Annotated in this window: 221 protein-coding genes, 4 tRNA genes and 2 pseudogenes (2 of these 227 only partly in view); 102 read left to right on the plus strand and 125 right to left on the minus strand. The window is 64.2% G+C overall.

Translation table 11 applies throughout. The annotated features are described in order from the left end of the window. Nucleotides 1-590, plus strand: partial view of a threonine ammonia-lyase gene (locus IVB40_RS17575; protein WP_247819430.1) — the 3' end only. 655 nt of this gene lie to the left of the window's left edge; only the last 590 of its 1245 coding nucleotides appear in the window; its start codon lies beyond the left edge, outside the window; its stop codon occupies nucleotides 588-590. Nucleotides 591-607: 17 nt separating this feature from the next. Here IVB40_RS17575 and IVB40_RS17580 read toward each other — a convergent pair whose 3' ends face one another. The 6 genes and pseudogenes from IVB40_RS17580 to IVB40_RS17605 form a co-directional block, all read right to left on the minus strand. Further along, nucleotides 608-1786, minus strand: a complete 1179-nt coding sequence (locus IVB40_RS17580) for an aminotransferase class V-fold PLP-dependent enzyme (protein WP_247462310.1) — start codon at nucleotides 1784-1786, stop codon at nucleotides 608-610. Between the two features lie 29 nt (nucleotides 1787-1815). Beyond that, a pseudogene (locus IVB40_RS17585) lies at nucleotides 1816-2230 on the minus strand (GFA family protein). Nucleotides 2231-2322: 92 nt separating this feature from the next. Beyond that, entirely contained in the window at nucleotides 2323-2874 is a 552-nt protein-coding gene (locus tag IVB40_RS17590; protein ID WP_247819555.1) for a CAP domain-containing protein, read from the minus strand. A gap of 106 nt (nucleotides 2875-2980) precedes the next feature. Next, nucleotides 2981-4075: a serine/threonine protein kinase gene (locus tag IVB40_RS17595; protein WP_247819431.1), complete on the minus strand. Its 1095-nt coding sequence runs from the start codon at nucleotides 4073-4075 to the stop codon at nucleotides 2981-2983. A 7-nt stretch (nucleotides 4076-4082) separates the two neighbouring features. Beyond that, nucleotides 4083-5510: a methylenetetrahydrofolate--tRNA-(uracil(54)-C(5))-methyltransferase (FADH(2)-oxidizing) TrmFO gene (trmFO, locus tag IVB40_RS17600; RefSeq protein WP_247819432.1), complete on the minus strand. Its 1428-nt coding sequence runs from the start codon at nucleotides 5508-5510 to the stop codon at nucleotides 4083-4085. Nucleotides 5511-5636: 126 nt separating this feature from the next. Beyond that, a complete protein-coding gene (locus tag IVB40_RS17605) occupies nucleotides 5637-5789 on the minus strand; it encodes a DUF1127 domain-containing protein (RefSeq protein WP_007590701.1) in 153 nt (50 codons plus the stop codon). A 632-nt stretch (nucleotides 5790-6421) separates the two neighbouring features. Here IVB40_RS17605 and IVB40_RS17610 point away from each other — a divergent pair. Next, nucleotides 6422-6748, plus strand: coding sequence for a hypothetical protein (locus IVB40_RS17610; RefSeq protein WP_247819433.1), 327 nt, complete (start codon nucleotides 6422-6424; stop codon nucleotides 6746-6748). A 67-nt stretch (nucleotides 6749-6815) separates the two neighbouring features. Here the strand turns inward: IVB40_RS17610 and IVB40_RS17615 are convergent, their stop codons facing one another. Further along, complete coding sequence (locus IVB40_RS17615; protein ID WP_247819434.1) at nucleotides 6816-7640, minus strand: lytic murein transglycosylase; 825 nt, start codon at nucleotides 7638-7640, stop codon at nucleotides 6816-6818. A 130-nt stretch (nucleotides 7641-7770) separates the two neighbouring features. Next, nucleotides 7771-8679, minus strand: coding sequence for a DUF2189 domain-containing protein (locus IVB40_RS17620; RefSeq protein ID WP_247819435.1), 909 nt, complete (start codon nucleotides 8677-8679; stop codon nucleotides 7771-7773). A 334-nt stretch (nucleotides 8680-9013) separates the two neighbouring features. Between IVB40_RS17620 and IVB40_RS17625 the strand changes: the two genes are divergently transcribed. After that, nucleotides 9014-9403 carry a DUF3597 domain-containing protein gene (locus tag IVB40_RS17625; RefSeq protein ID WP_247819436.1) on the plus strand — a complete coding sequence of 130 codons (390 nt, stop codon included), beginning with the start codon at nucleotides 9014-9016 and terminating at the stop codon, nucleotides 9401-9403. 53 nt (nucleotides 9404-9456) lie between these two features. On the opposite strand, the gene IVB40_RS17630 is transcribed toward IVB40_RS17625, so the two are convergent. After that, nucleotides 9457-9732 carry a GNAT family N-acetyltransferase gene (locus IVB40_RS17630; protein ID WP_247819437.1) on the minus strand — a complete coding sequence of 92 codons (276 nt, stop codon included), beginning with the start codon at nucleotides 9730-9732 and terminating at the stop codon, nucleotides 9457-9459. A 103-nt stretch (nucleotides 9733-9835) separates the two neighbouring features. Here IVB40_RS17630 and IVB40_RS17635 point away from each other — a divergent pair, with 103 nt between their 5' ends. Beyond that, nucleotides 9836-10783 carry a tetratricopeptide repeat protein gene (locus IVB40_RS17635; RefSeq protein ID WP_247819438.1) on the plus strand — a complete coding sequence of 316 codons (948 nt, stop codon included), beginning with the start codon at nucleotides 9836-9838 and terminating at the stop codon, nucleotides 10781-10783. Nucleotides 10784-10845: 62 nt separating this feature from the next. Here the strand turns inward: IVB40_RS17635 and IVB40_RS17640 are convergent, their stop codons facing one another. Next, nucleotides 10846-11202, minus strand: a complete 357-nt coding sequence (locus IVB40_RS17640) for a hypothetical protein (protein WP_247435548.1) — start codon at nucleotides 11200-11202, stop codon at nucleotides 10846-10848. Nucleotides 11203-11296: 94 nt separating this feature from the next. On the opposite strand from IVB40_RS17640, the gene IVB40_RS17645 reads away from it, so the two are divergent. The 3 genes from IVB40_RS17645 to IVB40_RS17655 all read left to right on the plus strand — a co-directional run bounded on the left by IVB40_RS17645 (nucleotide 11297) and on the right by IVB40_RS17655 (nucleotide 14377). Then, nucleotides 11297-11794 (plus strand): hypothetical protein, encoded by a 498-nt coding sequence (locus IVB40_RS17645; RefSeq protein ID WP_247819439.1) that lies wholly within the window; start codon nucleotides 11297-11299, stop codon nucleotides 11792-11794. Between the two features lie 105 nt (nucleotides 11795-11899). Continuing rightward, a complete protein-coding gene (locus IVB40_RS17650) occupies nucleotides 11900-13507 on the plus strand; it encodes an acyl-CoA synthetase (protein WP_247819440.1) in 1608 nt (535 codons plus the stop codon). Nucleotides 13508-13516: 9 nt separating this feature from the next. Next, a complete protein-coding gene (locus tag IVB40_RS17655; RefSeq protein WP_247819441.1) occupies nucleotides 13517-14377 on the plus strand; it encodes a DUF296 domain-containing protein in 861 nt (286 codons plus the stop codon). Between the two features lie 16 nt (nucleotides 14378-14393). On the opposite strand, the gene IVB40_RS17660 is transcribed toward IVB40_RS17655, so the two are convergent. Further along, nucleotides 14394-16466, minus strand: a complete 2073-nt coding sequence (locus tag IVB40_RS17660) for a DUF1217 domain-containing protein (protein ID WP_247819442.1) — start codon at nucleotides 16464-16466, stop codon at nucleotides 14394-14396. Between the two features lie 262 nt (nucleotides 16467-16728). On the opposite strand from IVB40_RS17660, the gene IVB40_RS17665 reads away from it, so the two are divergent. The 3 genes from IVB40_RS17665 (at nucleotide 16729) to IVB40_RS17675 (ending at nucleotide 19920) form a co-directional block, all read left to right on the plus strand. Continuing rightward, on the plus strand, nucleotides 16729-17496 hold the full coding sequence (locus IVB40_RS17665; protein ID WP_247435562.1) for an AAA family ATPase: 768 nt from the start codon (nucleotides 16729-16731) through the stop codon (nucleotides 17494-17496). A gap of 886 nt (nucleotides 17497-18382) precedes the next feature. Beyond that, nucleotides 18383-18964: an SRPBCC family protein gene (locus IVB40_RS17670; protein WP_247435567.1), complete on the plus strand. Its 582-nt coding sequence runs from the start codon at nucleotides 18383-18385 to the stop codon at nucleotides 18962-18964. A 2-nt stretch (nucleotides 18965-18966) separates the two neighbouring features. Beyond that, nucleotides 18967-19920, plus strand: a complete 954-nt coding sequence (locus tag IVB40_RS17675) for a cytochrome D1 domain-containing protein (RefSeq protein WP_247435570.1) — start codon at nucleotides 18967-18969, stop codon at nucleotides 19918-19920. 48 nt (nucleotides 19921-19968) lie between these two features. Here the strand turns inward: IVB40_RS17675 and IVB40_RS17680 are convergent, their stop codons facing one another. The 5 genes from IVB40_RS17680 to IVB40_RS17700 form a co-directional block, all read right to left on the minus strand. Then, a complete protein-coding gene (locus IVB40_RS17680) occupies nucleotides 19969-20643 on the minus strand; it encodes an HAD-IA family hydrolase (RefSeq protein ID WP_247435575.1) in 675 nt (224 codons plus the stop codon). An 18-nt stretch (nucleotides 20644-20661) separates the two neighbouring features. Continuing rightward, complete coding sequence (locus IVB40_RS17685) at nucleotides 20662-21225, minus strand: DinB family protein (RefSeq protein WP_247435578.1); 564 nt, start codon at nucleotides 21223-21225, stop codon at nucleotides 20662-20664. Between the two features lie 47 nt (nucleotides 21226-21272). Further along, entirely contained in the window at nucleotides 21273-24254 is a 2982-nt protein-coding gene (gene uvrA / locus IVB40_RS17690; RefSeq protein WP_247819443.1) for an excinuclease ABC subunit UvrA, read from the minus strand. Nucleotides 24255-24530: 276 nt separating this feature from the next. Beyond that, nucleotides 24531-25220 (minus strand): outer membrane protein, encoded by a 690-nt coding sequence (locus IVB40_RS17695; protein ID WP_027567055.1) that lies wholly within the window; start codon nucleotides 25218-25220, stop codon nucleotides 24531-24533. 232 nt (nucleotides 25221-25452) lie between these two features. After that, entirely contained in the window at nucleotides 25453-26235 is a 783-nt protein-coding gene (locus IVB40_RS17700; RefSeq protein ID WP_247435586.1) for an outer membrane beta-barrel protein, read from the minus strand. Between the two features lie 459 nt (nucleotides 26236-26694). Here IVB40_RS17700 and IVB40_RS17705 point away from each other — a divergent pair, with 459 nt between their 5' ends. The 3 genes from IVB40_RS17705 to IVB40_RS17715 all read left to right on the plus strand — a co-directional run bounded on the left by IVB40_RS17705 (nucleotide 26695) and on the right by IVB40_RS17715 (nucleotide 30813). After that, nucleotides 26695-27192 (plus strand): single-stranded DNA-binding protein, encoded by a 498-nt coding sequence (locus tag IVB40_RS17705; protein ID WP_007590726.1) that lies wholly within the window; start codon nucleotides 26695-26697, stop codon nucleotides 27190-27192. 371 nt (nucleotides 27193-27563) lie between these two features. After that, nucleotides 27564-30308, plus strand: a complete 2745-nt coding sequence (gene gyrA / locus IVB40_RS17710) for a DNA gyrase subunit A (protein WP_247397728.1) — start codon at nucleotides 27564-27566, stop codon at nucleotides 30306-30308. Nucleotides 30309-30495: 187 nt separating this feature from the next. Continuing rightward, on the plus strand, nucleotides 30496-30813 hold the full coding sequence (locus IVB40_RS17715; protein WP_346283300.1) for a BA14K family protein: 318 nt from the start codon (nucleotides 30496-30498) through the stop codon (nucleotides 30811-30813). Between the two features lie 260 nt (nucleotides 30814-31073). Here IVB40_RS17715 and IVB40_RS17720 read toward each other — a convergent pair whose 3' ends face one another. Further along, complete coding sequence (locus IVB40_RS17720) at nucleotides 31074-32927, minus strand: KUP/HAK/KT family potassium transporter (protein WP_247398181.1); 1854 nt, start codon at nucleotides 32925-32927, stop codon at nucleotides 31074-31076. A 215-nt stretch (nucleotides 32928-33142) separates the two neighbouring features. Then, nucleotides 33143-33400, minus strand: a complete 258-nt coding sequence (locus IVB40_RS17725) for a hypothetical protein (RefSeq protein WP_247289802.1) — start codon at nucleotides 33398-33400, stop codon at nucleotides 33143-33145. A 247-nt stretch (nucleotides 33401-33647) separates the two neighbouring features. On the opposite strand from IVB40_RS17725, the gene coaD reads away from it, so the two are divergent. The 5 genes from coaD to queA all read left to right on the plus strand — a co-directional run bounded on the left by coaD (nucleotide 33648) and on the right by queA (nucleotide 36859). After that, on the plus strand, nucleotides 33648-34142 hold the full coding sequence (gene coaD / locus IVB40_RS17730) for a pantetheine-phosphate adenylyltransferase (RefSeq protein WP_247819444.1): 495 nt from the start codon (nucleotides 33648-33650) through the stop codon (nucleotides 34140-34142). 41 nt (nucleotides 34143-34183) lie between these two features. Then, a complete protein-coding gene (locus tag IVB40_RS17735) occupies nucleotides 34184-34747 on the plus strand; it encodes a peptidylprolyl isomerase (RefSeq protein WP_027567049.1) in 564 nt (187 codons plus the stop codon). Between the two features lie 8 nt (nucleotides 34748-34755). Then, on the plus strand, nucleotides 34756-35181 hold the full coding sequence (locus IVB40_RS17740; protein ID WP_027567048.1) for a hypothetical protein: 426 nt from the start codon (nucleotides 34756-34758) through the stop codon (nucleotides 35179-35181). Next, entirely contained in the window at nucleotides 35178-35642 is a 465-nt protein-coding gene (locus IVB40_RS17745) for a peptidylprolyl isomerase (RefSeq protein WP_007590736.1), read from the plus strand. Before IVB40_RS17740 ends, IVB40_RS17745 begins: the two co-directional genes overlap by 4 nt. A gap of 143 nt (nucleotides 35643-35785) precedes the next feature. After that, the gene (queA, locus tag IVB40_RS17750) at nucleotides 35786-36859 is read left to right on the plus strand and encodes a tRNA preQ1(34) S-adenosylmethionine ribosyltransferase-isomerase QueA (RefSeq protein WP_027567047.1); all 1074 of its coding nucleotides are present in this window, start codon (nucleotides 35786-35788) and stop codon (nucleotides 36857-36859) included. 114 nt (nucleotides 36860-36973) lie between these two features. On the opposite strand, the gene IVB40_RS17755 is transcribed toward queA, so the two are convergent. The 4 genes from IVB40_RS17755 to IVB40_RS17770 form a co-directional block, all read right to left on the minus strand. Next, nucleotides 36974-38011 carry an aspartate-semialdehyde dehydrogenase gene (locus IVB40_RS17755; protein WP_027567046.1) on the minus strand — a complete coding sequence of 346 codons (1038 nt, stop codon included), beginning with the start codon at nucleotides 38009-38011 and terminating at the stop codon, nucleotides 36974-36976. Nucleotides 38012-38230: 219 nt separating this feature from the next. Continuing rightward, nucleotides 38231-38833 (minus strand): PepSY domain-containing protein, encoded by a 603-nt coding sequence (locus IVB40_RS17760; protein WP_247819445.1) that lies wholly within the window; start codon nucleotides 38831-38833, stop codon nucleotides 38231-38233. Between the two features lie 248 nt (nucleotides 38834-39081). Continuing rightward, nucleotides 39082-39828: a TetR/AcrR family transcriptional regulator gene (locus IVB40_RS17765; protein ID WP_247819446.1), complete on the minus strand. Its 747-nt coding sequence runs from the start codon at nucleotides 39826-39828 to the stop codon at nucleotides 39082-39084. A 133-nt stretch (nucleotides 39829-39961) separates the two neighbouring features. Further along, complete coding sequence (locus IVB40_RS17770) at nucleotides 39962-41146, minus strand: patatin-like phospholipase family protein (protein ID WP_247819447.1); 1185 nt, start codon at nucleotides 41144-41146, stop codon at nucleotides 39962-39964. 227 nt (nucleotides 41147-41373) lie between these two features. Between IVB40_RS17770 and tgt the strand changes: the two genes are divergently transcribed. Then, the gene (tgt, locus tag IVB40_RS17775; protein ID WP_247819448.1) at nucleotides 41374-42522 is read left to right on the plus strand and encodes a tRNA guanosine(34) transglycosylase Tgt; all 1149 of its coding nucleotides are present in this window, start codon (nucleotides 41374-41376) and stop codon (nucleotides 42520-42522) included. A gap of 1 nt (nucleotide 42523) precedes the next feature. On the opposite strand, the gene IVB40_RS17780 is transcribed toward tgt, so the two are convergent. After that, nucleotides 42524-42742 (minus strand): hypothetical protein, encoded by a 219-nt coding sequence (locus IVB40_RS17780; protein WP_247462271.1) that lies wholly within the window; start codon nucleotides 42740-42742, stop codon nucleotides 42524-42526. A 222-nt stretch (nucleotides 42743-42964) separates the two neighbouring features. Between IVB40_RS17780 and cysK the strand changes: the two genes are divergently transcribed. Both cysK and IVB40_RS17790 read left to right on the plus strand, forming a co-directional pair. Further along, nucleotides 42965-43942 carry a cysteine synthase A gene (gene cysK / locus IVB40_RS17785; protein ID WP_247819449.1) on the plus strand — a complete coding sequence of 326 codons (978 nt, stop codon included), beginning with the start codon at nucleotides 42965-42967 and terminating at the stop codon, nucleotides 43940-43942. 3 nt (nucleotides 43943-43945) lie between these two features. Further along, nucleotides 43946-44188 carry a BrnA antitoxin family protein gene (locus IVB40_RS17790; RefSeq protein WP_027518078.1) on the plus strand — a complete coding sequence of 81 codons (243 nt, stop codon included), beginning with the start codon at nucleotides 43946-43948 and terminating at the stop codon, nucleotides 44186-44188. A gap of 75 nt (nucleotides 44189-44263) precedes the next feature. Here IVB40_RS17790 and IVB40_RS17795 read toward each other — a convergent pair whose 3' ends face one another. Beyond that, complete coding sequence (locus tag IVB40_RS17795) at nucleotides 44264-45685, minus strand: caspase family protein (protein ID WP_247819450.1); 1422 nt, start codon at nucleotides 45683-45685, stop codon at nucleotides 44264-44266. Between the two features lie 204 nt (nucleotides 45686-45889). Beyond that, nucleotides 45890-46765 (minus strand): DMT family transporter, encoded by an 876-nt coding sequence (locus IVB40_RS17800; RefSeq protein ID WP_247819451.1) that lies wholly within the window; start codon nucleotides 46763-46765, stop codon nucleotides 45890-45892. A 151-nt stretch (nucleotides 46766-46916) separates the two neighbouring features. On the opposite strand from IVB40_RS17800, the gene IVB40_RS17805 reads away from it, so the two are divergent. Beyond that, nucleotides 46917-47315 (plus strand): RidA family protein, encoded by a 399-nt coding sequence (locus IVB40_RS17805; RefSeq protein ID WP_247819452.1) that lies wholly within the window; start codon nucleotides 46917-46919, stop codon nucleotides 47313-47315. A gap of 52 nt (nucleotides 47316-47367) precedes the next feature. On the opposite strand, the gene IVB40_RS17810 is transcribed toward IVB40_RS17805, so the two are convergent. The 3 genes from IVB40_RS17810 to IVB40_RS17820 form a co-directional block, all read right to left on the minus strand. Further along, nucleotides 47368-47913, minus strand: a complete 546-nt coding sequence (locus IVB40_RS17810; RefSeq protein ID WP_247819453.1) for a hypothetical protein — start codon at nucleotides 47911-47913, stop codon at nucleotides 47368-47370. Further along, complete coding sequence (locus IVB40_RS17815; protein WP_007590760.1) at nucleotides 47858-48202, minus strand: hypothetical protein; 345 nt, start codon at nucleotides 48200-48202, stop codon at nucleotides 47858-47860. Before IVB40_RS17815 ends, IVB40_RS17810 begins: the two co-directional genes overlap by 56 nt. A 198-nt stretch (nucleotides 48203-48400) precedes the next feature. Continuing rightward, entirely contained in the window at nucleotides 48401-48988 is a 588-nt protein-coding gene (locus IVB40_RS17820; RefSeq protein WP_027567035.1) for a formyltransferase family protein, read from the minus strand. Nucleotides 48989-49177: 189 nt separating this feature from the next. Here IVB40_RS17820 and IVB40_RS17825 point away from each other — a divergent pair, with 189 nt between their 5' ends. Further along, complete coding sequence (locus tag IVB40_RS17825) at nucleotides 49178-49465, plus strand: hypothetical protein (RefSeq protein WP_247359399.1); 288 nt, start codon at nucleotides 49178-49180, stop codon at nucleotides 49463-49465. A gap of 338 nt (nucleotides 49466-49803) precedes the next feature. Continuing rightward, on the plus strand, nucleotides 49804-50040 hold the full coding sequence (locus IVB40_RS17830; RefSeq protein WP_247435618.1) for a hypothetical protein: 237 nt from the start codon (nucleotides 49804-49806) through the stop codon (nucleotides 50038-50040). Nucleotides 50041-50043: 3 nt separating this feature from the next. Here the strand turns inward: IVB40_RS17830 and IVB40_RS17835 are convergent, their stop codons facing one another. The 4 genes from IVB40_RS17835 to IVB40_RS17850 form a co-directional block, all read right to left on the minus strand. Further along, the gene (locus IVB40_RS17835; RefSeq protein WP_027518070.1) at nucleotides 50044-50346 is read right to left on the minus strand and encodes a hypothetical protein; all 303 of its coding nucleotides are present in this window, start codon (nucleotides 50344-50346) and stop codon (nucleotides 50044-50046) included. A 93-nt stretch (nucleotides 50347-50439) separates the two neighbouring features. Then, on the minus strand, nucleotides 50440-52488 hold the full coding sequence (locus tag IVB40_RS17840) for an acetoacetate--CoA ligase (RefSeq protein WP_247435625.1): 2049 nt from the start codon (nucleotides 52486-52488) through the stop codon (nucleotides 50440-50442). 118 nt (nucleotides 52489-52606) lie between these two features. Then, nucleotides 52607-52834, minus strand: coding sequence for a hypothetical protein (locus tag IVB40_RS17845; RefSeq protein WP_027567031.1), 228 nt, complete (start codon nucleotides 52832-52834; stop codon nucleotides 52607-52609). Between the two features lie 161 nt (nucleotides 52835-52995). Further along, on the minus strand, nucleotides 52996-53217 hold the full coding sequence (locus IVB40_RS17850) for a hypothetical protein (RefSeq protein WP_027567030.1): 222 nt from the start codon (nucleotides 53215-53217) through the stop codon (nucleotides 52996-52998). Between the two features lie 141 nt (nucleotides 53218-53358). On the opposite strand from IVB40_RS17850, the gene IVB40_RS17855 reads away from it, so the two are divergent. Next, on the plus strand, nucleotides 53359-54468 hold the full coding sequence (locus IVB40_RS17855) for an AI-2E family transporter (protein ID WP_247819454.1): 1110 nt from the start codon (nucleotides 53359-53361) through the stop codon (nucleotides 54466-54468). Between the two features lie 114 nt (nucleotides 54469-54582). Continuing rightward, nucleotides 54583-55002, plus strand: a complete 420-nt coding sequence (locus tag IVB40_RS17860) for an NUDIX hydrolase (protein WP_035961255.1) — start codon at nucleotides 54583-54585, stop codon at nucleotides 55000-55002. Nucleotide 55003: 1 nt separating this feature from the next. On the opposite strand, the gene IVB40_RS17865 is transcribed toward IVB40_RS17860, so the two are convergent. The 4 genes from IVB40_RS17865 to IVB40_RS17880 all read right to left on the minus strand — a co-directional run bounded on the left by IVB40_RS17865 (nucleotide 55004) and on the right by IVB40_RS17880 (nucleotide 56497). Then, the gene (locus IVB40_RS17865; protein ID WP_027567028.1) at nucleotides 55004-55294 is read right to left on the minus strand and encodes a hypothetical protein; all 291 of its coding nucleotides are present in this window, start codon (nucleotides 55292-55294) and stop codon (nucleotides 55004-55006) included. Between the two features lie 106 nt (nucleotides 55295-55400). Next, nucleotides 55401-55652 carry a hypothetical protein gene (locus IVB40_RS17870; protein ID WP_247398185.1) on the minus strand — a complete coding sequence of 84 codons (252 nt, stop codon included), beginning with the start codon at nucleotides 55650-55652 and terminating at the stop codon, nucleotides 55401-55403. A gap of 111 nt (nucleotides 55653-55763) precedes the next feature. Then, nucleotides 55764-56006, minus strand: a complete 243-nt coding sequence (locus IVB40_RS17875) for a hypothetical protein (protein WP_007590794.1) — start codon at nucleotides 56004-56006, stop codon at nucleotides 55764-55766. 320 nt (nucleotides 56007-56326) lie between these two features. Continuing rightward, complete coding sequence (locus tag IVB40_RS17880) at nucleotides 56327-56497, minus strand: hypothetical protein (RefSeq protein WP_007590796.1); 171 nt, start codon at nucleotides 56495-56497, stop codon at nucleotides 56327-56329. Between the two features lie 487 nt (nucleotides 56498-56984). Between IVB40_RS17880 and IVB40_RS17885 the strand changes: the two genes are divergently transcribed. Continuing rightward, the gene (locus IVB40_RS17885) at nucleotides 56985-57647 is read left to right on the plus strand and encodes a hypothetical protein (protein WP_247819455.1); all 663 of its coding nucleotides are present in this window, start codon (nucleotides 56985-56987) and stop codon (nucleotides 57645-57647) included. Between the two features lie 193 nt (nucleotides 57648-57840). On the opposite strand, the gene IVB40_RS17890 is transcribed toward IVB40_RS17885, so the two are convergent. Next, complete coding sequence (locus tag IVB40_RS17890) at nucleotides 57841-58200, minus strand: hypothetical protein (protein ID WP_155809614.1); 360 nt, start codon at nucleotides 58198-58200, stop codon at nucleotides 57841-57843. A 163-nt stretch (nucleotides 58201-58363) separates the two neighbouring features. Here IVB40_RS17890 and IVB40_RS17895 point away from each other — a divergent pair, with 163 nt between their 5' ends. Next, nucleotides 58364-58570, plus strand: coding sequence for a hypothetical protein (locus IVB40_RS17895; RefSeq protein ID WP_027567024.1), 207 nt, complete (start codon nucleotides 58364-58366; stop codon nucleotides 58568-58570). Between the two features lie 837 nt (nucleotides 58571-59407). Here the strand turns inward: IVB40_RS17895 and IVB40_RS17900 are convergent. From IVB40_RS17900 to IVB40_RS17925, 6 genes are all read right to left on the minus strand, one after another. Beyond that, on the minus strand, nucleotides 59408-59599 hold the full coding sequence (locus IVB40_RS17900; protein WP_027567023.1) for a hypothetical protein: 192 nt from the start codon (nucleotides 59597-59599) through the stop codon (nucleotides 59408-59410). Nucleotides 59600-59646: 47 nt separating this feature from the next. Next, nucleotides 59647-60030 carry a hypothetical protein gene (locus IVB40_RS17905; RefSeq protein WP_247819456.1) on the minus strand — a complete coding sequence of 128 codons (384 nt, stop codon included), beginning with the start codon at nucleotides 60028-60030 and terminating at the stop codon, nucleotides 59647-59649. Nucleotides 60031-60146: 116 nt separating this feature from the next. Continuing rightward, the gene (locus tag IVB40_RS17910; RefSeq protein WP_247819457.1) at nucleotides 60147-60503 is read right to left on the minus strand and encodes a hypothetical protein; all 357 of its coding nucleotides are present in this window, start codon (nucleotides 60501-60503) and stop codon (nucleotides 60147-60149) included. A gap of 75 nt (nucleotides 60504-60578) precedes the next feature. After that, nucleotides 60579-60809: a hypothetical protein gene (locus IVB40_RS17915; RefSeq protein WP_247819458.1), complete on the minus strand. Its 231-nt coding sequence runs from the start codon at nucleotides 60807-60809 to the stop codon at nucleotides 60579-60581. Nucleotides 60810-60866: 57 nt separating this feature from the next. Continuing rightward, a complete protein-coding gene (locus tag IVB40_RS17920; RefSeq protein WP_247819459.1) occupies nucleotides 60867-61112 on the minus strand; it encodes a hypothetical protein in 246 nt (81 codons plus the stop codon). 50 nt (nucleotides 61113-61162) lie between these two features. After that, entirely contained in the window at nucleotides 61163-61549 is a 387-nt protein-coding gene (locus tag IVB40_RS17925; protein ID WP_247819460.1) for a response regulator, read from the minus strand. Nucleotides 61550-61774: 225 nt separating this feature from the next. Between IVB40_RS17925 and IVB40_RS17930 the strand changes: the two genes are divergently transcribed. Then, entirely contained in the window at nucleotides 61775-62071 is a 297-nt protein-coding gene (locus IVB40_RS17930; protein ID WP_247819461.1) for a hypothetical protein, read from the plus strand. A 19-nt stretch (nucleotides 62072-62090) separates the two neighbouring features. On the opposite strand, the gene IVB40_RS17935 is transcribed toward IVB40_RS17930, so the two are convergent. Beyond that, a complete protein-coding gene (locus IVB40_RS17935; RefSeq protein WP_247289894.1) occupies nucleotides 62091-62243 on the minus strand; it encodes a hypothetical protein in 153 nt (50 codons plus the stop codon). A gap of 746 nt (nucleotides 62244-62989) precedes the next feature. Beyond that, nucleotides 62990-63065 (minus strand) — tRNA-Lys (locus IVB40_RS17940). Nucleotides 63066-63067: 2 nt separating this feature from the next. Between IVB40_RS17940 and IVB40_RS35775 the strand changes: the two genes are divergently transcribed. After that, nucleotides 63068-63202: a hypothetical protein gene (locus IVB40_RS35775; RefSeq protein WP_256464252.1), complete on the plus strand. Its 135-nt coding sequence runs from the start codon at nucleotides 63068-63070 to the stop codon at nucleotides 63200-63202. A 178-nt stretch (nucleotides 63203-63380) separates the two neighbouring features. On the opposite strand, the gene IVB40_RS17945 is transcribed toward IVB40_RS35775, so the two are convergent. Both IVB40_RS17945 and IVB40_RS17950 read right to left on the minus strand, forming a co-directional pair. Further along, a complete protein-coding gene (locus IVB40_RS17945) occupies nucleotides 63381-66056 on the minus strand; it encodes a glycosyltransferase (RefSeq protein ID WP_247819462.1) in 2676 nt (891 codons plus the stop codon). A 214-nt stretch (nucleotides 66057-66270) separates the two neighbouring features. Further along, the gene (locus IVB40_RS17950; RefSeq protein ID WP_247289897.1) at nucleotides 66271-66861 is read right to left on the minus strand and encodes a beta-1-3, beta-1-6-glucan biosynthesis protein; all 591 of its coding nucleotides are present in this window, start codon (nucleotides 66859-66861) and stop codon (nucleotides 66271-66273) included. A gap of 330 nt (nucleotides 66862-67191) precedes the next feature. On the opposite strand from IVB40_RS17950, the gene IVB40_RS17955 reads away from it, so the two are divergent. Next, complete coding sequence (locus IVB40_RS17955) at nucleotides 67192-68751, plus strand: beta-(1-6) glucans synthase (protein WP_247289898.1); 1560 nt, start codon at nucleotides 67192-67194, stop codon at nucleotides 68749-68751. Here the strand turns inward: IVB40_RS17955 and IVB40_RS17960 are convergent. Then, complete coding sequence (locus IVB40_RS17960) at nucleotides 68711-69091, minus strand: hypothetical protein (protein ID WP_211395731.1); 381 nt, start codon at nucleotides 69089-69091, stop codon at nucleotides 68711-68713. The genes IVB40_RS17955 and IVB40_RS17960 overlap by 41 nt on opposite strands. Before the next feature lie 184 nt (nucleotides 69092-69275). Here IVB40_RS17960 and IVB40_RS17965 point away from each other — a divergent pair, with 184 nt between their 5' ends. Beyond that, the gene (locus IVB40_RS17965; protein ID WP_155809610.1) at nucleotides 69276-69422 is read left to right on the plus strand and encodes a hypothetical protein; all 147 of its coding nucleotides are present in this window, start codon (nucleotides 69276-69278) and stop codon (nucleotides 69420-69422) included. A 24-nt stretch (nucleotides 69423-69446) separates the two neighbouring features. On the opposite strand, the gene IVB40_RS17970 is transcribed toward IVB40_RS17965, so the two are convergent. Both IVB40_RS17970 and IVB40_RS17975 read right to left on the minus strand, forming a co-directional pair. After that, nucleotides 69447-69602 carry a hypothetical protein gene (locus tag IVB40_RS17970; RefSeq protein WP_247359387.1) on the minus strand — a complete coding sequence of 52 codons (156 nt, stop codon included), beginning with the start codon at nucleotides 69600-69602 and terminating at the stop codon, nucleotides 69447-69449. Nucleotides 69603-69706: 104 nt separating this feature from the next. After that, nucleotides 69707-71056: a hypothetical protein gene (locus IVB40_RS17975; RefSeq protein ID WP_247819463.1), complete on the minus strand. Its 1350-nt coding sequence runs from the start codon at nucleotides 71054-71056 to the stop codon at nucleotides 69707-69709. 173 nt (nucleotides 71057-71229) lie between these two features. Here IVB40_RS17975 and glmU point away from each other — a divergent pair, with 173 nt between their 5' ends. Next, nucleotides 71230-72597 (plus strand): bifunctional UDP-N-acetylglucosamine diphosphorylase/glucosamine-1-phosphate N-acetyltransferase GlmU, encoded by a 1368-nt coding sequence (glmU, locus tag IVB40_RS17980; RefSeq protein WP_247819464.1) that lies wholly within the window; start codon nucleotides 71230-71232, stop codon nucleotides 72595-72597. 4 nt (nucleotides 72598-72601) lie between these two features. Here glmU and IVB40_RS17985 read toward each other — a convergent pair whose 3' ends face one another. Then, nucleotides 72602-72820: a hypothetical protein gene (locus IVB40_RS17985; protein ID WP_247819465.1), complete on the minus strand. Its 219-nt coding sequence runs from the start codon at nucleotides 72818-72820 to the stop codon at nucleotides 72602-72604. A 219-nt stretch (nucleotides 72821-73039) separates the two neighbouring features. Between IVB40_RS17985 and glmS the strand changes: the two genes are divergently transcribed. The 3 genes from glmS (at nucleotide 73040) to IVB40_RS18000 (ending at nucleotide 76688) form a co-directional block, all read left to right on the plus strand. Then, nucleotides 73040-74866 (plus strand): glutamine--fructose-6-phosphate transaminase (isomerizing), encoded by a 1827-nt coding sequence (gene glmS / locus IVB40_RS17990; protein ID WP_247819466.1) that lies wholly within the window; start codon nucleotides 73040-73042, stop codon nucleotides 74864-74866. A gap of 89 nt (nucleotides 74867-74955) precedes the next feature. After that, the gene (locus IVB40_RS17995) at nucleotides 74956-75726 is read left to right on the plus strand and encodes a DUF502 domain-containing protein (RefSeq protein ID WP_247435666.1); all 771 of its coding nucleotides are present in this window, start codon (nucleotides 74956-74958) and stop codon (nucleotides 75724-75726) included. Between the two features lie 104 nt (nucleotides 75727-75830). Next, nucleotides 75831-76688 (plus strand): NAD(P)-dependent oxidoreductase, encoded by an 858-nt coding sequence (locus tag IVB40_RS18000; RefSeq protein WP_247819467.1) that lies wholly within the window; start codon nucleotides 75831-75833, stop codon nucleotides 76686-76688. Nucleotides 76689-76715: 27 nt separating this feature from the next. Here the strand turns inward: IVB40_RS18000 and IVB40_RS18005 are convergent, their stop codons facing one another. Then, nucleotides 76716-77231 carry an AAA family ATPase gene (locus IVB40_RS18005; RefSeq protein WP_247819468.1) on the minus strand — a complete coding sequence of 172 codons (516 nt, stop codon included), beginning with the start codon at nucleotides 77229-77231 and terminating at the stop codon, nucleotides 76716-76718. Between the two features lie 178 nt (nucleotides 77232-77409). Here IVB40_RS18005 and IVB40_RS18010 point away from each other — a divergent pair, with 178 nt between their 5' ends. From IVB40_RS18010 to panE, 3 genes are all read left to right on the plus strand, one after another. Continuing rightward, a complete protein-coding gene (locus tag IVB40_RS18010; RefSeq protein WP_247819469.1) occupies nucleotides 77410-77799 on the plus strand; it encodes a nuclear transport factor 2 family protein in 390 nt (129 codons plus the stop codon). 106 nt (nucleotides 77800-77905) lie between these two features. Beyond that, the gene (locus IVB40_RS18015) at nucleotides 77906-78736 is read left to right on the plus strand and encodes a helix-turn-helix transcriptional regulator (protein ID WP_247819470.1); all 831 of its coding nucleotides are present in this window, start codon (nucleotides 77906-77908) and stop codon (nucleotides 78734-78736) included. Nucleotides 78737-78815: 79 nt separating this feature from the next. Then, nucleotides 78816-79745 (plus strand): 2-dehydropantoate 2-reductase, encoded by a 930-nt coding sequence (gene panE / locus IVB40_RS18020; protein ID WP_247819471.1) that lies wholly within the window; start codon nucleotides 78816-78818, stop codon nucleotides 79743-79745. On the opposite strand, the gene recG is transcribed toward panE, so the two are convergent. Next, the gene (gene recG, locus IVB40_RS18025; RefSeq protein WP_247819472.1) at nucleotides 79742-81850 is read right to left on the minus strand and encodes an ATP-dependent DNA helicase RecG; all 2109 of its coding nucleotides are present in this window, start codon (nucleotides 81848-81850) and stop codon (nucleotides 79742-79744) included. The genes panE and recG overlap by 4 nt on opposite strands. A gap of 184 nt (nucleotides 81851-82034) precedes the next feature. Here recG and IVB40_RS18030 point away from each other — a divergent pair, with 184 nt between their 5' ends. The 3 genes from IVB40_RS18030 to IVB40_RS18040 all read left to right on the plus strand — a co-directional run bounded on the left by IVB40_RS18030 (nucleotide 82035) and on the right by IVB40_RS18040 (nucleotide 86292). Then, entirely contained in the window at nucleotides 82035-82325 is a 291-nt protein-coding gene (locus tag IVB40_RS18030) for a succinate dehydrogenase assembly factor 2 (RefSeq protein WP_247359378.1), read from the plus strand. Beyond that, on the plus strand, nucleotides 82322-85840 hold the full coding sequence (mfd, locus tag IVB40_RS18035; RefSeq protein WP_247819473.1) for a transcription-repair coupling factor: 3519 nt from the start codon (nucleotides 82322-82324) through the stop codon (nucleotides 85838-85840). Before IVB40_RS18030 ends, mfd begins: the two co-directional genes overlap by 4 nt. A gap of 242 nt (nucleotides 85841-86082) precedes the next feature. Next, a complete protein-coding gene (locus IVB40_RS18040) occupies nucleotides 86083-86292 on the plus strand; it encodes a cold-shock protein (RefSeq protein WP_007610535.1) in 210 nt (69 codons plus the stop codon). Between the two features lie 199 nt (nucleotides 86293-86491). On the opposite strand, the gene IVB40_RS18045 is transcribed toward IVB40_RS18040, so the two are convergent. The 3 genes from IVB40_RS18045 to IVB40_RS18055 all read right to left on the minus strand — a co-directional run bounded on the left by IVB40_RS18045 (nucleotide 86492) and on the right by IVB40_RS18055 (nucleotide 91161). Further along, nucleotides 86492-87718 carry a GGDEF domain-containing protein gene (locus tag IVB40_RS18045; protein ID WP_247819474.1) on the minus strand — a complete coding sequence of 409 codons (1227 nt, stop codon included), beginning with the start codon at nucleotides 87716-87718 and terminating at the stop codon, nucleotides 86492-86494. 85 nt (nucleotides 87719-87803) lie between these two features. Further along, nucleotides 87804-89306 carry a class I adenylate-forming enzyme family protein gene (locus IVB40_RS18050; protein WP_247819475.1) on the minus strand — a complete coding sequence of 501 codons (1503 nt, stop codon included), beginning with the start codon at nucleotides 89304-89306 and terminating at the stop codon, nucleotides 87804-87806. Between the two features lie 4 nt (nucleotides 89307-89310). Next, entirely contained in the window at nucleotides 89311-91161 is a 1851-nt protein-coding gene (locus IVB40_RS18055; RefSeq protein WP_247819556.1) for an extracellular solute-binding protein, read from the minus strand. Nucleotides 91162-91420: 259 nt separating this feature from the next. On the opposite strand from IVB40_RS18055, the gene IVB40_RS18060 reads away from it, so the two are divergent. Then, the gene (locus IVB40_RS18060; protein WP_247819476.1) at nucleotides 91421-92233 is read left to right on the plus strand and encodes an invasion associated locus B family protein; all 813 of its coding nucleotides are present in this window, start codon (nucleotides 91421-91423) and stop codon (nucleotides 92231-92233) included. 76 nt (nucleotides 92234-92309) lie between these two features. Here IVB40_RS18060 and hspQ read toward each other — a convergent pair whose 3' ends face one another. Continuing rightward, nucleotides 92310-92642, minus strand: a complete 333-nt coding sequence (gene hspQ / locus IVB40_RS18065; RefSeq protein WP_027518019.1) for a heat shock protein HspQ — start codon at nucleotides 92640-92642, stop codon at nucleotides 92310-92312. A gap of 106 nt (nucleotides 92643-92748) precedes the next feature. On the opposite strand from hspQ, the gene IVB40_RS18070 reads away from it, so the two are divergent. Then, nucleotides 92749-93702: an AEC family transporter gene (locus IVB40_RS18070; protein ID WP_247819477.1), complete on the plus strand. Its 954-nt coding sequence runs from the start codon at nucleotides 92749-92751 to the stop codon at nucleotides 93700-93702. Between the two features lie 7 nt (nucleotides 93703-93709). On the opposite strand, the gene IVB40_RS18075 is transcribed toward IVB40_RS18070, so the two are convergent. After that, a complete protein-coding gene (locus IVB40_RS18075) occupies nucleotides 93710-94894 on the minus strand; it encodes a UbiH/UbiF family hydroxylase (RefSeq protein ID WP_247819478.1) in 1185 nt (394 codons plus the stop codon). An 87-nt stretch (nucleotides 94895-94981) separates the two neighbouring features. Here IVB40_RS18075 and pcsA point away from each other — a divergent pair, with 87 nt between their 5' ends. From pcsA to IVB40_RS18090, 3 genes are all read left to right on the plus strand, one after another. After that, the gene (pcsA, locus tag IVB40_RS18080) at nucleotides 94982-95749 is read left to right on the plus strand and encodes a phosphatidylcholine synthase (protein WP_247819479.1); all 768 of its coding nucleotides are present in this window, start codon (nucleotides 94982-94984) and stop codon (nucleotides 95747-95749) included. After that, nucleotides 95746-96483, plus strand: a complete 738-nt coding sequence (locus IVB40_RS18085; protein ID WP_247819480.1) for a TerC family protein — start codon at nucleotides 95746-95748, stop codon at nucleotides 96481-96483. The genes pcsA and IVB40_RS18085 overlap by 4 nt, the downstream gene beginning before the upstream one ends. Before the next feature lie 76 nt (nucleotides 96484-96559). Continuing rightward, entirely contained in the window at nucleotides 96560-97534 is a 975-nt protein-coding gene (locus IVB40_RS18090; protein WP_027566995.1) for a quinone oxidoreductase, read from the plus strand. A 93-nt stretch (nucleotides 97535-97627) separates the two neighbouring features. Here the strand turns inward: IVB40_RS18090 and IVB40_RS18095 are convergent, their stop codons facing one another. Continuing rightward, nucleotides 97628-98824 carry an acetylornithine transaminase gene (locus IVB40_RS18095; protein WP_247819481.1) on the minus strand — a complete coding sequence of 399 codons (1197 nt, stop codon included), beginning with the start codon at nucleotides 98822-98824 and terminating at the stop codon, nucleotides 97628-97630. A 402-nt stretch (nucleotides 98825-99226) separates the two neighbouring features. On the opposite strand from IVB40_RS18095, the gene IVB40_RS18100 reads away from it, so the two are divergent. The 3 genes from IVB40_RS18100 (at nucleotide 99227) to IVB40_RS18110 (ending at nucleotide 101107) form a co-directional block, all read left to right on the plus strand. Further along, nucleotides 99227-100174, plus strand: a complete 948-nt coding sequence (locus tag IVB40_RS18100) for a hypothetical protein (RefSeq protein WP_247819482.1) — start codon at nucleotides 99227-99229, stop codon at nucleotides 100172-100174. Nucleotides 100175-100299: 125 nt separating this feature from the next. Further along, nucleotides 100300-100731, plus strand: a complete 432-nt coding sequence (locus IVB40_RS18105; protein WP_027566992.1) for a MerR family transcriptional regulator — start codon at nucleotides 100300-100302, stop codon at nucleotides 100729-100731. Further along, nucleotides 100664-101107, plus strand: coding sequence for a carboxymuconolactone decarboxylase family protein (locus tag IVB40_RS18110; RefSeq protein WP_027566991.1), 444 nt, complete (start codon nucleotides 100664-100666; stop codon nucleotides 101105-101107). The genes IVB40_RS18105 and IVB40_RS18110 overlap by 68 nt, the downstream gene beginning before the upstream one ends. A gap of 77 nt (nucleotides 101108-101184) precedes the next feature. Here IVB40_RS18110 and rimO read toward each other — a convergent pair whose 3' ends face one another. Then, nucleotides 101185-102510, minus strand: coding sequence for a 30S ribosomal protein S12 methylthiotransferase RimO (gene rimO / locus IVB40_RS18115; RefSeq protein WP_247819483.1), 1326 nt, complete (start codon nucleotides 102508-102510; stop codon nucleotides 101185-101187). A 111-nt stretch (nucleotides 102511-102621) separates the two neighbouring features. On the opposite strand from rimO, the gene IVB40_RS18120 reads away from it, so the two are divergent. The 5 genes from IVB40_RS18120 (at nucleotide 102622) to IVB40_RS18140 (ending at nucleotide 108443) form a co-directional block, all read left to right on the plus strand. Continuing rightward, entirely contained in the window at nucleotides 102622-103212 is a 591-nt protein-coding gene (locus IVB40_RS18120) for an ANTAR domain-containing protein (RefSeq protein WP_007590901.1), read from the plus strand. After that, nucleotides 103209-104372, plus strand: coding sequence for a CmpA/NrtA family ABC transporter substrate-binding protein (locus IVB40_RS18125; RefSeq protein WP_247408764.1), 1164 nt, complete (start codon nucleotides 103209-103211; stop codon nucleotides 104370-104372). The genes IVB40_RS18120 and IVB40_RS18125 overlap by 4 nt, the downstream gene beginning before the upstream one ends. 332 nt (nucleotides 104373-104704) lie before the next feature. After that, nucleotides 104705-106486 (plus strand): NirA family protein, encoded by a 1782-nt coding sequence (locus tag IVB40_RS18130; protein WP_247819484.1) that lies wholly within the window; start codon nucleotides 104705-104707, stop codon nucleotides 106484-106486. Then, nucleotides 106483-108090, plus strand: coding sequence for a sulfite reductase subunit alpha (locus IVB40_RS18135; RefSeq protein ID WP_247819485.1), 1608 nt, complete (start codon nucleotides 106483-106485; stop codon nucleotides 108088-108090). The genes IVB40_RS18130 and IVB40_RS18135 overlap by 4 nt, the downstream gene beginning before the upstream one ends. A gap of 200 nt (nucleotides 108091-108290) precedes the next feature. Next, entirely contained in the window at nucleotides 108291-108443 is a 153-nt protein-coding gene (locus tag IVB40_RS18140; protein WP_007590908.1) for a hypothetical protein, read from the plus strand. A gap of 126 nt (nucleotides 108444-108569) precedes the next feature. On the opposite strand, the gene IVB40_RS18145 is transcribed toward IVB40_RS18140, so the two are convergent. Genes IVB40_RS18145 through pxpB form a run of 3 tightly spaced genes read right to left on the minus strand, consistent with a single transcriptional unit; the run spans nucleotide 108570 to nucleotide 111138 of the window. After that, nucleotides 108570-109340, minus strand: coding sequence for a 5-oxoprolinase subunit PxpA (locus IVB40_RS18145; RefSeq protein ID WP_247819486.1), 771 nt, complete (start codon nucleotides 109338-109340; stop codon nucleotides 108570-108572). 32 nt (nucleotides 109341-109372) lie between these two features. Beyond that, nucleotides 109373-110410 (minus strand): biotin-dependent carboxyltransferase family protein, encoded by a 1038-nt coding sequence (locus IVB40_RS18150; RefSeq protein ID WP_247819487.1) that lies wholly within the window; start codon nucleotides 110408-110410, stop codon nucleotides 109373-109375. After that, entirely contained in the window at nucleotides 110407-111138 is a 732-nt protein-coding gene (gene pxpB, locus IVB40_RS18155) for a 5-oxoprolinase subunit PxpB (protein WP_247289946.1), read from the minus strand. The genes IVB40_RS18150 and pxpB overlap by 4 nt, the downstream gene beginning before the upstream one ends. Before the next feature lie 247 nt (nucleotides 111139-111385). Between pxpB and IVB40_RS18160 the strand changes: the two genes are divergently transcribed. Next, a complete protein-coding gene (locus tag IVB40_RS18160; protein ID WP_007590912.1) occupies nucleotides 111386-112084 on the plus strand; it encodes a ribonuclease activity regulator RraA in 699 nt (232 codons plus the stop codon). A gap of 25 nt (nucleotides 112085-112109) precedes the next feature. Continuing rightward, complete coding sequence (locus IVB40_RS18165; RefSeq protein WP_106944817.1) at nucleotides 112110-112514, plus strand: cupin domain-containing protein; 405 nt, start codon at nucleotides 112110-112112, stop codon at nucleotides 112512-112514. A gap of 144 nt (nucleotides 112515-112658) precedes the next feature. Here IVB40_RS18165 and IVB40_RS18170 read toward each other — a convergent pair whose 3' ends face one another. The 3 genes from IVB40_RS18170 to IVB40_RS18180 all read right to left on the minus strand — a co-directional run bounded on the left by IVB40_RS18170 (nucleotide 112659) and on the right by IVB40_RS18180 (nucleotide 115054). After that, a complete protein-coding gene (locus IVB40_RS18170; RefSeq protein ID WP_027566981.1) occupies nucleotides 112659-113009 on the minus strand; it encodes a hypothetical protein in 351 nt (116 codons plus the stop codon). Between the two features lie 181 nt (nucleotides 113010-113190). Continuing rightward, nucleotides 113191-114099: a DUF2147 domain-containing protein gene (locus IVB40_RS18175; RefSeq protein ID WP_247819488.1), complete on the minus strand. Its 909-nt coding sequence runs from the start codon at nucleotides 114097-114099 to the stop codon at nucleotides 113191-113193. A gap of 172 nt (nucleotides 114100-114271) precedes the next feature. Further along, nucleotides 114272-115054 carry a transporter substrate-binding domain-containing protein gene (locus IVB40_RS18180; RefSeq protein WP_247819489.1) on the minus strand — a complete coding sequence of 261 codons (783 nt, stop codon included), beginning with the start codon at nucleotides 115052-115054 and terminating at the stop codon, nucleotides 114272-114274. A 126-nt stretch (nucleotides 115055-115180) separates the two neighbouring features. Between IVB40_RS18180 and IVB40_RS18185 the strand changes: the two genes are divergently transcribed. Next, the gene (locus IVB40_RS18185; protein ID WP_247408836.1) at nucleotides 115181-115678 is read left to right on the plus strand and encodes a DUF1993 domain-containing protein; all 498 of its coding nucleotides are present in this window, start codon (nucleotides 115181-115183) and stop codon (nucleotides 115676-115678) included. A gap of 33 nt (nucleotides 115679-115711) precedes the next feature. Here IVB40_RS18185 and IVB40_RS18190 read toward each other — a convergent pair whose 3' ends face one another. From IVB40_RS18190 to IVB40_RS18215, 6 genes are all read right to left on the minus strand, one after another. Next, nucleotides 115712-116209 (minus strand): hypothetical protein, encoded by a 498-nt coding sequence (locus IVB40_RS18190; protein ID WP_247819490.1) that lies wholly within the window; start codon nucleotides 116207-116209, stop codon nucleotides 115712-115714. A gap of 167 nt (nucleotides 116210-116376) precedes the next feature. Further along, nucleotides 116377-117366, minus strand: a complete 990-nt coding sequence (locus IVB40_RS18195) for a hydroxyacid dehydrogenase (protein WP_247815879.1) — start codon at nucleotides 117364-117366, stop codon at nucleotides 116377-116379. Between the two features lie 33 nt (nucleotides 117367-117399). Beyond that, nucleotides 117400-118500 carry a sn-glycerol-3-phosphate ABC transporter ATP-binding protein UgpC gene (gene ugpC / locus IVB40_RS18200; RefSeq protein ID WP_247815880.1) on the minus strand — a complete coding sequence of 367 codons (1101 nt, stop codon included), beginning with the start codon at nucleotides 118498-118500 and terminating at the stop codon, nucleotides 117400-117402. A 6-nt stretch (nucleotides 118501-118506) separates the two neighbouring features. Then, complete coding sequence (locus IVB40_RS18205; RefSeq protein ID WP_247289960.1) at nucleotides 118507-119418, minus strand: carbohydrate ABC transporter permease; 912 nt, start codon at nucleotides 119416-119418, stop codon at nucleotides 118507-118509. Next, complete coding sequence (locus tag IVB40_RS18210) at nucleotides 119418-120356, minus strand: sugar ABC transporter permease (RefSeq protein WP_247289962.1); 939 nt, start codon at nucleotides 120354-120356, stop codon at nucleotides 119418-119420. Before IVB40_RS18210 ends, IVB40_RS18205 begins: the two co-directional genes overlap by 1 nt. A 138-nt stretch (nucleotides 120357-120494) precedes the next feature. Continuing rightward, the gene (locus IVB40_RS18215; RefSeq protein ID WP_247408778.1) at nucleotides 120495-121835 is read right to left on the minus strand and encodes an extracellular solute-binding protein; all 1341 of its coding nucleotides are present in this window, start codon (nucleotides 121833-121835) and stop codon (nucleotides 120495-120497) included. A 484-nt stretch (nucleotides 121836-122319) separates the two neighbouring features. Between IVB40_RS18215 and IVB40_RS18220 the strand changes: the two genes are divergently transcribed. Beyond that, nucleotides 122320-123111 carry a Spy/CpxP family protein refolding chaperone gene (locus IVB40_RS18220; RefSeq protein ID WP_247815881.1) on the plus strand — a complete coding sequence of 264 codons (792 nt, stop codon included), beginning with the start codon at nucleotides 122320-122322 and terminating at the stop codon, nucleotides 123109-123111. Nucleotides 123112-123223: 112 nt separating this feature from the next. After that, nucleotides 123224-123601 carry a response regulator gene (locus tag IVB40_RS18225; RefSeq protein WP_027566971.1) on the plus strand — a complete coding sequence of 126 codons (378 nt, stop codon included), beginning with the start codon at nucleotides 123224-123226 and terminating at the stop codon, nucleotides 123599-123601. Between the two features lie 63 nt (nucleotides 123602-123664). Here the strand turns inward: IVB40_RS18225 and IVB40_RS18230 are convergent, their stop codons facing one another. The 3 genes from IVB40_RS18230 to glk all read right to left on the minus strand — a co-directional run bounded on the left by IVB40_RS18230 (nucleotide 123665) and on the right by glk (nucleotide 125291). Then, on the minus strand, nucleotides 123665-123964 hold the full coding sequence (locus IVB40_RS18230) for a hypothetical protein (RefSeq protein ID WP_247815882.1): 300 nt from the start codon (nucleotides 123962-123964) through the stop codon (nucleotides 123665-123667). Nucleotides 123965-123973: 9 nt separating this feature from the next. After that, complete coding sequence (locus tag IVB40_RS18235) at nucleotides 123974-124177, minus strand: hypothetical protein (protein WP_007590943.1); 204 nt, start codon at nucleotides 124175-124177, stop codon at nucleotides 123974-123976. Between the two features lie 142 nt (nucleotides 124178-124319). Continuing rightward, entirely contained in the window at nucleotides 124320-125291 is a 972-nt protein-coding gene (glk, locus tag IVB40_RS18240) for a glucokinase (RefSeq protein ID WP_247815883.1), read from the minus strand. 255 nt (nucleotides 125292-125546) lie between these two features. On the opposite strand from glk, the gene pncA reads away from it, so the two are divergent. From pncA to IVB40_RS18285, 9 genes are all read left to right on the plus strand, one after another. Further along, nucleotides 125547-126185 (plus strand): bifunctional nicotinamidase/pyrazinamidase, encoded by a 639-nt coding sequence (gene pncA, locus IVB40_RS18245; RefSeq protein ID WP_247815884.1) that lies wholly within the window; start codon nucleotides 125547-125549, stop codon nucleotides 126183-126185. Nucleotides 126186-126201: 16 nt separating this feature from the next. Further along, entirely contained in the window at nucleotides 126202-127317 is a 1116-nt protein-coding gene (locus IVB40_RS18250) for an alpha/beta fold hydrolase (protein WP_247815885.1), read from the plus strand. A gap of 141 nt (nucleotides 127318-127458) precedes the next feature. Further along, on the plus strand, nucleotides 127459-129492 hold the full coding sequence (locus IVB40_RS18255) for an NAD(+) synthase (protein ID WP_247815886.1): 2034 nt from the start codon (nucleotides 127459-127461) through the stop codon (nucleotides 129490-129492). A 14-nt stretch (nucleotides 129493-129506) separates the two neighbouring features. After that, on the plus strand, nucleotides 129507-129893 hold the full coding sequence (locus IVB40_RS18260; protein ID WP_247815887.1) for a GrlR family regulatory protein: 387 nt from the start codon (nucleotides 129507-129509) through the stop codon (nucleotides 129891-129893). A gap of 110 nt (nucleotides 129894-130003) precedes the next feature. Next, nucleotides 130004-131257, plus strand: coding sequence for a DUF1236 domain-containing protein (locus IVB40_RS18265; RefSeq protein WP_247815888.1), 1254 nt, complete (start codon nucleotides 130004-130006; stop codon nucleotides 131255-131257). Between the two features lie 587 nt (nucleotides 131258-131844). After that, complete coding sequence (ilvD, locus tag IVB40_RS18270; protein ID WP_247815889.1) at nucleotides 131845-133695, plus strand: dihydroxy-acid dehydratase; 1851 nt, start codon at nucleotides 131845-131847, stop codon at nucleotides 133693-133695. A 238-nt stretch (nucleotides 133696-133933) separates the two neighbouring features. Further along, complete coding sequence (locus IVB40_RS18275; RefSeq protein ID WP_035961287.1) at nucleotides 133934-134257, plus strand: hypothetical protein; 324 nt, start codon at nucleotides 133934-133936, stop codon at nucleotides 134255-134257. Nucleotides 134258-134540: 283 nt separating this feature from the next. Next, nucleotides 134541-134630: transfer RNA gene (locus tag IVB40_RS18280), tRNA-Ser, on the plus strand. Nucleotides 134631-135013: 383 nt separating this feature from the next. Next, nucleotides 135014-135349: a hypothetical protein gene (locus tag IVB40_RS18285; protein WP_247815890.1), complete on the plus strand. Its 336-nt coding sequence runs from the start codon at nucleotides 135014-135016 to the stop codon at nucleotides 135347-135349. A gap of 965 nt (nucleotides 135350-136314) precedes the next feature. On the opposite strand, the gene IVB40_RS18290 is transcribed toward IVB40_RS18285, so the two are convergent. Next, the gene (locus IVB40_RS18290) at nucleotides 136315-136494 is read right to left on the minus strand and encodes a hypothetical protein (RefSeq protein WP_027566961.1); all 180 of its coding nucleotides are present in this window, start codon (nucleotides 136492-136494) and stop codon (nucleotides 136315-136317) included. A 520-nt stretch (nucleotides 136495-137014) separates the two neighbouring features. Here IVB40_RS18290 and IVB40_RS18295 point away from each other — a divergent pair. Continuing rightward, nucleotides 137015-137757 (plus strand): annotated as a pseudogene (locus IVB40_RS18295) (DUF2786 domain-containing protein). Between the two features lie 37 nt (nucleotides 137758-137794). Here the strand turns inward: IVB40_RS18295 and IVB40_RS35900 are convergent. Then, complete coding sequence (locus tag IVB40_RS35900; RefSeq protein ID WP_346283262.1) at nucleotides 137795-138001, minus strand: hypothetical protein; 207 nt, start codon at nucleotides 137999-138001, stop codon at nucleotides 137795-137797. Nucleotides 138002-138308: 307 nt separating this feature from the next. Here IVB40_RS35900 and IVB40_RS18300 point away from each other — a divergent pair, with 307 nt between their 5' ends. From IVB40_RS18300 to IVB40_RS18315, 4 genes are all read left to right on the plus strand, one after another. Beyond that, a complete protein-coding gene (locus IVB40_RS18300) occupies nucleotides 138309-138605 on the plus strand; it encodes a hypothetical protein (protein WP_247286036.1) in 297 nt (98 codons plus the stop codon). An 8-nt stretch (nucleotides 138606-138613) separates the two neighbouring features. Further along, nucleotides 138614-140833: a VTT domain-containing protein gene (locus IVB40_RS18305; RefSeq protein ID WP_247815891.1), complete on the plus strand. Its 2220-nt coding sequence runs from the start codon at nucleotides 138614-138616 to the stop codon at nucleotides 140831-140833. Continuing rightward, on the plus strand, nucleotides 140833-141537 hold the full coding sequence (locus tag IVB40_RS18310; RefSeq protein ID WP_247286040.1) for an endonuclease/exonuclease/phosphatase family protein: 705 nt from the start codon (nucleotides 140833-140835) through the stop codon (nucleotides 141535-141537). The genes IVB40_RS18305 and IVB40_RS18310 overlap by 1 nt, the downstream gene beginning before the upstream one ends. A 128-nt stretch (nucleotides 141538-141665) precedes the next feature. Continuing rightward, nucleotides 141666-141857 (plus strand): hypothetical protein, encoded by a 192-nt coding sequence (locus IVB40_RS18315; protein WP_007591059.1) that lies wholly within the window; start codon nucleotides 141666-141668, stop codon nucleotides 141855-141857. A 49-nt stretch (nucleotides 141858-141906) separates the two neighbouring features. Here the strand turns inward: IVB40_RS18315 and IVB40_RS18320 are convergent, their stop codons facing one another. Both IVB40_RS18320 and IVB40_RS18325 read right to left on the minus strand, forming a co-directional pair. Beyond that, nucleotides 141907-142131 (minus strand): hypothetical protein, encoded by a 225-nt coding sequence (locus tag IVB40_RS18320; RefSeq protein ID WP_027566955.1) that lies wholly within the window; start codon nucleotides 142129-142131, stop codon nucleotides 141907-141909. A 68-nt stretch (nucleotides 142132-142199) separates the two neighbouring features. Beyond that, a complete protein-coding gene (locus tag IVB40_RS18325) occupies nucleotides 142200-142382 on the minus strand; it encodes a hypothetical protein (protein ID WP_247815892.1) in 183 nt (60 codons plus the stop codon). Here IVB40_RS18325 and IVB40_RS18330 point away from each other — a divergent pair. The 3 genes from IVB40_RS18330 to IVB40_RS18340 all read left to right on the plus strand — a co-directional run bounded on the left by IVB40_RS18330 (nucleotide 142381) and on the right by IVB40_RS18340 (nucleotide 144654). Next, on the plus strand, nucleotides 142381-142698 hold the full coding sequence (locus IVB40_RS18330; RefSeq protein WP_247815893.1) for a DUF1476 domain-containing protein: 318 nt from the start codon (nucleotides 142381-142383) through the stop codon (nucleotides 142696-142698). The genes IVB40_RS18325 and IVB40_RS18330 overlap by 2 nt on opposite strands. Nucleotides 142699-142739: 41 nt before the next feature. Next, nucleotides 142740-143045: a hypothetical protein gene (locus tag IVB40_RS18335; RefSeq protein WP_247359309.1), complete on the plus strand. Its 306-nt coding sequence runs from the start codon at nucleotides 142740-142742 to the stop codon at nucleotides 143043-143045. Nucleotides 143046-143718: 673 nt separating this feature from the next. Then, a complete protein-coding gene (locus tag IVB40_RS18340) occupies nucleotides 143719-144654 on the plus strand; it encodes a septal ring lytic transglycosylase RlpA family protein (protein ID WP_247359308.1) in 936 nt (311 codons plus the stop codon). Here the strand turns inward: IVB40_RS18340 and IVB40_RS18345 are convergent. Further along, the gene (locus tag IVB40_RS18345; protein WP_247359307.1) at nucleotides 144648-145604 is read right to left on the minus strand and encodes an alpha/beta hydrolase; all 957 of its coding nucleotides are present in this window, start codon (nucleotides 145602-145604) and stop codon (nucleotides 144648-144650) included. The two genes, IVB40_RS18340 and IVB40_RS18345, sit on opposite strands and share 7 nt — an antisense overlap. A gap of 151 nt (nucleotides 145605-145755) precedes the next feature. Between IVB40_RS18345 and IVB40_RS18350 the strand changes: the two genes are divergently transcribed. From IVB40_RS18350 to IVB40_RS18360, 3 genes are read left to right on the plus strand one after another with little or no spacing between them, the layout of a single operon-like run. After that, nucleotides 145756-147018: a D-alanyl-D-alanine carboxypeptidase family protein gene (locus IVB40_RS18350; RefSeq protein WP_027566950.1), complete on the plus strand. Its 1263-nt coding sequence runs from the start codon at nucleotides 145756-145758 to the stop codon at nucleotides 147016-147018. A gap of 2 nt (nucleotides 147019-147020) precedes the next feature. Next, nucleotides 147021-147707 (plus strand): dTMP kinase, encoded by a 687-nt coding sequence (tmk, locus tag IVB40_RS18355; protein WP_247815894.1) that lies wholly within the window; start codon nucleotides 147021-147023, stop codon nucleotides 147705-147707. Next, nucleotides 147704-148750: a DNA polymerase III subunit delta' gene (locus tag IVB40_RS18360; protein ID WP_247462151.1), complete on the plus strand. Its 1047-nt coding sequence runs from the start codon at nucleotides 147704-147706 to the stop codon at nucleotides 148748-148750. The genes tmk and IVB40_RS18360 overlap by 4 nt, the downstream gene beginning before the upstream one ends. Here IVB40_RS18360 and IVB40_RS18365 read toward each other — a convergent pair. After that, a complete protein-coding gene (locus IVB40_RS18365; protein ID WP_247815895.1) occupies nucleotides 148747-149226 on the minus strand; it encodes a hypothetical protein in 480 nt (159 codons plus the stop codon). The genes IVB40_RS18360 and IVB40_RS18365 overlap by 4 nt on opposite strands. Between IVB40_RS18365 and metG the strand changes: the two genes are divergently transcribed. The 6 genes from metG to IVB40_RS18395 all read left to right on the plus strand — a co-directional run bounded on the left by metG (nucleotide 149225) and on the right by IVB40_RS18395 (nucleotide 155590). After that, nucleotides 149225-150898: a methionine--tRNA ligase gene (metG, locus tag IVB40_RS18370; RefSeq protein WP_247815896.1), complete on the plus strand. Its 1674-nt coding sequence runs from the start codon at nucleotides 149225-149227 to the stop codon at nucleotides 150896-150898. The two genes, IVB40_RS18365 and metG, sit on opposite strands and share 2 nt — an antisense overlap. 13 nt (nucleotides 150899-150911) lie before the next feature. Continuing rightward, nucleotides 150912-151688, plus strand: coding sequence for a TatD family hydrolase (locus IVB40_RS18375; protein WP_247815897.1), 777 nt, complete (start codon nucleotides 150912-150914; stop codon nucleotides 151686-151688). Between the two features lie 13 nt (nucleotides 151689-151701). Then, nucleotides 151702-152499, plus strand: coding sequence for an MBL fold metallo-hydrolase (locus IVB40_RS18380; protein WP_247398016.1), 798 nt, complete (start codon nucleotides 151702-151704; stop codon nucleotides 152497-152499). A gap of 166 nt (nucleotides 152500-152665) precedes the next feature. Next, nucleotides 152666-153259: a TRAP transporter small permease gene (locus IVB40_RS18385; protein WP_247434706.1), complete on the plus strand. Its 594-nt coding sequence runs from the start codon at nucleotides 152666-152668 to the stop codon at nucleotides 153257-153259. Between the two features lie 2 nt (nucleotides 153260-153261). Continuing rightward, a complete protein-coding gene (locus IVB40_RS18390; protein ID WP_247359304.1) occupies nucleotides 153262-154575 on the plus strand; it encodes a TRAP transporter large permease subunit in 1314 nt (437 codons plus the stop codon). Between the two features lie 37 nt (nucleotides 154576-154612). Continuing rightward, nucleotides 154613-155590 (plus strand): TRAP transporter substrate-binding protein, encoded by a 978-nt coding sequence (locus tag IVB40_RS18395; protein WP_027566943.1) that lies wholly within the window; start codon nucleotides 154613-154615, stop codon nucleotides 155588-155590. Nucleotides 155591-155677: 87 nt separating this feature from the next. Here IVB40_RS18395 and IVB40_RS18400 read toward each other — a convergent pair whose 3' ends face one another. The 3 genes from IVB40_RS18400 to IVB40_RS18410 are packed head-to-tail and all read right to left on the minus strand — an operon-like array spanning nucleotide 155678 to nucleotide 160275. Continuing rightward, a complete protein-coding gene (locus IVB40_RS18400) occupies nucleotides 155678-157327 on the minus strand; it encodes an acyl-CoA synthetase (protein WP_247815898.1) in 1650 nt (549 codons plus the stop codon). 23 nt (nucleotides 157328-157350) lie between these two features. Further along, entirely contained in the window at nucleotides 157351-159240 is a 1890-nt protein-coding gene (locus IVB40_RS18405; protein WP_247815899.1) for a TRAP transporter large permease subunit, read from the minus strand. Between the two features lie 15 nt (nucleotides 159241-159255). After that, nucleotides 159256-160275 (minus strand): TRAP transporter substrate-binding protein, encoded by a 1020-nt coding sequence (locus IVB40_RS18410; protein ID WP_027517958.1) that lies wholly within the window; start codon nucleotides 160273-160275, stop codon nucleotides 159256-159258. A gap of 456 nt (nucleotides 160276-160731) precedes the next feature. On the opposite strand from IVB40_RS18410, the gene IVB40_RS18415 reads away from it, so the two are divergent. Beyond that, nucleotides 160732-161928, plus strand: a complete 1197-nt coding sequence (locus IVB40_RS18415; RefSeq protein ID WP_247815900.1) for a Xaa-Pro peptidase family protein — start codon at nucleotides 160732-160734, stop codon at nucleotides 161926-161928. A gap of 84 nt (nucleotides 161929-162012) precedes the next feature. On the opposite strand, the gene mdoH is transcribed toward IVB40_RS18415, so the two are convergent. The 10 genes from mdoH to IVB40_RS18465 all read right to left on the minus strand — a co-directional run bounded on the left by mdoH (nucleotide 162013) and on the right by IVB40_RS18465 (nucleotide 175891). Then, nucleotides 162013-164157, minus strand: a complete 2145-nt coding sequence (gene mdoH, locus IVB40_RS18420; RefSeq protein WP_247815901.1) for a glucans biosynthesis glucosyltransferase MdoH — start codon at nucleotides 164155-164157, stop codon at nucleotides 162013-162015. Beyond that, nucleotides 164145-165653 (minus strand): glucan biosynthesis protein G, encoded by a 1509-nt coding sequence (locus IVB40_RS18425; RefSeq protein WP_247819557.1) that lies wholly within the window; start codon nucleotides 165651-165653, stop codon nucleotides 164145-164147. Before IVB40_RS18425 ends, mdoH begins: the two co-directional genes overlap by 13 nt. 235 nt (nucleotides 165654-165888) lie before the next feature. Further along, nucleotides 165889-166716, minus strand: coding sequence for a hypothetical protein (locus IVB40_RS18430; RefSeq protein WP_247815902.1), 828 nt, complete (start codon nucleotides 166714-166716; stop codon nucleotides 165889-165891). An 84-nt stretch (nucleotides 166717-166800) separates the two neighbouring features. Then, complete coding sequence (fsrB, locus tag IVB40_RS18435; protein WP_247815903.1) at nucleotides 166801-168093, minus strand: siderophore utilization protein FsrB; 1293 nt, start codon at nucleotides 168091-168093, stop codon at nucleotides 166801-166803. Nucleotides 168094-168149: 56 nt separating this feature from the next. Next, nucleotides 168150-170138 (minus strand): TonB-dependent siderophore receptor, encoded by a 1989-nt coding sequence (locus tag IVB40_RS18440; protein ID WP_247815904.1) that lies wholly within the window; start codon nucleotides 170136-170138, stop codon nucleotides 168150-168152. 514 nt (nucleotides 170139-170652) lie between these two features. Then, nucleotides 170653-171318, minus strand: coding sequence for a methionine ABC transporter permease (locus IVB40_RS18445; RefSeq protein ID WP_247815905.1), 666 nt, complete (start codon nucleotides 171316-171318; stop codon nucleotides 170653-170655). Further along, nucleotides 171308-172474 carry a methionine ABC transporter ATP-binding protein gene (locus tag IVB40_RS18450; RefSeq protein WP_247815906.1) on the minus strand — a complete coding sequence of 389 codons (1167 nt, stop codon included), beginning with the start codon at nucleotides 172472-172474 and terminating at the stop codon, nucleotides 171308-171310. Before IVB40_RS18450 ends, IVB40_RS18445 begins: the two co-directional genes overlap by 11 nt. A gap of 231 nt (nucleotides 172475-172705) precedes the next feature. Next, nucleotides 172706-174178: a DASS family sodium-coupled anion symporter gene (locus IVB40_RS18455; protein WP_247815907.1), complete on the minus strand. Its 1473-nt coding sequence runs from the start codon at nucleotides 174176-174178 to the stop codon at nucleotides 172706-172708. A gap of 113 nt (nucleotides 174179-174291) precedes the next feature. Next, complete coding sequence (locus IVB40_RS18460; protein WP_247815908.1) at nucleotides 174292-175098, minus strand: enoyl-CoA hydratase/isomerase family protein; 807 nt, start codon at nucleotides 175096-175098, stop codon at nucleotides 174292-174294. 34 nt (nucleotides 175099-175132) lie between these two features. Beyond that, the gene (locus IVB40_RS18465; RefSeq protein ID WP_247815909.1) at nucleotides 175133-175891 is read right to left on the minus strand and encodes a hypothetical protein; all 759 of its coding nucleotides are present in this window, start codon (nucleotides 175889-175891) and stop codon (nucleotides 175133-175135) included. Nucleotides 175892-175953: 62 nt separating this feature from the next. Between IVB40_RS18465 and nthA the strand changes: the two genes are divergently transcribed. Genes nthA through IVB40_RS18480 form a run of 3 tightly spaced genes read left to right on the plus strand, consistent with a single transcriptional unit; the run spans nucleotide 175954 to nucleotide 177613 of the window. Next, entirely contained in the window at nucleotides 175954-176580 is a 627-nt protein-coding gene (nthA, locus tag IVB40_RS18470) for a nitrile hydratase subunit alpha (RefSeq protein WP_007591118.1), read from the plus strand. Beyond that, a complete protein-coding gene (gene nthB / locus IVB40_RS18475) occupies nucleotides 176577-177236 on the plus strand; it encodes a nitrile hydratase subunit beta (protein ID WP_247815910.1) in 660 nt (219 codons plus the stop codon). Before nthA ends, nthB begins: the two co-directional genes overlap by 4 nt. After that, on the plus strand, nucleotides 177236-177613 hold the full coding sequence (locus IVB40_RS18480; protein ID WP_027566926.1) for a nitrile hydratase accessory protein: 378 nt from the start codon (nucleotides 177236-177238) through the stop codon (nucleotides 177611-177613). The genes nthB and IVB40_RS18480 overlap by 1 nt, the downstream gene beginning before the upstream one ends. A 115-nt stretch (nucleotides 177614-177728) precedes the next feature. Here IVB40_RS18480 and queC read toward each other — a convergent pair whose 3' ends face one another. Then, nucleotides 177729-178442 carry a 7-cyano-7-deazaguanine synthase QueC gene (gene queC, locus IVB40_RS18485; RefSeq protein ID WP_247815911.1) on the minus strand — a complete coding sequence of 238 codons (714 nt, stop codon included), beginning with the start codon at nucleotides 178440-178442 and terminating at the stop codon, nucleotides 177729-177731. A 138-nt stretch (nucleotides 178443-178580) separates the two neighbouring features. Here queC and mazG point away from each other — a divergent pair, with 138 nt between their 5' ends. Next, nucleotides 178581-179441: a nucleoside triphosphate pyrophosphohydrolase gene (mazG, locus tag IVB40_RS18490; RefSeq protein WP_247397980.1), complete on the plus strand. Its 861-nt coding sequence runs from the start codon at nucleotides 178581-178583 to the stop codon at nucleotides 179439-179441. A gap of 150 nt (nucleotides 179442-179591) precedes the next feature. Here the strand turns inward: mazG and hflX are convergent, their stop codons facing one another. The 4 genes from hflX to IVB40_RS18510 all read right to left on the minus strand — a co-directional run bounded on the left by hflX (nucleotide 179592) and on the right by IVB40_RS18510 (nucleotide 185251). Continuing rightward, a complete protein-coding gene (hflX, locus tag IVB40_RS18495; protein WP_247286079.1) occupies nucleotides 179592-180974 on the minus strand; it encodes a GTPase HflX in 1383 nt (460 codons plus the stop codon). Nucleotides 180975-180985: 11 nt separating this feature from the next. Then, complete coding sequence (gene hfq, locus IVB40_RS18500; RefSeq protein ID WP_007591126.1) at nucleotides 180986-181234, minus strand: RNA chaperone Hfq; 249 nt, start codon at nucleotides 181232-181234, stop codon at nucleotides 180986-180988. Between the two features lie 237 nt (nucleotides 181235-181471). Beyond that, the gene (locus IVB40_RS18505; RefSeq protein WP_007591127.1) at nucleotides 181472-182842 is read right to left on the minus strand and encodes a sigma-54 dependent transcriptional regulator; all 1371 of its coding nucleotides are present in this window, start codon (nucleotides 182840-182842) and stop codon (nucleotides 181472-181474) included. A gap of 15 nt (nucleotides 182843-182857) precedes the next feature. Further along, the gene (locus IVB40_RS18510) at nucleotides 182858-185251 is read right to left on the minus strand and encodes a PAS domain-containing sensor histidine kinase (RefSeq protein ID WP_247397978.1); all 2394 of its coding nucleotides are present in this window, start codon (nucleotides 185249-185251) and stop codon (nucleotides 182858-182860) included. 174 nt (nucleotides 185252-185425) lie between these two features. On the opposite strand from IVB40_RS18510, the gene IVB40_RS18515 reads away from it, so the two are divergent. Then, a complete protein-coding gene (locus IVB40_RS18515; protein ID WP_247286081.1) occupies nucleotides 185426-185572 on the plus strand; it encodes a hypothetical protein in 147 nt (48 codons plus the stop codon). 168 nt (nucleotides 185573-185740) lie between these two features. Here the strand turns inward: IVB40_RS18515 and ntrC are convergent, their stop codons facing one another. Genes ntrC through dusB form a run of 3 tightly spaced genes read right to left on the minus strand, consistent with a single transcriptional unit; the run spans nucleotide 185741 to nucleotide 189366 of the window. Further along, entirely contained in the window at nucleotides 185741-187183 is a 1443-nt protein-coding gene (gene ntrC, locus IVB40_RS18520; RefSeq protein ID WP_027566921.1) for a nitrogen regulation protein NR(I), read from the minus strand. Nucleotides 187184-187192: 9 nt separating this feature from the next. Continuing rightward, nucleotides 187193-188368, minus strand: a complete 1176-nt coding sequence (locus IVB40_RS18525; RefSeq protein WP_027566920.1) for a nitrogen regulation protein NR(II) — start codon at nucleotides 188366-188368, stop codon at nucleotides 187193-187195. Continuing rightward, nucleotides 188365-189366: a tRNA dihydrouridine synthase DusB gene (dusB, locus tag IVB40_RS18530; RefSeq protein ID WP_247819558.1), complete on the minus strand. Its 1002-nt coding sequence runs from the start codon at nucleotides 189364-189366 to the stop codon at nucleotides 188365-188367. The genes IVB40_RS18525 and dusB overlap by 4 nt, the downstream gene beginning before the upstream one ends. Nucleotides 189367-189647: 281 nt before the next feature. Between dusB and IVB40_RS18535 the strand changes: the two genes are divergently transcribed. After that, the gene (locus tag IVB40_RS18535) at nucleotides 189648-190829 is read left to right on the plus strand and encodes a bifunctional 2-C-methyl-D-erythritol 4-phosphate cytidylyltransferase/2-C-methyl-D-erythritol 2,4-cyclodiphosphate synthase (protein ID WP_247815912.1); all 1182 of its coding nucleotides are present in this window, start codon (nucleotides 189648-189650) and stop codon (nucleotides 190827-190829) included. Between the two features lie 3 nt (nucleotides 190830-190832). Then, nucleotides 190833-191441: a CinA family protein gene (locus IVB40_RS18540; protein ID WP_247815913.1), complete on the plus strand. Its 609-nt coding sequence runs from the start codon at nucleotides 190833-190835 to the stop codon at nucleotides 191439-191441. A gap of 18 nt (nucleotides 191442-191459) precedes the next feature. On the opposite strand, the gene IVB40_RS18545 is transcribed toward IVB40_RS18540, so the two are convergent. After that, complete coding sequence (locus IVB40_RS18545) at nucleotides 191460-191885, minus strand: GFA family protein (protein ID WP_027566916.1); 426 nt, start codon at nucleotides 191883-191885, stop codon at nucleotides 191460-191462. A 901-nt stretch (nucleotides 191886-192786) separates the two neighbouring features. Here IVB40_RS18545 and IVB40_RS18550 point away from each other — a divergent pair. The 6 genes from IVB40_RS18550 to IVB40_RS18575 are packed head-to-tail and all read left to right on the plus strand — an operon-like array spanning nucleotide 192787 to nucleotide 197945. Then, nucleotides 192787-193494, plus strand: a complete 708-nt coding sequence (locus tag IVB40_RS18550; RefSeq protein ID WP_247463154.1) for a c-type cytochrome — start codon at nucleotides 192787-192789, stop codon at nucleotides 193492-193494. Nucleotides 193495-193502: 8 nt separating this feature from the next. Continuing rightward, nucleotides 193503-194765, plus strand: a complete 1263-nt coding sequence (locus IVB40_RS18555; RefSeq protein WP_247462110.1) for a cytochrome c — start codon at nucleotides 193503-193505, stop codon at nucleotides 194763-194765. A gap of 7 nt (nucleotides 194766-194772) precedes the next feature. After that, complete coding sequence (locus tag IVB40_RS18560) at nucleotides 194773-194949, plus strand: hypothetical protein (RefSeq protein WP_027566913.1); 177 nt, start codon at nucleotides 194773-194775, stop codon at nucleotides 194947-194949. Then, nucleotides 194946-195521, plus strand: a complete 576-nt coding sequence (locus IVB40_RS18565) for a cytochrome C oxidase subunit II (RefSeq protein WP_247286087.1) — start codon at nucleotides 194946-194948, stop codon at nucleotides 195519-195521. The genes IVB40_RS18560 and IVB40_RS18565 overlap by 4 nt, the downstream gene beginning before the upstream one ends. Next, complete coding sequence (locus tag IVB40_RS18570) at nucleotides 195508-197130, plus strand: b(o/a)3-type cytochrome-c oxidase subunit 1 (RefSeq protein WP_247815914.1); 1623 nt, start codon at nucleotides 195508-195510, stop codon at nucleotides 197128-197130. The genes IVB40_RS18565 and IVB40_RS18570 overlap by 14 nt, the downstream gene beginning before the upstream one ends. Next, nucleotides 197130-197945 (plus strand): c-type cytochrome, encoded by an 816-nt coding sequence (locus tag IVB40_RS18575; RefSeq protein WP_247815915.1) that lies wholly within the window; start codon nucleotides 197130-197132, stop codon nucleotides 197943-197945. The genes IVB40_RS18570 and IVB40_RS18575 overlap by 1 nt, the downstream gene beginning before the upstream one ends. 142 nt (nucleotides 197946-198087) lie before the next feature. Here the strand turns inward: IVB40_RS18575 and IVB40_RS18580 are convergent, their stop codons facing one another. Together IVB40_RS18580 and lipA are read right to left on the minus strand one after the other, a co-directional pair. Further along, nucleotides 198088-198558 carry an SRPBCC family protein gene (locus IVB40_RS18580; protein ID WP_247815916.1) on the minus strand — a complete coding sequence of 157 codons (471 nt, stop codon included), beginning with the start codon at nucleotides 198556-198558 and terminating at the stop codon, nucleotides 198088-198090. A 6-nt stretch (nucleotides 198559-198564) separates the two neighbouring features. Further along, complete coding sequence (gene lipA, locus IVB40_RS18585; protein WP_247815917.1) at nucleotides 198565-199521, minus strand: lipoyl synthase; 957 nt, start codon at nucleotides 199519-199521, stop codon at nucleotides 198565-198567. Nucleotides 199522-199651: 130 nt separating this feature from the next. Here lipA and IVB40_RS18590 point away from each other — a divergent pair, with 130 nt between their 5' ends. Continuing rightward, complete coding sequence (locus IVB40_RS18590; protein WP_247815918.1) at nucleotides 199652-200254, plus strand: DNA-3-methyladenine glycosylase; 603 nt, start codon at nucleotides 199652-199654, stop codon at nucleotides 200252-200254. Nucleotides 200255-200256: 2 nt separating this feature from the next. On the opposite strand, the gene IVB40_RS18595 is transcribed toward IVB40_RS18590, so the two are convergent. From IVB40_RS18595 to IVB40_RS18655, 13 genes are all read right to left on the minus strand, one after another. Next, on the minus strand, nucleotides 200257-203133 hold the full coding sequence (locus IVB40_RS18595; protein WP_247359271.1) for a valine--tRNA ligase: 2877 nt from the start codon (nucleotides 203131-203133) through the stop codon (nucleotides 200257-200259). 140 nt (nucleotides 203134-203273) lie between these two features. Then, entirely contained in the window at nucleotides 203274-204047 is a 774-nt protein-coding gene (locus tag IVB40_RS18600; protein ID WP_247286094.1) for a DUF2497 domain-containing protein, read from the minus strand. Between the two features lie 305 nt (nucleotides 204048-204352). Then, nucleotides 204353-205744, minus strand: coding sequence for a TolC family outer membrane protein (locus tag IVB40_RS18605; protein ID WP_027566905.1), 1392 nt, complete (start codon nucleotides 205742-205744; stop codon nucleotides 204353-204355). 214 nt (nucleotides 205745-205958) lie between these two features. Beyond that, nucleotides 205959-206621, minus strand: coding sequence for a protein-L-isoaspartate O-methyltransferase (locus IVB40_RS18610; RefSeq protein ID WP_247815919.1), 663 nt, complete (start codon nucleotides 206619-206621; stop codon nucleotides 205959-205961). Between the two features lie 138 nt (nucleotides 206622-206759). Beyond that, nucleotides 206760-206939 carry a hypothetical protein gene (locus IVB40_RS18615; RefSeq protein WP_026233446.1) on the minus strand — a complete coding sequence of 60 codons (180 nt, stop codon included), beginning with the start codon at nucleotides 206937-206939 and terminating at the stop codon, nucleotides 206760-206762. Between the two features lie 176 nt (nucleotides 206940-207115). Beyond that, nucleotides 207116-207190: transfer RNA gene (locus IVB40_RS18620), tRNA-Asn, on the minus strand. 134 nt (nucleotides 207191-207324) lie between these two features. Further along, nucleotides 207325-207693, minus strand: a complete 369-nt coding sequence (locus tag IVB40_RS18625) for a hypothetical protein (protein ID WP_007591185.1) — start codon at nucleotides 207691-207693, stop codon at nucleotides 207325-207327. Between the two features lie 375 nt (nucleotides 207694-208068). After that, entirely contained in the window at nucleotides 208069-208452 is a 384-nt protein-coding gene (locus IVB40_RS18630; RefSeq protein WP_247815920.1) for a RidA family protein, read from the minus strand. Nucleotides 208453-208494: 42 nt separating this feature from the next. Continuing rightward, nucleotides 208495-210828: an acetamidase/formamidase family protein gene (locus IVB40_RS18635; protein ID WP_247815921.1), complete on the minus strand. Its 2334-nt coding sequence runs from the start codon at nucleotides 210826-210828 to the stop codon at nucleotides 208495-208497. A 134-nt stretch (nucleotides 210829-210962) separates the two neighbouring features. Further along, a complete protein-coding gene (locus IVB40_RS18640; RefSeq protein ID WP_247434630.1) occupies nucleotides 210963-212204 on the minus strand; it encodes an acetamidase/formamidase family protein in 1242 nt (413 codons plus the stop codon). 49 nt (nucleotides 212205-212253) lie between these two features. Continuing rightward, on the minus strand, nucleotides 212254-213876 hold the full coding sequence (locus IVB40_RS18645; protein WP_247815922.1) for an amino acid ABC transporter permease/ATP-binding protein: 1623 nt from the start codon (nucleotides 213874-213876) through the stop codon (nucleotides 212254-212256). Beyond that, on the minus strand, nucleotides 213876-214793 hold the full coding sequence (locus IVB40_RS18650; protein ID WP_027566899.1) for an ABC transporter substrate-binding protein: 918 nt from the start codon (nucleotides 214791-214793) through the stop codon (nucleotides 213876-213878). The genes IVB40_RS18645 and IVB40_RS18650 overlap by 1 nt, the downstream gene beginning before the upstream one ends. A gap of 431 nt (nucleotides 214794-215224) precedes the next feature. Beyond that, nucleotides 215225-215488 (minus strand): hypothetical protein, encoded by a 264-nt coding sequence (locus IVB40_RS18655; RefSeq protein WP_247286100.1) that lies wholly within the window; start codon nucleotides 215486-215488, stop codon nucleotides 215225-215227. Nucleotides 215489-215741: 253 nt separating this feature from the next. Here IVB40_RS18655 and IVB40_RS18660 point away from each other — a divergent pair, with 253 nt between their 5' ends. Beyond that, complete coding sequence (locus IVB40_RS18660; protein WP_027566897.1) at nucleotides 215742-215936, plus strand: hypothetical protein; 195 nt, start codon at nucleotides 215742-215744, stop codon at nucleotides 215934-215936. Between the two features lie 86 nt (nucleotides 215937-216022). Here the strand turns inward: IVB40_RS18660 and IVB40_RS18665 are convergent, their stop codons facing one another. The 7 genes from IVB40_RS18665 to IVB40_RS18695 form a co-directional block, all read right to left on the minus strand. Further along, nucleotides 216023-216169, minus strand: a complete 147-nt coding sequence (locus IVB40_RS18665; protein ID WP_007610232.1) for a hypothetical protein — start codon at nucleotides 216167-216169, stop codon at nucleotides 216023-216025. Between the two features lie 188 nt (nucleotides 216170-216357). Continuing rightward, nucleotides 216358-216431: transfer RNA gene (locus IVB40_RS18670), tRNA-Cys, on the minus strand. Nucleotides 216432-216488: 57 nt separating this feature from the next. Next, nucleotides 216489-217241: an ABC transporter ATP-binding protein gene (locus tag IVB40_RS18675; protein ID WP_027566896.1), complete on the minus strand. Its 753-nt coding sequence runs from the start codon at nucleotides 217239-217241 to the stop codon at nucleotides 216489-216491. 10 nt (nucleotides 217242-217251) lie between these two features. Further along, complete coding sequence (locus IVB40_RS18680; protein ID WP_247815923.1) at nucleotides 217252-217968, minus strand: ABC transporter permease; 717 nt, start codon at nucleotides 217966-217968, stop codon at nucleotides 217252-217254. Nucleotides 217969-218166: 198 nt separating this feature from the next. Further along, entirely contained in the window at nucleotides 218167-218901 is a 735-nt protein-coding gene (locus IVB40_RS18685; protein WP_247815924.1) for a tRNA-uridine aminocarboxypropyltransferase, read from the minus strand. Between the two features lie 41 nt (nucleotides 218902-218942). Next, nucleotides 218943-222047, minus strand: coding sequence for an efflux RND transporter permease subunit (locus IVB40_RS18690; RefSeq protein WP_247815925.1), 3105 nt, complete (start codon nucleotides 222045-222047; stop codon nucleotides 218943-218945). Then, nucleotides 222047-222064 carry the end of an efflux RND transporter permease subunit gene (locus tag IVB40_RS18695; protein WP_247286105.1) on the minus strand. It continues 3132 nt past the right edge of the window, so only the last 18 of its 3150 coding nucleotides appear in the window; the start codon falls outside the window, past its right edge; its stop codon occupies nucleotides 222047-222049. Before IVB40_RS18695 ends, IVB40_RS18690 begins: the two co-directional genes overlap by 1 nt.

Below are 222064 nucleotides of genomic sequence, written 5' to 3' on the forward strand. Positions count from 1 at the left end.
GGCTCTACCCCTCGATGTACAATGCCATCCATAACGGCAATCTGCCGGCGCGTGGCGACACACTCGCCGAAGGCATCGCGGTGAAGTCGCCCGGCAAGCTCACGACCGAAATCGTCCGCCGCCTTGTCGACGACATTGCGCTCGTCAACGAAGCCGAGCTCGAGCGCGCGGTGGCAACCCTGATCTCGATCGAGAAGACGGTTGTCGAAGGCGCCGGCGCCGCTGGTCTCGCCGCACTGATGTCCGACCCGTCCCGTTTCGCCGGCCAGAAGGTCGGGCTGGTGCTGAGCGGCGGCAATATCGACACGCGGCTGATTGCATCAGTCCTGACCCGCGAGTTGGCGCGTGAGGGGCGGCTCACCCAGCTGTCGCTCGACATCCCCGACAGGCCTGGCCAACTGGCTGCGGTCGCGGCACTGCTGGCCGAGGCCGGCGCCAACATCATCGAGGTCTCGCACCAGCGCACCTTCTCGGATCTTCCGGCCAAGGCAACGTTGCTGCAATTGGTGATCGAGACCCGCGACAGCGCCCATCTCGACGAGGTCATGGCAAAGCTTGGCGCATCGGGATTGAGTGCGCGCTGTACCTGAGCTGTGCACGCCCGCCGCTATCGCGGCATCAGACCTGCCAAATGGGCGATCAGCCGATCGATCTCGGCTTCCGTATTGTAGTAGTGCGGAGAGGCGCGCACCAACGGCGGCAGCGAGCGAATTTCGGCATCGATGCGCGTGCTCGACGGATCTGAGGCACCGATCGTGATGCCGGCGGCGGCCGCGTTGCTGACGACCGCTTCCGCATCGTACCCTTCCATCGTGAAGCTGGCGATGGCCCCCGGAGCGCGTCCGAGGTCGCGAATTCTGATGCCGCGAATGGACGCAAGGCCACCCCGGAGGCGGTCCGCCAGCATGCGGCAACGCTGCTCGATGGGGCCTATCCCGATATCGAGGGCATAATCGACAGCCGCGCCCAGCCCAAGCCGGGCTGCGTAGTTGTTCTCCCAAGTCTCGAAACGGCGCGCATCGTCACGCAGCCGGTAAGCGTCCCGGGACACCCAGGGTGCGGCGAAGTGGTCGATCATTGGCGGTTCGAGCTGCTGCAGCATCGCCCGGCGGACGTAGAGAAAACCGGTGCCGCGCGGGCCGCGGAGGAATTTGCGACCGGTCGCCGACAACATGTCACAGCCGATGGCCTCGACGTCGACCGCCATTTGTCCGACCGCCTGGCAGGCGTCGAGCAGATAAGGAATGCCTCGCGCTCGCGCGATCTTGCCGACGGCCGCAGCCGGATTGACCAGCCCGCCATTGGTCGGAACCCATGTGATCGCAATCAGTTTCACGCGCTCATCGATCATGCGTTCGAGCGCGTCAACGTCGAGCTCGCCGCTAGCATCGCTCGGCACGATGTCGATCGCGACGCCTGTTCGCTTGGCGACCTGGAGAAAGGCGACATAGTTGGCAGCGTACTCCGCCTCGGCGGTCAGGATCCGGTCGCCCTGACGAAATGGAAGCGCGTAGAACGCCATTTGCCAAGCAACCGTCGCGTTCTCCATGAGGGCGATCTCATCGGGTGCGGCATTCAGCAGGCGCGCCACTGAGCCGTAGACGGATTCAAGCCGGGGCGCCTCACGGTCGGCGGCGGCATAGCCTCCGACCTCGCTCTCCAGATCGATATGCTGCTTCATGGCTTCGGCGACAGCGACAGGCATGAGAGCCGCCCCCGCGTTGTGCAGATACGCAAGCCTGGAAGTGGCTGGCGTGTCGGCACGTACTCGCTCGATGTTGATCAAGTCAATCTCCGGCTCGGACTATCGTCGCGTCAGTGCGGCATTTCCTCGAACTGCGGCAGGTTGAGCGGCGTGTTCCACGACATGCGACGCTTGGTGAACATCTCGAGCTTCGGTGCGACGAGGTCGGGCCGGTCGAGGCTGCCCAACTGGACGAAGACCGTCTTGGGGAAGCTATCGAGGTTAGTGGTAAAGACCCGCGAACCGCATTCCGGGCAGAAATTGCGATCCAGGCCTTTGCCGGAATTGGCGATGTAGTGAAACGCCTTCGGCTTGCCGCAGAGAAGCGTGAAATCGTCCTCGGGCACCGCGAAGAAGGTCGCCATCTCGCCGCCGGAAGCGCGCTTGCAGTCATTGCAATGACAATTGGCGATGAAGGACGGATCGGTGCTGAATTCGAAACTTGATTGCGCCACAGGCGCATTGAGCGGTGTATTTTTTCGCCATTGATCGCCTCAGGTTGGTTGAGGATAGCGGCGCGGTCATATTGGCCGGTCGGAGAAGCGCGCGCAACAATGCTTCCGGCGTGGCGTCTCGCCTCAGATGCAAAGGCCGAACAGCTTGATGTGGCAGCCGCCGGATTTGGGCTTGCTCGCAGGAGCGGCTTCGCGTTTCACGGCAACGAGGGGCTCCTTGTCCTTCTTGCCTTTGCCCTTCGGCTCGTAGTCGCCGGCGATCACCATCGCCCAATAGGTGCGTTTGCCGCTGGCGTTTTTCGCGCTCGCGATCCCGACGCGGGAAGCGTTGTGCAGCAGCAAATTTTTGCGGTGTCCCGACGAGTCGATCCACTGTCCCAGGGTCTTCTCGAAATTGTCGTAGCCGTAGGCGATGTTCTCGGCGGCGCGGCCTGCGCCGGCCGGTGCGACCCGGCGGTTGAACGGGCCGAGGGCGTCGTGACTGAGGTCGTCCTTCGTCGCCATCGCGCGCGCCTGGTCCATTGCGATGCGGTCGAGGGTCGAATCGCGGACGACGCGGACCTCTCCATGTTTGAGGCGGAAGCTGGAGATCAGCTCGGCCGGGGACTCGGCCATTGCGGGCGCGGCGGCGATCAGCAGAAGGACGGCGATCAGGCCCCCAACCACACGATGCATCATCGTCCCCCGAGTGCCCATGACCCCGCCAAGTCCCGCCGCCAAGTTCGAATTTATCGGATCGCTTCTCTATCGCCAATGTGGACGCTTCAAGGCGTGATCCACGCTAGCCCGCCGGCAGGTCGGCCTCGAAATTGAAGCGGTCGCGCAGGTTCTTGCGCTGCTCCAGGATGTCCTTGAGGAAAGCGCGGTCCTGGTCGTTCTTCATCATCGGCTCGATCAGGTCGAGCTGGTTCATGGCGACCAGTTGCAGGATCTCCGTGCGTGGCTTGCCGTCGGCATTGCGTGGCAGTGCGTGCACGACTTGGATGTGTTCCGGCGGCTTCGGCCCTTTGGCGGCGGTGAGCTCGTTCCGCAATTGGCCTTCGAGCGCGGCCTGATCGGCTTCGACGAAGGCATAGAGCCCGACACCGGAGCGGCGGTCGGCAAAGGCGACGATGGCGGTGTCGCGCACGGCGGGATTCCTGCGGATCAATTCCACCAGCACCGGCGCGTCGTTGACGAGCCTTCGGCCGCCGCCTTCACGGTCGGTGAAGTTGAACAGGCCGCGCGTGATTGCCCGATAGATCTTCTTGCCGGTGGCGAGCCAGAGGCTGGCGGCGAACGACTTCTTCGCCAGGATCTTGCGCTCGCGCGGCGTCAGCGCCTCGGGCGCGTAGGAGCGCTTGTGCTTGAGCAGATGCCGGAGATCTTCATAGGCCAGGATGCGGTAAACCCGGCCGCGACGGTCAAAGCAGGCCGCGAGCTGGAAGTCGGTCACATAGGCGCGACCGTCGCGGCCGACCAGCCAGTTCTGTTCCTTGGCAAGATCGTTGTGGCAGATGCCGGCGCGGCGCAGCCGTCGCAGCGCGGCCTTGGCCGAGCGAAAATAGGCGAGGTCGCCATGCGGTTTCGCCAGATGCAGCGCGACGCCATCGACGAAGCTGCGCACCAGCGCGCGGCGTCCGGCCCACAGCAGCTCAGGGCCGACATCGAGTCCCTTGGCAAGTGTGAGCGCATGCGTCTCGCGGGCGAACAGATGGCGCGCCAAAAGGAATGACCACCACGGCGCCTCGTCGAGGCGGCGCAGCACCGCGTCGACCTCGCCGTCATCGTCGCGGAAGCGGCCGCGTTCGACGGTCGAGAACACGTCGCGCTTGAGCAGCACGCCCTCGGTCCAGCGCGCCGAGAGTGTTGCGGCGTCGTCTTTGGGAAGGTTCATCGAAAACTCACGCCGCAGCGGCAATGCGCAGGTGATCGGCGATCCAGCGATCGAGATCGGCGAGCGCCAGCGCGCTCATCGCCTGCTTTTTGGCCACCGTCTTCTCGTTGCCGCGCAGTCGGCTTCCGTCGGGCTTCTTCGTCGGTGCGCTGGCGAGCGGCGGGAACAGGCCGAAATTGATGTTCATTGGCTGGAACGAGCGCGTGCCGGGCTCGACGGTCTCGATATGGCCGCCGGTGATGTGGCCGAGCAGGGATCCGAGCGCCGTCGTGACCGGCGGACTCGCAAGCGTCTCGCCGCGCACGTCCGCTGCCGCGTAGAGGCCAGCAATCAGGCCGACGCTGGCGGATTCCACATAGCCCTCGCAGCCCGTCATCTGGCCGGCAAAGCGCAGCCGCGGCTGCGCGCGCAGGCGCAATTGGCCGTCGAGCAGCTTTGGCGAGTTGAGAAAGGTGTTGCGATGCAGGCCGCCGAGGCGAGCAAATTCGGCGTTCTCCAGCCCCGGAATGGTGCGGAAGATGCGTTGCTGCTCGCCGTATTTCAGCTTCGTCTGGAAGCCGACGATGTTGTAGAGCGTGCCGAGCTTGTTGTCCTGGCGCAGTTGTACGATCGCGTAGGCCTTAGTGGTGGGATCGTGCGGATTGGTGAGGCCGACCGGCTTCATCGGCCCGTGGCGAAGAGTCTCGGGGCCGCGTTCCGCCATGACCTCGATCGGCAGACAGCCGTCGAAATAGGGCGTGTTGGTCTCCCATTCCTTGAATTCGGTCTTCTCGCCGGCGACCAGCGCTGCGACGAAGCCGTCATACTGCTCCTTTGTCATCGGGCAGTTGATGTAGTCGGCGCCGGTGCCGCCGGGGCCGACCTTGTCGTAGCGCGACTGGAACCAGGCCACCGACATGTCGATGGATTCGCGGTGCACGATCGGCGCGATCGCGTCGAAGAAAGCGAGGGCGTTCTCGTCGGTCAGCTCGCGGATCGCGTCGGCCAGCGGCGCCGAAGTGAGGGGGCCGGTCGCAACGATGACGTTACTCCATTCGGCGGGCGGCAGGCCTGCGACCTCGCCGCGCGCGATCTCGATCAGGGGATGGTCGTTAAGCGCTTTGGTGACGGCCGCGGAGAAGCCGTCGCGGTCCACCGCCAGCGCGCCGCCGGCGGGCACCTGGTTGGCGTCGGCTGCGCGCATGATCAGCGAGTCGAGGCGGCGCATCTCGGCATGCAGCAGGCCGACGGCGTTGTTGGCGGCATCATCCGAGCGGAACGAATTCGAGCAGACGAGCTCGGCAAGCCCGTCGGTGCGGTGTGCCTCGGTCGTGCGGGTCGGCCGCATCTCGTGCAGCACCACGGACACGCCGGATTTGGCCACCTGCCAGGCGGCTTCGGAGCCGGCAAGGCCTGCGCCGATCACGTGCACGGTATTTGATTGGGGTGCTGTCATGGGGCGGACAGGTAGCGCTTTTCGGCGGTCAGTGGAATCGCCGAGATCGAGTTTTCTGCCTCCGGATGCGACAACGCCCGCACGAGGCGGGCGCTATCGGTTCGTCCGGTTTAGGGCTGAACGATATCAGCCCTGATACTGACCGGCGGCAACGCGCGGAATGTCCGAGCGATCGAGGCCGATGTCGGCCAATTCGCGATCGCTGAGCTGGGACAGCTCGGCAACATTGCGCTGATAGTCCCGGAAAGCCTGGATCATACGGATGAGCGAGAGCAGCATTGGTAGTCTCCTGTAGTTCGATTCAGCTCTTGCCCGAGCCTCATCGTTGAAATGAATATAGATAAGAGTGGTGCAGTGCGAAAGTTCCGATGTTGCGATGCAGCTAAGCGCTCAATGCATGGCACTGGTAACGGACGATTAACCCGAAAGCACTCCCGCCCAAAGCTTAGGCGGAACAGGAGGCATGTTGTTAAGAATGCCCGTTAATTCACGGATTTAATCTTAGCTCAGCCGGTTCCATTCAAAAGTCAAATAGGCTGCTTTCCGGGCGTCGCAAGGGGATTATGATAGCTCCTATACCCAAGTCTCGCATGCGCGAATCGCATGCTCAGTGAAGTATAAAAGTGAACCTGAGTTCATCTCGACGGCCTGCGCGGACACCTTTCCACTGTGGCCGGCGATTCACCCGACCCCGGCGGATCGACGTGACGAACGGCGGTCAGGCAGGGACGAGTTCATTCCGCTTGGTCAGCCCCAACCCCCGGGCGCGGTGCACACAAGCCGAACGTGTGCCGTTGATTACAAACGTGTAACGAAAATCAGAAATTTGGGATGTGGCTCTGCGTGGCGCAACATCACGCAATTCTCGCGGGGAATTCATTGCGTCAAGTTGCCGCGCGCGGAGGAAGGTGATGTCGCAGAATCCGGCAATGTCGCTGGCTCTGGCCCAAGAACAAGAGAAGGAAGGTAACGTCATGACGAAGTTACTCGGGGTTATCGCAATTGCCGCTGTCGCGTTCGCCGTCGCGCCGGCCCAAGCCGCCAAGCACGCCGCCGGCGGCTGCAGTTCGGCCAATCTGGAGAAGACCGAGACCGCGATTGAGAACATGGCCGATGGTGACGGCAAATTCGTAGCGCAGAGGGAGATCGCGGCCACGCAAGACTCGCTGCTCAACGGCAAAATGGGCGCGTGCGGCGCGCATCTGAACAAGGCGATGCACGCCACCATGGGCAAATAGGGGTAAAAAACGCACAGAGAGGGCCGGTCGTCAGGCGATTGGCCCTACGCGTTTTGACGAGGGGCTGCTAAGGGGCGCGCGCGAGCTGCGTGGCGAAATAAGCGATGGTCTTCGAATAGACCTCGCTCTTGTTCCACTGCTGCAGCACCGCGAAGTTCGGACTGCCCGGCTGCCAATCCTTGCCCTTCTGCCAGCCATAACCGGCAAGATAGTTCGCGGTGGAGGCGAGCACGTCGGGGGCGTTGTGCAGGAGATCGCGCTTGCCATTGCCGTCGAAATCGACGGCGTATTTCATCCATGACGACGGCATGAACTGGGTCTGGCCAAGCTCGCCGGCCCAGGCACCCTTCATGTCGGCCGGTGCAAGGTCGCCGCGCTGGACGATGCGGAGCGCATCCAACAGCTCGGTGCGAAATTGTTCGGCGCGGCGGCAGTCATAGGCCAGCGTCGCCAGCGAGCGGATGGTCGCGAACTTGCCGGTATTGACGCCGAAATCGGTCTCGAGGCCCCAGATCGCGACCAGCACCTCGCCGGGCACGCCGTAGGTCTGCTCGATGCGCGACAGCACCGAGCCGTATTGCTTCATCATGTTGGAGCCGCGCGTCAGGCGCGGCGGCACCATGCGGCCGGAAAACTCCTCGAAGGTCTGGCTGAAGACCTTCTGCGAGCGGTCGCGGTTGAGCACGCTCTGATCGAGCGTCACACCGGCGAGCCCGGCGGAAATGGCCTGTTGCGAGACGCCTTTGGCCGCGGCGTCGGTTTTGAAGTCTGCAAGCCACGCGTCGAAATTGCCCGAGCCGCAGGCAACCGCGGCGAGCGCGGGCTGAGCGGATAGGATGGATGCGGTGATGGCTAAGGCTGCGAGGGCGAGACGAGAAATCGTCGGGGTCATTCGAGCAAATAAATTCCGTGAAGTGATCTGAACGGCGGGCGCAATCTCGATGGAAACCGAGGCCAAAGCAAGGCGTATGACAGTGCGCGATCCTGCCCGCTCCGGGGCAGGATCGCACGTCACGAAATCGTCAGGCGTCGTTCCGATTGCGCCAGGGGAAGAGGTTGGCGGGGAAGTCGGCGGCCGGCTTGCGTGGACGATGCGGCGGAGGCGGCACCGGACGCGCGCCCGGATCGGCGGCGATTACCTTGCGGTAGAGATGCCAGGTGGCATGGCCGAGCACGGGGACGACCACGGCAAGGCCGAGGAAGGCCGGAATCGTGCCCAGCGCCAGCAGGACGGCCACGATCAGGCCCCAGGCCGCCATCGGCACCGGGTTCTTCGCGACGACGCGCAGCGACGTCACCATGGCCTCGAACGCGCCGGCATGGCGGTCGAGCATCAGCGGGAACGACACGGCGCTGATGCAGAGCGCGGCAAGGGCGAACAGGAAGCCGGTGCCGCAGCCGACCACGATCAGCCACCAGCCTTGCCGGCTCGTGAGAACGCGCGTCAGAAAATCCGAGATCCCGGACGCGCCCTCATAGCCGAAAGCGGCGACGTAGATCGCCTGCGCGGTCGCAACCCAGGTCACGAACAGGGCCAGCAGCAGCGCGCCGAGACCGAGCATGGCGCCGAAGGAGGGCGAACGCAGCACCTCCATGGCATCCCAGGCGCTGGCCTCCTCATAGCGCTCGCGCCGACTAGAGAGCTCGTAGAGACCGAGCGCCGCGAACGGGCCGATCAGCGCGAAGCCCGCGGCCAACGGAAACAACAACGGCAGCACTGAATAGCCCATCACCACGCGGGCGAGCACGAGGCCCAGCACAGGATAGATCACGCAGACGATGATGGCGTGGCTCGGCACCGCCTTGAAATCGTCCCAGCCGCGCTTGAGCGCATCATGCAGATCGGAGAGTTGGATGGTTCGGATCACCGGTCCAGCCGCTTCTGCGGTCTGGGCCACGGTGGGGACATTGCCCTGGTAGAGTGTGGCCATGGTCGCTAGCTCCCTTGCCATGCGGCCGCATCTGGCGCCAGCAAACGGCGCAAGCGGCCGCTATTCTGAGTTTCGCGATTCCCAACCAGACGCTCAAATTCCGGATGGCACGCGAACTGAATATCAAGCGTACGCCCATTTGCGAGTCCTGTCCCTCACGCTTGGGTGAGATTCGATGCCGCAGCGCAACCTCGATGATGTCATTCGGTCGTCATTTCGCCGTAGATAAGCTGATGCTGCTTGCTGGTCCGCGGAACTTTGCGGGTGCAACGACGCAACTTGGTCTATAAGTGCCACTCAAGGCCCTCCAGCGGGTCCTTTTCGGGGAGCAGACATGAGCATTTTCGGGAAAATTATGGGCGCGATCTTCGGTAGCCAGCCAGCTTCCGCCGCGCCCGCAGGCAGCGCACCGTCGGGCGGCGCGCCCGCAGGGGCCGCGCCGAGCGGATCGGCGTCCGCGGCGACGGTGGACGTTGCCTCGATCGTCGACGCGGCGGCCGCCGCGCACAAGGGCGAGAAGCTGGAATGGCGCACCTCGATCGTCGACCTGATGAAGGCGCTCGACATCGATTCCAGCCTCGCCGCGCGCAAGGACCTGGCCAAGGAGCTCGGCTACAGCGGCGACACCAACGATTCCGCGACCATGAACGTCTGGCTGCACAAGCAGGTGATGTCCAAGCTCGCCGCGAATGGCGGCAAGCTGCCGCCGGAGATCAAGCACTGACCGATCGCCCGGTCGCAATCCAAGGGCCCGCGATCGCGCGGGCCCTTTTGCATTCAGGCGACGAGATCCGCATCTTCCGGATGCCTGTCGAGATAGTCGACGACGAAGCCGCAACCGGCGATCACCTTCCTGCCGTCGCGGCGGATCAATTCCAGCGCGCCTTTGACCAGCTCGGAGCCGATGCCCCGGCCGCGTAGCGCGCGCGGCGTCTCGGTGTGGGTGATGATCACCGCCGACGGCGTCAGCCGGTAATTGGCGAAGGCGATCTCGCTGCCGACATTGAGCTCGAAGCGGCTTCTGTCCTTGTTGTCCCGTACCGATGGCGCCATGGAAAATCCTTCCGACCTGCTGCTTGCCTTTGATCTAGGCGTCTGAACCGGCCCTTGCCAAGGTGCCACCAAGAGTGGTTGCCGCAGGGGAGATATCCGGAAAATGCGTGTCCCGCTCAGCCTCATCGCGCTGCTCGCCGCGCTCATCTCGCCGGCTCCGGCTCCGGCTCCGGCTCCGGCGTTGGCGGCCGGCGGTCCGGCCTGGGAGGCCTGCGTCGGATTGGCCAGCACGCCGGACGAGCGGATCAAGGCCTGCTCGACCGTGATCGAAACGAAGAGCGAGACCGGACCCCGGCTCGCCGGCGCTTATTGCAATCGCGGTCATGGCCTCACCGAGAAGCGCGAGTTCGACGCGGCGCTGTCCGATCTCGACGAGGCGATCAGGCTCGACCCCGGCTATGCCTGCGCCTACAATAATCGGGGCCGTGTCTACAGTTTCAAGCGCGACTACGATCGCGCCATCGCTGATTACGACCAGGCGATCAAGCTCGATCCCTCGCTGGCGCTGGCCTACGGCAATCGCGGCGAGTCGCGTTTCAACAAGGGCGATCTCGACGGTGCGTTCGCCGACTTTGACGCCGCGATCAAGCGCGATCCCAAATACGCCATGGCCTATGCCAATCGCGCACTGGTGTATTACCGCAGGCGCGACATGGCGCACGCCATCGCCGACTACACCGTGCGGATCAAGCTTGCGCCCGATCTGCTCGCCTATATCGACCGCGGCAACGTCTATCGCGACAGCGAGCAGCTCGATCGCGCCGCCGCCGATTATGGCGAGGCGATCCGTGTTGCGCCGACCGACGCGCGCGGCTGGCGCAATCGTGGCATGATCCGGCTCTATCAGGGCGACAGCAAGGGCGGCGTTTCCGATTACGACAAGGCGCTGCAATACGATCCCTCCGACGTGTTCTCGTGGAACAACCGCGGACAGGCCAAGCTGCGGCTCGGCGACAAACAGGGCGCGATCGCCGATTTCAGGAAGGCGCTGGAATTGAAGCCGGGCTTGGCGACGGCGCAGGAGTCGTTACGGAAGCTCGGGGCGTTGTAGCTCTCGGCCGCTTCTCGCGACGACGAGGCTGCACCTCCATCAGTCCTGAGAGTCCGGATGCTTCAATCGGTCGCCTTGGCGAGCCTGGAATCCTCCGGCTGCGCCTGCGGGCGCAGGCACCCCTGGCAGATGACGAGGGAACGGTTGACCCTGGCGTCCTGTTCCGCCTCGATGCCGTCCTGCGCCTGCCACCATTCCTTCGAATAGGGCTGAAGCCCGGCTTGCGACCTGTTGCGCTCGGATCGGGCGATCCGTGTTGGCTCTGAGGCAGCGCGCGAATGATTGGGATTTTCGCCGGCGCCGTCCCATGCGTAACGCGCAGGCTTGAAAGCGGGATCGGAGGCGAGGTGCGCTTGTGGGCCCACGGCACATCCGGCAAGCGCCAGCGATAACAGCAGGAGGGCGGGCGCTTTGACCATGATGCGGCACTCTTTACGCGTGAACTGACCAAGGTTGCGCCGATCATGTTTAAAATTTCCTGAACGATCGCGGCTGCGCTGAGGACCAATGCCAATGCGATATCTGATCCTCCTGCTCGTACTGTTCGCAACCGCTGCGCGCGCCGACAACGCAAAGCCGTTCAATCCCGCCGACTATCCGCCCGGCGTGCAGAAGGCTGTGCGCCACGCCTACGAGGAATGCGAGAGCCAGGGCGGCGGCGCGGTGACTTTTGCGGTCGATACGGTGCGCAGGATCGACCTGACCGGTGACGGCCGCGATGACTACATCGTCGATTTCCGCGACACCAAATGCGGCGATCGCGAGACGACCTATTGCGGAACCGGCGGCTGCGTCATGAACATCCTGGTCACGTTGCCGGACGGCAGTGTGCAACCCGTCTTCGATGGCCATGTCCGTAGCTACGAGATCAAGCCCAAGCCAACGAAGCGGGGTGCGGGGCGCACCATCCGCTTCGATCTGCATGGCAACTATTGCGGCGGCTTTGGTGCGCAGGCCTGCGTCAAGGAGAAGGCCATCACGGCTACGCCGTTCGCGTTCAAGCAGCCGTAGGGCAGGCGTGCGGCCGACGGCCTTGCGAGGTCGTGGGCGATGGCGATAAATGGGCTGCAATGGGCGGGCGGCTCGCGTGCCGTCCGCCGCCGAAGAGGAAACCCGATGCAGCCCCTGCGCATGTCCCGCCGCGTCATGAATCTCGCTCACATGCTGACCCAGAATGCGCGGCGGAATGGGGCGCGTCCCGGTTTCGTCTGGGGTGACAGATCCTGGACCTGGCGCGAGATCGATGCGCAGGTCTCGGCGCTGGCGGCAGCCCTCGCGGCGCGCGGCATCGCGAAGGGCGACCGCATCCTCGTCCATTCCAAGAACGGCGACGAGATGTTCTTCTCGATGTTCGCGGCGTTCCGGCTCGGTGCCGTCTGGGTACCCACCAATTTCCGACTGATGCCGGACGAGGTGACTTATCTTGCGCAGGCCTCGGGCGCGAAGGCGTTTCTGTGCCATGTCGATTTCCCCGAGCAAGCCGCGGCCGTGAGCGGTGGCGCGCTGGAATTCACCTGGAGCATCGACGGTCGGGCGCCATTTGCCGAAACGTCGGTTGCGGATGCCGTCGCATCGCGCGCCGGCGCGGTGCTCGAGAACGTCGCGGTCGAGCACGACGACCCCTGCTGGTTCTTTTTCACGTCGGGGACCACCGGCCGTTCCAAGGCTGCGGTGCTCACCCACGGCCAGATGGGTTTTGTCGTCACCAACCATCTCGCCGATCTCACGCCCGGCGTCACCGAAGCGGATGCCTCGCTGGTGGTGGCGCCGCTGTCGCATGGCGCCGGCGTGCATCAGCTGGTTCAGACCGCGCGCGGCGTGTGCACGGTCCTGCTGCCGACGGAGAAATTCGATATCGACGAGGCGTTCCGCCTGATCGAGGCGCATCGGGTCAGCAATCTCTTTGTGGTGCCGACCATTCTGAAGATGATGGTCGAGCATCCCGCCGCCGACAAATACGACCACTCCTCGCTGCGCCAGGTGATCTATGCGGGTGCGCCGATGTATCGCGAGGACCAGAAGGCTGCGCTGAAGAAGCTCGGCAAGGTCATCGTGCAGTATTTCGGTCTGGGCGAGGTGACCGGCAACATCACGGTGCTGCCGGCGGCGCTGCATGATCCCGAGGACGGGCCGCACGCGAAGATCGGCACCTGTGGCTTCGAGCGTACCGGCATGCAGGTCTCGATCCAGGACGACGAGGGCCGTGAACTCGGCGCCAACCAGAGCGGCGAGATCTGCGTGATCGGCCCCGCGGTGCTGGCCGGCTACCACGACAATCCCGAGGCCAACGCGAAGGCGTTCCGCAACGGCTGGTTCCGCACTGGCGATCTCGGCCACATGGACGAGGAGGGGTTTGTCTACATCACGGGACGAGCCTCCGACATGTACATCTCCGGCGGCTCCAACATCTATCCGCGCGAGATCGAGGAGAAAATCCTGACCCATCCTTGCGTCGGCGAGGTTGCGGTGCTCGGCGTGCCCGATGCGACCTGGGGCGAGGTCGGCGTTGCCGTCTGCGTCGCGCGCGAGGGCGCCAAGCCGGTGAGTGAAGCGGAGATGGCGGCGTTCCTGTCGCCCAAGGTGCCGCGCTACAAGATGCCGAAGCGGTTCTTCTTCTGGGAGGCCTTGCCGAAATCCGGCTACGGCAAGATTCCCAAACGGATGGTTCGCGACGAGCTCGAGGCGCGCGGCCTGCTCGATCTCGACAAGATACGGGCGGGCTGAGCGAAGGTCATGCGCAGCATCAAGCAGCCCGGCGCGCCGGTCGCCGAACGCATCCAATGGGTGGAGGCGAGGGGACGCGCTTTCTCCTTCACGCTTCAAGCGGGTCTGCCGCTGCTGGAGGCGGCGCGCCGCGGTTTTGCCGCGGAGGGATTTGCCGGTGGTGTGCTCAACTTCGGGCACGGCACGCTCGGGCCGTTCGGCTATGTCATGCCGGCGCTGTCGAAAACCAATGAGAACGCCGCGTTCTATAGCGACACATTCCGGCCGAGCGGCGTGACGCGCACCAGGCTCGGTAGCATGACGCTGGGCATGCGCGATGGCGCGCCGTTCTTTCATTGCCATGGGCTGTGGACGGAGGCCGATGGCCGCGCCAGTGGTGGCCACATGCTGCCGGACGAGACTGTTGTCGCCGAGCCGTTCGAGGTCGAGGCCTTCGGTATCGATGGTGCGGTGTTCACCGCAGAGCCAGATCCCGAGACCAACTTCAAGCTGTTCGGGCCGGTGGCGGCTGCGCGCACCGGCGCACGCACGACCAGCCGCGCTTTCGCGCTGCGGCTGCGCCCCAATCAGGATTTTGCCGGCTGCCTCGAGGACTTCTGCCGCGCGCAGGGCATCGCGCACGCCAGGATCCACGGCGGCGTCGGTTCGACCATTGGGGCGCGCTTCACCGATGGCGCGGTGACCGAGCCTTTCGCGACCGAGCTTGCGGTCACAGCCGGCACGATTGCGGTCGGCTCCTCTGGCGCGCTCGAAGCCGAACTCGATGTTGCCCTGATCGACTACACCGGCGGTATGGCGGAGGGCCGCCTGGTCCGTGGCGACAATCCCGTGCTGATGACCATGGAGCTGGTGCTCGAGGTGTTGGGCTAGTCCCGGCGGGCGATCATCAGTGGGCGCGCAGCTTGGCGATGGCCAAATATGTGGAGTCACTGATCCCCGAACTGGATCCCTGAAACAGGTTGAGCAGGGGAGATTGACCCTGGCCGGTGCTCTGGCTGTTTCTGATGTCGTACATGGCCGAGAAACGGTTCAACAGCTTCGCAACCTTCGCGGGATCGGAGAGATCCTTGATCTTCATGAACCTGTCCACGAACTTGGCCTGCTGATCGATCGGCATCGCCGCCATCGAGTCAGGCAAATCGAAGGTGGTCCTGAACACCTCCGAAAGAGCCTTGTCGGCAAGGATGTCGTACGCGGACGTGATGTCCCCCGCCTTTCGCTGGAAATACAGCGCCAGGCGGACGCCGGGATTGGCATCCCCTTGCTGCTGCTCCAGGCTTTGCTCGACATAGTTCGCTTGTGTTTCCCGAAACTGATCCCGTTTCTGCGGACCCATCATCGGAAGACGCGCGACGTTGCCTTGACTGTCGAAATTGAATGACGCCACGATTTCGGCAAAGCGGGGATCGCTCTCGGTGTTCGCGAAGCTCTTTGGATCGTTCAGATCGGAGCTGAAGACCTTCCCGAGAAATTCGGTGCTGACCTTCTTGGGATCCAGGCCCTTGGCCAGGAGAATGAAATCAACCATCGGCCTGTTTGCGAGGAGATCGGAAACACTGTCGATGCCGGCGATGGCTTGCTGATATTCCGACGCATCCTTTGTGGCCTGTGCCCGAACCGCGGCCTGCTGCTGGGGAGTTGCCGTGCTTGCGCTCTTCGCCGCTCCAATGACGTAGTCCTTGGCGATCTGGAGGACTTCAGCCGAGTCCTGAGCCACCAGGGGGGTCGTCAGATTGCCTTTTGCGTCGAAGTTGAAGGCGCGTGCCAGCTCCAGATACCGATTGTCCTTGAGGGTATAGACGTAGCTCTTGGGGTCGTTGAGGTCGCTTTCGAGCACGGCCTTGACAGTCGCCGGCGGGACGTTTCCGGGGTCGAGGCCGACAGCTCCCAGCGCAAAATCATACACGCCTGGTGTCGATACGAACGTCTGGACTGAATTGATCTTGAGGATGGCAGTTCTGAATTGCCTGATTGCGAAAGCTTCGTTCAACGGGCTTGCCGCCGAATAGACGGCGGACTTGCTGTCGTCGAACTTCTGTTTCGTGATCGTGACATTTGCAGCAGTCTGCGCCGACACACCTGACGGAAGCGAGCCGTCGGGCGAAAACTCGAACGCGCCGGCCAGGTCGACGAACCCGCCAATCGTCCCTATCTGGTCGCTGAGGCTGGAAATGCTGCTCGCATATGACTCCAGGTGATATTTTTCGACCAGGATCTGGACGTTCAACTGGGTCACGTTCGCGCCCGGTTGCGATAATTGGGCGGTGTAGTCTGCGATCCTTGAAGTGGCCGCGGTGACATCCGATCGGGCCTGAGCAAGATCGGCGTTGAGGCCACTCAGCTGAGAAGCGAAAGTGGTGTTGACGTAGCTGTTTGGATCGGACGGATCGCTGCGCAAGACCTGACTTATCGTGTCACGCGACCACTTGCTTTGATCGATGCCGTACGCCGAATAGACATAATTGCGAAGTCGGTCGTTGTTCAGGAACTGGTCTGCACTGCTGATGTTGCCGATTTCGGCGCTGTAGTAATTCGAGTCGCCGGTAAGTGCATCGACCTGGCTCTTCCTGGTCGCCGTGTACAGACCGATCATCTCATCGGTCTGGTTCTCCGATTGCGCAACCGGCGTGGCGCTGCCATTGAAGGAAAATGCCGCGGCGAACTCGCGGTAACGCTTGTCGACCAGCTTGTTGACGAAGCTGTTTGCGTCGGAGAGGTCGCTCTCCAGCACCTTTTTCATGAAGGCCTTGGCGTAGGCCATGTCTTCCAGGCCATACGCCTTCGTTGCATAGTGATAAAGGCGATAGTCTTTCATGAAGTCGTCGACGGACTTCACCTTGCCGATGTGGGCTTTGTAGTAGGCGGCCTCTCGCGCCACGTCCTGTTGCTGTTCGACCCGCGTCAAGGACTGCTTGAGATTGCGCGTGATGTAGCTGTAACTGAAATACGTTGATACCATCGCGCACTCCTCGCGGCTCTTACGGTCCCGGACGTCCGTCAATCATTGCGGGGTCGCGAGGTGGGGGCGGGTCTCATGCCTGCCGACTGCCTCAGAGCTGCGTTCTCTAAGGCGATTTCGGACCGCAATTCCAGATTCCAGTTTGCCCTCGCCACGCGTGTCGGGTTTGTTGCTGTATGTTTCTCAAATGCAGCTTTCGCGAGGGTTGCGTTCCGGATATGTTCTGGCGTCCCGACGGGACGGAATGGATCGGAAACCGGACATGAGCCGAAGAAGCAGCCGAACGATCAACCTGCCGGCGCCTTACCTGAAGCGGGTCTGGCTCGACCCGTCGCAAGTTCGCGATCGCGAGGCTTATCCGTTTTGCCTGCCCATCTTTCCGGATGATTTCGATCTCAACTTCGACGCCGCCATCACGATCATCGTCGGAGAGAATGGCACCGGGAAGTCGACGATCCTCGAAGGGATCGCAGCGCTCGCCGGCTACGACGACGCCGGTGGCGGCAAGGGTTACATGCCGGTCGATCACTCCGAAGCGCGGGAGAAGATGGGTGGCCAACTCTCCAGGGCGCTGCGCGCAAGCTGGCTGCCGAAAATCACGAATGGCTGGTTTTTTCGCGCCGAGAGCTTTTTCTCGGTGGCGCGATATCTCGACAAGGCCGCACGTGATGCCGGGCAGGTCGGCCCCGATTTCCTGTCGCATTCCCACGGCGAAGGATTCCTGCGCTTCTTCGAGGAGCGCTGCCAGCGCCAGGGCATTTTCATCTTCGACGAGCCTGAATCGGCGTTGTCGCCGGCGCGCCAGATCGAATTTCTGAAGCTGCTCCGACGCATGGAGGATTCCCGCATCTGCCAGGTCATCATGGCGACCCATTCGCCGATGCTGATGGCCTATCCCAACGCACAACTGCTTCGGCTCGGGAAATACGGCCTGGAGCCGACGACAGTGGAGCAGACCGATCATTACCGGGTGATGCGGGAGTTCTGTGACGACCCGCGCGGGTTCGTAGAGACGACGCTGGCGGAGTGATCGAGCGGCGTGACCGGCACTCACTGTCTCGGTCGTCATTGCGAGGAGCCCTTGTGACGAAGCAATCCAGAGTCTCTCCGCGGAGGTACTCTGGTCGCTTCGCTGTGCTCGCAATGACGGAGCGAGCAGCATTCGTTGTTCTCCACCAACTCGCTTCTGAATCGTAGACACACCTTCGCCTCCTCGCGGCACATCGCGCCCGAGCTTTGCCGTATTCTTTGCCCTCAAAAATGCCGAGGGCGCAGGGAAGGCCGGGTGCCGGCTGGCACCCACGGTCCACTGTGCGAAGGTTGCGCTACAAGAGGCTGCACAGCGGCATACAGGTGAAGCCCAACACACGGCCTTCCCTGCGCAGTGGTTTTACGGCTTATGTCGTGATCTCCCCGGGGAGCGATGCACTATTGCCCCCGTCGCCTTGCGGATGACTGATGGTGCGGACCCGGTCGGGCCGCCACATCACCGCAACACTTGGCGCACAGACCCCGGGCGCCAGGACCACACGATTTTGCCGTACGCAGGCTGCACCGGTCGTGTGCGCGCCGCCTTCGCTCACGGTTTCCCGCCCTGCAAAGCCCTTCGCGCCGACGCCGCCTGCGTCCACCACGTCCCATCCCGCGTTCGTGACGATCGCGATCCGCCCCTCGGCCCGGGTTGGGGTGGCTTTTTATACGGTAATCCGAAATACGGATAAAGAGAATTATTTTTGCTCCGTGTGATTGACCTTCCATTGGGGTTTTGCCCGCCGTCCGGCGCAAGGAGTTGTGGACCTGCGAGCACCTGCCGTAACGGCGCCATGAACCGGTCTCCCCTCGGCCCCAAAATGCGCTAGGATGATCGCGGCGCGCCTCAAGTCGCGCACGACCAACGAGACGCATGAGGAAACGAGATGAGGGTGACGATTGGACGGCGCACGGTGCTGGCCGCGATGCTGACGACCGCGAGCGCGGCGGCCTTGACGGCGGCGTTTGGCCCGGCTTCGACATCGGCCTGGGCCCACGGCCCGACCCGGCAGAAGGTGCGCGAATCCATCGAGATCAACGCTGCCCCGGCCAAGGTGTGGGCCGCGATTGGCAATTTCCAGGACATGAGCTGGCTGCCGCCGGTCACCAAGACCGAGGGCGAGAAAGGCAACGAGATCGGCGCGACCCGGAAGCTGACGCTGACGGGAGGCGCGACCGTCGACGAGGAACTCTACAAATTCGACGCGGCCGCCATGACCTATTCCTACCGGATCACCAATGTGGACGTGAAGGTGCTGCCGGTGACCAATTACTCCTCGACGTTGACGGTGACGCCGAGCGCTGACGGCAAGGCCTCGACCCTGGAATGGGCTGGCGCGTTCTACCGCGGCTTTCCCAACAACGATCCTCCGCCGGAGCTGAGCGACGAGGCCGCGGTCAAGGCGGTGAAGGGGCTGTACCAGGCGGGCCTCGAGGCACTCAAGAAGAAGATCGAGAGCGGAAGCTGACGGTGCGGGCGCTGGTCCTGGCGGCGCTCGCCGCCAGCCTTTGCCTTGCCGGCATCGCGCATGCGTCCGCCGAAGAGGCGTTCGTCACCAACCAGCTCAGCGACAATCTGATGGTCGTGGATCTCGCCACGGCACGCAGCGTCGCGACCATCCCGATCGGCGGCAAGCCGGCCGGCGTCGCCGTCAGCGCGGACGGGCGCTTTGCCTATGTGACGAGCCCGGATGCCAAGGCCGTGACGGTGGTGGACGCGTCAACGCGGCAGGTTGCGGCGCGGATCGAGGTCGGCGGCGGGCCGCTCGGCGTTGCCGTCGCGCCTGATGGCAAGACCGTCTATGTCGCGGACTGGTATGCGGCGGCCGTGCGGGTGATCGACGCGGCGAGCCGCAGCGTCACGGCCAGCATCGCGGTCGGCGCCTCGCCGTCGGGGCTCGCGGTGACGCCGGATGGCAAGCTGCTGCTCTCGGCCGACCGCGACGACGACAGCGTCTCGGTGGTCGACACCGCGACGCGCCAGCGCAGGGCGACCATCAAGGTCGGCACCCGCCCGTTCGGCGTCACTATCGATGCCGAGGGCAAGCGGGCCTACACCGCCAATGTCGGCTCTGACGACGTCTCCGTGATCGACATCGCCGAAGCGCGCGAGATCGGCCGCGTGCCGGTCGGGATGCGGCCCTATGCGGTGGCGCTGGCGCAGGGCCGCGGCTTCGTCACCGACCAGTATGGCGGCACTGTCAGTGTGTTCGATCTGGCGACCTTGAAGCCGATCAAGCGGATCAACGTTGGCGATTATCCCGAAGGCATTGCCGCGACCGCCGACGGCAAGCGCATCATCGTCGCCTGCTGGGAAAGCAACACGCTCGATATCATCGATGCGGTCGAGCTGAAGGTGATCGGCGAGGTCAAGACCGGCGACGGCCCGCGCGCGTTTGGGGCGTTCTTGCGCAGGACGGAGTAGGGGCGTGTAGCCCGCATGAGCGGAGCGACATGCGGGACAGGGCTCTCCTCATCCACCGGCGTTCCCCGATGTCGCTTCGCTCATCCGGGCTACTGCACCGGGGCACAGCGTCCAGACAATCTGATCCATCTGCTCAAACATGTGATCCGGCGCCAGCGCCCGCAGCGCCGCCGGCGCCGCATAACCCCAGCCCACCGCGCCGCAGGCAATCCCCACAGCGCGAGCCGCCTCGATGTCGCGCACCTCGTCGCCGATCGCGATGACCTTGCCCGGCTCCACGCCGGCGCGCCGCATGACGCGGCGAAATTTCGACGGCTTGCCGAACAGCGAGGCCGCGCAATCGAAATGGGCGAACAGCGCCGCGCAATCGCCGAGCTTCTCGCGCGCATTGGCTTCGCTGTCCGACGTCACCAGCGCTAGCTGCACACCGTTACCGGCCAGCGTTTTCAACATCGCCTCGACGCCCGCAAACAACGCAATCTCCGCCGCCGCCTCTCCCTTCAGCCGCCGCGCATGCCGCGCGATCGCCGGCAGCTTCCACAAGGGCACCTCGAGCCGGCTGAGGATCTCGCGCGACGAAGCATGCCGCAACCCCTCGACATCCTCATCGGCGACGCGGCGGAAGCCGAAGCGATCGGCGACGTCGTTGATGGTGCGCAGGAACCACGGAAAGCTGTCGGCCAGCGTGCCGTCGAGATCGAAGATGGCGAGGGAGTAGGCCATGGAGACGAAGCTACACCGCTAGGCTTTCCACACCGTTTCCTCGGTCCATCCGAGTTGGTCGAACTCGGTGGCTCTGAGCGGCGCCTCTCCCTCGGCGAAGAACTCGTCCAGCTGGGGCGGGGGAACGTGCGTTTCAGACAGCATCGCGTGCGCCTGTCCGCGATGATGAATTTGATGCTGGAACAGATGCATGAGCAGCCGGTCACGAGGTTCGGTCTGCACGCGGGTGTCGCGGTTTATCCGCACGAGACCGTCGAGAATCTCGGGCGTCAGTCCATCGCAGACGGCAATCAAACGCTTGTCGATCGCAGCCTGCGCAGCCTTCAGCGCGGCAAGGGAGGGATGTGGCACTTCGTTCTTCCAGGCCGCCGATCCCAGCCACCCGCCCTCCAGCGCATCGACATAGAAGAGGTCGATGACATGGATGTGGTTGAGCGTGCGCTGCAGGCTCGGAAAGAAGCCGGTTCGTGCGGCTTCGAAGTCGGCCTGAGACAGCGTCGCGCAAGCGGTGAGCAGCCGGTGATTTGCCCAGGCATTATTGTGGGCGAACGCACGATAGGTTTGCACAAGTCCTGCAGGCAAGCTCAGTCTCCCTCAGACAATGTGTCGGCATGCTCTCGCTGCGTAACCTACTCCGCCGCCTCGCTCGCCGCGCGCCTCCGCTTCGGTTTGCGCGCCTTCGCCAGCACGGGGGCCAGAAACTTACCCGTATAGCTCCGCGGTGCCTTCGCGATGTCCTCCGGGGGGCCCCAAGCGACGATCTCGCCGCCGCCGTCGCCGCCTTCGGGGCCGAGGTCGATGACCCAGTCGGCGGTCTTGATGACTTCGAGATTGTGCTCGATGACGACGACCGTGTTGCCCTGTGCGACCAGCTCGTGCAGCACCTCCAGGAGTTTCTTGACGTCGTGGAAATGCAGGCCGGTGGTCGGCTCGTCCAGGATGTAGAGCGTGCGGCCGGTGGCGCGCTTTGACAGCTCCTTTGCCAACTTGACGCGCTGGGCTTCGCCGCCCGACAGCGTCGTGGCCTGCTGGCCGACATGGATGTAGTCGAGTCCGACGCGATGCAGCGTCTGGAACGTCTCACGCACGCGCGGGACCGCCTTGAAGAACTCGGCGGCTTCCTCGACCGTCATGTCGAGCACGTCGGCGATGCTCTTGCCCTTGAACAGGACCTCGAGCGTCTCGCGGTTGTAGCGCTTGCCCTTGCAGACGTCGCAGGTGACGTAGACGTCGGGCAGAAAGTGCATTTCGATCTTGATGACGCCGTCGCCCTGGCAGGCCTCGCAGCGGCCGCCCTTGACGTTGAAGGAGAAGCGGCCGGGCTCGTAGCCGCGCGCCTTCGATTCCGGCAGGCCTGCGAACCATTCCCGGATCGGCGTGAAGGCGCCGGTATAGGTCGCGGGGTTGGAACGTGGCGTGCGACCGATCGGCGACTGGTCGATGTCGATGATCTTGTCGATGTGCTCGAGGCCCTCGATGCGGTCGTGCGGCGCGGCGCCTTCGCTGGCATTGTTCAGCTTGCGTGCGATCGCCTTGTACAGCGTGTCGATCAGCAACGTCGACTTGCCGCCGCCGGAGACGCCGGTGACGCAGGTGAACAGGCCGAGCGGAATTTCGGCCGTGACGTTCTTGAGATTGTTGCCGCGCGCGTTGACCACCTTGATGGTGCGGCGATGGTTCGGCGGACGCCGTTCCGGCACCTCGACCTCGAGCTCGCCCGTGAGATATTTGCCGGTCAGCGAGTTGGGGTTGCGCATGATTTCGGCGGGCGTGCCTTCGGCGATGATGTTGCCGCCATGCATGCCGGCGCCGGGGCCGATGTCGAGCACGTGGTCGGCGAGCAGGATCGCGTCCTCGTCGTGCTCGACCACGATTACGGTGTTGCCGAGGTCACGAAGTCGCTTCAGCGTGTCGAGCAGGCGCGCGTTGTCGCGCTGATGCAGGCCGATCGAGGGCTCGTCGAGCACGTAGAGCACGCCTGTTAGCCCCGAGCCGATCTGCGAGGCCAGACGGATGCGCTGGCTCTCGCCGCCGGACAGCGTGCCGGAGGAGCGGGACAGCGTGAGGTAGTTGAGGCCGACGTCGAGCAGGAAGGTGAGGCGCTCGCGGATCTCCTTGAGGATGCGGCCGGCGATCTCGTTCTGCTGGGTGTTCAGCGCCTCCGGAACGGTCTCGAACCACGCGCCGGCGCCCTTTACCGACATCTCGGAGATGTCGCCGATATGCTTGCCGCCGATCTTGACGCAGAGCGCCTCGGGCTTGAGCCGAAAGCCGTGGCACGCCTCGCAGGGCACGTCGTGGAAATACTTCGCCAGCTCCTCGCGCGCCCACTCGCTCTCGGTCTCGCGATAGCGGCGGTTGATGTTGGTGATGACGCCTTCGAACGGCTTCTTGGTGTCGTAGGAACGGACGCCGTCCTCGTAGGAGAACTTGATCTCGTCCTCGCCGGAGCCATGGAGGATCGCGTTCTGCGTCTTCTTGGGCAGATCCTTCCACTTGGTGGTCAGCGTGAACTTGTAGTGCTTGCCGAGCGCAGTCAGCGTCTGAATGTAATAGGGCGACGAGGACTTGGCCCAGGGCGCGATCGCGCCCTTGCCGATGGCAAGTTCCTTGTCGGGGATGACGAGGTCTTCGTCGACATGCTGCTCGACGCCGAGTCCGCCGCAGGCGGGGCAGGCGCCATAGGGATTGTTGAACGAGAACAGCCGGGGCTCGATCTCGGGGATCGTGAAGCCGGAGACCGGGCAGGCGAACTTTTCCGAGAACAGCATGCGCTCGGGTCCGCTCTTGTCGTGGATCTTTGCGGTCTTCTTTTTCTCTTCCGCGGGTGCTGCTGCAGCCGGCGCATCGGCGAATTCGATGACGGCGAGGCCCTCGGCGAGCTTCAGTGCGGTCTCGAAGCTTTCGGCGAGGCGCTGGCCGATGTCGGCGCGCACCACGATGCGGTCGACGACGACGTCGATGTCGTGCGGGAATTTCTTGTCGAGCACAGGGGCTTCCGCGAGCTCGTGGAAGGCGCCGTCGATCTTGACGCGCTGAAAGCCCTTCTTAAGCCATTCGGCGAGCTCTTTGCGGTACTCGCCCTTGCGGCCACGCACGACCGGCGCGAGCAGATAGAGGCGCGAGCCCTCGGGCAGCGCCAGCACGCGGTCGACCATCTGCGAGACGGTCTGGCTCTCGATCGGCAGGCCGGTGGCGGGCGAATAGGGCACGCCGACGCGCGCCCACAGCAGGCGCATGTAGTCGTAGATTTCGGTCACCGTGCCGACGGTGGAGCGCGGGTTCTTCGACGTCGTCTTCTGCTCGATCGAGATCGCCGGCGACAGGCCGTCGATCTGGTCGACGTCAGGCTTCTGCATCATTTCCAGGAACTGGCGGGCATAGGCCGACAGCGATTCGACGTAACGGCGCTGGCCCTCGGCATAGATGGTGTCGAACGCGAGCGAGGATTTGCCGGAGCCTGACAGCCCCGTGAACACCACCAGCTTGTCGCGGGGAATCTCGACGTCGACGTTCTTGAGGTTGTGCTCGCGCGCGCCACGGATCGTTATTGCGCGCAGGTTTGATCCCGCGTTCTGTTGTTGGCGCTTCGCCTTGATCACTTCATCCATCCTGGTGGTCCTCAGGGAATCCAAAAGCGCGCGATCGCGCCAACTGAATAGGCGCGCTTCGCCCGGAACCGGGATCGGCGCCGATGGGTATGTGAGCGAACGTAGGAAGAACGGGGACGGATTTCCAGTGGCGTCTGCGAATCGTCAACCGATTGTTGGCACGCTGGCGGCATCTGGCAGGAGCAGGGCGGTGGAACTGCGCAGTAACGTGCCCGGCAAACAAAAAGGCCGGCGCGAGGCCGGCCTTTCGTAACACGATGGCGTCGATAGCGAAGATCAGTACTTCGCGACGATCGGGCCCCCGAAGTGATAGTTCACGCCGACCTGCACGGTGTGAAACTCGAGCGTGCCGGTGGGCAGGGCGCCCGAGAAGTAGGTCTCGCCGCCGAGGCTGCGAAAGAGGTACTCGCCCTTGACCGACCACTGCGGAGCGAAGAACGCTTCGACGCCCGCACCGACGGTCCAGCCGGAGTGCCACTTGCTGTCGGAAACGGTCACGCCGAGCGCGCTGATGCTGAGCTTGTTGTCGATCCAGGCGTAACCACCGGTGCCGTAGAACAGGACGTTGTTGACGGCGTAGCCGATGCGGCCGCGCACGGTGCCCATCGCATCGGTCTTCGAGCTGAGGGTGGTGCTGACGAGGCCGAAGCCGGGGACGGCAACGGGGCCGGTGACCGACGCGCTGACGTCAGCCCAGGCACCATCGGCCTCGATGCCGAACACGACATTGCCGGTCTGCCAGTTGTAGCCGGCGGTACCGCCGACGAAGCCGCCCTTCATCTTCGGGTCGGTCGAGGAATTTTCCCAGGCGCCGCCACCGACAACACCGAGGTAGAAACCGGTCCAGTTGTAGACCGAAGCCATGGCCACCGGAGCCTTGGTGTAGGGGCGCGCCGCGAGATCAGCGGCCGAAGCCGGGGCAGCGAGAGCGAACAAACAGGCCGAAGCCAACAAAACCTTTTTCATTTTCAACTAATCCCAGTCCCAGTTTCTGATTGTGCCTTCCACGATAAGGAAGGGCATCGGACTCCCTTGCCCAACTGAGGCCGTACTTACACCATTGAAGCCGCAAGTTGTGTCACTGGAAAGCCACAGCGGCCTGAAAATGGTGCAATTACTGACCTTTGGTTCCCCCATGGGAACAGCAACGAAAAAGGCCGGCGCGAGGCCGGCCTTGCTTTGATGGATGTCAGTTCGATCAGTACCTCGCGATCACCGGACCGCCCCAGCGATAGTTCAGGCGGACGAGGCCCATGTCGACGTCCTGCCGAATCCGGTCGCTGCCGAAGACCCCACCCGGGGGCGTTGTGAAGCCGATCGTGCGATCGCCAAGGAAGATGTGGTCGTACTCAAAGCCCAACGACCAGTTCGGGGCGAAGCCGAACTCCAGACCGGCCCCGACCGTACCACCCCAGCGAGTCTCCCGCGCCGAAGCCAGCAGCGCGCCCGCGCCGGGCGTACCTGTAGCAGCGTAGATGTCGTACTTGTCGCCGACGACGGCGGCGCCACCCTTCACGTAGAACAGCACGTTGTTCCAGGCGTAACCGACCTGACCGGTGATGAGGCCGAAAGCGTCGATGCGGGAACGGTTGCGATCACCCGTCACCAAAGCGGTACCCGGGAAGAGGGTGCTCACATTGTCGCCCCGGAAGTCGGCCCAGTTGCCTTGGCCTTCGAGACCGAACACCCAATTGGCGGACTGCCAGCGATAGCCGATCTGGCCACCGACGGTGCCCCCCGTCGCATTGTGACAGCCTTCGCCGACCAAAACGCCGGTCGCGGGCGTGACGAAGTCCCAGCACGTGTGGCTTGAGCCGCCGCCGCCGTTGATGCCGATGTAGAAGCCGCTCCAATCGTAGATGGTGGCAATCGCCGGCGCGGGGGCCTTGGTGTAGGGACGCGCGGCCATATCCGCCGCGCTCGCGGGAGCCGACAGGCCCATCGCCACTGCACCGATTGCACCAATCAGAAGCTTATTCATTGCCAGTCTCCCCAGGTTCGTCCGCTTCTTTCTTCCCCGAAGCGGCTGATCAGGCGCGAGGGCCCATATGAACTAAGTCCGAGGAAACCGTAGCTCTACGGGGCGGCAAAGTCCGTCTCCGAAATGCAACAAGAACGGGGCGCTGCGAGTACCCATAACTTACTGAATGTTAAGTACTTTCCATCGTTTTTGGGAACCTACAAAGGTTCCAACCGCTGCGCGCATTCCCGCACTACATTGGCCGATCGACGCCACACATCGATGCGATGGTTTCGCCAAGAACAAATCTGGAACGAACAGGAGGTCGATGCTATATGTGGGGATAACCGGAGGGGTGACGGACTGATCGTCGTCCGCAAGCGTTCGGCGAGCGTATAGGGTCGCCTCAACAGGCACGGCGGAACGCGCGGAGCGGACCGGCCTTCTTGAATTCAGTGGCATTCGGAGCGGAGAGCGGAGATGGCGGGAAGCGTCAACAAGGTCATTCTGGTTGGAAATCTCGGCAAGGATCCTGAAATCCGCCGCACCCAGGACGGGCGGCCGATCGCCAACCTGAGCGTCGCCACCTCGGAGACGTGGCGCGACAAGGCCACCGGCGAGCGCAAGGAAAAGACCGAGTGGCACCGCGTCGTGATCTTCAATGAAGGGCTCTGCAAGGTCGCCGAACAGTATCTGAAGAAGGGCGCCAAGATTTACGTCGAGGGTGCGCTCCAGACCCGCAAATGGACCGACCAGAGCGGCGTCGAGAAGTACTCGACCGAAGTCGTGCTGCAGGGCTTCAACTCGACCCTGACGATGCTGGACGGTCGTAGCGGCGGTGGGGGAGGCGGCAGCTTCGGCGACGAGCCGGGCGGCGATTTCGGCTCCTCCGGTCCGGTCAGCAGCGCACCGCGCCGTCCCGTTGCCGCTGGCGGCGGTGGCCGCAACAGCGACATGGACGACGATATCCCGTTCTGAGCGATCCCGCTCTGAGAACGCGGAGTCTCAATGCGACGCGCCGGCCGGATGGGCGGCGCTTCTCATCTCGTGTCAGAAAATCCCACTAATCGGCAGGACGGGCTCGGGATTTCCGGGCCCGCTTCATGTTTCGGGTGAGCTCGGATTGCGGCTTGGCAAGCGCGCTGACGGGGCAAGCTCGCCGCGCGATTTTCGACGCGTGATCGGCGATTTTGCAAGGTCGATACGGGGGCTGTCCAAGACACCGATCGCAAGGGCTTAAGTTGTTGGAAAAATGGGCGGAAAAAGCGCTTCCCAGATCGCCGCGAGGGTGGTTATCAGAGGCTCGATGCGCTATATGATTCCCAGATAAAACCTCACCGGATTTCCCCTTGGCTGACGACGACGACAAGCCCGGCGACCAGCCGGCGCAACCCTCGGATATTCGCCCCGTCTCCATCTTCGAGGAGATGAAGAAGTCCTATCTCGACTACGCCATGAGCGTGATCGTGGCGCGGGCGCTGCCTGACGCCCGCGACGGTCTGAAGCCGGTGCATCGCCGCATCCTGTACTCGATGAACGAGCAGGGGCACACGCCGGACAAGAAGTACGTCAAGTCCGCCCGCGTGGTCGGTGACGTCATCGGTAAATATCATCCGCATGGCGACCAGTCGATCTACGACGCCATGGTCCGGATGGCGCAGGACTTCTCCATGCGCGTGCCGCTGATCGACGGCCAAGGCAATTTCGGATCGGTCGACGGCGATCCCCCGGCTGCCTATCGTTATACCGAAGCCCGATTGACGAAGGTGGCGCTGGCTCTGCTGGCCGACATCGACAAGGACACGGTCGACTTCCAGCCGAACTACGACAACAACGAGACCGAACCGTCGGTCTTGCCGGCCAAGTTCCCCAACCTGCTCGTCAACGGCGCCGGCGGCATCGCGGTCGGCATGGCGACCAACATCCCGCCGCACAATCTGGGCGAGGTCATCGACGCCTGCGTCGCGCTGATCGACAACCCTGCGCTCACCATCGACGAGCTCATCAACATCGTGCCGGGACCGGATTTCCCGACCGGCGGCGTCATCCTCGGACGGCAAGGCATCCGCGCCGCCTATCACCTCGGCCGCGGCTCGGTCATGATGCGCGGCAAGGTCGCGATCGAGACCATCCGCAAGGAGCGCGAGGCGATCATCATCACCGAAATTCCCTACCAGGTGAACAAGGCGACGATGGTCGAGCGCATCGCCGAGCTGGTCAAGGAAAAGAAGATCGAGGGCATCGGCGACCTGCGCGATGAATCCGATCGCGACGGCTACCGCGTCGTCATCGAATTGAAGCGCGACGCCGTGCCGGATGTGGTGCTGAATCAGCTCTACAGGTTCACGCCGCTGCAGACGAGCTTCGGCGTCAACATGGTGGCGCTCGACAGCGGCCGTCCGCGGATCATGCATCTGAAGGACCTGCTGGCGATCTTCGTCGACTTCCGCGAGCGGGTCGTCACGCGGCGCACCAAGTTCCTGCTGGCCAAGGCCCGTGATCGCGCCCATATCCTGGTCGGTCTCGCCATCGCGGTCGCCAATATCGACGAGATGATCCGCGTCATCCGGACCTCGCCCGACCCGACGACCGCGCGCGACACCCTGATGTCGCGCGACTGGCCCGCCCGGGACGTCGAGGACATGCTGACGCTGATCGACGATCCGCGCCACCGCATCAGCGAGAACGGCACGATCCGGCTGTCGATGGAGCAGGCGAGGGCCATTCTCGATTTGCGCCTGCAACGCCTCACCGCACTCGGCCGCGACGAAATCCGCGAGGAGCTCGACAAGCTCGCCGGCGAGATCGCCGACTATCTCGACATCCTGCGCTCGCGCGACCGCGTGCTTGAAATCATCAAGTCCGAACTCGCCGAAGTGAAGGCCGAGTTCGCCACCCCGCGCCGCACCGTCATCATCGAGCAGGAAGGCGAGGTCGAGGACGAGGACCTGATCCAGCGCGAGGACATGGTCGTCACCGTCTCTCACGCCGGCTACGTCAAGCGCGTGCCGCTGTCGGCCTATCGGGCCCAGCGCCGCGGCGGCAAGGGCCGGGCCGGCATGCAGACCCGCGACGAGGATTTTGTCAGCCGGCTATTCGTGGCGTCCACGCATACTCCGATGCTGTTCTTCTCCTCGCGAGGCCAGGTCTACAAGATCAAGGTCTGGCGCCTGCCGATGGCCGCGCCGAATGCGCGCGGCAAGGCGCTGATCAACATCCTGCCGCTAGAGCAGGGCGAGCGCATCACCACCATCATGCCGCTGCCGGAGGACGAGTCCACCTGGGGCAATCTCGACGTGATGTTCGCCACGACAGGCGGCAACGTCCGGCGCAACAAGCTGTCCGACTTCGTCGATGTCCGCCGCTCCGGCATCATCGCGATGAAGCTCGACGACAACGAAGCTATCGTCGACGTGCAGATATGCACCGAGCACGACGACGTGCTTTTGACCGGCGCCGGCGGCCAGTGCATCCGCTTCCCCGTCACCGACGTGCGCGTGTTCACCGGGCGCACCTCGATGGGCGTGCGCGGCATTGCGCTTGCCGAGGGCGACAAGGTGATCTCGCTGGCGATCCTGCGCCACGTCGAGACGACGTCCGACGAGCGCTCGGCGTATTTGAAGATGCGTCGTGCGGTCGCCGGCGAAGCTGCGGCCGAGGAGCCGGCGGCGGACGCCGAGGCCGAAGAGACCTCCGGCAGCTACCAGCTCGCCCAGGAGCGCTACATCGAGATGTCGGCGGCCGAGCAGGTCGTGCTGACCGTCTCCGTCAACGGCTATGGCAAGCGGACCTCGTCCTACGAGTACCGCACCACGGGCCGCGGCGGCAAAGGCATCGTGGCCATGAGCGTCAACAACCGCAACGGCAATCTGGTGGCCTCCTTCCCGGTGGAAGACGCTGATCAAATCATGCTGGTCACCGACAAGGGCCAGCTGATCCGTTGCCCGGTCGAAGGCATCCGCGTCGCCGGCCGCTCGACCCAGGGCGTGATCGTGTTCGACACCGCCGAGGACGAGCACGTCGTCTCGGTCGAGCACATCACGGAAGAGGCCGAGAGCGGGAACGGAGCGAACGGAGACGCAAACGGGGAGTGATGCGCCCTGCCGCGCGCCTGCGTCCATGCGTTTGACCTTGTGACGCGATTGATTAAACCTGTTTCATGCAGGAACTGCATCAGGACGCGCTTGTTGGCTCCGCGTTGATGAAATGACGGAGTTTACCATGCGACAATCCCGAACTCTGCTTGCTGCCGCTCTCGCTGGTGCGACCGCTCTGGCCACTATGCAATCTGCCTCGGCTGCGCCGCTTCAAGTAGATCAAACGCTCGGTGTGAATGGAGCGAATGTCGAGACCGTCCAGTATCGCCCCGGTTGGCGTCATGGCCATCGCGGATATCACCATGGCTACGGACATCGGGGCTACGGAACCGGTGCAGCTGTGATCGGCGGACTGGCGGCCGGAGCGATTATCGGCGGCGCGATCGCAAACAGCCAGGCACGCCAGGATGCTGTGAGCTCTTGTGCCCAACGCTACAAGTCCTACGATCCGGCCTCGGGAACGTATCTGGCCTACGACGGGCAGCGTTACGCCTGTCCATAACGGACAAGCGAGGGAGCCGCGCTATCAACGTGGCTCCCGAGCTACTCGCTCCAGCTCTGTGCCGGCTGACAGTGCATCGATATTGAAGTGGTCATATCCCACTCGCGAGCTTCCGGCGGATGGGAACGCATTGTCGGAACGTTGATACCTCAGTTTAATTCACTGTCATCGTGGGCCAGCATCAGCTCGCCGCCGCGAGCGTAATTTGCGGTCCAGCTGCGGCTCGACGTCGATGCTTGCTTTAGCCGGGCCGGGGCCTGCTAAATCTCCAGCTCCGTGCCGAACTCTACCACCTGCTTGGTCGGCACGCCGAAGAACGCGGCTGAGCGCTCGGCGTTGCGTTGCAGAAAGGCGAACACGGTTTCGCGCCAGACCCACATGCCCGGCACGTCCTCGCGCGGGATGATGGTCTCGCGGCCGACGTAATAGGTGATGTCGGAGAGGTCGATGCCGGGCAACTTACCGTGGCGGCAGGCGAGGGTCAGTCCTTCGTAGATCGTCGGGTTCTGCATGAAGCCGTAGTGCAGGATGACGCGGGTAATACCGGGAATGATCTCGATCACCTCGGTGCGGTCTTCGTCGGCAATGTGAGGAAGCTCCTCGATCAGCACGGTGACCAGGACGATGCGCTCGTGCAGCACGTGGTTGTGCTTGACGAACTGGGTCAGCGCCAGCGGCACGCCGCGCGGCGCCGACGCCAGGAACACGGCGGTGCCGGGGAGTCTGGCGCTGCACTTGTTGACCGCGGTCTGGATCAGATCCTCCTCGGGCTGGCGCAGCTTCGCGCGTGCCGCTTCGACGAGCTTCACGCCGCTGCGCCAGGTCAGCATCAGGAAGGCGACGAAGGCCGCGAGCATCAACGGAAACCAGCCGCCCTCGAACAGCTTGATCGAATTGGCCGAGAAGAAGATCACGTCGATTACGAAGAAGAAGCCGTTCACGGCCACCACGAGCCATGGCGAATAGCCCCACTGGATCGCGACGAGGGCCGCGAGCAGCGTGGTGATAGCCATCAACAGCGACACTGCGATGCCGTAGGCGCCGGCCAGCGCCTCCGAGCTGCCGAAGCTCAGGACGGCACCGAGCGTTGCGGCGGCGAGCAGCCAGTTCACCAACGGCACGTAGATCTGGCCGATCGCTGCGCTCGTGGTGTGACGGATCTGCATGCGCGGCAGGAAGCCGAGCTGGATCGACTGCTGCGTCAGCGAGAACACGCCCGAGATGATGGCCTGCGAGGCGATCACGGTCGCGACCGCCGAGAACGCGACCAGCGGATAGTGCAGTGCGTCGGGGCAGAGCTGGAAGAACGGATTTTCGATCATGGTGGGATCGGTGATCAGCAGCGCGGCCTGGCCGAAATAGTTCAGCACCAGCGCGGGCAGGCAGATCGCGAACCAGGCCAGGCGGATCGGCAGGCGGCCGAAATGCCCCATGTCGGCATACATGGCTTCGCCGCCGGTCACCGCGAGGAATGCCGCCCCCAGGATCGCGAAGGAGACATGAAAATCCTGGTGGATCAGGAAGTCGAACGCATAGAGCGGGCTCAGCGCCGCCAGCACCGCCGGCGCCTTGACGATGCCGTGGATGCCGAGCGCTGCCAGCACGAAGAACCAGGCCAGCATCACCGGTCCGAAGATACGGCCGATGAAGCCGGTGCCCTGCTTCTGCATCATGAACAGTCCGATCAGGATGACGACGGTCACGGGCACCACCGCCGGCGCGAGCGAGGGGGCGTCGACCTTCAGACCTTCGATGGCTGACAGCACCGAGATCGCCGGCGTGATCGCGCCGTCGCCGTACAGTAGCGCGGCGCCGACGAGGCCGACGACCAGCAGATGCGCGCGCCAGGTGCCGGGTTGGGCGTTGCGCGCGTGCAGCAGCGCCAGCAGGGCGACGATGCCGCCTTCGCCGCGGTTGTCCGCGCGCAGGATCAGCAGCGCATATTTCAGCGAGATGATCAGCAACAGCGCCCAGAGGATCAGCGAGGCAACGCCCAGAACGGCATCGTTCGTCAATGTGCCGCCGTGGGCAGCGGCCTTGGCGGCTTCCTTCAGGGCATAGAGGGGGCTAGTGCCGATATCGCCATAGACCACCCCGAGGGCGCCCATGGTCATGGCAAGCGGCAGTGGATCAGGTTGATGGCCGGAGGCGACTGCGGGCGTGCTGGACAATGGCGACCCCTCGATGGGATCGCGCCCGACGGGTCATTCCGGCGGGCGCGAGCATCGGGCAGTCTGCGACGGGACGTCGCAAATATCCATGGGTCATCTTTGGGGTTTATCGTTGGGACTTATCGCGAGGATTCCTGACGCGAAACTGACACACCCCGCTACGGAGTACGGTTGGCGGTCACGAGACGAGCCTCGCGGATGTTGGCTTTGGTGCCGGCCTGACGAAGGCAGGACGCCTCGAAATTCGGCCAGGCCTGCTGCGAGCAGTCCTTGCCGATGGTGCGGATATCGAGCCGGTCGCTCTTGGCGAGCGGCTGCGGCACGCTCGCCTCGACGGTCGGGGCGAAGCCGGGCAGGAGGGTGAGGGCGGCAGCAACACACGCAGAAATGGCGATCGCCGAAAGAGCTTTGATCATGACAGTCCCCTGTGATGCGGCCGCTACGCCCAGTTGTGCGGCCCGTCGTTCGTTGGCCGGATTAGTAACCATGGCCAGTTTCCGGACGTCTTCGCGAACGTGGGAAATGGTTTCGTTCTCGCCCCGTTTTGTTTCGTGGCCCCCTCAGGACGAAACAATTCGGCGCATTCCGACACAGTTTTGCGGAAAAACCGCCAGGGAACCCGACCGGCTTGCCGGGCCGGGCCGGGCGCGGTAGGACGTGGCCATGCCGCGCATTGCCTTCTATCCAGGTTCCTTCGACCCCATCACCAACGGCCATCTGGACGTGGTCCGGCACAGCGTGTCGCTGTGCGACAGGCTCGTTGTCGCGATCGGGGTCCACCCCGGCAAGAAGCCGCTGTTCTCGACCGAGGAGCGGCTCAAGATGCTCCACGACGTCTGCGGGCCGGTGGCGGCCCAGGCAGGCTGCGTGCTCGAAGCCGCGACGTTTGACGATCTGTCGGTGACCTCGGCGCGCAAGCACGGGGCGACGATCATGATCCGGGGCCTGCGCGACGGCACCGACCTTGACTACGAGATGCAACTCGCCGGCATGAACGAGGCGATGGCGCCCGAGGTGCATACGGTCTTCCTGCCGGCTTCTCCCATGGTCCGCCCGATCACCGCCACTTTGGTGCGCCAGATCGCAGCCATAGGCGGGGATGTCTCGACCTTCGTCCCGCCGCTGGTTGCGGCCCAGCTCAAGGCAAAATTCGCCTGATAACGGCGCGTTTCCTTTCTCATCTCTGATCCGGAGTTGTCATGATCCGAATTCTCGCAGTTCTTGCCGCGGTTCTGTTCGCGGTGCCGGCGTTCGCGCAAACTTTGCCGGCCGGCCTCGACAAGGCCAACGCCATCGTCATCGACTCCACGAAGGGCCGCATCGTCATCAAGCTGAGGCCGGACCTTGCGCCCCAGCACGCCGAGCGCATCAAGCAGCTCGCGCGCGAGGGTTATTACAACAACGTGCCGTTCCACCGCGTCATGGACGGCTTCATGGCGCAGACCGGCGATGGTCAGAACTTCAACGGCACCGGCGGGTCGAAATATCCGAACCTGAAGCAGGAATTCTCCAAGGTGCATTTTGCGCGCGGCATCGTCGGCATGGCCCGGCGCGGCGACAGCGTCGACACCGCCAATTCGCAGTTCTTCATCATGTTCGCCGACGGCGGCAGCCTCGACAACCAGTACACCGTGATCGGCGAGGTCGTGCAGGGCATGGACGTCGTCGACAAGCTGAAGAAGGCGCCTCCCGGATCAAGCGGCGGCACCGTCACCGACCCCGACAAGATGGTGAAGGTGCAGGTCGCTTCCGACATCAAGTAGGAGAGGCGATGGCGCGCTGCGGTGGCAAGCTCCTGTTGGTTGCCGCGGTGCTGCTGCTCGGCGTCCCCGGCGCGGTCGCCGAGGACGCACAGGTCAACACCATCCAGGACATCTTCCGGCATCTGCGCACCTGCTGGAAGCCGCCGCCCGCCGCCAAGGCCCGCCCGATCGACATCACCGTCGTCGTGAGCTTTAACCGGGCTGGAAACATTCTGGGCCATCCGAGGATTACCTATGAATCCGCGGAGGCCTCCGACGATGACCGGCTGCAATACCGGATCGCGGTGATGGAGGCATTGCAACGCTGCACGCCGATGCCATTTACCGATGCGATGGCTGGCGCCGCTGCGGGGCGTCCATTCGCGATCCAGTTTCGCAACCGCAAATCTTCACCTGACAGGACTTCACCCCCAACCCAAGAGAGACGAGCATGAGCGCCACCGAAAACACACTGATCCTCGAAACCACGCAGGGCCCCGTCACCATCGAGATGCGGCCTGATCTGGCGCCGGGCCACGTCGCGCGCATCAAGGAACTCGTGCGTGAAGGCTTCTACGACGGCATCGTGTTCCATCGCGTGATCGACGGCTTCATGGCGCAGACCGGCTGCCCGCAGGGCACCGGCACCGGGGGCTCCGGCAAGAAGCTGAAGGCCGAGTTCAACAAGGAGCCGCATGTGCGCGGCACCACCTCGATGGCGCGCGCCGCCAGCCCGGATTCCGGCGACAGCCAGTTCTTTATCGTGTTCGACGACGCTCGCTTCCTCGACAACCAGTACACGGTGTGGGGCAAGGTCACCGAGGGCATGGAGAACGTCGACAAGATCAAGCGCGGCGAGCCCGTGCAGAACCCCGACAAGATCGTCAAGGCGCGAATGGCGGCTGACGCGGAGTAGGCGTTCAACCCTCATCCTGAGGCGCGCGGAACGCGCGTCTCGAAGGATGAAGGCCCCGCTGCTGCAGCCCGGCCTTCATGGTTCGAGACGGCGCTCCGCGCCTCCTCACCATGAGGGTCTGACTGTACGGCCGTGAGCACGCGATGCGCACCGACCTCTTCGATTTCGACCTGCCCGCCGAGCACATCGCATTGCGCCCGGCGAGCCCGCGCGACTCCGCGAAGATGCTGGTTGTCGACCACGGCACGCTGCGCGACCATATCATCGCCGATCTGCCGCAATGGTTGAGGCCGGGCGACCAGCTCGTCGTCAACGACACCAAGGTAATCGCGGCGCAATTGAAAGGCCGTCGCATTGGCCGCGAGACCGAGCCGAAGATCGAGGCAACGCTGATCAAGCGCCTCGACGGTTCGCGCTGGCAGGCACTGGTGAAGCCGGCCAAGAAACTCGCAGCCGGCGACCGCATCCGCTTCGGCAATGAGGGCAAGGTCTGCTTGCTTGGCCATCTCGACGCCGAGGTCGAGGCCAAGGGCGTGGAGGGCGAGGTGACGCTGTCATTTTCGTTCCACGGCCCGACACTGGATCAAGCGATCGCCGATCTCGGCAGCCCGCCGCTGCCGCCCTACATCGCCTCGAAACGTACCCCTGACGATCAGGATCTCGCCGACTACCAGACCATGTTCGCGGCGAATGAAGGCGCCGTTGCCGCGCCGACAGCCGGCCTGCATTTTACGCCGGCGCTGGAGCAGGCGCTGCACGCGCGCGGCGTCGGGATCAATCGCGTCACGCTGCATGTCGGGGCAGGGACCTTCCTGCCGGTGAAGGTGGACGACACCGAAGGCCACAAGATGCATGCCGAGTGGGGCACGCTCTCGGCCGAGACGGCGGAGCGGCTCAACACTGCGCGCAAGAACGGCGGCCGTATCATCGCGGTTGGCACCACGTCGTTGCGTCTGCTCGAAAGCGCAGCCAGCGAGGACGGCACCATTGAGCCGTTCGCCGCCGAGACGTCGATCTTCATCACTCCCGGCTACCGCTTCCGCGCCGTCGATGTTCTGCTGACCAATTTCCATTTGCCGAAGTCGACGCTGTTCATGCTGGTGTCGGCGTTCTCCGGCCTGGAGACGATGCAGCAGGCGTATGCACACGCGATCGCGACCGGCTATCGGTTCTATTCGTATGGCGATGCGTGTCTGTTGTTTCGGGCGCACGACTAATTTTGGCGGAGTAGGGTGGGCAGAGCGAAGCGTGCCCACCATCTTTCGTGGATGCGCGAGAGAAGTGGTGGGCACGGCGCTTGCGCGCCTTTGCCCACCCTACCGCACCGTCCGTTACGCCATCACCCGCTGTGGCAACAGCTCCGCGATCTGCACCGCGTTGAGCGCAGCGCCCTTGAGCAGCTGGTCCGCTGCCACGAAGATCGAGATCGAATGCCCGGAGGGATCGCTGAGATCCTTGCGGATGCGACCGACCAGGACGTCGTCCTGGCCCGAGGCGTCGATCGGCATCGGAAAGTAGTTCTTGGCGCGGTCGTCGACGATCCTGACGCCCGGCGCTCGCGCCATGATGGCGCGGACCTGATCCTCGCTGATCGGCTTCTCGCATTCGAAGGTGATGGCCTCGCAATGAGCCCGCAGCACCGGCACGCGCACGCAGGTGACGCCGATCGCGATCTTGTCGTCCTCGAAGATCTTGCGGGTTTCGTTGATGACCTTGGTCTCTTCGTCGTTGTAGCCGGTGTCAGGGTCGATCGCCGTGTTGTGGTTGAAGAGGTTGAACGCGTAGGGATGCGGCATCACCTTCGGCGTATAAACCTGCCCGTTGAGGTTGGCGCGGGTGGACTCGACCAGCTCGTCCATTGCGGCAGCGCCGGCGCCGGAGGCCGCCTGGTAGGTCGAGATGATCACGCGCTTGATGCGGTTGCTCTGGTGGATCGGCCACAGCGGCACCAGCGCGGTGATGGCGGCGCAGTTCGGGTTGGCGATGATACCCTTGTGGTCGCGGATGCGGTTCGGGTTGATCTCGGGGATCACCAGCGGCACGTTCGGGTCCATGCGGAAGGCGGAGGAGTTGTCGACGACGACGGCACCCGCCTTGACCGCGATCGGCGCGAACTTCTTGGAGATGCTGCCGCCGGCCGAGAACAGGGCGATGTCGACGCCTTCGAAGGCGCGTTCGGTCAGCTGCTCGATGACGACGCTTTGCCCACGGAACGACACCGTCTTGCCGGCCGAGCGGGCGCTGGCCAGCGCCTTGAGCTTGCCGACGCGAAAGCCGCGCTTGTCCATGGTGGCGATGAATTCGGCGCCCACCGCACCGGTGACGCCGACAATCGCAACGACGGGATCGTTACTCACTGTGTCCTCCATTGATTTGAGAATTCAGACAACAAAAAAGCCCCGGACCAACGAGGGCGGGGCTTCGGTAGAGTGATTGCGTTCTAGTCGACGACTACACGCGCACGCCTCCCCGGGCCCCGAAGGCCGTGGTGGTTTTAGTCGCGCGTTTGGTGGTCGTGAACATGGCGGGAGCTTATGCGGGAGAGTCTTGCGCCCGTCAATGGCTTTTCGGCGGGATTGGGGCTGCCGCTATTTGGTCCGGGCGCCCGGCGGTTCGAGGATGACCTCCTTGAGGTTGTCGCCACTGATGACGACGATCGCGAAATTCAGCCGGCCGCTTTCGCGCACCAGCCCGCCGCTGATCGCCTTGCCCGAGGCCGCGCGTTCGGCGACGTGCACGGCATCCGCAAGTCGGTGCTTGATGGCACCGAGCGCTGCGAGGTTGCTGCGATCGTCGAGGTCGAGCTCGGCGAGAGGGAGGGCGGCTTCCCCGCCGACGAGCTCGCCGGTCGCGGCATTGATGGTGTGGCGCCAGATCCGGTCATTGTGCAGGGTCTTCACCCGGTAGACCGGCACGCCGGAGGCTCCGTCGAAACTCACATCCGCCGTGGTGGCACCGGCGTGGCGGGCTTCCGCAATCGCCATGGCCTGGTTGATCGAGATCGACGAGCTGCGGAAGCGCTCGATCTCGCGACTGACCGCTTGGCGATCGGCCTCGGCGTCACCATCTGTGTCGCTGTGAAGCGTGGTCGGCGTGCCCGAGCTCACGATCGCCCGCGCCGGCGCGGCGAGGAGGAGTGCGGACAGGGTGATCGCGAGCAATCCCGAGATCCGTCGTTTGGCCGTCGTCATGCTCGAACCCCTCGGCCAGCGAGTGTGCCGGATGATCGTAAAGAATTTGCGGCCGACCTTGGGCATCGGTCGGCCGCTGAGCGTCGTGACGGGCTGTCCGCCGCGGCGATCGAGGCGGTGCGGACCTCTTTGGGGCTGGTGAAAAAGCGATCCGCATCGCCCTATAATTAAACCATACCGTATCGTTTTGTTTTGGTCAACGGCACGGCCGCGGGATCTCTAGGAAAGATCGCAACCTCACGGAATTGTCAGCGCGAGGGGCGCCGCCGCTGCGTGGTCTTGGCTGCACTCTGGCTGCCGTCCGCAGATCCCAGCGCGCCTGCCAGGAACAGCTTGATCGCAGCGCGCATGCGCTTTTCCGCGACCTTCATCTCCGGCGGCGTTCCAAACGTCGCCAGGCGATGGTTGTGACCGACGACGACGTCGAGAAACACTTCCGCCGCGATGGTGGTGTCGTCGACGTCGAGCGCGCCTTGCGCCACCAGATGGTCGAAGAAGCGCGCCGTGGTGGCGACGGCCTTGAGCCAGCCTTCCTCCTTGCCGAGCTTGGCGATGTCGGGGAAGTTGATGGCCTGCGACGTCATCATGCGGCTGAAGGCGACGGCATCGGGACCGCAGGTGAATGTCAGCATCTCGCGCCCGATCTCGACCAGCCGCTGCTCGACCGAGATGTCCGAGGCGCTGCTGAGCTTCGTCTCGGCGGCCGCGGACAGCGGTGCAAGCCATCGCGCGATCTCACGCCGCAGCACGGCGGCGAACAGGCCGCGCTTGTCGCCGTAACGGGCATAGACGGTGGGCTTGCTCACTCGCGCGGCTTCCGCGACCGCATCGAGCGAGGTGGCGTCAAAGCCGCGATCCAGGAACAGGCGGGTGGCGACCTCGATCAGCCGCTGATCGCGCTCGATCGCGGCGCTTTTCGTCGGCCGGCCGCCGCGCGATTTCGGCACCTCGCGCCGCTGAGCTGCCGGTCTGGTCCTGCTCGCAGTCAATCCCATGCCCAATGATTCCTGCGCAGTCGTGACATCAGTGATGCTCTATAACGCGCAGCAACGGGTGCGTCATGGCCAATCTGGCCGAATGGGCCGCATCGTCAACCGTCTCGGCACGGCCCCGTTCCTCAGCGAGCGCTCACGGAAGCGTCGAAGTCCAGGCCTGGCCCGAAGCCGCCTTCTCATATCCGTACTGATACAGCGCCCGCATATAGGCGGTGTCGAACCCTTCCGAGGGGGCCGCCGGATAATCGCGCGCGATGTAGGAGAGATGGAAGCCCAGGCGGTTGCGGCTGGCAAAATCATAGGTCGAGAAGATGATCGAGCGGGTTTGCGACTGGGTGATCGACGACAGGCTGCGTGAGGCGACGTCGATGGTGCTGTTGGAGACGAGCTCGAAATTGCGTTCGATCTTCTTGTTGACGAGGATGTAGATGTCCAGCTTCGCAGGGCCGGGCAGGCGACTGCCTTGGAAAAGCAGGGCTTCCGGCAGCGTCAGCACCGGGGCCGTCACGCCGCCGTCGACATGCATCTCCTGAAACCTGCGGCCCTCGCCTTCGGCGTCGATCATGATCGGCGGAAACACCAGCGGGATGCTGGCGGAGGCCGCCATCACGTCGCGAAACAGCTTGAGCGCCTCGGGCGTGCCGATCGTGGCGATCTTGCCCATGTCCCAGATCGCGGTGCGCTGGGTGTCGAGATCTGTCGTCACCACCAGCAACTTGCGCCCTTTGGCGTTTTCACGCGCGACCTGCGCCATGATCTCGGGCCCGACATAACGGGCGACGAGCTCGCGCAGCCGCGTGTTGCCGAACAGGCCGGATCCGAACAGCACGCGCATGATGCTGGGATCGCTCAACAGGCTCTCCGCGACGCCGCTGGTGTAGACCTCCTTCAGCGTGTCGTCATATCGCGAGCCGAGAAACGCAAAGGGTGCAATCAGGCCGCCGGTGCTCACGCCCGAGACGACCGAGAAGGTGGGACGGGTTCTGGCCGCGGTCCAGCCGTTGAGCACGCCGACGCCGTAGGCACCATCGGCGCCGCCGCCTGACAGCGCCAGGTAGGACTTGGTCGCGGTGCTGGTGTCCTTCTCGAAGCTGAATCTCGTGATGGGTTCGTCGGCGTAGCGCCGCAGGCCGTCGATATCGAGCACGCGCGATGTGCTGGCTTCAGCGGCCGTATAGGGCGTGCGGGGCAGGGAGGTGCAGGCGCCGAGCGCCAGGCTACACGTCAGGACCAGCCATCCGAACAGGCGGGCGCAGGTCTGCCTTGCCCAGCCATGCGAACTGCCGGACGTGTCAGTCGAATTTAAAGGGAAGGGCATTGTCGGTGGCTGGCGATCACGCATCTACCGCCGCCGGCAACATCGCCGCGGCAGCTCATCCAGCCCCGGGATAAAACTACACTGTATCGTTTTGTTCAACAAGCGTGGCAGGCGCAAATTTCCGTGTTCCAAATATTGGTGGCCCTGTCCCAATCCGATGCATAAGCCGGCCGATGCAGCGCCTGGGCGGGTTGATCGGCCCGCTCCGACACGCAATAAGCACCGTCATGAATCGTCCTGACACCGGTCTGCCCAATCATTTCGAACTGCTCGCCATGGATGGCGCCGCGCGCACGGGGCGCCTGACCACCCCGCACGGCGTGGTGCGCACGCCCGCCTTCATGCCGGTCGGTACCGCCGGCGCGATGAAGGGGATGCACTGGCGCGAGGTGCGTGAGGCCGGTGCCGACATCGTGCTCGGCAATACCTATCATCTGATGCTGCGCCCCGGCGCCGAGCGGATCGCAGCACTTGGCGGCTTGCAGACATTCACCGGCTGGAACGGGCCGATGCTGACGGATTCCGGCGGCTTCCAGGTGATGTCGCTGGCGGATTTGCGCAAGGTCAGCGAGCACGCCGTGACGTTCCGTTCGCATATCGACGGTGCCAAGGTCGATCTGTCGCCGGAGCGCTCGATTGAGGTGCAGCGTTTGCTAGGCTCCGATATCGCGATGCAGATGGACGAATGCGTGCGGCTGCCCGCCGAGCGCGCCGACATCGACCGCGCAATGCAATTGTCGCTGCGCTGGGCCGAGCGAAGCAAGCGCGCCTTCGAGAGCGCGCCCGATGGCTACATGCTGTTTGGCATCGTGCAGGGCGGCGACATACCCCAGCTTCGCCATGCCAGCGCGCAAGGCCTCGTCGAGATCGGTTTCCATGGTTATGCGATTGGCGGCCTTGCCGTCGGTGAGCCGCAAGCCGTGATGCTCGCGATGATCGACGAGACAGCGCCGCTGCTGCCGAGGGAGCGGCCGCGCTATCTGATGGGCGTCGGCACGCCCGACGACATCCTCGAGGCTGTCAAGCGCGGCATCGACATGTTCGACTGCGTGATGCCGACGCGCAATGGCCGGCATGGCGTAGCCTTCACACGCTTCGGCCAGGTGAATTTGCGCAACGCGCGCCACGCCGACGATCCCCGGCCGCTCGACGAAGAGAGTACCTGGCCATCGGCGCGCACCTACGCGCGCGCCTATTTGCATCATCTCGTCAAGGCGGGCGAGACGCTGGGTGCGATGCTGCTGTCCGAGATCAATATCGCTTACTACCAGTTTCTGATGCAAGGCATCAGGGACGCGGTCGCACAGGGAACGTTCGAGGAGTTCTATCGGCGTACGCGCGAGAACTGGGCGAGGGGCGACATCGCCCCGCGCTAGGTCAGTTGCAGAGGAAACGCTGCTTGACGGAGTGCTTGGTCACGAAGCCGTAGCCGCAATTGTCGCAGGTCCAGAGATAGCTGATCACGTGTTCCGACAGATACGCAGAACCTTCGGCGGCGATCATGGAGTCGGCGCAGACGGGACAGGTCGGCAACTCACTGCAACGCGGAGCGCGGTTCGGTGCGACGGTCGACAACACTTCAGCGACTGCTGACATCGTGGTGACCTCCCAGCTTTGAGACCTAAGTCTAACATAAGCAGAATCAGTTGACGAGGTCGCAACACAAATGCGTTGGTTTTCTGATAATTATTGCTCACGCGATTTTGCGATGCAGCGTATTTAACATGTGCCGCAATCTCGCTTGCGTGTCGCCGCAGGCTGTCTCTAACTGCGCAAGAGCTGCAACAGAAGCACATTCATAGCCACAGGGAGTTCATCATGGATGCTTCGTCCACCACGGGTGCAGCGCACCAACCCGGCCGCGGCCGGATCTATGACTCGATCGTCGATGCTTTTGGCGACACGCCGATCGTGCGCTTGCGCCGGCTTCCGGGCATGCACGGCGTGAACGCGACCATTTTGGCAAAGCTTGAATATTTCAATCCCGCCGCAAGCGTGAAGGATCGCATCGGCGCGGCCATGATCATCGCCATGGAGAAGGCCGGGATCGTCAAGCCCGACACCGTGCTGATCGAACCAACCTCCGGCAATACCGGCATCGCGCTGGCCTTCGTCGCCGCGTCGCGCGGCTATAGGCTCAAGCTGGTCATGCCGGAGTCGATGTCGATCGAACGCCGCAAGATGCTGGCCTTTCTCGGCGCGGAGCTGGTGCTGACACCGGCCGCGCAAGGCATGAAGGGCGCCATCGCTACGGCCGAAGAGCTGTTGAAGACGACGCCGAATTCGGTGATGCCGCAGCAGTTCAAGAATCTCGCCAATCCCGAGGTGCACCGCCGCACCACCGCGGAGGAGATCTGGAACGACACCGGCGGCAACGTCGACTTCTTCGTCGCCGGCGTCGGCACCGGCGGCACCATCACCGGCGTCGGCCAGGTGCTGAAGCCGCGCAAGCCCTCGCTGCGCGTGGTCGCGGTCGAGCCGGAGGAGAGCCCGGTGCTGTCGGGTGGCCAGCATACGCCGCACAAGATCCAGGGCATCGGTGCGGGCTTCGTCCCTGACATCCTCGATCGCTCGGTGATCGACGAGATCGTGAAGATCAACTCCACGACGGCGATTGAGACCTCGCGGGCGCTGGCGCGGCACGAGGGCATTCCGGGCGGCATCTCCTCGGGCGCCGCGATCGCCGCGGCCCTCGAGATCGGCAAGCGGCCGGAAGCTGCGGGAAAAACCATCCTGGCTGTAGTGCCGTCCTTCTCCGAGCGGTATCTTTCGACGGCTCTGTTTGAGGGAATCTAGGACATGGCGGATCAACCACCGAGGCGGCCGCGGACGTTGGGCGACGCCAGGACGGAGGCCGAGGCGGCGTTCAAGAAGGTGACGGCGAAGGTCGCCGCGGCGCCGCCAAAGCAGAACGTGGCGCCGGGGGTCAAGGAGCAGGTCACGCTGCGCATTGACCAGGACGTGCTCGAGCATTTCCAGGCCGGCGGGCCCGGCTGGCAGGATCGCATCAACGAGGCGCTGCGAAAGGCGGCGGGGAAGTAGGCGCCAAAGGTTTGGCTAATCGCAACGAAAAAGCCCGGCGCGAGCCGGGCTTTTGTATTTGCGGTTGGCCTCGCCTCAGCGGCGGAACATGCCGCCCATCATGCCGCCGACGACACCGCCGACGAAGGCTGCGCCGGCGTCGCCGCCGCCGCCGCGATGCTGGGCGGGTGCGCTCTGCGCCTGGGCCGGGGCACGTCGGGCCGGTTTCGCGCTGTCGTCGCTCGCAGTGGTCGGCGCGGAGGCCACGATCTCCGACAGCAGGGCCTTGTGCTGGAGCTTGTTGAGATAGCCGCTCGATGGATAGCCACGTGCCGCCTGCCAGCGCTTGAGCACCGTACGGGTGTCCTCGCTGAACGCCCCGGTGACCTTGGTGTCGAATCCAAGTCCGGTCAGGCGGCGCTGCACGTCGCGGCGCTGCCCCTTGTCGAGGCCGATCTGGTCCTCGGTGAGCTGGCTGGCGTCGTCGGTGAAGGTGGCAGGATCGACACCGGCGTTGAGGTTGCGGGTCGTCGTGGACGGGCCGCTCTTGATTGCCGCGAGCCGCGCCAGCGCCAGTGCCTTGAACTGGCCGTTCGGGTAGGTGGAGAGGTAGGCGTTGAGCTCTTCGGGCTTGTTGCTCTCCTTGACTGACCGCCAGTATTCGAGCTCGACACCGTCCGAATTGCCGCCTGTTGCCGCGGGCACGACGCCAGCAGCCGTCGGTGCCGCATTGGCGACCTGGGTCGTCGGAGCCTGGTTGAGATAGACGGCGCCGATCAAATTGGTGTGGCCCCAGGGCAGCTGACCCTTGTGGGTCTCCTCGTTGACCTGGGCGCGGACCGACGTCATTGCCTGCTGGATCTCGATGCCAGGCTTGGTGATGTTGTCGATCAGCGCACGGGTGAACGGGCTGTTGTTGCCCTCCTGGCCGTCGAGCGCGGTCTGGCCCGGACCGGTGGCGAACGCGATCAGCGTGCCTTCGCCGGATTTCATCTCGGCAAGACCGCTCTGCACGTTGACGCTGCGGGTCGCGGAGTTCGACTTGATCTTGGCGGCGAACGGATTGTCGCGGCAGGCGTCAAGGAAGACCAGCTTGACCTTGGCGTCGCCCATGGTCTGCTCGAGCGTCAGATCGATGTTGATGGCGGCTCCGAGCTTGACGTCCATCTCCGACTTGATGTCGGCGTCGACAGGCAGAAGATAGTTGGAGCCGCCGACCGCGATGCCGTGACCGGCATAATAGAACACTGCGACATCGGAGCCCTGCGCCTTGCGGCCGAAGTCCAGCAGCTTCTCCGTCATCTGGTCGCGCGAGAGGTTCGAACCTTCGATCACCTCGAAGCCGACATTGCGCAGCGTTGCCGCCATCGCCTTGGCGTCGATCGGCGGGTTCGGCAATTGTGCGACGTTCTTGTAGGCGCCGTTGCCGACGACGAAAGCAACACGGCGGTCGGCCTTCGCGGCACTGACCGACAGTACCATGCACATCAGCGACGCGAGGAGGGTGAGAGTGCGCATCTGGAATCCCCAACAGAATCGAAATTGCAGGCAGCAACAGATTGGCAACGAACTTACACGAAGTGCCCGATTTGGCGCCACCAAAACGGTAGTTCGTCGCGTTCAACCCGCTGCTGTGTGGCAGAATGTGCACGATGGAAGGCCCCTCCAACGTGATCTAAATCACACGGCCACTATGTTTTGTCGCGCGAAGCGGCGCGAGGTTCAGCGTGCGCGGGCGGGAACCGGCGAAGCCGGCTTCAAGTTCAGGAGATTGCCGCAGAGGATCAGCGCCGCGCCGAGCACGGTCCAGGAGTCGAGCCGCTCGGAATAGATCAGCCAGCCGACGGTGGCCGTGAGCGGAACCCGCAGAAAGTCCATCGGCACCACGATGGTCGCATCCGCGTACCGGAGCGCGCTGGCGAGGCAATAGTGCGAGAATGTGCCGCAGACCCCGATAACGAACAGCCAACCCCACAGGGAGGCCGACGGCCAGGTCCAGACATAGAGCGTCGGGAGCAGACCCACGACCATCTGCACGACGATCATCCAGAACAGGATCGACAATGCGCTCTCGGTCCGGGTCAGTGATTTCGCCAATATCATGGAGATGCTGAAGCCGATCGCGGCTCCCAGCGCGATCAGCTGGCCCGGATTGATCTCGCCGGTGGCGGGCCGCACGATCATGACCACGCCGACGATACCGAGCACGATCGCGGCGATCTTCCAGACGGTCATGTGTTCGGACAGGAATGTTGCGGCCAGCAGTGCCGTCCAGATCGGCATGGTGAATTCGATCGCGACGACCTGGCCGATCCCGATCAGGGTCAGTGCGTAGAACCAGCCGAGCTGTGCGAAATAATGCACCCCATTGCGCGCGAGATGCTGGGGCAGGCGCTTGGTCGCGACCGCCTTGAAGCCACCGGACCGGTAGACGATCGGCAGCAGAAGCGTGAACCCGATCACCGAACGCACTTCCATGATCTGAAATACATTCAGCTCGCGCGTGGTCTCGCGCCCGGCGACCGCCATGACCAGCATCAGCGACAGCCAGCCCGCCATCCACAGGGCAGCCATCGTTTTGGACGGTGTGGTGTTCATCGGCGCAGGTTTGGGAGGCGAGGGTTCTGAGGGAGGGTCGGTATCGGCGACATCGTCGCCGTTTGCAACGGCCAAATCTGCCGGTGCAGCGATGCATGGCGGCGTGCTAAGGCATCACTGAACAACGAGAAAAATCGGGAGATATTCGCTCATGCACATCTTGCAGCCGGCCGAGTGGAAAAAACCGCGCGGCTTTTCCCATGGCGTCGCGGTCGAGGGGCCGGGCCGCTGGGTGGTGTTGGCCGGGCAGACCGGCGGCGACGAGACCGGCAATTACGCGCCTGACATGGCAGCGCAGGTCGGGACCGCGCTGAAGCGGGTCATCAAGCTCCTGGGCGAGGCCGACGCCGGCCCCGAGCATATCGTCCGCCTGACCTGGTACCTGACCAGCCGCAGCGAATATGAGGCAGCCGGGTCCGGCATCGGCGCGGTCTGGAAGGAAACGCTGGGGCGCAATTTCCCGCCCTCGACCTTGCTCTACATCGGCGGCCTCGTGGACGACCGGGCCAAGGTCGAGATCGAGGTCTCGGCGTTCGTGCCGGGCACATAAAAAATCGACCCGGCGAGATCGCCGGGTCGATTGTCAATCTACTTGTATCGGCTTAGCGCGACAGCGAGATGTTGGCGCCGCGGAACTGGCTATCGGCACGCATCGTGACGTTCTGCTTGTTGCCGGACGTCTTCAGCGAGATGTTGGCGTTGAAGCCGGCGGTGGAGGCGAGCAGCTCATAGTTTCCACCCGCGCCGCGGCCCGAAAGGGAGCCGCTGATATTGCGGCTGGCCTCGGACCAGCTGCCCGCGATGGCGCTGCCTTCAGCCTTGACGTTGGCGCCGAGGTTGAACTTGTAGGCGTCGCTGGCGCAGGTCAGAGACAATTCCATGGTCGGTCCGACCGGAGCGTATTTGGCCCGGCAGCGGATCCGCTCGGTCGAGCCGTCATCCAACGTGACCGTTCCCGAGCCGCTCCAGCTGCCTGCCAGCGGGGCAAACGGGCCCGACTGGGCCTTGCTCTCGGAATTGGCAATTCCGGCCGCAAACATGACGGTAGCCGCAATCAGGAGCCGCTGGCCCAGACCGCTGGTCACGATTCTTCTATTGGCGCGATGCTTCCCACCGCCCGCTGCACGGTATGCCTGCAGATGCTCCATTCCACTTCCCCGATCCGGCGTTGCCGCTGAGTTGACCGTTGGCATATGCACCATTGATCGAAACTTTCACAAGTCCCCCGCTGCCGATGGTGCCGGAAACGTTAGCGCCCGGCGCGGTGATCTTGCCGTCGGCAACCGTCAGCAAGGAGCTTGCGGTCGGCTCGCAGGAACCGCTCTTGGTGACGATGGTGACCTGCCAGTTGCCGTCATAGGGAGTCTGGGCGAAAGCGGGCGCGGCGAGGGTGAAAACTGAAGCGGCACAGAACGCCGCAATGCGAGCAAAACGCATAAAATCCGTCCTTGAATTTGTCTGATATGCTGACCCTTATTCGGGCCAAATGTGACGGAAATTTGGTGCGGTGCCAAATCGAAAATTGTTCCTGCGGGAACAATGGTTTATTTGGATTCTCGGCTGCAATTTTCGAAGCAGAATCAACGCCCCCTCACGTTAAGGGTAAACGTCGGGACAGCGACTCAGGAAAGGGCCTTAGGAAAGGCTTGGCGCCGAGGTCGCGAACTGCTCGTCCTGAGTCTTGGACGGCAGCGCCTTGTGGACCTTGGCATAATCGATCACGTCGGCCAGCAATTTGAGCCCGAGCGGGGCGAGCGCGCGCTCCCACAGCTCCCGCGCCGTCTCGCCCTTCTTGACGAAGCACCACTCCTGGGCCGCGATGGCGCCGGCGTCCATGCGGTCGGCGAGGTGGTAGATCGTGCCGCCGGCGATCGGGTCGCCTTCCTTGATGGTCCATTCCACGGCCGCCTTGCCGCGGTGACGCGGCAGCAGCGAGGGATGATAGCCGATCCCGCCCAGCTTCGCGGCCTCGAGCGCGTCCTTGCCGATCCGGGCGTGGCTGTGCGCGGTGACGATCAGATCGGTGTCGGGAGCGATCTCGGAGGCCACCACCAGCTTGGGATTGGCCTGGACCACGACCTCGATGCCCGCCGCCTTGGCCGTCGCGGCGAGACGATCCTCGGCGTCGGCCACCACAACCCGCACGATCGAGACACCGTGCTCCCGGAGCATGTTCAGGGTGGTCACGCCGAAATGGCGGGAGCCGACGAGGGTAATGCGCATGGGTGTCCGATCCGTCTCGCAACTGCGTCATCTCCCGATAACACGTCCGGACGTCCTGTCACCACCCGCACTGCGTTTGCGCCGGTTATCAACAATGCACCGAGCGAGGCTGCGCGATGAATTCCGCGATTGCGGCGTCGGCCGGTCCGGTGCTTCCATACGCGGATGGCATCGGCTCGGAGCGAACGCATGCGAAGCGCGTGGTTTGTCCTTCTCGCGGCCCTGGTCGCGACCCCTCCGGCGCGCGCCGGCGGACAGCCCTATCCGGTGGTTCCGCCTGAGGTTGGTGTGGCGCCCTTCATCGGTCCGACCTGGGACACCTATCGCTGCGCGGAAGGGCCGGTCATCAATTTCTATCACGGCGCCTATTACGGCCAGGAGCCGCCGGCACTCTATCGCGGCTACGCGTACCGGCCGCATTACCGCTACAGCGCCTACCGCAGGCTGCCGCGCAAATATTTCTGCGTCACAGACTAGCCGTGCCACGCCGCCACGGTCGGGTGGCGATTAGAGATAGGCCTGTTCCTGTGTTTCGTTTTTAACACAGAGATCCAGGATTTGCCGGTAGAACGTGGACCAACCGGGGCTGGCGACATTTCAACCCGTATCCGTTTTCGAACCCGGATTTGGCCGCTGGCATGATCGCCAGCGGCTTTTTCATGCGCGGCCATCACGAAATCATCTGACGGTAACATGATCTCAACCAGCTTGGCGTATCGACGAATCCGTCGCGGATTTGTATTGCGTACCGCGACACCGAGATCGTCCCGCCGGCGTGGGTGCGCCGTGCGGGCTTTTTCGCCGGGACCGATTTCATGCCGAGCGCGATTGAGCAGATCGTCGACGTCTATGTCCGGCTGAACAACCGGCGCGGCCTTGACGAGCTGATGATGCACAGACAGCGGCTTGCGGTCGATCTGAAGAGCAGGTCCGGCTACGACTTCAGCCTGCCGATCGGTCAGATCGACGAGGAGATCTCGATCATCGAAGCCGGCCTCAGCCGGCTCAAGTCAGGCGATATCGCTGCGACGGACGACGGTCAGCCAATTTGACGCTCAGTCGCGCCGGCCGCCGTCGATGACGGTGAACAACGGCCGTGCCTGAGTCGGCTCGACCAGCAATTCCTCCACCAGCGCGGTCGCCGCATCGACATATTTGCGCGTCGGCTTGTCGAGGGGGCGGGTGGCCTCATCGTCGAGCGCGACCTTTGCAGCCTCGACCAGCTTGCGCATTCGCGCCGCGTGGTCATCGCCCGCCGTCAGCGTTGCGCGGGCCAGCGAGCGCAGCACGAACAGCTCGCCCTCGAGGCGGAGCAGACGGTCGTTGAGCCTGGTGAGGACGGCGTTGAGGTCGGCCATGGCGCGCGTTCGTTTTCGGAAGATCCATCCTGCTCTAGCGGCGATCGGTGAACGGAGTCCAAACGGCATCGGCGCAATTGGGGCGATCTCCCCTCAGATCCCCCTCCGCGCCAGATAGTCGCGTGCAAAGGCAAGGTACCAGTCGAGGCAGGCGGGATTGGCCATCGCCTCCCGGTTGATGACCTTCTCGACGGGCTGGCCGAGCAGCAGCTTCTTGATCGGCAGCTCCTGCTTCTTGCCCGAGAGCGTGCGCGGGATCTCGGCGACCGCAAAAATCTCGTTGGGCAGGAAGCGGCGGGAGAGGCCTGCCTCGATCGCCTTGTTGATCCTCGCCCGCATCGCGCCGTCGAAGGCGACGCCTTCGCGCAGCACCACGAACAGCGGCATGTAGCTGTCACGGCCGAGATATTCGAGATCGACGACGAGGGAATCCAGCACCTCCGGCAACGCCTCGATCGCGGAGTAGAGTTCGCTCGTGCCCATGCGCAGACCATGCCGGTTGATGGTGGCATCGCTGCGGCCATAGATGATGCAGGAGCCGTCCGGGTCGACCTTGAGCCAGTCGCCATGCCGCCACACCGGCCCGCGGCCGCTGCCGTCGAAATTGTCCGGATAGGTCTCGAAATAGCTCGCGCGATAGCGCGCATCGCCCTTGTCGTTCCAGAAATAGAGCGGCATCGACGGCATCGGCTCGGTGCAGACGAGCTCGCCCACCTCGCCGATGACGGCGCGGCCCTGTTCGTCGAAGGCTTCCACGGCGGCACCCAGCAGACGGCACTGCATCGCGCCCGGCGTCTGCGGCAGTTCGCGATTGCCGCCAATGAAGGCGCCGGCGAAATCGGTGCCGCCGGAGATGTTGGCCCACCAGATATCGGCCTGCGCCTTGCTGCCGTTGATCTTCGCGAGCGCCGCGAAGCGGTCGTTGAACCAGGCTTGCGTGTCGGCGCTCAGCGGAGAGCCGGTCGAGCCGAGACATCGAAGCTGTGAGAGATCACCGGCGGCGGTGAGGTCGACCTCGGCTTTGGCGCAGTTGGCGAAGAACGCGGCGCCCGCCCCGAAGAAGGTCGTTTTGGATTGCGCGACGAAGCGCCACAACGTGGTCCAGTCCGGCTTGTCCTTGGCTCCGCCGGGGCTGCCGTCGAAGATGCAACAGGTGGTGCCGCTGAGCAGGCCGCCGATCTGGCTGTTCCACATGATCCAGCCCGTCGAAGAGTACCAGTGATAGCGCTCGCCGAACGAGTTCTCGTGGTAGGAGCAGCCGAGATCGTTGTGCAATCCCAGCAGCGCCAGCACCACGATGACGATGCCGCCATGGCCGTGCACGATCGGCTTCGGCAGACCGGTGGTGCCGCTGGAATAGACGATCCAGAGCGGATGATCGAACGGCAGCCACGCTGGCTCGAACGCGTCGATCGCGGCGCCCGTTGCTGCGACAATGTCGGAGAGCAGGGCGTCCGCCGCTGGGCGCGCGGCGGCGTCGCTGTGCAGAATGACGTGCTCGACCGTCGGCAGCGATCGCCGCAGCTCGGCGAGGACGTCTTTGCGATCGTGCCGGCGTCCGGCATAGGTGACTGCGTCGCAGGCGATCAGCACTTTCGGTTCGATCTGCTTGAAGCGGTCGATCACGGCGGGTGCGGCCATGTCGGGCGCGCACACGCTCCAGATCGCGCCGATGCTGGCGCTCGCCAGGAATGCGATGATGGTCTCGGGGATGTTGGGCAGATAGGCGGCGACCCGGTCGCCGGGCCTGATGCCTTTTTCTTTCAGATGCAGCGCGAGGGCAGCCGCCTTGCGCCGCAGCTCCGGCCAGCTCGTCTCGCAAAGCCTGCCGTCCTCGCCGGAACTGACGATCGCGGGCAGGCCGGCGGCGTCGGCCGCATCCACATGGCGGAACACCTGCCGAGCATAGTTGACCTGGGCGCCGGGAAACCAGACCGCGCCGGGCATCTTGCGCTCGGTGATCACGGCCGCAAACGGCGTTGGCGATTGCAGATCGTAATAGTCCCAGATGCTGCGCCAGAACCCGTCGAGATCGCGCACCGACCATTGCCGCATCTCCTCGTAGCTGGCGAAGGTAAGGCCGCGCTGTTCGGCGAGCCAGCCGCGGTAAAGGGCGATCTGGGGAACGAAGGGTGAGGTCATTGCGTGTCGGCTTCAGTTGCGGGGCGCGGATGTTAACCGGTGCCGCAGAGTAGCAGAAGCCGCAGTTCGGGCAGGCAGCGTTGACGGGAGTAGCTGGTCTGGGTCCGCTGGAAGCGGTCTACCAGCCCGCTCCGGCCCAGCGTCTTCCGAACACGGGTGGCTTGGCCTTCACCGCTTCCCAGCCGAAGAAATGATGCTTGCCGGACCAGGTGTGCACCACGCCGCTGCAGATGCTGCACTTGAAGCTGCCGGAATGCGCTTCGGCGTGCTCCTCCCTTGTCGCGGTGTAGTTCATGCTGCAACCCGGGCAGGTGAATTCTTCGATCGTCCAGATGCTATTGGCCATTGCACCGAAAGTGGTTTGGGGGACCTCGACGGAAGCCTAGGTGCCCGCCTTTGCAACGGCGTAAACCGGTCGGCTGAAATCCGGTTAATCGTCGTTAGCCAAGCCGGCATCCGGTTGCCGGCCTTGCCGGCGCGCTCGCCGCGCGCGGCGCTGTCGCAAGATCAATCGCCGGTCCGGTTGCTCCGCATGTCCCGGTCGATGCGCATCTGTACGCGCCTGATGGCGAGCAACGGCAGCCTGCCTTGCACGCGCCCGCAGCGGGCCCTGTCGCCGACGGCATAGGCGTAGCGCCAATAGCCCGGTGCCGCGTTTGGCTTCAGCGAAAAGTGCACGCCGCGGTGAATGCCTGCGTGTGCGACGGGCTCTCTGGGGCGGCGTGCCATCGTCTCGGAATGCCGAATGGCCCGATGCGTTCCTAATCACCGGCTCGGGCCGGCCCCGTCGCCTTGACGCCGGGTGCGCGGCTGGCAATAACGCTGGGCCGCGCAAGTGGCGGAACCCGCGTCAATGCCGCAAGGAAAGCCGTGCCCGTGAAAAGTCTGCGTCAGCTCCTGACGGGCGAGGACATCATCCAGCTCGTGATCCGCGTCGGCCTGCTCGGCCTGCTGATCATCTGGACCTTCCTGATCATCCGCCCCTTCGTGCCGATCCTTGCCTGGAGCGGCGTGCTCGCGGTCGCGTTCTACCCGGCCTTCAGCTGGGTCGCGAAGATCCTGGGCGGCCGGCCCAAGACCGCAGCGGCGATCCTGACCCTGATCACGCTCGGCATCGTCATCGGTCCTGCGACCTGGCTCGGCATCAGCGCAGTGGACGGCGTGCGCGAGCTGGCGCACCAGCTCGGCACCGGCGACCTCGCGCTTCAGTCGGCGCCGGAGCAGCTCAAATCGTGGCCGCTCGTTGGCCCCTGGCTATTCGATTTGTGGGAGCAGGCCTACAACAACATCCGCGCGGTGCTGCGCGAGGTGGCGCCGTATCTCCAGCCGCTGGCGGGACCGTTGCTTGGGCTCGCGGGTGACGCCGGTGTCGGCACGCTGCAGTTCCTGGTCTCGGTGTTCGTGGCCGGCTTCCTGTTTCCGCACGGGCCAAGGCTGGTTGCGGCCGGCCGCGGCTTCTTGTTTCGCATCGTGCCCGAACAGAGCGAGCATTTCCTGGGGCTCGCGGGGGCGACCATCCGTGCCGTGGCGCAAGGCGTGATCGGCGTCGCGATCGTGCAGGCATTGCTCGCCGGCATCGGCTTCAAGCTTGCCGCGGTGCCGAGCGCAGGCCTGCTCGCCTTCATCGTGCTGCTGCTCTCGATCGTGCAGATCGGCGCCTTCCTGGTGCTGCTGCCGGTGATCATCTGGATATGGACCGCCAAGGACGTCACCACCGCGCTGCTGCTCACCGTGTTTCTCGTCGTCGTCGGCTTCCTCGACACCATGTTGAAGCCGCTGGTGATGGGGCGCGGCCTGACCACGCCGACCATCGTCATCTTCGTCGGCGTGATCGGCGGCACGCTTGCCCACGGCATCGTCGGCCTGTTCATCGGCCCGATCATCCTGTCGGTGGCCTGGGAGATGATGATGGCCTGGATCAGAACGGAGGATCGGGCAGAGGCGGGGTCGAGGGCGGGGACAGCGAAGGGCAAGGGCTGACCGGGCGCCTCGAACGGCGGATCGGCCTGCCTGCCGGAGTCAATCAGACCTGGCGGCCTTAGCCCCGTGTGATCAAGGTCCACGGAACTTGTCTATCCGACTAGACAAGTTACCATGGGCTCGATTCTGTTCTCGATTACGGCGGACATGGCGAAGTCTTCCAAGCTGGTCGCCGCCAAGCGCGGCAAGGTATTGTTGGTCAGGCGCCGGTCGGACGGCCTGTGGATGTTCCCGGGCGGCCGCAAGCGCGCGCGCGAGTCCGACAAGGACTGCCTGCGGCGGGAGATCAAGGAAGAGCTGCCCAAGCTGAAGCTCGGCCGGATCAGCCTCTGGAAGGAAGTGACGGCCAGGAACAAGCGCTCCGGCCGCAAGATGAGCGACGCGATATTCATCGCCAAGGGCGCCAAGGGCAGGCTCGCGATCGGCGACAAGAACGAGATCGACCGCGCCGTCTGGCAGAAGCCGCGCGGCATCCGCCTGACGCCGACCTCGCGCTATATCCGCGACCGCCTGTTTCCGCGGAAGCGCGGGTGAGCTAGTCCCCGTCGTCCTCCGACGAGAGCTGTATCCGTCCGGTGTGGGCCCGCGAAAAATTGGCGCGCGGTTGCGGCGCGGACACCCTGGCCATTTCGGTTTCGCGCTGCTCCTTGCGAACCTTGCGCGCGCGCTTCATGGCCTGCTTGACCTGAGGGTTCGGTGAATCTTCCGCGAAGAACAGCACCACCTCGCAGCTCGGACATTGCCTGGAATAGCCGTCCTGCAACCGTCCCGCGCGGTCGCGGAACACGGTCTTGCAGCGCGTGCACTGAATCTGGACGAAACTCATGCGCGGTCGATCGACAATGACTGATGGAAATGGATCGTCAGATGATCCCAAATGTCTGAAGAAAGCTTGAACGCGTCCGGCACTTCAAGCCGCTTGAAACAGCCGCCTATTGCTTGGCCGCCATCGTGTCCAGGCAATGGTTGAGGTAGACGGTGCGATCCCTGGGCAGCACCTTCTCGAGATCTGCCTTCAGCGCGCATTCGCGCTGCCGCATCTGCTCGGCCCGCCGCTTCTCGGCCGCCTCGCGATATTCGGGAGCGACCTTGTTGGGATCGACGAGGGCCTGCGAGCGGGCGGGAGCCGTCACGGCGAGGGCAAGGGCGGTGATGACAATGAACTGTTTCAAATGAGCCTCCATTAAAAGGCTCATTCTAGCGCTCGGGCGCCGAGGGCTCAAACGGCAAATTCGCCGAGACACCCGGCAGCGAAGTTGATTTCAACTACCTGAAGTTGGGACGAGGGGAGGCCGTCACTTCGGGACGTGGTCGATCTTGTGGCCGAGATGCCCGGTGTCGTGATCGCGACGCAACTGGCTTAGCGATGTCTCGTTCAGCTGGTGCAAGACCTCGCTGAGTTCAGTCGTATCCGGATAGCCGGCGGCAAAACCCTTGCCGTAGATCTTGCGCAACGTACCGACCAGCGTGTTGCCGTGCTTCTTGCTGATCGCGCCATCCTTGTCGCGGTGGCGATGATCCAGGCCTGTGTCCTTCATGGCTTTCTCCCTGAGCGGCGTCTGCGCGCCTGGAGAGAGCGTGCTCCCAAACGAGTTGATTGGCAACGGCACGGCGCGCGGCAGTTGAGCCTCGGCAAAGCGTGGAAAGATCGAAGGACGTGTGAAGCAGTTCACAAACGATGGTCGGGATCGCTGCTACGAAGGCCTCATTGCTTCACCAATTGATATTTTGAAACGCCCCAGCGCTCCACCAGGCGCTGGGGTTTTCACGTCGATCACCGCAACGGCCAGAGCGCGCGGCGCGCGATCGGTCGGGTGCTTTCCGAATGATGCCGAAGATTGATGCCGAAGGCGGGCGGCTACGCGGCTTGCTCCTCGAACGAGGTGTAGACCTGGCCACCTGGACCAATCACCTGAACGCCCCAGCACCCGTCAGCAATAAGCTCCTTGGCCTTCTTGAGGGCGGCGGTGAGTGACAGCCGCTTGAGGCTGACGATTCCTGCCGTGTCGAAACCGCTGATTTCAAACATGCCGTTCCTCCCTGTTTTGTCGAATCCTACACTTTTTGAGCGGGTTGTCTCGCGGCTTTTGGGACAGGGGGCCCGGCGCAGGAGCAGGCGGTGGCCAAAATCGCGAAAACAACCCCATGCACAGTAGCTAAGTCCCGCTGGCGCAACGCTTTCTTTTTGGCACACGGCGGTCTTGCATCCGGCGGAGACGCCGTTGACTCGTCGGGCAAAACAGGGGTAGTTTGCCAAATTCGGAAAATCAGCTTCGGACCACGGCGACTTCCCGGGATCGGGAGGAGCTCTCGCGCCGGCCTGCGTGTCATGTCTGTCGCACGCCCCCGTAGTCGGCCGGGGTGGCGGGGTCTGCAGCAGGCCGCGGCCGCTAACGTGGAATTAAGCTGAAAAGCCCACAATTTTAGACAGTTGTAGATGGGTGCTGCGTAAGGGAGCCGTCGCGAGGACGTTCCGGCGACGGCTTCCTGTTGCTCGCTCATTTGGGGTCAATGCCATGACCACGACTTTCGAAACGCAAGGCCTTGTCGAACAGCTCGACCCTGCAGCACTGGCTGCGGCCATCGCGGCCGACGAACCCGCAAGCTTGGACGCTCCAGAACCGATCAAGCGCTCCAGCCGCACGTCGGTCATGGCGCTGTCGGTGTGTGCCCTCGCCATCAACGGCGCGGCGGCGATCTACACATGGCCGTCCGGCCTGCCATCGCTGAACCTGAGCAGCCTGGCGGATCTGCTACCGCGGCAAGAGGCTTCAGCGCCAAAGCCGGATCCGGTTGTCGCCGCCTTGAAGGATATTCAGTCGACCCAGCAGCAACACACGGCTTCGCTGCAGGAGAGCAACCAGGCACTGCAGCAAAACGCGGCTGTGCTGCAGGCGGATTCCATGGTGCTGCTTTCGCTGCGACAGAGCATCACGGACGAACGCGTCGATGTGAAGAAGGTATCTTCGCAGCTGTCCACGCTGATTGCGAAGATCGACTCGCTGCAAAATGCCTTGATGTCGGACGTCACGTCCTCCGTTCGAAGAGCGCATGCGCGCTACGGACTGTCCGCAGCGATCCGCAAGCGGCTCGCCCGGCAGTCCAAATCTGTAGGTCCCGTTTCAGTTGGAGGAGCGCCGCTGAGCGTGCCTGCTACAGTTTCGGCCCCGGAGAGCTGAAGATAGGGCCAGGCAAGTCACCTGGGACCAAGTGATCTGGGACCATGTCCGCGCTCACTTGGCGGGCTCACGCGAGCGGGGCTTTTGCCCGACTTGGAATTACGGAATGCAGGTGACAGTGCAGTCCGGCACCGTCACCACGGATCCGAAGAAGCGATTATTAGGGGCCCGCGGGCTTACCCCGAGGGGCCGTTCAATAGTAACGGCGCCGTGGACGGCGCTCGTAATAATCATCGCCGTAATAGCCTTGCCGGCCCTGTTGAAACTGCGGCGGAACCGTTCCGTTCGGGTAGCACTGGCCGTCGCGGGTATCGATATCGGCACCGTGTCCGCAAGGAACGGGATAGTGGCCAGAGCCTCTGCCGCCACCATAGTATTGCCGTGCGGCCTGTTCTTGCGGCGGCAAGTAGCCGTTGGGGTAGCACATGCCGTCGCGGGCGCCGACGTCCCAGCCGTTGCCGCACGGCGGTGGGTGTACAGGGACACGGTATTGAACCTGATGAACCTCACCGAGCTGTAGAGCCAGCAAGGTTGCGACGACTGCACCGATCATCGGATCTTCTCCCAATCGCAATATGCCTACGACTGAGCGGCTGAATGATCGCTGAACGGGTTCACGCCGGCGATCTTAACCTCACTCTAAGAAATCGTTGTCCGGAGGCGTCCCGTTGGATATAAAGGGAACCTTCCGCCAGCGTCAGTTGCGTCCGTGAGTCATGATTACGTACAAGCAGTACCATATCGAGCAAGTTGAGCACGGCCCCAAGCGCTGGGTTGCTCGCATCACGCGGACAGACGGCCAGAACATTCGCACCATTCTGCCGGCGACTGAGCGTCCCTACCTCGAGACGAAGCCGACAGCGTCCGCCGAGGAAGCCGAGGCACTCGCCAAGGAAGGCATCGACTTCGGCGGCGTGGTGTAGTCCGCCGTCGCGGTCTTCTGACTTTCGTTCGCGAAATTCGCCGGCGCTTCATCGGCAGCGGTGGTGCGGTGCGTGCAGCTTTGTCCGTTACCGGTGATCTGCTCGACATGGTCGTTGATTGCTACGATCAGCGGCCGCTGGCATTCACGCGTACCCAGTTATGGGTACAGGCCCCAAGCGCGAGATCAAGAGACCGTTCATCGAACTGTTAGAACTACGGTGGATAGCGCAACGGAAGGTGCTTTAGTTCGTCGGCCTCGCTCGCCAGCCGTTTTCCTGATGGGGAATGGTGGCAGTGATATCGACGTCTCTCACAGCGGATTGGCGCCACGCCGCCACCCCGAAGCACAGGGTCAGAGTCATGGCGGTCGCCAACAGCAGCACGGACAAAAACTGGCTCACGCGTCCCCCACAAGCAGAACATACTGAGGCAGCGAGCACGCACAGGCGATTCGGAAAATGCAGGCGCGCTGACCTGCAGGGAGTTTTCCCCAGGTTGTAAAACGGTGGACTAGCACCTTCGACCTTGCACCCGCCGCGGCTCCGGAGCCGCTATTGCAGGCCGGCTTTTCACCCGAAAACTATTGTGGCTCGGTTGGCTTGTCGCGCTCGTGGCTCTCGGCTTCGGCGGCAGCGCACGCATCCATGCCATGGCATTTGCTTAGATAGTATCGAGCGCCTGCGAAGATCGAGCAAACAATCACCACGGAAACCAACAGGAAGATCATCCACCGACGATTCAACATTCCATGACCTTCTGCACCCTCCATCCGACGCGGCTCGTTCGCCTGACCGGCCCCACCAGGCGAGGCGAGGCGAAAGCTGGATCAGCCCAAATCAGACCTTGCGCTTCGGATTCAGTCGAGCCTCACGCTCCAGCCGCTCGGACTTCAGGCGTTTCAGGTTTTCCTGAAACTCCGGCGTGGCTTGACTGTCGGCTATCGTCTGTCTCGATCCTATCGGATTGAGGGTCCTTCGTTCGGCTTCGTCCGCCACTTGTTGCGCGGCGGACCGTTTGGGTTTGATCATTTGCTTTCTGCCTTCAGGCGAGATTGACCAAGCGGGCGCCGGTCAATTCATTTTCGATTTGGCCGGTCGTGTCGAACGTTCTGGAATTCCTCGGGTCCCTTGACGAGCCGCCGCTTGCGGCTGGCCTGGTCATCCGGGCTCGCTTTGTTGTCTTTGAGCTTGTCGATCGCGCTGCCCGCCATTTCCCGAGCCCGCTCGGACGAGGCCTTGGCGGCAGACGTAACCGCGAGGGCCGGGGCGGGTTTGCCCAAGCCAATCTCGACCAGCCGACGGATGGATTCAGAACGAGCGGGAGTGTCTTGCTGTCCCGACGCCCATGCGTCGATCTGAGCGACAGTCGATTCCGGCCAGCGCGTGCCGATCTGGACGCCCTGACCAGTCGCGGGGCGGCCGCGATGTTTTTTGGCACGAATCTTTTTTGTTGATTTCATTTATTTTGGTACCAAAAAATAAAGCCAAAGGGAAGCGCGAACCTTCGATAACTGTGCCTGTTTAGCGCACTGTCATCGCATCAATCCCACGCAACATCGTGATCGCAGATTTGCTGTCAGGCGGTTCCCCGTAGAGGGAGCGCCAGTTGTACAGCAAAAGGTCGGGAAGCATTTGCTTGGACGAAGGCCCGCAAGGCCGGCGTGATCTCGCTACCCCTGACACGCACCGCAAGCTCATCTGCGATCTCGCTGGTGGCATCGCGAGACCAGCCCTCGATCGCGTTGAAGGCGACAATACGGACGGGATACGCGTACTGCCCGGAGAGTAGGTCGCGGATGATGGTCTCGACATCGGTGTCCTGCTCGTCGGTCTCGCGCCAGGAGCAGCCGGCGCGCGCGCCGAAGTCTTCCAGCACCAGGTAAATCTCACGGTCGAGCCGATCCAGGGGCACAATCGACGGCGCATGACGCATGACGCAACTCCTACTCATAAAGGCAATCGCCCGGCCGTGGGATCGTTCCGGCCAAACCCCTCCAACAGAGTGAGGCTATCGCCCGTTCTGCGCGCTGATGTAGATGTTGAAGATCGACGTTCCGGTCTCGTCGGTGACCTCCAGGTGCCATTCGTGGCCCGGTTCAAGTCGACCCTGCATGTTCTTCAGAAGGTCGGCGGCAAAAACCGTGGCCTCTCGCCAGGTCGCTTCAGCGTCCGGGAGGTCTTCCCCTTCAGTGTCGGTGCTCGGTTCAACACCCCGGACGTGGAAAAAATAGCGCGGCATGCCTGAAATCCGGACGAAAGGCTCCGTGCAAAACTTGGCTCGGCAGCGAGTGCACTGTTACTTCTCCTCTGGTTCGGGATGAAGTGCAGCTTTCTCCGTCTTCATTTCCTCGATCAAGCCGGCGATGCCGTCTCTCGCGATCTTGTCAGTGATAAGAGACAACAACCGGCTATGGTGCGCGATCTTCTCGTCGATTTCATCGCATTTGCCGCACGTGAAGATATCCTGCGTCATTGCAGGCAAAGCCTGAACGGCCACCTGAGATGAAAAACTTTCATTGCCGAGCTTGGTTCCCGCCGCCACGCTTGGGATGGTGGCCGGCTGCGAGAGCCAGTGAATGGGTGACGGCGGTTTTACTCACGAGTGACGTGATTGAGGAGCTGCGAGACCGCAGTGATGAGCTGGGCCGGCGCGAACGGCTTCTGCAACAAGATACTGCTTGGGACCCCTTGCGAGCCCCAATCGTCCGCCACACCACCGGTCATGTAGACTACGGGCAACGTCGGCTCTCGTTCTCTGACCTGTCTGGCCAAGTCCCAGCCGCTGAGCCTGCCCTTGAGGTTTACATCCGCGACGAGCGCCCGGTACGCCTTCATTCCGCTTCTGAAGAGAGTCAGAGCTTCCTCGGCAGACGACAGGATGTCAGTCGCGAAGCCGGCCTCCAGCAGGGCTTCCTCGACCACCGCCTGCAATGGATATTCATCCTCAACCACCAGGATGAGAGGCGGCGGCGCTGTCATGTTTACTCCGTCTCCGATGGCTGAAACCTGCAATGTTGCCCGGCTTTGTTTCCCCAAAATGTGTCCAAAAGTGAACATAAGAGGGTGCGGAGGCCCCAGGAACTGCCGGGCCGCATGACGCGACATACATTGACATCAAGCCAACGAGACGAAGCATGGGCGCACTCTCAATCTTGGTCGTGGAGGACGTCGCGCTGATCCGTCATCCGTATGATGGTCTGCGACATGCTGGAGGAGTTGGGTCGCGAAGTCGTCGCCGATGCAGGCACCCTGAAGGAAGCAATCGGAGTCGCGCGGGTGGCTGAGTTCGATCCGGCCATTCTCGACCTCAGGCTTGGCGATGAAACGACCGACCTGGTGGCGGAGATCACTCGTGTCGCGGCTTGCCATTTTTCTTCCTGCCCAGCCACACATCCGATGGATTGTCAGTTGGCTTCCGCGATGTCCCCGATTGGAGAAGCCGGTTCTCCGCTCCGCACTCGGGAAGATGATCGAAAACTGCGCGAGATCTTGAGCGGCTAGCAGGGGTTGGCTGTGACCTTCAGGCTGCCGCCTTGCCCTTCGCCAAGCTTGCAAGGTCCTTCCAGGCCAAGGCGGTCCGCAGCCACTTCAACCGCTCGGCGGGACAGGTCGCGGCGATCGCCTTCTGCATCGCGGCGATGGCTTCTGCTTGATGGTCGAGGTCTCCAATCATCGGAGCAATCATTCGCCAGAATTATTAAGACCGGCGAAAATCTACAGCCCGGAAAACTACCGGCTTACGGCGCCGTGGAGCCTGCATCCGAGCCTTGGCCCTGTGGGCTCGCCAGTCCGGCGCCATCCGCTCGCCCCGTCCTGCGGGGGGTCGCTATCATAGGTTAAAGCGCGACTCAGCAAATGCAGCCGAGGATAAACTGGCAACAGGCTGGGGACGCCGGGCGATGGCACAGTCACGCTATCCGTTGATCCGGAGGTGGACACCGGAGGAGCATCAACAACTGCTGGCGATGGCGGCGGCTGGGCACCGACCCGACGAGATCGCGCAGGCGTTGGGCAGAACAGAACCAGCGGTGCGAGGCCGCGCGAATTTGCACAACATTCCATTGCGACTGGTGACGCAAAAGCGGAAAGGCCCATGATCAAGGGCGTGGCCATAGCTGCTCTCGTCCTGGCGGCGGCGAGTCTCGCAGACCAGCAGTTGTCCTACGGGCGGTATACTGACCGGGTCTTGGCAATGCTGCGCGAGATCGAGCATTCATTCCGGCGATAGTCACAGAGCGACGGGGCAGCGATCACCGATGCAGGACTTTTGCCGTCCAGTCGGGCCTCATGTCCGCGGCGCGCCCGCCGCGCGCGGTGCAGAGGGGGCATCGAAGCGCCGCGCGTGCTACACCGGCAACCGAACTGCCGACAGACAGTCTTATCGGAGCGCGTCGTCTCGGCGTAAGTAATTGCTTAATGTGGTGAGCGCGCTGGGGCTCGAACCCAGGACCCCGTGATTAAAAGTCACGTGCTCTACCGGCTGAGCTACGCGCTCCCATGGCCGCTGATGGCTTCAAAGAGATCGCCATCGTCTTCGGACATTTGGAAAAGCATGTCTTGCCGCCACATCGACGCAAGCGTTGCGGAAAAACCGGCTTTTTCCGGATCATGCTTTCGGCCCGCGCTGTGTAGGGGGATGGGGCGCGGAGGTCAATAGCAGGCGAGGGTGCCGAACTTGAAGGCAACGGCGGGAATTCGCTCGCCGTTTCCAATGCTTGAGCCGGGATTCTCAACCGGAATGGCGGCCGTCATCCACGCCGAAGAAGCCGCGACATCCGCCCATGGGCCGGATGCCGCGTTCGGGGCCCTGTCAGTTTGCTTCCCGCCGGACCTCGTTCGGCACCGGCAATTGCTGCGGCGTGCCGGCGGGGGTCGGCAGCGCGACCGGGCGCAGGCCGATCAGCTCGGCGGTGCGGATCGCGCTGTCGCGCCAGAACTGGAACGAGTTGATGCGGCTGAGCTCGAGGATGGCGATCGCGACCGCAGCCAGGAACGGCAGGCTCTGCAGCACCAGCACGCCGGCGAAGATGTAGATCTCGGTGATCTGGCGATAGCTGTTGGAGGCCACCAGCACGCCGGCGCCGATTAGAAGCAGGGCGCCGATCACCGCCTCCCAGAACGCCTGGAACTCGATCGACATCCTGGACAGGCCGCCCTTGGACGTGCGCGCGAACGCGATGTGCTCGGTGATCAGTCCCTGCGCGACCGCGCGGGACACCGTCCACTGCACGCTCATCGCGGCGATCATCGCGCCCAGCATCTGGCCGGGTTTGATCGCGACGCGTGCGCGGTACATCGACAAGAAGTGCGCGAGCGAGACGACGAAGGCGCCGATGATCGGCAGCGTCAGGATCTTGTCGGGGATGGCGATGTCGGCGAAGGCGACGATTGGCACCCAGACCAGGTTGAGCAGCGCCACGACCACGCCGAGGCTCTCGGCGCCCAGCCAGTTCAGCCAGCCCAGGCCGTATTCGCGCTTCTGGTCGGGCGTCAGCCGGCTCCGTCCGGGCAGGAAATTCCGCCAGTGCTTCTTGACGATCTGGAGGCCGCCATAGGCCCAGCGGTGACGCTGCTTCTTGAAGGCCTCGTAGGTGTCGGGGAGCAGGCCCTGGCCGTAGCGGTGGTTGGTGTAGTGCGTGGTCCAGCCGAGCTGCTGGATCGAAAGGCCGAGATCACTGTCCTCGCAGATCGTGTCGGACGACCAGCCGCCGGCCATGTCCATCGCGGCGCGGCGGATCAGGCACATCGTGCCGTGCACGATGATGGCGTTGGTCTCGTTGCGCTGGACCATGCCGATGTCGAAGAAGCCGGCATATTCGCCGTTCATGATGTAGTGCATGATCGACAGGTCGCCGTCGCGATGTTCCTGCGGCGCCTGCACCAGGCCGACGCTGGGATCGGCGAAAGCCGGCACGAGATCCTTCAGCCAGTCGGGATCGACGACGTAATCGGCATCGAGGATGCCGATGATCTCGGCGTCGACGGCGGTGCGGTCCATCGCGATGCGCAGCGCACCGGCCTTGAAGCCCTGCACCTTCTCGGCGTTGATGAACTTGAAGCGTTCACCGAGCGCGCGGCAATGATCCTGGATCGGCTGCCAGAAGGCAGGGTCCGGCGTGTTGTTGATGATGACGACGCATTCGTAGTTCGGATAATTCAGCCGCGACAGCGCATCGAGCGTCTGCTTGAGCATCTCGACCGGCTCGAAATAAGCGGGGATGTGGATCGAGATTTTTGGGAAGTAATTCTCCGGAACGCTCTCGACCGGCTTGCCTTTTGTGAGCAGCCGCTGCGGCGGCCGGCCGAACGCGACGGCCGCGATCTCGTCGACGCGCGCCATCGCGATCAGCACGAGGGGAACAAGCAGGATCATGCCGAGCGTGAGCGCGAAGGCGGAGCCGAAGATGAAATAGTGCCCGTTCCAGAATGCGAACACCGTTGCGGCCCAGGCGCCGACGCCGTTGGCGGTGGCCGACAGCAGGAACGCCTGCTTCGCCGTGGGCTGCTGCAGCCGCAGGATCGGCAGCGACAGCAGGATTCCGACCAGAAGCGCGACACCCATCAGCTTCCAATAGTCGGGATTCTCCACCGGGCCGGTCCAGGCGAATTTCGGCTCGCGGCTGGCGTTGAGGATGCCCCAGTACGGACCGACGCCGCCTTCGAAGTACTTCCAGGGCTGATCGATGGCCTCGACGATGTTGTATTCCATGCCGATGGCGTCGGCGCGGCTGACGAAGTTGCGCAAGGTCAGTGCCTGCTGGAACGGACCGGGGTCGGCGTTGCGCAGATTGTAACCCGCGCTCGGCCAGCCGAACTCGGCGATCACGATGCGCTTGCCGGGGAACAGGTTGCGCAACAGATTGTAGCGGTCGACGGCCTGATCGACCGCCTGGTCCGAGCGGAAATTTTCCCAATAAGGCAGGACGTGGGCGGCGATGAAGTCGACGTTCGAGCCGAGGTCGGGATTGTCGCGCCAGATGTTCCAGATCTCACCGGTCGTGACGGGCACGCGGACCGAGCCCTTGACCTTCTTGATCATCTCGATGAGGTCTTCGACCTTCTGCTCGCCGCGGTAGATCACCTCGTTGCCGACCACGACGCCGTTGACGTTGCTGTTCTTGCGGGCGAGCTCGATGGCGGCCTTGATCTCGCGCTCGTTGCGATCCTTGTCCTTGTCGATCCAGGCGCCGACGGTAACCTTGAGGCCGAACTCGGCCGCGATCGGCGGCACCAGTTCCACGCCGCCGGTGGACGAATAGAGCCGGATCGCGCGCGTCATCGTCGACAGCGTCTTCAGGTCGGCGCGGATTTTCTCCACCGATGGGATGTTGTCGATGTCGGGGTGAGCCGAGCCCTCGAACGGCGCGTAGGAGACGCTGGGCAGCAAGCCCTTGAAGTCGGGCGCGGGTTCCTTGTCGCGCAAGACTCCCCAGAGGCCGGCGTGGAGCGCGGACACAAGCAACAGAACGGCGGCGACAACCCGCATCGCGGCTAAACCAAAAGGGGCTGAGGGGGCAGGGAAGCGGATCCGACCCCGAGATCCGACCAAGTCCGCGGCAAATGGAGCATACCTCTGCCGCGCGGTTTCACAACTGTCATCGCCTCATGACCATATGAGGGCATGCACATTTCGGAATTCGCAGCAGTGCCAATTGCCTCTATTGCCTATCGTTCCTGAACGGAGGCTGAAACAATCGCGGCTATTTGGGGGGCGCCGGTGACGGGCTTGCCGCCGGCGAGGGGCTCGCGGCCGGCTGCGGCTGCGCATTGCCCGCTGCCGGCGCGGCCGGCTGCGAGGCCGCGGCCGCCGCCTGCTGCGGCTGCGACGCCGGGTTGATCCAGCAAGCGTGCACACGGCTATCCAGGGTCTCGGCGACCTTGGGATCAATCTGGCCGCCGAAGCGGGTCAGGCAGCGGAACGCAGCCTGGATGTGGCCGCCGGGGCAGCCGAAGCGGTCGTAGAGGTCGAGATGGCGGAATGCGGTATCGAGGTCATCCCGCCACATCAGCCGCACCACGCGGCGGCCGAGCCAGACGCATTCGGGGTTGCCGGCGGGGCCGCTGATGACCTGGGCTGCTTCGGCGAATTCGTCGGTGCGGCGCTGGTTCTGGGCGGCATCCTTGGCCGCGTCGGCGGGCTGGGCTGCTGCCTTGCTCTGGTCCGGGGCGGGCGTGCCGCTCTGGGCGGAGGCCGCGCCGATACCCATCAGGATGACAAGGGAAGAAACGGCCAAGGTGGCGGCGAACTGCCGCAGGACCGCATTTCGTAACTCGAACACCCGTTGCCGCATGAATTCCCCAATATATCACTGACCGTCCGCGTCAGGACCTTCGCGGACGCGCCAGCGTGATGGCGTCCAAATGGGTCTCCAATGCGGCGGAAAAGTCCTCCCGAGTCCATGGCCTGAATCTGGAATTTTGTCCAGCAAAGTCACGATCCTAGGCCTCGGTCGAACGGCCGCAGGTAAATTCCTCAGGGGAGGGATGGATCCATAACGGAGTCACCCCCTTGGCAGACGGCGTGCTAGCAGGTAATCGACGGCCCTTCGCGGAGGACGGAACCGATTTCTCTTCGTACGCCACTGGCGCTTCTGCTCGTTTCACTGGGTGCGATCGCTGCCGTGTGGTGGTGGCTTGCCACGCCGATCTCGCTCGCGCGCGCCCCGATCGATCCCGCCGACAAGGTCCAGTGCGTCTCCTACGCGCCGTTCCGCGGCGAGCAGTCGCCGCTGAACGCATGGACCCATATCGAGGCCGACCAGATCGAGCAGGACCTGCGCCAGCTCAAGGAGATCACCGACTGCGTCCGCACCTATTCGATGGAGAACGGGCTGGACCAGGTGCCGGCGATCGCTGCCCGGATCGGGGGGCTGAAAGTGCTCCAGGGCATCTGGCTCTCCAGCAATCGCACCAAGAATTTCGAGCAGGCCGCGCTCGCCATTCGTCTTTCCAAGGATTTCCCCGGAATCATCACCAGCATCATCGTCGGCAACGAGGTGCTGCTGCGCGGCGAGATGACGACCGCAGACCTCGTCTCCATCATCCGCTCGGTGAAGGCCCAGGTCAGCGTGCCCGTCACCTATGCCGATGTCTGGGAGTTCTGGCTCAGGAATCGCGAGATCTATGACGCCGTCGACTTCGTCACGATCCACATCCTGCCCTATTGGGAGGACTTCCCGGTCAAGGCGAAGTTTGCCGCTTCCCATGTCGAACAGATCCGCGAGCGCATGGCGGTCGCATTTCCCGGCAAGGAGATCCTGATCGGCGAAACCGGCTGGCCGAGCGAAGGGCGCATGCGCGAGGGCGCGCTGCCGTCGCGCACCAACCAGGCGCGCGTGGTCTCGGAGATCCTGAGTCTCGCGAAAGCGCAGAAATTCCGCGTCAATCTGATCGAGTCCTACGACCAGCCGTGGAAGCGCAAGCTGGAAGGTACCGTCGGCGGCTATTGGGGCCTCTATGATTCGGTGCGCCGGAGCCTGAAATATCCGCCGGGCCAGCCGATCAGCAATTTCCCTTACTGGAAATGGTACATGGGCGCCGGCATGGGCCTCTGCGTGCTGGTGTTCGCGGTGGCCGGCCTGACGTTGCGGCGCAGGCCCTGGACGCCGCGCTTCTCGGCCTGGCTCGGTGTGGCGATCTCGGCGACCTCGGCCGGCATCCTGCTCGGGATCGGCGCCGACAAGATGTACTACGAGAGTTACGGCATCGGCGGCTGGCTGCTCTGGGGCACGCTGCTCGCGGCCGGCATCCTGTCGCCGATCTTCTGCGCGCAGGCGATGGTGATCGGCCGCAGCCTTCCGACCTTCCTCGATCTGCTCGGTCCGCGCGAGGGCCGGAAATGGTCGAAGCTCACCGCCGTGCTGGGTCTGACGCTGGCGGTGACGGCGGTGATCGCGGCGCAGACCGCGCTCGCCTTCGTGTTCGACCCGCGCTACCACGACTTCCCCTACGCCTCGCTGACGATGGCGGTGGTGCCGTTCGCGCTGTTGATGCTGAACCGGCCGCAGATCGGCCAGCGTCCAATCGCGGAGTCGGTGTTCGCCGGTGTGCTGACGCTGTCGGCGGCCTATGTGCTGTTCAACGAAGGCCGCGACAATTGGCAGTCGCTATGGACCTGCGCGATCTATCTCTTGTTCGCGCTCACGCTGTGGCGGGCGCGGGCCGAGCAAATCCAAGAATGAACAGGCCGATCGCCAGGCCCGACAGCACGACATTGTAGAGCACGATGCCGAGGCCGGCGGCGATGATGCCGACGGTGAGCAGCACGATCGACGGCCGCATCAGGTTCAGCGTGGCCACCACCAGCGCGACGATGCCGAACACCGAATTCTTGAACAGCACGGTCGAGACCGAGCGCGCCTTGCAGACCAGGGTCTGAAGCCCGGCGTCGCAGGCGAGACCGACCTGCGAGTTTTCGATTCCGAGGTAGCGCAGATAGAGCGCATAGCCGACGCTGGCGAAGCCGACGACGATCAGGAACTGCACCTGGTAGGGCGTGAGACGGAAGGGCTTTTTTGTCATGGCGGCAATATGGTCGGGAAGGCGCGGACGGGCAACAGGGAAGGTGAATTTATGTCGATTGCGGCCAGTTAAGGGAGGAGCAAGGCGGCCGCGCCTGGCCCGAAGATATCCAGGAACAGGCTGGGGCTGCGCAGGTTTTGAAACGGTGTGACCGCGCAACGCATGCTGCATACAAGGAGCGAGCATGGAAAAGCCAACTCAGGAGCAACTGGACGAACTCAAGCGGCTGAGCAAGCAAGCTCGGGTTGAGGATTGGTCGGAACTGGTTCAGTCGAAGGATGAGGCTGACAACCGCATTCGTGACCTGAAGGAAAAAGCGCGCATCGAGTAGGTGGTTGCGTGCGCCGATGAGCTCTCAAGGGCGAGTTTGTATCGTCCGGTTCTGGTCTCTCAGCCGACGTTCGTATTTTTCGGCCAAGGCCAGCAATCGCTTCCTGATATGGGGGTCGGCCTGTTCGGCCAACTCGCGGATGAGCGCGAGGTGCTCGCGCAGAAACATCTCGTCCGCCATCTCCGCTCCGAATCATCTTCGTCGCGGATCCTGCCGTTTTATGTCGGGCACCTCCGTATCGTTTGATACGTTAGCCGCGAGATGGTCTTCCCGCCGCAGAGCGTCTACCGCCTGAAGAACGACGACAGCGTCGATCCCGCCGACGCCGTCTCCGGCTTCGGCTGTGCGGCCGGCTGCGCCGCAGGAGCAGGCGCGGGCTCCTCGCGCTTCGACGAGCGTTTCGAGGAATAGCTGCGACGATGCTTGTCGGGCTTGGCGGCGGGCGCGGGCGCCGGGGCGGTCTCGGCTTGTGGCACCGAGTCCTGGTTCTTGTCTGAGTTCTTCTCTTGAACTCGATCCTGAGTCTTCTCTTGCTTTTCCTGGCCGCCGCGCATCGACAGCCGCTGACCGTCGAACACGGTGGTCTCGCAGTGGCGGTCGTTCTCGGCGAGGCCGGCGCAGAGTTTTGCCGCAGCTGTTGCGTTGATGAGCGGGCCGGCGCCGAGGCGGAGCTGCATGCCGAGGCCGGTGTTGCCTTCCTTGATCATGATGATCGGCCGCAGCGCCGCGATCTCGGGATTGGATTTGGTGACCCCGCGCCACAGTGCACGCAGGCCTTCGAGCGAGTTGGCGCCACCGAGATCAATCGCAAAGCGCGTCTGCTGGACCGCGATCGCGGGAGCCTCGCTTTCGGCGGCCTCCGGCGGCTTGGCTGGTGCCGCGGCGACTTCGATCGGGGCGGGCACTGGATCGGGCTTCTTCTCGGCAGCCTTCTCAGTGGTCTTCTCAGCGGCCTCGGGCTGAACCAGTTTCGGGGCGGCCGGATCGGGCGGCGCCATGATCGATTTGGATGGGACCAACGGAAGCATCGGCAGTGCCGAATTCGTCGCCGGCGACTGCGCGACCAGCGAGGCCGCCGCTGCGCTCTGTGGCGGCGGGCTCGACGGCTCCTTTGCGGCCTCAGTGCGCGGCTTGTCGTTGGCCGGAGCTGGTGTCGAGGCGACCGGCCCGATGCCGGGCGCCGGCGGCCCGATCAAAGCCGGCGCGTCCTGCGGCTTCGCAACGGACGCCTGCGGCGGGGTTGTCGTCTGCTTGGCGATGGCGCCGGTAACGGAATCGAGCCCTTGCTCCAGCACGGTGACGCGCGAATAAAGCCGGTCGCGATCCGTGTTCAGCGTCTCGATCGCTGAGGCGAGGCGGCGGGCCTCGTTCTGGCTCTCCTTGGTCAGGATCTGGAGCCGGTCGGCCTGGCGCGCGAGATCGGCGGACGCAACCTGATCGCGCCGCCAGCCGAGCTGGGCCTGGTTGGCGAACACGGCAAGCACCACGGCGCCGACGGCCGCCACGCCCCATGAGCCCAGCCGCCACATCATGCCGCGATCGAACGAACTCTCCTCGGCCACAAGTCCGGAGAACAGCCCGCCGGTCTCCTTGGCGCCGAAGGCATCCGCCAGTGGGTCGGAATCCTTTGCCATGAACGTTAAGTGCCCAACCCCTGTCCGGCTTCCCCGAATCAATCAGGGAACATTAACAGGAAAAGCGTGTCGCACTTGAACTCCGGGCGTTTGCGGGGGTAGCAAGGCGATAACTCATCAGGGCGGCCGTCGCCCGCTGGCGCCACTTGATTCGGCCGATTGACAGGATTTCGATGACCGCCCGTTCCAGCCTCACGATCGTGCTCGCCGCCGGCGAAGGCACGCGTATGCGCTCACACCTGCCGAAAGTGCTGCATTCGGTCGCGCATCAGAGCCTGCTCGCCCACGTGCTCGCCGCGGCGCCCAAGGGAACCGGCACCTCGCTCGCGGTCGTGATCGGACCCGACCATCAGGCGGTGGCGGACGAGGCAAAGCGCATCCGCCCCGACGCGCTCACCTTCGTGCAACAGGACCGGCTCGGCACCGCGCATGCGGTGCTGGCGGCGCGCGATGCCATTGTGCGGGGCGTGGACGACCTGCTGATTGCGTTCGGCGACACGCCGCTGATCTCGGCCGAGACCTTTGCGCGGCTGCGCGCGCCGCTCGCCAAAGGCGCCGCGATTGCGGCGCTCGGCTTCCGGGCCGCCGATCCCACCGGCTATGGCCGCTTCATCGTGGACGGCGACCGCCTGGTCGCGATCCGCGAGCAGGCCGACGCCAGCGCAGAGGAGCGCAAGATCGACCTCTGCAATGCCGGGGTCATGGCGATCGACGGGCGCCGCGCGCTCGCGATCCTCGACAAGATCGGCAATGCGAATTCCAAGAGCGAATATTATCTGACCGACGCGGTCGGCATTGTCAGCGAACAGGGATGGGATGCCGTGGTGATCGAAACCAGCGAGGACGAAGTGCGCGGCATCAACACCAAGGCGCAGCTCGCCGAGGCCGAAAGCGTGATGCAGGCGCGGCTGCGGAAAGTGGCGATGGAGGCCGGCGTCACGCTGATCGCGCCCGAAACCGTTTATCTCGCCGCCGATACCGTGTTCGGCAAGGACGTGACGATCGAGCCGTTCGTGGTGATCGGCCCCGGCGTTTCAATCGGCGACGGCACGGTGGTCCATTCCTTCTCGCATATCGTCGAGACCAAGCTCGGCAAGAAGGTCTCCATCGGCCCCTATGCGCGGCTTCGGCCCGGCACGTCGCTCGGCGACGGCGCGCGCATCGGCAATTTCGTGGAGACCAAGGCCGTGACGCTGGAGGCCGGCGTCAAGGTCAACCATCTCTCCTACATTGGCGACGCCACGATCGGCGCCAATTCCAACATCGGCGCCGGCACCATCACCTGCAACTACGACGGCTTCAAGAAGCACAAGACGATCATCGGGCAGGGCGCCTTCGTCGGCACCAACTCCTCGCTGGTCGCGCCGGTGACGATCGGCAACGGCGCCTATATCGGCTCGGGCTCGGTGATCACCCGCGACGTGCCTGATGACGCCCTGGCGCTGGAGCGCAGCGCGCAGACCATCCGCGAAGGTGGTGCGGCGCGCTATCGCGAGATGAAGACGGGTGGCAAGAAGCTTGAAAAGAAGCCGGAGAAATGAGCCGCTATTCGTCGTCGGCAAATTCCGAGAAGATCGCGCGCGTCAGGCGCCAGCCGCGCGGCTTGGCACGCTTCGCCGGCTCGCCGGCGACGTGCTTGATGAAGACGGGCTTGCTTTCCTTGCCGCGCTGGGGCGGCGGCCAATGCGCAAGGTGCGTGCCGGTGGTCTCGCTGGCGCGCACTGCCATCGATGACAGATCTTTGCGGTTGGATGAGCCTTTCATGGCCTCTCTCCTTGGTACGCAAGGGTTGACCAAATTTGTTGACAACAAGTTAACGCGCGCGGTTTAAGGCCCAGCCAGCTCGACGCACGCGAGGCTCGGCGCCGTCGGTGCTGTCTCAATCAGCAATAATTATTGAGTATCTGGTTCCTTAGGAACTTCGCTAAAAACCGAGCGCGTCGTTTAGGCGATTTTTCGACGATTTGGGGGATATTGATCCGCATGTGCGGGATTGTCGGCATTCTCGGGCGCGAGCCGGTTGCAGAGCAATTGGTGGATTCGCTCAAACGTCTTGAATATCGCGGCTATGATTCCGCGGGCGTCGCCACGCTCGAGGGCAAGCATCTCGAGCGCCGCCGCGCCGAGGGCAAGCTGAAGAATCTGGAGAAGCGGCTGGAAGCCGAGCCGCTCAAGGGCTCGACCGGAATCGGTCACACCCGCTGGGCCACCCACGGCAAGCCGACCGTGAACAATGCGCACCCGCACGCGACCGAGCGTGTCGCCGTGGTTCACAACGGCATCATCGAGAATTTCCGCGAGCTGCGCGAGGAGCTCGAGAAGAAAGGCACGGTGTTCCACACCCAGACCGACACCGAGATCGTGCTGCATCTCGTCGACGATCTGCTCACGCGCGGCAACAAGCCGGTGGAAGCGGTGAAATTGACATTGGCGCGGCTGCGCGGCGCGTTCGCGCTCGGCTTCATCTTCGCCGGCGAGGACGATTTGATGATCGGCGCCCGCAACGGTCCGCCGCTCGCGATCGGCTATGGTGACGGCGAGATGTATCTCGGCTCCGACGCCATTGCGCTGGGGCCGTTCACCGACACGATCAGCTATCTCGAGGACGGCGACTGGGTCGTGCTGACCCATACGAGCGCTTCGGTCTTCGACAAGGACGGCCACGCCGTCCAGCGCGAGAAGACCAAGCACGCCGCCTCGACCTCGCTGGTCGACAAGGCCAACTATCGCCACTTCATGGCCAAGGAGATCCACGAGCAGCCTGAAGTGGTCGGCCATACGCTGGCACGCTATGTCGACATGGCGACCGAGCGGGTCTCGCTGCCGGTCAAGCTGCCGTTCGGCTTCAAGAATATCCAGCGCATCAACATCACGGCCTGCGGCACTGCGAGCTACGCCGGGTTCGTCGCAAAATACTGGTTCGAGCGTTTCGCGCGCGTGCCGGTCGAAGTCGATGTCGCCTCCGAATTCCGCTACCGCGAGGCGCCCTTGCGCAAGGGCGATCTCGCCATCTTCATCTCGCAATCGGGCGAGACCGCCGACACGTTGGCCGCGCTGCGTTACGCCAAGGACCAGGGCGTGCATACGATCGCCGTCGTCAACGTGCCGACCTCGACGATCGCGCGCGAAAGCGAGACCGTGCTGCCAACGCTGGCCGGCCCAGAGATCGGCGTCGCTTCGACCAAGGCCTTCACCTGCCAGCTCATGGTGCTGGCAAATCTTGCGATCGCAGCCGGCAAGGCCCGCGGCGAACTGTCCGACGAGGACGAGACCAAGCTCGTCCACGGGCTCGTCGAGATCCCGCGTTTGATGTCGGATGCGCTCACCACCGAGCTCCAGATCGAGAAGCTCGCCCGCGAGATCGCCAAGTCGCGCGACGTGCTCTATCTCGGTCGCGGCACCAGCTTCCCGCTCGCCCTCGAAGGCGCGTTGAAGCTGAAGGAGATCTCCTACATCCACGCCGAGGGTTATGCCGCCGGCGAGCTCAAGCACGGTCCGATCGCGCTGATCGACGAGACCATGCCCGTCGTCGTCATCGCGCCCTACGACCGGGTGTTCGAAAAGACCGTCTCCAATATGCAGGAGGTCGCTGCCCGCGGCGGCAAGATCATCCTGATGACCGACGCCAAAGGCGCGGCGGAGGCGACCGTCGAGTCCCTCGTCACCATTGTCATGCCTGATATGGCGGCGGCGTTCACGCCGATGGTCTATGCCGTCCCGGTTCAGCTGCTCGCCTATCATACGGCGGTGATCATGGGGACCGACGTCGACCAGCCGCGCAATCTCGCGAAATCCGTGACGGTGGAATAGGCAGAAGGGTCGAGTGCGGAACGCTTCGTGGTCTTCCAAAACCTGCTAGAAGACCCTAGCTTGAACGAAGCGACCGACCTGGAACCCGAATGAACCCCCGTGACGACGCGCCTGCGCCTCTTGATCCCGTGCCGGAGCCGCATACCGGCCTGATGGGCCGCTTCCGCAATTATTTTCTCACCGGGCTCGTGGTGACGGGACCGGTTGCGATCACCTTTTATCTGGTTTGGTGGTTCGTCACCTGGGTTGATGGCGTGGTGCGGCCGTTCGTGCCGCTGGCCTATCGGCCTGAAACCTACATGCCGTACGTCATCCCCGGCTGGGGGCTGATCGTCGCATTCTTCACGCTGACTCTGGTCGGCTTCCTCGCGGCCAATTTGATCGGCCGGACACTGGTCGATGTCGGCGAGACTTTCCTCGGCCGCATTCCGGCAGTGCGCGCCATCTACCGCGGCCTCAAGCAGGTGTTCGAGACCCTGTTCTCGGGCAAGGGCTCGAGCTTCCGCAAGGTCGGCCTGGTCGAGTTTCCCTCGCCGGGCATGTGGTCGATCGTGCTGATCTCGCAATCGCCGAACGAGGATGTCTCCCGCAGCCTGCCTGGTCAGGAGGAGCACGTCTCGGTGTTCCTGCCTTGCTCGCCGAACCCGACCACCGGCTTCTTCTTCTACGTGCCCAAGAGCAAGATCGTCGAGGTCGACATGAGCACCGAAGACGCCGCGACGCTGATCATGTCGGCCGGCGTGGTGCAGCCGGGCTCGGCGCCCGATTCGAAGAAGGCGGCGGCCCTCGCTGGCATGGCGAATGCCGCGCGTATTGCCAACGCCTCGGCGCTCCAGCCTCAGCCTGCGAAGGTGGAGTAGGGCCATTCCTCTGCGGGATGGCCGCCGCTCACGCGGGCGTCCCGTCCTCTGCTAGTCTCCGGTTGAACCGAGCGCGTTGCTCGAAATTCGATCCGGAGTGCACGATGTCCAAAACCATTGCGATCCTCGCGCCCGGTGCCATGGGCAGTGCCGTGGCCCGCCGTCTCGGCGAGCACGGTGCGCGCGTGCTGACGTCCTTGAAAGGGCGGAGCGAGGCGACGCGCAAACGCGCGGTGGATGCCGGCATGATCGGCGCCGAGGACGACGCGATCGCGGACGCCGACATCATCCTCTCGATCGTGCCGCCGGGCGAAGCCGTGGCGCTCGCCGAGCGGCTGGCCGGGCTGATCGTCCGGCGCGAGAAGAAGCCCGTCGTGGTCGATTGCAATGCCGTCAACGTCGATACCGTGATGAGGATCGAGGAGATCATCGGCTCGGCACAGGCGCCGTTCGTCGATGCCAGCATCATCGGGTTCCCGCCCCAGCCCGGTGGCAAGAGCCCGGCCTTCTACATGTCGGGCGAGCACGCCCAGGATGTCGCCGTGCTGAAGGATTTCGGGCTCGACGTGCGGATCGTCGAAGGGCCGGTCGGCGCCGCGTCCGCGCTCAAAATGTCCTACGCCGGTATCGTCAAGGGCCTCGCTGGCATCGGCGCGGCGATGGTGGTCGCGGCAACGAAGGCGGGGGCTGCTGATGCGCTGCGCGACGAACTCGCACTCAGCCAGCCCGCGGTTCTGGCCCGGCTCGAAGTCGCGCTGCCGGACATGATTCCGAAAGCCTATCGCTGGGTTGCGGAGATGCGGGAGATTTCCGGCTTTCTCGGCCCCGATCATCCGGCGAGCCAGGTTTACGAAGGCTTTGCGCGCTGGTTCGAGCATCTCGCCGAGGACGCCAAAGGCGACGCGGCGGATACCGACCTGATGAAGGCATTCGCCGCGCGTATCGCGCGGAAGAAATCCTGATCGTCGGTCTCGCGTCACGGCCATCGATCATCTGCCGTGCACCGAATCCAGAAAACTCTGGATGTCCCGATCGCGTCTCAAGCGCACGACCGGGACGTCAGCGCCATACTGCACGCGTTCGGCCTCGATGACAGGCGCGCGCTCGGTGTCGTAGCGCCATGCCTCGCGCATCAATTTCCAATCGAACTGTTCGGGACACCCTTCGGGGAGGTCAGGCCGGGTCTTGTCGCGATCGAACGCGGATCGCAGGAGAATGCGCCACTGGCAGAGCCAGCGCGGGCGGTCGATGACGACCAGCGTATCGGCGCGCGCGAGCGTGAGATCGAAGGCAAGTCCCGAGAAGCTGCCGTCGACAACCCATGTGTCGCCCGCGATCGCGTCAGTGACGCGCGCCCGGAAGCTCGATTTGTCTGACGGCCTCCAGCCCGGCCGCCAGTAGAGCACGTCGAGATGCACCACGGGCAGCCCGAGCTTTCGCCCGAGATTCCGGGAGAGGCTCGTCTTTCCGCTGCCCTGACAGCCCACGACGATGATCCGGCGCATCGTCGTAGGGTTCCATAAAGTCGGGGCCAGGGAAAGAGGAGGCTTCCCGAACGCGCTTTATTACCTGGCATGTAATTGAGCCCATCCGCAGCCTGGCTACTATCCCGGTCATCCACCCGACAGGACGCATTCAATCAAGCCTCCTGTCGCGCGTGTGTCGGTGCATCAGGAGAGAGCTATGCAAGTCATGTTTACGAAGAAGGAGCCGCCGCAATGGCTGCTCGACATGTGGCGGGAGATCGACGACAAGACCTTTGGACGAGGTTTTGATTGTTTTGCGGAGGATGCCGTCTGCAACCTCGGCGTCGCCGATTGGAAGGGGCGCGAGGCGATCCGCGCCAACCTCAAGGCCTTCATCGACACCGGCTTCACCGCGCTGCATCACGTCACCGAATACTGGGACGCCGGCACCCTGAAGGTGTTTCGCGGTATCGTGGACATGACACCCGATGATCCCTCGATGAAGACGGTTCATCCCACGATGACGCACTTCTTCTACATGGACGAGAGGGACGCTACCAAGGTACGGCACTGGGTCGGCGCCGTGGGACCGGTCGCCTTCGGTTGATCGCCTCGAACCAGCTACCATCGGCGGCGGTGCCTCGGATAAGCCGACGCACCGCCGCCGATGCGCGTTGACGATGCCGCACATTGACAGGAAGGATCAGTCGGCCATGAAAGCGACGGCCAGTGCCCTCAAGACGCGCGCCAGTTCCGCGGGCGCGCTGCTGCGTCAATGGCGGGACATTCGCGGCAAGACGCAGCTCGATCTGTCCTTCGACGCCGGCGTCTCGCAGAAGCACATCAGCTTCGTCGAGAGCGGCCGCAGCGTTCCGAGCCGCCAGATGCTGCTCGATCTTGCGCAAGCCCTCGACGTGCCCTTGCGCGAACGCAACGAGCTGCTGCTGGCTGCAGGCTATGCGCCGACTTATTCCGATCCCGCGCTCGAGGCGCCAGCCATGACGAGCATCAAGCGTGCCCTGCAACGCATGCTGCGTCAGCACGAGCCGTTTCCCGCCATCGTCATGGACCGCTACTGGAACGTGCTGATGACCAACGAGGCTGCGCCGCTTCTGTTCAATTGCTTCATCGACATGTCCGCACGGCCGGCGCCACGAAACCTGCTGCATCTTATGTTCGATCCGGAGGGCATGCGCCCCTTCATCGCGAACTGGCCGCAGACCGCACGCGGGCTGCTGGCGCGGGTGTATCGCGAGGCAGTCGGACACGTGGTTGACATCAGGACGAAGGCGCTGCTGGAGGAATTGTCGCAATACCCCGGGGTGAAGCCGGAATGGCGTGCGCCGTCGGCCTCCGATGCGACGCCGATGATCCCGCTGTCCTTCGTCAAGGACGGCGTGACGCTGGACTACTTCTCTCTGATCACGACGGTCGGAACGCCGCAGACGGTGACGGCGGAGGAACTGCGGCTCGAGTGCATGTTCCCCGCCAACGATGCGACCGAAGCGGAGCACGGCAAATTTTTGCAAGCGCATTCGGGGTGAGGGGGCGTCGCCGCGAGACGGCGCGCGGCCCATCTGTTATTGTTTCTGCGGAAGCAATTCCTCCGCAATGGGAGTTCGAATGAGAGTCCTTGTGATCGGCGCGGGAGCGCTTGGAGGCTACTACGGAGCGCGCCTGGTCCGAGCCGGCGGCGACGTGACCTTTCTGGTGCGGGCCGGGCGTGCGGAGCAATTGCGGCGGAATGGATTGCAGGTCGTGAGCCCGCATGGCGACTTCGCCGTGCAGCCGAACGTCATCCTGGCCAACGATGTCAAGCACCCCTTCGACGTCGTGCTCGTCGGGGTGAAATCCTACTCGCTCGACGATGCGATGGCCCAGTTTGCCCCGGCCGTTGGCGCCAACACGATGATTTTGCCGATCCTCAACGGCTTGAAACATGTCGACGCCCTGACTGCGCGGTTCGGCGCGAGCTGCGTCCTCGGCGGGCTCGCGAACGTCAGTGCCGGGCTCGATGCGGATGGCCGTGTCGTTCAGTTCATGGCCAATCAGACCATCGTCTTCGGCGAGATCGGGGGGTCGTTCAGCGAGCGTGTGCTCGCCCTGGAGACGCTGCTGCATGTGCCCGGTATCGACGTGCGCGCCAGCGAAGCGATCATGCAGGACATGTGGGAGAAATTCGTCCAGCTCTCGACGCTCGCCGGCATCACCTGCCTGATGCGTGCAAGCATCGGAGACATTCTGGCGGTGCCGAACGGCGAGCAATCCATCTTCCGGCTGTTTGCCGAATGCTGCGCCGTCGCCACAGCCTCGGGTTTTGAGCCGCAAGCGCCTTTCATCGAGTTTGACCGCAAGCTGTTCACGACCCCGGATTCCCCGCTCAAGGCCTCGATGCTGCGTGATATCGAGCGCGGCTCGATCACCGAGGCGGAGCACATCCTCGGCGATATGGCCAACCGGGCGCGTGCACTCGGCATCGACACGCCGCTGCTGGATCTCGCCCGCGCGCATGTGGCGGCCTATGAGATTGGGCGGCAACGAGCGGCCGGCTAACCCGCTCCGATCAGCGGGATCGCTTCATCCCGCTCATACAGATACAGCAGGCATCGCAACGCCTCGCCGCGCTCGCCCTTCAGCTTTGGATCGTCCTTCAGGATGCGCAGCGCCTCGTCGCGGGCCTGCGTGATGAGCTGACCGTGCACCTCCGAGCGGGCGATGCGGTAGCCGGGCAAGCCGCTCTGGCGCACGCCGAGCACATCGCCTTCGCCGCGCAGCTTCAGATCTTCCTCGGCGATGCGAAAGCCGTCGGTGGTCTCGCGGATCACCTTCAGCCGCGCCTTCGACATCTCGCCGAGTGGCTCGGAGTAGAGCAGCAGACAGGTTGAGGCCTCCGAGCCGCGCCCGATGCGGCCGCGCAGTTGGTGAAGCTGGGCGAGGCCAAAGCGTTCGGCGTTCTCGATCACCATGATGGTCGCCGCCGGCACGTCGACACCGACCTCGACCACGGTGGTCGCGACCAGCAAGCCGATCTCGTGGGCGGCGAACTGGCCCATGACGCGGTCCTTCTCGGTGCCCTTCATCTGGCCGTGGACGAGGCCGACACGGTCGCCGAAACGCTTTTGCAGGCTTTCGAAGCGCTTGGTCGCATTGGTCAGGTGCTCGGTACCCTCGGCCTCGGATTCCTCGACCAGCGGGCAGATCCAGTAGACCAGCTTGCCGGATTCGAGCGCGCGGCCGATGCTGTCGGTGACCTCGCCGAGGCGGCTCATCGATATGGTGCGAGTTTCGATCGGCTGGCGGCCGGCCGGCTTCTCCCTGAGCTCGCTGATATCCATGTCGCCGAAATAGGTCAGCACCAGCGTGCGCGGAATCGGCGTGGCGCTCAGCACCAGCACGTCGACGGCCTCGCCCTTTGACGTCAGCGCCAGCCGCTCGCGCACGCCAAATCGATGCTGCTCGTCGACGACGGCGAGGGCGAGATCGCTGAAGATCACGTCGTCCTGGATCAACGCATGGGTGCCGACGAGCAGGTCGATCTCGCCGGCTTCGAGGTGTGCCAGCAGGTCCCGCCGCTCCTTGCCCTTTTCGCGGCCGGTGAGGATCGCGACCCGCATGCCCGCGCGCTCGGCGAGCGGCGCGATGGTCTTGATGTGCTGACGGGCCAAGATTTCGGTCGGAGCCATCAGGGCTGCCTGCTTGCCAACCTCAGTGACGGCAGCGGCGGCCAGCAGCGCGACCACGGTCTTGCCGGAGCCGACGTCGCCCTGGAGCAGGCGCAGCATGCGCACCGGTTGTTGCAGATCGTCGGCGATGGCCGCGGCGGCATCGCGTTGGGAGATTGTCAGCGCATAGGGCAGGGCATCGATGATCTTGTTGCGGAGGTGCCCGTCGCCGGCGTTGCGCACACCGGCCGGGCGACGCAATTGCGCGCGAATCAGGGCAAGGGCGAGTTGCCCGGCCAGGAGTTCGTCGAAGGCGAGGCGCGACCAGAACGGCTGGTCGGGCAGAATGTCGGTGAGCTCGACCGGCTGATGCACGCGGATGAGCGCCTCGGTGATCGGCGGGAAGCCGCAGCGGCGCAGCACCTCCGGGCTGATCCATTCCGGGAGTGCCGGGAGCTTCTGCAGCGCCTGCGCGACCGCGCGGCGCAGCGAGCCGAGCGCAAGGCCTTCGGTCAAGGGATAGACGGGATCGATGCCGGAGAGTTTGGAAATCGCCTCCTCGTCCAGCACCCGGTCGGGATGCACGATCTGCGGGATGCCGTCGTACATCTGCAGCGTGCCGGAGACGAAGCGCTTCTCGCCGATCGGCAGCAGCTTCTCGACATAGCCGGGCTTTGCGCGGAAGAACGTCAGCACGACGTCGCCGGTGTCGTCGCTGGCGTAGACGAGATAGGGCGCACGCGCATTGCGCGGCGGGGGCGGGCGGTGGCGGTCGACGGTGACCTCCAGCGTGACCATGGTTCCCTGCACGGCATCGCGGATCTTCGGCCGCGCGCGGCGGTCGATGACCTGGCTCGGCAAATGCAGCAACAGATCGACCAGCCGTGGCGTCTCGCTGCGGCTGAGCAGATATTGCAGCAGCTTGTCCTGCTTCGGACCGACGCCGGGCAGGCTGGTCACGGGGGCAAACAGCGGATTGAGCAGGCTGGGGCGCATCAGGCGAACCTAGGATCGTTTTCGCTCGTCATGCCCGGCTTTGTGGGCGGCATCCACGTGTTTTTTCGTGTCCCTGCGGCGGCGGCGGGCCATGACAAATCGAGGGCTGACAGGGCCCGCCCGAGTGGCTATATCACCCCGGCCCGGCACGTCCGGGCTTTTGGCGTTTGACTGGAATTGAGACATGACGGGAACGACACGATCGAGCAACGGGCTGGACGACCGCCGCAAGCGGCTTCTGTTCCGCTGCTGGCACCGCGGCACGCGCGAGATGGACCTGATCCTCGGCCGCTTCGCGGATGCCGAGATCGGCAATCTGTCCGATGACGAGCTGACGCAGCTCGAGACCCTGCTCGAAGAGGCCGATCCCGACCTCTATGCCGCCATCACGGGGGACAAGGTGCTTGCCGCCGACGTCATCGGCCCGCTGTTTGCGCGCATCAAGGCGTTTCCGATCGCGGACCGCGAGGTATGAAGCCGGGGATGAAATCGCCGGCCGAGCTGCTCACGCCCGGCCGCGCGCTCACCCTTGCAAATGTCGCCGAGGGTGCCGAGGGCCTCGTCGTTTCCGATCTCGCGCGCGCCATCGCGGCGCGGCCGAAGAAGCCGGCTGTCAGCCTCGCGGTGATCTGCCGCGACGGCCCGCGGATGCAGCAGCTCGAACGCGCGCTGCAATTCTTCGCGCCCGATTTGCCCGTGCTGACATTTCCGGCCTGGGATTGCCAACCCTATGACCGCGTCTCGCCGCATGGCGGCGTCCTCGCGCAGCGGCTGACGACGCTGGCCCGGCTGGCGTCCTTGACCGGCAGCGACAAGCCCCTGATCGTGCTGACCACGGTGAACGCCGCGGTGCAGCGCGTGCCGGCACGCGACCTCGTTGCGGCGCAGGCGCTGTCGGTCGCGCCCGGCAACGTCGTGCCGATGGACACCATCGTCGCCTGGCTCGAGCACAACGGCTACAACCGTTCCTCGACCGTGCGCGAGCCCGGCGAATATGCCGTGCGCGGCGGCATTCTGGACCTGTTTCCGGCAGGCCTCGACCAGCCCGTCCGCTTCGACTTCTTCGGCGACAGCCTGGAGTCGATCCGCACCTTCGATGCCGAGACCCAGCGCACGTTGCTCGACATGCGCGCGCTCGATCTCGTGCCGATCTCCGAATTCCAGCTCGTCACCGACACCATCCGCCGCTTTCGCATGGGTTATGTCGCCGAGTTCGGCGCACCCGAGCGCGACGATGCGCTCTACGAGGCCGTCAGCGAGGGTCGCCGTCATCCCGGCATGGAGCATTGGCTGCCGCTGTTCCAGGACCGCATGGACACGCTGTTCGACTATCTGCAAGGAGCAGCCGTCGCGATCGAGCCGCAGGCCGAGGATGCCATCCGCGAGCGCTTCAAGCAGATCCTCGATTATTACCAGGCCCGCCGCGACGCGATGGAGCATCCGGGCGGCGGCGCCATCTACAAGCCGCTGCCGCCTGACCGGCTCTATTTGACCGAGGAGGAGTGGGCCAAGCGCGAGAGCGGGATGCCGCTGGTGCGGCTGACGCAGTTTTCGGTGCCTGCCGATGGCACCAGCGTGGTCGATGCCGGCGCACGCAAAGGCCGCGACTTCGCGCCGGAGCGCAACGATAACAATGTCAATGTCTTCGAAGCCGTCGTCGCACATGTGCATGGGCTACTGACAAGCCGCAAGAAGGTGGTCATCGCGCTCTGGACGGAGGGCTCGCGCGACCGCATGACCTCGATGCTGCGCGATCACAAGCTCACGCCTGTGACCAGCGTCAATAGCTGGCGCACGGTGCAAGCGACCCCGCGCAACGAGACCATGCTCGCCGTGCTCGGCCTCGAAAGCGGTTTCGAGACCGACGAGATCGCGCTCATCAGCGAGCAGGACATCCTTGGCGATCGGCTGGTCCGGCCGCGCAAGGCGAGCCGCAAGCTCGACAATTTCATCTCGGAGGTGACGAGCCTCGCCGCCGGCGACATCGTGGTCCACGTCGATCACGGCATCGGCCGCTTCATCGGCCTGCAGACGCTGGACGTCGCCGGTGCGCCGCATGACTGCCTCGAGCTGCATTATGCCGCCGAGACAAAACTGTTCCTGCCGGTCGAGAACATCGAGCTGCTGTCGCGCTACGGCTCCGACCAGACCTCGGTCGAACTCGATCGTCTCGGCGGTTCGGGCTGGCAGACGCGCAAGGCCAAGCTCAAGAACCGCATCCGTGAGATCGCGGGCGAGCTGATCAAGATCGCCGCCGAGCGGCATCTGCACGAAGCGCCGAAGTTGCCGGTGCAGCCGGGCCTCTACGACGAGTTTTGCGCGCGCTTCCCCTATGACGAGACCGAGGATCAGCTTGGCGCGATCGAGTCCACGCTGAAGGACCTCGAGCTCGGCCGTCCAATGGACCGGCTGATCTGCGGCGACGTGGGCTTCGGCAAGACCGAGGTGGCGCTGCGCGCTGCCTTCGCCGTGGCGCTCGAAGGCAAGCAGGTCGCGGTCGTGGTGCCGACCACGCTGCTCGCCCGCCAGCACCACAAGACGTTCACCGACCGTTTCAAGGGTTTCCCGGTCCAGGTGGCGCAGGCTTCGCGCCTGGTCCCGGCCAAGCAGCTCAATCTGGTCAAGAAGGGCCTCACCGACGGCTCGGTCGATATCGTCGTCGGCACTCACGCGCTGCTCAGCAAGTCGATCAAGTTCCGCGACCTCGGCCTGCTGATCGTGGACGAGGAGCAGCACTTCGGCGTCACCCACAAGGAGCGGCTGAAGCAGCTCCGCGCCGAGGTGCACGTGCTGACGCTGTCGGCGACGCCGATCCCGCGCACGCTCCAACTCGCGCTCACCGGCGTGCGCGAACTCTCGATCATTGCCTCGCCGCCGGTCGACCGTCTCGCGGTCCGCACCTTCGTCGCCCCGCACGATCCGCTGATGATCCGCGAGGCGCTGCTGCGCGAGCGCTATCGCGGCGGCCAGGCGTTCTACGTGGTGCCGCGCATCGACGACCTCGCCGAGGTCAAGGACTTCCTCGACAAGAACGTTCCGGAGATGAAGGTCGCGGTCGCGCACGGGCAGATGCCGCCCGCCGTGATCGAGGACATCATGACCGCGTTCTACGACGGCAAGTTCGACATCCTGCTGTCGACCACGATCGTGGAATCCGGCCTCGACATCCCCAACGCCAACACGCTGATCGTGCATCGCGCCGACATGTTCGGCCTCGCCCAGCTCTATCAGCTCCGCGGCCGCGTTGGCCGTTCCAAGCTGCGGGCCTATGCGCTGTTCACGCTGCCGGCGCAGCAGAAGATCACGGCGCAGGCCGAGCGCCGGCTCACCGTGCTGCAATCGCTGGAGACGCTGGGCGCGGGCTTCCAGCTCGCCTCGCACGACCTCGACATCCGCGGCGCCGGCAACATCCTGGGCGAGCAGCAGTCCGGCCACATCAAGGAGGTCGGCTTCGAGCTCTACCAGTCGATGCTGGAGGAGGCGATCGTGAACCTCAAGGCCGGCGTGTCCGAGCCCGCCGCCGATCGCTGGTCGCCGACGATTACCATCGGCATGCCCGTGCTCATTCCGGAGGACTATGTCGGCGATCTCTCGGTGCGGCTGTCGCTCTACCGCCGGCTCGCCGACCTCGACAGCGAGGAGGAGATCGAGAACTTCGGCGCCGAGATGCGCGATCGTTTCGGTGTGCTGCCGGACGAGGTGCGCTATTTGTTCAAGGTCGCCGCGATCAAGGCGTTCTGCCGTCAGGCCAATGTCGGGAAGATCGATGCCGGTCCGAAGGGCGCCGTCATCGCCTTCCGTGATAATTCATTCGCCCATCCCGACCGCCTGGTGTCGTTCATCCGCAGTCATGGCCAAGCCGCGAAGGTGCGGCCCGACATGAAGGTGGTGTTCCTGCAGGATTGGGAGACGCCGGAGGAGCGTCTGGCCGGCACAACCGAGATCATGCGCCAGCTGGCCCAGCTCGCGCAGAGCAAGAAGGCGGCGTAGAAGTTTCCGGAGGCGGCGCGGCGCGAAACGACGCGCCGCGCCCGGATCCCGGAACAGCGACATATGATCACTTGCGGAATGATCGAACAGTTGCTACCTTCAATCTATCGAGTTTCGGCCGAACGACTTGGCCTCGCCGCTGAAAAGCGCGCCTGACTGACGACCCTCCCTCCAGATCTCGACGACACCCACCGCGCTTCTGAGCGCGGCTAAACGTTTATCTATCTTAAAGGACGATCCCCATGACGACGGGAACTGTGAAGTGGTTTAACAGCCAAAAGGGCTTCGGATTCATTCAGCCGGACGAAGGCAGCCAGGATGTCTTCGTTCATATCAGCGCCGTTGAACGCGCCGGCATGAATACCCTCAACGAAGGGCAGAAGGTTTCTTTTGAAATCGTTGCAGATCGCCGGACCGGCAAGTCTGCTGCTGAAGATCTGCGCGCCGCATAGGCTGCCGCAATCTCATTGACGTTGCTTTGACCACGGATGTACTGGCAGAGCTTCGGATCTTTGGACCCGCGACCGTTCACCGGCCGCGGGTTTTTTGCGCCGGCTGCCGGCCGTCGCGAATGAGAATGCGAACGCTGTTTCGAGTAAAATTCCACATAAGAGCAGTCGAGCTCTGACGGCAGCGAGCGCCGGCGGATGACTATGACGCCGCCCGTGACGCATCGGCCGACAGCCGCCCAAGCAGCGACCGTGCCGTATCCGACGGCGACAGCGAATCCACCGAGATGACGGGATCGCTGCGCATCTCGTGCTTGCCGTTCGAGGTATGCCGCATCACCGCGGAGAGGCGGCGGGCGATCATGTGGGCGGTGCGGAAGTCGGTCTCCGCGAACACGACGATGACCGAGCCGTCCTTCTGCGCCACGCCGAAATCCATCTGCCGCATCAGGCGGCTCAGAATACGCGCGGCATCGAGCTGGGCGCGGGAATTGCCGGGGTCGAAGGCGAAGCGCGCGACCGAGAGGCCGCCACCGCGGGCCAGTGTCTGCTCGACCGCCTTGGCAAAATCGCGTGCAAAGGCTTCCACCGTGAGCAGGCCGCTGCGCGGGTCGAGCCAGCCGCCGGCATCGATCGAGCGCAGGGTGCGGCTCAGCTGGGCTTCCATCGCGTGCTGGCGGATCAGGGGCAGCGCGTTGGCGGCGACCTTGGTCGGCTCGCCCGGGATCAGTTCGAGATTGGGCAGGTCGTAAGTCTGCGTGAGCTGATGCGCAGTGACGATCACGGGCAGGCTGCGGAAGCGGGTGTCCTCGGCGAGCACCGTGAGGAAGGCATCGGTCACGCGGGGGGTAAAACCTTCGGCGAGCACGACGCCGTCGAGGTCGCGGGTGTTGAGATGCTTGGCCGCCGCCTCGATCGACAGTGCCCCGATGACGCCGACGCGCTCGCCGAGCGCGACGGAAAGCGCGGGGTAAGCAGCGCCGCGACCGATCAGAAGCACCGTGGCATCGCGAACGGGATCAGCCTCCGGCAGCGCGACTTTCACCTCGGGCAGCCGGCGCAGCACCGTGGCATGGAGCGTGCGAATCCGTAGTGCGGCGCGAAGCCGCGCGATCAGGCGTTCGGAATGGCCGGCGCGCGAGGAAGAGAAGGGCAGGGCGTTGTGCGGGAGTGCGCCTGCCGCATCCAGCGCCACGAAGGGAAGGTAGGGCGATTGCTCCGCGATCTTTCTGGCGAGCAGCGCCAGATGCGGCTCGTGCCCGGCATCCATCGCGGCGAGAACCACGGCCGGCTGTACCTCTTCGACCGCGCGCACCGCGCCGGCCCAGGCGGTGTCGATTACGGGGAAGAATCGCGCCTCGTCCAGCGCCGCGATGAAGGCCGGCCGCTCGCCATTGGACACAAACAGGATCGGGCCGGCCTGGGACATCGAGAGACTCTGATCACGCGACAGGTGCCGCGCAATCTAGTCCGGCCGCCTTAATGCAGCGTCAATGGAACGGTCGAAACTACGCTTAGACCGGCCCGGAACGGTCGCGAAAAGCTTCGACCATCAGGGGGTTAAGCCCGAGTTCGCTGAGCGCCTCGCGGGCGCGGGCGTTGTCCTGGGCCCGGCCCGCGAGCCGGTGACCGGAGAGCCGGTCGGGCAGCGCGGTCAGCAAGGCGCCCTGGCCGAGCCGGCGCGCCCATTCCTGGAGGTCGTTGGACAGGAAGCGGTAGCCGCCGACCGCCATGATCCCGGAGGGCGGCGCGGTGATGCAGATCGCGCCGCTGGGACGATCGAGCCGCGCGGCATAGCCGGTGTCGACATAGTCGCGTGGCGGCTGCGCGATCAGGCTGTCGCCGACCGGCGGCGGCGGGGCGTAGGCCGCGATCGGCACCATCGGGCCGCGCAGCCCGAGCGTGCCCTTCGGCGTCAGCAGAATCTCGCCGGCGATCGACGAACCCGACTGCTCGCGCGGCGCGCCGTGCGGTCCCGGCATCACCGGCACCGGCATGCCGTCCTCGCCACGCCGGGCGCCGAACAATCCGGCCTCGCCGAACAGATAGACATCCGTGAACGGCGCATGCGGCGCGATCCATGCCTCGCTCGCCGCCACCTGCTCGGGGGCACGCCAGAGGCCGATGACGTTGCGCAAGGTCGGCATCCGCGCCGCCAGATCGGAATCGCCGAGCCGCTGGGCATACTGCGCCGGTGCGATCAGCACGTCGCATTCGTGCGCGTTGATCTGCTGCTCCAACACGTCGTTCTCGAACGGATGATGCAGCGCCAGCGTGCCGCCGCACAGCAGCCACACCGCGAGCGAGGAGGCGAGTCCCGCGAACGACATCGGCGTGAACGCCGCCATCACGGTCGCCCCCTGCCTGATGTCGGCTTCCAGCGACATCGCGAGCCCACCGGCGATCAGGCTGAAATGCGGCCGCGGCACCGGCCGAAAGCCTTCCGCGGTGACGTCGAAGGAGATCATCGCCGCCTTGCGGCCATCCTGAATCACGGCGCGCGCGGTGCCGGGCGGACGGGCCAGCACGTCGTCGAGCGAGGCCATACCTTCGGGCAGGTTGGTGCCGAAGCCGCAGACATGGCGGATGGAGAAGGCTTCCGCGGCCGCGTGCATCGCGAGATCGGAATAGCTGACGCCGTCGACCGTGCTCATGGTGACGATGGCGCGCGCCGCGGTGCGGTTGAGAGCGGCGGTCAGTTCGGCATGGCGCCAGAGCAGTGGCAGCACGGCGACGACGAGGCCGGCGCGATGGGCGGCGAGCACGGTGAGCACGAACTCGACCGTGTTCGGCAGCTGGATGGCGATGACGGAATTGGCCGGCAGGCCCGATTCGACGAAATAGGCCGACAGCGCCTCGATGGCCGTGTCAGCCTCGGCATAGCTCATCCGCCGCGGCTGGTGCCCGGTCACGCGGAACTTGTTCAGGGGGTCGAGCAGAGCGGTCGCGTGCGGCTGCCGCATCAGCGTGCGCTGAAACAGCGTGTCGAGCGTCGGCGATACGGCTGGCTGGTTCACGGCGTCACTTTGCTTGATGAGCTTGCGGCGGCCCCTTCGACCACCAGGTCTCCGGCAAATAGCCGGACAGCGAGGTGGCCTCTGGCCGTTCTATCCGATTCCAGCGCGCGATCCATTGCTCCGATACGTTAAACAGGGGGATTGTATAGAAACCGGAGATCAAAGCGCGATCGAGCGCCCGCACTGCGGATACGAAATCCGTATGTTCACGGGCTTCCAACAGTGCGGCGATCATCGCATCGACCGCGGGATCCCTGGCGCCCATGTAGTTGCGGGTGCCCGGATTGTCGGCGGCAGCGCTCCCCCAGTAGAAATATTGCTCGTTGCCGGGCGACAGCGACTGGTCCCAGCGGTTCTGGATCATGTCAAATTCGTAGGCGAGCCGGCGCTGGTCGAATTGCACAGGATCGACCGATCGCACGCTCGGCTCGATGCCGGCGCGCTTGAGGTCGCGCTGGAACGCAAGCGCGACGCGTTCCTGGTCGCGGGTCGTGACCAAAATCTCGAAGGTGAAGGGCGCCTTGGTCGCGCGGTTGCGCAGCACGGTGCCGTCGAGATCGTAGCCGGCTTCCGACAACAGCTTCAGGGCTGCGCGGAGCGTGGTCCGGTCGCGGCCCGAACCGTCGGTCACCGGCAAGCGGTAGCTGCCGTCCAGGATGTCAGGCGGGATCTGCGCGGCGAACGGCTTGAGCAGCTCGCGCTCGCGCGCATCGGCGGGATGGCCATACGCTGACAGATCCGAGCCGGCAAAATAGCCGGCGACGCGCGAGTAGAGGTTGAAGAAGTAGTTGCGGTTGACCAGCTCGAAATCGAACAGCAGCGTCAAGGCCTGACGCACGCGGATGTCGGCGAAGATGGGGCGCCTCGTGTTGAACACCAGAAATTCGGAAGGTTGCGGCACGCCCGGCCTGAAGGTGTCGCGGATCACGTCGCCATTCTTCGCCGCGGGAAAGTCGTAGCCGTCGTGCCAGCGCAGCGGCTCGTGCTCGATGCGGAAATCATAAAGGCCGCGCTTGAAAGCTTCGAACTGGCCGTTGGCCTCGCGAAAATAGTCGAGCCTGATCTCGTCGAAATTGTAGAGCCCGCGATTTATTGGGAGGTCGTGGCCCCAATAGTCGGGATTGCGGGTCAGCGTCACGCTGGCGCCGGGCCTCACGGCGGTGACGCGATAGGGGCCGGAGCCGACCGGGCCCGTCAGCGTCGTCTCCTCGAAAGCCGCGACGTTGACCGCGTGTTTCGGCAGGATCGGCATCAGGCCGAGGATCAGCGGCAGTTCGCGGTCATTGGCTCCCGCAAGGTCGAAACGGACGGTGAGGGGATCCAGCGCCTCGGCCCTTGCCACCTTGCCGTAATATTGCCGGTGATTGGGGCGGCCGTGGTCGCGCAGCAACTGCCAGGAGAACAGCACGTCCTCGGCGCGGACTGGCTTGCCGTCGGAGAAGCGGGCGCGGGGATCGATGTGGAACGTGACAAAGCTGCGCTCGTCATCGGTCTCGACCGATCTGGCGAGCAGGCCGTAGAGCGTAAACGGCTCGTCATTGCCGCGCGCGAGCAGGCTCTCGACCACGTAGTTCCGGACCGGCTGCACGGCCAGTCCCTTGACGATGAAGGGATTGAGGCTGTCGAAGGTGCCGAGAACGCCCCAGGTCAGCCGTCCGCCTTTCGGGGCTTCAGGGTTGACGTAAGGCATGTGGGTGAAATCGGCAGGCATCGCCGGCTTGCCGTGCATGGCGATGGCGTGGGCTTCCGCGGCCCTTGCGCCGCTTGCCGGGAGCCCCAAGGCGAAAGCCAGGATGCAGAGGCGGACGCAAAGACCCTCAGGGCGGCCCTCGAGAAGGCGCTGGAACATGAACATCTGCACACGTTGATTCGAGGACTGCGGGCCTGAATCCTATCACAGGGATTTTCCCGGGGGCGCACGCCGGCGCGCGGCCAAAGACGCTTGTCGGCATTGATCTTTTCGTCGGCCACGTTAAGAAGGCACGCAATCGCGCACGAGCGCCGAGCCGTCACTTATCCGCCTCATTTGACGGGGAGAGAGCCGCGCCCAACGCGGCCAGGTTCGGTGCGTCGAAGCGGTTCGGGCACTTCCCGTTTAGAAAGGGTTTTCCGCAATGAATTTCCGTTACTTGGCCGCGTCCGTCCGGCCGCGCGGGCGACTTCTCGTCTTGTTGACGGCGACAGCGTTGGCCGTCCCGTTTGCCGCCGAGGCTCAGGCTCCCGCGCCAGCTCCGGGCGCGCCCGCGCCCAAGGCGGCTCCGCCGAAGGCGGCTCCGAAGGCTGCCCCCAAGGCGCCGGCGCCGGCCGCTCAGGCACCCGCCCAGCCGGCTCCCGCCCAAGGCGCTCCGGCTCAGCAGGGCGCGGCTCAGCCCGCGGATCAGCAGATTCAGCTGATCTATGCCCCCTGGACCAAGTTCTGCCTCAAGGGCCAGGACGCCAATGCCAAGCAGGTCTGCTTCACCGGCAAGGACGGCCGTATCGAGTCGGGCCAGCCGGTCATCGCGGCCGTCATCATCGAGCCGGAAGGCGAGCCGAAGAAGATCCTGCGTGTGACGCTGCCGCTCGGCATGCAGCTGGTGCACGGCACCCGCATCATCGTGGACAACAATGCGCCGTTGCAGAGCCCGTACGTGATCTGCTTCCAGAACGGCTGCATGTCCGACTACGAGGCCACGCCCGAGTTCATCAACAGCATGAAGAAGGGCCAGAACCTCGTTGTTCAGGCGATCAATGCCAACGGTGCGCCGCTGACGCTGCCGCTGCCGCTTGCCGGCGAATTCCAGAAGGCCTATGACGGTCCGCCGACCGATCCGAAGGTGTTCGAGGAAACCCAGAGGAAGCTGCAGGAAGAGCTCCAGAAGAAGGCTGAAGAGCTGCAGAAGAAGCAGCAGCAAGCGCCTGGCGCCCCTCCGGCTGGACAGAAGTAATCGGGACCCGATCCCGGACATGAAAAAGGCGCTCGGTTCGAGCGCCTTTTTTGCTGGCCAGTTGATGGCTGCGAACTCAGTTCAGCGACGGATTGCGTGGGCGGTAACCGCCGGTCTTGTCCTTGACGAAGATCTCGGCGACCTGGGAATGCCGGACCGGTTCGCCGGAATCGTCCGGCACCAGGTTCTGTTCGGAGACGTAGGCGACGTATTCCGACTCCGCGTTCTCCGCCAGCAGGTGATAGAACGGCTGGTCCTTGTGGGGCCGCACCTCCTCAGGGATCGACAGCCACCACTCCTCGGTGTTGTTGAATTCCGGATCGATGTCGAAGATCACGCCCCGGAACGAGAAGATCCGGTGGCGCACGACCTGTCCGATCTGGAATTTGGCGGTCCGCGCTTTAATCATTCTCCGTCGATAGACCAGGATTGTGGCCGATGCTAGTGCCCTGATCTGGAATTAACCCGCGGGTGCGGGGCAGATAGCCCCCAAATCTTCAGAAAACACTTTATCAATGGTCGATATCCTCAATCTGGCTCTACCTTATTTCGGCTTGATCTTCGTTGGATTCGCCTGCGGCAAGGTCAAATCCCTGCCGGAATCGGGCCTCGCCTGGATGAACTTCTTCCTGCTCTACGTGTCGCTCCCGGCTCTGCTGTTTGCGATCATGTCGAAGACGCCGTTCTCCGAATTGAACAACCCGCCATTCCTGGTCGCGACCACGCTGTCGACCGTTGCGGCGTTCACACTCGCGCTGGTCGCCGGCAAGGTTCTCGGCGGGCTGACATTGCGCGAGGCGACGCTCGCCGGGCTCTCCGGGGGCTACGGAAACATCGGTTACATGGGACCCGGCCTGGCGCTCGCCGTGCTCGGGCCCAAGGCCTCGGCGCCCACTGCGCTGATCTTCTGCTGTGACAGCATCTTCCTGTTCACCATCGTGCCGCTGCTGATCGAGCTTTCCGACCGCGATCATCCCTCGATCGTGCATGCCTTCGGCGTCGTGCTGAAGCAGATCGTGCTCAACCCATTGATCATGTCGGCCTGTTTCGGCGCGGCCTTCGCATCGTTGCATATCGAGATGCCCGTCGCGCTCGATCGCACCATCACATTCCTCCAGAACGCAGCCGCCCCGACCGCGCTGTTCGTGCTCGGCGTCACGGTCGCACTCCGCCCGTTCGATCGGATCCCGTGGGAAGTGCCGGGCGTGATCGCGGTCAAGCTCCTGATTCACCCGCTCGCAGCGTTCGGCCTGATGCTGGCGTTCGGCCCGTTCGCGCAGCCCTGGGCGGCGACCGCCGTGCTGATGGCCTCGCTGCCGCCGGCGCTGAACGTGTTCGTCATCGCCCGGCAGAACGACGCCTGGATCGAGTCGGCCTCCGTCGCGGTGCTGCTCGGGACGTTTGCGTCCGTGGTCACCCTGACTAGCGTGATGTGGGCGATTCAGACCGGCCGGCTGGCGTTTCCTTGAGCGGTCGTTACTTCCGCCAGGTCGGCGTCACCCCCTCGCGCATCGCAAAACGCCGGAGCGGGCCGATGGCGCCGAGCAGGTGCATGCCGACCGCGCGGACCGGCTGGAGCGGCAGGAAATCGTTGAGCAGCGAGCGGTTGGCGATGTCGATCGCAAAGGTCCGGCTCAGGATGTCGGGACGCCGGGCCCGGTCGTAACGCTTGAGCACGTCTGCTGCGCCAGGATCCTGACCGGACGCGATGGCCTCGCCCGCAAGCCGCGCAATGTCGGCGGCATCGCGGAGGCCGAGATTGAGGCCTTGGGCGCCGATCGGCGGAACCACATGGGCGGCTTCGCCGACTAGCGCGATGCGATCGCGGCCGAAGGATTTGGGACGTTCGATCGCCAGCGGAAACAGATGGCGGCCCGGCTCGACCGTCATGCGTCCGAGGATTGAATGCGACTGCTTCTCGATCGCGGCGGACAATTCCTCGTCGCTCAATCCGCGAATCCGTTCGGCCTCCGCAGGCGCCGAGACCCAGACGACGCTGGAGCGATCGCCAGGCAGGGGCACGAACACGCAAGGACCATGCGGCGTGTGGAACTCGGTCGAGACGTTGCGATGGGGCCGCGCGTGGCCGACGTTGAAAGTCAGCGCCGTCTGGGTCAGCTCGCGCCGCGTCACCGTGATGCCGGAGGCTTCGCGGCAAAGCGAATGCCGGCCGTCGGCTCCGACCACGAGGCGGGCCGAGAGAAATTGCGCCGCGGCAGTGCGGATCGCGACGTCATCGGCTTCGATGACGACAGTTTCGGCCTCGTCGTCGAAACGGACGAGACCAGGCAGCTCGGCCGCACGCGCTTCCAGCGCCAGCATCAGCGAGCGGTTGTCGATGTTGTAGCCGAAGGCATCGCGGCCGATTTCCTGGCAGGAGAACCGGACCTCAGGCGCACGAAACAGCCGACCGGTGTCGTCGACGAGCCGCATGATTTCGAGCGCGGCCGCCTTGTCCTTGCAGCGGGGCCAGACGTCGAGGCTCTCCAGCAGATCGACGGAGGCACCGAGCAGCGCCGTGGTGCGATTATCGGCATAAGGCATGCGACGCGCCACCAGCGCGGTCCGTGCGCCCGCCTGCGCCAGTGCGATGGCCGCGCTAAGTCCCGCCGGTCCGCCGCCGATCACGGCCGCGTCAAAGAGTGTCGATGCATCTGTCATGGAACGACATTGGACACGCCCCGCGGCAAATTCAAGCCCAGTCATATTGCCCTGATTTTATGACGAATTGTGCGACCGGGCGTCGCAATGGCTTATGTGCAAACCGGCGTCATTCTGATAGCAGAAGCCATGGACAGCCAAGAGGATTCCCTGAAGCCCAGGCCCGCGATCCGGGCCGCTGCCTTCTCGGTGCACATCTTCACCGCGTTCGGTGCGGCGATCGCGCTGCTGGCGATGCTTGAGGCCGTGCGCGAGCACTGGGCGGCGATGTTTCAATGGCTGGGCGTCGCCCTCATCATCGACGCGATCGACGGGCCGATCGCGCGCCGGCTCAACGTCAAGGACGTGCAGCCGAACTGGTCGGGCGACGTGCTCGATCTCGTGGTCGATTTCGTCACCTACGTCTTCGTTCCGGCCTATGCGATCGTGGCCAGCGGCTTGCTGCTGCCGGTCGCAGCACCCTTGCTCGGCGTCGCCATCATTGTCACCAGCGCACTATATTTCGCCGATCTGCGCATGAAGGCGGACGACAATCATTTCCGCGGTTTTCCGGCGCTGTGGAATGCGGCGGCGTTCTATCTGTTCCTGCTGCACTGGCCGCCGCTGCTGTCGACGCTGTTGGTCGCAAGCCTGGTGGTGCTGACCTTCGTGCCGTTCCACGTGCTGCATCCGGTGCGCGTCGTGCGGCTGCGCTGGCTGACGATGTCGCTGATCGCGATCTGGGCTCTGCTTTCCTTCTACACGCTGCAGATGGACTTCCGCGTCGGCGCCGGCGTGACTGTCGTGCTCTGCGCGATCGCACTCTGGATCAGCTTCAGCGACGCATTAATACGGCTGACAAGATCCTTCGCATGATGCACCTGTTGACCAGCCCAGAAGCCTGGGCCGCGCTCCTCACTTTGACCGCGCTCGAGATCGTGCTCGGCATCGACAACGTCATCTTCCTGTCGGTGATCGTTTCGCGCATTCCCGAGAAGCAGGCGCACCGCGCCCGCCAGATCGGGCTCGCACTGGCGCTGGTCTTCCGCATCATCCTGCTCAGCCTGCTGGTCTGGCTGATCGGCCTGACCGCGCCGGTGTTTTCGTTTTCGGGCTACGGCTTCTCGTGGCGCGACCTCATCCTGATCGGCGGCGGCCTGTTCCTGATCGCGAAGGCGACGCACGAGATCCATGGTGAGGTCGAAGCCGATGACGGCGAAGGCGACGCGAAGTCCCCTCGTAGCGCTTTCTTCTGGGTCATCGTCCAGATCGTGATCATCGACATTGTGTTCTCATTGGACTCGATCATCACGGCGATCGGCATGGCGCAGGACATCGAGATCATGATCGCGGCCGTCGTGATCGCCTGTCTCATCATGTACATTTCGGCCGGACCGGTGTCGCGATTCGTCGCGGAGCATCCGACCACGAAAATGCTGGCGCTGGCCTTCCTGGTGCTGATCGGCGTCGCATTGGTCGCGGACGGATTCCAATTCCACATCCCTCGCGGCTACATCTATTTCGCGATTGCGTTCTCGGCGGCGGTCGAGTTCTTCAATGTGCTGGCCAAGCGCAACCGCAGGAACACCCGCAAAAAACCGTCGGTCTAGGCGTTCCAGCCGGCGTCGAGTTGACAAGGCGGGCGCGATGTCTTTCGCTGGCCCCGCGAGAAGAGGAGGTCAGGTGATGACCAAAGCCGTCCGTGTGCACAAGGTCGGAGGCCCCGAAGCCCTGGTCTATGAGAGCGTCGATGTTCCGGCGCCCGGCCCCGGCGAGGTGCGCATCCTCCAGCATGCCGTCGGCCTGAACTTCATCGACGTCTATTACCGCACCGGCCTCTACAAGGCGCCGGGGCTGCCCTTCATCGCCGGCAACGAGGCCTCGGGCGAGGTTCTCGCAGTCGGGCCGGGCGTGACGAATTTCCATCCGGGCGACCGCGTCGCCTACTACCACAATCTCGGCGCCTATACCGGGGAGCGCAACATCCCCTGGGAGCGGCTCGTCAAGCTGCCCGACCACATCACCCACGAGCAGGGCGCCGTGCTGATGCTGAAGGGGCTGACGGTCTGGTATCTCCTGCACAAGACCTTCAAGGTCGAACCGCATCATCGCGTGCTGATCCATGCCGCGGCCGGCGGCATCGGCCTGCTCGCCTGCCAATGGGCGAGGGCAATGGGCGCCCACGTCATCGGCACCGTCGGCTCGCGCGAGAAGGCTGCGCTTGCCGAGGCCAATGGCTGCGACCATGTCATCCTCTACAATGAGGAAGACTTCGTCGCGCGCGTCAAACAGATCAGCCGCAACGAGGGTTGCGATGTGGTCTATGACGGCGTCGGCAAGGCGACGTTCCCGGGCTCGCTGTCCTGCCTGAAGCCGCGCGGGATGTTCGTCTCCTTCGGCAATGCCTCAGGGCCGGTGCCGCCGTTCTCGATCGCCGAACTCAATACCCACGGCTCGCTGTTTGCGACCCGGCCCAAGCTCAACGACTATATCGGCACCCGCAAGGAATTGCTGGAAGGCGCCGACACGCTGTTCGCTGCCGTCATCAACGGCAAGCTGCACGTGCCGATCAATCATGCCTACGCGCTCAAGGACGCCGCCAAGGCGCATATCGATCTCGAAAGCCGCAAGACCACGGGCGCGTCGATCTTGAAGCCGTAACTCAGGTCATTGCGAGCGAAGCGAAGCAATCCAGAATCTTTCCGTTGAGGCAGTCTGGATTGCTTCGTCGCTGCGCTTCTCGCAATGACGAGCTTAGGCCACCCGCCGTGCCGCGCCGGCTCTGGTCAAAATCCCGTCGAGACAATCGACCATCTCGCCGATCTCGGCCCGCGTGACGTTGAGCGCCGGCATGAAGCGCAGCGTGTCGACCTGCGGCGCGTTGAGGAGCACGCCGGCCTCGAACGCCTGCGCGACGATGCCGGGCGCGATCGGCAGCTTGAGGTCGAGCGCGAGCAGGAGCCCGCGGCCACGCACTTCGCCGAGCCCGTGCCGCGCCGAGACCTTCTGCAATTCGCTTTCGAGCAGCAGCCCGGTTTCGGTCGCCGTCTTCAGGAAGTCCGGCTTGCTGACCTCGTCGAGCACCGCAAGCCCCGCCGCGCACATGATCGGGTTGCCGTTGAACGTGCCGCCCTGGTCGCCGTGCTCGAAGCAGGCCGCGCGTTCGGTCGCGAGCAGGGCTGCGAGCGGCACGCCGCCGCCGATGCCCTTGCCGAGCGTCATGATGTCGGGCGCGATGCCGGTGTGCTCGTAGTGGAATAGCTTGCCGGTCCGGCCCATTCCTGTCTGGATCTCGTCGAAAATCAGGAGGAGGCCGTGCGCGTCGGTGAAGGCGCGCAACTCCTGCAAGAACCGATCGGTCGCCGGCCACACGCCTGATTCACCCTGGATCGGCTCGAGCATCACAGCGACGGTGTTGTCGTTGATCAGCTTTTCGACCGACGCGATGTCGTTGAGCTTCGCCTTCTTGAAGCCGGCGACCTTCGGCTCGAACAGCGGTTCAAAGGCCTTCTTGCCCGAGGCCGACATCGTCGCCAGCGTGCGGCCGTGAAAGCCGCCTTCGAAGCTGATGATCTCGAACGCGCCACCTCTATGGATGCCGCCATATTTGCGCGCGAGCTTGATCGCGCCCTCATTGGCTTCCGCACCCGAGTTGGCAAAGAACACCTGATCGAACGCGCTGTTTGCGACCAGTGCCTGCGCGAGCTTCAGGCTGGGCTCGTTGTAGAAGGCCGGGCTTGGCGTCAGCAGCCGCTTGGCCTGCGCGGCAAGCGCGTCGGCGATCGCGGGCGGGGAGTGGCCGAGGCAGTTGACGGCCCAGCCCTGCACGAAATCGAGATAGCGCTTGCGGCTGTCGTCCCAGAGGTAGGAGCCGGCGCCGCGGACGAACACGGCCTTGGGCCGAGCGGTGATGTCCATCAACGCGTCGTACGGATGGGTAGCGTTGGTCATGTCGAACTCCTCTGGAGGCGGGTGGAAAGGGCGCGCGAAAAGCAAAAAGGCCGCACCTTGCGGGTGCGGCCTTTTCGAAAACTTACGCTGAATTCAGTGGTTCAGCGGCGTCGTCGGACATGGCGCACCCTCTCATCGTCGCGGAAGCGACGGCGGAGCATTTCGGTGCGCTGATGGGTCCGAGCGTTGATCATGGGGCGCGGCAATACATGCGAATGGCGGGGCTTGTCAAGCGGGCGCTTTCCAAGACACACGCGCAGCGTGCATGGGCAGGTGAAAGATGCGCGCCTGGAAACCATTACGTCTCTAGCGCGTTTGTGATCACAGGACGCGAATTGGCTCGAACCGAACGCATGACGGTTCGGACCAAGAGGGGCGGGACCAACCAGATAGTTTTAAGCCTTGTCCGAGACGCCTTATCCGATCGACCTCGACAGCATTCGCGGCGCGTTTCCGCCGGGTATCGAGGCGCCGCCGCTGTTGCTGGACTTCGCCGGCTGGCTGAAGGGACGGCCCTGGGGCAGCGTCGGCTGCTTCTCGCTGCAAGGCCAATTTTCCGATCAGGCGCCGATTGTCGACGGCAGTCCGTTGCGCGACAGGTTTTCGCTGTTCATGCGGCTGCCGGATGGCTCTGCGGTTGGCGGCTGGTATGGCGCGGGTCTCGACCGCGACAATCCGCCGATCGTGGGGCTTGGTTCCGAGGGCGATTACGAGCTGCTGGCGCCCAGTCTCGACGGCCTGCTCGCAAAACTGACGTCGCAACAATTCGACAAGGCTTGGAGCGATCTGAAGCCGCACGACGAGGTCGAATGCCAGACGGTCGAGCTCGCGCAGTGGCTCACCGGACGGATGAGCGGGGAGATGGTGGCGCCCGATGACGATCCGTCGGAGCTGCCCGACTTTCGCGGCTTCATGGAAAAATGGAGCCGGGATCGCGAAGACTATTGGGCCAATCATCGCTTGATGGCCGAACTCGGCTGGCGCCTCGCCGCGCATCTGCCGAAGGGCAAGAAGCCCCGGGACAAGACGAGCTTCGAGATCGCGATCGTCGGCAGGCAATACCAGGCGCGCGTCCTGTCGCGCGGACCGCAACCGTTCGAGGAAGCCGGCGCGATCGAATCCCTGCTGCGCGATCTGCGCGAGGAGATGCGGAAGGCGCAGCCCGAGCTCGGGCTGTGGTTCGCGATGAAATTCGGCCTCTATGCCGACGGCCGCGTCATGCCCAACTTCGAATACGATGTGCGCCCGAGCATCGACGGCGAGTTGGCGAAGCTGTCCGAGGCGCAAGCTGATCTTGCCCGCGCGCCTCGGCCGGAGCGCTGGGTGCCGAAATGGCTGGCGGGATCTTGAAGCTCGGAATGCCGCGACGCTGCCGCCCAGCCGGCGCGCCGAAATCTTTGCACCTTCGATCCCCCTTGACTTAGAGCGCGCTCGAAGGGGTATCTGTACGTGCGTCAGTACGAGAACGGGCACACATGAAGATCGGCGACCTCGCAAAACGGACCGGCCTGTCGACGCACACGCTGCGTTACTATGAGCGCATCGGGCTGCTTCCATACGCCGACCGGGATCGCTCCGGCCAGCGCGACTTTGACGCATCGATACTCACATGGATCGCATTCCTTGGGCGGCTCAAGACCACGGGAATGCCGATCCGGGACATGTTGCGTTACGCGGCGCTTCGGGATGAAGGCGACGCTACCGGCACAAGCCGGCGGCAGATTCTGGAAGTCCACCGGGAACAGGTACGCACGCAGATTGCCGAACTCCAGGAATGCCTGCTCGTCCTTGATACCAAGATCGCCGGCTATGCCAGCGACGAACAGAGGACGAAGGAAAATGACGCACGCCCAAACACAAGACGAAAGCCGCTTCGATCGCGGCCAGCGGGCCCTGTCACGCATTGACGGCAGAGCTGGTGAAGCGGTCGTCGCTTCACTCGCCGACATCGCTCCGGATTTCGCACGATACGTGATCGAGTTTCCGTTCGGCGACATTTACTGCCGCCCGGACCTTGGCCTGCGCGATCGAGAGATCGCGACCATCGCCGCGCTGACGGCGCTCGGAAATGCCGCGCCTCAGCTCAAAGTCCATCTCGAGGCAGGTCTGAACGTCGGGCTCTCTCGCGACGAGATCGTGGAGATCATCATGCAGATGGCCGTCTATGCGGGCTTCCCGGCGGCGCTGAACGGGCTGTTCGCAGCCAAGGAAGTGTTCGCCGCACGCGACGAACAGCAGGCGTCGGGAGAAGCGAACGGCGGGCGTGATGTTGCTGTAGCTTAGCGACGGCTCGCGACCTCTCCCGCTTGCGGGAGAGCTTGCAGCGAGATCGTGGCTGCACCGGCCGTGACAGCCGAAGATCAGAATCCCGCGACGCTGCCGTGCAGGTCGTATTGGTCGGCGCGCTCGATCTTGGCGGTGACGATCTCGCCAACGCGCAAGGGGCGGCGGCTCGACAGGTAGACAGCGCCGTCGATCTCCGGCGCATCGGCCTTGGAGCGGCCTTTCGAGACGGTCGGGCCGACCTCGTCGATGATGATCTGCTGGCGGGTGCCGACCTTGCGCTTCAGCCTGCGCGCAGAGATCTTCTGCTGGCGCGCCATCAGCGCATTATAGCGCTCCTGCTTGATCTCTTCCGGCACGGGGTTCTCGATCGCGTTCGCGGTCGCGCCGGCGACGGGCTCGTATTTGAAGCAGCCGAGCCGATCGATCTCGGCTTCGTCCAGCCAGTCGAGCAGATAGGCGAAGTCGGCATCGGTTTCGCCGGGAAAGCCGACGATGAAGGTCGAGCGCAAAGCGAGATCGGGACACTGCTCGCGCCAGCGCTTGATGCGCGCCAGCGTCTTGTCCTGCGCGGCCGGACGCTTCATCGCCTTCAGCACCTCGGGGCTTGCGTGCTGGAACGGGATGTCGAGATAGGGCAGCACCTTGCCCTCGTTCATCAGCGCGATGACCTCGTCGACATGCGGGTAGGGGTAGACGTATTGCAAGCGGACCCAGGCGCCGAGCTCGCCGAGCTCGCGCGCGAGGTCGATAAATTTGGCGCGGACCTGGCGATCCTTCCACGGGCTTTCGGCGTATTTGAGATCGACGCCGTAGGCCGAGGTGTCCTGCGAGATCACCAGCAGCTCCTTGACGCCGGCAGCGACCAGGCGCTCGGCCTCGCGCAGCACGTCGTTGGCCGGACGTGAGACGAGGTCGCCACGCAGTTTTGGAATGATGCAGAAGGTGCAGCGGTTGTTGCAACCCTCGGAGATTTTCAAATAGGCGTAGTGCCGCGGCGTCAGCTTGATGCCCTGCGGCGGCACCAGATCGAGATGCGGATTGTGGGCGGGCGGCAGCGCGCGATGCACGGCGTCCAGCACGCTCTCATATTGCTGCGGGCCGGTGATCGAGAGCACGCCGGGATAGGCCTGCTCGATCTGCTCGGGTTCCGCACCCATGCAACCGGTGACGATCACCTTGCCGTTCTCGGCCATGGCCTCGCCGATCGCCGAGAGCGATTCCTGCTTGGCGCTGTCGAGGAAGCCGCAGGTGTTGACGATGACGATGTCAGCCCCGTCATGCTTGCGGGCGAGCTCGTAGCCCTCGGCGCGCAGGCGCGTGATGATGCGCTCGGAATCCACCAAAGCCTTGGGGCACCCGAGCGACACGAAGCTGACCTTCGGCGCAGCCGTCTGATCCATATCCAAATCTGCCTGATTGACAGGGTTGAGCTAGTCCCAATTGCCCATAATTACAACCCTTTGCATGGCCTGCGGGCATGCTATGGATGAATCACTGGTGGTGAGTGAGCAATGAGCGCCGAACAGTCGCCCAAAATCGTGATCGTCGACGAAAGCCCGATCCGGGCTGCGATCCTCGAGGAAGGGTTGCGGGAGGCCGGATTCACGCAGATCGTCCATATCCGCGAGATGCAGAGCCTGCTCGCCCGTATTTATGCGGTCGATCCCGACATCATCCTGATCGATCTGGAAAACCCCAGCCGCGACGTGCTGGAAGCGATGTTCCAGGTCAGCCGCGCCGTGAAGCGGCCGATCGCGATGTTCGTCGACCAGAGCGATTCATCCTCGATCCAGGCCTCGGTCGAGGCGGGGGTCTCCGCCTATATCGTCGACGGGTTGAGGAAGGAGCGCATCAAGCCGATCCTCGACCTCTGCGTGTCGCGCTTCAATGCCTTCGCAAAACTCCAGGAGGAACTGGAGCGCACCAAGTCGCAGCTTGAGGATCGCAAGGTCATCGAGAAGGCCAAGGGCATCCTGATGAAGGTGAAGGGCCTCACCGAGGACGAGGCCTATGTGCTGCTGCGCTCCACTGCGATGCGCGAGAAGAAGAAAATCGGCGAGATCGCCCAGTCGATCATCACCGCGTCGGAGATGCTGAAATGACCGCTCCCCTCCGCATCGGGTTCATTCCGCTGGTCGACGCCGCAGCGCTGATCGTTGCCGTCGACAAGGGATTTGCCGCGGCCGAAGGGCTCGAGGTCGAACTGGTCCGCGAGGTCTCCTGGTCCAACGTCCGCGACAAGCTCAATATCGGCTTGTTCGACGCCGCGCATCTGCTTGCGCCCGTCGCGATTGCGTCTTCGCTTGGTCTCGGCCACGTCAAGGTGCCGATCGCGGCGCCTTTCAATCTCGGCATCAACGGCAATGCGATCACGGTCTCGCCGGCGCTTCATGCCGCGCTGATGGAGGAGATCGACGGCGACCGCTTCGATCCGCTCGCCACGGCAAAAGCGTTGGCGCGCGTGGTCGCCAAACGGCGCAAGGCGGGGGCCGACCCGTTGACCTTCGGCATGACCTTCCCGTTCTCGACCCACAATTATCAATTGCGATTCTGGATGGCGGCGGCCGGCGTCGATCCCGACGAGGACGTGCGGCTGGTGGTGCTTCCGCCGCCCTATATGGTCGACAGCCTCGCCAATGGTCATGTCGATGCGTTCTGCGTCGGCGCGCCCTGGAATTCGATCGCGGTCGATCTCGGCATCGGCCACATCCTGCATTTCGTCTCCGACATCCTGGCCCATGCGGCGGAAAAGGTGCTGGCGCTCCGCCAGGTCTGGGCCGACAAGAATCCGGACGTGGTCGCCAGCCTGGTGCGCGCGGCGGTGAAAGCCGCCGAGTTCATCGAGCATCCGGAAAACCGCACAGAAGCGGCGCGAATCCTGGCGCAGCCGGAGCGGATCGGCGTCGATGCCGAAGTCATCCAGCGCACCCTCACGGGACGCCTCAAGATTTCGCCGGACGGCACCTTTCGCGAGAGCGGCAGCTACCTTCTGGTGGGACGCGAGGAAGCAGGGCGCCCCGATCCGGTCCAGGCTGCTTGGCTCTATGCGCAGATGGTGCGCTGGGGGCAGACGACGCTGACGCCCGACGGGGTCAAGACCGCCATGGCCGTGTTCAGGCCAGATCTCTACGACGGCGCTCTCGGCCGCCGGCCGCCCGCCCAGGCCCCCGCGGCATTCGGCGCATTCGCCGGCCCCGCTTTCGATCCCGGCAATATTCGGGGGCATCTTGAAGCCTTCGAGGTGGGCCGCTGGAGGGCGTGATTCGGGTCTGCATCGTTTTTGAGCGCTGAAGATCCGAGTCTAAATTTTAGGCCGACTGCTCGAATTTCATAAGAGTTCCAGAGGCCAGAGTTCCCACGGGCGCCCTTAACCGCCTGATACCCCACACATTTTCATTTCGCCGAAGCTGGCACGCAACTTGAATGCTGCAGTGCGGCCAGCCTGTCACAGATGCCTGCTGAGCCAAGTCCCCAGCAACGAAGCTGATCGGACCGTTGGGCGCACAGCCGGCTATCGAGCCAGCCGAGCTCCTCGCGGGTCGTGCACTTTCCGTCGATACCACCCCGGTGGCCGCAGGAGCTTCGTTACTGACCATGAAAATCGACACCGTCTCAGTCGACTTTACCGACGACCAGAAACGCTACCTCGAAGGCTTCACGACCGGTCTGCAGATCAGTCGCGTCGGTCGCGGTCTCGGCGGCGGCGCCGGCAAGGCGAACGCGGAGCCGACCGGTCCCGATGCCGTGCACATCAAGGCGCAGGACAAGGTCATCGCCGCGGGCAAGAAGCTCGCCGACCAGGAGAAGGTCAAGCGCGACGAGCATCCCTTCGATGCGTATCCGCGTCTCCGCCAGCAGGCGCTCGACAATACGCCGCCGAGCCCGGCGGACAATTTCCGCTGGCGCTATTACGGCATCTTCTACGTCGCGCCGACGCAGGACTCCTACATGTGCCGTCTGCGCATTCCGAACGGCATCATGAAGCACTGGCAGCTGGCAGGCCTTGCCGATCTCGCCGATGAAACGTGCGGGCCTTATAGCCACGTCACGACGCGCGCCAATCTGCAGCTTCGCGAGATCCCGCCGAAGAACGCCGTGAAGCTGATCGAGGGCATTCAGGACCTCGGCCTGGGCTCGCGCGGCTCCGGCGCCGACAACATCCGCAACGTGACGGGAACGCCGACGGCGGGCATCGATCCGCAGGAGCTGATCGACACGCGCCCTTATGCGCGCGAGTGGCACTACCACATCCTGAATGATCGCTCGTTGTATGGCTTGCCGCGCAAGTTCAACGTCGCCTTCGACGGTGCCGGCAGGATCGCCGTGCTCGAGGAGACCAACGACATCGCTTTCACGGCGGTCGAGGTGAAGGACGGCTTCGGCGTCGAGCCGGGGGTCTGGTTCCGCCTCGGCCTCGGCGGCATCACCGGTCACAAGGATTTCGCAAAGTACTCCGGCATCATCGTCAAGCCGGAGCAGGCGACCGCTGTTGCCGACGCCATCGTGCGCGTCTTCATCGAGCACGGCGACCGCACCAACCGCAACAAGTCGCGGCTGAAATACGTGCTCGACGCCATGGGTCATGACGGCTTTATCAAGCTGGTCGAGGAACGGCTGAAGACGCCATTTACGCGCGTGCCGGAAGAGGCGTTTGCGCCGCGGCCGGCCGCGGACCGCATGGCGCATATCGGCGTGCACAGGCAGAAGCAGGACGGCCTGAACTGGATCGGCGTGTCGCTGACGCTCGGCAAGATCAGCTGCGATCAGATGCGGGGCCTCGCCAAGGTGGCGCGGGACCTCGGCGACGGCGAGATCCGTCTGACCGTCTGGCAAAACCTGCTGATATCAGGGGTGCGCGACGAGAATGTCGAGCTTGCCATCGCGGCGATCAAGCAGATCGGGCTCGCGGTCGAGGCGTCGCACATCCGCGCCGGCCTGATCGCCTGCACCGGCAATGCCGGTTGCCGCTTTGCCGCCTCCAACACCAAGCGCCACGCTGCCGAGATCGGCGACTGGTGCGAGCCGCGCGTCGAGATGGACAAGCCGGTCAACATCCACGTCACCGGCTGCCACCATTCCTGTGCCCAGCATTACATCAGCGACATCGGCCTGATCGGGGCGCGCGTGCCTGTCAACGAGGAGGACACGGTGGAGGGTTATCATCTCTTCACCGGCGGCGGGTTCGGTCCTGACGCCGACGTCGGGCAGGAAGTCTATCACGACCTCAAGGCCGAGGACGCGCCGAAGACGGTCGAAGGGCTGCTCAAGGCCTATATCGCCCATCGCTCGTCTCCCGACGAGACCTTCCTGTCATTTGCGCGCCGCCACGACGGCGAGACGCTGCGCAAGCTTGCCGATGCCGAGGTGTCCTCATGAACCAGATCAGCCCTTCGCCCAAACTCGACATCATTCCCACGAGCGCTCCGTTCTCCGACGCGCAACGCTCCTGGCTGAACGGCTTCTTTGCCGGGTTGCTTTCGCCTGAGGCGGCCACGCCGCTGTCGGCCGAGCAGGGCGCCGCTGTCATGCAGGCCGGTGACGGTGACGACGGTGAAGCGCCGTGGCACGACCAGACCATGCCGATCGCCGATCGGATGAAGCTCGCCGAAGGCCGTCCCGTACGGCGCAAGATGATGGCGGCGATGGCGCAGCAGGATTGCGGGCAGTGCGGCTACAATTGCCACGACTATTCGGAGGCGATCGCGAGCCGCAGTGAAGCGCGGCTCAACCTCTGCGTCCCCGGCGGCAAGGAAACCGCGCGGATGCTGAAGTCGCTCCACGAAGAACTGGACAAGGCGCCGGGGGCCAAGGCGTCCGACAAGGTCGACGCGGTGGCGGCCCCCGCCGTGACCGTGACGATCGCCGAGCCCGGCCGCTCGCGCGACAACCCCGTTGCGGCGGCCTTCCTGTCGCGCCGTCTTCTCAACAAGGGAAAGTCGAAGAAGGAAACCTATCACGTCGAGTTCGACCTTTCCGAGAGTAAGCTCGACTATGTCGTCGGTGACAGTTTTGGCGTGTTCGCGCGCAACGAGCTCGGTCTCGTCGACCAGGTCATCGCCTTGCTTGGCGCGTCCCACACCACCAAGGTCAATGGCAAGACGCTGCGCGAGGTGCTGATCGACGACGTCTCGCTGTCGCCGGCGCCCGACACGCTGTTCGAACTGCTCTCCTTCATCACTGGCGGCGCGCAGCGCGAGAGGGCGCGGGCACTGGCGCAGGGCGAGGATCCCGATGGCGATGCCGCCACGCTCGACGTCATGGCGGCGCTGCAGAAGTTCTCGGGCACGCGGCCGCATCCGGAAGCCTTCGTCGAGGCGCTGGAGCCGCTGCAGCCGCGGCTCTATTCGATCTCGTCGTCGCACAATGCGACGCCTGGAAGGCTGTCGCTGACGGTCGATTCCGTGCGCTACATGATCGGCAAGCGAAAGCGCATCGGCGTCGCCTCGACCTTCCTCGGCGAGCGCATCGCCGAGGGCGACAAGCTCAAGGTCTATGTCCAGAAGGCGCACAATTTCGGCCTGCCGCAGGATCCGAAGACGCCGATCATCATGATCGGCCCCGGCACCGGCATTGCGCCGTTCCGCGCCTTCCTGTTCGACCGCAAGGCGACCGGCGCGCCCGGCAAGAACTGGCTGTTCTTCGGCCATCAGCGCAGCGATTGCGACTTCTTCTACCAGGAGGAGCTCAACGCGATGAAGACCTCGGGCCTGCTCACGCGCATGTCGCTGGCCTGGTCGCGCGACGGCGAGAAGAAGTTCTACGTGCAGGACCGCATGCGCGAGGTCGGCCGCGAATTGTGGACGTGGCTCGCCGAGGGGGCGCATCTCTACATCTGCGGCGATGCCAAGCGCATGGCCAAGGACGTCGAACGTGCACTGGTCGATATCGTCGCCCAGTTCGGGGCGCGTTCGACCGACGAAGCCGTCAGTTTTGTCGCCGAGCTCAAGAAGACCGGGCGCTTCCAGGCTGACGTCTACTAGCTGTCATCCTGCCGTCATCCGGGCCGGTTCCAACTGGCTCGGATTTGAACGAATAAGATTCTCTGAAGTTGGGGGTGGGGAGAATTTGCTCCTGTGATGCAGGGTTTTCAGAGAACCCGCATCGCTATTTCCGCGGGGCTCTTGCCCGCCACCCCCGTTGATCCCTCATAATCCCGCAAATGGGGCGTTGGAGATCGACCATGCGCGAACTATCGGCGGAAGCCAGGCTGCACTTCTACGCGCGCTCACTCTCGCGGCGGACCGGTGCGAGCGTGCATCATGCCGCGATGTACAGCGCCTTCGCGGTCATCGCCGCCATCGTGTTCGGCACGCTGTCGGTGCACCCGTTCTAACGAGTCTTCGCAGCTCTCGTAGGGTGGGCAAAGGCGCGCTTGCGCCGTGCCCACCATCTCTCAGCAAGCAGGATGGATTTTGGTGGGCACGCTTCGCTTTGCCCATCCTACGGTACCGAGCAAGCCTCACGCCCCGCGCTTGAACGGCGCGACCTCGATCCCTGCATCTTTCAACGCCTGCCGCAGGCCGCGTGCGATGTCGACGGCGCCGGGCGTATCGCCGTGGATGCAGACCGTGTCGGTGCGCATCTTGATGACCTTGCCCGTGACCGAGACCACCGCGCCGTCCTGCACCATGCGCACCACGCGGTCGGCGATCGCCTTGGCGTCATGCAGCACCGCACCGGGCTTCTTGCGCGAGACGAGATTGCCGTCGTCTTCATAGGCGCGGTCGGCGAACACCTCATGCACCATCGGCAGATTGGCGGCTTCGCCGGCCTTCACCAGCTTCGAATTGGCGAGCACGACGAATATTAGGCTCGGATCGACCGCCTTGATGCCGGCGGCGATCGCCTTCGCGGTCATGTCATCCCCGCAGGCGACGTTGGAGAGCGCGCCATGCGCCTTCACATGCGTCACCTTGTGGCCGGCCGCCGTCGCGATCGCCTGCAACGCGCCGATCTGGTAGGCGACGAGGTTCTCGATCTCGGAGGCTTTCAGGCCCGCGATCGGATGGCGGCCGAAGCCGTGCAGGTCGCGATAGCCAGGATGCGCGCCGACCGAGACGCCGCGCGCTTTCGCCAGCTCGACCGTCTGGCGCATGATGTCGGGGTCGCCGGCGTGGAAGCCGCAGGCGACGTTGACCGAGCTCGCCAGCTCGATCATGGCGGCGTCATTGCCCATCTCCCACGCGCCAAAACCTTCGCCGAGATCGCAATTGAGATCGATCGTCTTCATGGGGTGCTCTCCGTCTCTGGTCGTCTTGTCGTTTACGGCTCGTCCGCAACCTGCCAGGTCCCGGCGTCGACGGCACTGACAGCATAGCCCGCGACGTTGGCATCGCTGAGCGCTTCGATGTTGAGCGCGACGGTGTCGGCGGAGCGCAGGCGATCGGGCAGGTTACGGATCAGCTGCGCAAATTTCCTTGCCTCATCCTGCGCCTCGGCCATGCTGACCGCCTTGAAGCGGAACGCCGTTCCTGCCGAGGTCTGCGCGAGACGGCCGACATCGGCCGTGATCACGGTCGCGATCTTCGGATAGCCGCCGGAGGTGCCGCGATCCATCATCAGCGCGATCGGCGCGCCGTTGCCGGGCACCTGGATGCTGCCGTTGACCGTTCCGTCGGAGACGATGTTGTGGCCATGCAGATGCTTGATCGCGGGGCCTTCCAGCCGGTAGCCCATGCGGTCGGAGGTCGCCGAGATCTTCCACTCGCTGTCGAGGAATAGGGCCTTGTTGGCGTCGTCGAACTCGTCGTCCTGCGGTCCCAGCAAGACGCGGATCGGACCGTTCGATGGCTTCGGCAATTCGATGCGCAGTTCCGGTGCACCGCTTGCGGCATCGACGCTGAACTCGTCGCCGGCCTGCAGCGGGCGCGGGTAGGGGCTGCCGAGCCCGGCACGGGCGTTGACCGCGAGACTGCCGAACACCGGCTCGCCCTTGATCCCGCCTTCGATCGCCAGATAAGTGAACGCGCCGCCGCGAGCAAAGCCCAGCGTCAGCGTCTCGCCGTCCTTCAACGTCACCGATGTGTCCATGGCGACCGGACTTCCCGCGACGTCCGCATTGCGCGGCGCGCCTGAAACCGCGACGCGCACGGCACCGTCGCGCGCGGTGAAGGCGGCGCCGAACGGGCCGACCTCGACAACGGCTGCGAATGGTTCGTTGCCGATAAGCGTGTTCGCCGCCGCGAGCGACAGGCGGTCCATCCCTCCGCTGACCGTCAGGCCATAGCGTTGCGCGCCATGGCGTCCGCCGTCCTGGACCGAGCTTGCCGGCCCGATGCTGGCGATCACGAGCCGGCTCATGCGACCACCTGCTCGGCAATGATCTCGCCGGCCTCGGCGGCGCGGTCCTGTTCCTCGAACGTCTTGTGGTCGATGGCGAAAAACGTCACGCGATCGCCGGGTTCGGTGAGGAAGGTCGGATTGCGGTGGAGCTGATAGGTCCGTACCGGTGTGCGGCCGAGCAGGTGCCAGCCGCTCGGCGCTGCCAGGCACTGGATTCCGGCTTGGATGCCGCCGATCGAGATCGTGCCGGCAGGCGTCAGCAGCCGCGGATTCTGCCGCCGCGACATCTGCAGGGATTTGTCGAGGCCGCTGAGATAGGACCAGCCCGGTGTAAAGCCGATCATGGCAACCTTGTAGTCGCCGGCGACGTGGCGCGCGACGATGTCGTCGGGTGTGGTGTTCAGCGCCTTCGCGACGTCCTCGAGGTCGATGCCGTGCTCGCCGCCATAGGCGACGGGAATACGCCAGCGGCGCGCCTTAGTGGCTGGCGGCAGCGGCTGGCTGGCGAGCGCGAGCAGCTTTTCGCCAAGTACGTCGAAGTCGATCTTGCCGGGATCGTAATGCACCAGCAGCGAGCGATAGGTCGGCACGGACTCGGTGATGGCATCGATCGAGCTTGCTGCGAGCGCCTTGTCGAGCGCCAGCACGCGCTGGTTGGCGTCGTCGTCGATGGTACGGCTGAACTCGACCGTGACGGCGCTGTCGCCACTGGGCAGAAGGCGGGGCGGGGGAAGCGTCGCGGACATGGGCTGTCGAAATCGGGCTTCTGGAGCTACGCGGGCTCGGCCTTGAGCTCCGCTCGTTCCTGCTTCGCGTAAATGCGCCCGCAAGTCCAATAAATTAATGCAGGGGGAGGCGATAAAGCCTTGTTATCGCGACGCATAACTGCGCTGCGGCCCTGCATGATTGGTATCCTCTTGGCCCTTGACGCAAGGCCCGCACCCCGCAAGATGCGCGCGTTCTTTCCCGCCCATCCGGAGCTCGTCTGTTTCCATGTCGCTGTCCCCCGAAGCCCGCAAGACCCTCGCCGGCATCACCACTGCCACCATCACCACGGTCCTGCTGAAGAAGGGCCTGCGCAACATCTGGATGCGCGGCGCGCGTCCGCTGCGCCCGGGTCTGCCGCGCCTGGTGGGACCGGCCTTCACGCTGCGCTTCGTGCCCGCGCGGGAGGATCTGGCGACGCCGGAATCCTGGTCGTCGCCGATCTCGACCCGCACCGCGATCGAGGCGATGCCGGAGGGCTGCATCGCCGTGGTCGACGCGATGGGCATCACCGACGCCGGCATCTTCGGCGACATCCTGTGCGCGCGCATGATGAAGCGCGGCGTCACCGCACTCGTCACCGACGGTGTCGTGCGTGACGTCGAGGGCGTGCTCGGCACCAACTTGCCGGTCTGGTGCGACGGCTATGCCGCGCCGCCGTCGGTTGCCGGCCTGACCTTCGTCGGCTGGGGCGAGCCGATCGGCTGCGGCGGCGTTGCGGTGTTCCCGAACGACATCGTTGTCGCCGACCAGGATGGCTGCGTGCTGATCCCGCAGGCGATGCTCGAACACGTGCTCAATGAGGGCGTCGAGCAGGAGCGGATGGAAGCCTGGATCGTCAACGAGGTGAACAACGGCGCGGTGCTCCCGGGCCTCTATCCCATGAACGCCGAGACCAAGGCGCGCTACGCCGCAAGCAAGAAGTAATCGGGAAGGAAACGAGGTAAATCCAATGGAGATCACTGTAGCAGGCACGCGGCCGACACGCCGTGCGCCCGGGGAACACTTCACCGGCACCGTGTGGCAGGACCCCGTGATCATGGCGCCCGCGCCGGCGCGGCTGAACTGCTCGCGCGTCTCGTTCGAGCCGGGCGCGCGCACCAACTGGCATCACCATCCGCTCGGGCAGACGCTCTATGTGATTTCGGGGGTTGGCCGGGTCCAGACCAAGGGCGGCCCTGTCATCGAAATCCGTCCCGGCGACACCGTCTGGATTCCACCGGGCGAGCTGCACTGGCACGGCGGTTCGCCGACCAACGGCATGACCCACATCGCCATGCAGGAAGCGCTCGACGGCGTGTTCTCGACCTGGCTGGAGCCCGTGACTGACGCGGAATACGGCGCGGCGGTCGGCTAACGTCTCGTGTCCCGGACAGGACGCATCGCGGCAAGGCGGTGCGGCGCCGATCCGGGACCCCGAGATTTGGGATCCACGAAGAATGCTTGGTCCCGGCTCTGCGGAGCAGCGCTGCACGCTGCACCGCGTCCGGGACAAGAGCACTTACATCCGCTCCGCCGTCCAGGTGCCCGTGCACATGCTGCCGCGCCAGGTGCCGGAGCCCGAGGTGCCGCTGAGCCGGCCGAAGCCGACGGCGCGCTTGATGCCGGTGCTCAAGGTGACGTTGATGCTGCCGGCATCCGCAACGCGGCCTGACGCCGTCACCATGGCGTTGCTCGAGGCGATCTGACCGTTGTTGATGCCGATCGCGACGGTCGAGCCGTTACCGCAGGTCTCGCTCGACGACGAGATGCGGACATTCCATGCGCCGTCGAAAGTGCTGGCGCTGGCCTGCGCGGCCGGCAACGCGATGACGATGATGGTGGCGAAGAGAGCCTTGCGAAATCCGTTCATGACACGCCCCTGGGGTTGATCATGCGGGCATCGTGTCACGGCCTCGGAACCGGCGATGTGAGGGCTGTCACGCGCGCGACGGGCTCTGTGATGTCGCGCACGTCGCAATCGATTTGGCGGCAAAAGCAAAGGGGACCCGCGCTGCGGGTCCCCTTGTGTCGGTCAGAGTGTGCCCCCGAAGTCAGTTCACACGCGTCCAGGTCTGGCCGCCGCAGAACATGCCGCCGAAGGCGCAGCCCTGCACGCGCAGGCGATCGGTGCCCTTCAGCGCGATGGTTGAATCGTAGGTCGAGCCGGAGTTCGGATCGAGGATGCGACCGGACCATTTCTGGTCCTTGTTCTGATCCTTGCCGGGCTTCATGTTGATCAGAACCTGCTCGCCATTCTGGTTCGATTTCGAATCGACCGAGTAGCCGCAGAGATTGCTGCCGCATTGCTCGATCCGGACCTTGCCTTCCTTCTCCTCGGTGAGCCAGACGCCGAGCGGTGAATTGAGGTCGCGCGTGGGCGCGGTTGCGGGAGCCGGCGGCGCGACGGCGGCCGACTGAACGGGGACAGGCGCAGGCGCCGGGAGGGGAGGCGGAGACGGCGCCAGCGGCGCAGTTGCAACCGTCGGGGCGGGCGGCGGCGGCGGTGCGGGCGGTACTGCGGCCACCGTCGGGGCAGCACTCGGGGCCGGCTGAGGCGGCGGCACTAGCGCGTCTTCGGCCGGAGCGTTGTTCGCAGTGGTGGCCGGAGGCGCTGGCGGGGCAAGAGGCGCGACGGCCACGGGGGCTTGGACGGGAGCTTGGGCAGGTGCCTGCTCCGCAGCCGGAGCCGCCGTGACGGGTGGCGGGGCCGGATTGGCCGGCGGCTGCGGGTCAGCTTTGGCTTGTTGCGGTGCCTGCGGGTCCGCTTTTGGAGCCCCCTTGGCATCGTTCTTGGCCTTCTTCGCCTTGCCCTGGCCGGTGTTGTCGTAGACGCCGGGGATTTGCACCGTGCCGCGATCGGGATCGATGCGGATGGTACGCCCTCCGTAGTCGAAGGTGTACTGCGCCTGCGCAGCGGTGCTCGCCAAAAGGAATGCGGCCGTGGCCAACAGCTTCCTCATTTCGCATCTCCTGAAACAGGTGGTCCCCGCACCGACGCTTACGCCCCGGTCCGATCGCAAAAAGTGATCTAGATCACTGTCACCGTATGAGTCGTGCTTTCTGCGTTTCGGGTTCAATAACACCGGAGCCGGTCCAAAGTTTGACCGGCGCAAGCGACAGGAGGACGCGGTCCTAGTCGAACCAGGCGGAGTAGATCTTCTTGTAGCTGCCGTCCTGCATGGAAATGTGTAGCCATTGGTCGACGAACGCCTTCAGCGCCATGTCGCGCTGGAGCCAATAGGCCTTCTCTGAGAAGTCGAACGGCTTGTCGGGATGCACCGCGCAGAGCACGCCTTGATGCTGCTTCTGCTGGTAGCGCGTCTCGGAGGCATCCGTCATCATCAGGTCTGCATTGCCCTTGGCGATCTCGTCGAAGATCACGGTATTGTCCGGGAAGACGGTGATGTCGGCGTCCTTGATGTTGGCACGTGCGAAGCGCTCGTTGGTGCCGCCGGGATTGACGATCACGCGGGTGCCCTTCTTGTCGATCTCGGTGATGCTCTGGTATTTGCCGACGTCGGCACAGCGCGCGATCGGCGTCTTGCCCTCGCGCATGATCGGCGTCGAGAAGAAGCCCTTCTTCTGCCGGTCGAGCGTGACCGAGACGCCGCCCATGGCGATGTCAAACTGATCGGCCTCGAAATCCTTCATCAGCTTCGGCCAGGCCGTCGGCACGAATTCGACCTTGACGCCCAGCGCCTTGCCGAGCGCCTCCGCCATGTCGACATCGAAGCCGTTGAACTGCTGCGTCGTCTTGTCGAGATAGGTGAAGGGCTTGTAGTCGCCGGTCATTCCGACGCGCAAAGTGCCGCGCTTGACGATCTCGTCGAGGCGGGACGGCGCCGCCTGCTGTGCCTGCGCCGAAAGATTTGCCAGCAGTACCACGGCCAAAGTCGCCAGAATTCGAATGGTCATTCGAACGATCATCTCTTTTCCACCCATGCCCAAGCTGTCATTGTGCAGCTCTCGAGGGTTGGATTTAGACCAGATGCCCGTGGCTGGCGAGGCGGAAGTGAAGGGAATTTTGAAGTGACGATCTCGATGTATGACGCCTCGGTGGGCGTCTTCGTGCCGTATCTGCGCAATCTGTCCGCACTGCTCGACAAGGGCGTTGCCTATGCCGAATCCCGGAAGTTCAATCCGGCCGTCCTGCTCGGCATGCGCATCGCGCCCGACATGTACGATCTGGCGCAACAGATCGGCGAGGCCTGCCGCCATGCCACGGTCGCCGCGGCCTTGCTGGCCGAGCGCGAGCCGGTGACGCTGCCGGTGCTGGAGCACGACATGGCCGGACTGCAGGCCCGCATCGCGACGTCAATCGAGTTCATCGAAAGCCTGCCGCGCGCGGAGATCAATGCTGCGGCGGAACGGAATGTCTTCTTCAGGCTGAAGAACGGGACCGAGTTGCCCTTCACCGGGCGGACGCTGCTGCTGACCTTCAGCGTGCCGCAGTTCTTCTTTCACGTCACGACCGCCTACGACCTGTTGCGGCACGCAGGCGTCGAGCTCGTGAAGAAGGATTATCTCGGACGACGATAAGCCGAACCGGCATCCACTTCGCGCGAAAAAGCGCTAGGCTTCGCCCTTGCGCTCGTAATCGGCGAGCGAGCTGCGGCCGGCGATCTCGCTGCGCAGCTCTTCGAAGCGCCGATGTGCCTCGTCCTCGTGCGCGTCGACGAAATCCACCGCGGCTTCGCCGGTCATCGGGCCGCTGACCACGGGCACTGACTGCTCGCCGATGGTCTCGTGGACGTAGAACTGGCCGTCATCGCCGCGATGGACCGTCCATTTCAGACGGATCGCCACCATCGGCCCGGGGCCGACCTTGCTGTAGCCGTCGGCATCGGTGTGCTCCGGCACCAGCGACTGCTCCTCGACCACCGGATGCTCATCGACCACAGGGTGCTCGTCGGCGACCCCATGCTCACCGGCAACCACCATTTCGGTCACGATGACGGTCTCGGTCTCGCGCACGGTCTCGGTCTCGCGCACGACGAGAACGGGTTCAGGATGCTCCAGGATGCTGGCGATGGTCGCCAACGCGTGGTCGGTCGGGTCGATCTCTGACAAGGGTCCATCCTCCAGCTCGACGCGGCCGGCAAGTCTGTCCCACTGCCGCCGCGGCCGGACCTATTACGCGGGTTTGATTAAGGCTGAGTGAGGGCTCGATCTGCACCAAAATGGGACTCATTCTGGCGTTCCGAAGGCGGGGGGCGGCGGCCCGCCCTTGATATAGCTCAGCCCAGGACATCCTGATTGATGATGTTCTGCCGGATCGGATCGCCGTCCAGCACACTCAGGATGTTGCGCGCAGTCTGCTCGCTCATCCGGCTCACCGCCTCGACCGTGACGCCGGCGACATGGGGGGCCATGATGACGTTGGGCAGCGCGAACAGCGCGTTGCTGACCGGCGGCGGCTCGACCTCGAAGACGTCGATGCCGGCACCGGCGAGCTTGCCCGAGACCAGTGCGTCGTACAGCGCCGTCTCTTTCACGATGCCGCCGCGTGCGGTGTTGATGAGGTAGGATTTCGGCTTCATCCGGCCGATCCGCGCCGCGTCGAACAGGCCGACGGTCTCCGGCGTCTTCGGGCAGTGGATGGTGACGAAATCGGCGTGCGGCAGCGCGGCATCGAGGTCGGCGACCGGCTCGCAGCCTGCCGCCTTGATCTCTGCGGCTGCCTTGTAGGGATCATAAACCTGCACATTCATGTCCATCGCCAGGCAGCGCTTGGCGGTGCGGGTGCCGATGCGGCCGAAGCCGATGATGAGGACGGTCTTGCCGTAGAGATCGAACGGCAGCATGCCGAGGCGGTCGGCCCATTTGCCGTCCTTGACGCAGGAATGCATCTCCTGCGCGCGTTTGGCCAGTGTCAGCATCATGAACAGCGCCTGCTCGGCGACCGAGGGCGAGTTCGCGCTGCCCGCGACCATCAGCGGCACCTTGCGGCGGGAAAGGGCGGGGACGTCGACGGCGTCGTAGCCGACGCCGATCCGGGTCACCACCTTCATGTCCTTTGAGGCTTCGAGCTCGGTCTCGCCGAAAGCGGTGGCGCCGAGCGCTACGCCATGGACTGGCGCGTGGCTCTTCAGCAAGGCGTCGAAGTCCTTGGCGGAGATCAGGTTCGGAAACTCGATGAGCTCGATGTCATCTCGCTGGGTGAGGAGGGCGCGTGCCCCTTGCGACAAAGTTTGCGTGACAAAGATTTTCTTCTTGTTGGTCGCCATCGTCCCTACCTGCACGAGTTTCTTGCCCGGCCGTCACAATACGGCGCCGGTCGCCTCGTTTAGCAGGTGCATATTGTTGAGGTCCATCGCCAAACGCATGGGGCCCCCGTCCTTGGCGCCCGCATTGGGATCGACACGGCCGCAGATCGGCGTGCCTTCCAGGCCGAAATAGACCAGCGTCTCCATTCCCATCGGCTCGGTGACATCAAGCACGGTGTCGAAGGTCTCGACACCCGGCTCCAGATGCGCATGCGATTCCGTGAGATGTTCGGGACGGATGCCGAGCAACAGGTTTTCAGTTCGGGGCAGCGCGCTGTGACGGGCGGCGCGGGCCGGCGGCAACGGGAACGAGATGCGGTCCGTCAGGCGGACGTTGAGCTTGCCGCCGACGTCCTGGAGCCTGCACGGAATGAAGTTCATCGCCGGCGAGCCGATGAAGCCGGCGACGAAGCGCGTCGCAGGCTTGTGGTAGAGTTCGTTCGGGGTGCCGATCTGCTCGATCCGCCCCTTATTCATTACCACCACGCGATCGGCCAGCGTCATCGCCTCGACCTGGTCGTGAGTGACGTAGACCGTCGTGGTGCGCACTTTCTGGTGCACCTTCTTGATCTCGATCCGCATCTGCACGCGCAGCTTGGCGTCGAGATTGGACAGCGGTTCGTCGAACAGGAAGACTTTTGGGTTGCGCACGATGGCCCGGCCCATTGCAACGCGCTGGCGCTGGCCGCCGGAGAGCTGCTTCGGCTTGCGGTCGATCAGGTCGGTGATGTCGAGGAGGCGGGCGGCCTCGGTCACCCGCGCCTTGATCTCGGCCTTCGGGTAATGCTTGAGCCGCAACCCGAACGACATGTTCTCCGCGACCGTCATGTGCGGGTAGAGCGCGTAGTTCTGAAACACCATCGCGATGTCGCGGTCCTTCGGCGGCACGTCGTTGACGACGTCGCCGCCGATCATGATGTCGCCGTCGGTGATGTCTTCGAGTCCGGCGATCATCCGCAACGTCGTCGACTTGCCGCAGCCGGAGGGGCCGACGAGCACGATGAACTCATGGTCGGAGATGTCGAGATCGATGCCGCGCACCGCCTCGACGTCGTCGTAACGCTTGACCACCTTCCGCAACGCAACCTCAGCCATAAGACATCAACCCTTTGTCGCGCCGGCGGTCAGGCCGGCAATGTAATAGTCCATCAGGAAGGCGTAGATGACCAGCGGCGGGGCAGCGCCAAGCAGCGCGCCGGTCATGATCTGACCCCAGTTGAAGACGTCACCCTTGATCAGCGTGGTGGTGATGCCGACCGGCAGCACGAGCTGGTCGATGGATGTCGTGAACACCAGGGGATAGAGGAACTGCGCCCAGGATACGGTGAAGGCGAAGATGGTCGCTGCGATCAGGCCGGGCAGGGCGACGGGGATGAAAATCCGAGTCAGGGTCTGGAGCCAGGAGGCGCCGTCGATGAGAGCCGCCTCGTCCAGCTCCTTCGGGATCGAGGCGAAATAACCGATCATGATCCAGGTGCAGAACGGCACCGTCAGGGTCGGATAGATGAACAGCAGCACGTACCATCGGTTGAGGAGCGTGATGCCGGTGATGTCCTGGACAGCAGCGAGCATTTTGAACAGCGGAATGAACAAGAGGCTGTCCGGGACCAGGTAGGTCAGAAAAACCCCGGTCGCCAGCGTCGTCGAGCCCCAGAACTTCATCCTTGCCAGCGCAAAGGCCGCAGGAATGCTGATCAGCATGGTGACGCACACAACGACGATGGAGACGACCGCCGAATTCCAGAAGAAGCGCAAAAACTGGTTCGACGTCAACAGCTCGACGTAGTTCGCCAGGGTGGGATGGAACACCCACCAGGGATTGGTGGCCGCCGAAATCTCCGCGCTGCTCTTGAGGGAGGTGATCAGCATGTAGATCGGCGGAACGAGCGAAAAAATCGCGAACAGCACCAGGAAGAAGTAGGACCAGCGCAGGGCCCATGTCCGATCCCGGCTCATGCTCCGGTACTTGACTTTGCGCGTGGGACCGCCCTTGTCGATTGCAAGCGTGCTCATCAGGCTTCGTTCCCACGTTTGTTGACATCGCGCAGGATGAAGACCGCCGCGACTGCGAGGATCGGCACCATGAACAGCGAGACGCATGCGCCGAGCGGAATATCGCTGCTCTGGATTCCGACCTGGAAGGCCCAGGTGGCGAACAGATGCGTCGAATCCAACGGGCCGCCCGAGGTCAGGATGCGCACGATGTCGAAATTGGCGAAAGTGACGATCAACGAGAACAGCGTCGTGATGGCGATGATGTTGCGCATCATCGGCAGGGTGATGTGCCAGATCTTCTGCCACCAATTGGCGCCGTCAATGGCGGCCGCTTCGTAGAGCTGGTCGGGCACCGATTTAAGCGCGGCCAGATACATGATCATGAAGAACGGTGCGCCGTACCAGACGTTGACGAGAATGACGGAGAAACGGGCCCAGAAGGTGTCGCCAAGCCAGGGGATCGGGCCGACACCGAAGAACGACAGCGTGTAATTGAAGGCGCTGTAGGAGGGATCGAACAGCCACAGCCAAGCCAGGGTGCTCATCGCCGGCGGGATCACCCAAGGGACCAGCAGCATGCCGCGCCACTTGCGCTGGCCCTTGGCCGGGAGGTTGTGGACGAAATGAGCGACAATGAAGCCCATCAGCGCTTTGAAAAACACCGCGGTGAGGGCGAAGATGCAGGATTGCCTCACCACCATCCAGAACGTGTCGCGTTTGAACAGGAAGGTGAAATTGCTCAAGCCGACGAACTTCTGCATCGACTTGTTCAGCGTGGCGAGATGCATTGAGTAGAAGGCAGGATAGAGCACGAACAGCGCGATCAGGAGAATCAGCGGCAGCGTCAGGAAGAACGCCATCGTCGACTTCCGCCTGAGTGCATTTTTAAGGCTCGCCCGTTTGCGCGGCCTGGCGGCACGGACGGAGCGAGCTTGCTCAACGACGACATCGGCCATGGTCAGACTTTCTTACGGTACATTCAACAGGGAAGCCGCCCGCATCGGTCGGCCTCTCTCGCAAGGCGATGGAAAAAGGGGGCGAATCCCCGGCGGCTCACGCGCGAACGCGTGAACCGCCATGCCACATACCCGGCATCAGCTGCGCATGAAGCCTTCGCACTCGCCCTCGGCCCAGGCGAGCGCCTGCTCGATGGTCTCGCCACGGGCATAGCGCAGCGCCAGTTTGGTCAACGTCGCCTGGTTGTAGATCTGCTGGGCGATCTTCGGCGGCGCCGGCGAGGCCGCGATCGACATCGTCTGGCGGCCGTGTGGGTCGGGATAGCTATAAAGCGTGCCCTTCGGCGGCCCTTCCTCGGCCCACGTCTTGAGCTTCGTCATGTTTGCGAAAGCCGGGAGATCGTAGCCGCCGCTCGCCGCGACGAACTTTTCGATCGACGACGGCTGCGACAGATGGGTCAGCAGGCTCTTGGCGGCTTCCTTGTTCTTGCCGAAAGCCCAGACGCCCCAGAAGTAGGGCAGGAACGGTGCAAAACGGCCCTTCGGACCGGCGGGCATGCCGTGCGTCCAGCATTGCTCAGCGACTTGTGGTGCGTCGCGTTTCGCAACCGCCCAGGAGCTCGGCGGATTCAAGATCAGTGCTCCGCGGCCCGAGATCAGCCATTTGTTATTAGACGCGTCATCCCAGGAGGCCGCGTCCGCCGGAAGCACCGCGATCAATCTCTTGTAGAATTCGAGAGCCTGACGCACGGCGTCAGTCTTTACGGTGATGTCGCCCTTGGCATTGACGAGCTCGGCGCCGAACGATTGGAAGATCGCGCCGGCGGTATCGACGCTGTCGGTGGTCTCGCCGAGGCCGATCCCGAACGGGACGCCAGCCTTGCTGCAGGCTTCGGCGGCCTTGAGAAAGACTTCCATCGTCCAGTTCTCGTCCTTGGGCACGCTACCGGCCGGATACATCTCCTGGACGTCGATGCCGGCATGCTTCTTCATCAGGTCGATGCGCGAGCAGGGGCCCTTGATCTGACTGCCGACGGTGGCAGGGACGGCAAGCCATTTGCCGCCGGCCTGGCCGAGATATTTGGTCGTGCCGTTCACCTCGCCATTCTGCTTGATGATCGGCTCCATGATGTCGGTGACCGGCTCGAGCTGCTCCGCATAGGCGTGCGGCCACCAGGTCGGCATCTGGAGAATGTCGTGACCGGATTTTGCCTGCGCCTCGGCGGCGACGGTTAGTTCGAGCTTCTTGTTGTTGCTGGTGATGTAGTCGATGGAGACCTCGACCTTCTCCTTCGCTGCCCATTCATTGACGAGCGCGGTGGAGGCAGAGTTGGCACCAGGGACCCAATGGTCCCAGAAGCCGATCGAAAGCTTGCCGGCGGCGTAAGCGCCTCGGACATAGGGCGCGGTGACCAGCGCCGCGGAGGACATTGCAGTGGCAGCCACAAATTGACGTCGCGTCAGTGTCTTGCGTGACATCTCGTTTCCTCGCTTGGGTGTTTTATTGTTCTGGCGTTTCCTCTGAACTCTTCCGAGTTCTACTTTTGATTTTCTTTTTTTAAGTTTCTCGTTCGACGTTTCTTATTGATGCCATCGGCTTCGAAGGCAAATTGGTAGCGCGATCAGATCATGATTGATTGCGTCTGTCGAGAAAACCGAGCGGCTTGCGCCTAGAACTAACGTTGTGTCCGCCAAGGTGGCGCTGCCCTCGACGTCACGCGCGAGCCCTAAACCACAGTCGGTCGTTTTGCGATGCACACTGGGCGCGGGCGCGCTGGACCGATACGTGCGCAATTACGCCGCAGTTTCCAAGGAGCCTGCATAAGCACCTCGCGGCAAACACTTTTCGGGCGTGTATAGCAATTATCGGTGGCTAGACCTCGAAGCGGTGAAAACGATAGAGTTGCAACTGGCAAGTGGTTCTCACCCCCAGCAGCCTAATCAGATCGAGATGGAGACCAGAATGATCAACCCGGCGCCGCTCGCGCGGCTTAACCTGCGACGATGGTTCGCGCTGGGATCCGTTTTCGCGTTGCTGCTCGGCGCAGCCGCGGTGGCGAACGCTCAAGGCCTGGTCAAAGGGGTTCAGGAAGGAGCGGCGGCCGGGAACAAGGCGGCAGGTCCGGTCGGCGGCGTGCTCGGCGGCGCGATCGGCGGTGTGGTCGGCGTCTTCACCGGCGTGCTCGGTGTTGGCAATAATGGCAATCAGGCGCCTCCCGCCAAGGATTCAAGCAAGGATTCGAGCAAGGACGCTGCCAAAGACGCCAAGCAGGGCGCCGGCAAGGACAAGGATGCCAAGAGCGCCAAGGCTGGCAAGGGCGCCAAGGCGAGCAAGGAGGCGAAGAACGCGCCGCAGGACAAGGATGTCACCGTCCTCACCCAGACCGGCGCACCGCAATTGACCGCCGACCAGATCGTCACCAACAGCGACTCCTATATCGAGCGGATCAAGACCGAACTGAACCTCACGCCCGACCAGGAGAAGCACTGGTACGGCTTCTCGAGCGCCATGCACTACCTCGGGCATAACGGTGCCGAGCGGCTAAACCTGCGGGTCGCGCGCGCCAAGCGGGATCCGCCCGACGACATCGTCGAGCAGATGCGCAACGAGGCCCAATTCCTCATCGACCGCGCTGCCGACCAGCGCAATGTCGCCGACGCCGCTGAGCCCCTCTATTCGAGCCTCGATGACAAGCAGAAGCAGGTGTTCGTACAGGAGATGGTGCGGCTCAGCCACGAACGAGGACTGGATTGATCAAGTTGAATCGGATCGGGCGCGTCTGAATTAACGGACCCCGCCACGAATTCGTGAATCCTCTTCGCGATTCGGTTATGATCAGCTTCGGAAGCTGATGGGCGGGGTTGATATGGCGGACGGACTCTCCGTTTTCCTGGTCGAAGACGAGACGTTGATCCGGATGATGATGACGGACATGGTGGAGGAACTCGGCCACCACGTCATCGCGGAAGCGGATAATGTTCGGGACGCCAGCGCTTTCGCCATGACCGCGCAGTACGATCTTGCGATCCTCGACATCAATCTCAAGGGCCTCTACGTCGATCCGGTCGCCGACCTGATCGAGCGACGCGGCAAGCCGTTTCTGTTTGCGACGGGCTACGGTCCGGAACTGCTGCCGTCCTTGCTCCGGCGCCGGCCGATCCTGCGCAAGCCCATCTCGATCGATCAGCTCAAGGCAATGATCGATTCGATGTTTCCGGAAGCGGCAGCAAAGACGCCGCACTGAGACCAAAAACAAAAATGGCCGCCCGTCAGGGGCGGCCATTTCGCGACGGAATTCGTCGCGGTCTCACATCAGGCCGGCGCCGAGATCGATGCCGCGCGCCATCAGGCCGAACGAGGCGACCAGGCCCGTGCAGCAAAACAGCAAGATGGTCTTGAATGAAGAAAACGAAGAATCGGCCAAACGCGTTTCGCTGGTGGCCGGCATCGCGGCGATCGAAATCATGCTCATGTTCATTCCCCCCCTTTGTTGCCCCTGAATTGCATCAGGTAAGGGAACTCCTAGAGCAAAAAGTTTGACGCGAGCTTTCGAGGGATCGTTAACGAAATCGCAATTGATGCCGCGTTTTCGGGCACCGTAGCGCAACCACTCGTTTCACTGGCGCCCGTTCTTCAGCACGGTAGCGATAGTGTGGGCCGTCATGGCGGCGCGGTCCGAAGCGCGCTGGGCGGCGAGGCGGTCACGCGCCTTTTCCTCGATCAAGAGCTCGATCAGGGCCAGCCGCTTGCCATCGTCGTCCGCCTCGAGCAGCAGGCGGTGATAGCGGTGATAGTCGAAACCCAGATCCTGCTTACGCATGTCACGCCCCCGCAACTACGCCACACACAAGCCAGGATTGTTTCTCATCCGGGACGAACGCGCAAGCACGATCCCGCGTCGAGCGGGCGTGCCGTGCAATCAGCTGTGCATGACTGGAATCCGCGGACGGAGGCGCGCGCCGTTAAGGCTGGTTGTGCTCCGCGAACATCTTCAGGCCGAGGAAACTCGCATCAGGTTTCGTGACCAGCCTGGTCGGGATGTCGCGGAGATAGTCCTGGAAGCGTCCCTTGGCTTCGAAGCGCGCCCGGAATGCGGAAGCCGCAAGGAACTCCGGAAAGCGCGGCACGATTCCGCCGGCGATATAGACGCCGCCGCGGGCGCCGAAGGTCACCCCGAGATTGCCGGCGACCGAGCCGAGGATGGCGCAAAACATGTCCAGCGTCGCGCGGCAGAGTTCGCAACTGCCCTCCAAGGCCGCCTTCGTGATGGCAGCGGCATCGCGATGCGGCACCTGCGCGCCTTCCACTTCGGCCAGCGCCTCGTACAGGCTTTGCAGGCCGGAACCGGACAATGCGCCACGCTCGATGGAGACATGGCCGAGGCGCCGGCGCATGCACGCGATTACGCGTTCCTCGCGCTCGTCCTCTGCCGGCAGGGTCGCGTGGCCCGCCTCGGTGACGACGGCCAACCGTGAGCCGTGGCGCTCGACCAGACAGGAAACACCAAAGCCGGTTCCGGGACCGACCACCAGCAACGGTTCTCCGGGAAGACCCTCTTGTCCGCCGAGCGGGATCAGGTCGGCGGGCTGCAGGGCGGGCAGGGACCAGGCCACCACCTCGAAATCGTTGAGAACATGGACGCTGTCGAAGCCGAGAGCCGGCTGAAGCTCGTTGCCGTCGATGACCCACGGGCTGTTGGTCATGACGCAGCGGTTGTTGGTCACCGGCCCCGCGACGGCCAGCACAGCCCTTCGGGGCGTTTTGCCGTCTGAGCGAAGCGCGAGAACATCGGCAATGGCTTCCCGGACGGTCGGGAAGTCTGCCACTTTGACGTAATCGATCGGTCCGGTCTCATCGCCCTGACTGAGCGCGAAGCGCGCATTGGTGCCGCCGATATCGGCGAGAAGAATCTGTCCTGTCTTGCCGATGGTCATGTGCGTGTGGCTGCCGCGGCCTTTCGGGCTGCGGGAACCGCTTCCTCCGCTCTATCCGATCGCAAAATGCGAACGGCTTTCAGAATCCGCCCCCGGGTGGATCTAGTCAACACGCATCAGCCCAAACCGTTGCATCCCGGCACCGACGGGGTGCATTCGCGCAGATCGCCGCACCGCTTCGGTGGTTGCGAAGCAGCGCGGGAAGATCGACACTGGAGACGTTCGTTCTGCGCCGGTCGCGCGGGATGGCCTGGAATGGACCTTGCGATGAAGATTTCCGACCGCGACGTGCTGCTGGTCATCGATGTGCAGAACGATTTTTGCACGGGCGGGGCGCTCGCGGTGCCCGGCGGCGAGACGGTCGTCCCCGCCATCAATCGGATCGCCCAAAAATTCGCCAATGTGGTGCTGACCCAGGACTGGCATCCCCGCGATCATGTCTCCTTTGCGCCGAACCATGCGGGCAAACAGCCGTTCCAGACTATCGCGCTTGACTATGGCGTCCAGGTGCTCTGGCCGAGCCATTGCGTCCAGGGCACGGCGGGCGCGGAATTTCATCGCGATCTCGACGTCACCCGCGCGAGCCTGGTGGTGCGGAAGGGGTTTCGGCGCGGCATCGATTCCTATTCGGCGCTGTTCGAGAACGACAGGAAAACGCCGACCGGCCTGCTCGGATATCTGCGCGAGCGCGAATTGAAGACGATCTTCGTCGTTGGCCTCGCGCTCGACTTCTGCGTCCGCTTCTCGGCGGAGGATGCCCGAAAGGCGGGGTTCGAGGTCGCCGTCATCGAGGACGCCTGCCGCGGCATCGATCTCGACGGCTCGGTGGCCGCGACCCATCAGAGTTTTCGGGAGCGCGGCATTTCGCTCGTCAGCTTGGAGGCCTTCCTGTGAGGACCGTGAGATAGCCATGGCAGAGAAGACCGGCAAACAGCAGCGCGCACCGGGCGCGGTCCCGGATGACCCGCTGCTGTGGCCGTTCGCTGCGGCTCGGCTTGCGATGGACGCCTGCTTCGGATGGCTCGAGCGCGCTCCGCCGGAGCAGGCCGACAGCAGCCTGCCGTGGACCACGCCCAACTCGGTCGCGCTGGAGCTCGCGACCATGCGCCTGCGCAATTGCGCGCGGACGGGGTCCGGTCAGCCGGCCCTGGTCTGCGCGCCCTATGCGCTGCACCGGGCCCTGATCGCCGACTTCGCCCCCGGCCACAGCGTGGTGCAGTCCCTGCAAAATGGCGGCATCGACCGGATCTATCTCACCGACTGGCGCTCAGCCACGCCTGACATGCGCTATCTCTCGATCGACAGCTATCTTGGCGATCTCAACGTCGCCATCGACGAGATCGGCGCGCCGGTCGATCTCGTCGGACTGTGCCAGGGTGGCTGGCTGTCGCTGCTCTATGCGGCGCGCTTTCCCGCCAAGGTGCGGCGGCTGGTGCTGGCAGGCGCGCCCGTCGACCTCTCGATCGACTCCAGGCTGTCGCAGCTCGCCCGCAACGCACCGGAGATGGTCTATGACCAGCTCGTCGCCCGCGGCGGCGGCAATGTCAGCGGCGAGGAGATGCTGCGGGTCTGGTCGAAGGCGCCGAGCCGCGACGACATCGTGACGGCGCTGCAGAGCGACCTCTCCGGCGAGGAAGGTGCGGCGCTGCTGGCACGCTTCGAGCGCTGGAATGCCGAGCCTCTCAATCTGCCCGGCACCTATTATCTCGAGATCGTCAATTGGATTTTCCGGGAGAACCGGATCGCGCGCGGCCAATTCACGGCACTCGGCCGCGTGGTTGATCTGAAGGACGTCAAGGCGCCGGTATTCCTGCTGGCCGGGCTTGATGACGACGTCGTGCCGGCTGCGCAGGCGCTCGCCACCGCCGGCTTGCTCGGTACCCCACCGGCCTTCATTGCGGCGGTCTCCGAGCCCAGCAATCATCTCGGGCTGTTCATGGGTGCGCGGACCCATGCCCATGCCTGGCCCCGGATCGCCGAATGGCTGCGCGACGATCTGCCCGGCATGCTGGTGCGCACAGCCTGACACTGCCCCAAGGGCCGGGCAGCGAAGCTGCAAATCCGTTATGCATGCCGTTGAATGGCCTGCACGGGGCGATGTCGATGGGTTAAATGGAGTCCAGAGCTGGCGGAGGCCGGTCGCGACGAGACAAAGGGACTGTGCTCGATGAGTTTCCACTCGATCTATGCCCACGGATTTGCGCGCGTGGCGGCCTGCGTCACCACCTCTCATGTGGCCGATCCCACGGCAAACGCGACGGCGGTTCTGGCGGCGGCGAAGGACTGCCATGCGCAGTCGGTGGCGGTTGCCGTGTTTCCCGAGCTGTGCCTGTCCGGCTATGCGATCGAAGATCTCGTGAAGCAGGATCCGCTGCTCGATGCGGTTGAGCGCGGGCTCGTGGCCATCGTCGAGGCATCCTCGCCCCTGATGTCCGTCCTGATCGTCGGCGCGCCGCTGCGCTTTGGCAATCGGATCTACAATTGCGCGGTCGTCATCCATCGCGGCAAAGTCCTCGGCGTCGTGCCCAAGAGCTACCTGCCGACCTATCGCGAATTCTACGAGGGACGGCATTTCGCCTCCGGCGCCGGCATCGTCGGTGAGATGGTGGCCTTTGGCGGGCTGCATGCCCCGTTCGGCGTCGACCTCCTGTTCGCGGCCGAGGACGTTCCGGGACTGACCATCGGCGTCGAGATCTGCGAGGACATGTGGATCCCGGTGACGCCGGCCTCCGAGCTAGCGCTCGCGGGCGCGAGCGTGCTGATCAATCTCTCGGGCAGCCCGATCACGATCGGCCGCGCCCGCTCGCGTGCGCTCTTGTGCCAATCGACTTCGGCGCGCTGCCTCGCGGCCTATGTCTATTCCGCGGCCGGGGCAGGGGAATCGACCACCGATTTGGCCTGGGACGGCCAGACCTCGATCTACGAGAACGGCGTGCTGCTGGCCGAGGGTGAGCGGTTCCGGCAGGACGGCCAGATCACGCTGGCAGACGTCGATCTGGACCTGCTCAGGCAGGAACGCGCGCTGATGGGCACGTTCGACGACAACCGCCGGCAGCGCGAGGCCTTCTTCCGGAAAGTCGGCTTCGCCTTGAAGCCGCCGGCCGCCGATATCGGCTTCCTGCGCAAGATCGAGCGATTTCCGTTCGTGCCAAGCGACGAGAGCCTGCTCGAGCAGGACTGCTATGAGGCCTACAACATTCAGGTCGCGGGCCTCGTCCAGCGCATGCGTGCGACCGGCACCAAGCGCGTCGTCATCGGCGTCTCGGGCGGGCTCGATTCTACCCACGCTTTGATCGTCGCCGCCAAGGCCGTCGATCTTCTTGGCCTGCCGCGCGAGAACATTCTCGCCTACACCATGCCGGGCTTTGCCACCGGCAGCGAGAGCAAGACCAATGCGCTGGCGCTGATGAAGGCGTTGCAGACGAGTTGGCAGGAGCTCGACATTCGCACCACGGCGACGCAGATGCTGAAGGACATCGGCCATCCCTTCGGCAAGGGCGAGAAGGTCTACGACGTCACATTCGAGAACGTGCAGGCGGGCCTGCGCACCGACTATCTGTTCCGGCTCGCCAACCACAACGGCGGCATCGTCATCGGCACCGGCGATCTCTCCGAACTCGCGTTGGGCTGGTGCACCTACGGCGTCGGCGACCAGATGGCGCACTATAACGTCAACGCCGGGGTGCCGAAGACGCTGATCCAGCATCTGATCCGCTGGGTGATCGCTTCCAAGCAGTTCAGCGACGACGTCAACCAAACGCTTGGATCGATCCTGTCGGCCGAAATCTCGCCGGAGCTGGTTCCGGCCGAGCCGGGCGAGAAGCCGCAGAGCACGGAAGCTTCGGTCGGTCCCTACGAGCTCCAGGATTTCAACCTGTTCTACACGCTGCGGTTTGGCATGCGCCCGTCCAAGATTGCCTTCATGGCGCTGCAGGCGTGGAAGGACGTCGCCGAGGGCGAATGGCCGCCGGCATTTCCGACCGACAAGCGCAGAGCCTACGATCTCAAGGAGATCCGCCGCTGGCTCGAGGTGTTCCTGCGCCGCTTCTTCGCTTTCAGCCAGTTCAAACGCTCGGCGATGCCGAACGGCCCCAAGGTTTCTGCCGGCGGCTCGTTGTCGCCGCGCGGCGACTGGCGCGCGCCGTCGGATTCGAGCGCGGCGGCGTGGCTTGAAGATCTCGAACGGAATGTGCCGGTTTGAACGGGAGATGAGCGATGTCGGCCGGCGATGGGCCCGAGCAGGGCGGCAACCCACAGAAGGTCCTCAACGGCCTCTACATCTTTGAGATTGAGATGCGTGACGGCAAGCGCGGCCAGGCCAAAGGCGTCGTCGTGCTCTGCGACGGCCGCATCAAGGGCGGCGACAGCTATTTCTACTACACTGGCAGCTACACCTTCCGGAACGGAAAATGGCGCGGCGATATGACCGTCAATCAGCACACCGAGGCCGTCGGCAAGCCGCTCGCGTTCGGCGGCAGGGAAGTGACCTGCGGCTTTTCGGGCGACTATTCCGCCGACGGCGCCGAGGTCGAAGGCATGGCGCTGGTTGGCAAGACCAGCGTGACATTCACGGCGCGGCTCACGATGAAGGACCCGATGTGAGACCGGCCTGAGATGGGAGACCCGCGTGATCGGCCCTCGTTCCTGATCAGGAACCTTCGCACCCACAGAACGTTCGCGTCTGTTGTTGCGAATTTCCGAGGAGAGGGACCATGCGCAAGCACTTGATGTTATCGACTGCAGCGATCGGACTGATGCTTGCTTCCGGCTTCGCCTACGCTCAGGCGCCCGGTGAGCGGAGGGACGAACCGAGACGCAACGAGGAGCCGGCGAAAGGCGCTGCGCCGCAGCGCGGCGGCGCCCAGGAGCGTGTTCAAGAGCGCGCGCAGGGCGCCCAGGACCGATTGCAGGGCGCTGGCCGCGAGGAGAAGGGCGGCGCTGCCAGGCAGGACGCGAGTGACGACAAGCGCCAGCCGGCGAGTTCTGCAGAGCGCAACCAGCCGAAGTCGAAGGATCAGGCCCAGGACTCCCGCGAGCCTTCGCGCGATCGCAATCGCGATGCCGAGAGCACGAAACCGGGACGCGACAGCAAGAGCAGCGCCGAGACGAAGCAGGACAAATCGGCGCCGCAGAAATCGACGGCCGAGTCCGAGAAGTCCAAATCCGGCACGTCTAGCCAGCAGAACGAGCGCACGGGTGCCGCGGCCAACCAGAACGAGCGCAACCAGACCCAGCCGCCGCGCAACGCGGCTGACCAGCAGCAGCCGGCGCAACAGAACAATCGACCGGCCACCGCGACCGACACGAACCGGACGGCCCCGACCAACAATGCGCAGACCGCGCCCGCCACCTCGGGCACGCAGACCAATCAAGCCAACCAGACGACGCAGACCAACACGCAGGCCAATCAGCAGACGCAGGTGACGTCCGAGAAGCAGGTGCGGATCTCCGAAACGGTGAGCCGTGCACGCCTGGCGGAGCCGGAGCGTAATCTGAACATTTCGATCCGGGTCGGCGAGACCATTCCCTCGCGCGTGCGCCTTCACAGGCTTCCGCCCGAGATCGTCTCGATCGAGCCCGAATATCGAGACTACGAATATTTCGCGACCGGTGACGACGTCGTCATTGTGGAGCCGCGGACGCATCGCATCGTCAGCCAGGTCCCTCGCGATCCGTCGCGAGCCCGCGCCCAGATGAGCGGCGGCACCTCATCGGGAATGGCGGCCGCGGGGGGCAGCAATGTGAACTGCCAGATCATGCGGCGTGACGCCTCGGGCAATGTGGCCCAGGCAGAACCCTCCACCGTAGGCTCGACCGCACGAAACGATTCCCTGAGCGTGACCGTCCAGATGCCCGGCGGCGGCTCGTCCGCGCCGATCGCCCTCGGCGCTGCCGCGGGCAACATCGTGGTCGCGACGCAAGGGCAGGGCGACTGCACGGTAACGATCGAGCCGCAGACGCGCTAAGCGCCCGGGTCGGCATAACGACGCCAAAACGACTTCGCGCCGCACGGCTGATCAAGCCGGCGGCGCGAAATCACGTTCAATCTAGAAAGTCCCGAGGTCCGGAGTGCCTAGGAGTCCGGACCTCGTAACCTTGCCCCAGCTCTTGATCCCCGCCCCATGTGGTCCCCAACCCCGTGGTGCGCGATCAGAGGGTGATGCCCTTGGAAGGCCGCCGATCGATGTCCCGCGATGTACGCGACATCGGAATAGGATTCCATTCCGGACGACTACGGATTTTATCGCACTTGCATTTGCGCGGTGCATGGGCCTGCACGCGCGATTGCCCGAAACCAATGCAAGCGCGCGCCGACTTGTAGCCTGGGGAGCGAAGCGTAATCCGGGGCCGGTCTCGTCCGCCGGCGCGCACTTGTCTCGGATTGCGCTGCGCTCCATCCGCGCTACGAAGAGCCCGCGCCGGGAGCAGGGGAGCCCTGTCCGGCCCAAGTTCCCGTTGCGCGCGTTCCCCCCGTGCGCTATCCGGCCGGAAAGGCCTGAGGCGGCTTCGAAAATCGCCCGCCCAGCCAGCCAAACCGAGGACGGAAACCGCCATGCCAGCCTATCGCTCCCGCACCACCACCCACGGCCGCAACATGGCGGGCGCCCGCGGCCTCTGGCGCGCGACAGGCATGAAGGACGGCGATTTCGGCAAGCCGATCATCGCGGTGGTCAATTCCTTCACCCAGTTCGTGCCCGGCCATGTCCATCTCAAGGACCTCGGCCAGCTCGTCGCCCGCGAGATCGAGCAGGCCGGCGGCGTGGCGAAGGAGTTCAACACCATCGCGGTCGACGACGGCATCGCCATGGGCCATGACGGCATGCTCTACAGCCTGCCGTCGCGCGAGCTGATCGCCGACAGCGTCGAGTACATGGTCAATGCGCATTGCGCCGACGGCATGGTCTGCATCTCCAATTGCGACAAGATCACCCCCGGCATGCTGATGGCCGCGCTGCGGCTCAACATCCCCGCCGTGTTCGTCTCGGGCGGACCGATGGAGGCCGGCAAGGTCACGCTGCAGGGCAAGACCAAGGCGGTCGACCTGATCGATGCCATGGTCGCAGCCGCCGACTCCAAGGTCAGCGACGAGGACGTCAAGGTGATCGAGCGCTCGGCGTGCCCGACCTGCGGCTCGTGCTCGGGCATGTTCACGGCCAATTCGATGAACTGCCTTACGGAAGCCCTTGGTCTTGCGCTCCCCGGCAACGGCACGGTGGTCGCGACCCACGCCGATCGCAAGCGCCTGTTCGTCGAGGCCGGCCACACCATCGTCGATATCGTGCGCCGCCACTACGAGCAGGACGACACGAGCGTGCTGCCGCGCAATGTCGCGAACTTCAAGGCGTTTGAGAACGCGATGACGCTGGATATCGCAATGGGCGGCTCGACCAACACGGTGCTGCATCTGCTCGCCGCCGCCCATGAAGGCGAGGTCGAGTTCACCATGCGCGACATCGATCGCCTGTCGCGGCGCGTGCCTGTGCTCTGCAAGGTCGCGCCGTCGGTTGCCGACGTGCATGTCGAGGACGTGCATCGCGCCGGCGGCATCATGGGCATCCTGGGCGAGCTCGACCGCGCCGGCCTGATCGACACGTCGGTTGCGACCGTGCACGCGCCGACCATGAGCGATGCGCTGGAGCGCTGGGACATCAAGCGCTCCAGGAGCGAGTCCGTCCGCACCTTCTTCCGGGCCTCGCCCGGCGGCATCCCGACCCAAATCGCCTTCAGTCAGGAGCGCCGTTACGACGAGCTCGATACCGACCGCGAGAAGGGCGTGGTCCGTAACCTCGAACACGCCTTCAGCAAGGACGGCGGTCTCGCCGTGCTCTACGGCAATCTCGCGCAGGACGGCTGCATCGTGAAGACCGCCGGCGTTGACGCCTCGATCCTGAAATTCGCAGGCCCGGCCCGCGTGTTCGAAAGCCAGGACGCGGCCGTGGAAGGCATTCTGGGCGGCAAGGTCATTGCCGGCGAGGTCGTGGTCATCATCTATGAAGGCCCGCGCGGCGGCCCCGGCATGCAGGAGATGCTGTATCCGACCAGCTATCTGAAATCGATGGGCCTCGGCAAAGCCTGCGCGCTCGTCACCGACGGACGCTTCTCAGGCGGCTCGTCGGGCCTGTCGATCGGCCATCTGTCACCGGAAGCGGCCGAGGGCGGCAACATCGGCCTGGTGCAGACCGGCGATCGCATCGCCATCGACATCCCGAACCGCAGCATCACCCTCGAGGTCTCTGAAGAGGAGCTGGCCAAGCGCCGCGCCGCGGAAGAGGCGAAGGGCGATGCCGCCTGGCAGGCGATCGGCCGCAAGCGCAACGTCTCGACCGCGCTGCAGGCTTACGCTGCGCTCACCACCAGCGCCGCGCGCGGCGCGGTGCGCGAGGTCAAGCGTCGCGTGAAGTAATAGCGTCACGTGCCGGCGTGATCGCAAGCATCACGCACCGCGCATGGTCAACAAGTTCTGAACGGCCGGCGCAAGCCGGCCGTTTGCATTAAGGATGCCCCGACGAACTTCGGCAAAGCAAGGTTTTGCGGCGTATACTGGCAGCGACCTTCGCAAATCCATTTCGGGCAATTGGGGCACCACAACAATGTCTCGCACTTTCGCTGTCGTTTTCTCGACCGTCGTCGCTGCGATTTCCATGACGAGCGCTGCTTCCGCCGGCTGCTACAATTGCTACACGCCGCCGCCGTGCACGACCTGCTACCAGCAGCAATACGTGCAGCCGCAATACCGGACTGTCGACGAGACCGTGATGGTTTCGCCCGGCTCCGTGGTGGCCCACCGCGCGCCGGCGCAGTACCGCACCGTGATGGTGCCGCAGACCGTGATGGTGGCGCCGCCGAGCGTCCAGTACGAGCGCATCCCGCCCCAATACGCCACGCGCCAGCGCGTCGAGATGGTCCAGCCGGGCTATTCCTATTACGCTCCGGTGCAGATGAACTGTGCGTCCTGCGGGTACTGAGCTAAAGCAACAATGAACGGACTTCGCGCGGCGCTCCCTCGGGGGCGCCGCTTTTCTTTGCAGCTGGCAAACGAGGCCCGGAAACGGAAGCGACTCCAAACCGGGCCTCGCAACCGGCGACGCCCTGGGAGATGTCGCCAGTGTCCGGGATTGCCGAGAGGGCATAGGGTAAGGGAACAGGCTGACGCTCGCCTGACAGATCCGATGCCGGGGAAAGGGGCGGGCGCCAACTTCGCGTTGCTATGCGCCGTCGACTGCGTTAAGCGACAGCCATTCCGGACTTGGAAGGGTGGCCGAGTGGTTTAAGGCACCGGTCTTGAAAACCGGCGTGCCCGCAAGGGTACCGTGGGTTCGAATCCCACCCCTTCCGCCATCTTCTAGTCCGATGGCGTCCTAATCCGTCTTTCTCTGTCGAAGAGGCGCTTGATCTAAATCGGCCGGGTTCGTTGGTTGGGCTTGGTGGCAGCGCGGGGTCCGGCAGCGTGCCCACGTGGTCTGGTGCCGCTCGGCGCCGGAACGGACGGCCTCTCCATTCCCATGTTCGCAAGCGGCACCCGTTCGGCGCCGGGTGGACTCTCCATGGTCGGCGAGAAAGGTCCCGAGCTAGTCAACTTTCCGCACGGCGCGCAGGTTTTCAACGCCAGTCAAACGCGGGGAATGCGGGGATCAGTGCGGCCCTGCTGTGGTCATGCGACGGTGTGCTGGGAGTAGCTGCCGAACTTGTGGACTGGCCGCCCCGCCGCTACGATTTGCGGCATGGGACGGACCAAAAAGCTGATCGATTGCCACGACTGCGACCACCCGGTTTCACCGAGTGCGTCGGCCTGCCCAAATTGCGGCTCGAAGGTGCCGTTCGGTCCTCCCATTCTTCACCGCAAAAGACCCCCGATCTATAACGTCGAGGCGCGCAACGACCGCAACATGGTCGTCTTTGCCGGAACGCTGGGAGGCTTAGGCGCAGCCTATGGATTTGCGACAAGCGCGGGGCCGCTTAGCGCTGCGCTGCTGGTCACGTCGTACCGCATGCTGGGTGTCTTGGCGGGCGTCCCGCTTGCGGCGTTGTTCAACATCACGCGCCGGCTGTGGCGATAGCGCCCCCCGGAATCTGGGAAGTCCTAGCGTCGCTCCCGGCGCTCTGATCCGCAATTGATCGGCAGCCGGGAGCATGGGGGCTGGTAAGGAAGCGGTGCCATTTCTACATCCGAGTGACTATCCGGGCCGCTTGGGATTCCGGTAGTCTTACGGAATCCTTTTTCGGAACACGGTGTTCTACTGTGAGAACACCGGCGAGATTTAAGTACCAGTTTGTAATTTGACCGGGATGGCCGCAGTGGGGGCTGGAACCACCCTGCGGCCTTTCGCTTTAGCGAAACCCATTTCTAAGTTGAGCCGTACCGTCTCTGGGGCGAAGTCGGCGGAGAGTTCGTGAGCATTCAAATTATTATAGCCGCCATGCTGGAGCGCGAGCTCACAGCGCGCGGCGTGCAATCGTTGGGACATTCCGATTGCATGGAGATCGTCGAGAACCTGCTCGTGCGACTGAAAGATCTGGACCGGGAGTTAGCTGCGCGAGGCGCCAACCAGGCGGTAGGCTCATGGAGAGGCGGCCCCGGGTCGGAGGGGCCGGGGACTGGTTAGACCGAGGCCGCGACGCGGGAGCTTTGGCATTCTCTTGTTCACGATGCAGGTTCGCGGGAGTTGCAATCGATCGCGGACCGATATTTGCGATCTGCGGTCTGGCAGGCGAGCAATCCGGTCAGCCGGGACGCGTCGCGCCGTGAGCACGATGAGTTTTAGATCGTCTTCCGGTGTCCAATGGTCGGTGCGTATTTGTCCGCTCCAGGCTCAAGATGCTGAGGCCATTCAATTGCCGTGCAAAACAAGCCGCGTCGCTTGATCTCCCCTGCAAGAGCTTCCGCGCGCAGCCTCTCTGGCAATCCGATAAAACGCGTGCCGGCTAGCCTATCTGCTTGCACCTCTTGGCGAATAACTCGTGCATCCGCAGAATGAACTGGTCAGATAGGCCTTCGAATTCGCTCATGCCAGCCAATCGCGCGTCAGCCAAAGATATAGGCAACCAAAAAGGTGGCTGGCTGCCAAGCGATGAACCCAATCGCCTCCAGCGAAACAGCTGTGGCCAGGAGGGCTACAGCGCTGAAGGTGAGGGGAATGACGAGATCAAAAAAGTTGTGGGGCTCGTCTGCATCTGCAGTTTGAAATGCGGTTCTATTGGACATTCGAATATTCCTCTATTTCGAGGTCATATCGAATTCGACGCTCTCAGCAAAACGTTCGCTGGGGTTAACCTGACCGCTAAACCTTAACAGTGGTCCAGTCCCTTCAGGAATGTGTCGCAGCACAAAACCGATCGACGGCCTTGATCAGTGTGTCTTTCAATCCACCAGTCTGCTGCCGACTACTCAGCAAGCGCAGGGATCAAAGCCGGCTGAATGCAAGCTCGCGATACTGTGAACAAGACGCAGCCGCCAACGCCAAGGCGCCAACGCAACCTCGTTGGGCTTGTGGTGGTCTGCTCCCGACAATGATTTGTCAGCTGCGGTGGAAATAGAGCGAGAACGTCGATTGTAGTGAATCCTCGTCTCTGCATTTTATAGTCAGTGCGGCGAGTCGTGCACCGCACGTAGAAGGAGTGAGGTCCGTTCGAAAAAAGTCGAAGATCAATACAGTTGACAAGAGACCCCTCCCGCCGGTCTATCCGACCGGTTCTATCCGTCGCGTTTACCCGGCAGGTAATCAGTGCATCAGACCTCCACTCCGGCCTCCCTCGACAAGCTGAAGCTCCGCATTCAGGCGTTGCGTTCCAAGACGATCGCCAATGGCTGCACCGAGGACGAGGCACTGTCTGCGGCCGCCAAGGTCGCCGAGCTGCTGGATCGACATGATCTGTCGCTCTCCGACGTCGAACTGCGCGCGTCGTCGTGCGAGCGGAGGGTCTACGAGACTTTTCGCAAGAAGCGCATTCCGCTGACGACTGCGTCGGCGCGATCGCTCATTTCTGCGATTGTCGGGTCTGGCGCGAGAAGAACGCGGCCGGCGACAACCGCTATGTGTTCTTCGGTCTCGGCGCGGATGTCGAGGTCGCGCATTATCTGGCCGAATTGATCGACGGTGCCGTGCGCGCTGACCTTGGCCGCTTCAAGACCTCGGTCGACTACGGCAGGTTCCGGCACCAGGAGCGGCATCTGGCCAATGCCTCCTTCGCGCTCGGGATGGTGGCGTCGATCGCGGACAAGCTGGTCGCGATCAAGGCCGGTCGCGATCAGGTCAACGAAAGCACCGGCCGCGGGCTGGTGGTTCTCAAGACGTCGGTGGTCGATGCGGAGTTCGACAGGCTCGACCTGAAGATGCGGACCCAGCGTAGCGCCAGCCGGATGGTGTCGATGACGGCCTATGAAGCCGGAGGCGCCGCCGGCGCGTCGCTCGCCATCAATCCCGGGCTTGGCAAGTCGCAGTCGGGGACCACTCCCAAAGGACGCTGAACGCGTCGGGGGCGTGCAGCGTCGCCGTCATTGCAATTCAGTCGATCGACTTCTCGAGCTTCTTGGCTGCGCGGAGGTCGTCCATATGCTGCAGGTTCGGCCCGTACGCGGCCTCCTTGGTCAGCAGGTGGTAGATCCGGGCCACGACGGTTTGCAGATGTTTCATGCGTCCGCGCGGCATCGCCCGGGCCTTGCAAAGGGCTCGGACCGCATGCGCCCGGAAATAATCAAAAGCGTCTGACATCGCGGACATAACGTTCCGCTCGATGATTGGTTCTTGGATCTGTTCTTGCTCGCGCGTCCAAAAACGTCTCCAGGAACGCTGTCGAATGGGAGAACTTAGCCAGGCACGAAGCTATGGGACGGGCGAGGCATGTTCTTCTTTTTCTCGAACCGGCTGGGATGTCTCGGCTCGCTGCTGGTCTCCGGGTTGATCACTCTCGCGCTGCTGTTCATGTTTGGGATCGTTCGGTTCTAAACGCCCGCGCGTTCAGGAACCTGGCCCTCGCTGACCAGTTGTTCGCACGCTGGTCCAGCCACGGAGGGCGCCCTTGGAAAGTACGATCATCGGAGAATTCGACACGCGCCGCGGCGCCGAGCTTGCGGTTGAGCATGTCGTGCAGGAATGCGGCGTGCCGCGAACGGACGTCTTCGTCCAGGCAGTCGGTGGCGCGAACACGTCGGGGACACGCCCGGCCGGTCCTGACGCCAAGGCCGCGCCCGCGCCGGAGGGGCATCAGAAACTGGAAGGCCGGATCGAGGTCTCCGTGGATTTTCACGGCGATGCGCCCGAGAAGATCGCGGACGCCTTGAAGGGCGCAGGTGCAAAGGCGGTCCGAACCAAGTAGCCGCAATCGTGCGGGTCAGCGCCGTGGCTCAGCATGCGGGCAGGCCGCACGCGAATCGTGGCCATGACGACAAGGAACCCCTCGCGCGTTCGGTGCGTTTAGACGCGAATGCGAATGGCGAGGTTGACCTGCTTCAGAGCTCATCGACCCTGATCCCCGGCGACACCGTCTGGCGGCGGTGCGAGGCGCGGCGTGTGGCGGTTCTGAACGATGCTGCCGCTTATTTCGCGGCGCTGCGGGAGGCACTGCTGCAGGCGCAGGATCTCGTCTATATCGTCGGGTGGGATATCCATAGCGAAACCAGGCTGGTCGGAGAATCCGGGCGAGCGCATGACGGCTTGCCGGAGCAGCTCGGTCCATTGCTGCGCGCGCTGGTCCAGCGCCGTCCCGCCTTGCGGATCAACATTCTGGTCTGGGACTTCGTCTCGTTCTACGCCTCCGAAAGGGAATGGAATTCCGCGGCAAAATTCACCGCCGACACAGATGGCCGCGTCCGGTTTCACCTGGATTCCACGCTTCCATTTGGGTCGGCCCAACACCAGAAGATCGTCTGTGCCGACGGTTCGCTGGCGTTCGTCGGCGGGCTCGATCTGACGATCAGGCGCTGGGACACGAGTGAGCATCGCGCCGATCACGCACCGCGCTGTGATCCCCAGGGCAAGCCATACCTGCCGTTTCATGACGTTCAATGCATGGTCGACGGGGCTGCGGCGGCGTGGCTGTTCGACCTCGTGGAGCAACGCTGGCGCGCGGCGGGCCAACAGATTGACGATCGGCGCCCGCTGAAAAGCTTGCGCTGGCCGGCGAATGTGCCGGTCGAGGCTGAGCATATGCCGGTGGGCATCGCCAGGACCGAGGTGGTCTGTCCGGCGGGTTCGACGGTCAGGGAGGTCGAACGCTCGCTGATCGCAGCGATCCGGTCCGCGACGAACTTCGTGTACATCGAGAACCAGTTCACCAGTGCCACCAAGATCGCACGCGAATTGACGGAGCAGATGCTGCGCGTGCCTTCGCTTCGGGCTCTGGTCGTCACGCCAAAACTGCATTCCTCGTGGCTGGAATCCCAGGCCATGCAGAACGGCCGGGGCGCCTTCATCGACTGCTTCAGTTCGGCCGGCGTCGCCGATCGCATCCGCTTCGTCTACCCGGTGTCGGGGAACGGGGATACGGAAGCGGCCGTGATGGTGCACAGCAAGCTCATGATCGTCGACGATCGGATCTTGAGGATCGGTTCGGCCAATTTGAACAATCGATCGATGGGCGCCGACAGCGAATGTGACCTGATCTTTGAAGCCGCATCAGACGAGCATCGGAATTTCATCGCCTCGGTCCGCCGTCGCCTGATCGCCCATTTCTGCGGTCTCGATGAACAGGCCGTTGCACAAAACGACGATCGTCTTTTTGCGCTTCTGGACGACGTCTCAAGAGAAGGTGCGACGAAGGCGCTGCGGGACGTGGAATCTTCGGTGCTGACCAGCGCTCTGGCCACGATGGTTCAGCCCGTGGCGGACCCCGAGCGGCCTCTACATCTGGAGCGCGCGGCATCGCGCATGTGGAGCACGAAGACGATCATCGGGATGGTCTCGATGGCCGTGGCGCTTCTTGGACTGGCGATGGCCTGGTCCTACACGTCCTTGAGCGATTTCGCCGACGCGGGCCGGATGTCGACGTTGCTGTCTGCCTATTCGCAGTCCGTCTGGGGGCCGCCATTCGCGATAGCGGCTTTCGTCGTCGGCGGGTTGGTCGTGTTTCCGGTTCTCGTGCTCATTGCGGCAACTGCCGCCGCACTTGGACCCTGGCTAGGCTTCGTTACCGCGATGACGGGCGTCGTGCTCAGCGCCTTTATCCTGTTTGTGATCGGACGGGCACTCGGCCGCGAACGCCTGCAGCGTTTGCTCGGACGACGTACCGCGCGCATCCAGGAACGCGTGGTCGGCAAGGGCATTCTGGCTGTCGTCGTCATCCGGATGATTCCGATCGCGCCGTTCTCGGTGGTGAATGTCGTGGCTGGCGCGAGCACGCTGCCTCTGCGTGACTTCCTGATCGGAACGCTGCTCGGCATGACGCCCGGCATTCTCGCGATGGCAGTTTTGGGTGCTCAGATCGCTGATCTCGCCAGGAATGCGTCCTGGGTCAACATATTGCTCCTCGCACTGGCGTTCCTGGGCTGGCTCGCGATCTGCGCAGGCGCGCAATTCGTCGCGACGTGGCTCGCCGGGAGGCGTTGATGGCGCCGATGCGCTTCATGACGTGGAATGTGCACGGCACCTTCAATCTCAATCCGAAGTTCGATCTCGAGGGAATCTGTTCCATCATTCGCAAATGGGCTCCCGATGTCGTCGCGCTTCAGGAGGTGGATTCGCGATCCCGATCGGACGATCCGTTTGCGAAGCTGGCGAGTGTCGTTGGCGATCACCGTGTTCATGCCAAGTCGATCGTCACGGCGGATGGCGAATATGGCCAGACGCTCCTGAGCCGCTTCCCATTCTCCGGCCCGCCCGAGATCGTCGACGTGTCGTATCGTGAGCGCGAGCCGCGCCGAGCGATCGCCGCGGGACTGCTGACGCCGGTTGGCGATGTCCGCGTGGTGGCCACGCATCTCGGCTTGAGCATCCACGAGCGCCATGCGCAGGCTCAGGCGCTGGTGAGCCTGGTGAAACCTGGAAGAACCGTCGTGCTCGGGGATTTCAATGACTGGTTCTGGATCAAATCGGTGCGGCGCGTGCTCGCGCAGGTCTGCCCGAACCGGACGCGGCTGCGAACTTTCCCGTCGCATTTGCCCCTGCTGCGGCTCGACCGGATCTATGCAACGTCCGACAGCCGGATCGGGAAAGTCTGGACCGACGAAGGGGCGAGGGCCTATTCGGACCATTTGCCTGTCATCGCCGACATCGAGATCTCCATCGGCTCAAACGCACCGTCAGCGCGATAAAAAAGTGCTGTCTACAGAAGGACTTGGCTACTGTGCATGGGGTTGTTTTCGCACATTATGAAGTCGGCCCGCAGTGCCGCTCAGCGTGACCATGAGGAACTCTTTCCTCACCCCCGCGTTATCTGGCCATGACGGAAGACATTTCCTACCGGCGCAAGCCTTTGACTCCCGAACAGCGGCAGGCGCGCGATGCGACACGCCGTATCGAAGCCGAGAAAGCCATGCGCGATCACGAAGCGGCGCAGAAGGCGTTCTATGCCAACAAGGAACGGCTGAGAGCCGAACGGTTGGCACGTGAGCAGACGGAGGCCAAGGGCTGACCGCACGCGGTCGCCCCGTCAAAGATGTCCTCGCCCGCGAGCGCTGGCCTCAGTGCCGGTGCGGGACGCGCGTCACGCTCAACGCCTGCTTCAGCGCCTGGACGGCACTTGCGAAAGGTCTGCGAGGCGATTGTGCCTCGATCGCTTCGGCTGCGACGCGACAATCATCAGCGACCTTGAGCAACCCGCCTCGCGCGAGGTCCATGGTGGAGAGGGCTGCCTGCTCCAGGCAGACGCGTTCAAGCCGTCGAAACTCCCGCAGTTCTTTGTTCATGCGTCAGCTCTCGATGTCCCCGGGCCATGCGGCGCTGAGTCTGCTTAACAAATAGTAAACATCCCTCCCTAGCTGAGCTGACTGGCGTAGAGCTGGTCGGTGCCCTGCATAGGCCCGGTGGGCGCAGCCGAGCGGGCTTGACGGCGCTTGGCTTCCGCCGGAAGCTTCAGATGACCCTGACGTGAACCACGGAGACGTTCGCTTTCAGCCAGTCCGATCCCGATCAGCGAAACGACAATGGAGCTGACCATGACCACGTTCGACAAGCGCGAGCAGGGCTTCGAGGCCAAGTTCGTCCACGACGAGGAGCTCATGTTCAAGGCCGCGGCCCGGTCCAACAAGCTGCTCGGCCTCTGGGCCGCAACCCAGCTGGGCCTCAGCGGCGATGCCGCGGCCGGCTACGCGACGGCGTTGGTGACGGACCATCTGGAGAACCAGACGATGGACGAGATCCTCGACAAGGTGTCAGGCGATCTTGCCACCAAAGGCGTCGCGCGCGAACAGGTCGCAGCCAAGCTTCAGGAATGCATGCATCAGGCGTTGCAGCAACTCGAAGCGGACAAGTGAAAGCAAGCCGGCCCTCGACGGCTGGGATCGGGAGGCGGGTGGTGTCTTGCGGAGGAGTATTTTGGAGCAGCTTCGGCACATCGCCCGGCGCGATCACGCTCGCTGCTGCGATCCTGGTCGGCTGCAGCGGCGCTGAGGTATCGGCCACGCCGCTGACGCCATTTCGCTACGAGGCGCAGGCGCAGCGTCATTGCCCGCACGACCGGGTCGTCTGGCTCGATTTCAGCAAAGGCGTCTACTACGGCAAAGGCCAGAAGCGGTACGCCCAGGGATTTGACGGCAGCTTCGTCTGCCTGAGCGAAGCCCGTGACAGCCTGTATCGGCGTTCGCTGCTTGGACTGCGGTAAGCGTATTTTTCGGGAAGTGCCGGGTGCTCAGGCGAAGGCCAAGGCCACGAGGCTGGAGCACAGCAGGACCAAACCACCGGCGGTCAATGCCAGGAAGCCATCGGATACGAGGTCATGGTTGCGCATGGGACACCTGCCGCTCTCGTCTTCGATGCTCGATCGGATCGCTTAAAAATGTCCGAACGCGCCGTCTTGAAAGGGTGATGCTTGCCGCCCGCGCGAGTGCCTCAGGCCCTCGTGCGGTAACCTTCAAACGCATGGGCCAGGAAGATCCCCGCGCTTACCAAACCCATCAGTGCCGAAACCGTCTCGATCATCGTCTTATTCCATTCCGCCCTGCACGCGAGAAAACGCGGGCGGCCTTGCACAGTCAAAAGAATTCCAGTGAGCGGCGCGACAATGGGGGTGGAGTGAGGATTTGGCGCAACAGAATGTCCGGCCACGGCACAGAGCAGGGCGCCCGCGCCCCGTAGTTCAACGGGGCGAACGCATACGCCCCGTTTACCATCCCGGCGTGAACGCTGTGGGCTCCCCATTTCCGCCGTGTTCGGGTTGCGTTATCGTTACCACTTCCGACGCGGTGGTGGGCCGCCTCGGAGCAAAGGACCGGATAGCGCTGCCCCGTAGCCAAAGCGGGTTAGGTACGCCTCCGGCGAAATGGTATTTGGGGCGAATGGGGATCCGTCAGTCAGATTCGGTTTTGCGGGTCGCGCGCGCTGCTGCGGCGGCCGCGACCTGCCTTGCGCTCGCCAATTGCGCCTCCTCCAACAAATTCGCCAGCCGCGTCGATCCGAAATACGGCGTGTCCTCGAGCCCCCGGGTGGTGGCTTTGGGCGATCCGGTCCCGAAGGGCGGCGGCGCCTACCGCGTCGGCAAGCCCTATGTGGTGGGTGGCCGGACCTATGTGCCCGAAGAGGACGTCAACTACCGCGCCGAGGGCATGGCCTCCTGGTACGGCGACGATTTCCACGGCCGCCTGACTGCCAATGGCGAAGTGTTCGACATGGGCTCGCTGACCGCGGCGCATCCGACCCTGCCGATGCCGTCCTATGCGCGAGTGACCAACGTCTCGAACGGCAAGTCGCTGATCGTCCGCGTCAATGACCGCGGGCCCTACCACGGCAACCGGCTCATCGACGTCTCGAACAAGGCCGCCGAACTGCTTGAATTCAAAGGCAATGGCATCGCCAAGGTCCGTGTCGAATATGTCGGGCGGGCGCCGCTGGAAGGCTCCGACGACCGCCAGCTGATGGCGACCTTGCGCACCGGGACCCCGGCGCCGTCGCCCTCGATGGTCCGTGTCGCCTCGGCGAGGCCGTTCGTGCCGGAGTTGCCGTCGTCGAACCGCGGCGCCATGCGCGGCGACGTTCCGACGCCGGAGGGACGGCCCTACAATCTTGGCAACACCTCCCCCGACATGGCTTCACTCAGTGCGACCTCGGAAATGTCGGCCTCGAGCCGTAACCGGGGCCGGGCGCTCCAGAACGCCCGCGCCGTGTCCTATGATGGGGACGGACGCTATGCGACCGAGAGCGCGCCGTCCGGCGCCTACGCCTCGGACGGGGCTGCTGAGGCCCGCGGCATCCTGAGCGGCCGCGGCCTCTACTGAGCCGCGCTTTCCTTCAAGAACCTCACCAGCGCCGCATTCACCTCGTCGGGCCGCTCCTGCTGGACCCAATGGCCGGCGCCCTCGATGATCAGCTTTCGCTCCAGATTGGGCAGCACGCGCTTGAGCTCGTTGACGCGCTTGGCTCCGATCAGGCCGGTGATGACGGCGTCTTTCGAGCCGGCAATGAAGAGCGAGGGCTGGTGGATCTGCGCATCCTGCCAGGGCGCCGTCAGCTCCCAATTGCGGTCGAGGTTGCGATACCAGTTCAGCCCGCCACGAAAACCGGATTTGCGGAAGGCTTCAGTGAAATAGGCAAGGTCAGTCTCGCTGAGCCAGGCCGGCAGAGGCTCCTCCGGGTTGCCGTGGCCGAGGAAGCCCTTGCCCTCCTGCACGAACATTGCCGCGGAGGGATCGGCAAGGCCCCGCCCGCCGAGCACGATGCGCATGGTGCGCGCGACGTCGTGCTCGAACTCGGCCTCGGCAACGCCGGGCGCCTGGAAATACTGCCAATAGAAATTGCTGATGCCGCCCTGGCGCAGGAGGTCGAGCGGCTTGCCGCGGCCGCGGAAGGGCGGCGGCACGCTCAGGCCAGCGACAGCCGTGAAGATGTCGGGCCGGAACAGCGCCGCGTGCCAGGCCACCGGAGCACCCCAATCGTGGCCGACCACCATCGCCTTGGTCTCGCCAAGTGCCTGCACGAGGCCGACGACGTCGCCGACCGTGTCGAAGATCGAATAGGCCGTCGCCTCGGGCGGCGCTGAGCTTTGGCCATAGCCGCGCATGTCGGGGGCGACGACGCGAAACCCGGCCTGCGCCAGCGCCGGGATCTGGTGGCGCCAGGAGTAGGAGAGTTCCGGCCAGCCGTGGCATAGCACCACCAGCGGCCCCTGACCGGCTTCGCGGATGAACAGGTCGATGCCATTGGCCTTGATTACGCGGGTGGATGACATCGCTTTTCCGCCTTGTTTCAGGGGTTTGGTCAGAAAATCTGAGGTGCCACGATAGGGGCGGGACGAGAATCGTGCAATCTCGGGACAAGCGGCCACCCCGTGTTGTTCGCACCCGCTCCAACTGTTAGAACGCCGCTCTCAGGGCTTGGCCATGGAATTTCATCTTTCCTCGTTGGGGCGCACCCGGTTCATCGCCGGAGCGCTGGCGCGCGGGCTGATCGCGACGGCTGTGGTGGCGGCCATCGGCTGGGGCGGGGCGCTCTACGCCGCCAACCAGAGCGTTCAGGGCGCCAAGAAAACAGATGATGCCGGCTTCGACGGCGACGCCCCGACCGCGATCCTGATCGAGGCGTCCAGCGGCAGCGTGCTGTTCGAGAAGAACGCCGACGAACTGCGTGCGCCCTCGAGCATGATGAAGCTGATGACCGCCGAGGTCGTCTTCAACGCCATCAAGAAGGGCGACATCAAGCTGACCGACGAATACCGGATCAGTGAGAACGCCTGGCGCCGGGGCGGCGCGCCCTCCGGCGGCTCGACCATGTTCGCCGCGATCAACAGCAAGGTCACCGTCGACGATCTCCTGCACGGGGCGATCATCCAGAGCGGCAACGACGCCTGCATTGCGCTCGCCGAAGCCATGGCGGGCAACGAGCGGATTTTCGCCGCCGACTTCATGACCAAGCGCGCCCGCGAGCTTGGCCTGACGAAGTCGACCTTCGGCAATTCCAACGGCTTGCCCGACCCCGCCAACAAGATGACGGTGCGCGAGCTCGGCATCCTCGCCCGGCACATCATTCTCGATTTCCCCGAATTCTATAAACTGTTCGGCGAGAAGGAATACACCTGGAACAAGATCCGCCAGCCCAACCGCAATCCGTTGCTCAATTCCATGGAAGGCGCCGACGGTCTGAAGACCGGCTACACCAAGGAAGGCGGCTACGGCATGGTCGGCTCGGCCGTGCAGAACGGCACGCGGCTGATCGTCGTCGTCAACGGGCTGGAAGACCCCGAAGATCGCGCCACCGAAGCCAAGAAGATGCTGGAATGGGGTTTTCGCAATTTCGAGACCCGCACCCTGATCGCGGCCGATCAGCCCGTCGGCTACGCCAAGGTGTTCGGCGGCGAGAGCCGTTCGGTGAAACTGGTCGCCAAGACGCCCGTGAAAGTGATGGTGCACAAGAACGGCAGCGACAAGCTGATCGCGCGCGTCGTCTATAGCGGCCCGGTGCGCGCGCCGGTCGAGGCCGGGCAGAAGGTCGGGCTGGTCAGGGTCTGGCGCAGCGGCAACATCGCGGTGGAGACGCCGGTCTATGCTGCAGACGCGATCGGCACTGGCTCGACCGTGCGCCGCGCGATCGACGGCGCCAGCGAGCTCGTGATCGGCATGTTCCGTGCGGGCGCCGAGAAGCTCTGATCATGAGTGAAAGTGCGGTAAAGTGGCCGTCCGGACGCGGGCGTTTCGTCACCTTTGAAGGCGGCGAGGGCACTGGCAAGTCGACCCAGATCAAGAAGCTCGCCGATCGTCTCAAGGCAGCCAGGATGCGCATCCTCGTCACGCGCGAGCCGGGCGGCTCGCCGGGCGCCGAGATCATGCGGCATCTGGTGCTGTCAGGCATGGGCAAACTGCTCGGACCCGAGGCCGAGACGTTGCTGTTCGCGGCCGCGCGCGACGACCATGTCCGCACCGTGATCCAGCCCGCGCTCAACCAGGGCACCTGGGTGCTGTGCGACCGCTTCGCCGACTCGACGCGGGCCTATCAGGGCAGCCTCGGCCGGGTACCGGCGGCGCTGATCAACGCGATGGAGCGGGTCACGATCGGAGATCTCAAGCCGGACCTCACCATCATCCTTGATCTGCCGGTCGAGATCGGCTTGCAGCGCGCGGCCGCACGCCGCGGCAGCGGCACGCCGGACAGGTTCGAGGCCGAGAAGCTCGGTTTCCATCAAGGTCTGCGCGAGGCCTATCGCAAGATCGCAGCGGACGATCCTGCGCGCTGCGTGCTGATCGACGCCAATTCCGACTCTGATACGGTTGCCGGACGCATCTGGACCGCGTTGCGTGATCGCCTGCTTCCGACGCCGGCATCGGTGGTGTCCATATGAGCCCGCGTCAGACCGAGCGCGAAACCGCCATTTCTCATCCGCGCGAGACGAGCGTTCTGTTCGGCCATCGCGAGGCCGAGACCGCGCTGCTCGCCGCCTATCGCAGCGGGCGCATCCCGCATGCCTGGCTGATTGGCGGGCCGCAAGGCATCGGCAAGGCGACGCTGGCCTATCGGATGGCTCGCTTCGTGCTCGCTCACGGCCAGCCGCTGGCGCTTTCGGTGCAGCGCGCCGAGGATCTCGCCATCAATCCTGATGACGCCGTGGCGCGGCAGGTTGCGGCGAGCTCGCATGGGGGCCTGTTGACGCTGGAGCGCACCGCCAACGATCGCGGCGTGATGCGCACGGTAATCACCGTGGACGAGACGCGCGAGACGATCGGTTTCTTCGGCTCGACCGCGGCGGCCGAAGGCTGGCGCGTCTGCATCGTCGATACCGTCGACGAGCTCAATCCAAATGCCGCCAACGCGCTGCTGAAAATTCTCGAGGAGCCGCCGCAGCAATCGCTGTTCCTGCTGGTGAGCCACGCGCCGGCGCGCGTGCTCGCCACAATTCAGTCGCGCTGCCGCAAGCTGCGCCTGCGCGCGCTCGCAATTGACGACGTGATTGGAGCAGCCGCCACCGCGGCCGATCTCGACCCGAATGATCCGGCGTTGCGCGAGGCGGCGGAGGCGTCCGAGGGCAGCGTCGCGCGGGCGCTGACGCTGCTCGGCGGTGACGCCCTGAAGCTCCAGCAACGTACGGCCGCGCTGCTGGCGCGACTGCCGCAGGTCGATCCGCGCGAATTGCACACGCTCGGCGAATCGCTCGGCACCAGCGACCGCGTTGCGCTTGCCGCCTTCATCGACGGCATCGATCGCTGGATCGCGGAACGTCTGCACGCCGACGAGGCCAATGCTAACCAGAACCTGCCGCGCCTTGCGCGCCTAGCTGAGGTATGGGAAAAGATCGTCCGCGCCGCGCGCGACACCGAAACCTACAATCTGGAGCGAAAGCCCTTGGTTTTCTCGGTGTTCGGCTGGCTGGCGGACGCAACGCGCTAGAGCATGATCCCGAAAGTGTGCAGCGGTTTTCCGATGGGATCATGCTCAAGACAATAAACTAACGCAGGTTCGTTTCCAAATTTCGAGAAGCCGGTAAAGGAATTCGTCGTGGCAGCGCGAGCTAAGAAAACCGCTAAGGGCGAGAGCAGCAAGAAGAAGGCTGCCACAAAAGCCGTCAAGAAAGCCACGAAGAAGGCCGTGAAGGCGCGCGCGCGCAAAGCTGTCAAGAAGGTCAAGAAAGCCACGACGACAAAAGAGACGGCTGCCAAAAAAAACGGGAAGAAGAGCGCCGCGAAGACGGCAAAGAAGGCAGCGAAGAAGCAGGTCGTTGCCAAGAAGACGGTGAAGACAGCGACCAAAAAGCCAGCCAAGGCTTCGGCGAAGAACGAGACTTCGGCAAAAAACAAGGCGTCGGCGAAAAACAAGGCCCCGGCGAAGAAGATAGCCAAGACGGCGAGGGTGGCTGCGCCTGCCATGACCACCACACTAGCTCCTGTCGCCACGCCGCCGAAGGCTGCGAAGCCCGATGTATCGAAGCCCAAGGCCCCGCGCGCACCGAAGTCCGTCGCCACGCCGCAGGCCACCACGCCAGTGGCCGTCCCCGCGCGCGACAACGTCTTCTACATCACGACTGCGATCGCCTATCCCAATGGCAGTCCTCACATCGGCCACGCCTATGAGGCAATCGCGACCGATACGTTGGCGCGGTTCGCACGACTGGACGGCAAGGACGTGTTCTTCCTGACCGGCACCGACGAGCACGGCCAGAAGATGGTTCAGACCGCGGCCAGCGAAAAAATGTCCGTCTCGGAGCTCGCGGCCCGCAATGCCGGCCGTTTCAAGCAGATGGACGAGCGCTTCAACGTGTCGTTCGACCGTTTCATCCGCACCACCGAGGAGCAGCATCATCGCTCCAGCCAGGAGATCTGGCGGCGCATGGAAGCGAACGGGGACATCTATGCCGACATTTATGCCGGCTGGTACTCCGTGCGTGACGAAGCCTATTACGCCGAGGACGAGACGCGGCTGAACGATGACGGGGTGCGGCTCGGGCCGCAGGGAACGCCGGTCGAATGGGTCGAGGAGAAGAGCTATTTCTTCCGCCTGTCGGCCTATCAGGACAAGCTGCTCAAGCTCTACGAGACGCAGCCCAATTTAATCGGCCCCGACTCCCGCAAGAACGAGGTGGTGAGCTTCGTCAAGGGCGGCCTGCGCGATCTCTCGATCTCGCGCACGACGTTCGACTGGGGTGTCAAGGTGCCCGGCGACGAAGAGCACGTGATGTATGTCTGGGTCGACGCGCTCACCAACTACATCACCGGCGTCGGCTTCCCCGACGAGAGCAACAAGAACTGGCGTTATTGGCCTGCCGACGTGCACATCATCGGCAAGGACATCATCCGCTTCCATGCCGTGTACTGGCCGGCTTTCCTGCTGTCGGCCGGGATCCCGCTACCGAAGCGGGTCTATGCCCACGGCTTCCTGTTCAGCAGGGGCGAGAAGATGTCGAAGTCGGTCGGCAACGTGGTCGATCCCTTCAACCTCGCCGACCAGTACGGCGTCGACCAGATGCGCTATTTCTTTCTGCGCGAAGTGCCGTTCGGCCAGGACGGCAACTACAATCACGAGGCCATCGTCGCGCGCATCAATGCCGATCTCGCCAACGATCTCGGCAACCTCGCGCAGCGCTCGCTGTCGATGATCGCCAAGCAGCTCGGCGGCGTGCTCCCGGAGCCCGGCGAATTCAGCGACAACGACAAGGCGATCCTGTCACAGGCTGACGGCATGCTCGCGGCGTCCCGCGAAGCGATGGCGACGCAGCAAATCCATCACTGGCTCAATGCCGTGTGGGCCGTGGTCGCGGAAGCCAACCGTTATTTCGCGGGCGAAGCGCCGTGGGCGCTCGCCAAGACCGATCCAGTCAGGCAGAGGACGGTGCTCTACGTCACCGCCGAAGTCGTGCGCCAGATCGCGATCCTGGCCCAGCCGGCGATGCCGACGGCCTCGGGATTGCTGCTGAACAGCCTCGGGATCCCCGAAGGGGAGCGCCACTTCGCCGCGCTCGGCGGTGCAACGCGCATCGCGCCCGGTACGACCCTGCCCGCGCCGACGCCGGCCTTCCCGCGCTACATCGAGCCGGCAGCCTAAAGGCGTTCGCACCATGCTGGTCGACAGCCACTGCCACCTGGATTTTCCGGATTTTGCGGAGGATCTCGACGGGATCGTGTCGCGGGCGCGAGCGGCCGGCATCGGCCGCATGGTCACCATTTCGACTCGGGTGAAAAAGCTGAACCAGCTTTTGTCTATCGCCGAGCGCTATGACGACGTCTATTGCTCGGTCGGCACCCATCCGCATAACGCCGATGAGGAAGACGGCATCGCGCCGGACGAGCTGATTGCGCTGACGCAGCACCCCAAGGTCGTCGCGCTCGGCGAAGCCGGGCTCGACTATTTCTACGACAACGGCTCGCCGGAGGCGCAGGCGAGGGGCTTTCGTGCCCACATCGCTGCCGCCCGCGCCACCGGCTTGCCGCTGGTAATCCACACCCGCGAGGCGGACCGGGATTGCGGCCGTATCCTAGAAGAGGAGACGGCAAAAGGATCGTTTCGCGCCGTGTTGCATTGTTACACCGGCGGGCGCGAGCTGGCGCTGAAGGCGGTCTCGCTCGGGCTCTATATCGGCTTCACGGGCATCCTGACCTTCAAGAAGTCCGAGGCCCTGCGCGCGCTTGCGGCCGAACTGCCGTCCGACCGCATTTTGGTTGAAACAGACTCGCCCTACCTTGCGCCCGGCAAGTTCCGGGGCAAGCGCAACGAACCGGCCTATGTGGTCGAGGTCGCAAAAGTACTCGCCGAAACACGCGGCGTGTCGTTTGACGAGATCTCGCGCCAGACAAGCGAAAACTTCTTTCTCCTGTTCTCCAGGGTGAAAGCTTAGAACTGGGAGCCGCATGACGCTGACGCTGACGATCCTGGGCTGCGGCTCCTCCGCCGGCGTGCCGCGCCCGGCACTCGGCTGGGGTGCCTGCGATCCCACCAATCCCAAGAACCGCCGTCGCCGCTGTTCGCTGCTGGTCGAGCAGACATCGGACGAGGGTACCACGCGTATCGTGATCGACACCTCGCCGGACCTGCGCGAGCAATTGCTCTCGACCAATGTCGACCACATCGATGCAGTGTTCCTGACCCACGAGCACGCCGATCAGACCCACGGCATGGACGATCTGCGTTCGGTCGTGATGCACATGCGCCGGCGGATTCCGACCTATCTCAATCAGACGACCGCGAACGACATCATGTCGCGGTTTTCCTATTGCTTCGTCTCGCCGGCGGGCAGCGACTATCCGCCGATCTTGACGGGACATTCGATCGAGGCCGGTGAAAGCCAGACCATCCAGGGGAAGGGCGGCGCGGTGACGATGACCGCCTTCCTGGTGCAGCACGGCAACATTCCCGCGCTGGGCTATCGCATCGGCGATGCCGCCTACACACCCGACCTCAACGACATCCCGCGCGAGAGCTGGGGCGCCCTGGAAAATCTGGATCTCTGGATCGTCGATGGCCTCCGCTACACCAGCCATGTCAGTCATTTCAGCATCAACGACGCGTTGTCCTGGATCGAGCGCTTCAAGCCGAAGCGCGCGGTCATCACCAACATGACGGCCGACGTCGATTATGAGGTGATCCGGCAGTCGCTGCCGGCGGGCGTGGTGCCCGCGTATGACGGGCTGCGGCTGGAGACCCGCTGAACCTGCGGTGGAAATTCCGGCGAGAGCCGGCATACTGCTTGCTTGCGCTAGCCCCATCATGTTGATCTAACGTCTGAAAGACAGGGCGCTGGGCAGAGGCGATATTCATGCAGGACCGGCGTGTGACGTACGATCGCCGGGACTGTCTGAATCGCCTCGTGTGAGGATGGGGATCGCGTTGGCAGGGGACGATGTCACGAGCCGGGGACCGGTGCGACGCGCGCTGGATCTCCTTTATCTCGGTGCGGGCTATGCCGCCGGCGCCTTCATGGTTGCGATCTTTGCAATCATGATGATCATGTCGATCGGGCGCCAGTTTGCGGTCAACATTCCCGCCGGCGATGATTTCGCCTCATGGTGCATGGCCGCGATGGCATTCCTCGGCCTCGCTCACACCTTCAAGCGCGGAGAGATGATCCGGGTCGGCCTGCTGCTGGAGCGTCTGCATGGGCGCTCCAAGCAGGTAGCGGAGGTCGTGGCCCTCGGTATTGCCGCCGCTTTCATCCTCTATTTCACCCGGCATGCCGTGCAGATGACCTATGATTCCTGGCGCTTCAACGACGTGGCGCAGGGCGTCGTCGCGCTTCCGCTCTGGATTCCGCAGCTCGGGTTTTCCGGCGGACTCGTGATCCTCTCGATCGCGCTCATTGATGAAATGGTCAGTGTCGTCGGCGGCAACCGGCCGAGCTACGAGAAGGGCTCGCCGGACGAGACTCCGGACGAATTCATCGAGCGGATCTCACAGGGCGGCGGAGGTTGACGATGGCCAATCTCGGCATGATTGAACTGTCGTTCATTCTGCTCGGCGTCATGATCGTTCTGCTGGGAAGTGGCATCTGGATCGCGGTATCGCTCGGGCTCGTCGGCTTCGTGGCGATGGCGCTGACCACCAGCCTGCCGCTCGGCTCGGTGCTTGCGACCACGACATGGAGCGCAAGCTCGTCATGGACGCTGGCCGCGCTGCCGCTGTTCATCTGGATGGGCGAGATCCTCTTCCGCACCAAATTATCCGAGGAAATGTTTCGAGGCCTGTCGCCCTGGGTTCAGTGGCTGCCGGGGCGTCTCACTCATGTCAACGTGATCGGCTGCGGCATCTTCGCGGCGGTGTCGGGCTCGTCGGCGGCGACCTGTGCGACCATCGGGAAGATCGCGCTGCCCGAACTGGACAAGCGTGGTTACGACAAGAGCCTTAGCCTCGGCTCGCTCGCGGGCTCCGGTACGCTCGGCCTGCTGATCCCGCCGTCGATCCCGATGGTGGTCTATGCGGTCACGGCGAATGTCTCCGTGCTTCAGGTGTTCCTCGGCGGCTTCCTGCCCGGCGTGCTCGTGATGGTGCTCTATTCCGGCTACATCATCATCTGGTCGCTGCTGAACCCGAAGAAGATTCCGCCGCGCGATCCCCCGATGCCGTTCCGCCAGAAGCTGCGGGAGTCGGCCAGGCTTGCGCCCTGCCTGTTGCTGATCCTGGCGGTCTTCCTCTCGCTCGTGCTCGGCTTTGCGACGGCGACGGAATGCGCCGCCTGGGGCGTTTCGGGCGCGCTGCTGCTGGCGTGGTGGAGCCGCACGCTCACGCGCAAGAACTTCCTCGAGAGCATCATGAGCGCGACGCGCCTGACCTGCATGATCATGCTGATCCTGGCAGGCGCTGCCTACACGACCGCAGCCATGGCCTATACGGGCATTCCGGCAGCGCTCGCCACCTGGGTCCAGGGCCAGCAGCTCACCCCGGGCATGCTCGCGCTGTATCTGAGCATCATGTACATCATCCTGGGATGCCTGATCGACGGCATCTCGATGATCGTTCTCACCGCCGTGATCGTGCTGCCGATGGTCAGGCAGGCCGGTCTCGACCTGGTCTGGTTCGGGGTCTATCTCATCATCCACGTCGAGATGGCGCAGATCACGCCGCCGGTCGGTTTCAATCTGTTCGTGCTCCAGAACATGAGCGGGCGCGACACTTTCACCGTTGCGCGGGCGGCGTTCCCGTTCTTTGTCCTGCTGCTCGCGGCCGTGTTCATCATCACGGAATATCCGCAGATCGTGATGTTCTTGCCCAAGCTCGCCTTCCCAGACTGAGCGTACCGTTTTGAAATTGACTGTGAGGAGAAGCCCGATGATGTCTCGTTTATTCCGCGCATCCCTGATCGCCGGCGCCGTGCTGGCCGCGACACCCGCTTTGGCTCAGACCAAATGGAATCTGCCGGCAGCGTATCCGGCCGACAATCCGCACTCCGAGAACCTCGTTGCTTTCGCCAAGGACGTCGAAGCTGCCACTTCCGGCAAGCTCCAGATCACGGTTCATCCCGGCGCCTCGCTGTTCAAGGCGCCCGATATCAAGCGCGCGGTGATGACCGGGCAGGCGCAGATGGGCGAAGTCTTGCTGTCGATCCACGAGAACGAGGATCCGGTGTACGGCGTCGATGTGGTGCCGTTTCTGGCGACCAGCTTTCCGGACGCCATGAAGCTCTATCAGGCGTCGAAGCCGCTGATTACGAAGAAGCTCGATGCGCAGGGGCTCAAGTTGCTGTTCGTCGTGCCGTGGGCGCCGCAGGGCGTCTATGTCAGCAAGCCGCTTGCGACCATCGAAGACATGAAGGGCCTGAAATGGCGGGCTTACAACGTTGGGACCGCGCGGATTGGCGAGCTGGTCGGCGCGCAGTCCGTCACCATCCAGGCCGCCGAGCTGCCGCAGGCGCTTGCCACCGGCGTCGTGAACTCCTTCATGTCGTCCGGCGGCACGGGCTACGATGCGAAGGCATGGGAGTCGCTGAAATACTTCTATGACGTGCAAGCGTGGATCCCGAAGGACTACACCTTCGTCAACAAGGCCGCGTTCGAGGCGCTCGACAAGCCGACCCAGGAGGCCATCCTCAAGGCCGCAGCGACCGCGGAAACCCGCGGCTGGAAGGCCTGGCAGGACAAGAGCACCTGGTACATCGATCAGCTCAAGGCCAAGGGCATGACGGTCGAGCCGCCGAGCCCGGCCCTGAAGGCCGGATTCCAGAAGATCGGCGAACAGCTCACCGCCGACTGGCTCAAGAAGGCGGGAGCCGACGGCCAGGCCCTGGTTGACGCCTATAAGAAGATGTGAGGGCGGGAGGCTCGGCGAACCCGACCTCGTCGAAACTGCGAAACGACTTCGCGGCGACACGCAACCGCCGCGGAGGTCGAGACAAGCTCAGGCCGAGATCGCCTTCGCCGATCCCGCTTCGTTGCGCAGCAGGAATTTCTGGATCTTTCCCGTCGACGTTTTCGGGATCGGCCCGAACACGACGGCCTTCGGCGTCTTGAAGCCGCTCATATGCGAGCGGCAGAAGGCGATGATGTCGGCTTCGCTCGCGCTGGCGCCGTCCTTCAGCTCGACGAAGGCGCAGGGCACTTCGCCCCATTTCGGATCGGGCTTTGCGACCACGGCGGCGAACAGCACAGCGGGGTGCTTGTAAAGGATGTCCTCGACCTCGACAGAGGAAATGTTCTCGCCGCCGGAGATGATGATGTCCTTGGAGCGATCCTTGATGATGACGTAGCCGTGCGCGTCGAGCACGCCGAGATCTCCGGTGTGAAACCAGCCTCCTTCGAAGGCTTCCTTCGTCGCCTTGTCGTTCTTGAGGTAGCCCTTCATCACGATGTTGCCGCGGAACATGACTTCGCCGATGGTCTCGCCGTCGCGCGGCACCTGCCTCATGGTCTGGGGATCGATGACGGTGACGCCTTCCTCGAGCGGGTAGGGCACGCCCTGCCGCCGCTTCAAGCTGGCGCGCTCGGCTGCGGGCAGATCATCCCAGCCTGGCTGCTCGGCGCAGACGGAGGCGGGACCGTAGACCTCGGTCAGGCCGTAGACGTGCGTCAGCTTGATCCCAATGCTCTCGGCGCCCTCGAGCACCGCGACCGGCGGCGCGGCACCGGCGATGAGCCCGACGACCCGGCGCGCGGCACCACCCTTCGGCGCATCGGGTGCGTTGATCAGCGTGTTGTAGACGATCGGCGCGCCGCACATGTGGGTGACGCCGTGCTGCTTGATCAGCTCGAAGATCTTGGTCGGCTCGACCTTGCGCAGGCAGACATTGATGCCGGCGGCCGCCGCAATGGTCCAAGGGAAGCACCAGCCGTTGCAGTGGAACATCGGCAGCGTCCAGAGATAGACCGGATGCTGGCCGAGTTGGCCCGCGAGGATGTTGCTGACGGCATTCAGATAGGCGCCGCGATGATGGGTCACGACGCCCTTGGGATTTCCCGTGGTGCCAGAAGTGTAGCTCAGCGCGATCGCGTCCCATTCGTCCTTCGGCGGGATGGCGGTGAAGTCAGGATCGCCTTGCGCGAGCGCGGCCTCGTACTCGATCTCGCCGATGCGCCTGCCGCCCTTGAAGGCGGCGTCGTCGACGTCGATCACGAACGGTTTTGGACCACTCATCTGCGTGAGCGCATCGGTGATCACGCCGGAAAACTCCGGGTCGACCAGAATGATCCTTGCGCCGCCATGGTCGAGCTGAAATGCGATCGAAGGCGCATCGAGCCGGATGTTCAGGGCGTTGAGCACGGCACCCGTCATGGGTACGGCGAAATGCACCTCGTTCATCGCCGGAATGTTCGGCAGCATCGCCGCGACGGTGTCGCCGACGCCGATGCCCTTGCCGGCAAGATACGAAGCAAAGCGCTTGCAGCGCTCGTGGGTCTCGCGCCAGGTGAAGCTGCGCCCCTCGTAGACCGTGCTAACGTGATCGGGATAGACCGCGGCGCTGCGCGCAAGGAAGCTCAACGGGGTCAGCGGCACGTAGTTGGCGGGCGTCTTGTCGAGACCGATATTGTACTGGTTCTGCCGCTCGCTCATCGACACCTCCCTCACGCGCCGGCTTACAGGAATCCGATGGAGATCCACGGAAACACGGCGACGACGATCAATCCTACCAGCAGCGCCACCAGATAACCCCAGATCGGCCTGATGCCTTCGGCCGGATCGACGCGTCCGATGGCGCAGGCGGCATAATAGCCGACCCCGAAGGGCGGGGCGAATAGCCCGATACCCATGGCGAGAATGATCACCATGGCATAGTGCACCTCGTGCACGCCGACCGCACGCGCAATCGGAAACAACAGCGGCCCGAACAGCACGATCGCCGGGATGCCCTCCAGCACGCTGCCAAGGATGGTGAAGGCCAGGATCGAGACGGCGATGAAGGTCGCCGCGCCGCCCGGCAGTCCGGTCATGGCCGACGCCAGCGCGCGCGAGAAGCCTGATTGCGTCAGGCCCCAGGCCATGCCGGTGGCCGTGCCGATGATCAGCAGGATCGCGCCCGACAGCGCGGCGGTTTCGACCAGCATGGGAAACAGCCGCCGCCAGTCGAAGCGGCGGTAGACCAGGAGGCCGACCAGGGCGCCATAGACGATGCCGATGGTGGAGACTTCGGTGGCGGTCGCGATGCCTTCGACCACAGCGTAGCGGATCACGAAGGGCAGCGCGAGCGCGGGCAGGGCGATGATGAAGGTCTTGCCGATCTCGCCACCTGTGGCGCGTCGAACATGGCTCATGTCCTCGTGGCGGTAGCGCCACCACACCAGCATGCACAGCGTGATCGCCAACACCACCCCGGGCAGCAGGCCGCCGGTGAACAAAGCGGCGATCGAGACGCCCGTGACCGATCCGATCGTGATCAGCACGAGGCTCGGCGGAATGGTTTCGGTCTGCGCGCCGGTGGCGGCAAGAAGCGCGACGAGGTCGCCGGGCTTGGCGCCGCGCTGCTTCATCTCCGGGAACAGCACGGGCGCGACCGCCGCCATGTCGGCCGCCTTGGCGCCGGAGATGCCGGAGACCAGATACATCGCGCCGACCAGGACGTAATGCAGCCCGCCGCGGACATGGCCAAGCAGGCTCGCAAGGAACGCCACCATGGCCCGTGCCATGCCGGTCATTTCGATCAGGAGCCCCAAAAATACGAACAGCGGCACCGAGAGCAAGATGAGGTGGCTCATGCCCTCGTCCATCCGCCCGACCAGCACCATGACCGGCGTCCGCGTGGTCAGTGCCAGATAGCCGAAGATGGCGAGCCCGAAGCCGAACGCGATGGGAACACCGGCAAAGACGCAGAAGCCGGCGACGCCGATGAAGAAGATGACGAGGTTGAGATTGCCGAGCGGCCGCAGATAAGGCTGCGCCAGCCAGAACAAGCCGACGATGACGGCAACGGCAACCGCGGCCGTCAGCACCATGCGGTAATCGGCTGCGCGCAGCAGCCGCAACAGCGCGAACACCGCCATCAGGCAGATTCCGGCCGGCAGCGCCGCGGCGCGCCACATATTGGAGATCTGCAGCGCCGGCGTGGTGATGAAGCTTTCCTCGTAGGCGTAGTCCCAGGACGGCCAGACGATCAGCGCCAGGAAGGCCAGCGCCGCGCAGGTCGCAACCAGATCGAGCCAGGCCCGCGTGGCCGGCCTGGTGCTGGCGACAACCGCGGTCATGCGCATGTGCTCGGAGCGGCGGAACGCGACCGCCGCGCCCAGCATGGCGAGCCACAGGAACAGGATCGAGGCAAGCTCGTCCGACCAGATCAGCGGCCTGTGCAGCCCGTAGCGCGCGACCACGCCGGCAAACAGGATTGCGATCTCGGCGACTACCAAAATGGCCGCCGGGATTTCGACGAGGAGGCCGAGTGCGCGCTCCGTCGAGGCCAGCAACGAAGGTCGGCGAGGGGACCGAACAGTCGCCTCGCCCGCCACTCCGCTCACTTCGACCTCGATATGAGCCATGACGGCTCCAACGCGTTACGACAGCTTGCCGACCGCCTTTTCCAGCAGGTCCCAGGCCTGATCGCCATATTTACCTTTCCACTCGGCATAGAAGCCGGCGGACCGCAGCTTGTCGCGGAACGGCGCGACCGCGGGCTGGTTGAAGGTCAGGCCCTTGCCCGCGAGCTCCTGCTGCAGATTGGCATTGAGCTTGGCGGTATCCTCACGCTCCTTGAGCGCTGCGGCATTGATGTTCTTGGCGACGATGGTGCGCACATCCTCGGGCAGGCTGCTCCAGGCCTTGCGGTTGGCCAGGAACCAGAAGCCGTCCCACATGTGGTTGGTCAGCGAACAGTATTTCTGCACTTCGTAGAGCTTGGCGGTCGAGATGATCGCCAGCGGGTTCTCCTGGCCCTCGACGATCCTGGTCTGCAGCGCGGAATAGACCTCGGCGAAATTGATCGAGGCGGGCGCCGCATCGAACGCCTTGAACATCGAGGTCCACAACGGCGACACCGGCACGCGGATCTTGAAGCCCTTGAGATCGTCCGGACCGGTGATCGGCTTGCTCGACGACGTGGTCTGGCGGAAGCCGTTGTCCCAGATCTTGTCCATGACCTCGAGACCGGCCTTCTTGATCTCGCCGCGGACGAAAGCGCCGAGATCGCCGTCCATGGCCTTCCAGACCGTGCCGTAGTCCGGGAACGCGAAGCCGATACCGTTGATGGAGGCCGCGGGCACCAAGGTCGACAGGATCAGCCCCGACAGCGTGAAGAACTCGACGCCGCCGGACCGGATCTGGCTCAGCATGTCGGTGTCGGACCCGAGCTGGTTGTTCGGGAAGATCTGGAGGTCGAACTTGCCGCCTGTCTCGGCCTTGATCGCCGCCGCCATCTCCTTGGCGCGCACGTTCAGCGGATGGGTGTCCGGCAGGTTGTTGGCGTATTTGTAGGTGAACTCGGCGCTCTGGGCGCGGGCCACATGGGGCGCACTGAGGCCGCCCAGGACCGCGGTGGCGGCGGAGGCCTTGAGAAGCGTGCGGCGGGAAAAGCTCATGGGTCTGCTTCCTCGGAAAGTTTGTTGTTGTTCTGAGATGCAAATCTATACGGACGGAAGGTTAGAAGGTCATCTGCGATCTCGCGAAGCTTCGCTTATTGCAGCCGGACATCCTCACGGCAATATCGGCTTTCGGAGGCATGGGCCGGATTCAAAAACCGAAAACAACCCCATGCACAGTAGCCGTCGAAAGTCGGGCGACGTGCGACGGGCCGGCCCGGAAGAGAACGAGGAACGAAGGTCCGATGAGAGGAATTCTGGCTAAATAACTGATCTGATTGTATATAAATATATTCCATAATATAGCTTATGCGAATCATGGATATGGCCGTGCAGATCAGGGCAGATAAATCCACAGCTACCCAGAACCCCTCTCTCGGCTCACACTTGGCGCCAAACAAGCCCCGGGCAAACCGACGCAGCGGTTGATGCCCACGGCAGCATTGGAGGTTCGTCATGCAGGAGAACGTCGCCCGCACAGATCGCTCGCGCGCCATTCCATTCGATGCGGCCAAGCTCGACCGTCTGATGGAGGCCGCCGGCCTCGACGTCCTGGTCGCGACCTCCAAGCACAATGTGCAGTACATGCTCGGTGCCGAGCGCGCGATCTTCTTCGACTACATGGATGCGCTGGGCGTCAGCCGCTATCTGCCGGTCCTGATCTATCCCAAGGGCGCGCCGGAGCACGCGGTCTATGTCGGGCACCGGCTGGAGACCCATCAGCGCGCTGTCGCGCCGCCATGGATTGCGCAGGTCCGGACCGAGTCCAACGGCTCGGTCGATGCGATCACGCGGGCCGTAAGCCTGATCCGGGATGCCGGCGTGCCCTTGAAGCGGGTCGGGGTCGAGATGGCGTTCCTGCCGATGGATGCGGGCCGGGCGCTTGCAAATGCCCTGCCCGGCGCCGAGCTCAAGGACGCACTGCTGGTGCTGGAGCGGCTGCGCGCGGTGAAGTCGGCCGACGAGCTGGCGAAACTCAAGACGGCCTCCGAGCTCGTCATCGCCTCGATGCTGGAGGTGATCGCCGGGCACGGGCCGGGCACGACCAAGCAGCAATTGTCGGACGCCTTGCGGATCGCCGAAGCCAATCGCGGGCTGACCTTCGAATACTGCCTGCTCGCCTGCGGCAACAGCCACAACCGGGCGCCGTCGGCGCAACGCTGGGAGCAAGGTGACGTGCTGTCGCTCGATTCCGGCGGCAATTATCACGGCTATATCGGCGATCTCGCGCGCATGGCGGTGCTCGGCGATCCCGATACCGAGCTGAAGGACTGTCTGGCCGAGATCGAAGCCGTCCAGCGCGCCGCCTTCGCCGCGGTCCGGCCCGGCGCTATGGGCGGCGACATCTATGTCGGGGCGGAACGGCAGCTCGCGAAGATCAGCCAGCGTGACTGCACGGAGTTTTTGGCCCACGGCATGGGCCTCGTCAGCCACGAGGCCCCTCGCCTGACCGCCAAAGGCCCGATCCCCTACAATGACACCGACGCCCGCCTGCCGCTCGAAACAGGCATGGTGGTGTCGATCGAGACCACGATGAAGCATCCGAAGCGCGGGTTCATCAAGCTCGAGGACACGGTCGCGGTGACGGCGACGGGCTACGAGATCTTTGGCGAGGGCGGTCGTGGATGGAATCTGGGGGGCAGTGCGCTGTAGGCTGGGACCGCGCTCACAGCAGACATCTAGCTCTCGGCCCAAGCCCAGCCCCGGTCGTCAACGCCTGTCCTATACTGCCATGACCTAGACCTCCGCAGAAGCGGTAGCTCTCGGCATTCGCATGACTTGCTCGAGGGCATTTCGGTGCTTCAGCACGGCAAGGGTCTCGCGTGCGCTGAGGCTGCTGACGACTTCCTCGAAGTCGTCGCTCTGCTCGATCTTGGCCCGGCCGATCGCGAGATCTATGTCGATTTGGCCCGATTTGCGAGGCGGCGTTTCGAGGGACTGCATGTGCGGTCCCAGCAACGCGGGGTTCTGTCGAAGTTCGAGCAGAGCTCCATGTGCCTGGATCCGAGCCTGGCTGGCAAGCTCTCTCGCCCTCTGCAACAGCGCCGGCGCGCGATTGTCCTCGGGGGTCGCAAACAGGTGCGCCATTCGCGGCGCCGTCGACGTGACGAGACCGATCGGAATGGCGCAAACGAGGCCGATGATCACTGGCGACATCCAGAGCAGCAGCGGAAGCGACACGGCGTAGGCGCTTGCCGCCATTGCCAGACCGCATAGGGTCGGCACCGTGAACTTGCGATAGACTTCATCGCGCGTGATCCTGCCATCGCTTCGCCGTTGAACTTGCCAGCCCGCGTCACGGCCCAGCAGGATCTCCGCAACGGCGGTGGATTGAAAGATCATCATGGATGGGGCGATCAAGGCGGCAAGCAGGCTCTCGGCGACTACCGCCAGCAGCACGCGAAATCCGCCGCCGAATGCCTGCCGTTCCGCACGCCTGGTGAGCAAAACGAGGTAGGCCAGCAATTTGGGCAGGATGAGCAGCCCCATTGTCGCGGCAAAGACCCAGGCGGCAAGCACGGGATCCTGTGCGGGCCAGGTTGGAAACAACGAAAAGCCCTTGGGAAAGTACTCCGGCTTGACGAAATAGGCCTGCAAGGAGATCAGGATTCCGAGCAATAGAAACAGCAGCCATAGGGGCGCGGTGAGATAGGAGCCGATGCCGGTCAACAGGTGAAGCCTGGAGACCCAGTGCAGGCCTCGAGCAGGCAGAACGGCAAGATGCTGGAGATTGCCCTGACACCAGCGGCGGTCCCGCGCCGCGAAATCCAGCAGCGACGGTGGCACCTCCTCGAAACTTCCACCGAGGCCTGGAGCCATGAAAATCCCCCACCCCGCCCGCCGCATCAGCGCGGCTTCAACAAAATCGTGGCTGAGGATGTGGCCGCCGAAAGGTTTCCTCCCGCGCAATTCGGGCAAACCCGCCTCTTGCGCAAAAGCCTGCACCCGGATGACGGCATTATGTCCCCAGTAGTTGCCTTCTGAGGCGTGCCACCAGGCGTTCCCGGCCGCGATCAGTGGACCGTACAAACGACCCGAGAACTGCTGAAGCCGGCTGATCAGGGTTCGCGCATTGACGACGATCGGAAGCGTTTGAATCAGCGCGGCCTGCGGGTTTGCTTCCATCGCGCCCACCAGCCGAACGATGGTCTCTCCGCTCATCAGGCTGTCCGCGTCGAGAATGATCATGTAGTCGTAGGCGCCACCGAACCGCCTCACCCATTCGGCGATGTTGCCGGACTTTCGGGCGGTGTTGTCGGATCGGTGACGGTAGTAGAGATGGCCCGAACCGCAGTTGCGCTGCAGTTCCAGAAACGCAAGCTCCTCGGCAATCCAGATGTCCGGATCTGTGGTGTCACTGAGCAGAAACCAATCGAACAACGGGGCCTGTCCGGTTTCGCCGACCGACTCGTACATGGCGCGGAGTCGCGCCATGAGATGGTGCTGATCCTCGTTATAGGTCGGCAACAGCATCGCCGTTCGGCCGGTGATCCCGGGCAGCGGGCCGTGGTTGTAAATTGGCAGCACATCCGGTCGACCCCGCAGGAGCACAAAAAAACCGGCGACTGAAGACACGAACGAAAACGCGATCCAGGCGAGCAGCACGAGAAACAGCCCGAACACCATGCCTTCGAGGGCCGTGACGCCACCAACCTTGAGAACGTCGTACATCTCAACAGCGCCCGCAGCGGTAATCGCGACCGTTCCGCCAAGAATGAACAGGCGCCGCGCTGCAACGGCAGGGGCGGTCCGCAGTCGCGCCGGATAGGCACGATTTGTCGCGTCCAATCGGCAGGGCAGCATCGGGAGAGGCGTTTCGTCGGGAAGATACCGAATGCCAAGCTCAGGCGAAAGCGCGGGCGACGGCGTCAGGGCGCCCATCGGTAAACCCAGACTTCGGAGATCGGTTGGTCGCCCTGCATCAAGACCGCCCTCAACTCGATAGGCGCGTCCTTCGCGGCGCATTGAAAACTCAGGCGCCAGCCGCCGGTTTCCGGGTTTGGCTGTGTGACGACGTTCTTGATCTCGGATTTGTCGGCGCTGACGGCGCCCCTCACCTTGTCAGGATCGACCTCCTTCAGCTTGTCACCGAGCAGCTCGAGCACGAACAATTTGCTGTCGTCGCCCCGGGCGCCAACGCCTGTGCGGGTGAACCGGGCCAGTGAATTGGGCTTCGGCGCGTCCGGACCCCAGTGCAGACGATAGGTGTAATTGTTTTCGCTCTTGGCCTGGAGAGCTGTTTTGGGGCGCCAGAAGGCGGCGATGTTGTCGTGAACTTCCTCCTTGGTCGGGATCTCAAAGAGGACCACACTGCCCTCTCCCCAGTCTCCGATCGGTTCGACCCAGAGGCTCGGGCGACGCTCAAAGCGCGATTCGATGTCCTCGTAGGCAAAGAAGTTTCTCTCCCGCTGCATCAGGCCGAAGCCGCGAGGATTGAGGTCATTGAATGTGCTCGCCTGCAGATCGCGCGGATTGTTGAGAGGACGCCAGAGTTGCTCGCCCTTTCCATTGAACACGGCGAGCCCATCGGAGTCGTGCACCGCAGGGCGGAAATCGTCGACATCGTGTCGGTCGTTCGGACCGAAAAAGAACATGCTCGTCATGGGCGCCAGGCCGGCATGCTGCAGCTCGATCCGCGGATAGAGCGACATCTCCACGTCGAAGACCGTCGGAGCGCCGGGCCTGATCGTGAAGCGATAGCTTGCCGTAGCGCTCTTGCTGTCAAGCAGCGCGTGTACCACGACAGATGTGGCACCCGGCGCGGGCTTCTCCAGCCAGAAGGCCTTGAAGAAGGGAAATTCCTCCCCCTTGCTCTCGCCGGTATCGATCGACAGGCCGCGCGCGGAAAGGCCGTAGGTCTCGCCTTTGGCAACGGCACGGAAGTAGCTGGCGCCGAGAAACGCGCAAACCTCGTCGAAATAGTCGGGGCGATTGATCGGGGTGTGAATGCGAAACCCGGCAAATCCGAGATCGGCGTCCGGTATCTGGCCGATATTGTCGCCGAATGCAAAATCGTCGCGCCGGTACCTGATCGGTACGGCTCGTCCGCCGGAGACCTCGTAAATGTCGACCTTGTTCCTGTAGAAAAAGCCGCGGTGGAAAAACTGGACCTCGAAGGGCAGCTTCTCGCTGCGCCAAGCCGCGCGCTCCGGCAGAAAGCGAATTGACCGGTACTGATCGTAGGTGAGATCCTTGAGCGCGTCCGGGACCTTTTCATCTGGTGGCTCAAAGGGCTTACTCGCCAAATTGCGGGCAAGCTCGCGGACATAAGAGGGGCCAAACGGCAACTCCGCCGCCGATGCCGCAGAGAGTGCGCCGGGCAGTAGTGTTGCCAAGGGCGTCAATGCCGAGGCTTCCAGGAATTGTCGGCGATTCAACTGTGCTACCCGTTCGGTTCCAACCGCAGTGCAACCCCCTCGTCGCGAACGAGTTCCATGAGCGCGGCCGAATCCGAGCACCCTGTTGCCGACGAGCTCGTCGATGCGGACTTGGCAACATCGCGCTGATCCGCTTCCGTTGCGCCTGCAGGACGAGCTGCAATTTCCGATTGAGCATTCTCGAGCCATGGCGCCGCACAACGCTGCAGCCCCCGCAGGCAACTGGATGATCGCCTTAGCGCAGCGGCAGCAACTCCAGCTGGCTCTGCGCTTTCTTGACCGCCGTCGCATACCAGCTCTGGCTTGGTGCCTCCCTGGCGAAGCACGCCGTGTACGCCGTCATCGCATTGTCTTCGCGCGTGATGTCGCCGCGGGGGTCTTTCTTGTCGATGGGTTTGGCCATCATCTGCTTCCAGACCTTTTCGCAGGCCGGGATCTCAGCCGTCTTCACCGCGTCGCTTGCGGCGAGAAAGAAGACCTTGTCGCCCTGGATTGCGACGACGTCGATTTCATGCGGCGGTCCCTTCAAATCGCCATTGCCGCGCACACCCAGTACAGCGACCGCAGCGCTTGCTCCCGCGGGCTTCGTGATCGGCAGCTCGGCATATTTGGCGAAGGCGGAGTCCTGGATGGCTTGATAGTAGAAGCGGTCCGACTTGAATGCCGCGCCGATCTCTTGCGGCATCCCGTCCTCGCGGTGCTCGCGCAGCCAATGCTTGAGCAGCGCGGTGGTGGTCACGACGGCCTGCATCTTATCGCCTTCGGACGCGAAGCCGAGGCCGTCGAGTTGGCCGAAGCCGGAGTCGCCCTTGAAGAGCGTGTCGACGTTGGTCTTGCCGTCGGCCGGCAGTCCCTTGATCGCGACCGGTCCCGCCAAACCGCGCAACACGCGCGTCAACTCCTTGAGCGCCGCATCGTGCTGCTTATAGGTCTCGTCGTTCTCCGTGGCTTTCGAGAACTTTGCGATGTAGCGATCGCGCAAATCGAGATAATGCTGCTCCGGGCCAGCCGCATGTGCGGGCGTGGCGAAAACGAGCAGGCAGAGCAAGGCGAGCGATCTCATGTGATTTCCGACAGGGCTGGGTCTGATCTCCAGTCTTTGTGCCGGTGCCGTGCGGGAAGGTTCATCCGCGAGCGGCCATGAGCCCTACTCCGCCGGCGTCAGTTGCTGCCGGCTCGGACGCATCGCCGCCGTCTCGCGGACGCGGATACGGGCACGGCGCTTGCGCCACCAGATCGCGATGCCGGTAACCGAGAGTGCCGCCACCACCAGCCCCATGATCGAGATCAGGATGCGGCCGAACAGTCCCACGATGCGGCCTGAATGCAATGGGAATTGCGCCTGCACGAAGATGTCGGCGGCGGTGCCGACCCAGGGCAGCCGTTCGCCGATCGGACGACTGTCCTCGCTGTCGTAATAGAGCTGCGCCGGGCCGACGCCGCCGGCGCCGTGATCGTCGCCCGGATGGAAGAAGGCGGCGGCATAGACGCCGTGGGCCGGGCCGTAATTGACTGAGCCGACCGGGACGGTCCACCCTCGCCCCTTGCCGTCGGCCGCCGCGCGCGCGGCGATGTCGGCGAAGCCGACCTTAGGCTCGATGGGATCGTCGAGATCGCGATATGGCCGCTGCTCATAGGGTGTCGGCGTGTAATTCGACACCATCTTCATCAGCGGCGAGAACACCTCGAAATAGAGGTTCAGCGAGAACGCCGTGAAGGCGATGATGAACAGGAGGCCCCAGGTCCACAGGCTGAAAGCGCGATGGAGGTCGAAATTGATCCGGTAGGCGCTGCCCGAGGTTTTGATGGTCCACGCCGGCGCCCAGCGCGCCCAGAAGCCGCGTTCGAGCTGGCGGGTGACCTGGGGCGCCCGTGCCGCCTTGGCGCGCCGGCGCGAGGGCAGCGTCAGGTAGAAGCCGACGAAGCAATCGATGGTCCAGATGATGGCGATGATTCCGAGCAGGCGCATGCCCCAGCGGTCGCTGCCCCAGAATTCCGGGATGTGCATCGTGTAGTGCAGCTTGTAGAGAAACGAGACGAAGTTCTCTCGCGTCACCGGCCACACCGCGCCCCAATAGCGCCGGCCGAGCTCCGCGCCGGTGTTGGGATCGAGGAAGATCTGATTGTAGTCGAGCGCGTAACGCTTGCCGGTCGCGGGATCGATCCTGGGCATGACGAAGAACCACAGCGAGTGGCCCGCCTCCGGCGTCATGAACAGGTAGACCACGCGCGCGCGGGGATCGCGCTGCTCGATCATCTTGGCGAGATCGATCGAGGGAATGGCCGGGCCTTTGCTGCTGACGTCGAACAGATGGCTGTTCAGGACCTCGTCGATCTCGTGATCCCAGGAGATGATCGCCCCGGTGATGCCGGAGAAGAACAGGAAGCCGGCCGTCAGCAGTCCCGCCCAGCGATGCAGCTTGCCGAATATCGCTCTCATCGTCTTCTCTCATCAAGCGGGCCCGGCCGCCATCGCCGGTCTGTCCTCATTCGAACTCACCACCGATACGTCAGCTTGCCGATGGCCTTGCGTCCCTCCGCATAGAAGCAGCCCGACAGGCTGTAGCAGGCGGCGACATAGCGGGTGTCGGCGAGGTTGGTGACGTTCAGCGACAGCCGCCAATTGTCCCTGGTGTAGGCGAGCAGCGCGTCCAGCACGGTCGCGGATCCGACCTTGAACGTGTTGGCGTCATCGCCCCAGGTCGCGCCGACATAGCGGAGGCCGCCACCGAGCTGCAGCCCCGCGAGCGGCCCGGTCTGAAGCGTGTAGTCGTTCCACAGCGAGGCGCGGTTGAGCGGCACGGTGACCGGCGCCTTGCCGACATTGACGGGATCCTGCGTGACCATTGCATCGACATAGGCGTAGGCCGCGCGCAGGTTCCAGCCGTCGGCGAGCGACATCGTGCCTTCGAGCTCAAGGCCGCGCGATTTCACTTGCCCGGTCTGTTCGGCAATGTTGAGCGGAGGCGCAAAGGTGACGACGTTGTCGCGCGTCAGGTCGAAGGCGGCGAAGGTGAACAGCGCGTTCCAGCCGATCGGCTGATACTTGACGCCCACCTCGTACTGCACGCCGGTCTCGGGATTGAGCAGCTGTCCGCTCGGACCGGAGGCGAGCACCGGCAGGAACGATTCCGAATAGCTGAAATAAGGCGCGATGCCGTTGTCGAAATTGTACATCAATGCGGCGCGGCCGGTGAAAGCCGATGCATCCTTCGCGACGGACGTATTAAAGATTCCGCTGTCTACCTGCGTCGTCACGAAATCCTGGCGGCCACTGAGCTGGAACGAGAACCGGCTGAGCTTGATCTGGTCCTGCGCGTAGAGGCCGACTTGCGACTGCTTGACGCCGGTGTCGTCGCTCATGGCGCCCATGGTCCAGTCGTAGCTGTAGACCGGGTTGAAGACGTTGATCTCGGGCGCGGACGTGGTGACGCCAAAGGCTGTGTCGCGGAATGTGGTGTTGCGATAGTCGATCCCGACCAGCGTGGTGTGGCTGAGGAAGCCGGTCGTGAACTTGCCCTGGAGCTGATTGTCCACCGCGAAGGAGTTGATGTAGGAGTTGCTGTAGCTGCCGAAACGCGCGAGCTGTCCCGCGGCCTCGTCGGTATAGCCTCCGCCGAAAAACACCTTCTCCTCGTTGTGCTGATAGGCATAGCGCAAATTCTGACGGAACGTGATGTTGTCGGTGAAATTGTGCGAGAGCTGGTAGCCGGCGGTCGCGATCTCGGTGTTGAACGCGTTGAAGCTCGGCACGCCCGCGAAGAACGAGACCGGGATGGTGCGGCCGTTGATCGGCCACACCGTGCCCGAGGCCGGCAGGAACTGAAGGCCCCACCCTGCCCGGTCGCGCTGGTAGTTCGCGAGGATCGTGATGGTGGTGTCCTCGTTCGGCTTGAACGTGACGGCAGGCGCGATGAAGACGCGGTTGTCCTTGGTGAAGTCGACCTGGGTCTCGCCGTCACGAACGACGCCGGTCAGGCGCCACAGCACCGTGCTGTCCTTGTTGGCGGGACCGCCCATGTCGAACTGGCCCTGATAACGGTTGAAGCTGCCGCCGGAGATCGAGACCTCGCCGAATTGCTGCGCCGTCGGCAGCTTGGTCGCGTAGTTGAGGATGCCGCCGGTGCCGCTGCCGCCATACATCGCCGAGGATGGGCCCTTCAGGACCTCGAGGCGCTCTGCGCCGTAGGGATCGAGGCCGTTGAAGTGCACGTAATTGCTGGAGGGAATCCGCAATCCGTCGACGTAGAGGCCCGACATGGTGGTGTCGAAGCCGCGGATCTGGAGGGCGCCGAAACGGGTATCCGAGCCGCCGTTGACGTCGCCGCTGACACCCGCGGTGTAGCGCAACGCCTCGCCGATCGAGACCGCACCCTGGTTCCTGACCTGGTCGGTCGTGACGACCGAGACGGACTGCGGGGTTTCGATCAGCGGCGTATCCGTCTTGGTCGCGGTGCCGCTGCGCGTCGCAACGAAACCGCGCACCGGACCGTTGGCGCGTTCACCCGTGGCACCGTTCGAGGATGCCGATTGGGTCGGCGCGACTTGCTGCGCCGGAGAGCGACGATTGGCGCGTGCGGTGCGTGTCGCCCCTGAGCGTCGCGTTGATGCGACCGCCGCAGGCCGGGCGCGCTGGGCCGGGGCTTCGACGGTGACGGCGGGAATCTGCGTCTGCGCCTCCACGGCACCGAAGGATACGACGAGAGCAAATGTGCTGGCCGCTCCGAGGAAGAGAGTCTGTATCTGTCGACGACGCGTGTCGGAACGCGAAGCAAGTTGGAAGTTGGTCACGTCGAGGCCCCACGCACTGCCGGCTTCGCCGGTATCGTTTTTGATGCCTCGCCCTAACGCAGGCGATTTCGGAGTGCGATAGGAACTGCGTTAGAATTTCTCCAGACGCGTGCGCAACGCGTGCGACGAATGCGCTCAGTCGTGTTTGGAAGTTTGGAATGTTTCCAGACCGACAAGAACCTGCTTGTTCGAAATGTCTGAAACGGCGTCAGCGATGTCGCAGCCGGCGGTTGACCCGACGCGCGAGATAATCGCCAGCGCTCTGCACCAGCTGCACCAGCGCGATCAGCACCACGACGACGGCGAGCATCATCTCCGGCATGAAGCGCTGATAGCCGTAGCGGATACCGAGATCGCCCAGGCCCCCGCCTCCGACGGCACCGACCATGGCGGAGTAGCCGAGCAGGCTGACCACCGCGAGCGTCAGCGCCAGCAGAAGACCCGGCAACGCTTCGGGGAGCAGCACCTTGAGCACGATCTGCATCGGCGATGCCCCGAACGAGGATGCGGTCTCGATCAGGCCGCCATCGACCTCGCGGATTGCGGCCTCAACCAGGCGCGCGATGAACGGCGCCGATGCGATCGTCAACGGCACGATCGCGGCCGTCGATCCGATCGAGGTGCCGGCCACCAGCCGCGTGAACGGGATGATGGCGACGACCAGGATGATGAAGGGCGTAGACCGTGTCGCGTTGACGACGATGCCGAGCACGCGATTGACGAGAGGCGCCGCGAACAGCTCGCCTTTCCGGCTGGTCGCGAGAAAGACGCCGAGCGGCAGGCCGAAGGCGGTGCCGACCAGAGCGGCGAGCCCGACCATGTACAGGCTCTCGCCGGTCGCCTGGACGATCAGGTTGATGAGTTCAGGCGACATAGCCGAGACGCTCCGCGGGGAATTGATATTGTGACAGCCAGGCCAGCGTGCGCGTCGTCGCGTCCTCGCCGCTGGACATGCCGAGAGGGATACCTAGCGTCAGTGAGCCCACATGCTGGCCGCCGATCTCGTCGATGCGGGCCGACAGCAGCGACACGTCGAGGCCGAGTTCGCGCGCGAGCCGCGCCACCAGCGTGTCGCCTCTCCCTGCCCCGCGCACCTGGACGCGGATCACGGCCTGTCCGCCCGCAGGCGGCTCCGAAACGATACGGCTCGCCAGCGACACCGGCAGGCTGTCGCCTATCACCTCGGCCAGGAAGGATTGCGTGATCGGATGCTTGGGGTGGGTGAAGATGTCGGCGACTTGGCCGCTCTCGACGACGCGGCCGGCATCGAGCACCACGATGTCCTTGGCGAGCTGGCGCACCACGGACATCTCGTGGGTGATCAGCACGATGGTCACGCCGAGCTCGCGGTTGATGTTCGCGAGCAGATCGAGGATCGCCCGCGTGGTCTGCGGATCGAGCGCCGAGGTCGCCTCGTCCGACAGCAGCACGCTCGGCCGCGTCGCCAAGGCTCGCGCGATGCCGACGCGCTGTTTCTGGCCGCCGGAGAGTTCGGACGGGTAGCGGTCGTGCTTGTCGGCGATGTCCACCAGCGCAAGCAGCTCGGCGACGCGGGCTTTGATGTCGGCCTTGGCCCAGCCGGCAATCTCGAGCGGCAGCGCGATATTAGCGGCCGCGGTGCGCGAGGACAGCAGGTTGAAGTGCTGGAAGATCATGCCGCTCGAGCGCTGCGCCAGCCGCAAGTCTCGGCCCGCGAGCGCCGAGATATCTCTGTTATCGACGATGACGCGGCCCGTGGTCGGCCTCTCCAGGCCGTTGATGAGCCGGACCAGGCTCGATTTGCCGGCGCCGGAGCGGCCGATGACGCCGGTGATCGAACCGCGCGGGATCGCGAAGTCGATGTTTTGCAGGGCATTGACGCCGGGCTTGTCGCGATAGGCCGGATAGGTTTTCGAGATGCCTTCGAAGCGGACCATCGCGTCAGGCGCAGTCGCGGCAGGCGAGATCGCCTGACCTGAGATCGCGTCAGGTTTTTCGATCGGCTGTCCGATCGCGAGCGACGGCTGGACGTTCATGGAGGCGGCCTTCATGCACAATAGTTCCGCTTGCCTCTGGGGGCATCCGGGAACCGGTCGCATCAAGCGACGGAGAGTGAAACCGCGATGAGGACTCGGCTGGAGCGCGCTGCACCGCAGCAGGCACCATCCCCCTTTCAGGTCTCTCTGGCAATGTCAGATATTTGTGGGGAATTGGACGAAGTTTTCCGAATTTCTCCCCACTGAAGAAAATTCATCTGCCGCCGTCTTGGCCTTCGCCCCGGCTCAGGTGACCCGCAACCAGGGCCATACGATCAGCAGGAGCCCCGCGAAATAGAGCACCCCGAAAATCAGCCCAAAACCCCAGAACTGACCCTTGCCGATATAGCCACTGCCGAAATACATCGGCGCCGGCCCGGTCGCGTAAGGCGAGATCACGCCCATCAGGCCGAGCGAATACATGCAGAGCATGGCGAGCGTCGTGACCGGCAGGTCGGGGATGCCGGATCCGACCGCGAGTACCACGGGCAGCACGGCGGCGGCATGCGAGGTGATGCTCGAGAAGAAATAGTGGATCCAGAAGAACAGCGCGACCAGCAGGAGCATCGCGGTCGACGGCGATAGCCCCGCGAGCGGCTTTGCATATTCGGTCGCGAACCATTTGATGAAGCCGATCTCGTTGAGGCCCGAAGCCAGCGTCAGCAGCGAGGTGAAATAGAAGAACACCTCCCAGGCGCCCTTCTCGGCGACGATGTCGGCAAACTCGATCACGCCCGTCACCAGCATCAGCGAGATCACGATGAACACGACGGTGGTGGCGTTGACGAAATTCGAGCCCAGAAGCGGTACGCGGATGTCCGGGCTCGAGCCCGCGATCCACAGGAACATCGCGAGCAGGATCAGCGCCAGCATGATCCATTCGTTGCGCGACATCGGGCCCATCTCCGCGAGCTCCTTCGATGCCCATTCGGAAATTTCCGGGCTGCTCTTCACCTCGGGGCGGCAGACCGCGTAGCTGAGCAGCGGGACCAGCACCATCAGGAGGAGGCCGAGCGGCGCAAAGCCGATGAACCACTGCGCCCAGCTGACGTCGATTCCGACGGTCTTCTTGGCGATGGCAAGCGCCGCTGCATTGGGCGCGAGCGCGGTGAAAAACAATGAGCTGGTGACGGCGGTCGACGCGAACGCGGTCCACATCACGTAGGTGCCGATCTTGCCGGCGGTCGGTCCCGGCTCGGAGCCGTAGATGCGCGGGATGTTGCTGATGATGGGATAGACGATGCCGCCGCTGCGCGCGGTGTTGGACGGTGTCGCCGGCGCCAGCAAAAAGTCCGACATCGCCACTGCATAGCCGAGACCGAGCGTGTTGGTGCCGAGCTTTTGCACCAGCACGAGCGCAATACGCCGGCCCAGGTGGCTCTTGCGATACCCGATCGAGAACACGAAGGCGCCGACGATCAGCCACACCGTGCTCTCGGCAAAGCCCGCCAGCATCCAGCGCAGCGACTTGGTCGGATCGGGATCGATATAACCGCCGACGCCGGCAACCGTCAGCCCGATCAGGCCGACCGCGCCGACCGGCATCGATTCCAGGATGAGCCCGGTGATGACGGCCGCGAAGACGGCAAAATAGTGCCACTGATTGACGTTGAGCCCTGCCGGCACCGGCCACAGATAGATCACCAGCCACACCGCGAGCGGCGCGATCAGCTTCCAGCGAAACCCTTTCGCCTGAGGCGCCTGCGAGCTAGTGGCCATGGGCCCTCCCCTCGATCGTCGTTGTCGTCTGCCGGCCCGTTGATCGGGCCTATTTTGTCCCAGCGCCGCGTATACGGATAGTCCGCGGCGCAATCAATGGCCCGAGCCTGCTTCTACCGCCCTCTGAACTTCGGTTTGCGTCGCGTCAGGAACGCCTCGACGCCCTCCTTGTGGTCCTCGCTAAGGCTTGCCAGGGCGAACTGGTCGACGTCCATGTGGCTGGCGAGATTATCCAGCGCATGCGCCAGCCGGTTGACCGTGAGTTTCGTCATGGCAACGGAGAGCGGCGGCTGCGCTGCCACCTTGCGCGCAAGCTCCATCGCGGCATCGAACGCATGGCCGGGATCGACCACCTGCTCGACCAGGCCCCACTCATAGGCTTCATCCGCGCTGATGCGCTGATCGGCCAGGATCACCGCCTGCTTGGTCCGAGCCGGGCCGATCAGATGCAGCATGCGCGGAATGCTTTGCCAGCTCATGTTCATGCCGAGCCCGATCTCGGGCACCCGCAGATGGGCATCGCGTCCCATGACGCGGAAGTCGAGCGCGACGGCGAGCGCCACGCCGCCGCCGACGCAAAAGCCCTCGATGGCGGCGATCGTGATCTGCTCCATCTCCTGCCAGGCGTGGGTCAGGCGCGGTCCGAGCTTGAGATGCCGCCGCAGCGTGCCGAGGTCCATGTCCTTGCGCGAGCGGCCTTCGGCATCCTTGAGGTCGAAGCCGGCGCTGAACGCAGCCGCGCTGCCTGTCAGCACCACGACAGAGGTTGCGGCGTCATCCTCGAAACTGCGCGCGGCTGCGGTGAGCTGGCGCAGCGCCTCTGGCGATAGCGCATTGATGCCGTCGCCGCGGTCGAACCGCACCACCGCAATCCGCCCCTCCGATCCGAGGCCCTTCTCCACCTTGACATAGTCAGGCAACGCAATCTCCCTTGTTCTTGGGTCTTCCTGGTGCTCACAGATGCCCGGTACGCCGATGTTCGGGTTCGCTTCCATGGACCGGAAACCGGACCGTGGTCCCGATGGTGATCCAGTTGGCATTTTCCCCGGTGATGTTGCGGCCGTAGATCACATCGACGGAGAAGATCTCGTTCGGCCGGTAGCGGACGCCGGTCTGGAAACGCGGCTGCACGATGCTTGCGATCTCGGAGGCGCCGGCCTGCCCGTACGCCTCGATCGTCCATTGCAGGGTGTCGGTGAATTTCCAATCGAAGCCGATGCCGTAGGTCAGGTAATGGCGATCCACCGTGCGATCCCAGAGCCAGCCGCCATTGACGTTGATGCGCATGGTCTCGGACAGGCGGAGGGTCGCGGGGATGACGGCAAAGGCGGATAGCGCCTCGCCGGTCGCCGCGTCGAACGATCCGCCGCCATAGGCCGACAATCCCCACCGGCCGATCCCGGTCGGGATGAAATTCGTCTTGGCTTTTGGCGCGACCGTCGTGCTCCAGTCGCCATCGCTCCGGGCTCGGATGGTCTGCAGGCTCAGCTCGATCGGCCTGAAGGGATCGACGACACAGGAGGGATTGGCGACCGCCGAAAAATCCGTGTTGGAAGCCGTCGACAGCCAGCTCTCCACCTTGCAGGAGCCGACCTCGGAAATGTCGGCGGCATCGACCGCATAGGCGCCATTCGCGGCGCGCGCATCCTGCGCCGCGAATGCGCCAAGAGCCGCGATTGCGGCGGTTATCCCAGTTCTTGCAGCCCAGCCCATGCCGCGATGTTAGCAGAGTCTTCGCCTCGACAACGCCCGGATTCTGGGACTATCTTCGCCCTATGAGCGACCATCATCATCACCACGATCACGACCATTCCGAGCTGTCGGAGACCGAGCTGCGCGTGCGCGCGCTCGAGACGATCCTGACCGAAAAAGGCTATGTCGAGCCGGCCGCGCTCGACGCCATCATCCAGGCCTATGAGACCCGGATCGGTCCCCATAACGGCGCGCGCGTCGTCGCCAAGGCCTGGAGCGATCCGGCTTTCAAGACGGCACTGCTGGAGGACGGCTCGAAGGCGATCGGCACGCTCGGCCATGTCAGCCGCGTCGGCGACCACCTCGTCGTGGTCGAGAACACGCCGCAGCGTCACAACATGGTCGTGTGCACACTGTGCTCCTGCTACCCCTGGGAAATGCTGGGGCTGCCGCCGGTCTGGTACAAGGCCGCGCCCTATCGCTCCCGCGCGGTGAAGGACCCGCGCGGCGTGCTCGCCGATTTCGGCGTGCAGGTCGCCAAGGACGTTGAAATCCGGGTATGGGATTCGACCGCCGAAACGCGCTTTCTTGTGCTGCCGATGCGCCCCGCGGGGACCGATGGCTGGAGCGAGGAGCAGCTCGCCGAGCTGGTCACGCGCGATTCCATGATCGGCACCGGCTTTCCCAAAGCGCCCGGAGCGCCGTCATGAACGGCGTGCACGACATGGGCGGCATGGACGGCTTCGGCAAGGTCGAGCCCGAGCCCGACGAGCCGGTGTTCCACGAGGAATGGGAGTCGCGTGTTCTCGCCATGGTGCGTGCGATGGGCGCAGCCGGCGCCTTCAACATCGACACCTCGCGCTTCTATCGCGAGACGATTCCGCCGCACGTGTACCTGTCGAGCTCCTATTACAAGAAATGGTTTCTCGGGCTCGAGGAGATGCTGATCGAGAAAGGCTATCTCACCCGGGAGGAAGTCGCCGCCGGCCATGCGATGCAGCCGTCCAAGGCGCTCAAGCACGGCAAGTTCGATCTCGGCCAGGTCGAGCGCATCATGGTGCGCGGCAAGTTCGCCCGCCCTGCCCCGGCACTGGCGAAATACAAGATCGGTGACAAGGTCCGCGCGAAGAACATTCATCCGGCGACCCACACGCGGCTGCCGCGCTACGTGCGCGGCCATGTCGGCGTCGTCGAGCTCAATCATGGCTGCCACGTATTTCCGGACTCGGCGGCGATGGAGCTCGGCGAGAATCCGCAATGGCTCTACACGGTGGTATTCGAGGGCCGCGATCTCTGGGGCGCGGACGGCGATCCGACCTCGAAAGTCTCGATCGATGCGTTCGAGCCGTATCTGGACCCGGCGTGATGAGCAGCACGGCTGCTGCTGCCGCGACGGCAGCCATCCCGAGCATTCCGCGCGACGATGACGGCCCCGTGTTCCGCGCGCCCTGGGAAGCGCACGCCTTCGCGATGGCGCTGACGCTGCACGAGCGCGGCGTGTTCACCTGGCCCGAATGGGCGGCAGCCCTGGCCTCCGAGATCAAGCGCGCGCAGGCGGCCGGCGATCCCGATACTGGCGAGACCTACTATCTCCATTGGCTCGCCACGCTGGAAGGTCTCGTCGCGCGCAAGGGCGTTGCGTCTGCGGAGACGCTGCATCGCTACCGCGACGCCTGGGATCACGCGGCAGATCGCACCCCGCACGGCAAGCCGATCGAGCTGAAGGCGGAGGATTTTCGGTAAGATCGCGCACACCCGTCATTGTGAACGTAGCGAAGCAATCCAGAATCCCTCAGCAGAGGCAGTCTGGATTGCTTCGTCGCAAGAGCTCCTCTCAATGACCGCGGAGTGAGGCACCTCACCGCCCCGCCACGTACTCCCGCCACCCCTTTGCCCGCAGGCTGCACGCAGGGCACTCGCCGCAGCCGCATCCCCAATCATGCTGCGCGCCGCGTTCGCCGAGATAGCAGGTGTGCGACTGCTCGCGGATGAGATCGACCAGCCCGTCGCCGCCGAGCTCATGGGCGAGCTTCCACGTCGCGGCCTTGTCGATCCACATCAGCGGTGTGTGCAGCTCGAACTTGCGGGCCATGCCGAGCGACAGCGCGGCCTGCATCGCGCGAATGGTGTCGTCGCGGCAATCGGGATAACCGGAATAGTCGGTCTCGCACATGCCGCCGACGATGTGACTGATGCCGCGCCGGTAGGCCAGTGCCGCGGCGAATGTCAAGAACACCAGATTGCGGCCGGGCACGAACGTGTTCGGCAGGCCGTCGGCGCCCATCGCGATCGCGACGTCGCGCGTCAGCGCCGTCTCGGATACGGCCGCGAGCGTTGGGATCGACAGCGTGTGGCTCTCGCCAAGCCTGGAAGCCCAATCCGCGCGCAGATCCTTGATGCCGTCGAACAGTCCGTTACGGCAGGCAAGCTCGATGGCGTGGCGCTGGCCGTAATCAAACCCCAGCGTCTCCACGCGCGCAAACCGGTTCAGCGCCCAGGCAAGGCAGGTGGTGGAATCCTGGCCGCCGGAGAACAGCACCAATGCGGTTTCGGATGAAAATACGTCGCTCATGGCCCGCGCTTTAGCATTGCGCACGCTGCTCGCCAATCCGGCCCGCCAACCGGTGGAAATCACCCTGTTCCGCCGCGCTGCGCTGGGAACGGGAGCTCGCTTTTGGCATAAGGCTTGGGAGCCAGGAGACTGCCCGCAATGACCCCTTCCCGCGACATTTCCCGCCTGATCGAGATCATGGCGGCGCTGCGCACACCGGTGACAGGCTGCCCCTGGGACCTCGAGCAGAATTTTGCGACCATCGCGCCCTATACGATCGAGGAAGCCTATGAGGTGGTCGAGGCCATCAGCCGCGGCGACCTCGACGATCTCTGCGAGGAGCTCGGCGACCTGCTGCTCCAGGTCGTCTTCCACGCCCAGATGGCGTCTGAGCAGAACGCGTTCGCGTTTGGAGATGTCGTCGAGGCCATCACGCGAAAAATGATCCGGCGCCATCCTCACGTTTTCGCCGACAAGGAGGGCAACCTCGCCTCCTCCCACGTCAAGGAGGTCTGGGACCGCATCAAGGCGGAGGAGAAAGCCGAGCGCGCTGCGCGCCGGCCGCCGCAGGAAGCGTCGTCGCACAAATCGCTGCTGTCAGGCGTGAAGGCCGGCCAGCCCGCGCTGACGCGCGCCATGGAGCTGCAGCGCAAGGCCTCCACTGTCGGCTTCGACTGGAACGATCCGCGCGCGGTGCTGGCAAAAATCCGCGAGGAAGCCGACGAGATCGAGGCCGCGCTCGACCGCGACGACAGCGAGGGCCTCGCGGAAGAGACCGGCGACCTGATGTTCGCGCTGGTCAATCTCGCCCGCCATGTCGATGCCGATCCGGAAGCCGCGCTTCGCGCGACCAACGCGAAGTTCGAGCGCCGGTTTGGGTTTATCGAGCGGGCGCTGGAGGCGCAGGGCCGCACGCTGGAGCAAGCGTCGCTCGCCGAGATGGACGCGTTGTGGAACGCGGCGAAGAGCGAGGAGAAAAGCGCCGCACCGGCCGAGAAAAGCAACCAGGCGCGCGGCTAACTCCGTCGTCGTCCCGGCGAAGGCCGGGACCCATAACCACAGGGAGGAGTTGGGCGAAGGCTTGGAGTGAAAATGTTCGTCGGTATGAAGACCGCCTTGCCTCGATGGATCACGCGGTATGGGTCCCGGCCTTCGCCGGGACGACACCTGTTATGCCGACAGTCGCGGCACGGCGTCAAACCGGTTCACCACGATATCCCGCTTGGTCTCGTCCACCCGGACCGTCATGTCGAAGCGGCCGTCGTGCAGCTCTTTCGCCAGCACCTCGGAATTCCGATGCAGCCAGCTGATGCCGGCGCCGTCGGAGGCATCGATCGAGAGGTCGAGCGTGATGCGCTTGGCAGCCAAGCGCTCCTCGATCGCGGCGAGCAGTGCGTCGACCCCCTCGCCCGACACGGCCGACACCAGCATCGCCGGATGATCCTCCGGCCTGCGCGCCGCGATGTTCAAAAGCTCTTCGCGCTGTTCGGGACCATAACGGTCGATCTTGTTCCAGACCTCGATGATGCGGCCTGAGTCATCGGGATTGATGCCGAGCTGGCGCAGCACGGCGTCGACGTCGCTCTGCTGCGCCTCGGCGTCGTCGTGCGAGATGTCGCGCACATGCAGGATGACGTCGGCTTCCAGCACCTCCTCCAGCGTGGCGCGGAAGGCGGCGACGAGCTGTGTCGGCAAATTGGAGATGAAACCGACGGTGTCCGACAGCATCGCCTTGCCGCCATGCGGCAGGGTGAGCGCACGCAGGGTCGGATCCAGCGTGGCGAACAGCATGTCGGCGGCCTGCACGTCGGCGCGGGTCAGGCGGTTGAACAGCGTCGACTTGCCGGCATTGGTGTAGCCGACCAGCGCCACGACGCGGTACGGCACGCGCTGGCGGCCTGCGCGATGCAGGCGGCGTGTGGCCTGCACCTTCTTCAGCTCGCCCTCGAGCTTGGAGATGCGCTCCTGGATCAGGCGGCGGTCGGCTTCGATCTGGGTCTCGCCGGGACCGCCCATGAATCCAAAGCCGCCGCGCTGGCGTTCGAGATGGGTCCATGAGCGCACCAGGCGCGAACGTTGATAGTTGAGATGCGCGAGCTCGACCTGGAGCGAGCCTTCCTTGGTCTTGGCGCGGCGGCCGAAGATTTCCAAAATGAGCCCGGTGCGATCGAGCACCTTTGCCTGCAGCTCCTTCTCGAGATTGCGCTGCTGGATCGGCGCAAGCGCGCAATCCATCACCACGAGCTCGACGTCGAGGCTCTTGGCGAGCGCAGCGATCTCCTCGACCTTGCCCTTGCCGATATAGGTCGCAGGGCGGATCTGGTTGATCGGCGCGATGATGGCATCGGCAACGACGAGATCGATCGCGCGCGCGAGGCCGGCAGCTTCGTCGAGCCGGGCTTCCGCGTCACGCAGGACATGAGCTTCCGATTGCGCGTCGGCATTGCCTGCGCGCACCCGCAAATAGGGACCGATGACAAGCACCCGCCCCGTCTGCGTACCCCCTGCCGACCGCGGACGGTCGGCATCCCCGTCGAAATTCCGGGGTTCCAATCAGATCACTCTCAAGCCGGCTGGTCCTCGCCGCCTTCGAACAACTGGATCGGAGCGCCCGGCATGATGGTCGAGATCGCATGCTTGTAGACGAGCTGCGAGTGACCGTCGCGCCGAAGCAGCAAACAGAAATTGTCGAACCAGGTCACGATGCCCTGGAGCTTCACTCCGTTGACCAGAAAGATCGTCAGTGGCGTTTTGGTTTTGCGAACGTGATTAAGGAAGGTGTCCTGCAGGTTTTGTGCGCGGTCTGCCGCCATTGTTTTTTTCTCGCTTTGAGTTTCTTTTTATTGCGCCGGTTGCGGCCCTCTTTTGAAAATTCGGGGTCCTCGTCCGGTGCCGTCCCTCATGAGATCCCCCTCGGAGGGACAGCGGTTCGATTAGAGGACAGGTAGGCTTATTAGGCAAGCCGCTTCACGCGGCAGCCCACGCCGTATTGCCCCGAAAAACTACGGAAATCGATGATTTTCCTCGCCTATTCCAACGACGTCGCAGCGTCAGCCGACGCCGAGCGCCTTCAACTTCCGGTGCAGTGCCGAGCGTTCCATGCCAACAAACTCGGCCGTGCGAGAAATATTTCCTGAGAAACGGCTGATCTGTGCAATCAAATAGTCGCGCTCGAACACTTCGCGCGCTTCGCGCAGCGGCAGGCCCATGATGTGCTCGCCATTGTTGCTGGTCGGCATCGCCGGCACCATGGAGCCGACATCCTGCGGCAGCATGTCGGCAGTGATGATGACCTCAGGCCCGCCCGCGGCCAGAATCATGACTCTCTCAACGTTGTTGCGGAGCTGGCGCACATTGCCCGGCCAGACATGCGACTGCAGCACCGCCATCGCGTCCTGGCCGATCTGCCGCTTGGGCAGGCCGCTGCCCGCGGAGATCTGCTCCATGAAATAGTCGATCAATTCCGGAATGTCCTCACGCCGCTCCGACAATGCGGGCACGCGGATCGGCACCACCGAGAGCCGATGATAGAGATCCTCGCGGAAATGGCCGGCCGCGATCTCCTCTTCCAGATTGCGCGCGGTGGAGGAGATGATGCGGACGTCGACCTGGACCTTGCCGTTGCCGCCGACGCGCTGGAACGACTGCTCAACCAGCACGCGCAAGATCTTGTTCTGGGTCTCGCGCGGCATGTCCGCGATTTCGTCGATGAACAGCGTGCCGCCGTGGGCCTCTTCGAGCGCGCCGGGCTTGCGCGCGTGCTCGCCGTTGGACTGCTCGATGCCGAACAGCTCGTGCTCCATCCGCTCGGGCGTGATCGCAGCGGCGTTGATGACGACGAAGGGGCCGTCGGCGCGGCCCGAGGCCGTATGCAACGTGCGGGCGGTCAGTTCCTTGCCGGCGCCGGCGGGACCGACAATCAGGATGCGGCTGTTGGCCTTGGCCGCACGCTCGATGGTCTGGCGCAGCTGGTTCATGCTGGGCGAGCGGCCGACCAGCGAGCTTGCGCTCGGCGCGAGCTGCTTCAGCTCCTTGACCTCGCGCTTGAGCCGCGAGTTCTCCAGTGCACGGTTGGCGACCAGGATCAGCCGGTCGGTCTTGAACGGCTTCTCGATGAAGTCGTAGGCCCCACGCTTGATCGCGGCGACCGCGGTCTCGATGTTGCCGTGGCCGGAGATCATCACGACCGGGAGATCGGGGTTGTCCTTCTTGACCTGCTCCAGCAGCTGCAAGCCGTCGAGCTTGGAGCCCTGCAGCCAGATGTCGAGGAACACCAGATGCGGCCTGCGGTTGGCGATCTCGGCGAGCGCCGTATCGCTGTCGCGCGCGGTCCGGGTCACGAAGCCCTCGTCTTCGAGGATGCCCGCAACGAGATCCCGAATATCGGCCTCATCATCGACAATCAGAATTTCACTTGCCATGGGTCGCCTGTTTTCTCAGCTGCCTGTTGAGGCTTCGATCTTCGTTGAATCATTGGTCTTTTCAGCCGGCTCTTTGGTTTCGACGGCCGCCTGCTTTGTTTCCGGATCCTTGACGGATTGCGTGGCCGTTTCGCCGCTTTCCGGCTTGGTCGTTGCCCCGCCCGCCGGTTCGGCCCCCTCGGTTTTCGCGGGAGCGCCGGAGATCGCAAAACGCATCCGCATCCAGGCCCCGCGTTGGCCCTCGCGGAAGTCCGAGGCATCCTTCAGTTCGATACGCCCGCCATGGTCTTCCAGCACGCGACCGACGATCGCGAGCCCAAGGCCGGTGCCCTTGGCGCGTGTCGTCACATAGGGCTCGAGCAGGCGCGAGCGCGCCACCTTGGGCAGGCCGATGCCGTTGTCGACGACGTCGATCAGCACGTCCTCGCCCTCGCGCGAGACCACGACGTCGATCCGGCCTTTGCCGAGCTCCTCCAGGGGAACCTGCTCGATCGCCTCGGTGGCGTTCTTGACGATGTTGGTGACGGCCTGCGAGATCAGCCGCCGGTCGAACTGGGCGCGCAGCGGGTCTTCCTTGAATTCGGCCTCGATATCGATCTCGGGATGGGCGACCTTCATCAGGAACACCGCCTGCCGCACTGCGTCGGCGACGTCCTCACCCTCCATCACCGGCTTCGGCATCCGCGCGAAGCGCGAGAACTCGTCGACCATGCGGCGGATATCGTCGACCTGACGCACGATGGTGTCGGTGCACTGTTCGAAGATCTGCTTGTCCTTGCCCTCGGTGATGTCCTTGCCAAATTTGCGGCGAATGCGCTCGGCGGAGAGCTGGATCGGGGTCAGCGGGTTCTTGATCTCATGCGCGATGCGGCGCGCGACGTCGCCCCAGGCCGAGGTGCGCTGCGCCGAGACCAGTTCGGTGATGTCGTCGAGCGTGATGATGTAGCTGTCGTGCGGCTGGCTGGTCTTCTCGGCGCTGACGCGGACCGACAGATTGCGTTCCTGCCCGTCCCGCGTGATCGTGATCTGCCCCTGCACCAGGCGCTGGGTCCCTTCCCGCGCCGTCTTCATCATCTCCTCGAGCTCGGGCAGCACGTCGGAGAGCGGATGGCCGAGCGTCTCGGCTTCGGAGTGCCCGATCAGCTTTTCGGCGGAACGGTTGAGAATGCCGACGCTGCCTGAATTATCCACGCCGATGATGCCGGCGCTCGCGGACGACAGCACCGCCTCGATGAAGCGGCGGCGGCTGTCGATGAGGTCGCTGGCGTTGACGAGCTCGTCGCGCTGGCTGCGCAACTCCTCCGTCATCTTGTTGAAGGTCTCACCCAGCTGGGCGAGGTCGCCTTCCGACTGGTGCACCGGCACTTTCACATGGAGATCGCCTGTCGAGACCGTCTGGGCCGCGTTCATCAGTCGCCGGATCGGCGAGACCAGCGAGTTGGCGAAGTTGAGGCCGATCAGCACCGAGGCCATCAGGATGGTCAGCGCGATCACCGCGAACATCAGCGCGAACGCGACCTGGATGCCGAGCCGGCGCGACTCGATCTGGGCGTATTCGGCGACGCTGACCTCGGTCTGCTTGAGCTGGTTGACGACATTCGGATCGAGCGGCCGCGCGACGTAGAGGAAGGTGTCGCTGAAGGCGCGCAAGCGGACCACCGCGGCGACGAAGCTCGCATCGGGCAGCACCGCGATCTCGGGCTCGGATTCGTTGACGTTGCTGAGGAAGTCCGGCGCCGGCGGCGAATAGGCCAGCCGCATGCCGGTATCGGCGGATTCGAGAATGTTGGTGTTCTTGTCGATGATCATCGCGCCCGGCAAATTGCGCGAGGCGGCGCTGGACGTCAGCAATTCGCGAAAAGAGCGGCGATCCTGGTCGTAGAGCGGCCGGGCGTGGGCGATGTCGTTGGCCATGCCGAGAATGTCGCCCCGGATCAGCTGCGCGTGGTCCTGCATGTAGGCGCGCGCGATCGTCAGCGAATTCTGGATCACCTCCTTGGTCGGGCCGGAGAACAGGCGGTCGAGGCCGCGCTCGATGGTGACGTTGGCGACGACGGCGACCAGCACCGCCGGCAGCACCGCCACGATCGAGAACAGGCTGACGATCTGGACATGGAGGCGCGCCGCCGCCCTGCCCCGCCGTCGCGCCAGGATCAGCTGCCAGAGCTCGCGGATGATGATGCCGACCAGCAGCAGGATCGTGCCCGCATTGATCAGATAGAACGAGCGGACAACCGCAGGGGTCGGCTCGATCGACGTGAGGCCGGTCAGGACCAGGAATGTCAGGCAGGCCGACAGCAGGGCCAGCGCCACGGCGAACGGCGCCAGCCAGCGTCGCGCCGACCAACGCCGGGGCTCTTCAGCTGGGGCCGTGTCAAAGGATGCGGCCGAGGTGTCTGCGCTGGTCATTCCGGCAATGGGTGCTGAAAAACGGGGTCCGCGGCGGGCGGATACTGATGTATTCGTACCACATTGTTGCCGAATTGCGACAATTCCGCGGCGCCCTCGCCGCGACCGACCCGCGCATCCACAGCGACATGCCGGAGGGCGGGAACGCATTCCGGCCCTCACGGCTTGACCAGCATGCACAGGTTCTTTCTCGCAATGATGGTGTCGGCCGTGCTGCTGCTGATCGTGGCGGCCGACCTCCTGGTCAACGGTGTCGGGGTGCAGGAGCCCAATGCGAACGTCGCCAGCGCGATACAGGTCGCAGGCCGGTTTGTCAGATAGGTGTGAGGTCGCATCCCGCGGCTGAAATCATCGTTTGAATGTTCCTGAGGAACATTTCAGTCCGGTCCGGACTTCTGCTCACCGCGTCAGCCACAACGGCCAGCGCGATCCGGACAGGCTCAGCTCCGCTTGGTAGGGGGAGCTGAGCCACCGTCCGTTGCGGGGATGCTACCCCCCGCTCCGGTACACCTGGATATCGAGATCCCGGATCTTCTTCCGCAGCGTGTTGCGGTTGAGGCCGAGCAGATCGGCCGCGCGGATCTGGTTGCCGCGGGTGGCGGCGAGCGCGGCCGTGAGTAGCGGCACCTCGATCTCTTTCAAGATGCGGTGATAGAGGCCCGGCGGCGGCACGCCGTTCGGGAAGCCCTGAAAGTGCGAGGAGAGATACGCTTCCACGGCGCCGCCGAGATTGTCGACGCCATGCTGGACTGCGGCACCCGGGCTGACCGTAGGTGGCGCCAACTCGCCGTCGATGACGGAGCCCGTGATCACGTCCTGCGGATAAAGCGCCGCGAGGCGACGGGCGAGGTTCTCGAGCTCGCGCACGTTGCCCGGCCAGCGGTGCTGCTTCATCCGCTCCAGCGCCAGCGCGTCGAGCTTCTTCGGCGGCAGTCCGTCCTTCTCGGCCAGCGCGAAGAAATGACGGATGAGATCCGGCAGATCTTCGATGCGCTCGCGCAACGGCGGCAGCCGCAGCGGCACGACGTTGAGACGGAAGAACAGATCTTCGCGGAACAGGCCCTGCTGGATCAGGACGCGCAGATCCTTGTTGGAGGCCGCGACGATGCGCACGTCGGTCTTGATCGGGGTGCGGCCGCCGACCGTGGTGTATTCGCCCTGCTGAAGCACGCGCAGCAGGCGGGTCTGCGCCTCCATCGGCATGTCGCCGATCTCGTCCAGGAACAGCGTGCCGCCCTCGGCCTGCTCGAAGCGGCCGGAGGCGCGGGTGTTGGCGCCGGTGAAGGCACCGCGCTCGTGTCCGAACAGTTCGGACTCGATCAGGTCGCGCGGGATTGCCGCCATGTTGACCGCGACGAACGGGCCGTTGCGGCGCTTGCCGTAGTCGTGCAGCGCGCGCGCCACCAGCTCCTTGCCGGTACCGGACTCGCCCGTGATCATCACGGTGAGGTCGGTCTGCATCAGGCGCGCCAAGACACGATAGATCTCCTGCATCGCCGGCGAGCGGCCGACCAGCGGGATCGCCTCCATCTCGGCGTCCTCGTTCGGCGTCGAGACCCGCTCCTTCGGCTCGGCCAGCGCGCGGCCGACGATGGCGATCAGCTCCTTCAGGTCGAAGGGTTTCGGCAGATATTCATAGGCGCCGCGCTCGGAGGCGCGGATCGCCGTCATGAAGGTGTTTTGCGCGCTCATGACGATGACAGGCAAATTCGGCCGCATCTTCTTGATCCGCGGCAACAGGTCGAACGCGTTCTCGTCGGGCATCACCACGTCGGTGATGACGAGATCGCCCTCCCCCTGGCTGACCCATCGCCACAGCGTCGCGGCATTGCCGGTCAGCCGCACCTCGTAGCCGGCGCGCGATAGTGCCTGGTTGAGAACCGTGCGGATGGCGGTGTCGTCATCAGCAACGAGAATGCTACCTGCGGGCATCGTTAATCCTCATTTTGCCCCCTGTGACGCAGACGACGACTTCCCGGCAGAGCCGTCGCGACTGCTTTGATCGGCATGTTTCACCGATGTGGAATACATCGGCATCAGCACGCGGAAGGTGGTCTTCCGCGGCTGAGATTCGCATTCGATGATGCCCCCGTGATCCCCGATGATCTTTGCGACCAGCGCGAGGCCCAGACCCGAGCCGGTCTGCTTGGTGGTGACGAAGGGATCGAACAGATTTGGCAGAAGATCGTCCGGCACGCCTGGTCCGTTGTCCTTCACGCAGAATTCGAGCGGCAGGGATACACGGGATTTTTGACCGGGGACTGACAGCCGCACGCCGGGGCGAAACGCGGTGGTGAGCTGGATTTCGCCGTCGGGAACGTCGATCAGCGCTTCGGCGGCGTTCTTCACCAGGTTGAGGAACACCTGGATGAGCTGGTCCTGGTTCGCCAGCACCGGCGGCAGCGAGGGATCGTAGTCCTCGACGAAGCGGATGTTGCGGGCAAAGCCGGACTGCGCCAGCCGTTTGACGTGATCGAGCACCGAATGGATGTTGACGGGGCCGCGCACCACGGGGCGCTCGTCGCCGAACACCTCCATGCGGTCGACCAGCGTCACGATGCGGTCGGCCTCATCGCAGATCAGCCGCGTCAGCATGCGGTCTTCCGAGGAGGCCTGCTGCTCCAGGAGCTGCGCCGCGCCGCGGATGCCGGAGAGCGGGTTCTTGATTTCATGCGCCAGCATCGCGGCGAGCGCGATGACCGAGCGCGCGGCGCTGCGATGGGTGAGCTGGCGGTCCATCTTGTCGGCGATGGAGCGCTCCTGGAGCATCACCACGATATGGCCGGGCCGTTCCGTGACGGGGGCAACATGCAGATCGACCTGGCGATCTCCGCCCATGCGTGGCGTGCCCAGATCGACCTTGTATTCGTTGACCGGCGCGTTCGACGAACGCACCTGATCGATCAGCGCCAGCAAGGGGCTGCCGAACGGCACCAGCTCTTTCAGCGACTGCCGCTTCAAAAACTGCGTCGAGATATCGAAGAAGGCTTCGGTTGCGATGTTGGCGGCGACGATCTTGCCGTCCGGTCCGATCATGAGCACGGGATTGGGCAGTGCATCCAGGATGGCATCGCTGTCGGACGGAAACGGCCGACGATGTTCAGCGGCTGAGCTCATGCAGCGGCGCTCCATGCGAAGTCGTCGAAGGCATCTTGCAGTGACCGGTGGACAAGGCGCGGATCCTCCGAGGTGAGGATTTTCTGGCGCCAGGATTTCAGTTTCTCGGCCGGCGCGCGGCTCACATCGGCCGCGACGTCGAGCGCCCAGCCCAGATGTTTTCGCGCGTGCCGCAGACCGATGCGCAGGCCGTAGAGCGCGCAGACGCCCTCATAAAGCGTGCGGACGTAATGCAGCTGCGTCTCGAGCGACGGCGTGGCTTCCGCCGCCCCGCCCCTCAAGCGCCGGCCGATCTGGCCGGGCAGCCAGGGCTGGCCCTGCGCACCGCGGCCGATCATCACGGCATCGGCGCCGGAGGCCTCTAACGCCGCGAGCGCCTTCTCGAAAGTGGTGATGTCGCCATTGACGACGAGCGGAATGGAGATGGCCTCGCGTACGGCGCGGATCGCGTCCCAATCGGCCTCGCCCTTGTAGAACTGGCAGCGGGTGCGGCCGTGCACGGTGACGAGCTTGATGCCTGACGCCTGCGCGCGACGCGCCAGTTCCGGCGCATTGCGGGTGCGGTCGTCCCAGCCGAGCCGCATCTTCAGCGTCACCGGTATCTTTACCGCCGCGATCGTCGCTTCGATCAGGCTGACGGCGTGGTCGAGGTCGCGCATCAAGGCGGAACCGGACTGGCCGCCGGTGACGTGACGGGCCGGACAGCCCATGTTGATGTCGATAATGTCGGCGCCGTCGGCTTCGGCAATCCGGGCGCCCTCTGCCATCCAGTGCGTCTCGCAACCGGCGAGCTGGACCACGTGCGGACCGATCCCGGTGGCTTCGCAGCGCAACCGGGACATCCGATGGCCATTGGCGAGTTCGTCGCTGGCCGTCATTTCGGACACCACCAGACCGGCTCCCAACTCCGCGGCCAGCCGGCGGACGGGCGAGTCAGTCACCCCCGACATCGGCGCCAGGAAGACCGGGGTGGCGACATCAATATCGCCTATCTTCAATGGCTTAGAGCCTGATACTGCCGAGCCGGTCACAGGGGTCTCGTTCCGTTGGCAGCGCCTCATCGCGCCTGCCATGACCTATCTTGCGCACAATTCTTGTGCAGTCAAGCGTCATGCCTACAGTTTAGACAGTTCTGACAATCTTTCAAGTGCGGTGCAGCAAAATGCTGTTTCCCACAATCCGGGGAAACCCCCTTTTTTTGCGGGCCTGCCGTGCTAGAGGCATGCGGCAATCACCCCACCCCCGACTCTCTTCATCACCAAATGAGTATTTGAGTCCTATGGCGAAATCACAGCGCACCGCAGTCGTCCTCGTCGCGGCCGGACGCGGCCTGCGCGCAGGCGCCGGCGGCCCCAAGCAATATCGCGAGATCGGCGGCGTGCCGGTGATCTATCGCGCCATGGAGGCCTTCAGCCGTCATGCGGACGTGTTCGCGGTTCAGCCGGTCGTGAACCCCGACGACGGCGCCATGTTCACGGCGGCGGTCGCAGGGCTCAGCCACGAGGCGCCGGTCAAGGGCGGCGCGACCCGACAGGCCTCGGTGCTCGCGGGTCTCGAAGCGCTCGCCAGGCACAAGCCCGACATCGTGCTGATCCACGACGCCGCGCGCCCCTTCGTTTCGGAAGGCGTGATCACCCGCGCGATCGATGCGGCCAGCCGCACCGGCGCCGCGATCCCCGCCGTTCCCGTCACCGACACCATCAAGGTCACCGGCGAGAACGGTAATGTCGAGGACACGCCGGACCGGGCGCGGTTGCGGATCGCACAGACGCCGCAATCCTTTCGCTTCGACGTCATCCTCGAAGCCCATCGTCGCGCGGCCCAGGATGGACGCAGCGATTTCACCGACGATGCCGCGATTGCCGAATGGGCGGGATTGACGGTTGCAACCTTTGAAGGCGATGTTGCCAATATGAAGCTCACCACTCCCGAGGATTTCGTGCGCGAGGAAGCGCGGCTGGCCAGCCTGCTCGGCGATATCAGGACCGGTACGGGCTATGACGTCCACGCCTTCGGCGAGGGCGACCATCTCATGATCTGCGGCGTGCGCGTTCCGCACACCAAGGGCTTCCTGGCCCATTCCGACGGCGATGTCGGCCTGCATGCGCTGGTCGACGCCATCCTCGGCGCGCTCGCCGACGGCGACATCGGATCGCACTTTCCGCCCAGCGACGCGAAGTGGAAGGGCGCCTCCTCCGACCAGTTCTTGCAATACGCCGTCGAGCGCGTTACCCAGCGCGGCGGCCGCATCGCCAATCTCGAGGTCACCATGATCTGCGAGCGGCCGAAGATCGGCCCCTTGCGCGACACCATGCGCGGGCGCATCGCCGAGGTTTCCGGCGTCGACATCTCGCGCGTCGCGGTCAAGGCGACCACCAGCGAACGGCTCGGCTTCACCGGTCGCGAGGAAGGCATCGCGGCCACCGCGAGCGCCACCATCCGTCTGCCCTGGAGTGTCTAGGCCATGGCCGGCAGCGACGCACGCGCCCTCTCCCGCTCGTTGCTCGATCTGTGCCGGATGCGCAAGCTGACGATCGCGACCGCGGAATCCTGCACCGGCGGCCTCGTCGCGGGCGCGCTGACCGACATCCCCGGTTCGTCCGATGTCATCGATCGCGGCTTCGTCACCTATTCCAATGATGCCAAGCGCGCGATGCTCGGAGTCGAGGCGAGCACGCTCACCAATTTCGGGGCCGTCAGCAGGGAGACCGCAACCGCGATGGCGGTCGGCGCGCTGGAACGCGCCGGCGTCGATCTCGCCGTCGCCATCACCGGCATTGCCGGCCCCGGCGGTGCCACGCCCGGCAAGCCGGTTGGCCTCGTGCATTTCGCCGTTGCCGCGCGCGACGGCCGCATCGCCCATCGGGAGCACCGCTTCGGCGCGATTGGACGCACCGCCGTCCGTCAGCGCTCCGTGGTTGAGGCCCTGCGCATGCTGATGGATCTCGCCCGCGGCCCGGCCCAGGCCAAGCCCCGCCGTGAAGCCGCGGTAACCCGCCTGCGCCCGCGCGTGACACGCTCGCCGCGCCGACATGTGGCGAAGCGCAGGCCGCCGCGGTCGCCGCGCGGCTGAGCCAGGCAACCACCACCGTCAGTCGGCCGAAATGAAGCGGAGCGTGCCGGCCCGCCGCGTCGGCTGGCCGGTGTCGTTGGTGTGGTTGATGCCGTCCATGACCGGCACCTCAGTGAAATCGAACGGGCTTACCCCATCCAGGCAGGCGACGTTGACGGCATAGAGAGATTGGTCGGATCGTCGCTGATGGTGCGTGTAGATTCCGCAACGGGAACAGAAGAAGTGCTGCGCTGATCCGGTATGGAAGCGGTAGCTTGTGAGCGCATCCTCGCCCTGGAGGAACTTGATCCCGCCCATTGCCGCCATGACGACGACGGCGCCGCGCATGCGGCAGTAGGAGCAGGTGCAGCGGCGGATCGAATTGAAGCCGTCGCTGAGCGTCGCCTCGAAACGCACCGTGCCGCAATGGCACTGGCCAGCCCGAACGTTCGTGTCGCCCATCATGTTGCCGATGTCTCCCGTTGCTGTCGCTTGTACGATATCCCAGATTGGGAAACCAAGCCCGTCACGCGGCCGAGCAGCATTCCACGCGAACGGTCCCGCAGCCCGGATGGCGCGAAGCGCATCCGGGCCACAAGACGTTTGCGTTCCCCGACGGGCAAAACACACAAACAACGGGTCAATCCGCTCGCGCAAAGATATTCCATTTTACCGAAATTCGGCTTTGGCGTATTCAGCCCGCACCTCATCCCTGTCAGAGGGGCGTATCGCGATCGTCACGAAACGTGGGATGAGCTGCGGTGGACGCTAGTCACATCGGCGCGAAGGGCTTCGCCGGGCGGGAAACCGTGAGCGAGGGTGTCGCGCACACGACCGATGCTGACAGCGTACGGCAAAACCGTGTCGTCCTGACGCCCGGGGTCTGTGCGTCAAGTCTTGTGGTGATGTGGGCGGCCCGACCGGGCACGCGCATCAGCCATCCGCAAGGCGACGGGGGCAATAGTGCATCGCTCCCCGGGGAGAGCTCGGCATAAGCCGTCAAACCACTGCAAGGGAAGGCCGTGTGTTGGGCTTCACCTGTATGCCGCTGTGCAGCCTCTTGTAGCGCAACCTTCGCACAGTGGACCGTGGGTGCCAGCCGGCACCCGGCCTTCCCTGCGCCCTCTGACAGAGGGCGTAACGCACACGCCGACTCGGGCAGGAACTGTCGCGAGGTCGCCGCGTTATGTCCAGTTTTCAAAAAGCACGCAAACTTTGTCGAATCCGATCGGGATCGCAGATATCGACCGCGGCCAAACGTCATGGCTTCTGTCTGAACTTGGCGTGGGAAAATTATTGGCGCAATAATGATCCGCTACGTTGCGGCCGGGAATCAACCCGGTCCTGTTTTCTGGAGGGCGACGGCGTGTTCGCGCGCTTCACTGCTCCGGCAATCGCCATTGCCATCCTGAGCGCCTTTGATGGTGCGGCCGCACAAACCGCTAACCAGCCGCCGGATACGATGGCGGCGCGGGTGGAGGCCTGCACGCCCTGTCATGGCAACAAGGGCGAAGGCACCCGCGACGTCTACTTCCCGCGTCTCGCAGGCAAGCCGGCCGGTTATCTCTACAACCAGCTCCTCGCTTTCCGTAGCGGCCGGCGCAAATACCCACCGATGAACTATCTGCTGGAATTCCTGCCCGATCCCTACCTGGAGGCGATGGCGGAATATTTTGCCAGCGAGCACCCGCCGCTGCCACCGCCGGCGCCGAGCGAAGTCAGCAAGGACGTCCTCGCGCACGGTGAGCTGCTCGCCACCAGCGGCGATGCCGGCCGCAACATTCCGGCTTGCGTGAGCTGTCATGGCCCTGGACTGACGGGTATGCAGCCCGGCATCCCCGGCCTGCTCGGCTTGCGCGCCAATTACATCAGCGCCCAGCTCGGCGGCTGGCGTTATGGCACTCGCACCGCGAAATCCCCTGATTGCATGCAGCTCGTCGCCGGTCACTTGACCGAGGCGGACGTCACCGCCATCGCAGCCTGGCTTGCGACGCGGCCTGCCCCCGCGAACCCAGCCCCCGTGCCGAAAGGCACCTATGCGCTGCCATTCGGCTGCGGTAGCCAGCCCAACTGACGAGGCGGATGATGGGCTTCAAATTGTCGATCAAGCTCCTGTCCATCAAGTTGCTCGCCATCGCCGCGTTCACCACGGCAGCAGCCGCGCAGGACAAAGACAAGACCGGCGACATCATCGCGCGCGGGGAATATCTGGCCCGTGCCGGCGACTGCACCGCCTGCCACACCGCGCCGGAAGGACGTCTGTTTGCCGGCGGCCGTGCCATGCCGACACCGTTCGGCACGCTGTACACCTCCAACATCACGCCCGATCCGGAGACAGGCATCGGCAAGTGGAGAGCCGACGACTTCTACAAGACCATGCACAGCGGCCGCTTTCCCGACGGCGGGCTGATCTACCCGGCGATGCCGTTTGCGTCCTACACCAAGGTCACGCGCGCCGACAGCGACGCCATCTTCGCCTATCTGCGCTCGATTGCGCCGGTGAACCAGAAGAACAAGCCGCACGAATTGCGTTTCCCTTACGACAACCGCCAGCTCATCCTCGGCTGGCGCACGCTGTTCTTCAGCGAGGGCGAGTTCAAGCCGGATCCGAAAAAATCGGCGGAATGGAATCGCGGCGCCTATCTGGTCGAGGGCCTCGGCCATTGTGGCATGTGCCATTCGCCGATCAACGCGCTCGGCGGCACCTCGCAATCGGACGCGTTCAAAGGCGGCCTGATCCCGATGCAGAACTGGTACGCGCCCTCGCTGACGTCGAACCGTGAGGCCGGGCTCGGTGACTGGAGCATCAAAGACATCACGGATCTGCTCCAGACCGGCGTTTCCATGCGCGGCGTGGTTTACGGCCCGATGGCCGAGGTCGTGCACAACAGTCTGCAATATCTCGATGACGCGGACACCAGGGCGATGGCGGTCTACCTCAAGGGCATCGCGGAGCCCTCGCCTCCGCCGGCCGCGAGCTCGGCGCTGCCGACCAGCGAGAGCAGCCTTCTGATCAGCCTCGGCAAGACCGTCTACGACAAGAACTGCGCGAGCTGTCATGGCACCCAGGGCGAGGGCAAGCCGCCGCACTGGCCGCCGCTCGCCAACAACCAGTCCATCGAGATGCAGTCGGCGGTCAACCCGATCCGCATGGTGCTCAATGGCGGCTATCCGCCGGGCACCAAGGGCAATCCGATGCCCTACGGCATGCCGCCCTTCGCCGGCCTCCTCTCCGACAACGAGGTCGCCGCCGTCGTCTCCTACATCCGCACCGCCTGGGGCAATCGCGGCACGCCGGTCTCGGCGCGCGAGGCCAACGAGCTGCGCTCGGCACCGCTGAACTGAGGGCCCCATGTTCAATTCCGACCCGCCAACCAGCCCAGCCGTCGCCGACCAGGCCATCGAGGAAGTCGTGGCGCAGGGCCCATCCGGCGCGATAGTGGTCGCCGGCATCGCCACGGCCTGCGTGGTCGCGATGTGGTTCGCCTTCTATCTGTTCGTGTTCCTGCCGCGCGGCTCGCTGCAATGAGCGTCGAGGGAGCCCACAGCAACGGTAGCGCCAGCGCCGAGGTCGCAGCCCGCGTCGAGCGGCGCTGGGCCACCATCGCCGTGATTATCGTCGTGATGATGGCGCTGCTGGCGGCATTCGCCGGTATCCATCGCGCGACCATGCCGCAGCCGCGCGTCGAAACCACCGATCCCTCGCGGCTGCATCTGAGCGGTGAATTCGTCGAAAGCAATCTCGGCAGCGTGCTGGAGGCCAACGGCAATGTCACCGTGCGCGCGATTGGCCAGCAATATTCCTTCACGCCGGCCTGCATCGTGGTGCCCGTCGACACGCCGATCACGCTGCGCGCCACCAGCGCCGATGTCGTCCACGGCATCCTGATCCAAGGCACCAACGTCAACACCATGCTGGTGCCGGGCTACATCTCCGAGCAGCTCATGCGCTTTACGAAGAGCGGCGACTATCTGATGCCCTGCCAGGAGTTTTGCTCCTTCGGCCACGAGGGCATGTGGGGCAAGGTCAAAGTGATCGACAAGACGGACTTCGCGAACCGCGCGAAGGGTGGCGGGAGGCTGAGCTGTGTTGGTCAATAGAAAGCTCATCCTCGCCCATTTCTGGCTGGCCTTCGCCGTGTTCGGCATCGCGCTCACGCTCGGCGCCTGGCAGATGTTCATCCGCAGCCCGATCGGCACTTGGCTGTCCAATCCCGAACTCTATTACCGCTCGCTGACCGCGCACGGCACGGTGATGGGCTATGTCTTCCCGACGCTGGTCGCGATGGGGTTTGGCTATGCCATTAGCGAGTCCGCGCTGGAGCAGCGGCTGGTCGGTGTGCGCTGGGCTTGGGCGGGATTCTGGCTGATTGTGGTCGGCGCGATCATGGCGATGGTCCCGGTCGGGCTCGGCCGCGCTTCGGTGCTCTACACGTTCTACCCGCCGCTGATCGGCAACGTGTTCTACTATCTTGGCGTCGTGCTGGTCGTGGTCGGCTCCTGGATCTGGGTCGCGCTGATGTCGATCAATCTGCGCGTCTGGCGCAAGGCCCATCCCGGCGCGCCGGTGCCGCTGGCGATGTTCGCCAATGTCGCGGGCTCGTATCTGTGGGCCTGGACTGCGGTCGGTGCCGCGCTCGAGCTGCTGCTGCAGATCATTCCGGTCGCGGCGGGGCTGAAGGCCACCATCGACGCCGGCCTTGCGCGCGTGTTCTTCTCCTGGACGCTGCACGCCATCGTCTATTTCTGGCTGATGCCGACCTACATCGCCTATTACACCATCGTGCCGCGTGCGATCGGCGGCCGCGTCTATTCCGACAGCATGGCGCGGATTTCCTTCATCCTGTTCCTGGTGGTGGCGATGCCGATCGGCATGCACCACACCTTCGCGGATCCGCAGGTCGGCGCCGGCTTCAAGTTCATCCATTCGGCTTTCACGGCGCTGGTCGCGCTGCCGACGCTGCTGACCGTGTTCACGATCTGCGCCTCCGTCGAGATCGCGGCGCGCCTGCGCGGCGGCCGCGGCATGTTCGGCTGGATCAGGGCCCTGCCCTGGGACAATCCGATGATGCTGGCCCTCGCCTTTTCATTTGTCATGCTCGGCTTCGGTGGCGCCGGCGGCCTCATCAACATGAGCTATCAGCTCGATGCGTCGATCCACAACACGCAGTGGATCACCGGCCATTTCCACCTGATCTTCGGCGGCGCCATCGTGATCATGTATTTTGCGATCGCCTATGATCTGTGGCCGCATCTGACCGCGCGCGAGCTGATCGACGTCCGCCTGATCCGCAGCCAGCTCTGGCTGTGGTTCATCGGCATGATCGTCACGACCTTTCCCTGGCACTGGGTCGGCATTCTCGGCATGCCGCGCCGCATGGCCTATTTCGACTTCGGAGACCCCGCGATCGCGCCGCAGGCCCTCTCGGTCACCCTCTCGGCCATCGGCGGCTTCATCCTGCTGGTGTCGGGCATCATGTTCATCGTTATCCTTGCTCGCGGCATGCGCGCGCCGCAGGTCGACGCCGGCCCCTATCGCTTCGCGCTGGCGGTGCACCAGCCCACAACGGTCCCCGTCGCGCTCAACACTCATGCGTTGTGGGTGGCGCTGATGATCGCGCTCACCCTCACCAATTACGGCTATCCGATCCTGAATCTGGCGCTGACCGAGGGCACCTCTGTGCCAGCCGTTTATGTGGGAGCGCAGTGATGAGCACGCGCGACCTCTTCACCTTCACCAATCGTCATTTCAAGGCGAGTGTGATCATCACCGCCGCGATCCTGATCGTCACGGCGATTGCGGGCTTCCTCGTGCTGCCCTTCGCACAGCCCTGGGTTCAGTTCGCCAACGTTTGGGACGCGATCTGCAGCGCTGCCGGCGTGCCGCAGCGCGCAGCGAGCGTGACGGCGCCGGAGCAGACCAGGCGCCTGTCGGGGGTCGTGCTGACGTCGAACACGCTGGCACGCCCGAACCAGGAGGCGATCGGACGCGGCGCCACGCTGGCGCAGCGTTGCGCGATCTGTCATGGCCCGACCGGTGTCAGCCGCGCGGATTCGCCCAATCTTGCCGGCCAGTACGCGGCCGTGATCTACAAGGAGCTGCATGATTTCCGCACCGGCGCGCGCGCCAACGCCGTGATGTCACCGTTCGCCGTCAATTTGACGGACCAGGAGATCGCAGATCTCTCGAACTACTACGCCTACCTGCCGCGGCTGCCGGCCTATCACCCGACGCCGCAACTGCCGAAGCCAAACATCGTGATCTACGGCGCACCGATGCGCGGCATCGCGCCCTGCGGCGCCTGCCACGGCAGCCTCGACAACAAGACGGGCAGCCCGTGGCTCGAAGGCCAGTCCGAGGCCTACATGAAGGCGCAGCTGCAGGCCTTTGCCTCCGGCGAGCGCCGCAATGACATCAGCCAGCAGATGCGCAACATCGCGCGGGCGATGACCCCGCAGGAAATCGAGCAGGCCGCGGCGTATTATGCCTCGCAGCCGCCGGATGTCGTGAAGGCGGTGGATTGAAATTTTTGGCACGCCTGCCTCCCCCATTGTCATTGCGAGCGCAGCGAAGCAATCCAAAGTCTCTCTGCGGAGGGATTCTGGATTGCTTCGTCGCAAGGGCTCCTCGCAATGACGGAGGAGAGAGCGTGCCCGTCCGCAACCACTACGACGACGCCAGCTTCCGCCGTCCGTAGATCGCATCCGCCCGCTTCTCGAACGCGATGGAAAATCGCGCGAACGCGGCGTCGAACATCGAGCCCATCAGGAGCGCCAGCATGCGGCTCTTGAACTCGTAAGCGAGGAAGAAACCAACGTCGCAAACACTCTCGCCTTTGGGCTCGAACGTCCAGCGGTTTTCCAGATTGCTGAAGGGACCTTGCAGATATTCGACCAGGATCTTCAAATTGGCGCGGTCGAGCGTCACGCGGCTGGTGAAGGATTCCCTGACCAGCTTGAACGACACCGTCATGTCTGCGACCAGCACCTCGGTGCCGCCGGGTTTCGCCATGCGCTGACGGACCTTCAGCGCGCTGCACAGCGGCACGAATTCCGGGTAGCGCTCGACGTCGGCCACCAGATCAAACATCTCGGACGCGCTGTGATCGACACGGCGCTTGCTCGAAAAATTGGGCATGGCGATTCAGCGGGCGTTTGCTGCCCGCGCGGCCTTCAGTTTCGCAAAATCCTCGCCGGCATGATGCGACGAACGGGTGAGCGGGCTCGCCGACACCATCAGGAAGCCCTTGGTGTAGGCGACCTTCTCGTAGGACGAAAACTCGTCCGGCGGCACGTAACGCATCACGGCGTGATGCTTGCGGGTCGGCTGGAGATATTGCCCGATGGTCAGGAAATCGACGTCGGCGGAACGCAGATCGTCCATCACCTGCTGCACCTCGTGGCGCTCTTCCCCGAGGCCGACCATGATGCCGGACTTGGTGAAGATGGTGGGATCGAGCTCCTTGACCCGCTGCAGCAGCCGGATCGAATGGAAATAGCGCGCGCCCGGCCGCACCGTGAGATAGCACGACGGCACGGTCTCGAGATTGTGGTTGAACACGTCGGGCTTCGCGGCGACGACGACCTCCAGCGCCCCCTCCTTGCGCAGGAAGTCGGGCGTCAGGATCTCGATCGTGGTCGAGGGGCACGCGGCGCGGATCGCGCGGATGGTCTGAGCGAAATGCTCGGCGCCGCCGTCAGTGAGATCGTCGCGGTCGACGGAGGTGATGACGACATGGGCAAGCCCGAGCTTGGCTACGGCCTCGCCGACGTTGTGCGGCTCGGCCGCGTCGAGCGCGTTCGGCATGCCGGTCTTGACGTTGCAGAAAGCACAGGCGCGGGTGCAGGTGTCGCCCATGATCATGAAGGTCGCGTGCTTCTTGTCCCAGCACTCGCCGATATTCGGGCAGCCCGCCTCCTCGCACACCGTATGCAGGCCGTTGGCGCGCACGATGTTGCGGGTGTCGGCATAGCCGCGGGTGTTGGGCGCGCGTACGCGGATCCAGTCCGGCTTCGGCGGCGAAGCGGAATCGGGCCGGTTCACCTTTTCGGGGTGACGTGGGCGCAGCGGGTTCGAGATGGTATCGACAATAACGACCATGGGGTGTCCGGTCTGACCAAGCCCTACCTAGTCGGTCTGACCGGGCATCGCAACCCGGCTCGCCTCGCTTCAGGGAACATGGCAGATATGGGCAATATCCTGCTCTGTTCTCTGGCGATTCTCACCTCGAATGGCTCCAGTCTCGAAACCTTCCATACCCCGGCTCGGCAGAGCCCTGAAGCGTGCCTTTTTCGCGCGCAGCGTCCACGAGGTCGCGGCCGAATTGATCGGCGCGACCATGCTTGTCGACGGCGTCGGCGGGATCATCGTCGAGGTCGAGGCCTATCATCATACCGAGCCGGCGGCGCACTCCTACAATGGCCCCACGCCGCGGAACCAGGTGATGTTCGGCCCGCCCGGCTTTGCCTATGTCTACCGCTCCTACGGCATCCATTGGTGCGTGAACTTCGTCTGCGAGGAAGAAGGCTCGGCGAGCGCCGTGCTGATCCGCGCGCTGGAGCCGACCCACGGAATCGCCGCGATGCGTCGGCGGCGCCATCTCCAGGATTTGCACGCGTTGTGCTCGGGCCCGGGCAAGCTGACCGAAGCGCTCGGCATCACCATCGCGCACAATGCCTTGCCGCTGGACCGCCCGCCGATCGCGCTGCATGCGCGGACGGAGGATCTGGAGGTCGTGGCCGGAATCCGGATCGGCATCACCAAGGCCGTCGAGCTGCCCTGGCGCTATGGCGTCAGGGGCTCGAAATTCCTCAGCAAGCCGTTTCCGAAATAAGCCTACGAGGCCTGCTTCAGCCGCTCCAGCGCCTCGAGGAGCTTGGCCTTGCGGGCGAGCGCAGCCTCACGCTTTTCGCGCTCCTCCTCGACGACCTCCTCGGCCGCGTTGGCGACGAATTTCTCGTTCGCCAGCTTGGACTCCGCGCGCTTGATGTCGGAATCGGCCTTCCCGATCTCCTTGTCGAGACGCGTGCGCTCGGCGGCGACGTCGATCACGCCCTTCAGTGGCAGCGCAGCCACCTCGCCGCGCACCAGGAGCTGGACCGCGCCGTCGGGCGCACGGTCGGCGAAGGAGATGTCCGACAGCCGCGCCATGCGCTTGATGACGTCGCTCCAGCGCGGCGCGCGCTCCTTCGTCTCGGACGATGCGCCTGCGACCACCAGCGCCGTCAGGGTCGCCGGCGGAATGTTCATCTCGGCGCGCACCGAACGGATCTGCGTGACGAGGTCGATCACCCAGCCGATCTCGGCCTCGGCCGCGGGATCGGTGAAGTCGGCATGGTCGAAGATCGGCAGCACCCAAACCGGTGAGACGAGCGCGTCGGTCGGCCCCGTCGTCGCTGCGAGCATCGCAAGCTGCTCCGGCGTCGGCCCGGCCGGCTTCAGCGGCCACGGTGCCAGCGCGAGCAGACCGTCGCGCTTGGCCGTCACCTCCCACAGCTCCTCGGTGATGAAGGGCATGAAGGGGTGCAGCAGTTTCAGGATCTCGTCGCGCGCCCATGCCACCATGGCGCGGGTTTCCGCCTTGGCAGGGCTGTCGGGACCGAGCAGCACGGGTTTTGCGAGCTCGAGATACCAGTCGCAATAGACGTTCCAGACGAAGCGGTAGATGCTGCCGGCGGCGTCGTTGAAGCGGTAGGCCTCGATCGCCTCGGTCACCTCACGCGTGGTGTGTGCGCTCTCATGCGCGATCCAGCGGTTCAGCGTCTCCTTGACCTTCGCCGGCTCGAAGCCCTCGGGCACGGCGCAGTGGTTCATCTCTGCAAAGCGCGACGCATTCCAGAGCTTGGTCGCGAAATTGCGGTAGCCCTCGACACGGCTGGTGGCAAGCTTGATGTCGCGGCCCTGCGCGGCCATCGCAGCCAGCGTGAAGCGCAGCGCATCGGCGCCATATTGGTCGATCAGGCTGAGCGGATCGATGACGTTGCCCTTCGACTTCGACATCTTGGCGCCCTTCTCGTCGCGGACGAGGGCGTGGATGTAGATCGTCGAGAACGGCACCTCCTTCATGAAGTGAAGGCCCATCATCATCATGCGGGCGACCCAGAAGAAGATGATGTCGAATCCGGTCACCAGCGCATTGGTCGGGTAGTAGCGCTGCACTTCCGGCGCGTCCGCGGGCCAGCCGAGGGTCGAGAACGGCCACAGCGCCGAGGAGAACCAGGTGTCGAGCACGTCCTCGTCGCGCGTGATGAAGCCGTCACGCTTGTTGCGGTCGAGCGCCATCTCGCGGCCCTGCTCGACCGTGATGACCTCCTGCTCGACGTAATAGCCGAGGGCGTGGCTGACGGCCTCCTCCTCGGTCTCGGCGACGAACACCTTGCCGTCGGGACCGTACCAGGCTGGAATCTGGTGGCCCCACCAGAGCTGGCGCGAGATGCACCAGGGCTGGATGTTCTCCATCCACTCGAAATAGGTTTTTTCCCAATTCTTCGGCACGAAGGTGGTTTCGCCCGAACGCACGGCGGCCATCGCCGGCTTCGCCAGCGTCTTGGCGTCGACATACCATTGGTCGGTAAGATAGGGCTCGATCACCGTGCCGGAGCGGTCGCCATGCGGCACCATGTGGGTATGGGGCTCGATCCGCTCGACGAAGCCGAACGATTCCAGCCGCTCGACGATGCGCTTGCGCGCTGCAAAGCGATCGAGCTTGTTGAACTCCTCGGCGAACTGCGCGGCACCTGCCGGCAGGTCGCGCAGATAATCTTCGTTGTCGAGGAGATCGAGGCAACCCTCCTTGTCGATGACGCTGATCCGGGCGAGGCCATGGCGATTGCCGACCTCGAAGTCGTTGAAGTCGTGCGCCGGTGTCACCTTGACCGCGCCCGAGCCCTTCTCCGGATCGGAATAATCGTCGGCGACGATCCGGATCTTGCGGCCGACCAGCGGCAGAATCACGTTCTTGCCGACCAGCTTCTGATAGCGCTCGTCATCGGGATGCACGGCGACGCCGGTATCGCCGAGCATGGTCTCCGGGCGCGTGGTGGCAACGACGATGAAGCTCGAGGGATCCTCGGGGCTGAAAGTCTTGCCCTCGATCGGATAGCGCAGGTACCAGAGGCTGCCCTTGACCTCGGCCTGCTGCACTTCGAGATCGGAGATCGCGGTGAGCAACTTGGTGTCCCAGTTCACCAGCCGCTTGTCCTTGTAGATCAGGCCGTCGCGGTGCAGCTCGACGAAGACCTTGACCACGGCCTTGGACAGGCCCTCGTCCATGGTGAAGCGTTCGCGCGACCAGTCGCAGGAGGCGCCGAGCCGCTTGAGCTGGTTGATGATGGTGTCGCCGCTCTCGGCCTTCCACTGCCAGACCCGTTCCAGAAACTTCTCGCGGCCCATCTCGCGACGGCTGGGCTGCTGGCGCTCCATCAGCTGCCGCTCCACCACCATCTGGGTGGCGATGCCGGCATGGTCGGTGCCGGGCTGCCACAGCACGTCGCGGCCGCGCATGCGCTCGAACCGGCACAGGATGTCCTGGAGCGTGTTGTTGAGGGCGTGGCCCATGTGGAGCGAGCCCGTCACGTTCGGCGGCGGGATCACGATGGTAAAGGGCACTGCGTCGCGACGGTCCGGGCGGCCGGCCTTGAAGGCAAGGCTGTCCTCCCACACGACGGACATGCGGGCTTCTATATCGGCGGGTTGGTAATTTTTCTCGATCATGGCGCTGTTAGAAAGCCGCGCACGGGGTCCAAGTCAACGGACAAGTCAACGGAAAGCCAGGCGGCAACAGGGCTTTCCGGTCCGGTCAGGGGACAAAATATATCGCACAAGCAGGGTTTTTGAGGGCTCTGCGGCCCGATCTACCTGCCGCCGCGCGATACCCGCTCGATTTCCGCCTTCACGATGCGTTCAACGAGGCCCGGCAAATTGTCGTCCAGCCAGGATTTCAGCATTGGACGCAGCATCTCCTTGACCAGATCCTCCAGCGTTCGCGCATTGCTGCTGAGCACCGTGTGGGCCAGGGAATTGAAGGCGGATTCGACCGCGGAGACCGTCGATTGCGCCAGGATCGGCTGTTGGGGCGGCAGTGGCGGCGCATCGAAGTCCACCGGCGCATAGGATGCCGGCGTCGGGCGCGGCGGCGGCGATTCGGCGAATTCGAGATCGTCGCGCGGCTCGACCTTGCGGAAGCTCGGCGGCGGCGGAGACGGCGTTGGCTCCATCGCCAGCGCCATATCGTCGGTCAATTCCAGCACGTCGGGCTCAGGTTCGGGCTCCGGCTCGGGAGCACGGATTTCCGGCGCAGCGGTGGCCGTATCGAGGCCCGCTAGCAGTGCGTCGATATCGTCCTGATTGTTGGATGCATCCGCCTCGGGTGCCGGGGCTGGCGGCGCTGCCGGCTTTGCAGCCGGAGCCGGTGCGGGCTTCTCGGCGGCCGCTTTGGGCGGCGCGACCTTGGATGGCGGAATATCGTTGATCGCCTGCGGCTTCGGTGGCGCGGCGGGGGCGGCAGCTTTCTCGGGCTTGGCAGCATCCGCCGGCGGCGGCTTGGCCTCATCGTCGGCAATGATGCGCCGGATCGAGGCCAGAATCTCCTCCATCGAGGGTTCTGTGACCTTTGCAGGCTGCGTCATCTCCGACTCCACATCATCAACGCCCTCGCATGCGTTGTTTTACACCAAGCACGACAGGATTGGCCGGTTCCGGATGGGTGGCCCGACATTTTCGTCACGGCAGCCCGACTTGTCCCCAGATGACGGCTCAACGTGCAGCGGTGCGCCCCTGCCCTCGGCACTCATGCTTTACGCACACGGCATCGGATGCAGAGCGAATCGGCCCGCATCTTCTTGGCAAGGCTATGTCAGGGATTTTGCTGATTGCAAGCAAAGCACCGGTCGGCTTCGACTATTCGCGAGGCCGACCGGACGATTACGGGACTCTAGCGTCCGTCAGGCGTGCGCACGCCGGCCCAGCTGTCGCGAACCTGTTGGTAGTGAACGCTGGGATCGTAGACCGTGGTGTTGAGGCCGAGGACTTGCGGCGCGAGACGGCCGACCGCATTGAGCACCGAATAGGACGCCACCACGCGGTCATGCTGGGCAGTGACGAGCGCAACGCGTGCGTTCACCAGCGCCTGCTGCGCGTTGAGCACGTCCAGCGTGGTACGCTGGCCGGCCTTGGCTTCTTCGCGCACGCCGTTCAGCGCGATCTCGGAAGCCGTGACCTGCGCCTGCGCAGATTGTACCTGCGCCTTGCCGGCTTCCAACTGCCCCCAGGCCTGCACGACGTTGGCACGGGTCTGGTCGCGGGTGGTTTCGAGATTCAGGCGCTGCTGCGCCAGGTTCTCTTTCGATTGGCGGATGAGCGCATATTCAGCGCCGCCCTGATAGATCGGCACGGAGGCGGTCGCGATGGCGGAAGCGGTCGTCGTTCGGAAGACCGTCAGGGTCTGCTGGTACGACTGGGTGATGCCAGCCTGAACCGTGAGGGTCGGCAGCAGCGCGCCTTCGTTGATCTTGACCTGAAGATAATTGACATCGATGCCGAACATCGAGGCCGTGACGTTGGGGTTCTCCACCAGGCTGAGACCGACGGCGGAGGCGAGCGTCCCGGGCAGGAAACGATCGACGGGCGAGCCCGGCGCAAGGTTCGTCGGCTCATTGCCGATGATGCGGCGGAAATTCGCGCGCGTCGTCGTGAGATTCGATTCGGCAGTCAGTGCCTGGGTCCTGCCGGCCGCGAGCTGCGCTTCGGATTGCGCCACGTCCGTGCGCGTCACTTCGCCGACATTGAAGCGATCGCGGGTCTGCTTGAGCGTCTGTTCGAGCACGCGCACGTTGCTGCGCTGAACTTCGAGGGTGGCGGAGTCACGAAGATAATCCATGTAGCTGGTGGCAGCCTGCAACAGGACCGTCTGCTCGAGCACGCGCAACGCCTCGCGGGATCCCGAGACCTGGCTCTCCGCCGCGCGCGTCCTGTTGGCGGTCTGATTGCCGTTGTAGAGCGTCTGGTTGATGGTCAGGCTGGCGCTATTGGGCTGAAGGGGCGGGTCGCTATGGATCGGCAGACCCTTCTGCTGCTGCTGAATGTCCTGATATTGATAGCCGGTGCTGAGGTTGACTCCGACCTTGGGGCGATAGCCCGACAGCGCCTGTGGCACGTTTTCGTCAGTCGAGCGCACCTGGGCGCGCTGCGCGTTAAGCTGCGGATTGTTCTGATAGGCGCGCACCAGCGCAGCCTCGATCGTATCCGCCAAGGCAGGCGTCGGCGCGACAAGCGCCAGCAGCAGGACCGAAACCGCTGCTCCGGTGAAGAGCTTCACCCCATGCATCCAAAAATTCCGTTCATTCTAGCGCCCGGCTCGTGCCCGCGAGCTGGGTTACCGTCTACGAGTGGAGTCGTTGCCCCGCCGCAACATAGGACGCGGTCAAGCGCGACGGAACTACCTGAGGGTGGTTCTCAGTGGAAACTCTTCACGTGCAGCATCCCGGCCACACTTCTGATTCAGAACGGGATTTTAACGGGCTAAAGCCGCTATCGGGCCGTCAGAATACGAAGGCGGCGGCCCGTTCCAGCCCGGGAAGGACCGGGGCCGCGGCATCGAACAGCGCCCGATGGCCGAATTCGCCGTGGGTATGGGTCACGATCATGGCGCGCGGCGGCCTGGATTCGGCCGAAACCCCCAACAGACGCCCACCCTCCTTGAGCTGCCCGAGCAGCCCTGCCGGCGTCACCTCGGTGGCGCCATTGAGGACGATCACATCATAGGGACCACCAGCAGTATCACCCTCGGTGCAGGCCGCGGCCTTGCAGGCCACGTTGGCAAGCCCGAGGGCGGCGAAGGCGTCATTGGCCTTCTTGGCCAGCGCCGAATCGCATTCCGTCGCGGTGACCTGGCGTGCGAGCTTGGCGGTCAACGCAGCGAGATAACCGGTGGCGCAGCCGACGACCAGCACGTTGTCGTCCTCGCCGATCTCGGCGGCCTGGAGCAGCTTGCCGGTCAGCTGCGGCTTGATCAGGAACCGCTTGACGCCGCCCTCGCCGACGTCGAGATCGAGGTCGAGATACGCCACTGCCTGCCGGCTGGCCGGCACGAAGGCCTCGCGCGGAACCGTGAGCATGGCGTCGAGAACACGACGGTCGGTGACGTCACTGGTGCGCACCTGGCCATCGACCATTTTTAGGCGCGCCGTCGAGAAAACGGACATTTGCGGACCCTGCAAGGCGGACGATGCCGCGGACGAAAGTTGGCGGCATCTTTGGAGCAGGCCCTGCAAAAACGCAACATGGCTTTGGCCCAGCGAACCGGGCCTTTCCGCAACTCGCAACGTCCAGGGTGAGCCGGCCTATTCGATCGTGACGGCGAGGCGGCCGATCAATGCGGCGACTTCATCCAGCCGTGCCGAATCGTGGGTCTCGACCGCGCGCGCCAGACAGGCGAGGCATTCGTCGTCGCTGAGTTCGGGGATGTCCGCCGGCAGAATGGAGGGAGCCAGCGGGAAACGGTCGACCTGGATGTCTCGCATGGGAATCAGCTCCGTAAAGGACCGGCGCCTGGAAGCTCGATTTCAATTGAGTCGTTTTGGCGTCGCCGCGGAGAACACGGGCTCGCCACTGTACACATCTAATTGAGAATTTGCCGCAACGAGATCGCACGCCAGATCAGAGTCTTGACGCAAGCCGTTGAAGATGAAGCGGAATTTGGCTCCCCGGGCTGGATTCGAACCAGCGACCATCCGATTAACAGTCGGATGCTCTACCGCTGAGCTACCGAGGAAAAGGGCGAACCCGTCGTTCGCGCGCGGCTGCGTATAACAAAGCCGCTTGCGCTTGCAAAGGACGAATTCGCCATCTCGCACATTGCGGCGAGGAAGGGCGCTTGGCCCCTCCTCCGCCTGGCCTCAGGTCAAGTTACTCGGCGACGAACGAAGTGGTCTTGGTGCCGGAATCGTAGCGCAGCCGAAGCGCGGTGAACTTGCAGAGGTTGACGTTCTTCCAGAGCACGGTCTCGTCATAGTTCTGCCAGTCGACGCGGACGTTCCAGACGCATCCTTCGTCGTCATCGTCGAACTCGACATAAGTGCTCGCCTGGTTCTGCAAAACCTTGTCCAGCTCGTTGTCCCATTCGTCCATGCCGTCATCCGGGGCGTTGAAGCCCAGGAATTTGATCGCATAGCCGGTCTCGTTGACGACAGTGACGTTGCGCGCGTCAGCCGCGAAAGACGGCGCGGCGGCAATCGATAGACCGATCGCAATCAGTGCAGATAGAAAATACTTCATATGAAATTCCCCCGATCGAAACGGGCTTTCGGTGCCTGACGTCGATCGGCGCAGGCGCCGCGGCAACCAATGGCGTTGCCTCGAAGGATTCGTCGGAGGTGCAATCGAAAGGTTCAAGTCGCGATCAATTCGCCTCCGGCGCGTTGCACGACGCGAGACGCGCAACGAGCTAATTCTTACCGATTCGAATTCTCCGCAGCAATGAACCGGCATTCATAGATCGGCGCGGCTTGCAGTCGCCGGCGCGGGCGCCGCATGCGGACGGGCAACGCAAGGTCTTGTAGCCCGGATGGAGCGAAGCGTAATCCGGGGCCCTGTATCCGCGGAACGAATTCCGGATAGCGCTTCGCTCCATCCGGGCTACGGGCTGTCGCCTCACGGCCGGCGGCAGACCAGGTCAATCTCGATCAGCGCGTCGTAGGCAAGCCCGGTGACACCGACGCAGGTGCGGGCCGGCAGGCGGTCCGGCGGAAAGAACCCGCGATAAGTCTCGTTCATTGCGGTGTAGTCTTCCTTGAAACGTGTGAGATAAATGCGTGTCATCACGACGTGTTCGAGACCGAGATCGATGCCCGCCAATACTACCTTCAAATTCTCCATCACCGCCCTCGTCTGCGCGACGATGCCGTCGGGCAACACGCCCGGTGTTTGCGGCGTGTCCGGCATCTGGCCGGTGACGAAGACAAAACCGTCGGTCTCCACCGCGTGGCTGAAGGGCGCGACCGGCTTCGGTCCGCCGCTGATCATGTGGAATTTCACTGGGGTTCCTTGTTACGGCGCTTCTTTCAAGGGAATGCTTGTCTAGGGGAAGGTTTGAAACAGGCGCTTGCTGATGATCGCGTGCACGCCCCAATTGCCGTCGACCACCTGCGTGACGCCGAAGTCGACGGCGGCCGACATCAGCGCGATCGCCTCGTCCTCGCTGAGGCCCTTCACGTTCATCAGGAAGCGCCGCATCTTGCGGAACGCATCTTTCATGGCGAGGTCGAGCGAGGATTTTGCGTAGACCTCGCTTTGGCCCTGAGCGCCGAACTCGGCGAGGTAGTTGGGATGGCTGAATCCGGTCAGGACCCAGTCGGTCTCGGTCTCGATCAAGGGATAAGAGAGATCGGCGAAGGGCTGGCCGGCGAGATCGGCCTTCTTGTGCAGGATCACCTCGAACGTTCCGGTCATTGAGCATTCGATCGCGGTGCCGCTCAATTCGCCGTCGCCTTGCGTGGCATGGGGATCGCCGACTGACAGCAATGCGCCGGGGACGGACACCGGAAGATAGACGGTCGCCCCCTTCCCCAGGCGCCAATTGTCGAGATTGCCGCCGAAATAGGACGGCGGCACGGAGTCGATGAAATCCACCTCGCGCGGCGCGACCGCGATCACACCGAAATGGGGGCGCAAGGGAATGCGGATGCCGTCGAGCACGGCGTGGCGGCGCTTTACCGTGCCGGGCAGGACGGGAACGCCGGGATAGTCGTAAGTGGAGTGCACCACGCCAAACGGGTCGGTCTGCGGCTCCCAGCGATAGGAATACAGCGCGCGGGCGTGCGGCGCATCGGCGTCGTCGAAGATTTCGTAGATCGTCACGACCTCGCGCGGCTTCGGCCCTGAAAGAAATTCGTCGTAATGATAGCCCCACCAGGCCGCGACCGAGGAGCCGAACACGCGTCCTGAATGTTTCGGATGACGACTTGCGCGCGGTACGATGTCGAGGATCCGCACTTCCAGCACGTCGCCGGGCTGGGCGTCCTTCACCGACACGGGCCCGGTGCAGATGTGTACGCCAAAGCCTTCGCCGGCGCCGCGCCCGAATATGCTGGCATCCATCGGACCCGCGCCGCGGCGATCCACGTTCTTCCTCGCCTTGGTCCAGCCGAAAACGTCTTCGGCGGCGGCATCGCCCGCGATCATCAGCTCAGGATCGTCGGAGGCGTGCTGCGTCAGGGTTTCGATGGTGATGGTATCGCCCGAGGCGATCTCGAGCTGCGGCTGTAACGAGCGACTGAAATATCCCCAATGAACACGGTCGGCTTCGACCGGAAGATGATGATGCTTGCGCTCGGCCGTCCTCGGCTCATCGATGTCGGTACGGGCGAGATTGCCGCGCGCCTCGGCACTCGCCTGGTGCACGCGAAGCTGCGCCAGCGCATCCTGCGGCCAGCCGCGCTGACCGGTTATCCCATGCTGCGTCGTCGCCCGCTCCGCCTCCTGCTGGCGAAACTCGCGCGGCGGCAGTCCGAAGCGATGGCGGAAGGCGCGGCTGAAATGCGCGGAATCGCCGAAGCCATAGGCGTAGGCGATCTCCGAGATCGAACGATGCGCCTCGGACGGATTGGACAAATCGGCCCAGGCGCGCTGCAGCCGCCGCTCGCGCACGTAGTGAGTAAAGTTGTCGCCGACCGTCTCGAACAGCTTTTGCAGATAGCGCTCGGAGATTCCTTCGGCCTGCGCGACGCGCGCGGGCACCAGTTCGGGATCGTCGAGGCGGCGTTCGATGCTCTGGCAGATCCGGTGCAGGAGTGCCGACTGCGTCGCGCTCGATCCGGCGTCGGACGTCGAAGCCGCCAATTGATGGGCGAGTGTCAGCAGGAGATCGACGAGCGACTGCGTGACCGCATTCCATTCGGCATCGCTCAGGGTGTCGAGCGTGCGCGCGGTCGCGTCCATCAAGCGCGCGAAGACGTCGGCAAAGCCGCTGGGCGGAACGACCCTGGGTTCGCCGAGCCGCGGCCTGCCCGAGAGGCGGCCGTGCAGCGCGTCCGACGTCACCGACAGCACGATGGCGCGCATGTCGCGCTGGAACACGATACTCCAGTCCCCGCTCCGCGGCAGCAGCACGAGATGGCCCACCGGAACGATGCGATGGCCGCCGGCACTGTTGAGCACCATGCCGTCTTCGACCGGCATCAGCGCAATCGGCAGGTCTTCGTTGGCCTGCGAACGCGGACCAATGGTCTGGGCGCCGGCGGCCATGCGCGTCAGCGCAACGCCTGCGGCGTGGCGATGTGACGCCGTTGCGTGCCCATCCAGGAAGGAATGGCCTGCCGCCGGCTGCAGGCCGACCGCGGCGAGCACGTCCCGCCAGGCTTCGGGCCGGTCGTCTTGCGCGTAGGACTCGCTCGTGAAGGGACGGAAGCTCATCGGATCGACCCAGATTGCAGTGGATCGAAGCAACCTCTGTGCCAGACGCAATTGGTCATCCGTCGCAGCGACGGGCCGCAAATGACGGTCTTTGGTCACGTCCTCGTCCCGGAAACGGATTACCTCTCAAAGCATTAGTCACATCGGAAGATGTTCTTGCGGATCGTGCCGTGAACGCCCCAATTGGCGTCGACCACCTGGGTGACGCCGAAATCGGCGCCGACCGATAGCAGCGAAATCGCCTCGTCCTCGCTGAGGCCGTGCACGGTCATCAGGAAACGGCGCAGTTTTCTGAACGCGTCGCGCATCGCACGATCGAGACTCGAGTGATTGGCAATTTCGGTTTGTGCGTCGACGCCGAGCGCGGCAAGGTAGTTCGGATAGGTGAAGCCGTAGAATGACCAGGCCTGATCAGTCTCCAGCATCGGATGGTCGAGACCTTCGAGGCTGGTGCCGGCGAGATCGGCTTTCTTGTGCAGAACGAACTCGAAATCGCCGGTCAGCGAGGTCTCAATCGCGGTGCCGCCAAGCTCGCTGTCACCTTGGGCTGCATGGGGATCCCCGACCGAGAAATAGGCGCCGGGGACCGCGACCGGATAGAACATCCGCGCCCCCTTGCCGATGCGCCAGTCGTCGATGTTGCCGCCGGTATAGCTCGGCGGGATCGAGCTGACGAAATCGGCCTCCGACGGTGCGAGCCCCATGGTGCCGAAATGCAGCCGTGCCGGCACCTTGACGCTCGCGAGAATGTTCTCCCGCTTCGTGATGGTGGCGTGATCGACGCGCACGCCGGGATAATCGATGGTCGGATGCACGATGCCGTCAGGATCGGTCTGCGGCGTCCAAACATAGTTGTAGACCGCCTTGGCGCAGGGCTCGCCGGAGGTGTCGAGCTCGAAGATGGTGACGACCTCGCGCGGCTTCGGCTCCTCGATCAGATCGTGATAGTGAAACCCCCAATTCGCGGCGACGTTGGAGCCGAAGCAGCGCCCGGCATGACAGGCGCTGCAGCTCGGCCGCGGCCTGATATCGAGGATGCGCACTTCGAGGATATCGCCGGGCTCGGCGCCATCGATCGCGACGGGACCGGTGAGGAGATGCACGCCGATCCCCTCGCCTGCGCCACGAATGAATGGGCCTTCGACAGGACCCGAGCCGCGCCGCGCGACTGCCTTGTGCTCGCGCGTCCACTGGAACACGCTCTCGGCGCCGGGATCGCCCTGGATCATGCGCTCGTAATCGTCGTTGGCGTGGTGGGTCAGCGTCTCGATAGTGGCGCGATCGCCCGAGCGCAGCGTCAGGGCCGGCGCGACCTTCTTGGAGAAATAGCCCCAGTGGACGGTTTTCGGTGAAACCGGCAGCGTGAAATGCTTCATGAGGTGGCCTCTTCTGGAAACGCGGTCTTGAACGTTGCGGGTGCGGCTCTCATCGCACCGCCTCCGGAGTCTTGTCGGTTTCCATCACGCTGAGGAAACGCGCAGTCAGCGGATTGCGGGGGCTGGAGAGAACCTCATGCGCAGGCCCCTCCTCGATGATCGTGCCGCCGCTCAGGAAAGCGACACGGTCGGCGACCTCGTCCGCGAAGCGGATCTGGTGCGTCGAGATGATCATAGTGAGGCCATCATCGATGGCGAGCCGCCGGATCACCTCCAGGACCTCGCTGACGAGCTCGGGATCGAGCGCCGAGGTCGGCTCGTCCAGGAGCAGCACGCTGGGGTTCGGTGCGAGCGCTCGGGCGATCGCAACGCGCTGCTGCTGACCGCCGGAGAGATGCCGCGGCAGCGCGTCGGCGCGGTGCGACAGCCCGATCCGGTCGAGCAGCTCGGCGGCGCGGCGATCGGCATCGATGCGGGTCATGCCGTGCACCCAGCGCAAGGGACCGGCAATGTTCTCTTTCGCCGAGAGATGGGCGAATAGGTTGAATTGCTGGAACACCATCCCGACGCCCACGCTTGCCCGCTCATTGGCGATCGCGCGGGGCGGCAGCAGCTTGCCGTTGTCGTCGAAACCGAGACGGCGTCCCCCGACGCGCACGGTGCCCCCGTCCCAGCTTTCGAGATGATTGATGCAGCGGAGCAGCGTGCTCTTGCCGGAGCCGCTGGGCCCGAGCAGTGCGACGACCTCGCCGACACGCACCGTAAAATCGAGGCCTCCAAGCACCTTTTGCGTGCCGTAGCTCTTGGTGAGGTCCCTGGTCTCGACCGCGATGTTGTTTCGAGAGATCGTTGCCGCACGCCGGGTGCGCTCCTCGCGGGTCAGCGCCCGCGGCGGCGTGTCGGTGAGCTCTGCCTGTGCGGACACCGGGACGTCGACGGTCGCTGCGGCAAGTTCGAGCTTGGTGGCGAGATCGACGCGGCGCCAGGGCAGATAATCGGCGAGCTTGCGCTGGCGACCTTTGGCGCGGTCGAGATCGAGCAGCCATTCGACAAAAAGCTGGATGATGCTGATGGCAAAGGTCAGCACGAGATACAGCAAGCCCGAGGCGAAGAAGATCGAGAAGAAGTCGAAGGTCGAGGACGCAAGCTGGGTCGAGCGCAAGGTCAGCTCCTGGACCGCGACCACGGAGGCGAGCGACGAATTCTTCAGCGCACTCACGGCCTCGTTGCCGAAGGCCGGGATCATGGTGCGGATCGCCTGGGGCGCGATCACCCGCCACATCAGGATCCGCGGCGTCATGCCGAGCGCCTGGCCCGCCGTCACCTGCCCGCGATCGACGCCGAGCACGCCGGCACGCAGCATCTCGGCGATGAACGGCGCCTCGTTGCAGGCCAGCGCAAGGCCGGCGGCCAGCACCGCCGGCAGTTTGATGCCGATATGCGGCAACGCGTCGTAGGCGAACACCATTTGCAGGATCAGCGGCGTGCCGCGGAAGATCACAGTGTAGGCCCTGGCGATCGCCGCCAGCAGCCAGAAGCGGGAGAGCTGCATGCCGGCGAGGATCAATCCGAGGATCAATCCTCCGCCGAGCCCGAGGGCAGTCACCTCGAGGGTGAGCTCAATGCCCTCGAGCAGATACGGCATGCTCAGGTAATGGAGGAACAGCGACATCAGTCGGCCGTCAGAATGTCAGGCTCCTTGAAGTTGTTCACGTCGAGCCCATGCTTCTTCAGAAGCTCCATATGCGTTCCGGCCTTCTGGACCTCGATCAGGGCTGCGAGCACGGCGTCGCGGAATTTCGGCTTATCCTTCGGAACGGCGATGCCGACGGAATACGGGATCGTCACCGCGGTCGCCTTCTCCAGCTTGTCCGGATAGGCCTTGACCGCGCTGTCGACGGTGTTGACGTCGTTGACATAGGTGTCGGCACGACCGGCGAGGATCGCCTGGATGCAGTTGGCGTTGTTGTCGTAGAGCTGGACGGTCGGCTCGGACTTGCCGGCCTTCTTGCACTCGGGCATCAGTGCCTGGATCAGGGGCACCTCGACATAACCGGTGTTTTCTGCGGCAGCGGCGCCGCACATCGACATGTTGATGCCGTTGATGCCCTTCGGATTGCCCTTGGCCACCAGCACGCCGTCGAACACTTTCGAATAGGTGATGAAGTCGGCGGCCTTGGCGCGCTCCTTGGTGGCGTAGATATCGGAAATGACGATGTCGGCTTGTCCCGCGGCCAGCGTGGTCAGGAGCGCCGCGAACGTCACCGGCTTGTAGGTCAGCTTGAAGCCGAGGCATTCACCGATGGCTTCGCCGAGATCGATGTCGAAGCCGATATATTTGCTCGGATCCTTCGGGTCGATGGTCTCATAGCCCGGCGTGTGCGGGTTGATGGCGTTGACGAGGGTCTTGCCCTTCCAGTCCGGATATTTGTCCTGGAGCGCGGCGCAGGCCGCAGGCGCCGCAGCCTGCGCGCTCAGGGGCGCGGCTGCCAGCGCGCCGAAAGTGACCGCGGCGCCGACCGCGGCCTTGCGCCAAGACAGCGATGCACGCGCGTTCCCCCGCGCCTGGGGCAATACCGGTCTCTCCATCTCCAGCTCCTTCGAATTGTCATGGCAATGGCCATGTTCCAGATCTCGGAAGCGAGCCTAGGAGGAGAGCGGACTGGAAAGCTTGTCCGCGGGCGTACAAAAAATTGGATGGAGGGAGCCCGCCATTTGGGCAGGCGGCTGCACAAAAACTGTTCGTGAATGCGGACGCCGCAGCGCGCAATTCCGAATTCGGGGAAACCACATGACCGTGCGTGACGCCCCGATCTGCGCGATCAGCGAATCATTCGGTAAGGTCATTTGACAGAGATATGACAATAGAAGGACGCATCTGCGGGCGACGTCCGAAGCACATCACCGCTGTTCCACAGCCTGTCCGCAGCATACCCACAGGTATATCCACAGGCCGACTATGCCGGATTCGCGAGCCCGCGCGAGCCACTTGCTGCGGACAAACCCACAGGGCCGGTATGTTAGCCGCCGGCCTGATCGAACACGGTGCGGCAAGCCTCACTCAAGCTTGGCCTATTGCGGCGCAGGCAGGCTGTGATGGCGCGAACGTTGGGGATTTCGCCGGCGCAGAGCCGGTAGACGTCGGGGGTACAGGCCCGGCGCTGCTCGGGCGTTCCCTGCTGCGCATGGGCGGCGGACGCAAACAGCGTCAGGAACAGCCCGACCGTCGAGGCGCGACGCGCCCGGCTTTTCACACCCGCAAACCGCAAGAACCTCGCCTTCATGACCAGTCTCCCGTTCTGCCCTGCCCGCCGGCCTGTGTTGGCCGGTGTGCGAACGGGTAGGAGAAATAAACAGCCGAAGATGTGACCTCCTTCACACTGCGGGCATCCGGCAGGAACCTAAGTTTCCCAACGGGATTTCATCAATCGCTAACCAATCGGGACCCGATTGGCCGATCGTTAAAATGCGAACGATCGGCTCAATCGGGAAACAAGCCGGCTTTGCGACATTGCGCCATCCGGTCCGGAGGGTGTGATGAGCGAAGCCGAATTCAACTTGCTGCTGGATGCCGTCCAGGACGCCATAGTCCATGACGATCTGGCGGTCGTGCCGGGGGAGGATTTCGTGCCGCGCTCGTGGACCTATTACGCGAAGCCCAAAGCCGCCAATGACAACGAGGGCGCATGGCCCCTGCTGCCGTTTCCCGACGGCTGGTACGCGGCCTGCTAAGACCAATTTCACCGTGAGCCGATGCGCCCGCGCTCTGCGGGCGTTTTGCTATGGGCCCTACGCCGCGAGATTCGGCATGCCCGCGATCAGGTCTTGACGCGCTCTCCGCCGTCCTGCGGCGCCTGGTCGGGTGCGGCCGGCGGAAAGATGCTGTCATAGATCGCGCGGGCCTCGCGAATGAGGCGAGCCCGCTCCAGCTCGGATTTCGGGACAAATCGGACGATTTCGCTCACGTGCTCTCCAGCGCTCGATCGTTGGGATGCATCACTTCGCAGATGCGAAGACTATGCCAGCAGGCTGAATGACGGGTTTCCGCCGGGCCCCGGGCAAACCCGGTGTGCGCGGCAAGCATGCATCGCTCGCGCGGGCCCATAGCAGGCGCGACCCGATCGAATATTGCTGAGATATCAGGAGGTTGTGATGGAGGCCACGTCGGGACTCGAACCCGAGTAAACGGTTTTGCAGACCGGCGCGTAACCACTCCGCCACGTGGCCCCAACGAGGGCGGAGCAATATAGGGGATCACGGGTTTAGGCAACCCCGACCGGGCAGCTACGCCTTCGCGCCGCCGAGATATTGGCCGAGAATCTCATCGGTTGCGCCGGCCGCCACGATCCGCCCCTCCTCCAGCAGGATCGCGCGGTTGCAGGTGCTCTTGATCAGCGCGACGTCGTGCGAGGCGAGCACCAGAATGCCGGCGCGCACGACGATCTCGTCGAGCCTCTGCCGCGCCTTCTTGCGGAACTGCTGGTCGCCGACGCCGATCCATTCGTCGAGCAACACGATCTCGCCCTCGACGGCGGTTGCGACCGCAAAGATCAGGCGCAGCATCATGCCGCTGGAATAGGTGCGCAGCGGCAGGTCGAGCCGGTCGCCGAGCTCGGTGAATTCGGCGATCTCCGCGCGCCGGGCATCGATCTCGGAGCGCCGTGCGCCGATCACGAGCCCGCGCCGCATGATGTTCTCGTAGCCGGTCGCTTCCTCGTCGAACCCGGCCGAGAGATCGAACAGCGGCTGGCAGCGGCCCAGCACGTCCACGCTGCCGGACGTCGGATGGTAGATGCCGGCGAGCACCCGAAGCAGCGTGGTCTTGCCGGCGCCATTGGCGCCGATGATGGCGACGCGGTCGCCGGCACGGATATCGAGGCTGACGTCGTTCAACGCCGAGACGATGTGCGGGACCGCTGTGTTCCGCCGCAGCGTCACGGCGCTGACGAACCGGCTGCGCAGCGAGCGGTCGCGGAACGACAGCACCGGAAACCTCACCGAGACGTTGCGAAGCGCGATATGAGCTGCGGGGGTCATATCTCGCGCCTCACAGCCAATACGCCACGCGATGGCGGTATTTCGCGTAGCAGCCGAGGCCGATGACGGTCACGACGGCCGCATAGATGATCCCGAGCAGCCACTGCTCCGCATCGGTCGGCTGCGACAGCAGCGGCCTGCGGACCAGATCGAGCAGCGTTGCAAACGGATTGGCGCGGATCAGCCAATAAAACGCGGTGCCGCGCACGGTGTCCTCGGTCCAGATGATCGGCGTCAGGAAGAATACGAATTGCAGGCCGCTGACGATCGCCGAGCCGATGTCACGAAACCGCGCGCAGAGCATGCCGAGCGCAACCGAGCCGCCGAGCAGCACGACGAGCAGGATCGCAATGCCCGGCACCGCGAGCAGCATGCTCGCATGCAGCGGCCACGGCATCACGAGATAGAGCAGGACGACGATCACCAGATGATGCGCAAAGATGAGGACGTTGCGCGCCATCATCTGGAGCACATGCACGATCAGCGGCGCCGGCACGGCCTTGATCAAATGGCCTGAAGCCACGAAGATGTTGGAACCTTCCTGCAGCGTCGTCGCGATCAGCGTCCAGACAATCAGGCCGACAGCGAAGGTCGGCAGAAAGCTCGCGATGTCCTGCCTGAACAGTGCCGCATAGACCGTGCCGACGCTGGCAATGGTCGCAGCGAGCGTCAGCGTAATCCAGAGCGGGCCGATCACAGTGCGCCGGTAGCGCAGCGAAATGTCCATCAGGGCAAGCGTGCCCCAACGATCGAACCGCGCCGCCTGGGCAAGGATCTCCTTGGCTGCAAGCTGAATGCGACGGCCCTTTCCGCTTCCGGCGTTCCGATGGTGCCACAGGATAGCAGATCGCGGCCTGTTGGCCGATGGTCTCTATTCGCCCGCCTCTCGCGGGACAATCGGCCGTACGGATGATCCGGACCGGACTCAGGCTCGCTTGCCCCGCCGCACACCGCGCCGGCGGTCCTTGACCGGCGGCTTTGGCGCCAATTCGGGCATCTCGGTCTGAACCTCGCGGTAGCGGGTTAACATCCGTTCGAAACAGGCATTCAGCGTCTCGGCGATGTCCGGGCGCTTCTCCAGAGTGGAGAGGATCGTCGCTGCGGCCTCGATGGTCGACAGTCCGTCCTTCCGAGGCTCCTTGCGCAGGCGCCCGTAGCGCGATGGTGCGGCCGGGTTGAGGATGACGCGCTGGCATTTCAGCATCCAGGGGTTGCGCCACCACAGGGCCTTGGCTTGGCTCCAGGTGCCGTCGAGCAGCACCACACCTTCGAGCTTGCCGAGGCGCGCGCGCTGGTTGTCCGCGACCTCGCCCTTGCGGTTGAGGGCCAGGATTTCGCCCTCGGCCTCGAGGTCGGCGGCGTGCGCCGAGCCGAGATAGAGCACGGCCCAGTGCGAGGCGTTCTCGATCGGCTGCCCCAGCGCCTTGGACAGGCTCGGCCAGGACAAGCCGACCCGCAGCGTGGCACCGGCGAAATGCTTCGCAAGCAGCCGGGCGGTGCCGAGCGCCCTCTCCTGCTCCTGCGGATGCTGAAGGATCAGGAGTCCAAGGCGGTTTTTGAGCGGCGTGACGCTGTCGCAGATGCACAGCGGCATCGGCTTCTGGCAGTGCGGACATTCGGGGATCGGATCGGCCGGCGCGGCGGCGGTGGGGTTCGACATGGTCGCCGCTATACGCTTTGCAGGGCGGTTCAACAACCCGCCTATTCCGCCGGCGCGGCCAGCGGGCGCGGCTCGCGCCGTCGGCGCAGGCGGTCGATCAGCAGGTAGATCACGGGCGTGGTGTAGAGCGTCAGGATCTGCGACACGAACAGCCCGCCGATGATGGTGATGCCAAGAGGTCGGCGGAGCTCCGTGCCGGGCCCGGTCGCGACCACCAGTGGAATGCCGGCGAACAGCGCCGCCATCGTCGTCATCAGGATCGGCCGGAAGCGCGCCTGGCAGGCCTCGAAGATCGCCTCCGCCGAAGACAGGCCGCGCTGGCGCTCGGCATCGAGCGCGAAATCCACCATCATGATGCCGTTCTTCTTGACGATGCCGATCAACAGGATGATGCCGACGAAGGCGATCACCGTCAGTGGCGTGTTGGTGAGCTGCAAGGCCAGCAGCGCGCCCAGACCCGCCGAGGGCAGCGTCGAGATGATCGTCAGCGGATGGGCGAGGCTCTCATAGAGCACGCCGAGCACGATATACATCGCCACCAGCGCGCCGAGGATCAGGAGCGGCTGGCGGCCGCTGGTCTTGGCGAAATCGCCGGCATTGCCGTCAAAACTGCCGCGAATGCCCTCCGGCATGTGCAACTCCTCGACCGCGCGCTGGATGTTCTGCGTTGCGGCCTGGATCTGCACGTCCGGCAACAGATTGAACGACACGGTGGTCGATGGGAACGATTGCGAATGATAGACCGCGAGCGCGGCCAGCCCGCGCGTCGCATGCACCACGGCCGACAGCGGCACCTGCGCGTCGCCCGCGCCGGCGACATAGATGCGTTCGAGGTTGGACGGGTCGACCTGGAATTTCGGGTCGATCTCCAGCACGGTCATGTACTGGTTGCGCTGGGTGTAGATGATCCCGATCTGCCGCTGCGAGAACGCATTGTTGAGCGCGTTGTCGATATCCTGGACGCGGACGCCGAGCGCCGAGGCCTTCTGGCGATCGATCGACAAGGTCAGTTGAAGCCCGCCGGGATCGCGGTCGCTGGAGATGTCGGTGATGCCCTCGACGCTCTCCATGCGCTTGGCCACGATCGGCGCCCACTTTTGGAGCAAACCGAGATCGGTGCTGGTCAGCGTATACTGGTAGTCGGAATCGCTCTGCCGTCCGCCGGCGCGCACGTCCTGGGCGGCGAACATGAACAGGCGGATGCCGGGCACCGGGTATAACGCTCGCCTGAGACGGTCGATCACCACCTGGGTCGAGACGTGGTCGCGCTCCTCCGGCGGCTTCAGGCTGATGAACATGGTGCCGCGATTGGAGGTCGCGCCGCCCGGCCCGCCGCCGCTGCCGACGGTGGAGCCGATGCCGGCCACGGCCGGATCCTGCATCACGATGTCGGCGAGCCGCTGCTGCAGGCTCAGCATCGACTGAAACGAGATGTCGGCCGAGGCGCGCGTCGCCCCGATAACGAAGCCGGAATCGTCGGTTGGGAAATAGCCCTTGGGGATCTTGATGTAGAGCGTCACCGTCAACGCGATAGTGGCGAAGAACACCAGCAGCGTCAGCAGCGGATATTCCAGCACGGTGCGCAAGGTGCGGGTGTAGAAAGCGACGATGCGCGACAACGAGCCCTCGATGATCCGGTCGAACAGGGTCGCCGTGCCGGACGTAGTCTGCCGGATGTAGTGCGCGCAGATCATCGGCGTCACCGTGAGCGACACCAGCGTCGAGACCAGGATGGCGAAGGTCAGCGTCAGCGAGAACTCGCGCAGCAGCCGGCCGACGATGCCGTCCATGAAGATCAGCGGCGTGAACGCCGCGATCAGCGACAGGCTGATCGACACCACGGTGAAGCCGATCTGCCGGGCGCCGTCCAATGCCGCCTGGAGCGGCCGCATGCCGTGCTCGAGGTTGCGGTACATGTTCTCGATCATGACGATGGCGTCATCGACCACGAAGCCGACGGAGATCGCCAGCGCCATCAGCGACAGATTGTCGATCGAGAAGCCGGCGACCCACATGCCGGCGCAGGTCCCGGCCAGCGCCAGGGGCACGGAGATTCCGGCCGCGATCGTCGGCGTGAGCCGCCGCAGGAATACGAACACGACGACCATTACGAGAATGGCCGTCGCGAACAAGGTCCACTGCATGTCGAGCACGCTGGCGCGAAGCGTGCTGGTGCGGTCGACCAAGGTGGAGATATCGACGCCGGCCGGAATCCACTGCTTCAGCGCGGGGATCAACGCCTTCACCCGGTCGACGGTGTCGATGACATTGGCATCGCCCTGCTTGGTGATCTGGATCAGCACCGCCGGCTGCTTGTTGAACCAGGCGATGGAACGGGCGTTGCGGACGGAGTCCTCGATGTCGGCGACGTCGGCCAGCCGGACGAAATTGCCGTTCGAGCTCTTGATGACGATGTCGCGGAACTCTTTCGCGGTCCGCATCTGCCTGTTGAGCGACAGCGTTTCACTCTGGCGCTCGCCGTTGAAGATGCCGACCGGACCGAGCGGGTTGGCGTTGATGATCGCAGTCCGCACGTCGTCGGTGGCGATGCCGGCGTTCGACAGCGCAACGGGATTGAGCTGCACCCGCACCGCCGGCTGATCGGCGCCGGACACCGTGACGTCGCCGACGCCCGGCACCTGCGAGATGCGCTGCGCCAAAACCGTATCGGCGACGTCGTAGATTGCGCTTGCGGACAGCGTCTTCGAGGTCAGCGCCAGCACGAACACGGGAGCGCCGGCAGTGTTGGCCTTGCGGAAGCGCGGCAGCGTCGGCAAATCGCTGGGCAGGTCGACCAGCGACGCGTTGATCGCCGCCTGCACGTCACGTGCGGCCTTGTCGATGTTGCGGCCGATGTCGAACTGGAGCTGGATGTTGGTCGTGCCGAGCGACGAGGTGGAGGTGATCTGGTTGATGCCCGCGATCTCGCCGAGCCGCCGCTCCAATGGCGAGGCGACCGTCGCGGCCATCACGGACGGGTCGGCGCCGGGACGGCTGGCGGAAACGAAGATGGCGGGGAAATCGACGTTCGGAACCGAGGCGACCGGGAGGAACTCGTAGGCCACGATACCCAGCAGGAACAACCCGATCGACAGCAGCGTGGTCGCGACCGGGCGGCGGATGAAGGGCTCCGAGATCGATGCCATCACTGCATCCCCTCGGT

Origin of the sequence: Bradyrhizobium sp. 40 (assembly GCF_023100925.1) — a bacterium.
GTDB lineage: Bacteria > Pseudomonadota > Alphaproteobacteria > Rhizobiales > Xanthobacteraceae > Bradyrhizobium.

Excerpts from the sequence above, each read along its gene's own strand:
- IVB40_RS17590 (WP_247819555.1), bottom strand. The coding sequence starts at position 2,874 with ATGCATCGTGTGGTTGGGGGCCTGATCGCCGTCCTTCTGCTGATCGCC.
- IVB40_RS17595 (WP_247819431.1), bottom strand. The coding sequence starts at position 4,075 with ATGAACCTTCCCAAAGACGACGCCGCAACACTCTCGGCGCGCTGGACC.
- trmFO (WP_247819432.1), bottom strand. The coding sequence starts at position 5,510 with ATGACAGCACCCCAATCAAATACCGTGCACGTGATCGGCGCAGGCCTT.
- IVB40_RS17605 (WP_007590701.1), bottom strand. The coding sequence starts at position 5,789 with ATGCTGCTCTCGCTCATCCGTATGATCCAGGCTTTCCGGGACTATCAG.
- IVB40_RS17610 (WP_247819433.1), top strand. The coding sequence starts at position 6,422 with ATGTCGCAGAATCCGGCAATGTCGCTGGCTCTGGCCCAAGAACAAGAG.
- IVB40_RS17615 (WP_247819434.1), bottom strand. The coding sequence starts at position 7,640 with ATGACCCCGACGATTTCTCGTCTCGCCCTCGCAGCCTTAGCCATCACC.
- IVB40_RS17620 (WP_247819435.1), bottom strand. The coding sequence starts at position 8,679 with ATGGCCACACTCTACCAGGGCAATGTCCCCACCGTGGCCCAGACCGCA.
- IVB40_RS17625 (WP_247819436.1), top strand. The coding sequence starts at position 9,014 with ATGAGCATTTTCGGGAAAATTATGGGCGCGATCTTCGGTAGCCAGCCA.
- IVB40_RS17630 (WP_247819437.1), bottom strand. The coding sequence starts at position 9,732 with ATGGCGCCATCGGTACGGGACAACAAGGACAGAAGCCGCTTCGAGCTC.
- IVB40_RS17635 (WP_247819438.1), top strand. The coding sequence starts at position 9,836 with ATGCGTGTCCCGCTCAGCCTCATCGCGCTGCTCGCCGCGCTCATCTCG.
- IVB40_RS17640 (WP_247435548.1), bottom strand. The coding sequence starts at position 11,202 with ATGGTCAAAGCGCCCGCCCTCCTGCTGTTATCGCTGGCGCTTGCCGGA.
- IVB40_RS17645 (WP_247819439.1), top strand. The coding sequence starts at position 11,297 with ATGCGATATCTGATCCTCCTGCTCGTACTGTTCGCAACCGCTGCGCGC.
- IVB40_RS17650 (WP_247819440.1), top strand. The coding sequence starts at position 11,900 with ATGCAGCCCCTGCGCATGTCCCGCCGCGTCATGAATCTCGCTCACATG.
- IVB40_RS17655 (WP_247819441.1), top strand. The coding sequence starts at position 13,517 with ATGCGCAGCATCAAGCAGCCCGGCGCGCCGGTCGCCGAACGCATCCAA.
- IVB40_RS17660 (WP_247819442.1), bottom strand. The coding sequence starts at position 16,466 with ATGGTATCAACGTATTTCAGTTACAGCTACATCACGCGCAATCTCAAG.
- IVB40_RS17665 (WP_247435562.1), top strand. The coding sequence starts at position 16,729 with ATGAGCCGAAGAAGCAGCCGAACGATCAACCTGCCGGCGCCTTACCTG.
- IVB40_RS17670 (WP_247435567.1), top strand. The coding sequence starts at position 18,383 with ATGAGGGTGACGATTGGACGGCGCACGGTGCTGGCCGCGATGCTGACG.
- IVB40_RS17680 (WP_247435575.1), bottom strand. The coding sequence starts at position 20,643 with ATGGCCTACTCCCTCGCCATCTTCGATCTCGACGGCACGCTGGCCGAC.
- uvrA (WP_247819443.1), bottom strand. The coding sequence starts at position 24,254 with ATGGATGAAGTGATCAAGGCGAAGCGCCAACAACAGAACGCGGGATCA.
- IVB40_RS17695 (WP_027567055.1), bottom strand. The coding sequence starts at position 25,220 with ATGAAAAAGGTTTTGTTGGCTTCGGCCTGTTTGTTCGCTCTCGCTGCC.
- IVB40_RS17700 (WP_247435586.1), bottom strand. The coding sequence starts at position 26,235 with ATGAATAAGCTTCTGATTGGTGCAATCGGTGCAGTGGCGATGGGCCTG.
- IVB40_RS17705 (WP_007590726.1), top strand. The coding sequence starts at position 26,695 with ATGGCGGGAAGCGTCAACAAGGTCATTCTGGTTGGAAATCTCGGCAAG.
- IVB40_RS17715 (WP_346283300.1), top strand. The coding sequence starts at position 30,496 with ATGCAATCTGCCTCGGCTGCGCCGCTTCAAGTAGATCAAACGCTCGGT.
- IVB40_RS17720 (WP_247398181.1), bottom strand. The coding sequence starts at position 32,927 with ATGACCATGGGCGCCCTCGGGGTGGTCTATGGCGATATCGGCACTAGC.
- IVB40_RS17725 (WP_247289802.1), bottom strand. The coding sequence starts at position 33,400 with ATGATCAAAGCTCTTTCGGCGATCGCCATTTCTGCGTGTGTTGCTGCC.
- coaD (WP_247819444.1), top strand. The coding sequence starts at position 33,648 with ATGCCGCGCATTGCCTTCTATCCAGGTTCCTTCGACCCCATCACCAAC.
- IVB40_RS17735 (WP_027567049.1), top strand. The coding sequence starts at position 34,184 with ATGATCCGAATTCTCGCAGTTCTTGCCGCGGTTCTGTTCGCGGTGCCG.
- IVB40_RS17740 (WP_027567048.1), top strand. The coding sequence starts at position 34,756 with ATGGCGCGCTGCGGTGGCAAGCTCCTGTTGGTTGCCGCGGTGCTGCTG.
- IVB40_RS17745 (WP_007590736.1), top strand. The coding sequence starts at position 35,178 with ATGAGCGCCACCGAAAACACACTGATCCTCGAAACCACGCAGGGCCCC.
- queA (WP_027567047.1), top strand. The coding sequence starts at position 35,786 with ATGCGCACCGACCTCTTCGATTTCGACCTGCCCGCCGAGCACATCGCA.
- IVB40_RS17755 (WP_027567046.1), bottom strand. The coding sequence starts at position 38,011 with ATGGAGGACACAGTGAGTAACGATCCCGTCGTTGCGATTGTCGGCGTC.
- IVB40_RS17760 (WP_247819445.1), bottom strand. The coding sequence starts at position 38,833 with ATGACGACGGCCAAACGACGGATCTCGGGATTGCTCGCGATCACCCTG.
- IVB40_RS17765 (WP_247819446.1), bottom strand. The coding sequence starts at position 39,828 with ATGGGATTGACTGCGAGCAGGACCAGACCGGCAGCTCAGCGGCGCGAG.
- IVB40_RS17770 (WP_247819447.1), bottom strand. The coding sequence starts at position 41,146 with ATGCCCTTCCCTTTAAATTCGACTGACACGTCCGGCAGTTCGCATGGC.
- tgt (WP_247819448.1), top strand. The coding sequence starts at position 41,374 with ATGAATCGTCCTGACACCGGTCTGCCCAATCATTTCGAACTGCTCGCC.
- IVB40_RS17780 (WP_247462271.1), bottom strand. The coding sequence starts at position 42,742 with ATGTCAGCAGTCGCTGAAGTGTTGTCGACCGTCGCACCGAACCGCGCT.
- cysK (WP_247819449.1), top strand. The coding sequence starts at position 42,965 with ATGGATGCTTCGTCCACCACGGGTGCAGCGCACCAACCCGGCCGCGGC.
- IVB40_RS17790 (WP_027518078.1), top strand. The coding sequence starts at position 43,946 with ATGGCGGATCAACCACCGAGGCGGCCGCGGACGTTGGGCGACGCCAGG.
- IVB40_RS17795 (WP_247819450.1), bottom strand. The coding sequence starts at position 45,685 with ATGCGCACTCTCACCCTCCTCGCGTCGCTGATGTGCATGGTACTGTCG.
- IVB40_RS17800 (WP_247819451.1), bottom strand. The coding sequence starts at position 46,765 with ATGAACACCACACCGTCCAAAACGATGGCTGCCCTGTGGATGGCGGGC.
- IVB40_RS17805 (WP_247819452.1), top strand. The coding sequence starts at position 46,917 with ATGCACATCTTGCAGCCGGCCGAGTGGAAAAAACCGCGCGGCTTTTCC.
- IVB40_RS17810 (WP_247819453.1), bottom strand. The coding sequence starts at position 47,913 with ATGGAGCATCTGCAGGCATACCGTGCAGCGGGCGGTGGGAAGCATCGC.
- IVB40_RS17815 (WP_007590760.1), bottom strand. The coding sequence starts at position 48,202 with ATGCGTTTTGCTCGCATTGCGGCGTTCTGTGCCGCTTCAGTTTTCACC.
- IVB40_RS17820 (WP_027567035.1), bottom strand. The coding sequence starts at position 48,988 with ATGCGCATTACCCTCGTCGGCTCCCGCCATTTCGGCGTGACCACCCTG.
- IVB40_RS17825 (WP_247359399.1), top strand. The coding sequence starts at position 49,178 with ATGCGAAGCGCGTGGTTTGTCCTTCTCGCGGCCCTGGTCGCGACCCCT.
- IVB40_RS17830 (WP_247435618.1), top strand. The coding sequence starts at position 49,804 with ATGCCGAGCGCGATTGAGCAGATCGTCGACGTCTATGTCCGGCTGAAC.
- IVB40_RS17835 (WP_027518070.1), bottom strand. The coding sequence starts at position 50,346 with ATGGCCGACCTCAACGCCGTCCTCACCAGGCTCAACGACCGTCTGCTC.
- IVB40_RS17840 (WP_247435625.1), bottom strand. The coding sequence starts at position 52,488 with ATGACCTCACCCTTCGTTCCCCAGATCGCCCTTTACCGCGGCTGGCTC.
- IVB40_RS17845 (WP_027567031.1), bottom strand. The coding sequence starts at position 52,834 with ATGGCCAATAGCATCTGGACGATCGAAGAATTCACCTGCCCGGGTTGC.
- IVB40_RS17850 (WP_027567030.1), bottom strand. The coding sequence starts at position 53,217 with ATGGCACGCCGCCCCAGAGAGCCCGTCGCACACGCAGGCATTCACCGC.
- IVB40_RS17860 (WP_035961255.1), top strand. The coding sequence starts at position 54,583 with ATGGGCTCGATTCTGTTCTCGATTACGGCGGACATGGCGAAGTCTTCC.
- IVB40_RS17865 (WP_027567028.1), bottom strand. The coding sequence starts at position 55,294 with ATGAGTTTCGTCCAGATTCAGTGCACGCGCTGCAAGACCGTGTTCCGC.
- IVB40_RS17870 (WP_247398185.1), bottom strand. The coding sequence starts at position 55,652 with ATGGAGGCTCATTTGAAACAGTTCATTGTCATCACCGCCCTTGCCCTC.
- IVB40_RS17875 (WP_007590794.1), bottom strand. The coding sequence starts at position 56,006 with ATGAAGGACACAGGCCTGGATCATCGCCACCGCGACAAGGATGGCGCG.
- IVB40_RS17880 (WP_007590796.1), bottom strand. The coding sequence starts at position 56,497 with ATGTTTGAAATCAGCGGTTTCGACACGGCAGGAATCGTCAGCCTCAAG.
- IVB40_RS17885 (WP_247819455.1), top strand. The coding sequence starts at position 56,985 with ATGACCACGACTTTCGAAACGCAAGGCCTTGTCGAACAGCTCGACCCT.
- IVB40_RS17890 (WP_155809614.1), bottom strand. The coding sequence starts at position 58,200 with ATGATCGGTGCAGTCGTCGCAACCTTGCTGGCTCTACAGCTCGGTGAG.
- IVB40_RS17895 (WP_027567024.1), top strand. The coding sequence starts at position 58,364 with ATGATTACGTACAAGCAGTACCATATCGAGCAAGTTGAGCACGGCCCC.
- IVB40_RS17900 (WP_027567023.1), bottom strand. The coding sequence starts at position 59,599 with ATGATCAAACCCAAACGGTCCGCCGCGCAACAAGTGGCGGACGAAGCC.
- IVB40_RS17905 (WP_247819456.1), bottom strand. The coding sequence starts at position 60,030 with ATGAAATCAACAAAAAAGATTCGTGCCAAAAAACATCGCGGCCGCCCC.
- IVB40_RS17910 (WP_247819457.1), bottom strand. The coding sequence starts at position 60,503 with ATGCGTCATGCGCCGTCGATTGTGCCCCTGGATCGGCTCGACCGTGAG.
- IVB40_RS17915 (WP_247819458.1), bottom strand. The coding sequence starts at position 60,809 with ATGCCGCGCTATTTTTTCCACGTCCGGGGTGTTGAACCGAGCACCGAC.
- IVB40_RS17925 (WP_247819460.1), bottom strand. The coding sequence starts at position 61,549 with ATGACAGCGCCGCCGCCTCTCATCCTGGTGGTTGAGGATGAATATCCA.
- IVB40_RS17930 (WP_247819461.1), top strand. The coding sequence starts at position 61,775 with ATGCTGGAGGAGTTGGGTCGCGAAGTCGTCGCCGATGCAGGCACCCTG.
- IVB40_RS17935 (WP_247289894.1), bottom strand. The coding sequence starts at position 62,243 with ATGATTGGAGACCTCGACCATCAAGCAGAAGCCATCGCCGCGATGCAG.
- IVB40_RS35775 (WP_256464252.1), top strand. The coding sequence starts at position 63,068 with ATGGCCGCTGATGGCTTCAAAGAGATCGCCATCGTCTTCGGACATTTG.
- IVB40_RS17945 (WP_247819462.1), bottom strand. The coding sequence starts at position 66,056 with ATGCGGGTTGTCGCCGCCGTTCTGTTGCTTGTGTCCGCGCTCCACGCC.
- IVB40_RS17950 (WP_247289897.1), bottom strand. The coding sequence starts at position 66,861 with ATGCGGCAACGGGTGTTCGAGTTACGAAATGCGGTCCTGCGGCAGTTC.
- IVB40_RS17960 (WP_211395731.1), bottom strand. The coding sequence starts at position 69,091 with ATGACAAAAAAGCCCTTCCGTCTCACGCCCTACCAGGTGCAGTTCCTG.
- IVB40_RS17965 (WP_155809610.1), top strand. The coding sequence starts at position 69,276 with ATGGAAAAGCCAACTCAGGAGCAACTGGACGAACTCAAGCGGCTGAGC.
- IVB40_RS17970 (WP_247359387.1), bottom strand. The coding sequence starts at position 69,602 with ATGGCGGACGAGATGTTTCTGCGCGAGCACCTCGCGCTCATCCGCGAG.
- IVB40_RS17975 (WP_247819463.1), bottom strand. The coding sequence starts at position 71,056 with ATGGCAAAGGATTCCGACCCACTGGCGGATGCCTTCGGCGCCAAGGAG.
- glmU (WP_247819464.1), top strand. The coding sequence starts at position 71,230 with ATGACCGCCCGTTCCAGCCTCACGATCGTGCTCGCCGCCGGCGAAGGC.
- IVB40_RS17985 (WP_247819465.1), bottom strand. The coding sequence starts at position 72,820 with ATGAAAGGCTCATCCAACCGCAAAGATCTGTCATCGATGGCAGTGCGC.
- glmS (WP_247819466.1), top strand. The coding sequence starts at position 73,040 with ATGTGCGGGATTGTCGGCATTCTCGGGCGCGAGCCGGTTGCAGAGCAA.
- IVB40_RS17995 (WP_247435666.1), top strand. The coding sequence starts at position 74,956 with ATGAACCCCCGTGACGACGCGCCTGCGCCTCTTGATCCCGTGCCGGAG.
- IVB40_RS18000 (WP_247819467.1), top strand. The coding sequence starts at position 75,831 with ATGTCCAAAACCATTGCGATCCTCGCGCCCGGTGCCATGGGCAGTGCC.
- IVB40_RS18005 (WP_247819468.1), bottom strand. The coding sequence starts at position 77,231 with ATGCGCCGGATCATCGTCGTGGGCTGTCAGGGCAGCGGAAAGACGAGC.
- IVB40_RS18010 (WP_247819469.1), top strand. The coding sequence starts at position 77,410 with ATGCAAGTCATGTTTACGAAGAAGGAGCCGCCGCAATGGCTGCTCGAC.
- IVB40_RS18015 (WP_247819470.1), top strand. The coding sequence starts at position 77,906 with ATGAAAGCGACGGCCAGTGCCCTCAAGACGCGCGCCAGTTCCGCGGGC.
- panE (WP_247819471.1), top strand. The coding sequence starts at position 78,816 with ATGAGAGTCCTTGTGATCGGCGCGGGAGCGCTTGGAGGCTACTACGGA.
- recG (WP_247819472.1), bottom strand. The coding sequence starts at position 81,850 with ATGCGCCCCAGCCTGCTCAATCCGCTGTTTGCCCCCGTGACCAGCCTG.
- IVB40_RS18030 (WP_247359378.1), top strand. The coding sequence starts at position 82,035 with ATGACGGGAACGACACGATCGAGCAACGGGCTGGACGACCGCCGCAAG.
- mfd (WP_247819473.1), top strand. The coding sequence starts at position 82,322 with ATGAAGCCGGGGATGAAATCGCCGGCCGAGCTGCTCACGCCCGGCCGC.
- IVB40_RS18040 (WP_007610535.1), top strand. The coding sequence starts at position 86,083 with ATGACGACGGGAACTGTGAAGTGGTTTAACAGCCAAAAGGGCTTCGGA.
- IVB40_RS18045 (WP_247819474.1), bottom strand. The coding sequence starts at position 87,718 with ATGTCCCAGGCCGGCCCGATCCTGTTTGTGTCCAATGGCGAGCGGCCG.
- IVB40_RS18055 (WP_247819556.1), bottom strand. The coding sequence starts at position 91,161 with ATGTTCATGTTCCAGCGCCTTCTCGAGGGCCGCCCTGAGGGTCTTTGC.
- IVB40_RS18060 (WP_247819476.1), top strand. The coding sequence starts at position 91,421 with ATGAATTTCCGTTACTTGGCCGCGTCCGTCCGGCCGCGCGGGCGACTT.
- hspQ (WP_027518019.1), bottom strand. The coding sequence starts at position 92,642 with ATGATTAAAGCGCGGACCGCCAAATTCCAGATCGGACAGGTCGTGCGC.
- IVB40_RS18070 (WP_247819477.1), top strand. The coding sequence starts at position 92,749 with ATGGTCGATATCCTCAATCTGGCTCTACCTTATTTCGGCTTGATCTTC.
- IVB40_RS18075 (WP_247819478.1), bottom strand. The coding sequence starts at position 94,894 with ATGACAGATGCATCGACACTCTTTGACGCGGCCGTGATCGGCGGCGGA.
- pcsA (WP_247819479.1), top strand. The coding sequence starts at position 94,982 with ATGGCTTATGTGCAAACCGGCGTCATTCTGATAGCAGAAGCCATGGAC.
- IVB40_RS18085 (WP_247819480.1), top strand. The coding sequence starts at position 95,746 with ATGATGCACCTGTTGACCAGCCCAGAAGCCTGGGCCGCGCTCCTCACT.
- IVB40_RS18090 (WP_027566995.1), top strand. The coding sequence starts at position 96,560 with ATGACCAAAGCCGTCCGTGTGCACAAGGTCGGAGGCCCCGAAGCCCTG.
- IVB40_RS18095 (WP_247819481.1), bottom strand. The coding sequence starts at position 98,824 with ATGACCAACGCTACCCATCCGTACGACGCGTTGATGGACATCACCGCT.
- IVB40_RS18105 (WP_027566992.1), top strand. The coding sequence starts at position 100,300 with ATGAAGATCGGCGACCTCGCAAAACGGACCGGCCTGTCGACGCACACG.
- IVB40_RS18110 (WP_027566991.1), top strand. The coding sequence starts at position 100,664 with ATGACGCACGCCCAAACACAAGACGAAAGCCGCTTCGATCGCGGCCAG.
- rimO (WP_247819483.1), bottom strand. The coding sequence starts at position 102,510 with ATGGATCAGACGGCTGCGCCGAAGGTCAGCTTCGTGTCGCTCGGGTGC.
- IVB40_RS18120 (WP_007590901.1), top strand. The coding sequence starts at position 102,622 with ATGAGCGCCGAACAGTCGCCCAAAATCGTGATCGTCGACGAAAGCCCG.
- IVB40_RS18125 (WP_247408764.1), top strand. The coding sequence starts at position 103,209 with ATGACCGCTCCCCTCCGCATCGGGTTCATTCCGCTGGTCGACGCCGCA.
- IVB40_RS18130 (WP_247819484.1), top strand. The coding sequence starts at position 104,705 with ATGAAAATCGACACCGTCTCAGTCGACTTTACCGACGACCAGAAACGC.
- IVB40_RS18135 (WP_247819485.1), top strand. The coding sequence starts at position 106,483 with ATGAACCAGATCAGCCCTTCGCCCAAACTCGACATCATTCCCACGAGC.
- IVB40_RS18140 (WP_007590908.1), top strand. The coding sequence starts at position 108,291 with ATGCGCGAACTATCGGCGGAAGCCAGGCTGCACTTCTACGCGCGCTCA.
- IVB40_RS18145 (WP_247819486.1), bottom strand. The coding sequence starts at position 109,340 with ATGAAGACGATCGATCTCAATTGCGATCTCGGCGAAGGTTTTGGCGCG.
- IVB40_RS18150 (WP_247819487.1), bottom strand. The coding sequence starts at position 110,410 with ATGAGCCGGCTCGTGATCGCCAGCATCGGGCCGGCAAGCTCGGTCCAG.
- pxpB (WP_247289946.1), bottom strand. The coding sequence starts at position 111,138 with ATGTCCGCGACGCTTCCCCCGCCCCGCCTTCTGCCCAGTGGCGACAGC.
- IVB40_RS18160 (WP_007590912.1), top strand. The coding sequence starts at position 111,386 with ATGTCGCTGTCCCCCGAAGCCCGCAAGACCCTCGCCGGCATCACCACT.
- IVB40_RS18165 (WP_106944817.1), top strand. The coding sequence starts at position 112,110 with ATGGAGATCACTGTAGCAGGCACGCGGCCGACACGCCGTGCGCCCGGG.
- IVB40_RS18170 (WP_027566981.1), bottom strand. The coding sequence starts at position 113,009 with ATGAACGGATTTCGCAAGGCTCTCTTCGCCACCATCATCGTCATCGCG.
- IVB40_RS18175 (WP_247819488.1), bottom strand. The coding sequence starts at position 114,099 with ATGAGGAAGCTGTTGGCCACGGCCGCATTCCTTTTGGCGAGCACCGCT.
- IVB40_RS18180 (WP_247819489.1), bottom strand. The coding sequence starts at position 115,054 with ATGACCATTCGAATTCTGGCGACTTTGGCCGTGGTACTGCTGGCAAAT.
- IVB40_RS18185 (WP_247408836.1), top strand. The coding sequence starts at position 115,181 with ATGTATGACGCCTCGGTGGGCGTCTTCGTGCCGTATCTGCGCAATCTG.
- IVB40_RS18195 (WP_247815879.1), bottom strand. The coding sequence starts at position 117,366 with ATGGCGACCAACAAGAAGAAAATCTTTGTCACGCAAACTTTGTCGCAA.
- ugpC (WP_247815880.1), bottom strand. The coding sequence starts at position 118,500 with ATGGCTGAGGTTGCGTTGCGGAAGGTGGTCAAGCGTTACGACGACGTC.
- IVB40_RS18205 (WP_247289960.1), bottom strand. The coding sequence starts at position 119,418 with ATGAGCACGCTTGCAATCGACAAGGGCGGTCCCACGCGCAAAGTCAAG.
- IVB40_RS18210 (WP_247289962.1), bottom strand. The coding sequence starts at position 120,356 with ATGGCCGATGTCGTCGTTGAGCAAGCTCGCTCCGTCCGTGCCGCCAGG.
- IVB40_RS18215 (WP_247408778.1), bottom strand. The coding sequence starts at position 121,835 with ATGTCACGCAAGACACTGACGCGACGTCAATTTGTGGCTGCCACTGCA.
- IVB40_RS18220 (WP_247815881.1), top strand. The coding sequence starts at position 122,320 with ATGATCAACCCGGCGCCGCTCGCGCGGCTTAACCTGCGACGATGGTTC.
- IVB40_RS18225 (WP_027566971.1), top strand. The coding sequence starts at position 123,224 with ATGGCGGACGGACTCTCCGTTTTCCTGGTCGAAGACGAGACGTTGATC.
- IVB40_RS18235 (WP_007590943.1), bottom strand. The coding sequence starts at position 124,177 with ATGCGTAAGCAGGATCTGGGTTTCGACTATCACCGCTATCACCGCCTG.
- glk (WP_247815883.1), bottom strand. The coding sequence starts at position 125,291 with ATGACCATCGGCAAGACAGGACAGATTCTTCTCGCCGATATCGGCGGC.
- pncA (WP_247815884.1), top strand. The coding sequence starts at position 125,547 with ATGGACCTTGCGATGAAGATTTCCGACCGCGACGTGCTGCTGGTCATC.
- IVB40_RS18250 (WP_247815885.1), top strand. The coding sequence starts at position 126,202 with ATGGCAGAGAAGACCGGCAAACAGCAGCGCGCACCGGGCGCGGTCCCG.
- IVB40_RS18255 (WP_247815886.1), top strand. The coding sequence starts at position 127,459 with ATGAGTTTCCACTCGATCTATGCCCACGGATTTGCGCGCGTGGCGGCC.
- IVB40_RS18260 (WP_247815887.1), top strand. The coding sequence starts at position 129,507 with ATGTCGGCCGGCGATGGGCCCGAGCAGGGCGGCAACCCACAGAAGGTC.
- IVB40_RS18265 (WP_247815888.1), top strand. The coding sequence starts at position 130,004 with ATGCGCAAGCACTTGATGTTATCGACTGCAGCGATCGGACTGATGCTT.
- ilvD (WP_247815889.1), top strand. The coding sequence starts at position 131,845 with ATGCCAGCCTATCGCTCCCGCACCACCACCCACGGCCGCAACATGGCG.
- IVB40_RS18275 (WP_035961287.1), top strand. The coding sequence starts at position 133,934 with ATGACGAGCGCTGCTTCCGCCGGCTGCTACAATTGCTACACGCCGCCG.
- IVB40_RS18285 (WP_247815890.1), top strand. The coding sequence starts at position 135,014 with ATGGGACGGACCAAAAAGCTGATCGATTGCCACGACTGCGACCACCCG.
- IVB40_RS18290 (WP_027566961.1), bottom strand. The coding sequence starts at position 136,494 with ATGTCCAATAGAACCGCATTTCAAACTGCAGATGCAGACGAGCCCCAC.
- IVB40_RS35900 (WP_346283262.1), bottom strand. The coding sequence starts at position 138,001 with ATGTCAGACGCTTTTGATTATTTCCGGGCGCATGCGGTCCGAGCCCTT.
- IVB40_RS18310 (WP_247286040.1), top strand. The coding sequence starts at position 140,833 with ATGGCGCCGATGCGCTTCATGACGTGGAATGTGCACGGCACCTTCAAT.
- IVB40_RS18315 (WP_007591059.1), top strand. The coding sequence starts at position 141,666 with ATGACGGAAGACATTTCCTACCGGCGCAAGCCTTTGACTCCCGAACAG.
- IVB40_RS18320 (WP_027566955.1), bottom strand. The coding sequence starts at position 142,131 with ATGAACAAAGAACTGCGGGAGTTTCGACGGCTTGAACGCGTCTGCCTG.
- IVB40_RS18330 (WP_247815893.1), top strand. The coding sequence starts at position 142,381 with ATGACCACGTTCGACAAGCGCGAGCAGGGCTTCGAGGCCAAGTTCGTC.
- IVB40_RS18325 (WP_247815892.1), bottom strand. The coding sequence starts at position 142,382 with ATGGTCAGCTCCATTGTCGTTTCGCTGATCGGGATCGGACTGGCTGAA.
- IVB40_RS18340 (WP_247359308.1), top strand. The coding sequence starts at position 143,719 with ATGGGGATCCGTCAGTCAGATTCGGTTTTGCGGGTCGCGCGCGCTGCT.
- IVB40_RS18345 (WP_247359307.1), bottom strand. The coding sequence starts at position 145,604 with ATGTCATCCACCCGCGTAATCAAGGCCAATGGCATCGACCTGTTCATC.
- IVB40_RS18350 (WP_027566950.1), top strand. The coding sequence starts at position 145,756 with ATGGAATTTCATCTTTCCTCGTTGGGGCGCACCCGGTTCATCGCCGGA.
- tmk (WP_247815894.1), top strand. The coding sequence starts at position 147,021 with ATGAGTGAAAGTGCGGTAAAGTGGCCGTCCGGACGCGGGCGTTTCGTC.
- IVB40_RS18360 (WP_247462151.1), top strand. The coding sequence starts at position 147,704 with ATGAGCCCGCGTCAGACCGAGCGCGAAACCGCCATTTCTCATCCGCGC.
- metG (WP_247815896.1), top strand. The coding sequence starts at position 149,225 with ATGACCACCACACTAGCTCCTGTCGCCACGCCGCCGAAGGCTGCGAAG.
- IVB40_RS18365 (WP_247815895.1), bottom strand. The coding sequence starts at position 149,226 with ATGGCAGGCGCAGCCACCCTCGCCGTCTTGGCTATCTTCTTCGCCGGG.
- IVB40_RS18375 (WP_247815897.1), top strand. The coding sequence starts at position 150,912 with ATGCTGGTCGACAGCCACTGCCACCTGGATTTTCCGGATTTTGCGGAG.
- IVB40_RS18380 (WP_247398016.1), top strand. The coding sequence starts at position 151,702 with ATGACGCTGACGCTGACGATCCTGGGCTGCGGCTCCTCCGCCGGCGTG.
- IVB40_RS18385 (WP_247434706.1), top strand. The coding sequence starts at position 152,666 with ATGGGGATCGCGTTGGCAGGGGACGATGTCACGAGCCGGGGACCGGTG.
- IVB40_RS18390 (WP_247359304.1), top strand. The coding sequence starts at position 153,262 with ATGGCCAATCTCGGCATGATTGAACTGTCGTTCATTCTGCTCGGCGTC.
- IVB40_RS18395 (WP_027566943.1), top strand. The coding sequence starts at position 154,613 with ATGATGTCTCGTTTATTCCGCGCATCCCTGATCGCCGGCGCCGTGCTG.
- IVB40_RS18400 (WP_247815898.1), bottom strand. The coding sequence starts at position 157,327 with ATGAGCGAGCGGCAGAACCAGTACAATATCGGTCTCGACAAGACGCCC.
- IVB40_RS18405 (WP_247815899.1), bottom strand. The coding sequence starts at position 159,240 with ATGGCTCATATCGAGGTCGAAGTGAGCGGAGTGGCGGGCGAGGCGACT.
- IVB40_RS18410 (WP_027517958.1), bottom strand. The coding sequence starts at position 160,275 with ATGAGCTTTTCCCGCCGCACGCTTCTCAAGGCCTCCGCCGCCACCGCG.
- IVB40_RS18415 (WP_247815900.1), top strand. The coding sequence starts at position 160,732 with ATGCAGGAGAACGTCGCCCGCACAGATCGCTCGCGCGCCATTCCATTC.
- mdoH (WP_247815901.1), bottom strand. The coding sequence starts at position 164,157 with ATGGGCGCCCTGACGCCGTCGCCCGCGCTTTCGCCTGAGCTTGGCATT.
- IVB40_RS18430 (WP_247815902.1), bottom strand. The coding sequence starts at position 166,716 with ATGAGATCGCTCGCCTTGCTCTGCCTGCTCGTTTTCGCCACGCCCGCA.
- fsrB (WP_247815903.1), bottom strand. The coding sequence starts at position 168,093 with ATGAGAGCGATATTCGGCAAGCTGCATCGCTGGGCGGGACTGCTGACG.
- IVB40_RS18445 (WP_247815905.1), bottom strand. The coding sequence starts at position 171,318 with ATGTCGCCTGAACTCATCAACCTGATCGTCCAGGCGACCGGCGAGAGC.
- IVB40_RS18450 (WP_247815906.1), bottom strand. The coding sequence starts at position 172,474 with ATGAAGGCCGCCTCCATGAACGTCCAGCCGTCGCTCGCGATCGGACAG.
- IVB40_RS18455 (WP_247815907.1), bottom strand. The coding sequence starts at position 174,178 with ATGGCCACTAGCTCGCAGGCGCCTCAGGCGAAAGGGTTTCGCTGGAAG.
- IVB40_RS18465 (WP_247815909.1), bottom strand. The coding sequence starts at position 175,891 with ATGGGCTGGGCTGCAAGAACTGGGATAACCGCCGCAATCGCGGCTCTT.
- nthA (WP_007591118.1), top strand. The coding sequence starts at position 175,954 with ATGAGCGACCATCATCATCACCACGATCACGACCATTCCGAGCTGTCG.
- nthB (WP_247815910.1), top strand. The coding sequence starts at position 176,577 with ATGAACGGCGTGCACGACATGGGCGGCATGGACGGCTTCGGCAAGGTC.
- IVB40_RS18480 (WP_027566926.1), top strand. The coding sequence starts at position 177,236 with ATGAGCAGCACGGCTGCTGCTGCCGCGACGGCAGCCATCCCGAGCATT.
- queC (WP_247815911.1), bottom strand. The coding sequence starts at position 178,442 with ATGAGCGACGTATTTTCATCCGAAACCGCATTGGTGCTGTTCTCCGGC.
- mazG (WP_247397980.1), top strand. The coding sequence starts at position 178,581 with ATGACCCCTTCCCGCGACATTTCCCGCCTGATCGAGATCATGGCGGCG.
- hfq (WP_007591126.1), bottom strand. The coding sequence starts at position 181,234 with ATGGCGGCAGACCGCGCACAAAACCTGCAGGACACCTTCCTTAATCAC.
- IVB40_RS18505 (WP_007591127.1), bottom strand. The coding sequence starts at position 182,842 with ATGGCAAGTGAAATTCTGATTGTCGATGATGAGGCCGATATTCGGGAT.
- IVB40_RS18510 (WP_247397978.1), bottom strand. The coding sequence starts at position 185,251 with ATGACCAGCGCAGACACCTCGGCCGCATCCTTTGACACGGCCCCAGCT.
- IVB40_RS18515 (WP_247286081.1), top strand. The coding sequence starts at position 185,426 with ATGCACAGGTTCTTTCTCGCAATGATGGTGTCGGCCGTGCTGCTGCTG.
- ntrC (WP_027566921.1), bottom strand. The coding sequence starts at position 187,183 with ATGCCCGCAGGTAGCATTCTCGTTGCTGATGACGACACCGCCATCCGC.
- IVB40_RS18525 (WP_027566920.1), bottom strand. The coding sequence starts at position 188,368 with ATGAGCTCAGCCGCTGAACATCGTCGGCCGTTTCCGTCCGACAGCGAT.
- IVB40_RS18535 (WP_247815912.1), top strand. The coding sequence starts at position 189,648 with ATGGCGAAATCACAGCGCACCGCAGTCGTCCTCGTCGCGGCCGGACGC.
- IVB40_RS18540 (WP_247815913.1), top strand. The coding sequence starts at position 190,833 with ATGGCCGGCAGCGACGCACGCGCCCTCTCCCGCTCGTTGCTCGATCTG.
- IVB40_RS18545 (WP_027566916.1), bottom strand. The coding sequence starts at position 191,885 with ATGATGGGCGACACGAACGTTCGGGCTGGCCAGTGCCATTGCGGCACG.
- IVB40_RS18555 (WP_247462110.1), top strand. The coding sequence starts at position 193,503 with ATGATGGGCTTCAAATTGTCGATCAAGCTCCTGTCCATCAAGTTGCTC.
- IVB40_RS18560 (WP_027566913.1), top strand. The coding sequence starts at position 194,773 with ATGTTCAATTCCGACCCGCCAACCAGCCCAGCCGTCGCCGACCAGGCC.
- IVB40_RS18565 (WP_247286087.1), top strand. The coding sequence starts at position 194,946 with ATGAGCGTCGAGGGAGCCCACAGCAACGGTAGCGCCAGCGCCGAGGTC.
- IVB40_RS18575 (WP_247815915.1), top strand. The coding sequence starts at position 197,130 with ATGAGCACGCGCGACCTCTTCACCTTCACCAATCGTCATTTCAAGGCG.
- IVB40_RS18580 (WP_247815916.1), bottom strand. The coding sequence starts at position 198,558 with ATGCCCAATTTTTCGAGCAAGCGCCGTGTCGATCACAGCGCGTCCGAG.
- lipA (WP_247815917.1), bottom strand. The coding sequence starts at position 199,521 with ATGGTCGTTATTGTCGATACCATCTCGAACCCGCTGCGCCCACGTCAC.
- IVB40_RS18590 (WP_247815918.1), top strand. The coding sequence starts at position 199,652 with ATGGCTCCAGTCTCGAAACCTTCCATACCCCGGCTCGGCAGAGCCCTG.
- IVB40_RS18595 (WP_247359271.1), bottom strand. The coding sequence starts at position 203,133 with ATGATCGAGAAAAATTACCAACCCGCCGATATAGAAGCCCGCATGTCC.
- IVB40_RS18600 (WP_247286094.1), bottom strand. The coding sequence starts at position 204,047 with ATGACGCAGCCTGCAAAGGTCACAGAACCCTCGATGGAGGAGATTCTG.
- IVB40_RS18605 (WP_027566905.1), bottom strand. The coding sequence starts at position 205,744 with ATGCATGGGGTGAAGCTCTTCACCGGAGCAGCGGTTTCGGTCCTGCTG.
- IVB40_RS18610 (WP_247815919.1), bottom strand. The coding sequence starts at position 206,621 with ATGTCCGTTTTCTCGACGGCGCGCCTAAAAATGGTCGATGGCCAGGTG.
- IVB40_RS18615 (WP_026233446.1), bottom strand. The coding sequence starts at position 206,939 with ATGCGAGACATCCAGGTCGACCGTTTCCCGCTGGCTCCCTCCATTCTG.
- IVB40_RS18625 (WP_007591185.1), bottom strand. The coding sequence starts at position 207,693 with ATGAAGTATTTTCTATCTGCACTGATTGCGATCGGTCTATCGATTGCC.
- IVB40_RS18635 (WP_247815921.1), bottom strand. The coding sequence starts at position 210,828 with ATGAGCTTCCGTCCCTTCACGAGCGAGTCCTACGCGCAAGACGACCGG.
- IVB40_RS18640 (WP_247434630.1), bottom strand. The coding sequence starts at position 212,204 with ATGAAGCATTTCACGCTGCCGGTTTCACCGAAAACCGTCCACTGGGGC.
- IVB40_RS18645 (WP_247815922.1), bottom strand. The coding sequence starts at position 213,876 with ATGTCGCTGTTCCTCCATTACCTGAGCATGCCGTATCTGCTCGAGGGC.
- IVB40_RS18650 (WP_027566899.1), bottom strand. The coding sequence starts at position 214,793 with ATGGAGAGACCGGTATTGCCCCAGGCGCGGGGGAACGCGCGTGCATCG.
- IVB40_RS18655 (WP_247286100.1), bottom strand. The coding sequence starts at position 215,488 with ATGAAGGCGAGGTTCTTGCGGTTTGCGGGTGTGAAAAGCCGGGCGCGT.
- IVB40_RS18660 (WP_027566897.1), top strand. The coding sequence starts at position 215,742 with ATGAGCGAAGCCGAATTCAACTTGCTGCTGGATGCCGTCCAGGACGCC.
- IVB40_RS18675 (WP_027566896.1), bottom strand. The coding sequence starts at position 217,241 with ATGACCCCCGCAGCTCATATCGCGCTTCGCAACGTCTCGGTGAGGTTT.
- IVB40_RS18680 (WP_247815923.1), bottom strand. The coding sequence starts at position 217,968 with ATGGACATTTCGCTGCGCTACCGGCGCACTGTGATCGGCCCGCTCTGG.
- IVB40_RS18685 (WP_247815924.1), bottom strand. The coding sequence starts at position 218,901 with ATGTCGAACCCCACCGCCGCCGCGCCGGCCGATCCGATCCCCGAATGT.
- IVB40_RS18690 (WP_247815925.1), bottom strand. The coding sequence starts at position 222,047 with ATGGCATCGATCTCGGAGCCCTTCATCCGCCGCCCGGTCGCGACCACG.